This is a genomic window from Lelliottia sp., from assembly GCF_045627565.1.
Classification (GTDB): Bacteria; Pseudomonadota; Gammaproteobacteria; order Enterobacterales; family Enterobacteriaceae; genus Enterobacter.
Window position 1 is genome coordinate 1 of record NZ_JAZQNX010000010.1, and the last position, 230,686, is coordinate 230,686.

A 230,686-nucleotide genomic window follows, 5' to 3' on the forward strand; every position below is an offset into this window, starting at 1 on the left:
GTTACCGTCATTACCCAGCTGTTTTGCCAGCGCCAGCTGCATCAGCGCGTTTTCGGAATAGAGCGTGCTGGTCCTGCCTTTCAGCAGCATATTGCCTTCAAGTGCGTCGGCGCCCAGTTCCGGGCCGAACTGACGCTGGGCGCGATCGCCATACTTAGAGTGCGTATCGCTGTCATCGAGGGTTTCGGCGCGCTTAAGCGGCTGCGTAAACTGGTAAACGCCCAGTCCCGTTTTTTTATCGCGCGGCAGCACGTACTGCTCGGCAAGGCGCTTCGACCAGGCCAGCGCGCCCGCGTCACGATCGTACTGGTAGAGCAGCGAAGCGGAGTAGATGAGGTCGTTCCCGGCGTTGAGGAAGCTCAGTCCTTTGGTGGCAAAAAACGGCGGCTGCTGTTCAAAGTCGCTTTGCCACAGCGATCCCATCGTTTTGCCATATTCTCCGTGGCGGCTGGTTTCCAGTGTTTTCCAGTCGTAAACGTGAGCGTTCCAGAAGGCTTTGATAAATCGCGCGGTGGCTTTGTCGTTCACGGCAAACATCAGATCGTAATAAGGGTAGGCGTTCTTGAGCTCGTGAACCCTCTCCTTTTCGCTGGGGCCCTGAGGTTGAAGGGTTCTCAGGTCGATAAAACGGTGCCCGCCCCACAGCAGCAGGCCGGTCGGATCTTGGTAGTGGTCGAAGTAATAACGCACATTCTCTTCGGCCCGCTGTTTATATTTTGCCTCGCCGGTCAGGTGCGTTAATCCGACCAGGACGCGCATCAGGTTCTGCTGGGCGGAGAAGTTGGACAGCACTGCCGTTTTGCCGTCCGGAAAAATCCACTCCATCTGCTTGCCGGTGCGCGGATCCACGCCGTCTGCCAGCAGAGGCGTGTTATGTCCATATCGATCGCCAGCCTTATCGAGAACCGTGTCCGCGAACAGCTTCACGCTGCTCAAACGTTCACTGTCCTGTGCGAGAGCAGAAAATGAGATGATGCTCAGAAAACCCACCGTCAGCGCTATTTTTGAAATCTTCATTATTGTCCCCATAATAAAATAAGGGTTTCAAGAAACCCTTATTTATTGACATCAGATTATTACGCTTTCATCAGAAAGAATATTTCACACCGACGCGGTAACGCGTTTGTCGTTCATCTGTGAATTTACTGCCGGACACATTCCCAATCGCCATATAAGGGGACCAGTTTTTATCAAACTTATAGGTAAGTTTAAAATCATGCGTCCAGTCGTAACTTTCGCTGTCGGCCAATACCACGCCCGCCGAGTTCGCTTTTTTATAGTCAAGTTCGTAATCGAGCTGGTAATCTTTCAGGAATTTCCACGACAGTACGCTCGTTAAGTTATAGCCGTTTTCCGACGTGTCTTTTGCCGTGCCGATATTGCCGGAGTTACGTTTGAAATAAGGACGGTAACGCAGGGAGGCACTAACGTCATCAGTCAGATTGGCTTTACCGCGCAGGTAAGGGCGATAGTTATTCGATGACGAACTGGTATCCAGCGAGAAGCCCGGCTCAATCTGGAAGGTATTATTAATTTTATATACGTAGCTTGCGACCACTTCGGTGCCATTGCTGACGGTTTCATCAAAGGCTTTATCTTTATCCTGAGAACCTTTCCATTTCCCTTCCAGGGATAAGCCAAAACCACTGGCAAAACGGTGTGACATTGACAACCTGTCTTTGTGACTATTACCCGCGCCGTCATTCATTTCATGACGATAATCAAACGTGACTGCGTGTGCCGCAATACTCATAAAAGGGGCTGTAAATAATAACAATGAGCGCAACATAGAGATCCTCTATTTTTATTTTCCAAAGGTATAAGATATTCTCTGCCACTAAGCAGTTGGGTCGATAAAATGAATAATTAAAATGGGCGTGTGGTGCCGGGTGCCTCCCGGTGAATTGAGCGCCGATTTCTCAATTCGTCCATAAAAACGAAATACATTGAGGATTCCCTCATGTCAGCTTGACCCCTCCGCTTAGGGGGATTCACCACACATAATTCTGCTATTCCCTGCTGTTGGTGTTTATTAGTAAGGTTTGTGATTTTGTGGAATTAACTTTTACACAAAATGAAATGATGTTTTGAGATCAAGATCGGAATCTTAATAAGAGGCGGTGAATAATTTGATTCTGTATTTATAAAGATAATCCTAATAAGTTTTCTGCATTTATAAACAATGACTTGCATGCTAATTATTGGAGTTTTTATTTTTTTATAATACCGAGTTTAAGATATATCAACGGTAATGAATAAACTTATTCCTGGATAAATGGCAACACAGCGATGAAAAAATGCCGTAAACTTATCTGCAGAATTTACCGTTAAAGACACATCAAGCGTTTAGCAGGGAGTGAAGTTAAACAAACGCTAAACGAATTGGCGGAATAATAAAAAAGTGTCGTGACCTCTGGAGCCTCAAAATGACTATCTATGGAAAAGATCATTTATTCATTTATGGAGTAGAGAAAATACTGAAGCAGCTGCGTCGGGAGCAGCACGTAGGGCCAAGCGGCGATCCCCCCTGTGTGTATGTCACGTCGGGGATGGATATTCAGGAAATGTATTCTCTGTTCTTCACCACTCCGCCGGATCACTATTCGATATTTATCACCTCCGAGCGGTACTTTGATTCACTCAACCGCCTGTTTCCGGGGCTGATGAAGTTGTGCCTGTCTGAAAAGCTGACGGTCGAGGAGCTACGCCAGGCACTGCGGGTGATGAGCCTGCTGTCTGCGCAGAACCAAAGTTCAGGCTATCTGCCTGATACGTTTAAATTTACCAACGCTGAACAGCAGATCATGAGATTAATTCTGCGCGGACATTCACTCGATGATATCGCGCGGATCCGTGGCGTGAGTCCTACGACCGTGAGCGTTCAGCGCAATGGTTTGATGAAGCGCACGGGGACGAAAAGCCTGCTGGAGCTCTGTTCGCTTTATACGGCGATACGTTCCCATTAGCTGCACCTGACGAAAGGCGCTAAAACACCGGCACGCCCAGCCCGAGCTTCACTTCACGCAATGTCTGCTGGGTGATGTCATGCGCACGTTCGCTGCCTTTTTTTAGCAGGGACATCAGCGTTCCTTTATCCTGAATATAGGTGGCGCGCCGCTCGCGCATGGGCGCAATCAGCTCCTGCAGGCACACCTCCAGCTCGTTTTTACATGTCCTGTCGCCCAGTCCGCCCTGCTGATAATGCGCTTTCATCGCGGCCACTTTGATTTTATCCGGATGAAACGCGTCGAGATACGTGAACACCACGTTGCCGTCGATTTGCCCCGGTTCGCTGACCTTCAGATGTGTTGGATCGGTATACATGGCGCTCACTGCGCGGTGAATGGTCTCTTCGCTGGCGGAAAGGAGTAGCGTGTTGCCGAGTGATTTCGACATTTTGGCGCTGCCATCGATGCCGGGCAGACGGCTGGTGTCGCTCAGCATGGCTTTGCAGTGGCGCAGCACGGGCGCAGGCAGCAGGCTATTCATCTTGTGGACGATTTCATTGGTCTGCTCGATCATTGGCAGTTGGTCGTCGCCAACGGGAACTACTTCGGCCTTAAATGCGCTGATATCCGCCGCCTGACTGATGGGATACACCAGAAAACCGACCGGCAGCGAACGGGCAAAACCCTTCTGCGCGATCTCGTTTTTCACCGTCGGGTTACGCTCTACGCGGGCGACGGTGACAATGTTCATGTACAACGCGGTCAGCTCGGCGAGCGCGGGCAGGGCGGATTGCAGGCAGATCGTGGTGAGCGCAGGGTCGATGCCCGCCGCCAGATAATCGGCCAGCACTTCGGGAATGTTATCGCGGATTTTTTGCGGAGTGCTGCCGTTATCGGTCAGGCCCTGCAGGTCGGCGACCAAAACATACTGCTGATATTCGTGCTGCAGAGCCACGCGCTGGCGCAGCGAGCCGACAAAATGGCCGAGATGCAAAGGGCCGGTCGGACGATCGCCGGTGAGAATGGTGATTTTGCTGTGCATAAAAGACTCCTTACGTTTTAATAGCCGAAAGGAGTCTTTAGAAACGCAAAAACCGCCTTTCGGCGGCTTTTGGAAAATGGGAAAAACACATTTGGGCCGCCTTTAAGAAGGCAGCCACCAGCGGTTGATTGAGTTGACGCTGAAATTTGTGTTCATCAAATTACCGTATCATGGCTGAGCGCAGGGGTAAAGCGGGGCTCAGAGGTCCCAAATCATCTCATGCTGCGCCATCGAAAACGGTTGATATCCACTCTCAGTAAAAAGAGGCGCCAGACGACCCGGCACCGCGACGGGGGTAAAAAGACCCGAATAGCGGCTATTAAGTTCCTGGAGCATTCGGCGCGCATTGCCCTGGCCTCGCATCACCGGCTCAACAAACAGAAAACGCAATTGTGGCGCAGGGGTCTGCGTGGTGATAGCGGCCCAGGTTCCGGCATTGTCCGTTAAAATCACGCTGGGAAGAACGCTCAACATCTGAGGATCAAGCAGCCAGGGCGTGAACTCAGACGGTGCGCGAAACACGGCGCGCAGCAGCGCGTCGGGTGTGGCAGCAAAGAGTTCATCCACGGGCGCATTTGGCGTTTCGGCACTTTTAAAACCATTCAGACCCTGCGTGATGCGAAACCCCACTGACTGATACAGCGCAACGGCAGCCGTGTTTTCCGCAATCACCTCCAGGTAAAACCGCTCAACGCCGCGCGTTTTGAGTGCATCAAACAGGGGCGAGAGCATCAATTTCGCCAGCCCTTTTCCGCGAAATGCAGGGCTAATCGCAAATGCCGCCAGCCGCGCCGCGTTGGCGCGACGCGTAATGATCGCGATTGCCGCCGGTTCGCCATCCACCTTCCATACGCAGGAATCCTCCACGCTCATCCCTTCGGCCCGAAAGCGCAGCGCAAACGCGTCTGGCGTGAGCGATACCGGCACAAAATAGTCCTCAAAGCAGCGCCCAAGAATGTCGGTCAGTTCTGCAAAACTGAAGTGAAGCGTGCTAACGGCGGTCAGTCCCATGGCGAGTATCCCTGTGTGATTGATGGACAATCAGTGTAGCGGATTACTCGCCAACCAGCTCGATCCGGTTGCCATCCGGGTCCGCGATCACCGCCTCATAATAGCCATCACCGGTCATGCGCGGGGCGCTTAACAATGTGCCGCCCTGACGGGCGTTTTCCGCCATACGATCGACATCCGCTTTGCCGCCGACATTGATGGCAATATGCGCCCAGCCGACATATTCCGCAGCCGACGGTGCGTCGGCAAGTTCCGGTAACGCCATCAGCTCAATCGTAGGGCCGTCACTTAGCGTCATAAAATGCGATTCAAACCCAGGGCGGTTTTTGCTGACGTAGCGTTCGTTACGTTGTCCGGCAAAAACCGTTTCCCAGAACGTAACCTGCGCATCCAGATGGCGCGTCCAGAGTGCGATGTGTGCAATGTTCATATTTACCCTCGTTGTCTGCTGTTAACCGTGGAGTGGCGATCGACCAGGCGGGCGGGCAACTCTTCCTGCTGCACTTTCTCGCGCGAACGTTCTGCCTGAAGGGGCTGAAACCAGAAACCCTCATTGGGCTTGCTGGCGACGATTTGCGGATGCTGATGAGTCAGTTTCATACTGAAACTCCCGTTGATTGACAGGCCGGGCGTCATGCAACATTATGCGCATTGATGCTCGATTTAGATTTTAACAGGATTAATTATGCTCGATTATGCTGCTTTTCCGGAACAACGGCAAGATCGGATCCGCGCGATCCTTCAGGAGAACGGCAGAGTGGTTTGCGCCGAACTGGCGACGCTAATGAAAGTGTCAGAACATACGATACGCCGTGATTTACATGAACTTAGTAAAGAAGGTATGTGCAAAAAAGTCTACGGCGGCGCGGTGCTCCAGCTGCCGGATGCCGGAAATTTCTTTAGTCGTGAGCAGAAAAATAGCGCAAAAAAAGACACAATCGCGCAGAAAGCGGCAACATTTATCAAGCCGGGGAGTTGTATTTTTATCGACACCGGCACGACCAATCTCGCGCTGGCGAAGGCGATTCCTGCCGACCTTAGTGTAACGATCGTGACCAATTCACCGGCGATTGCGGCGGAACTGCTGCGTCATCCGCAGTGCGACGTGATCATGACCGGCGGACAGATCCAGCGTGCCTCCGGCGGAGCGGTGTGCGCGACGGCGGCGAGTCAGATCCAGGGGATTATTTTTGATCAGGCGTTTATTGGCGGCTGCGCAATGGATCCGGAAACGGGTCTGACCGGCTTTGATTTTGCCGACTGTGAGTTCAAGAAAACGGTCATCGCACAGAGCAGCCAGACGCTGGTGGCGCTAACGACAGATAAAATCCCAGGCGTGGCGCGCTTTGTGGTGGCGAAAAGCAGCGACATTGACGTGCTGATTGTTGAAGCGAGCATGGACAAAGCGGTTTTAGACGCGTTTGCGACTCAGGATGTTCGCATTGTGTGCGCCTGAGGACTTTGACAGGCAAAACAGGCTACACTCTGATTTTGAGCGCTAAGAGCCGAGGATAAGAACAATGCACTACTCACAGAAAGATCGCGATAACACGGATAAAGCAGAAGGCAAAAACGGCGCGGGCGCTTTGCAGCAAAAGCTGCTCGAGTCACGTTCGATTATTATTTCCGGTGAAATTGACCAGGCGCTGGCGGAAAAAGTGATCACCCAGATGATCCTGCTGCAAAGCGTCAGCAACGATCCGATCAAACTCTACATCAACAGCCAGGGCGGCCACGTTGAAGCGGGCGATACCATCCACGACTTCATCAAGTTTATCCGCCCGGACGTGCATGTCATCGGCACTGGCTGGGTCGCGAGCGCAGGAATCACCATCTTCCTGGCGGCGAAAAAAGAGCACCGTTACGCGCTGCCAAACACCCGCTTTATGATCCATCAGCCGCTGGGCGGCGTGCGCGGTCAGGCGACAGATATTGAAATCGAAGCGCGCGAAATCATCCGCATGCTGGAGCGCGTGAACAAACTGATTGCTGACGCGACCGGCCAGCCGCTGGAAAAAGTGAAAAAAGACACGGACCGTAACTTCTGGATGTCTCCTGCGGAGGCGCTGGACTACGGCATCGTGGGTAAAATCATCACGCATTATGATGATTTAAAACTGGATTAATCGTCCCCGTTAGCGCCCGTTTTTCGGGCGCTAACGCACGTCAAACACCACGGCCATCCAGTTCGTTCGAGTATTTTCCGGAAACGCCGGATAAGGATCGAGCTGCGTACACGCCCCCGCCCAAATATAGGTATCCTCGCCGATGCGATACCAGTGCGCATTACCTTCCACCGCGTCGCCCACGACCGCTCCCTGAACAACAACCTGACTTCCGACGAGCAACTCACGCGCGACAGGTGAGAAAATCGACGGACTTTCTTTACGCGCATACACACTCATCAGGGTTTTTACGTTGCCCGTGACAGGAAGTTCGGTGAAGGGGCGCATATCTGACCTCATCAAAACACTCTCTTATTAATTAACGATATAAGTCGCAGTGAATCAGGCGCTCACGATAAAGAATGAAACTGTCACGGTGTGTCATGCGAATGGCTGAAGATGAGCTTTTCGCGGCCACTTGACCCACGACAAGGCAGCTCAACGCCGGCTCTTTCATAATCGCGCCTGTCTCTCATCTCACTGGTGCTTTCCATGGCGTATCAACTGAATCTCAACTGGCCAGAATTCCTCGAAAAATACTGGCAAAAACAACCCGTTGTGCTGAAAAATGCCTTCCCGAATTTTATCGATCCGATCACGCCAGATGAGCTGGCAGGGCTGGCGATGGAGCCTGAGGTGGATAGCCGTCTGGTGACCCATTTCAATAATCAATGGCAGGCCAGCAACGGGCCGTTCGAGCACTTCGATGGCCTCGGCGAAACGGGCTGGTCGCTGCTGGCGCAGGCGGTTAACCACTGGCATATGCCGTCCGCCGAGCTGGTGCGTCCGTTCCGCGTGCTGCCAGACTGGCGTCTGGACGATCTGATGATCTCGTATTCCGTGCCCGGCGGTGGCGTGGGCCCGCACATTGATCAATACGACGTGTTTATCATTCAGGGGATGGGGAGCCGTCGCTGGCGCGTGGGTGACAAGCTGCCGATGCGTCAGTTCTGCCCGCATCCGGCGCTGCTGCACGTCGATCCTTTTACGCCGATCATCGATGAAGATCTGGAGCCGGGTGATATTCTGTATATTCCGCCAGGATTCCCGCACGACGGCTTTACCCATGAAACTGCGCTGAACTATTCCGTTGGTTTCCGTGGGCCGAACGGTCGCGATCTGATCAGCAGCTTTGCGGATTACGCGCTGGAAAACGATCTGGGCGGCGAACACTACAGCGATCCGGATCTGACCTGCCGCGAGCATCCTGGCCGCATCGAACTGTACGAACTCGATCGCCTGCGCAGCATGATGATCGAGATGATCAGCCAGCCGGAAGATTTCAAAAAATGGTTCGGGAGTTTTGTCTCTACGCCGCGCCACGAGCTGGATATCGCCGCGGCGGAACCCGCCTATGAGCCAGAAGAGGTGCTTGACGCGTTAATGGGCGGCGAAACGTTATGCCGTTTGAGCGGCCTGCGCGTGCTGAACATTGACGACAGTTTCTTTATGAACAGCGAACAGCTCGAAACGGTGGATGCGAAAGCCGCCGACGTGCTGTGCCGCTACACCGAGTTTGGGCAGGCTGAACTCGGTGACGCACTGCAAAATCCGGCGTTTATCGAAGAACTGACCGGCCTGATTAATCAGGGTTACTGGTATTTCGACGAGTAAGCGTCTCGCTAAACATGCGACGGCGTAGCGTTTGCGCCGTCGCAATGATAAGGTTTTACCGTCTTCCGCCCACGCAAACGCCACTATGAATCTTGCCTCGTCCTCATATCCGTCCAATAAACGCCTGTTTTGTGTGGAAGACTTTATTGGTTTTGGCGAGCGCTACGGCATTGATTATCACTTTCCGCGCCTCAACGAGGCGGCCGCCCATAACAGCCCGGTGCTGCATGGCGACGTCGAAGAGATGACCCTTTCCTCCGGTATTTCGTTAACCCATTCCGATGTGCGCGTGCTTCAGCCCTATGAAACCACCTCCCGCCACAGCAGCCCGCTGTATATGCTGGTGGTGCTGGAAGGGTGCGTCACGTTGACGCTGAACGGTGAAGAATATCAGGTGCGATCCGGGATGGCGTTCAGTTCACGTTTGAGCGAGCAGCAGGTGATGAGTGCGCGCCACGACGCCGATAGCACGTTGAAAACGCTCTCTTTTGGCGTCTATCCCAACGATGCCGAGCGCGAGAGTTTGCTGGAATCGCTGCTTCAGGAATGGCAGTGCCTGCACGCGCCGACGTTTGTCTGGCAGGTTCCGGGCTTTGTGCTAACGGGGATTCAGCATGCGCAGCAGCAGGGTTTAAGTGCGCTATCGCGTAAGCTGCTGCTGGAAGGGCTGATGTATCAGTTGCTCGGTCACGGTTTGCATCAGCGCCAGCAGCAGGTGAGCAGTCGCGCGTTGCCGATGGGCGGTGAACGTGCACGTCTGGAACATATCCGGCAGATGCTGGAACAGTCACCGGAACAGGAATTCACGCTCGCGCATCTGGCGGCTCAGGCGGCGATGAGCCCAAGCAGCCTACGCAGTAAATTCCGCCAGGCGTATGGCTGCACGGTATTTGATTATCTGCGTGATTGCCGTCTTGAACTGGCGCGCCGTTATCTGCTGGAAGGCCACAGCGTTCAACAGGCGGCGTGGATGTCCGGCTATCAGCACGCGACCAATTTCTCCACGGCGTTTCGTCGTCGTTACGGTATCTCCCCCGGCGATTTCCGCCAGCGCGGCTAACGCACTTTTCCCTTTCGCGCGAATGCATCGCGTGCGGTTTGTCATTGCGCATACGTAACCTGGCGCTGCGCATAGCTGTTTGCGATCTCAAAAAGGTAATAATTCTTATTAACAATAAGAAATGCCTTTGGAGATTTTCATGTTCGCTCATTCACGGCTGGCTTTGCTGATAGGTTGCGTTACCGGGAGCGTCGCGTTCCCTTTGCTGGCGCAGGATGCGCAAAAAACCGAAACCGTTGTGGTCACTTCGCAAATGCAAAGTGGCGCGACCAAACTTGAAACGCCCGATATCGAAACCCCGCAGGCGGTGTCGATTGTCACGCGCGAGCAGTTCGAAGAGCAGGGCGCAACCAGCGTGCGTCAGGCGGTGAGCTATACGCCGGGCGTATACAGCAATCAGATTGGCGCGTCGAATCGTTTTGATTACATCGTCCTGCGCGGTTTTTCCGACGGTAGCCTCGATAATATCTATCTCGACGGCCTGAAAATGATGGGCGACACCAACTCCCACAGCTCGCTGGTGGTTGACCCATGGTTCCTGGAAAATATTGAAGTGGTGCGCGGCCCGGCCTCGGTGCTGTATGGCCGTTCATCGCCGGGCGGCATCGTGGCGCTCACCTCACGCAAACCGTCGTTCGATCCGGGCGGTGAGATCAAACTGTTCGCCGGGAATAACAACCAGCGCGGCGCAATGTTCGACGTTACCGGCCCGCTGGACGATAACGACCGCGTGGCAGTGCGCCTGAGCGGCATGACGCGTTACGCCGATTCGCAGTTCGATCCGCAGAAAGAAGAACGTTACGCACTGATGCCAAGCCTCACCTGGCGCATCACCGATAACACGCGTCTCGATCTGATGGCGTATTTGCACCGCGATCCTGAAGGCGGCAGCCACTCCGGTTTACCCTATGACGGTACGGTTGCTTCCCATAACGGCAAGAAAATTTCTAATACGTTCTTTGAAGGTGAGGACGATTACGACAAATACGATCGTCGCGAGAACATGGTGGGCTACAACATTGAACACATGTTCGATAACGGCTGGTCTGTGCGTCAGAAACTGCGCTATCTGCACACCAAAGTTGAGCTGAATCAGGTGTATGCCGCGGGCTGGCTGAATGACACTGAGCTGAACCGGGGGTATTCCGGTTCGGACGAGAAAATGGATGCCATCACGCTGGATAACCAGGTCGACGGCAGCTTTGATACCTGGGCGGTCAATCACCGCGTGCTGATCGGCATGGATTATCAGGATCGCAGCAACAATACCACCGGCTACTACGGTGGCTTCCCGGCAATTGATGCGTTCCATCCGGTGTACGGCGCGAAGCCGGACTACATCACGATGTACGGCCAGGAGAAACACAAGCTTCGCCAGACGGGTTATTACCTGCAGGATCAGATGTCCATCGATCGCTGGCGTTTAACGCTCGGCGGGCGTTACGACCAGGTGAGCGTCTCGAACATTGATAAGCTGAATAATACCCGCAGCGATCTGGATAAGAACAATTTCAGCAGCCGTGCGGCGTTGTTATACCTCTTCGATAATGGCGTTGCGCCGTACATCAGCTATTCCACGGCCTTTACTCCAACCAGTTTTGCCGACGAGAACGGCCAAATTCTTGACCCAATGAAGGGCAAGCAGTGGGAAGCGGGCGTGAAATATGAGCCGGAAGGGATGAACAGTCAGTTCAGCGCGTCGGTGTTCCGCATCAATCAGAAAAATATCGCTACGAAAGAGGAGCCGACCGATCCGTATCGTTCTATCGGCGAAATCGAATCCGAAGGCGTAGAACTTGAGGCGATTGGTCAGCTTACTGACAGCCTGCGTATGCAGGCGGCGTATACCTACACCGATATTCGCTACAAGAAAAGCAGCCCGGAAGAAGAGGGCAAGCGCGCGGTTTACGCCCCACGCAATATGGCAAGCGCGTGGCTGAGTTACGATGTCAAAACAGGTCCGCTGGACGGCTTGACCATTGGGTCCGGCGTGCGTTACGTGAACGGCGTGACCAGCGATCGCCAGAACACGCACACGCTGCCGTCTTATACGCTGGTGGATATGGCGGTGGGCTACGATCTGTCGAAGATCGGGCTGACGGGCGTGAGCGCGCAGCTTAACGTCAATAACCTGACCGACGAAAGCTACGTGGCGGCGTGTAACTCGCTCTCCTATTGCTACTTTGGTGCCGAGCGCAGCATCGTCGGCAGTGTGTCGTGGAAGTTCTGATTTGTTGGCTGTTGTTGCCCGGTGGCGTTACGCCTGCCGGGCCTCCGAGCTTGCTCCCGCTCTTTATCGGCTGGGGAGCCTAACAAATTGATGATTTGCACATTGTACTCCCTCTCCATCCAGGGAGAGGGTTGGGGTGAGGGGGAGCATGCTGCTCAGGAGGTTATTCCGTTCACTTCAAGACACGTGCTTCTCTGTCATTCCGGAACCGGTGAACGTGTTAAGGGGGCTATCACCGCCCCTTAACAACCCCGGCTCCCGGCAAGAAAATCGCCGCTAGGCGGGACTTTCGTCTTAATTCCCTTCGGCTTTCGGGTCGGCCTGTGGTTAACGACTCAACGATTTACAGCCGGGCCAGGGCATCGCTGTAAACTTTCTATGTTAAATGAGTCACTTCCATTGCTTCATAATCAATATTACTGTGGGCCCCCAACCCTACGGTTGAGGCATCAGGCCGCATATTTACTCCTCCATCGCAATATGTATCGCCTCGCCCATTTTTTTCAGCGCCTCGCGGTTTTTCTCGTTCGCCGGCAGAGCAACGTTGATTCGCAGGCAGTTACGATATTTACCGGAGGCGGAGAACAGCGAGCCCGCGGCGGCCTGGATTTTCAGCGCACACAGCTGCTTGCTGACACAGACCATATCCACCTGTTCCGGCAACTCCACCCACAGTAAAAAACTCCCTTGCGGGCGCGTCACGCAAATCTCAGCTGGAAAATACTGACGCACCCAGCAGGTGAATGTTTCCATATTTTGCTGATAAATCTGGCGCATACGCCGCACATGACGATGGTAATGCCCGTCGCGAATAAACGCAGCCACCGCCATTTGCGTGGCAGGGACGTTAAATCCCCCCGCTGCATATTTCATGTGCATCACCCGGTCATAATAGCGACCCGGCACAATCCAGCCCACGCGCAGCCCAGGGGCAACGGTTTTGGTAAACGAGCTGCACAGCAATACGCGGCCGTCGATATCGAATGAGTGAATGGTGCGCGGACGCGGGTATTCCGCCGCCAGCTCGCCATAGATATCGTCTTCGACAATCACGATATCGTGACGCTGCGCCAGCGCCAGAACCTGCCGTTTTCGCGCTTCCGGCATGATAAAACCGAGCGGATTGTTGCAGTTAGGCACCAGAATTACCGCCTTGATTGGCCACTGATCCAGCGCCAGTTCCAGGGCTTCAATGCTGATCCCGGTTTGCGGATCGGTCGGGATTTCAATGGCTTTGATATCAAACCCGCGCAGCATCTGCATGGTGCCATGGAATGACGGCGACTCCACCGCCACGATATCGCCCGGCTTGCATACCGAAAGCAGCGCGATCGACAGCGCACCGTGACAGCCGTTAGTGATGACAATTTCATCCGCCGAAACGGTCGAACCGCCGTCGAGCATCAGGCGCGCGATCTGCTCGCGCAGCTCGTGCCGCCCTTCCAGCATGTCGTAGCTCAGCATTTCGCACGGGTTATGCTGCGCAATCCGGCTCATTTCGCGCCACAGTGGTTTCAGGCTCGCCTGGGTCAAGTCCGGCGAACCGCCGCCAAAAGAGATCATCTCGCGATCGCCACGCGCATCCAGCAGCATCATTACTTCATCCCACTGGGTCACATCGACCGGGCGCTGTACCGGGCGCGTCATGGCAGGCACCGGGGGCTGGGCTTTACGCTGCGAAACAAAATAGCCTGAGCGCGGTTGCGGGGTGATGAGCTGGAGATTTTCCAGAATCTGATAGGCCTGCTGAATGGTGCTGATACTGACGCCGTGTTCCTGGCTCAATGCGCGCACCGACGGCAAACGCTCGCCGTTACGATACAGCCCTTGTTCAATACGTTCCGCCAGGAGATTGGCCAGATGTTGATAGCGCGTCATGCTGTATCCTTTGTTTTTACCATACAGATTATCAAACCAGTACAGATCGCCGCAGAAAACGGCATTCAGAACCTGTTTTAGCGCATCTGTATGTTAAAGAAAAGTTGTTTTTGAATCTGTATTGCAGGCGTGTATTTCGTTGATGATAGGGCCTCTGGCAACCAGAGGAAAACATCATGGAATTTAACGAAAATCGTTCAGCTCGACCGTTTATTGGCTTCGTTTTAATCTGGCGGGCAGTTAAAAAATGGCGTCATCGCCAACAAACGCGGCGTATTTTGCGGGCAATGAGTGACGAACAGTTGCGGGATGTCGGATTAACCCGTTATGACGCGTAAAAAAGCGGAAAAGGCATTTATCTGCACGGCGGCAGATAAATGCCTGACGATTATTCTGCGTGATTTTTGCTGGTGTTATCCGCAATGCGGCGCAGATATTCGTTATTCTTAAAGGCCACCATAATTAATTCAAACATCACGCGACAGCCAATCAGGCTGAAGATCATGCCGAAAATCCGGTGAACAAATGTTCGGTAAACATGGAATACACGCCGCCAATCAGAATAAACAGCATGGCGATCCAGTAGAAAAAAACTAATACGCGCGGTGTGAGCAGGTAATCAAATCCCAGGATTGATTTCATTTTATTGTCCTTATAATAAAGTCGATATCGACAAAAGAGCACAGAGTATAAAGAGATGTACGGGTGCGTACACCTACAAATATTTCCGGGCAGATGCGTTCATTCTAATAGGCGCAATGTTTCAGCTAAGGGTTTGCGTAAAAGGGTTAACGCTTCTTCATAGCTGCGCACATTGTTATAGCCCATCACCAGGCCATAACGTTTACCGGAACCGCGATACCATTCGGATAACGCATTGACCTGGAGCTGATGCTGCTGCCAGATGCGCGCCACGTCGCGATCGTCGCTGCCTTTTGTCAGGAACGCGACAATGTGCATGCCGCCATCGTTTTGCTCGGTGAAAAACCGCTCGCCGTAGACGTCATGGAGCGCGGCGATCATCCAGTCGCGCCGCTGCTGATACAGCGCGCGCATCTTTTTGAGATGACGGAAAAAGTGCCCATCGCTGAGAAACGTCGTGAGGATCTTTTGCGTTAACACCGGCTGGCCGCTGGTGACAATATCCGCGCAATCGGTAAACGCCGGAACCGTGCTGGCGGGCATCACCACATAGCCCATGCGCAACGATGGCATCACGGTTTTGCTAAAGGTTCCCATAAAAATCACCCGATCGTGATGATCCAGACTTTTCAGCGATGGCAGCACTTTGCGCGTGTAATGGAATTCGCCGTCGTAATCATCTTCGATAATCCACGCATTGTTCTGAGTCGCCCAGTCGAGCAGTTGCTGCTTGCGCGGAAGAGAAAGCGTCACCGCCAGCGGGCTTTGGTGCGAAGGTGTGACGATGGCAAATCGGGCGTCGCGATGATGGCGCAGCAGATAATCAGTATCCATTCCGGAGCGATCCACCGGCACGGTGTGCAGGCGCGGAACGATGCGTTTAAGCAGCTGCTGACCCATAAAATAGCCCGGATCTTCAAATACCACCTTATCGCTGCGGCTGGCGAGCGTATCCAGAATCAGGCGCAGGCTGCCGCTGTACCCGCTGGTGATAAGCACTTGCTCAGCTGTACAGGATAATCCCCGCGAAATATTCAAATAGCGGGCGATCGCCTGGCGCAGCGGATACCAGCCCATGACGGGGGGGCTGAGCATTTCTTCCTGGCGCATCGAGCGCGTCGCCTGGCCTGCCAGCAGCAGCCATTTTTTATACGGGAAACAGTCCAGTGCCGGAATGCCGGGGCGCAGAAAACCGGCGCGTTCGCGCTGGCTTATCAGCGATTCAGGCAGCATTCCGGTCGTTTGATCCGTAGGGGCGTTCTGGCTGGCGGGAAGAATCAGATCCGGATTGACCCGCGTGCCGCGTGCGCCCTGACTCACCAGATAGCCTTCACCAATCAAAATGGCATAGGCCGTTTCGACCGTTTTGCGCGCGACTTTCAGCTCTTCGGCCAGCACGCGAATGGCAGGCACTTTATCGCCGGGCTTCAGCACGCCGCGCGCAATGTTGTCGCGATAGCGGGTATAAATAGCGTGATAGCCCGATTTCATGTCCTACCTCGTTTTATGTGTTTTGTATCTTTTTACTATGTCATGAACGGCGTAAATTTGCGCCATCGCATGAAAAATGCCGTACAAAAAAGAGGAAAGACCATGAGCACTCGCGTCAACCACCACAAAGTCACCCCGGCACTTGCTAAAGCGCTGTCCGATCTGAGCATGGCGATCGGCAAAACGTCCATTGATCCTGCGCTCAAGCACCTGATCGACATCCGCGTTTCCCAGCTCAACGGCTGTACTTTCTGTCTGGATATGCACAGTAAAGAGGCAAAAATTGCCGGCGAGCGCGAACTGCGTCTTTACCACCTGACGGCATGGCGCGAATCGCCGCTGTTCAGCGCCCGTGAAAAAGCCGCGCTGGCCTTCACCGAAGCGCTGACCCAAATTGGCCCGGAAGGGGTGAGCGATGAACTGTACCGGAGCGTGTCAGAACATTTCTCGGACATCGAGATTTCTGAGCTGAACTTTGCCATCGTGGCGATCAATGCCTGGAACCGTCTGGGCATCACCTCGCGCATGGAACCAGGCGCAATGGATGTGGCGTACGGCCTGAACAAAGCGAACCTCGAATAATATGCCTCACGCCCTCTCTTCTGGAGAGGGTCATTTCGCTCCTCACCGAAGCATCGCGTTTCGTTCTCCGCCATTCTCTTCGTCACATCACCACGGAGAGACCCTTATGATCGCAGTTATTTTCGAAGCCCAGGCCGAACCGGCCCACCAGGCACGCTATCTGCAACTCGCCGCTGAACTTAAACCGCTGCTGGCGGATACCGACGGCTTTATCGACATCGAACGTTTTCAGAGCCTGAGCACCGAGGGCAAAATTCTTTCGCTCTCCTGGTGGCGGGATGAAGACGCCGTGCGGGCATGGAAGCAGAATGTTTTTCATCAGGCTGCCCAGGCAGAAGGGCGCGAGTCGATTTTTGCTTACTACCGTATTCGCGTGGTGCAGACGATCAGAGAGTATGCGTCTGAAAAAGAGGGCCACGCAAATGTATGACGTACACGTGATTTTCAACGATGATCCAGGCGAGCTGGCGCGATTTGGACAGCTATTGGGCAAGCACAGCATTGGGCTTGAAGGCGGTGGGCTGTTTGGCGTGCACGCGCATTTCCTGGTGGAAGAGGGCGAAAAAGCGCGTCAGGTGCTGATGGCGGCGGGTTTTAACGTTCAGGCCATTCGCGCGCCGCTGATTCGCAAACTGAAACAGGAAAAACCGGGCGAACTCGGGGAGATCGCAGCCGCGCTGGCGGCGCGTGGGATCGCGATTCTGACGCAGTACAGCGACCACGCAAACCATCTTATTCTGCTGACGGATAATGATAAGCTGGCGGCAGAGATCACCGAGGAATGGGCTGCGAATGCTGACAAAAAGCTTACCGACAGAAGATAGCGACGCGCTGGAAAGGGCCGTGGCGGCTGTCGCTGCGGCGATGGCCGATCCCTCGCGAGTCAAAATACTGTGCGCACTAATGGACGGCCGCGCGTGGACGGCGACGGAGCTGAGCGCCGTGGCGGACGTTGCTGCCTCAACGGCCAGCGGGCATTTATCCCGCCTGCTGGACGGAAAGTTGATCACCTGTTTATCGCAGGGGCGACACCGCTATTATCGCCTGGCCGGACATGATGTGGCCGAACTGGTCGAACAGCTTATGGGGCTTTCCTGGAGCCGGATTACCCCACCGGAAACGACAGCGCCGAAAGCCATGCGCGAGGCGCGGACCTGCTACGACCATCTGGCGGGAACGGTGGCTGTGCAGCTTTATGACTTTATGCAGGCCGATGGCTGGCTGGAGCCGGATGGTTCAGCGCTGACGGTTCGCGGGCGTGAGGAGTTTTTACAGCGCGGTATTGCGCTGAATGCCTCGTCCCGTCGTCGGGTTTGTTGCGCGTGTCTCGACTGGAGCGAACGACGGTTTCATCTCGGCGGTGAAGCGGGTGCGGCGCTGCTGACGTATCTTGAATCCAAAGGCTGGATCCAGCGAACGGAGGGATTCAGAGAATTGAGAGTGACGAAATCGGGGAAAGCGGGACTAAGAAAAATGGTTGCCGTGAAATAACGCCGCATGCTGAAACATGCGGCGTTGGCTATCAGAACGCGAGTTTATAGCTGGCGCTGACGGTCTGCCCGGTGTCGTGGCGGGAAGCGTTGATGCTGTAACCCACACCAAAGGTCATATTGCCTTTCTGGAATTTCATTCCAGCCTGACCATTAAAGCTAGTGTCATCCATGATGTCGGCAGAGATGACATCCCGGCTTTGAATACCAACGGTATGAAGCGTGTTCTTCGCAGACTTATCACCCGCGACGGCGATCACCGCAATATCCGCCTGAGGGGTTATATTCCAGCCCGAATCCAGGGCGAAGGTTTTATTCATATTCACCCCGACAGGGAATTGCCAGATATTCTGGGTGCCTTTATCGGTATGGAAGACGTTTTCACCCTGCTTGTTTTTGGTCTCAAACGACTGCGTGGTGAGCTGGTTATATCGCACTCCGGCGTGCGGAATAATATCCACCGCGTTTGTCTCAATCAGATATTCTCCCCGCAGAGCGGCGCTGAACAGGCGTGAATCGACGTTTGCCTTCAGCGTGTCGCCTATATTCACCCATCCAGGCTGTTTCTGATAGAGGTCATTACTGCTCTGCGTCAGGCTTATTTCGCCGGTGACGTTAAGCGATTTTTGACGCCAGTTTTGATAAAGCGAAACGCCCCAAAAGCTGAAGTCATTGTGCGTGGCGTTAAAATCCCCGCGTGAATCCACGTTGCCGTTACCCGCATGGAAAGCCGCACCGCTGCGCATTACGCCATGCGCGGTTTCGTACGCTTTATCCGCACCCAGCATCAGACCGTAAAAGTCCGTGTCGTGCCCGTACTGCATGGATCCCGCGCTCAGGTCGCGGCTACGCTGGTTACCGTAAAGGGTTTGCACCCATACGCTGGCGTCGGGTTCTACGCTCTGGCGTGCGGCACTGGACACTGAGTTTCGGTCGAAAATCGCGTTGACCGCCGAGCTTCCCACCGCCAGCGTGCTGCTCTGCACGCCGCCCGCAAAGGCCATTTGTGCCGCGCTGTTGACGGTTTTGACCACCTGTTCAACGCTTGCTTCAGGGGAGTCGATCGCGACAGAAAGGAAGCGCTGACCCGCGTGAGTGGCAGTGGTGGAGTTCTCTCCGGTCGCAATCAGCCTATCCAGTGCGTGAGGCGTCACGACGCCTGGCAATACGTCCTGCGCCGCTCTGGCTCGAGTAGACACGGTCACTCCGCCGTGATTTTCCTGGATGGTGGCGTTCAACAGTTTATTCAGCAGCAGATTGTTTTGCTGCCAGCCGTTGCCATCGATGTGCACATCGCTAAAACCTTTGGCGACCACGTAGGTCTGATTCGCTTTGGCATTCGCCACGTAAAGCGCAGCAGAATCAGCGACTTTTAATGTGCCGTTTTCAGCGCTGAGCGCCGCTTTGCCCTGCGTCATATCCTGGCTATCAACCATCAACAGCGAGCGGTTGGCAAATTCGGCAGTGTTAAACGTCGCGTCGCGAGAGGTTGCATTGCGGGTCAGCGAGCCGTCGACGCGTAACCCGCCCTGAGTGGCTGATAACGTCTGAGGTGCCTGAATGCTCAGCGCGGCGGTGATCCCATCGCTTCCCCATTTCAGGCCGGTCGTGGCAAAGCGTTGTTCTGCTGGTGCGGTGGCGGTTCCACCCAAAACCAGTAAAGCATTCTGGCCGACGGTCATTCGCCCGTTGATGTCTGTGCTGGCGCTGGCAACCCGTGAGGCATCCGCCAGCGTTCCGCCCTCAACCCATGACGGGTCGATAAACAGTCTGGCCCCCTGGAGATCCATGCGATCAACAATCAGCGTTCCGGCGGCGGCTGCGTCACCGACCGTAATTTCAGCCTCCTGGCTGGCGGTGAGCTGTCCGGCCTGCAATGAACCGTTAACGACTAACTGCCCGGCGTCGCGCATTTCGACGTCAGAATGCAGCGTGGCATCATGATGAATAGTAACCAGACCGCTACTGATGACGCCTGCGGTGGACGATCCAGAGGTAATGGTGTGATCGCCCGCCACCACGTTCAGCGTACCTTCCGGGGCGACCGACACGTTGCCGTTAAGATGCGCAGTGACATTCTCAACCGCCGTGGAACCCAAATTAAGCGTGCCGTTATTGACGGCGACATCAACAGCTGTAGCGGGCGAATGGGCGACGTGAATCAGCGCGCCGCCCATGGCTCCCGTCAGGGTTAACGCCTGGCCGTTACCAATTTCTACGGATGGTTTTCCTTCGCCCTCGAACTGGAGCTGCGCCGCGCCAAACCCGTTACTCACTGCAATATAATCGGCAGTCGTGGAATTTTTAGCCCCGATAATCAGGCGGTTTTTACCGGCGGTAACTTGCGTATTGGCGAGCACGGCCTGGGTGATGGAGGCGTCCGTGACGCTCGCCGTTCCCGCGACGTTATCGGCATTCAATAGCGTGCCGAGCATCACCAGCGAGTTGCCGTCTGCGGGGCTAATCAGCTGATTAACGGCTTTTACATAATCCAGATGATAGGTGTTATCGGTCAGGATCAGGGTGCTGTCTTTCAGCGATACACGCTGGCCGGTGTCGTTATAACCCTCTGGCAGAAGTGCAGATGAAGCACGCTTAAAGAGCTGATCGGAACGCGTCTGAAGCTGGCTGCGGTCGGTCAGGGCAAGCGTTGCGCCGTTCGATAACGACAGGGTGTCAGCGATAATTTTGGTCTTATCAAAGGTCAGGTTCCCGGCAGTGAGCTTGACCCGCGCTGTGAGCGTTTCGCCATGTACGGAAAGGCCAGCGCCGACGTTGGTATCACTGAAACCGCCCGCCAGATTTAGATTTCCGGTGATATTCAGGGCACTGAACTGGCTGAATTTTTCGCCGTTAAACTGCGTGAAACCGTCCAGATGCAGGGTGCTGTTTTCGCCGCTGCCGTACAGATGCCCCTGCACATCGGAGCGATTAAGCCAGACGTCAGATTCCTTCACGCTGGTGCCATTAAGATTGACGTCGCCGCTCACGCTGCTGTCGGTTAAGTGCAGGGCGACAATGCCGCTCCCGGTACTGGCGTCAATATTGCCGTTCAGCACAGAGTGGGTGATATCAAAGGCGATCTGCGCCGCGTTGTTGGCGATGATGTTGCCGTCGATTTGGGAGTGATCGATTGTCGCAGCAGTGCTGCCCGACCCGGAGAGCAGTGCGTGGCCTGCAATCTGCGCGTTATTCAGCGTGAGTTGCGTGGTGGCACCATTTTTCAGGCTAATCGCGTTGCCATCGGTTTGGTTGGTTTTTGTTATCGCTGAATCATTTACCGCGAGAATATTATTGCTTCCAGTACTACTCACTGCTACCGACCCGGTGATCCGACTGTCTTCAATCTCGATGGTATTGGTGCTGTCCGTGCGCGCTAAATTGGTGATCTCAATGGCGTTGCTGGTCGCCATCACTGCGCCCGTCGTGCTGATCTCACTGTTTACGACATGAACGTCATTTCTGTTTTTGGTGCTGTAAAGCAGGATGCCACCCGCCTGAATGGCGCTGTTTTCGAGGGAGACATCGTGCGTACCGGCACCGCCAGCATAGATTCGGCCCGTAATTTGACTGCCGTTGATAATATCGATATCCGTATTGCCGCTATCGGCAGGAGCCAGATAAATGGCGTTTCCACGCGCATAGTTTTTGCTGTAGTTGGCTTTATTGGTTTTATCGTAATCCACCGCAGCGTTAGCCCCGTTCAGGGTTGAATGATCAATGATAATCCTGGTATTGGTGAGTGCACCGCCCGCTTCGATCCAGTCAACCACGGCATTATTTGCAAGGGTAATGGCCGCTGAACCTGTTTTGCTGGCGTTGATGTAATGGCCGCCCAAATTTGCGCCATCGACGAGAAGTTGTTGAATATCATTGGCCTGGCGCGATGACGAACCGCTGGCAAAATAGATATTTTGCGCTTTTGCGGTGGCATTAATGGCCGCATCCTGAGTGGGCGACGTGAAATACCAGGCGGTCGGCAGTGGATTTAATGGCGACGTCATTTGATATTCGGTTAAGCCGCACGTTCCGGCTGGGGAAAATGTGGTGCAGCTATTGCCAAGCGCCGTGCCTGGAATGACCACACTGCTACCCAGCAGCAGGCTAATACTTGTCGCAACCTGAGTCAGACGAAATGTTGTTTTCATAAAAGCGTCCCTCTAATTTCCCGTGATGGTTTTATTTTTGGAGTTAATGAAAAAATAAAATCCATACATTCTTTAATCCTTCGTTACGTTTCGCAGCTTATCAAAATAAAATCAGGCGGGATCTCAGAAGGGTCTTTAGTGCCTTGGATAAATCTTATGAATAATTCTATCTGTCTGTATTAAAAGTTTTTTAATTCAAGGTTTGTTTATGGTATGTGAGGGATCGCACAATTCGCCTCTAATGGCTTAGGAATATTCCTATAATCCTCCGGAATATTGTTAATTGTAATTAAGCAGTTTTATGGGGATTATGAACTAATCCGTGTAAACAATAGGGTTATGGACGATGATTATTGTATTAACCTCCTGTGGCTATTTCATTAAAGGCTTTGAAATGCTGGTGGAGATGCATTTGTCGGAAGCGCCAGCCTTCCGTAATGTACTTTACGTGGATGATATTAAAAAAGTCAGTAAAGATAAGATAGAAAGGGCGAAGGCAATTGTTGTCGATTATGGCCAATCTGATACAAAATCGTTAAATGCGTTGCTGGAAATAAAGAATCGCTATGCACAAAGTTATCTTATTTTTATTACCCGTGACTCGTGCTTTGAGAGCACGATTGAAAATATTTTAATTAATACCGTCGCTGATTTAACGATCGACTGTAAAAGTTCTGTTCGCAAATTAAGTGCCTGCCTGGCGCATTTTGCGCAGGCAGAGCAGCAAATTACTATTTTCAAAAATAGGCGCTGGTATCAGCTTGAGAAGCAACAAAGCTTAACGAAAATGGAGACGATGCTCCTGCCTTATATTGTTTCGGGTAAAAAGAATAAAGAGATATCACGCTTCGTGAATGTGACCGGGAAAACGGTCAGTCATCATCGACGAAATATCTACAAAAAATATGCTGTTACCAATTTGACCGGTCTCTATAAGAAACTGGATCACAACGCATAATGCAAAAAAGGTGGGAGGGTTAAAGCATGCAAAAAATGATGACGGCACAAAAAAAGCTGGAGGCGGCGCTGCTGGTCTTGACCGGGAACATGGATTTTCAGCAAAAGAAAGTGGTTGTTTATCACCAGTACTTGAGTGATATCAAAGCGGACGCCATCCCATATTGTATCCGGAAAGAGTACTACCATCTTTTGCGATTTTTTGAGGGGCTTTTTGTCGTGGAAGGCGTCTCCTTCGCCGCAGCCAGGCAACATACGGTAACCGCTGAATACCTGAATGAAAGTGCGCTGGCGGTGGCTGTTTTAACGCTTCTCATGCACTTGACCCAGTGGATCGCCATCGAAAACTACCTGACGAGCCAGCGGCTTGTGACGGGGTAAGATTTTCTGGCGATCTTCGCGATCCTGTATTTGCAATTCCTGCTCTTTCATCCTTCGTTTCTTGATACTTACCCTGATAACTATTATCTTGTCCGCGAGTGATGAGAGGGTTTCCCATGAGCGAAGAAGATCTGTTCTGCCGCAGGCCGATGGGCATGCGGATGGCAATGATTGTGCGGCAATGGCGCGCGGTGATTGACGACGCCATTCTCGATACGGGGTTAACCCAGTCGAGCTGGACGGTGATGATGCAGCTTGAGCAGTTGGGGGAAAACGTCTCGGTGAGCGAGCTGGCGGAAGTGCAGGGCATCGAACTGCCGCCGCTGATGCGCACGCTTACACAGCTGGAAAAGCAGGGCTATCTGCTGCGCACCACATCGCCTTATGACAAGCGCATCCGGCTGCTGACACTCACGCCGGAAGGCAAAGCGGTGCTGAAAACCCTCACGCGTGTGATTGAGGAATTTCAGACCCGCGTATCGCAAAATATTGCGCCTGAACATCTCGATATTTTCAGCGCAACATTAAATCAAATCGCCTGCAATTTGCGGACAATCCGCGAAGAAGATAACAAGATCTAAAAATGACTCCTGAACAAAAATTTGCCCGCTGGGTAAGGGTGAGTATTGCCTCTTTCCTGCTGATGTTTGTCTATTTTATTGTTGCCGATATCTGGATCCCGCTGACACCGGACTCCACCGTTATGCGCGTGGTGACGCCGGTTTCTACGCGCGTTTCCGGCTACGTGGCGGCAGTGCATGTGCACAATAACAGTCAGGTGAAAAAGGGCGACGTGCTGTTTGAACTCGATCCCACGCCGTTTCGCAATAAAGTCGAGGCCGCGCAAATCGCGCTCGAACAGGCGCGACTCGCTAACCAACAGCTGGATGCCCAGATTGTCGCCGCCCAGGCCAGCCTGAAAACGGCGCAGCTCACCGCGCGTAACGATAAAGTCACGTTTGAGCGTTATCAAAAACTGAGCGCCCTGCAAAACGTGTCGCAGGCGGATCTGGATAAAGTTCGCACCACCTGGCAGAGCAGCGAGCAGTCGGTGGCAAATCTGGAAGCCAACATCCATAACCTGCGCATTGAGCGGGGCGAGCGGGATGAAAAGCGTAACGTGACGCTACAAAAATACCGCAATGCGCTGGAAGAGGCTGAGCTGAATCTGAGCTGGACCAAAGTCTACGCCCAGGCGGACGGCACGGTGAGTAATGTTCAGCTAAGCCCCGGTTTTTACGCCTCGTCCGGCGCTGCCGCGCTGGCGCTGGTGAACAATCAGACTGATATCGTGGCCGATTTTCGCGAGAAAAGTTTGCGTCATACCCATCAGGGAACGGACGCCGCCGTGGTGTTTGATGCGTTTCCGGGCCGCGTTTTCCGCGCCCACGTCTCCAGCAGTGACGCCGGGATCCTGGCGGGGCAGGAGGCGGTAAACGGCGAGCTGTCTGCGCCGGAAACGTCGAATCGCTGGGTGCGTGACGCACAGCGTATGCGCATTCATATCGCGCTGGACGAAGTGCTGCCTAAACATCTGCCGACCGGCGCACGTGCCACTGTGCAGCTGTATAACAGCGAAGGGCCGTTTGCGCGCTTCTTCTCGGGGCTGCAAATTCATCTCGTCAGCCTGCTGCACTATGTTTATTGATCATGTCTATTAACACTCTTGCGCGGGTGTTTACCCCGCACGGCAATATTGTTTATACGCCCAATGATTTTCGCCAGACGTTGCGCATCGTTTTTGCTGGCATGATTGCCCTGAGCATTTCGAGCTTTTACAACACCACCTACGGCGTGTTTTACGTGGTCTATCCCATCATGCTGCTGTCGCTGGTGCCGGTCTTTAATCGTCACGTGGCAAAACAGTTTGTCTTCAGCGCGTCGATAAATTGCGTCGAAATGGTGATTATCATCGGCTATTTGTCGCAATGGCCGGTAATCATGACGCTCGTGGTGTTTGGCCTGTACGTGATGCGTTTTCGCTTTATGAGCCAGGGGGCACTGTTCCTGTTTGGCTCGATGGGCGTGGTGTGTCAGAGCGTGATGCTCAACTTTATGAGTTATCCCAGCACCAACTGGCACACTTTGTTGTTTTCAAATATCGAAGCCAGCGTGATGGCGGTGTGCCTGAGCGCGCTGATGCACTTTCTGCTGCCGGACGTCGAGCCGCGCAAGCCGCCGCCGCTGATCGAGAAAAACGCTGCCCGCGTGCGCCACGAGTCATTGCTTTCAGGCACCGTGGCGACGCTGATTTTTGTCGTTTTCCAGATCAGTGATTTAAGCGATTCCCTGTCGGCGCTGATGGCGGGCGTGTTGATTTTATTCCCGATGCACTATCGCGGCGCGGTGATGAGCTCGCTCTGGCGCGTGGTCGGCGTGGTGCTGGGCTGCTTGTACATTCTGGTGATGCAGTTGCTGCTCTACGACCACACCAGCCATATGGTGCTGATGATGCCGCTGATCGGCCTCGGGCTGGCGTTTGGCGCGCGTCTGCATGTGATGGAAAAAGTGGGTGCGGGCGTGGGATTTGCCAGCATCACCACCATCGGCATTATGTTTGGTCAGAATATGCATCCGGATGGCGATCTGGTCTTTAGCGATTTGTACCGCATCGTGTCCGTCACCGTGGCGCTGGTGGCCACACTGACGCTGGTGTTCCTGGTGCATCTGATTCTGAACTGTTTTGAACCGACGCGTTACGTTATCGAGCCACCAAAAGACGTGTAGTGTGACAGCACGGCGGGCAGCTGCGACAGCAAGAACAGAATCAGGCCGATAGTGCCGCCCACCAGCGTGCCGTTGACGCGAATAAACTGCAGATCTTTGCCGATATTCAGCTCAATCTGGCGCGACATATCTTTGGCATCCCAGCTTTTTACGGTGTCGCTGATGTGACGCGTCAGGAACGACGCAAAATCTGGCGCCACGCGATGCGCCGCCTGCTCCAGATGCTCGTTCAGCGAGGCGCGCAGGCTGGCGTCAGCGACCAGCGTCTCGCCAAACCACTGTCCGGCGTTAGCGATACGCTGCTTCACACGGGAATCCTCGCTCTGCATATCGGCTTTCAGCCAGGCACGTAAATCGGCCCACATCTCACCGAGATAGCGGTTAAACGCCTCGTCATTTTTCAGATAATGTTTGATGTCCTCGGCTTTTTCCGCCATTTCCGGATCGTTCTTCAGGTTGTCGATAAGCTTCAGCGTGGCTCGGTCGAACGCCTGTCGAATCTGATGGGTGCGGTCGTGGCTGATATCATCAAGGATCGCGTTGACCGCATCCGACACCAGTTCCGCGCTTTGATCGCCCAGCCATTCGGTTGGCAGCATCATCGCCTTACGCGGGTGTTCGGTCTTGAGCCAGTGGACTATCTGCGCGGCGATAAATTCGCGTGAGCTCTCTTTTTGAATCAGCGTGATCATTTTGGAAATGATGGCATCCAGCAAAACCTGGTGACGATTATTTTTGGTCATGCTTTCCAGCATCACCGCGCTGGTTTGTGTGAAATCGACTTTATCGATAGCTTTGTGCACCGCGCGTTTCAGTAAGCGCTGAATGCGTCCGTCGTCGGTGAGTTCCAGGAACCCGCTCATGACCTGGATTAAGTGCTGTCCGACGCGCTGGGCGTTGTCCGGCTGGCTAAACCAGTTGCCGATCATCTGCGCCGGTTCGTAGCGGCGGATCAACGCCACTAACGACTGCGTATCCAGAAATTTCTCCTGCACAAACAAGCCAAGATTGTCGCCAATCCGATCTTTATTACGCGGGATAATCGCCGTGTGGCGTGAAATAAACGGGATCGGCACGCGACGAAACAGCGCTACCACCGCAAACCAGTCCGCCAGCGCACCGACCATCGCCGCTTCGGCAATAGCCTTTACGCCCCGCACCCAGAAGGTCTGTGGCAGAAAGAGGGTGACAATAAAAGTGGCGACTGCAATCAGCAGTAGCGACAGCGCCAACAGTTTGGCGCGTTTAAGTTCAGCTAATTTTTCCATGGGTTAAGGATAGAGCGGAGCGTGGGGAAAGTGCAAAAAACGTTATCCAGACCTTTATCAGAAACCTCTGGATATACCCAACTTTACGTCAAAAGCCAGTCATCTTGACTACCCTTACTCCCCTAAGCGGTAAATTAAGGAGACCAAAATGGCTTATCAGACAGTGAATCCTGCTAACAACCAGCTTATCAAAGCTTATCCCTCTCATACCGACGCTGATGTCGAAGCGGCGTTAAAAACCGCCGATGCGCTTTACCATTCTGAATGGGCAAAAGGGGATATTTTACAGCGGCTTCCCGTGCTGCATAAACTTGCCGATCTGATCGACAGCCGTACGGAAGAACTGGCAAAAATTGCCAGCCAGGAGATGGGGAAACTCATTGAGCAAAGCCGCAGCGAGGTGAAACTCTGTGCGCAAATCGCGCGTTATTACGCGGATAATGCGAAGCAGTTTCTGGCTCCGGTGACCTATAAAACCGAACTCGGCGACGCGTGGGTTGAACATCATCCCATCGGCGTGGTGATGGCCGTTGAGCCGTGGAATTTCCCGTTCTATCAGCTAATGCGTGTCCTGGCGCCTAACCTCGCAGCGGGTAATCCGGTGATCGCGAAACACGCCAGCATCGTGCCACACTGCGCTGAGGCCTTTGAACATCTGGTGCGCGAAGCGGGTGCGCCAGACGGTGCCTGGACCAATCTGTTTATTTCGTCGGATCAGGTCGCGAACATTATTGCCGATCCGCGCGTCCAGGGCGCGGCGCTGACGGGGTCTGAGAAGGCCGGTAGCGTGGTGGCAGCACAGGCGGCCAGGCACATCAAAAAATCAACGCTCGAATTGGGTGGTAACGATGTGTTCGTGGTGCTGGACGATGCCGATCTGGAAAAAGCGGTGGAGATCGGCGTGAAGGCCCGGCTCGCCAACGCCGGACAGGTCTGTACCGCCGCCAAGCGTTTTATTCTTCACGAAAAAATCGCCGAGCAATTCCTGACGAAATTCACCGAAGCTTTTAGCAATGTGAAGGTGGGGGATCAGTTTGACGAGAGCACCACGTTAGGGCCGCTGTCGTCGAAAGATGCGCTGGAGACGCTCACCAAACAGGTGAACGAGGCGGTGAAAAATGGCGCGAAGCTGCACTTTGGCGGCAAACCGGTGCAGCGCGAAGGGAACTTCTTCGAGCCGACGATTCTGACCCACATTTCTCGCGACAATCCGGCGTATTTCGAAGAGTTCTTTGGCCCAGTTGCGCAGGTCTACGTCGTGAAAAACGATGATGAAGCGGTTAGCCTGGCGAACGATTCGCACTATGGGCTGGGTGGCGCGGTGTTTAGTCGTGATATCGAACGCGCGAAGAAAATGGCGTCGCAGATTGAAACCGGAATGGTGTACATCAACTGGCTGACGGATACTGCCGCCGAGCTGCCGTTTGGCGGGGTGAAGCGTTCCGGCTACGGACGCGAGCTGTCAGATCTGGGGATTAAAGAGTTTGTGAACCAGAAACTGGTGGTAGTTCGCCAGTAACCTCACAGTGTGATGACACAGCGGGCGACAGAGATGTCGCCCGTTTTTTTGTGTCGCGTAAAGATAAGCACTGTGACGATCGGCTAAAAAGGTGAAGCCTTAGGCCGTAAACCGCGGTTGCGGACAGAGGAGACGTTAGTGACGCAAGCCTGCAAACGCTGCGCGGATTTCCTCTTCCGGCAACTGAATCCCGATAAAGACCATTGTGCTGTGCGGCGTTTCATCGCCCCACGGGCGGTCCCAGTCGGCGCTGTAGAGGCGCTGCACACCCTGGAAAAGCAGGCGGTTTGGCTCGCCGTCAATCCACAGCATGCCTTTGTAGCGCAGCAGTTTGTCGGCGAATGACAACAGCAGGTTTTCCATTACGCGCGACACGTCGCTGATATCCACCGGATAATCCAGCTCGACCACAATCGATGACACGTCGTTTTGTTTGTCGCCGATAAAGTGAAAACGCGGCTTCGACGTGACGTTCTCTTCCAGCATAAAGCCGTTGGTGTTGAACAGCTGTGCCAGATCGATATCACCGTGCGTGACCGTGTAAATCGGCGCGCGAGCGTTGATGCGCGTCAGACGTTCGCGCAGCTTTTCGCTGTCGCCCGCGACGTCGGTTTTGGTCAGCAGAATGCGATCGGCATAACCCACCTGCGACTGCGCGATAGTGAACTGGTTCATCTGATCGTCGGCATGGACCGCATCGACCAGCGCGATCACGCCGTCCAGCAAATAGCGCTGGCAGAGGATATCGTGAGAGAAAAAGGTCTGGATAATCGGGCCGGGATCGGCCATGCCGGTGCATTCAATGACCAGACGGTCGAACTCGATGTCGCCGCGATCGCGGCTGTCGAGCAGATCGAGAAGCGCGTCTTCCAGTTCGCTGGAGCGGGTGCAGCAAATGCAGCCGTTGGTCAGGGTTTTGATCTGGGTGGCGCGATCGCCAATCAGCTGGTCGTCAACGGAGACTTCGCCAAATTCGTTTTCGATAACGGCGATTTTAAAACCGTGCTGTTCGTTCAGGATATGGCGCAGCAGGGTGGTTTTGCCCGCGCCGAGAAAACCGGTGAGTAGGGTAACGGCAATCGGTGTCATGGTTTCTCCTTTAGCAGCAGCGTACGCCGCCTTCTCCACTTCCGCCGTAGCGCGCTTCCTGACGCTCGCGGAAAAATTCGGTATAGGTCATGTACGGCTTATCCGGATGGTTAGTCTTCATATGTTCAACGTAGTTGTCATAGTCCGGAATGCCAATCAGCATTTTTGCCGCCTGACCGAGGTATTTTTTTGCTTCGCCTAAGTTACCAAACATTGTGGGTTCCAGATAGAAAAAGCCCGGCGATGTGAGTCCGCTGGGCTTGTGTTCCCCTCACCCCAGCCCTCTCCTAAAGGGAGAGGGGGAGGATTGCGGATTAATGGTGTGAAGAGGTTTTCACGCCACCTTCCGGCACTGGCACATACGGGGTTTCTTTATCCGTACGACCGTCGGCGTTACGCACTTTCATCCAGGTTTTAATGCCGTAGAAGATGATGCTGTACACCACCACCAGGAACAGAATGCTCAGACCCGCGTTGGTGTAGTTGTTCACCACGATATGGTTCATGTTGGCAATCTGTTGAGCCGTAAGATCACCGCTGCCCGCCGCGATTTTCTCTTTGTACTGGTTAGCCATATACAGGAAGCCTTCCAGCTGCGGGTTGGTGCTGAACAGTTTCAGACCCAGCGCCCAGGTGGTGCAAAGCAGCAGCCACATCGCTGGAACCACGGTCACCCAGATGTATTTGGTGCGTTTCATTTTCACCAGAACAACCGTGCCGAGTACCAGGGCAACCGCCGCCAGCATCTGGTTAGAGATGCCGAACAGTGGCCACAGGCTCTTCACGCCGCCCAGCGGATCCACAACACCTTGATACAGCAGGTAACCCCACAGACCGACGCAGCCTGCTGTACCCAGAACACCGGCGACCAGAGAGTCGGTTTTCTTCAGGAACGGCACGAAGTTGCCGAGCAAGTCTTGCAGCATAAAGCGGCCCGCACGGGTACCAGCGTCCAGCGCAGTCAGGATGAACAGCGCTTCGAACAGGATCCCGAAGTGATACCAGAAGCCCATATCCGCCCACGGCAACACTTTGTGGAACACGTGTGCGATACCGACGGCAAGCGTAGGTGCGCCACCGGCACGGTTCAGAATGGACGGCTCACCGATGTCTTTCGCGGTCTGCATGATTTGCTCAGGGGAGATAACAAAGCCCCAGGAGCTGACGGTCGCCGCCGCGTGGGCACTAACGTCTTTCAACTGCGCCATGATAAGTGCAGCATTGTCGCCGCCCATCTCATGCAGGTTTGGCATGGTGATGCCGAGCCCTGCTGGCGGAGTGTTCATCGCGAAATACAGGCCCGGTTCGATGATAGACGCTGCAACCAGCGCCATGATTGCCACGAAAGATTCCATCAGCATCGCGCCATAACCAATGAAGCGTGCGTCGGTTTCGTTGGCCATCAGCTTCGGCGTGGTGCCGGAAGCGATCAGCGCATGGAAGCCAGACACCGCGCCACAGGCGATGGTGATGAACAGGAACGGGAACATCGCGCCTTTCCACAGCGGACCGGTGCCGTCGATGTACTGCGTGACCGCAGGCATTTTCAGTTCCGGGTTAATGATCACGATGCCAATCGCCAGACCGACGATCACGCCAATTTTCAGGAACGTTGCGAGGTAATCACGCGGCGCCAGAATCAGCCAGACCGGCAGCAGTGCGGAGATAAACGCGTAACCAATCAGGGCAAAAGTAATGGTGGTGTCTTTAAAGGTCAGCGCCGGGCCCCAGTACGGGTCGTGCGCAATAATGCCGCCGAAGTAAATGGAGGCGACCAGCAACACAATCCCAATGACCGACACTTCGCCGACGCGTCCTGGGCGCAGGAAGCGCATGTAGATACCCATGAACAGCGCAATCGGCACGGTTGAACAGACGGTGAAGACGCCCCACGGGCTTTCCGCCAGCGCTTTCACGACGATCAACGCCAGCACTGCAAGGATGATAATCATGATGAGGAAGCAGCCGAACAGGGCAATGGTGCCCGGCACGCGGCCCATCTCTTCTTTGATCATCTCACCCAGCGAAGCACCGTTACGGCGCGTCGAGATGAACAGCACCATGAAGTCCTGCACCGCACCCGCCAGCACAACGCCTGCGAGCAGCCATAACGTGCCTGGCAGATAACCCATCTGCGCGGCAAGTACTGGCCCGACTAACGGACCTGCACCGGCAATTGCGGCAAAGTGGTGACCAAACAGCACATAGCGGTTAGTGGGAACGTAGTTCAGGCCGTCATTGTTAATGACCGCCGGTGTGGCGCGCGTTGGGTCAAGCTTCATGACCTTTTGCGCGATATACAAGCTGTAATAGCGGTACGCGACCAGATAGACAGAGACCGATGCGACTACGATCCACAGGGCACTGACGTGTTCGCCCCGACGTAGTGCAACAACGGCCAGACAGAACGCACCGAGGATCCCGAGGAGTGCCCAGGGTACGTGCTTAAGAAGTTTTTTAGTATCCATAGTTAGACCTGGTTTTTTAACGGTAAAAAGGGGTCAGAGTTCGTTGTGAGGAAGTATTGATTAATGCTGAGGCGATCTTGCCAGATCTGCGCGCGTGTAAAGGAAGGTAAATCGGTGAGTGGTTGTTTGTGGAGGCTAAGCGGTCAAAGCGAGGGGCGAGTGGTTAAGTCTCGCCGCCAGTGGTCAGTATTATGTGATTGAGATCACAGTGTTTCTTCGAGTGATTCAGCGTGAGCGGTCGACAGGTAGCCTTCGAGCGTCTCGAAAAGCTTCACCCGCAGCCACTCGGGCTCTACGATCTGAATATTGGGCAGCCAGTAGAAGATCAGCGGCAGGATCTGGTTCTCATGCGCCGCCTGGCAGTGGATAGTGATCCCCTCATGGCTTTCCGCCACGATGTCCTGCTCTGGCAGCAGGTCTCGGCGTTTAAAATAGTGAGAGATATTATTATTGGTAAATATTTTTACTTCGAAAGTCTCTTCACTGACCCATGGGTCGAGATTTTTCTCCAGTAATTCCTGAGTATGCGGATCCAGAATAAACGTCTCTTTTTGAATATCAAACCAGCTTATTTGGCTCAGTGAAAATGATTTTAACCTGCCATTTTCGGTGGCTTGTAAATACCATATATTTTTTTTGTTAATTAATTTGTAGGGATTTACCGATCGCGTTTTGTCTTTATATGTCATCAGGCAAACATGGCGGTTTTTAATCGATTTCTCGATAGCCGTCAGATAGAGGCGAATATCCTTTTGTACCGTATGTTCTGCATCATTGTTGAGGATAAGAATATGGTTCTCTTCCACGCGTGATTCCAGGTTCTGCCAGAACGCCGCTCCCCTGTCCGGAAAAAAACTATCCGCATTCAGCAGGTTAGCCACAGCGTTGTGCAACCCCTGGCCGCGAGAACTTGGCGTGGCGTGAATCAAACGATATTGACCGTTACCGGCGTGTTGAACAATGGGTGAGAGCGCATTCAGATCGCGATATACCGTTCGTTCAGTAATTTTAAATTTTTGCATCAGGTCGCTGCGGTGAACAACACCGTTTATATGCAGCTCCATAAGAATATCGACGAGCCGTTCAGCAGAGCGACTCCGGGCAGGAGTTGTCATAATTTATTCCCGTTTATTGACATGAAAAGGTCTGAATTATGCCAATGGCACTGACAGAATATGTCAGTGCCACAAAGCAAAAATTTATCTTATGGATATATAACGGCCCAATTTAGGATAAACATTAATAATTTTTTGTGAAATGACGTGTAGTCACGCAAATCATCAACACGATTTCCTTAAAGTTTTCACTATCCAGGCCGAAAATTCTGTTATCTGTCTGATGGAAAGAGAAAACATGTTAAATCGTATCAAGATTGTCACCAGCTTGTTGCTGGTCTTGGCTATATTCGGCCTTTTACAACTGACATCCGGTGGTCTTTTCTTTAATGCCCTGAAGCATGACAAAGAAAACTTCACTGTTCTTCAAACTATTCGCCAGCAACAGTCCACGCTTAACGGCAGCTGGGTTGCGTTGCTGCAAACACGTAATACCCTGAACCGCGCGGGTATCCGTTACATGATGGATCAGAGCAATATCGGTAGCGGTGCAACCGTGAACGATCTGATGCAGATTGCGTCGACTTCCCTGAAGCAGGCGGAAAAAAACTGGGCCGACTACGAAGCCCTGCCGCGCGATCCGCGTCAGAGCGATGCTGCAGCTCAGGAAATTAAGCGTAACTACGATATTTATCACGGTGCGCTGGCTGAGCTTATCCAGCTACTGGGTGCTGGTAAAATCAATGACTTCTTCGATCAACCGACTCAGAGCTATCAGGACGGTTTCGAAAAAGAATATGTGAATTATCTGCAGCAGAATGACCATCTCTATGAAACCGCCGTCGCCGACAGCAACAGCTCTTACACTCAAGCTATCTGGGTGCTGATTAGCGTGCTGATCGCCGTGCTGGTGGTGATTGTTAGCGTCTGGCTGGGCATCAAGCAGTCTCTGATCTCTCCGCTGAACCGTCTGATCGACAGCATTCGTCATATCGCCAGCGGCGATTTGGTGAAGCGTATTGATGTCGAAGGCACTAACGAAATGGGACAGCTGGCCGACACTCTGCGTCATATGCAGAGTGAGCTGGTGAGTACTGTGGGTGATGTGCGTAACGGCGCGAATGCGATTTACAGCGGCGCGAGCGAAATCTCTGTCGGTAACAACGATCTCTCTTCCCGTACCGAGCAGCAGGCCGCTTCTCTGGAAGAGACCGCTGCCAGCATGGAACAGCTAACTGCTACCGTGAAGCAGAACGCCGAAAACGCCCGTCAGGCGAGCAATCTGGCGCTGAGCGCGTCTGAGACTGCGCAGAAAGGCGGAAAAGTGGTGGATAACGTGGTGCAAACCATGCGTGACATCGCTGGCAGTTCGCAGAAGATTGCTGACATTATCAGCGTAATCGACGGAATTGCTTTCCAGACCAACATTCTGGCACTGAACGCTGCGGTTGAAGCGGCACGTGCGGGTGAGCAGGGTCGTGGGTTTGCGGTGGTGGCTGGCGAAGTGCGTAATCTGGCACAGCGTAGCGCCCAGGCAGCTCGTGAAATTAAGAGCCTGATCGAAGATTCAGTCGGTCGCGTTGAACTGGGCTCTACGCTGGTAGAAAGCGCCGGTGAAACGATGGGTGAAATCGTCAATGCGGTAACGCGCGTGACCGATATCATGGGCGAAATCGCCTCTGCCTCTGATGAGCAGAGTCGCGGTATCGACCAGGTGGGTCTGGCCGTTGCCGAGATGGATCGTGTGACTCAGCAGAACGCCTCGCTGGTGGAAGAATCTGCGGCTGCGGCGGCAGCACTGGAAGAGCAGGCGAGTCGTTTGACGCAGGCGGTTGCGGTGTTCCGTATTCAGCAGGAACAGACGAAATCGCGTGAACAGGCCGGTCTTAAAACGCCCGCTACCTCAGTGAAAGCACGTAAAGCTGCGGCAACCACGTCCGGTGAAAACTGGGAAACCTTCTGATGTAAAAAAGCGCCCTGTTCAGGCAGGGCGCTTTTCTTTTCGCATGCTTTCTTATTAACGCTAGCCGTCGCTCCGGACCACTTTCATTTCGACCATTCCAATCCCCAGTTTACGCGGTGAATGCCCGAGGATATTGCCTTCGTTAGTCGATTGCGGTTCCGGCGGCACAATCACGACGGTACGACTGCGCGACGGGTTATCGAAATGCAGCGTGGTAGTGGTGACCTCATTGCCAAGCGTCAGCATCTGTTCTGTATCGCCAATACGCACCGGAATGGGTTTATTGGCGTTTGGACCAAACGCTTTCGCGGTGATCACCAGATCGAATTTCTCGGGCAGCGGCTCGGCATATTCGATTTTAACTTCGTCGCCAAGCTGGGCGTTTGACCAGCGCCCCCACGACTCAGGGCGAGAAATCCCGCTGAACTGCTTCACTTCTTCTGGCGCACCGGCCACGTTAAACACGAAGCTGTCCGCTTTGTAGCGGATGTCGTTATCAACCACTTTGAGCAGATCGACGTTACGTTTGTAGCGATCGGTATCGATCACCGTATCTTTAAACGCCGTTTTGCCTTTCCACTGATCTTTATCGACATGCTGCACCGTCTGCTGGCCGCCTAACTGACCCTGGGATACACACCAGTCCGTCGAGAGGGACAGCGGCTGTGACCAGAGCTGACCCATTTTGTAGCAGCGATCGACCCAGACGAAGTTATCCCGTGGGGCGAAATCAGCCAGCTGGAAGCGCAGCGGGGCAGAATATTCGCTCTCTGGCAGCGGTTCGACGCGGCTGTCCGAGACGCGCAGCAGCAGCGGCAGACGGAACTGGCTGCCTGAAAACGCAATCATGTTTTTCTGCTGGTCGATGGTGAACGCTTTCATCTCTTTCGGGAAATTCCACAGGCGGATGACGTCCGGCTTCCATGCCAGAATTTTTTCTTTCATGTTCAGGAATACTTCTGACAGCGACTGTCCGGAAAGGGTACTGCGCCCCAGCCCGATAAAGTTGTCGCCGCCCAGGATATCCAGCACGGTGGCGCCGTTATCCATGGTATTCCGCTTGGTGGCAATGACATCCTGCTGAGGCTGGTCGCCGCGCAGGACGAAAAATAAATTGCTGCGATCCTGTTTGTTCAGCGCATCCCATGCGGTGTTTTTCATCGCCAGATGGTCGGAAGAGACCACAATGACCGTGTTTTTAAAGTACGGCGATGCTTTGATTTTATTGATAAAGGCGGCGATATGTTCCTGGCTACAGGTGACGGCGCTGAATGACTGATTTGCTTTTCCATTGATTGCGTAACTTTTGCGCTGGCAGGTGCGCGAAATAAAACCGTCCGGATGGTGCGTGTCGACCGTCAACGCAAACAGAGAAAAGCGCTTGCCGGATTGAGACAGCTCTTCAAATTTTTTCCAGGTTTCGTCCAGCACCGTGTCGTCGTAGAACCCCCAGTCATTGCGATAAGCGGGATCGGCGACGGTGTTTTTTAACTCTTCAGCGCCGTAAAGATGCTCGAATCCGTGGGATTTCAGGAACACGTCTTTGCCAGCGAAACGCAGATTTGCGCCCTGCATAAAGTAGTTTTCGTAGCCGGAGTTTTTCAGAATATCGCCCAGGCAAATATTCTGCGGGAAGAAACTCGACATCGAAGCGGAGGCGTTGCCTTCGAAGGGCGCAAACAGCGGAATGCCGCACTGGGACGCAACCATGCCGGCGATCGTGTAATCCGTGCCAGGCAATTGCGCGGTATGGCTAAAATCCAGCCCTTCGTTTTTAAGTGCACCGAGATCTGGCGTCAGGTTTGGGAACGCATCGTTATCAAAATAGGTACGCTCAAGGCTTTCCCCGTAGATATACACCAGGTTGAGTTTTGGATTGGGAATGGATTTGGCGGGCTCTTTATAATACGCGGTGAAATCTGGGTCGCCATCGCGCGACTGCGATTTTACCAGCTCCGTCACCTGATGAAACGCCGGGCTGGCATCGACCGACCCAAGCGCCAGCATCAATGCCAGCAGGCTGTAGCCCACATGGTGCGGATGGTGACGGCGACGGCGAAGGACCCAACCCAGCGTCCCAAACACCGCAACCAGCGCCAGGGCGACACCTATACCCGGAAGTATGTACTTACTCACACCTGCGCCCGTCAGGCTGTTGGTGAGGGTATAAAGTACGGCGTCATTAATACCATCACCGGTAAAGTAATCGCTGGCGTACAGGGTAATGTTCAAAACAATAAAAATGCCCAATACCAGAAGCGTGGCAACAAACCACCAGGTATTGCGACCCGCTTTCCACGCGTAAATGCCGATGGAAGCCAGGAAAAGGGTAAGGGATATAAACTCTGACAACAGCATTATCCTCAATAGCGCCAGTCTCTTTCCTGGCCAGCTGATGACTTTTTGGGAAACCAATTTAATAGCGAAGTCACACAGCTGCAATTTTAGTGTCACTAAATTGTGCTGTTGTTAGGATTTGGTTTAGAAATTGGAAATTTTGAACGCCGTCGCATCCCGCTATGAGGGGAAGGAGACGCTGGCAAGTAAGCAAAATCCGACTCTGACGCCGCGGCGCAAGGATAACCTGGCAAACGCGGCGTGTTGTGGCAGAAAATGGGATGGATCAGGAGAGGAAATTAACGCCTTGTTTTAGCACCAGATCGCAGGCTTTGGTTTTCACCTTTTTCGCCAGCGCGGAGTCACCCAGGGTGTTCAGATTCAACTGCTCGCCGTTCTGCGCATTCAGCAGGCCCTGGATTCCATCCATGTAGTTCGTGTCGCTTTTCTGCTCTTGGGTGTCCATGCCCAATTTGCCCAGAACCTGGTTTTTAATGTTCTGGGTATCCGTCACCGATGCCAGTTTCTCTTTTGCACAATAGCCGAGAATACCCGCCGCGTTGTTCATGGTGCCTGCGCTCAGGCTCTGATTGCTGTTACCTAACAGGCTGGTCAGGGATGACGCCGAAAGGCCACCGCTTTCAGAGCCGCTGCCTTTGGTCAGTTCGTTGGCTGCGCTGGATAAAGAGTCCTGCCATGAGGCGGCGTGTGCTGCGCCAGTGAGCAGAGCGACGCCGAGAGCAGTGCTGAGAAGACGATTTTTTTTCATGATATTGACTCGAGAATGGCCCCGGTTGGGCTGGAATGGGCACCAGTATATACTGCTCAAAGGTGCGCCATTCCTGGAAATGTCTTAATACTCTTTGCCCGTTACGCGGCTGCGGAAGCTTTCCCAGTCAAAAATCACGTACAGGCTGTTGCCGAGCTTCATGCGATCCATCACGCGCTCACCCAACAGGCGGGTCATTTCATCGATATTATGGTTGGTCAGCATGCCGGTAGGGCGCTTGGATGAAGAGCGGCGATCAACGATCTGATTAATGATCACTTTCTCATAGCGGGATTCCGTTTGAACGCCGATTTCATCAATGACCAATAAGTCGACATTGCTTAAATCGTTAAGCAGTTGTTCTTCTGTGGTTTCGCGATTGGTGAAGGTGTCTTTCATGGCCGACATAATGTCGGCGACGGTGATGATCAGCACCGATTTACCGCGCAGCAGCAGTTCGTTACAAATTGCTGCCGCGAGATGGTTTTTGCCGGTGCCAGGCTTACCACAAAAGATAAAGCTGGCGATGTTGCCGTCGAATTCGTCCACATACTGACGCGACAAGTTCAGGGCGTTCATTTGCCCCTGGGATTCCACTTTGTAATTATCGAAGGAACAATTCTGATGAAGTGGACGTATACCGGAGCGGTTAAACGTTCGCTGCATTTTCATCGCGCGGTTTTCGCGGGCCAGTGCAGCAGCGCGGATCTCACCCTGTTCTTTCTGCCATGCCAGGAGCTCTTCGCCAGTGGTAAAGGCGGGCTTCACATTGGCTGGCATCATTTTTTGCAGACGCTTCATTAACTCGCCGACATTTTTCATTTAGCACCTCGGAATCCGTGTGGGATCTGTGAATCCGGCTGGGAAAAGGCATTGATATCGCGTTTTGGCTGCCCGCCGTTACTGGCGCGATTCAACTGCACGCTGCGGGCTAACTTTTGCTGCCACTGTACATGGTGAAACACTTTGCCTTCTGCCTGCCAGTAAGTCACGAATGCAGCCAATTCTTCTGGCGTCACGGGCTGTGCGAGCGCTATGCCCCACAGACCTGCCAGCCGCTGGAAATCAGCATCGGGCTGCCAGCCTGCGTACATGGCGAATTTCCCCATCGGGATCGCGACGGGCGCACTGGCGGGTTCTTCGAAGAATTGTGTATCCAGAGCGACGTCGCTCGCTGGGCGCGACAGGCGCGCTTCGATTTCCAAAAGCTGGGCCAGACGATCGGGCGTGATCGCGTAAAAAGCCGGCGCATTGTCGGCAAATACGGCGATTGTGCCGCCTTCGGCGTTATTCAGTACGCCGCGGGGATCGCGCATAAAGGCATCAATTCCAGCGACGCTGGTGGTCAAAATTCTGGAGGACATACACTTTCTCTACTGAATGACTGCGGGCGTGATATGGGCTTATGGTAGCACAGAGAAGAAGGGCGAAGCAGGGGATCGTGCGGGGGTTTTACCCTCTCCAGAGAGGAGAGGGTAGCGAACTGGAATTACGCGATAATATTCAGTGTGACGTCGATATTGCCACGGGTCGCGTTGGAGTAAGGGCAAACGATGTGTGCCGCATCAACCAGTTTTTTGGCTTCTGCTGGATCCATACCTTCAACGTGAATATTCAGTTTGGCTTCGATACCAAAACCAGTTGGCAGTGGCCCGATACCCACTTCGCCTTCGATAAAGGCATCTTTTGGCAGGGCAATTTTGTCACGGTTAGAGACGAACTTCATTGCGCCCAGGAAGCAGGCAGAGTAGCCCGCAGCAAACAGCTGCTCTGGGTTAGTGACTTCCCCCCCCATGCCGCCCATCTCTTTTGGTACGCCCAGTTTAACGTCCAGTACGCCGTCAGAAGAGGTCGCACGGCCATCACGGCCTCCGGTGGCTTTGGCTTTGGCGGTATAAACAACTTTTTCTAAAGACATGGCAGATTCCTCATCTTACTTTTATGTGCGCTATTAAATAGCGTGCGATATACATGGTTAAATCAATACGTATTAACTATAGCTTCAGGCGCGATGGAGTTGCTGGCGCAGTTGCTCAAGCTGTTGCTTAAGTGCGACCAAGGTTTCGGTATCGCATTGCGCAGCGCAGCCAACAGCCTGAGGAATGTCCTGCGCCTGCTGTTGCAGCGCGCGGCCGTCATCACTCAGCGTGACGGCGACCTGACGCTCATCCTGACGTGAACGCTGGCGTACAATCAAACCGGCGCTTTCCAGTCGCTTCAGCAGCGGGGTAAGCGTTGCGGAATCCAGAAACAGACGTTCGCCAATTTCCGACACCGTGATGTCATCCTGCTCCCACAAAATCAGCATCACAAGATACTGGGGGTAGGTCAGGTTAAGCGGTGCCAGCAGTTGCCGGTACAGCTTATTGAGCGCCAGGTTTGCCGAGTAAAGGGCAAAACAGAGCTGGTTATCCAGCAACAGCGCTGCGGTGGTGTCGGTCGTTTTCGTCTTCATGAATCCAATATAGGTAGTGCGCGATTTAATTGCAAGCGATTTTATGGGCAGGTGTAGCGCAATGCGACCTGAACGGCCATTTTGCGATAGTGCTGACGTTGCGCCTGCTCATCTGCGCCGTCTTCAAACAGCAGCGTGAAGGTGTAACTGTTGGCGACGTAGTGAAAGCTGAAACTGCTGATCAGGCGGTGTAAATCACGGGCATCAACGGTTTGATTAAAAAGCTGTTTTTCTTTTCCACGACGCAGGATCGCTTCGAGTAAATCCAGCGCGCTGCGGTTGACCTGACGCAAATAGTTGGACTGCTGCATGAAGCGGCCGCGCTGCATATTCTCCATGCAAATAATTCGGATGTAATCGGGGTGGTCGGCATGATAATCAAATGTCGCTTCTACCAAATGCACCAGCGCTTCAACCGGCGGTAAGTCCGCCAGACTGAGCTGTTTTTCGCTGGCGCGTATCTGGGTATAAACGTATTCGAGTGCCTGAAGATACAGATTTTCTTTGGTTTTATAGTGATAGACCACCATGCGTTTAGTGGTACGGGCTTTCTCGGCAATTTGTTCCATGCGTGCGCCGTTCAACCCGTATTCAGCAAACAGGGCGATCGCGCTTTGAAAAATTTTGTCCTTCAAACTGGAGTCGTCATTGTGATCGGGGAATTCGCTGCCAGGGTTAGCCACTTCCTCTCCTTACATTGCCAAACAGAATGCAGGGATTATCACCATGGCAGCGCGATAACACAAATCTCAAACGCGTGGGCGCTTACGGTACAGCCACAAACCGGGTATCGACAGACCAATGGAGAGCGCGCCGACGATTGATGAGGCTTTGAGGAAGTTGCTCAGCAGAAGAATCATTTGCGGTTCGCTGTAGCCAAAATGGCTAATTTTTACCGCCGAGATCATCGCGGTATAAGCCGAAATGCCGGGGAACATGGGGATCACCGCGGCAACGGTGAAAACTTTTGGATGCGCCAGATACCAGCGTGACCACTGAATACCGATGCAGCCGACCAGCATAGAAGCCATGAACGTTGACCATTCAATGTTAAACCCGGCGGTCATCATCACCATCCGCGACCCGTGGCCGATGGCACCTAACAATGCACACCAGCGAAGGGCGCGATGCGGCACGTTGAAGACCATGGCAAACCCCACGGCGGGAATAGCGGACAGAGCCATGTCTTGTGCCAAGGCTAACAGAAACTCGATTATGCCCATCCGCGCAGCCCCCACAACGTCATTGCCATCACCACGCCAATGCAGGTGGCAAGAGTCAGTAAACTGGCAATCGCCCAGCGCGCCAGGCCCGTATTGATATGTCCTTTGAACATGTCTGCAACGGAGTTAATTAACGGGAATCCTGGTACCAGGAGCAGCACGCTGGCCGCCATCGCGACGGTGGGTGTGTTGGCAAACGTGGGCAGGCGCAACAGTAAACCGGAGACAGTTGTGGCGACAAACGCGGCGATACAAAAGTTGATCTGCGGATGCATATGTCGCTGGGTGAGAAGCTGGCGAACATACATTGCGATAGCGCTGGCGAAAAATGTCACGACTGCGCCGTCCCAGCCGCCGTTATTGAGTTTGCAAAAGCAGGCGCAGGAAAGGCCCACCATCACGACCACTAACCAGCGCGGATAACGCAGGGGTTTGATCTGATGAAAACGTTTTTCGACCGTATTCAGGTCCAGCAGCTTATGCTCAGCCATGATCACGATGTGCTGAACTTCCGTCACTACGTGCATGTTAATCCCACGGTCCTGGTTTTTACGCGTTGAGGTGAGGCACTGCCCCTCTTTTATGGTTGTTAGCACAATAGCATTTGAAGAGATGGAGCTCTCGACGCTGTCCATTCCGAGCGCGAGACCCAGCCGTGTGGAGAGTTCTTCGACCAGCGCGCTTTCCGCGCCATGTTGCAATAGAAATAGACCGCACTGAATACAAAGCCGCGTGACGGCGCGTTGTGACGACTGATCTGCCTGCATTTGAAACCCTGAAAAATGAGAACTGCCAGATTGTCTGGAATGTCTATTTTTAGCACAAACCCCAGGCGCTCTGGCTCTGAGTCAGATCAACATTTGTGCAATCAGTGAAAAGAGGCAAAACAGGCTTTATATATTTTGTGAATGATAAAGACATAAATATATCATTTCTTAATGCGTAAACCGTTATTGATATTTCATGTTTAGGCTATTAAGTTATGCGATTTTTTGTACTATATTAATATCGAGTTTAGGTGTCATGATTGACTGAATACCTTGCTAATATCATCTCTGCTGTTATTTCTGTTTAAGAATGTTACTTGTATCTAAAATTGGACTTTAAATATCTTTATAATAGATGAAGAAAGGAATCGGAGAATCTATGTCGTCAGTGAAGAGCAAGTTTGCAATTGTGATTAGTAAAATCCCCATGGTGCAAATGGGGTTGGGATGCATGATGGCAAGGCAGTTTCCTGAATATGAAGCGACATATTGTCGAACTCAGGATGAACTGACAAGCTTGCAAGTTAAAAGAGCGTCCGTCGTCATTGCCGATATCTCAGGCGAATACTTTAATCCTCGTGGCGCGCTTGAACAATATTATTTATTAATGAGTCAGTATAAGAGTATTCACTGGATATTTTTAATCTCCCGACCTCTGTACCCCCTGGCGATTGAGTTGTTGATGTGTCCGCAGAGCACTCTCCTTTCAGATATGGGGCCGGTTGAAGGAGTGATTAACGCCCTCTGTGCGGGCCGCGAACGTGCTGAGCGGATAAGTCAGGCCTTGTTACTTCCTGAGCCACAGGCGTTGAACAAAGCGCCTGAGCGAGCCGTAACATTGACGCTTTCTGAGCGTCAGGTATTACGTCTTCTGGGTAAAGGTTGGGGTATTAATCAAATTGCGTCCTTATTGAATAAAAGTAACAAGACGATCAGTGCTCAGAAAAATAGTGCGATGCGCCGGTTATCACTGCACGGTAATGCTGAAATGTACGCATGGATCAACAGTTCACAAGGAATGAGAGAGTTAAACTTAATTTCACCCTATGGAGAACCAAAGGAATGGAAACAAATATCGCAAGAAAACACATTGCAGTCATAGAATCCTGTGATATGAGTGCTATGGGTCTGGCACATTTTTTTACGACGGTTTCATTTCGGCAATATCAGCTGCATTTGTTTAGGGATTTCGACAGTTTTAATACTGCTCTAACGTATATTCCTTTTTTTTCGGTGATCTATTCGCTGTCAGACGCCCGAGAAGAACGACGGAATTGTCTGGTTTATATGCGCGAACTTGCGTTTAAACATGGCGCCATACAACGCATTATCCTGGCGGGCGATGAGGTTGAGGCGAGATTGATCGGCCAGCTTTCCCCTTCTCGTCTTCACGGGATTATTAGCAAGTCTTCGTCACTGGTCGTATTAAGAAAACAGCTCATCACTCTGTTGAGTGAGATGGGGCAGGTGAACAATAACGCGTTTACCCACTGGCATGGCGGTCACACCCGGATCTTAAGCCCAACCGAACGAACGGTTTTGCGATATATGTCATCGGGTCTTTCCATACCCGAAATTGCGGAACAGCTAGAGCGCAATATCAAAACCATCCGTGCGCACAAATACAACGCGATGCTGAAACTGGGTGTGAATTCTGACGTTGGACTTCTCGCGGCGGCCGACATTCTCAGGAATCTGCCGATGGTTAAACCGCGGTTCGCCTTATGGGTTGCGCCATTTTACTCATAGCGCAAAGGCGAAAGCCTCCCTGCGCCAGAGTTCTGGCGCAACAATTCAAATGCAAACATCAACCCATTTAGCCGATGTGAGTTCGGCCATTCGTTCAGGCTTAATGCGCACGGCACTGCGGATTGACCCGGCAGCGGGCAGGACTTCGTCGTATTGCTTGAGCGAGATGTCACAAAAAACGGACAGAGGATTTTCTAGCCCAAAGGGACAGACGCCCCCAACAGGGTGCCCGGTTAATGTCACCACTTCATCGCTGCTGAGCATTCGCGCTTTTGCGCCAAAAGTGTCTTTCAGCTTTTTGTTATCCAGGCGTGCATCGCCTTTCGCCACGACCAGAATCACCTCATTTTTTACTTTGAGCGATAACGTCTTGGCGATTTGACCCGGTTCAACGTGATGGGCTGCGGCAGCCAACGCAACGGTGGCCGTGCTCTGACTCAACTCAATGACATCAATATCTGGGGCATTGTCAGCAAAAAATTGCTGTACGGACTGCAAACTCATTGTTATCTCCTGACAATTATCCTGCGTAATCTGTCATAAGAAATTATGCTCTGTAAATATCTCTTAAGTAACAAATATCCCTGACCCCCGATTTCTGGATCGCCTTCACAATCACGGAAACCGGTTACAGTAACCGGTTGCAGAGCGAGAAAGAGAGATTAATACTGACTGTGTAACGTCCCCTGTATCCAATAATAAGAGTCAATCATGAAACGATCCGTCCCTGTTTTGCCGCTGGTTCATGACCCAGCAAGGTGGTGAAAATGATGTATGGAACACCGTATGACGCGTCTGCGTCGGAACTGATCATCTGACAGGAGAACCATTATGTCTGCCAACCATGCTGCGTTTAATTTGATATTCCGATTTGTCGAAAACTATGTCAGTCCCATTGCCGGGCGGATCTCCTCCCAGCGTCATGTGATGGCCATTCGCGATGGATTTATTTCTGCGATGCCGTTCATGATTGTCGGTTCATTCTTATTAGTCTTTGCTTACCCGCCGTTCTCACCGGATACCACGTGGGGCTTTGCGCGCGCGTGGCTGGATATGGCGAAGCAGTTCGAAGGGCAAATCCTCACCCCGTTTGATATGACCATGGGCATTATGTCCATCTACATTTGTGCGGCGATCGCTTATAACCTGGGCAAGCACTACGTTAAGTCACATCAGCTTGACCCGTTTATGTGCGCGATGTTGTCCTTAATGGCGTTTTTACTGGTTGCTGCGCCGAAAACGAAAGGGGCGATGCCGGTTGATAGCTTGGGCGGGACCGGGATTTTTACAGCGATTCTGGTGGCGATTTACTGCGTCGAAATGATGCGTTTCCTGAAAGCGCATAATATTGGTATTCGTCTTCCGGATCAGGTTCCGCCGATGATCAAAAACTCATTTGATCTTCTGATTCCTGTGCTGGTTGTCGTCCTGACGCTTTACCCGCTGAGCCTCTTTATCCAGTCTCAGTTTGATATGCTCATTCCGCAAGCCATCATGTCTATCTTCAAGCCGTTGGTTTCCGCAGCGGATTCTCTGCCTGCCATTCTTCTGGCGGTGCTGATCGCGCATTTACTGTGGTTTGCCGGAATACACGGCGCGGCGATTGTCTCCGGAATGCTGCAAATGTTCTGGCTGACCAACCTTGGCATGAACCAATCTGCACTGGCACAAAGCGCGCCACTGCCGCATATCTTCATGGAAGCGTTCTGGACATTCTTCATCGTCATTGGCGGCTCGGGCGCGACAATGGGTCTGGTCTTATGTTACTTGCGCAGTCGTTCTGCGCATCTGCGTTCCATTGGTCGTCTGAGCGTTGTGCCGAGTATTTTCAACATCAACGAACCGGTTATTTTTGGTACACCGATTGTGATGAACCCGGTGTTCTTTATTCCATTCCTGCTGGCACCCATGGTTAACGCCGTGCTCGCTTGGGCAGCCATGAAGCTGGATCTTATTGGTCGTGTTATTTCCGTTGTGCCATGGACTGCTCCTGCTCCGGTGGGCGCTGCGTGGGCGTTGGGTTGGGATTTCCGTGCGGCGCTGCTGGTCATTCTGCTGGCGTTAGTCTCGGGAATTATCTATTACCCGTTCTTCAAAGTGTACGAGAAGCAACTTCTGCAACAAGAAGCAGAGGAAGCTCAGCGTGCAGATGAAGAAAGTCAGCAAGTAGCGTAGTGAAAAGCAAAACGGCAACCAAGGTTGCCGTTTTGACTATTTTGGCTTCTTCCGCGGGGAGAAAACGTCAGGCTGTACGCACTATTTTAGCGTGCAGTCGCCGCACTGCTGAACATCTGGCAGGCGATAGCGCTGACAGCAAGTACGACGCACAAGCAGTCCATCGCGTGGGACGACGGTGCGGAACAGGGGATTATCCCGTCCATCTGACAACTGCTTTGCAAAAAAACAGGACTGGCGGAGCGTGTCGAGGGTTTCATCCCCCAGTAACGGTTTCATCTCGTTCAGATACCAGTGAATCAAATAACCGGTATTGCTCCAGATGAGTTTTCCGTTGATCTCATTGGTCTTTTCCAGCGCGTCGACGACGGGAATAAGCGCTTGCTTTAGCAGCGTTTCCATTCGTTCCTGCGGCGATTGCAAAGTCGCTACGCGATCCTCATGCACATCAATCCAGAAACACGCCGCTCGGCCCGTCTCGTGGAATTCGACATGGAAATGTTCCGGGGATAAATCCAGTGCGATGTCCTGAGTTAACAACGCCTGCATTAACGGCGGCACCATTAAACCGATATACCATTGCGCCCATAGGGAAAGTAATGGCTTATTTTCCCGCGCAAGGGTGGGCTGATTTCGGTAAATATGATCGGAATATGCCGCGAGCAAGGATTGAATCTCGGACGGACGTTGCCATTGCGACAGTGTCATTGCCTGATGCGGGTGTGGCTCATCGAATTTGATGAAATCCAGCAGGTAGGCACGATTTTCTGTGATCGTCTCCCGAATGGAATCCGCAAGCGCAGGGCTCCCGCTGGTAAGACGGGCTCGCCAGATGATGGAATCAACGACTTGTGCGGAATGAGTGGCCATATCGGAATAGGATAGAAATCTAAATGATAATGATTGCCAATCCTAACTATAGACAAAACCGATCGCAAGCCTTTTGTCATTACAATGGGGGGTAGAGCTTATCCAGCAAGTAGCTCAGGGCTAATAAGGATATTATTGCGCCCTCGGTGTTTGGCTTCATACAGCGCTTTATCTGCTTTACCGAGCGCACCTTCGATATCTTCGCCTTCAAAAATAGCGATACCAATACTGATGGTGACGTTGGTTGCCACGCTCTCGTTAAACATATGTGGGATCTTAAGGTCGTAGACTTTCTGACGAATACGTTCTGCGGTCTGGCGTGCCTGCTCAAGAGTGACGCTGGTTAACAACACCATAAATTCTTCTCCGCCAAAGCGCGCAACGATATCCCGCGAGCGAACGGCATCACGGATGGCAGCGGAAACCCGAATCAGGGCCTGATCGCCCATCATATGACCGTAGTGATCGTTGTAGGCCTTGAAATGGTCAATATCCAGCAGCAGGACGAAGTGTTCTCCCTGCTCCAGCGTTGGGAGATTTTCCAGGCGGTTGTTCAATCCACGTCGGTTATACAGACCTGTCAGCGGGTCCATCATGCTCAGGTCGTTGAGCGTTTCACGCTCCTCGAGCAGCCGATACAGCAACTGTTGTGCAAAGCGGTCGTTGCGCTTTTGAATGACGTGATGGATGGCAATCCCAGCCATCGGGAGAGCGAGAGAGTAAATGACTCGCAGCCAGTGCTCATGCTGGCTAAACCACATGCAAACGACAAAGGTCGGCAGCGAATGGAGCGTAAATGCTTTGATATCACTCGCGAAAGCCAGTGAACCAATAAATAGAACGCTTAATAAGCCCAATAAAAGAAAGGTAAAAGGATCTTCCGTGACCAGCGTAAATTTATAGGCAATATGCCACGCCCATATTCCACCAAAGGTCAGTGAAATCAGCGGAATATTGATCTTCCTGGTTTTATTTCTCCAGTGCCAGATAAGCAATGTCACACTGAGCGTAAAAATCAACGCGACAGGAAGCGTCAGCATACGCACGCTGTATAGCGGGTTCAGCAGCGTAAAAAGTGCTGAAACGGCGTTCAGGAATAAAAATAAACGTAAAGATAACTGATATTTCTTGTGGCGTAAGGAACGCCAGGATTGTGATGTCATGTCGGTATGTTTTTATAATACTTAATTAAATCAAAATAATGGTAGCCGATTTGAATATAAAACTGAGAAATAATCAGGGACTTAATAATCAGGAAATAGTTATGTGTAGTTAACAGGTGTTCAATTTATCACCTTCCTCATTTCCTGTCATTACAGGAAAGGTAAAGGTGATGAGATTGTGGCGACATATACTGACAAATGCGAAAACCTATCATATGATATTAGTTATCATTATCATGTTGACAGGGTAAACCATGTTGAGTAAAGCGCTGGGAAGTGGATGGGGTGTGCTGCTGCCGGGTCTACTGATCGCTGGACTGACCTTTGCCGACCTCTCATTAGACGTCTGGAAAATGATTATTGTCTCGGGCTTATTGGTCACGTCAGCAATGATTTGGCATAAGCAATTACGCCACTTTGTACTGTTGCCGTCATGTGTCGCGCTGATTGGCGCAATGCTGGTTATAACGATGAGTTTAAAATGATTGAAAAAGCAGAGATAAAACAGGAAGGAGATAAGATAAGTGGTGCGAAGAGGGGGACTTGAACCCCCACGTCCGTAAGAACACTAACACCTGCAGCTAGCGCGTCTACCAATTCCGCCACCTTCGCACTGTTATCTTATTTTTTGATATTGCCTCGTTGGTGCGAGGGGGGGGACTTGAACCCCCACGTCCGTAAGAACACTAACACCTGAAGCTAGCGCGTCTACCAATTCCGCCACCGTCGCCCGGTGAGAACAATATCTACATGGTTTTTGGTGCGAGGGGGGGGACTTGAACCCCCACGTCCGTAAAGACACTAACACCTGAAGCTAGCGCGTCTACCAATTCCGCCACCGTCGCATACCATCAATACTTAAAAAGTATTGCAACCACGGAGGCGCATTCTAGATGTTTTCAGCATTTCGTCAATAGAAAATTGTGTAGGGCGTTTTAGTTGCTGCAAAAATGGACATTTACGTTGCCCGGCAGAAATTACGCTACCGGGCTGATGGCGATTACTTTTTCGCCTGACGCGTCATCACGGTACGGTAAACCTTAAATCGGCCGGTCTGTGCCAGTACTTCGTGGAAGCCGAAAATCTCATCCAGAAGCTTAGGGTAGGGCAGGAAGGCGTTTGCAACGATACGCAGTTCACCGCCACTACCAAGATGACGGACGGCCCCACGAATCAAGGTCTGTGCGGCTTCTAGGCTGGTTTCCATACCGTCGTGGAACGGTGGGTTGGAGATAATAATATCAAAACGGCCAGTAACTTCGGAGAACACGTTGCTGGCGAAAACGTCACCTTCCAGTCCGTTAGCGGCGAGAGTCGCGCGGCTGGCTTCAACCGCAGGCGCACTCACATCGCTCAAGGTTAAGCGGACTTTCGGTGAATGGCTTGCCAGCACGGCGGAGAGCACGCCTGCGCCACAGCCCACATCAAGGACTTTCCCTTTGGTGTGTGGCGTGAAAGTGGAAAGCAGCAGTTGGCTGCCCAGGTCCAGACCGTCACGGCTGAATACGCCTGGGAGGGTTTTGATCGTCAGGCCATCAAGCTGATACTCGGCCCAATATTTTTCCGCATCAAAGGTCGGCTGTTTGTCCAGGCGACCATGGTACAGACCACAGCGACGAGCGCTGTCGATTTTGTTCAGCGTCGCATATTCCGCCAGCATAGACTCTGCGCTACGCACGCCGCTGCGGTTTTCACCCACAACAAAAATATCGCAACCCACTGGCAGCATGGACAGCAGGTTCATCAGCTGGAACTGGGCTTCTGGCTTGTTCTTCGGCCAGTAGTAAATCAGGGTGTCACAGTCGGCCACGTCGCTTTGCTCAGCCACCAGGCTGAAGCGCACGCGGTCTTCCATCTGACGGCTCAAAAGCTGCCAGTGGTGGTATTGCTGAGTATGGGCGCGGCTAGCGGCGCACTCGAAACGGCCAGGCAGGTCATCCTGCATATCTCCGGCAAAAAGAATACGGCTTTGTTCGAAATCATCACTGTGGCGCAGCAAGACTTCACTTGCCGGGGTAAATGCAGACATGAATTGTTCCTCAATAAACTATGGCGGCGAGTATAGTTGGTTGATGGCGCAGATACGACATATTTGCTATATTTGCGCGCCTGACAGACAGGAGTTTTCGCTATGACATCCCGACGAGACTGGCAGTTACAGCAACTGGGCATTACCCAGTGGGCTCTGCGTCGCCCGACGGCGTTGCAGGGCGAAATTGCTATCTCAATTCCTGCGCATGTTCGTCTGGTTATGGTGGCAGAAGCATTGCCCGCATTGAATGAAACGCTGATCAATGATGTGTTGCGCACGCTGAAAGTGAGCCAGGATCAGGTGTTGCAACTCACGCCCGATCGTGTCGCTATGTTACCCGCCGAAAGCCACTGTAATTTCTGGCAGTTAGGCGTAGAAGAAGCGCTTACGTTTCGTGGCGGCCGGCTCTCTTCGCCAACCCTGGAAGAACTAAAAGCAAACCCAGCAGCGCGAAGCGCTCTATGGCAACAAATCTGCGAATATGAACACGATTTCTTCCCTCACGACGACTGATCTCGCATCGGCGTTCGCTATTGAAACACGCGCCCATGCTTTCCCGTGGAGCGAAAAAACCTTTGCCAGCAATCAGGGCGAGCGTTATCTCAATCTCCGTCTGGATGTTGACGGCGAGATGGCCGCGTTTGCCATTACGCAGGTCGTTCTGGATGAGGCAACGCTGTTTAATATCGCTGTCGATCCGGCTTTTCAGCGCCGAGGTTTGGGCAGAGAATTGCTTGAATTTTTGATTCGCGAGCTGGAAGCGCGAGACGTTTTCACGCTTTGGCTTGAGGTGCGTGCGTCGAATACCGCCGCCATTGCGCTCTACGAAAGCTTAGGCTTTAACGAGGCGACGATTCGCCGTAATTATTACCCCACTGCTGACGGGCGCGAAGACGCCATCATCATGGCTCTGCCGATTGGATAAAAAAGGTTGTAACGATGAAATGGGACTGGGTTTTCTTTGACGCCGACGAAACGCTGTTTACGTTTGATTCGTTTGGCGGTCTACAGCGGATGTTTTTGGATTATAGCGTTACCTTTACCGCTGAGGATTTTCAGGACTATCAGGCGGTGAATAAGCCGCTGTGGGTGGATTACCAGAACGGAACCATCACCGCGTTGCAGCTTCAGCATCAGCGTTTTCAAAGCTGGTCGGAGCGTTTGAACGTGAATCCCGGCTCGCTCAATGAAGCTTTTCTGAATGCGATGGCAGAGATCTGTGCGCCTTTACCGGGTGCTGTGTCGTTGCTTAATGCACTGAAAGGCAAAGCGAAGCTTGGGATCATCACCAACGGGTTTACCGCCTTGCAGCAGATCCGCCTTGAGCGCACAGGTCTGCGCGATCATTTTGATGCGTTAGTGATTTCCGAACAGGTGGGCGTACCCAAACCGGATCCGCGTATTTTTGATTATGCGCTGGAACAAGCGGGTCATCCCGATCGTGAACGTGTGCTGATGGTGGGCGATACCGCTGAGTCAGATATTCTGGGCGGCATGAAGTCTGGTCTTGCAACTGTCTGGCTTAATGCGCATAGCCGCGCCTTACCAGACGGCATTCATCCGACCTGGACCGTCACATCATTGAACGAACTGGAGCAACTCCTGTGTAAACAATGATTGCCTGCCCCCCGTTGATGGGTAAAATAGCCGCAATTTCGTATTCCATGATGCGTGGCCAACTGCCGTGCTTATATAAGAAGATTCAATTATGACGTTGTCCCCTTATCTGCAAGAGGTGGCGAAGCGCCGTACTTTTGCCATTATCTCTCACCCGGATGCCGGTAAAACGACCATCACCGAAAAGGTGCTTTTATTCGGACAGGCGATTCAAACTGCCGGTACGGTAAAAGGCCGTGGTTCAAGCCAGCACGCGAAATCGGACTGGATGGAGATGGAAAAGCAGCGTGGTATTTCGATCACCACGTCCGTGATGCAGTTCCCGTATCACGACTGCCTGGTGAACCTGCTGGACACCCCAGGCCACGAAGACTTCTCTGAAGATACCTATCGTACCTTGACGGCGGTTGACTGCTGTTTGATGGTGATCGACGCCGCAAAAGGTGTAGAAGATCGTACCCGTAAGCTGATGGAAGTCACCCGTCTGCGCGACACGCCGATCCTCACGTTTATGAACAAACTTGACCGTGACATCCGTGACCCGATGGAAGTGATGGACGAAGTGGAACGTGAACTGAAAATCGCCTGCGCGCCTATCACCTGGCCGATTGGCTGCGGCAAGCTGTTTAAGGGCGTTTACCACCTTTACAAAGACGAAGTGTATCTCTACCAGACCGGTAAAGGTCACACCATTCAGGAAGTTCGCGTCGTAAAAGGCCTGGATAACCCTGAACTGGAAACGGCAGTCGGCGAAGAGCTGGCAGTGCAGCTGCGTGATGAGCTGGAGCTGGTGAAAGGCGCGTCGCACGAATTTGACCACGAGTTATTCCTGGCCGGTGAAATCACGCCTGTCTTCTTTGGTACTGCACTGGGTAACTTTGGCGTTGACCATATGCTCGACGGCTTGATCGAGTGGGCACCGCAGCCGATGCCGCGTAAAACCGACACCCGCCTGGTTGAAGCTTCTGAAGAGAAGTTCACCGGTTTTGTCTTTAAGATTCAGGCCAACATGGACCCGAAACACCGCGACCGCGTCGCGTTCCTGCGTGTGGTTTCAGGTCAGTATGAAAAAGGCATGAAGCTGCGCCAGGTGCGTATCGGCAAAGACGTTGTCATCTCCGACGCGTTGACCTTTATGGCGGGTGACCGTTCCCACGTCGAAGAAGCGTATCCGGGCGATATCATTGGTCTGCACAACCACGGTACGATCCAGATCGGCGATACATTCACTCAGGGAGAAATGATGAAGTTTACGGGTATCCCGAACTTCGCCCCTGAACTGTTCCGCCGTATTCGCCTGCGCGATCCGCTGAAGCAAAAACAGCTGCTGAAAGGTCTAGTTCAGCTTTCCGAAGAGGGCGCGGTGCAGGTCTTCCGTCCTATTTCGAACAACGACCTGATCGTGGGCGCTGTGGGTGTACTTCAGTTTGACGTGGTCGTTGCGCGCCTGAAAAGCGAGTACAACGTTGAGGCGATTTACGAGTCGGTGAACGTTGCGACAGCACGCTGGGTTGAATGTTCTGACGTGAAAAAATTCGAAGAATTTAAGCGTAAGAATGAAATCCAGCTGGCACTGGATGGCGGTGATAACCTCACCTACATCGCGCCGACCATGGTTAACCTGAACCTCACTCAGGAGCGTTACCCGGACGTTCAGTTCCGCAAAACGCGCGAGCACTAATCCCATCTCAGAGCGCGGCGACCGCCGCGCTCTTCTTAATTCCCTGCTTTATTAATCCCTTGCGGAATTTTCTTAATTCATCGCTTTTTTATCTCTATCGCTCATTATTTCGCCGTTTCTGAAAGCAGCCCTCAAATTGTGATCTATATTTAACTCAGTGTTTAGCACCGGGCGCGGATGAAAGCTCTGTTCAATGCGTGTTGATAAGCCGCTCATCCCGACCGTGTGTTTAATCGCAAAATTAATAACTAGTCCAAGGGATGTTTGACGCTCAAATTACGAGCAAACTACAGGAATACATCGATGAATATGACAAGACTGAAGATTTCTAAAACTCTGCTGGCAGTCACTTTGGGTAGCATCCTGGTAAGCGGTTCTGCGCTGGCAGAAACCACCGCCACGGACAAAGCTAAATCCACCGCTGATTCCGCAGGGCAAAAAATCGATAGCTCTATGAATAAAGTCGGTAATTTCATGGATGACAGCTCTATCACAGCAAAAGTGAAAGCCGCTCTGGTGGATGATGAAAACATCAAGAGCACCGACATTTCCGTGAAAACGGACAAGAAAGTGGTCACGTTAAGTGGTTTTGTTGAAAGCCAGGCGCAAGCTGAAAAAGCGGTCACCGTGGCGAAAGGCGTTGAGGGTGTAACCTCAGTCAGCGACAAACTGCACGTACGGGATGCCAAAGATCAGTCTGTGAAAGGCTATGCAGGCGATACGGCAACCACAAGCGAAATCAAAGCTAAACTATTAGCTGATGACATCGTGCCGTCACGTAAAGTGAAAGTGGAAACCACCGATGGTGTGGTGCAGCTCTCCGGTACGGTTGATTCACAGGCGCAGGTTGAGCGTGCCGAAACTATCGCTAAAGCCGTTGATGGCGTGAAAAGCGTTAAAAACGATCTGAAAGCGAAATAAAAACAACATTTGGCTGAACGCCGGTGGGCGTCCTGAGCGCCCACATTAAGCGGCCGATATTAACTATGGTAAAGGAGAGTTCTATGTTTCGTTGGGGCATCATATTTCTGGTTATCGCGTTAATTGCCGCTGCTCTGGGCTTTGGTGGTCTGGCTGGTACAGCCGCATGGGCTGCTAAACTTGTCTTCGTTGTCGGTATTGTCCTGTTCCTGGTCAGCCTGTTTACCGGACGCCGTCGTCCCTAGCTGAGCGTAACACGCCCGTCGATACGCGAAGCGACAATCGACACCCACATCCAAAGCCAGTCCTTGCGACTGGCTTTTTCTGGTTTGAGTAAGGGGTACAGAATGCGCTACTGTGTCCTTATGATAAAAATCAGAACAGGAATGCAGCAGTGGGACAAAGAATTCCCGTTACGCTCGGTAATATAGCGCCGCTAGCGTTAAAACCCTTTCGTCCCGGTCAACTCGCAATAGTGTGTGAAGGCGGTGGACAGCGGGGCATCTTCACGGCTGGCGTGCTGGATGAATTTATGCGTGCGCAATTTAACCCGTTCGACCAATTCTTCGGCACGTCCGCTGGCGCGCAAAATCTTTCCGCCTACGTCTGCAACCAGCCCGGCTACGCCCGCAAAGTGATCATGCGCTATACCACTTCACGCGATTTTTTTAATCCGATTCGCTTTGTCCGCGGCGGCAACCTTATCGATCTCGACTGGCTGTTAGATTCCACCGCCAGCAAGATGCCGCTGGCGATGGATACTGCTGCGCGCCTGTTCGATACGGGTAAAGAGTTTTGGATGTGTGCCAGCCGGGGCGACGACTACACGCCGGGCTATTTCTCACCACAAAAGGAGAACTGGCTGGATATTATTCGTGCCTCGAGTGCGATTCCTGGTTTTTACCGTACTGCCGCTGCGCTCGATGGTATTCCATATCTTGATGGCGGGATCAGTGATGCGGTCCCCGTTCAGGAGGCCGCCCGTCGCGGTGCGAAAACGATCGTGGTGATCCGCACCGTGCCGTCACAGATGTACTACACCCCGCAGTGGTTTAAACGGATGGAGCGCTGGCTGGGTGACAGCAGCCTGCAGTCGCTGGTGAACATTGCCCATCAGCATGAATCCAGCTACAGCGCGATGCAGCGTTTTATCGAGAAACCGCCCGGCAAGCTGCGCATTTTTGAAATCTACCCGCCAAAACCGCTCCTGAGCATGGCGCTGGGAAGCCGTCTGCCATCCCTTCGCGATGATTACAAAATAGGGCGACTTTGCGGGCGTTATTTCCTGGCGACGGTCGGAAAAATGCTGGCTGAAAAGCCACCAATACGGCGTCATAAAAGGATCATCACGCCGCCAACGTTCGTGGTTCCGCCTGCTGCTGTCGCGAATGATGTTGTGGCTACGCCGCTGATTGACGCCCCTCATGCCAACGACACCACTTTTGAAAATGAGGATCTGGCGTGACTTTCCGCTTTGTTGATACCCATTGCCACTTTGATTTTCCGCCGTTTACCGGCCATGAAGCGCAAAGCATTCAGCAAGCGGCGGGCGCAGGTGTCCAGGCGATAATCGTCCCGGCGATCGAAGCCGCACATTTCGATCGGGTACTCGATCTGGCTGGGACGCATACCGCGCTGTACGCTGCTTTGGGTCTTCATCCGATTGTGATCGAAAAGCATCTGGACGCACACATTGAGGTGCTTGAGGACAAACTGCGATCCGAAAGCAAGAAACTGGTGGCGATAGGGGAGATCGGTTTGGATCTGTATCGTGACGATCCGCAGTTTGAACGCCAGCAGACGATCCTGGATGCGCAGCTGAAACTGGCAAAACACCATAATTTACCGGTGATTCTGCATTCGCGGCGCACTCACGATAAGCTGGCGATGCACCTCAAACGTCACGATCTACCGCGAACCGGCGTGGTGCATGGTTTCGCCGGTAGCCTTCAGCAGGCGCAGCACTTTATTGAGCTGGGTTATAAAATCGGCGTGGGCGGAACGATCACCTATCCGCGCGCGAGTAAAACCCGTGATGTGATGACGCAATTGCCGCTTTCAACGTTGCTTCTGGAAACCGACGCGCCTGATATGCCGCTCAATGGTTTCCAGGGAGAACCCAACCGTCCGGAGCAGGCCGCACGCGTCTTTGCGACATTATGCGAACTCCGCAACGAGCCAGCAGACGTAATCGCAGATGCGCTGTTACGAAATACTCACGATCTCTTTGGGATCACATTATAAATAGAGCGCTGGGCGGATCACCGTGATCCGATGTTTTTCTAATGCCAGCGCCAGCGGTTCCACATCGTCAGCCGTGGCGCTGCGCCACGATGCCGCTTCGCCATACACGCCATGCGCATGAAACGCATTGATTCGTACCGGGACAGAACCCAGCGATCGGATAAAGGCCGTCAAAGCACCCAGATGTTCCAGATAATCACAACGATCAGGGATCACCAGCAGGCGCAGCTCAGCTAACCGTTGATGATGTGCCAGCCAGCGGATGCTGTGTTTGATCTGCGGATTCTCGCGCCCGGTCAGAGAGCGATGATGCTCATTGTTCCAGGCTTTCAGATCCAGCATTGCGCCATCAAAAACTGGAAGCAGTTTTTGCCAGCCGGTTTCACTCAGTAAGCCGTTGCTGTCGACCAGACAGGTGAGATGCTCTAGCGAGGAGTCGGCTTTGACGGCGCTAAACAGCGCCACTAAAAACGGCAGTTGAGTCGTGGCTTCTCCCCCGCTGACGGTGATCCCTTCGATAAAGGGCGCGACTTTGCGGATGCGGTCAATCACGTCGTCAACGCTTAAGCGCTGCGCCATGGGCGTGGCCTGCTGTGGACACATGCGCAAACAGGTATCGCATTTCTGACAGTCGCTTTCCTGCCACCAGACGCGTCCGGCCTGAATGTTCAGCGCATCGTGTGGGCAATGGAGGATGCAGTCGCCGCAGTCATTGCAGCGACCGATCGTCCACGGGTTGTGGCAGGTTTTGCAGCGCAGGTTGCAGCCCTGCAGGAAAAGGGTCAGACGGCTGCCCGGCCCATCCACGCAGGAGAAGGGAATCACCTGACTAACTAAAGCGCATCTGCTGTTCATGGCTTATCACGCGTGGCTGACGTTCCAGGATACGGGTATTGCGCGCGGCCTCCTCGCCAAGCCAGGTAGTATTGATGCGTGACCCTTCGGCGCGATATTTTTCCAGATCCGACAGACGCACCATATAGCCCGTGACGCGCACCAGATCGTTTCCGGCAACGTTAGCGGTGAACTCGCGCATCCCGACGTTAAACGCACCGAGACACAGTTGAACAACGGCCTGTGGGTTACGTTTGATGGTTTCGTCCAGTGTCAAAATATCGCTGATCCCGGAAGGGTAGTGTTTGTGATGCGGCGCGACGGCGAGCAAATGGCTGATCGGATCGGGCTCATCGCCGTACGGCAATCGTGCGCCCGGCGTGGTGCCGGAATCAGAGCTGATGCCAGACTGGGCATGCAGCATGGCGCGCTGCTTCCAGCCGTGTTTTACCGGCGTATTCTCGACGAAGTGGGCGAGCTGTTCGCTGATACGATAGCCCATCGCATTGGCTTGCTCATCTTTCCCGTAACGTCCTGGGTGACCCGATTTCTCACACAGCGTATTTACCGCCTCTGCCAGACCGTACATGCCAAACATCGGCACAAAACGATCCGCATCGATCAGCCCCTCTTTCACCAAAAAGCTATTCTCAAAGAAGCCGGATTGTTCATACAGAAAATCACAGCGGGCATTGATGATGGCGATCTGCTGCTGACAGTAATGCGGCAGGGTTCGGTCAAAGAAATCTGCCACGGACTCGCTATGCTCGGCGATGGCTTTCAGATTCAGACGTACCAGGGTGCTGCCACCGCCGGCCAACGGCAGCGAGTTGTAGCAACTGACGACGCCAAAACCGCTTTTTGTGAAAATTCTATCATTCATTGGGCCGTTAGAAATATGCGGTTTACTGCACTCACAAATATTTTTAGCCACTTCCAAAAGCAGATCGTCCGGCGTAATTTCCGGGTCGTAAATAAAGGTGAGATTCGGCGCAACCTGCTTCAGTTCTGCATCCGCGCGTAAAATGGCGCGTGTGACAGGGGAATCTCCTGGACCGATATTGGCATGCATAAAGGCGTCTGGCAGCGTTCTGTCCAGGTAGCGCCAGAAGCGTTTTATTCTGCTTTCGATTTCTTCTTGTGTTAGAATTCTAACATAAGGTTGCAACAGTGCATCGAGGTGGCCCAGAAACACCGGCATCGATGTGACGGAAGGAACATGGTGATAAAGAATGGTCAGGAGCGAAAGCGCATCATCAAGATCTTTTGCGCCTTCGAGCTCCAGCCATTCTGACCCGTTCGCCAGAAATTTGGCGTAATCAGGCAGAACGTAGCGCGGTTTGAAAGGCGCATGGCCTTCAAACATATCGCAGATAAACCCGTCATCCAGCGCTGAGCGCGCCGCGTGAGGCAGACCGGGATAGGGCAGATTGTTTTCCGCTTCCAGCGCCAGAAAATGGCGTTTTTGCTCAGGCGTCAGTACCGGGCTTGTCACAATTTGCTGGCAACGTTGTTGCATAGCATCGAGACCGGAGGTGGACATAGTCGCTTCCTTATTATTCTGCGGATGATGGGCAGATTGTAGGAAGTCATTACGCTGAAGCTATTGATCAGAAGCGGGTGATTGCTGCTTTAGTCAGCTATTTCAGGACTGAAATTTGAAGTGGATCTCATTACAGTAATGCAAATTTGTATGCAGTTTTCATTAACTGTGATGAATGTCGAAGTGTGAGTGCGGGTGAATGTTAGAATACTCACATACCCGCAAGGTGAAAAATTATACGGCGATGCCGTTGGAGATTGTTATGACTGATTTAACCGCAAGCAGCCTGCGCGCGTTGAAACTGATGGACCTGACTACCCTGAATGATGACGACACAAATGAAAAAGTGATCGCGCTGTGTCATCAGGCGAAAACCCCAGTGGGCAACACCGCCGCTGTCTGCATTTATCCACGTTTTATCCCCATTGCACGTAAAACGCTGAACGCGCAGGGCACGCCTGATGTGCGCATCGCGACCGTGACCAACTTCCCACATGGCAATGACGATATCGAGATCGCGCTGGCAGAAACGCGCGCAGCGATTGCTTACGGCGCGGATGAAGTTGATGTGGTGTTCCCTTACCGTGCGCTGATCGCCGGTAACGAGCAGGTCGGCTTTGATCTGGTGAAAGCCTGTAAAGATGCCTGTGCGGCGGCAAACGTTCTGCTGAAAGTGATCATCGAAACCGGTGAACTGAAAGAAGAAGCGTTGATTCGTAAAGCGTCTGAAATTTCTATCAAAGCCGGTGCGGATTTCATTAAAACGTCCACCGGTAAAGTACCGGTCAACGCCACGCCAGAAAGCGCACGCATCATGATGGAAGTGATTCGTGATATGGGCGTTTCTAAAACCGTTGGTTTTAAACCTGCGGGCGGCGTGCGTACAGCCGAAGACGCGCAGCAGTTCCTGGCGATCGCTGACGATCTGTTCGGCGCAGACTGGGCCGATTCCCGTCACTACCGTTTCGGTGCTTCCAGCCTGCTCGCTAGCCTGCTGAAAGCGCTGGGTCACGGCGACGGTAAGAGCGCAAGCGCCTACTAATATCATTCCTGCGGCGATTTTTTCGCCGCATTTAACCTGATTCCTGGGGGTTACTTTGTTTCTCGCACAAGAAATTATTCGTAAAAAACGTGATGGTCATGCATTAAGTGACGAAGAGATCCGTTTCTTTATCAACGGCATTCGTGACAACACCATCTCTGAAGGGCAAATTGCCGCCCTGGCGATGACCATCTTCTTCCACGATATGTCGATGCCGGAACGTGTATCGCTGACCATGGCGATGCGGGATTCAGGTAGCGTTCTGGACTGGAAAAGCCTCAATCTTAACGGCCCGATCGTGGACAAACACTCCACGGGCGGCGTAGGCGATGTCACCTCTCTGATGCTCGGCCCAATGGTCGCAGCATGCGGCGGCTACATCCCAATGATCTCCGGGCGCGGCCTGGGTCACACGGGCGGTACGCTCGACAAACTGGAAGCCATTCCGGGCTTCGATATCTTCCCGAACGACACGCGTTTTCGCGAAATTATTAAAGACGTTGGTGTGGCGATCATCGGTCAGACCAGCTCTCTGGCTCCGGCGGACAAGCGTTTCTACGCAACACGCGATATCACCGCGACGGTTGATTCCATCCCGCTGATCACCGCTTCAATCCTGGCGAAAAAACTGGCCGAAGGGCTGGATGCGCTGGTGATGGACGTCAAAGTGGGCAGCGGTGCATTTATGCCGACATTTGAACTTTCTGCGGCACTGGCTGAAGCGATCGTTGGCGTCTCCAACGGCGCGGGCGTGCGTACCACGGCACTGCTGACAGACATGAATCAGGTGCTGGCGTCCAGCGCTGGTAACGCGGTTGAAGTCCGTGAAGCGGTGCAGTTCCTGACGGGCGAATACCGTAATCCGCGTCTGTTCGACGTCACCATGGCGCTGTGCGTTGAGATGCTCATCTCCGGCAAGCTGGCCAAAGACGACGCCGAAGCGCGTGCGAAATTGCAGGCCGTGCTGGATAACGGTAAAGCGGCAGAGATCTTTGGCCGCATGGTCGCCGCGCAAAAAGGCCCGAACGATTTCGTTGAGAACTACGCGAAATACCTGCCGACCGCCATGCTCAGCAAAGCGGTGTATGCCGATACAGAAGGTTTTGTCTCCGCAATGGACACCCGTGCGCTCGGCATGGCAGTGGTATCGATGGGCGGCGGTCGTCGCCAGGCGTCGGACACCATTGATTACAGCGTTGGCTTTACCGATATGGCACGTCTGGGCGACAGCGTTGACGGACTGCGTCCGTTAGCCGTTATCCATGCGAAGGACGAAAACAGCTGGCAGGAAGCGGCGAAAGCGGTGAAAGCGGCTATTCAGCTTGACGACAAAGCACCAGAAACCACACCAACGGTCTATCGTCGTATCACCGATTAGTCGTATACTGATCTGATCGAATTTTTATGAAGCACTGAGTACGGAGAATATGATGAAACGTGCATTTATTATGGTGCTGGACTCATTCGGCATCGGCGCTACAGAAGATGCGGATCGCTTTGGTGACGTAGGTTCTGACACCATGGGTCACATCGCAGAAGCCTGTGCTAAAGGCGAAGCGGATATTGGCCGTCAAGGCCCGTTGAATTTGCCAAACCTGACTCGTCTGGGTCTGGTGAAAGCGCATGAAGGTTCTACCGGTAAAGTGGCTGCGGGTATGGACGCAAACGCGGAAGTGGTTGGCGCATACGCCTGGGCTCACGAGCTCTCTTCCGGGAAAGATACCCCGTCAGGTCACTGGGAAATCGCCGGCGTGCCGGTGCTGTTTGATTGGGGTTATTTCTCCGATCACGAGAACAGCTTCCCGCAGAAATTGCTGGATAAGCTGGTTGAGCGCGGCAATCTGCCGGGTTACCTCGGTAACTGCCACTCATCGGGGACGGTGATTCTGGATCAGCTCGGCGAAGAACATATGAAAACCGGTAAGCCGATTTTCTATACCTCGGCTGACTCGGTGTTCCAGATTGCCTGTCACGAAGAGACTTTCGGTCTCGATCGCCTGTATGAACTGTGCGAAATCGCGCGCGAAGAGCTGACCGAAGGCGGCTACAACATTGGCCGCGTTATCGCGCGTCCGTTTATCGGCAACAAGCCTGGTGAATTCCAGCGTACCGGTAACCGTCACGATCTGGCCGTTGAACCGCCAGCTGCGACCGTGCTGCAGAAACTGGTTGATGAGAAAGATGGCCAGGTGGTTTCTGTGGGTAAAATCGCGGATATCTACGCTAACTGCGGCATCACCAAAAAAGTGAAAGCCACCGGTCTGGATGCGCTGTTTGACGCCACCGTCAAAGAGATGAAAGAAGCGGGCGACAAGACAATCGTCTTCACCAACTTCGTGGACTTCGACTCCTCCTGGGGTCACCGTCGCGATATCGCCGGTTACGCTGCTGGGCTTGAGCTGTTCGACCGCCGTCTGCCTGAACTGATGGAGCTTGTGGGTGAAGATGACATTCTGATCCTGACCGCTGATCACGGCTGTGACCCAAGCTGGACCGGCACTGACCATACTCGCGAGCACATTCCGGTACTGGTTTACGGCCCGAAAGTGAAACCGGGTTCTCTCGGTCACCGCGAAACCTTCGCCGATATCGGACAGACCATTGCCAGCTACTTCGGCACGTCACCGATGGACTACGGTAAAAACATGCTGTAATACCCGTCGTTTTTCGCGCTACAGGTGCATTGATATTATTCATTCACCCCGATCACTCCCGGGGATGATGGATGAAATCACCGCCTTCCTGTAACGCGAAATCCGCAGGGTATTTCTACTCTTTAAATAAGGATAATTTATGGCTACCCCACATATTAATGCAGAAATGGGCGATTTCGCTGACGTCGTGTTGATGCCTGGCGATCCGCTGCGCGCGAAGCACATTGCTGAAACTTTCCTCGAAGACGTGCGTGAAGTGAACAACGTGCGTGGCATGTTGGGCTTCACCGGGACGTATAAAGGCCGCAAAATCTCCGTAATGGGTCACGGCATGGGTATCCCATCCTGCTCCATTTACACCAAAGAGCTGATCACCGATTTCGGCGTGAAGAAAATCATTCGCGTGGGCTCTTGTGGCGCTGTGCGCATGGACGTGAAACTGCGTGACGTGGTTATCGGTATGGGTGCTTGCACCGATTCCAAAGTAAACCGTATGCGTTTTAAAGATCACGACTTTGCTGCGATCGCTGACTTCGGCATGGTGCGTAACGCGGTTGACGCTGCGAAAGCGCTGGGCGTTGACGCGCGCGTCGGTAACATCTTCTCTGCTGACCTGTTCTACTCTCCGGACGGCGGCGAAATGTTCGACGTGATGGAAAAGTACGGCATCCTGGGCGTGGAAATGGAAGCGGCGGGCATCTACGGCGTTGCGGCCGAGTTCGGTGCGAAAGCGCTGACCATCTGTACCGTGTCTGACCATATCCGTACTCATGAGCAGACTTCTGCTGCTGAGCGTCAGACCACTTTCAACGACATGATCAAAATCGCGCTGGAATCCGTTCTGCTGGGCGATAAAGAGTAATTTTCTCTCTTTCCCGCCCCTCTCCCTGTGGGAGAGGGGCGGGGTGAGGGCATCAGCGCATCTAGCGAACTGCCTGGGCAATCCAATGTGACAGTTCTCTCAGCTCCGTTTCCTGCTCCGGGAAATCCACCACCAGCGCATCACACTCCTGTTTCAGTGTTTCTGCGCGATACTCACAGCCTTGCAAACGTGCCGCCAGCGCCTCCAGCGGTGCCGGATTCAGGCTATCGGTAAACACCTGTGTGCGGGTGATATGACCTCTTTCAACGTCGAAGTGTAGCTCCACGCCGCCCCAGGTGAATCGCTCGTCCAGTAAATGCGAGAAAGCCGGCGCCTGACCAAAATTCCATTCCCAGCTACTCTGACGGGCAAACGTCTCGGCAAAGTTCGGCAGGTCGGGCGTTTTATCCGGAGAGATAATTTCGGCCTCAACGCGCTCGCCGTAGTGTTCAAAGAACGCCTCGCGAATGGCATCGCAGATCTGTTCGTGAGTGATGCCCGGCATTAACTCCACCAGATTCGCCACACGACCGCGCACTGAGGTAATCCCCTTAGCCTGCAGCTTTTTTTTATCCGGATTGAGGTAATTGGCCAGACGGCTTAAGTCGGCGTTGAGCAACAGCGTGCCGTGGTGAAAACCGCGATCTTTGGTTTCGCGATACGCCGAGCCAGACACTTTTCGATCGCCTTCGCGGGTTTTCACCACCAGATCGTTGCGTCCGGAGGCTTCGGCATTGACGCCGAGAGAGTGCAGGGCTTTTAGCACAATGGCCGTGGAAATGGTTTTATCGTACTCCGGTTTACCGGCCATAAAGGTAAAGCAGGTGTTGCCGAGATCGTGGAATACCGCGCCGCCACCGCTGCTGCGACGGGCGAGGCGCACGTTGTCCTCTTCCATACGTCGCGTATTGCACTCTTTCCACGGGTTTTGCGCCCGCCCAATCACTACCGTGTCGGCATTGCGCCACAGGAATAACACGTGCTGGGTGGCAGGCATCTGGCGGAAAATGCACTCTTCCACCGCGAGATTAAACCAGGGATCGTAAGAGTCAGAGATAAGCAGGCGTAACGTCGTCATGGCAGATTTCCTTTTCCGAATCGTTCGCCTACTTTACCATTAATCTTTCTTCTCGCTCTCTTCCTCTTCCGGCACCGATTTGCTGGCGGTGAGCAGGAACGGCGATTGCTGCCAGCGGGTGCGTTTGCCCTGCAACAGCGTACGCGTCAGTACCACGCCGATCGCCAGCGAAAGCAGCAGCATCAGGCGCAAAATATTGGTGGTGTTATCGACCTGTTTGGCCTCTGTCGCCAGGGTGTGGGTATCAAGCGTCAGGCGTAAGTAGCCGAGCGGACCATTTTTGCCCTGAATGGGTTCGACAATTTGCTGGTTAAAATAGCCGCCCGCTTTTTTGCCGTCGAGCGCCAGACGGTCGCGAACATCAACATGTTCGCCCGTGCGCGCAATCAACGCGCCTTGCTCGTCGTACACGCCTGCATCCAGAATCCGGCTATTTTCCGTAATCTGGCGCAACACCTGGCTGATACGTTTATCATCCGGGGTTTCGGTGCGCATCGCGGGAGCGATGGTGATCGTCACCTGGCGCGCGAGCGTTCGGGCCAACTCTTCGAGCTGCGGATTACGCTGTCGCTGGTGATTCTGGCTAAACCAGGACGCCCCTTGCATCAGGGCAACCAGCAGCGCGAGACATGAAAGAACAATCACTGCACGATGAAGCCGGAATTTCAGTTTTGCGCGAGCCATATTCCACCTGCTGAAAATTTACCGCTTAATGTTGCCAGAAGTGATGGTTACAAGGTAGCCTCATGCGTTATTTTCCCCCTGGAACCTTCCGGCGCGAACCAATTTACAGGAGCTTCAATGCCAAACATTACCTGGTGCGACCTGCCTGACGATGTCTCTTTCTGGCCAGGATTGCCGCTTTCTTTAAGTGGCGATGAGGTAATGCCACTGGATTACCATGCTGGCCGTAGCGGCTGGCTGCTGTACGGACGCGGCCTGGATAAGCAACGCCTTACCCAATACCAAACGAAACTTGGTGCCGCGATGGTGATCGTGGCGGCGTGGTGTGTCGAAGATTATCAGGTGCTTCGGCTGGCCGGTTCTCTGACGCAGCGCGCAACCCGTCTGGCGCATGACGCCGGGCTGGACGTCGCCCCGCTGGGTAAAATCCCGCATCTGAAAACGCCGGGCCTGCTGGTGATGGACATGGATTCCACCGCTATTCAGATCGAGTGTATTGATGAGCTCGCTAAACTAGCTGGTAGCGGCGAACTGGTGGCGGAAGTGACCGAGCGTGCGATGCGCGGCGAATTAGATTTTGCCGCCAGCCTGAAGCAGCGCGTCGCCACGCTGAAGGGCGCAGACGCGAATATTCTGCGTCAGGTGCGTGACGAACTGCCGCTGATGCCGGGTCTGACGCAACTGGTGCTCAAGCTCGAAACGCTGGGCTGGAAAGTGGCCATCGCATCGGGTGGGTTTACCTTCTTCGCGGATTATCTGCGCGACAAGCTGCGCCTGACGACGGTGGTCGCCAACGAACTGGAGATCATGGACGGGAAACTGACCGGCCAGGTGATTGGCGATATCGTGGATGCGCAATACAAAGCCAACACGCTGATGCGTCTGGCGGAAAAATACGAAATTCCTGTCGAGCAGACCGTGGCCATTGGCGACGGTGCGAACGATCTGCCGATGATCAAGGTGTCGGGACTTGGCATCGCTTATCATGCCAAGCCAAAAGTGAATGAAAAGACGGAAGTGACTATCCGTCATGCTGACCTGATGGGCGTGTTTTGCATCCTGTCCGGCAGCGTGAATCACAAATAAAGAGGTAAACCATGGCGAAAGCTCCAAAACGCGCATTTGTCTGTAATGAATGTGGTGCGGATTATCCGCGCTGGCAGGGGCAGTGCAGCGCCTGCCAGGCGTGGAATACCATCACTGAAGTGCGTGGTGTGGCCGCTTCGCCAACGGTCGCTCGCAACGAACGCCTGAGCGGCTACGCGGGCAATGCAGGCATTTCTAAAGTTCAGAAACTTTCAGAAATCAGCCTGGACGAAGTGCCGCGCTTTTCTACCGGATTTAAAGAGTTTGACCGCGTGCTGGGCGGCGGCGTCGTGCCGGGCAGTGCGATTCTGATCGGTGGTAATCCGGGGGCGGGTAAATCCACGCTACTGCTGCAAACGCTGTGCAGACTCTCAGAGCAGATGAAAACCCTGTACGTCACGGGCGAAGAGTCCCTGCAGCAGGTGGCGATGCGCGCGCACCGTCTCGGCCTGCCGACTGGTAATCTCAATATGCTCTCGGAAACCAGCATTGAGCAGATCTGCATGATTGCCGAAGAAGAGCAGCCAAAGCTGATGGTGATCGACTCCATTCAGGTGATGCACATGGCGGACATCCAGTCTTCGCCGGGCAGCGTGGCCCAGGTGCGTGAAACCGCGGCCTATCTGACGCGCTTTGCCAAAACGCGCGGCGTTGCGATTGTGATGGTCGGCCATGTCACCAAAGACGGCTCGTTGGCTGGCCCGAAAGTGCTTGAGCACTGTATCGACTGTTCCGTAATGCTGGACGGCGATGCCGATTCCCGCTTTCGCACGCTGCGCAGCCATAAAAACCGTTTCGGTGCGGTGAATGAGCTGGGTGTGTTCGCTATGACCGAACAGGGGCTGCGTGAAGTCAGCAACCCGTCGGCGATTTTCCTGAGCCGCGGTGAAGAAGTCACCTCCGGCAGCTCGGTGATGGTGCTGTGGGAAGGGACGCGTCCGCTGCTGGTCGAGATCCAGGCGTTGGTGGATCAGTCGATGATGGGCAATCCACGCCGCGTCGCGGTGGGCCTGGAGCAAAACCGATTAGCGATTCTGCTGGCGGTATTGCACCGTCATGGCGGTTTGCAAATGGCGGATCAGGATGTTTTCGTGAACGTTGTCGGCGGTGTGAAAGTCACGGAAACCAGTGCCGATCTCGCATTGTTGCTGGCGATGGTGTCCAGTCTGCGCAATCGCCCGTTGCCGCAGGATCTGGTGGTATTTGGTGAAGTCGGGTTGGCCGGGGAAATTCGTCCGGTTCCGAGCGGGCAGGAGCGTATTTCAGAAGCGGCGAAACACGGCTTCCGTCGCGCGATTGTCCCCGCTGCCAATGTGCCGAAAAAAGTGCCGGAAGGGATGAAGGTTTTCCCCGTCAAAAAACTCTCGGATGCACTCAGCGTCTTTGACGACTTATAATTAACCCCGTCATACTTTATTTCCCGGCTGGGTCCGGCCGGGCAAATCCATTTAGCAGGAGGCTCTTGTGTCATCATTTGATTATCTCAAAACCGCGATCCGCCAGAAAGGCTGTACTTTGCAGCAGGTGGCCGAAGCTAGCGGCATGACCAAGGGCTACTTGAGCCAGCTTCTCAATGCCAAAATCAAAAGCCCCAGCGCGCAAAAGCTGGAGGCGTTGCACCGTTTCCTCGGGCTTGAATTCCCACGGATGCAAAAAAATATCGGCGTGGTGTTCGGCAAGTTTTACCCGCTGCATACCGGGCACATCTATTTGATTCAGCGCGCCTGTAGCCAGGTCGATGAGCTGCATATCATCATGGGTTACGACGACACGCGTGACCGTGCCCTGTTTGAAGACAGCGCGATGTCGCAACAGCCGACCGTTTCCGACCGCCTGCGCTGGCTGCTCCAGACCTTTAAATACCAGAAAAATATTCGCATTCATGCCTTTAACGAAGAGGGCATGGAGCCGTATCCGCACGGCTGGGATGTCTGGAGTAACGGCATCAAAGCGTTTATGGAAGAGAAGGGGATTACGCCTAACTGGATCTACACCTCTGAAGAGTCTGATGCCCCGCAGTTCCGCGAGCATTTAGGCACTGAAACGGTGCTTATCGATCCTAAGCGTACCTTTATGAATATCAGCGGCGGACAGATTCGCGAAAACCCGTTCCGCTACTGGGACTATATTCCAACGGAAGTGAAGCCGTTCTTTGTGCGCACGGTGGCGATTCTGGGTGGTGAATCGAGCGGTAAGTCGACGCTGGTGAATAAGCTCGCCAATATCTTTAACACCACCAGTGCGTGGGAATACGGGCGTGATTACGTTTTCTCGCACCTTGGCGGCGACGAGATGGCGCTCCAGTATTCCGATTACGATAAAATCGCGCTGGGACATGCACAGTACATTGATTTCGCGGTGAAATACGCCAATAAAGTGGCGTTTGTGGATACTGATTTTGTGACGACTCAGGCGTTTTGTAAAAAGTACGAAGGGCGTGAGCATCCGTTCGTACAAGCGCTGATTGATGAGTACCGCTTTGACCTGGTGATCCTGCTGGAAAACAACACGCCTTGGGTGGCCGATGGGATGCGCAGCCTGGGCAGCTCGGTCGACAGAAAAGAGTTCCAGACCATGCTGGTGGAGATGCTGCACGAAAATAACGTTGAGTTTGTGCATGTGGAAGAGTCAGATTATGACAACCGCTTCCTGCGCTGCGTTGAGCTGGTGAAAGGATTGATGGGCGAGCAGGGGTAAATTATCCCCCTCACCCCAGCCCTCTCCCAATGGGAGAGGGTGAAAGCTATCCCCGAGCATTCCCTTTCCCTTGGGGAAAGGGTGAGAGCTAACCCCGAGCGTTCCCTTTCCCTTGGGGAGAGGGTGAAAGCTATCCCCGAGCATTCCCTTTCCCTTGGGGAAAGGGTGAGAGCTAACCCCGAGCGTTCCCTTTCCCTTGGGGAAAGGGTGAAAGCTATCCCCGAGCGTTCCCTTTCCCTTGGGGAAAGGGTGAAAGCTATCCCCGAGCGTTCCCTTTCCCTTGGGGAAAGGGTGAAAGCTAACCCCGAGCGTTCCCTTTCCCTTGGGGAAAGGGTGAAAGCTAACCCCGAGCGTTCCCTTTCCCTTGGGGAAAGGGTGAAAGCTAACCCCGAGTATTCCCTCTCCCTTTGGGAGAGGGTTAGGGTGAGGGAACCAGACAACTCAGAATGCCACCACCACTTTCCCTCGCATATGCCCGTCCAGCACTTTTCGGTGCGCTTGCGTGATGCTCTCCACGCTCAAACCATGTAGCGTTTCGCTGAGCGAACTCTCCACCACACCATCATCCACAAGCTTTGCCACCTCATTTAAAATCTCGCCCTGACGCGCCATATCTGCGGTCTGATACATGCTGCGGGTGTACATAAATTCCCAGTGCAGCGCGGCGGATTTTGACTTCAGCGCGTTTTGATCCAGCGGACGATCGTTCTCCACGATGCTGCAAATATGTCCCTGCGGGGCAATCAGCTCACCCACGGCAGCCCAATGACCGTCGGTATCATTGAGAATGAAAATGTAATCCACGAATGTGATGTCGTGTTTCGCCAGTTCACCCTGGAGATCGCGGTAGTTCACCACCAGATCCGCACCGCGATCCCGACACCACTGCGCGGAATCCTCCCGAGATGCCGTAGCGATCACTTTAACGTTGCTGTTGTGCTTCGCAAACGGGATCGCCAGCGATCCTACTCCGCCCGCACCGCCGATAATCAGCAGTGTTTTGCCCGCACCGGCATACTGAATGTTCAGACGCTCAAACAGTCCTTCCCACGCGGTCAGGGCCGTTAATGGCAACGCGGCGGCGGACGCCCAGTCAAGACGGGTTGGCTTGCGGCCGACAATCCGTGCGTCGATAAGCTGGTGGCTGGTGTTACTGCCTGGACGAGTGATATCTCCCGCATACCACACTTCATCGCCGGGCTTGAATTGCGTGACGCCTGCACCGACGGCTTTGACGATCCCACTGGCATCCCATCCCAGAATACGCGGTGCCTGCAGACCGTTTTTCACGATACCGGCATGGACTTTGGTATCAACCGGGTTGATGGAAACCGCTTTCACTTCGACCAGCAGATCGTGTTCACCCGGCTGCGGCATAGGTTGCGTGATTTCAATGAATGTTGCCGGTGCGTTCGGGTTCACGGCGATGGCTTTAACTGACATGGTGAGCTCCTCATGAATGACGTTATGTTGAGGCTAGTCTATTCAGCCGCCAGACGCGTGATAAGATGGACAATCAAGAACGAAGTGTTCACTCAGGATGAACAGTATGTTTAAACAGCTTCAGGATATGGCCCTTTTTGCGCTGGTGGCAGAGATGGGCAGCTTTACTGCCGCCGCGCGTAAAGCGGGTTTACCGAAGTCCAGCGTGAGCCAGCGCGTGAGCCAGCTTGAGCAGCAGGTGGGTATCCGGCTGCTCAATCGAACCACCCGCAAGCTCAACCTGACGTTTGCGGGCGAGCACTATCTGGTGCATTGCCGCGAGATGCTGACGGCGAGCGAACGCGCGGAATACGCCATTCAGCGCCTGCGTGATAATCCCAGCGGGCGACTGCGCATTACCTGTCCTGCGGGGATTGGAGCAACGCTGCTGGCGCATCTGAACGCTGATTTTCAGCGCCGTTATCCTGATGTGTCGCTTGATGTCTGTATTTCTGACGATTTGCTTGATCTGGTGGAATCCGGTTTTGACGTGGCTCTTCGCACCGGTAAGCCGCAAGACTCGTCATTGATTGGCCGCATGATTGGTCACTGCCCGCGCTATATACTCGCGTCACCTGACTATCTGGCACGCTGTGAGCCGCTGGAACACCCGCGCCAGCTCGTTGAGCATCGTTGCATCACGCACAAAGCCTGGCCGGAGTGGCTGCTACGCCGCGAAAGCGAAGACTATCGCCATCTGCCGGATAATGCGCACATCAGCGATAACCTGGTGTATGCCCGCGAAAGCGCCATCGCAGGGGCAGGGATTACGCTGTTACCGGCATTTTTGCTGGAGGATAAACTTGAGAATGGCGCGCTGGTACAGGTGTTACCGGAGTGGAACGTCGAGGGCAATGAGCTGTGGCTGGCGTATCCAAGCCGTAAGCTGAACTCTCCCGCGCTGATGAGCTATGTGGATTTTGCGCTGCAGTACGACGAGGTGAAACGGTTTTATGTGAGTGGTTAGTTCTCGTTCTGCGTGGTCTGATGCCCTCACCCCGGCACCTTCCCACAGGGAGAGGGCGAAAAACTAAAAACGGCAACCGAGGTTGCCGTTTTGTTTTTACTTGGAGATACGCTTGTACTTGATACGCTTAGGCTCCAGCGCGTCTGCGCCCAGCGTGCGTTTCTTGTACTCTTCGTATTCGGTGAAGTTCCCTTCGAAGAACTCCACTTTACCTTCATCCTGATAATCCAGAATGTGGGTCGCTACGCGGTCAAGGAACCAACGGTCATGCGAGATAACCATTGCACAGCCTGGGAACTCCAGCATGGCGTTTTCCAGCGCACGCAGGGTTTCGATGTCCAGGTCGTTGGTTGGTTCATCGAGCAGCAATACGTTACCGCCAACCTGCAACAGCTTCGCCAGATGCAGACGACCACGCTCACCACCGGACAGTTCGCCGACGCGTTTACCCTGATCAACACCTTTGAAGTTGAAGCGGCCAACGTAGGCGCGGCTTGGCATTTCGGTGTTGCCGATACGCATGATATCTTGCCCGCCGGACACTTCTTCCCAGACGGTTTTGCTGTTATCCATTGAATCACGGAATTGATCAACGGAGGCCAGTTTCACGGTCTCGCCAAGCGTAATCGTACCGCTGTCAGGCTGTTCCTGACCGGACATCATGCGGAACAGCGTTGATTTACCCGCGCCGTTCGGGCCGATGATCCCGACAATCGCGCCTTTTGGCACGGAGAAGCTCAGGTCGTCAATCAGCAGGCGATCGCCGTAGGATTTACGCAGATTGTTCACTTCAACGACTTTATCGCCCAGACGTGCTCCTGGTGGGATAAACAGTTCGTTGGTTTCGTTACGTTTCTGGTATTCGGAACTGTTCAGTTCTTCAAAGCGAGCCAGACGGGCTTTGCCCTTAGACTGACGGCCTTTCGCGCCCTGACGAACCCACTCCAGCTCTTTCTCAATCGACTTGCGACGAGCCGCTTCCTGAGAAGCTTCCTGTGCCAGGCGCTGATCTTTCTGCTCCAGCCAGGAGGAGTAGTTGCCTTCCCACGGAATACCTTCACCGCGGTCAAGTTCCAGAATCCAGCCCGCAACGTTATCGAGGAAGTAACGGTCGTGGGTAATTGCCACCACGGTGCCCTCGAAGTCGTGCAGGAAGCGCTCAAGCCACGCCACGGATTCAGCATCCAGGTGGTTCGTTGGTTCGTCGAGCAGCAGCATGTCTGGCTTTTCCAGCAGCAGACGGCACAGCGCGACGCGGCGGCGTTCACCACCGGAGAGTTTTTCAACTTTCGCGTCCCAGTCCGGCAGACGCAGGGCATCGGCCGCACGCTCCAGCTGTACGTTCAGGTTGTGACCGTCGTGCGCCTGGATAATTTCTTCAAATTTACCCTGTTGCGCCGCCAGCTTGTCGAAATCAGCGTCCGGCTCAGCGTACTTCGCGTACACCTCATCCAGACCTTTCAGCGCGTTAACCACTTCAGAAACGGCTTCTTCGATGGATTCACGTACTGTGTGTTCCGGGTTCAGCTTTGGTTCCTGTGGCAGGTAACCGATTTTGAGACCAGGCTGTGGGCGAGCTTCACCTTCGATATCGGTATCGATGCCCGCCATGATGCGCAGCAGGGTGGACTTACCGGCACCGTTGAGACCCAGAACACCGATTTTTGCGCCCGGGAAGAAGCTCAGCGAGATATTTTTCAGAATATGACGTTTCGGCGGAACGACTTTGCCGACACGATGCATGGTATAAACGAATTGAGCCACGTGGACTTCGCCTCTTTTATAGTAGAGAAAATAGAATTCAGCTGCGAAGTGTAGCCTTTTTCAGTGGCTAATCCCAGCCAGGAACTTCGGGAGTGTTAAAACGCGCAAGAAAGGTAAAAAAGTGTCCGCGGCGTGGCGCGTTGTGGTACTCCTGGTTAGCATAAGTGAATGACATTTTTGACGTGGCACGACGCTACAACTGAAATCAACAATATGAAGGAGAGCTTGTGGAAAAAGCCAAACAGGTGGTCTGGCGTCTGCTGGCTGCCAGCGTGTGCGTGCTGACGATAAGCAACGCCGCGCGAGCTGATTCACTGGATGAACAACGTAACCGCTATGCACAAATCAAGCAGGCGTGGGACAGTAAACAGATGGATACCGTGCAGGCCTTGATGCCCACTCTGAAAGATTATCCTCTGTACCCGTATCTTGAATATCGTCAAATCACTGACGATCTGATGAACCAGCCGACGGTCACCGTCGCGAATTTTATTCAGGCAAACCCAACGCTGCCGCCCGCCCGCACGCTGCAATCACGTTTTGTGAACGAGCTGGCGCGACGTGAAGACTGGCGCGGTTTGCTGGCGTTCAGCCCGGACAAACCGGGAACGACTGAAGCGCAGTGTAATTACTACTATGCCAAGTGGAATACCGGACAAGCCGAAGAGGCGTGGAACGGCGCGAAAGAGCTGTGGCTGTCGGGTAAGAGTCAGCCGAATGCCTGTGATTCACTGTTCGGCGCGTGGCGCGCGTCCGGTAAACAGGATCCGCTGGCCTATCTCGAGCGCATTCGTCTGGCGATGAAAGCGGGCAATACGCGCCTGGTCACCACGCTTGCGGGGCAAATGCCATCGGACTACCAAACGATTTCTACCGCCGTGATCCAGTTGGCGAACGATCCTAACTCGGTGATGACGTTTGCCCGTTCAACCGGCGCGACCGATTTTACCCGCCAGATGGCCGCTGTGGCCTTTAGCAGCGTGGCGCGCAATGACGTTGAAAATGCCCGGTTGATGATTCCGCAACTGATGCAGGTGCAGCAGTTGAATGACGATCAAACCCAGGAGCTGCGCGATATCGTGGCGTGGCGTTTGATGGGGACAGACGTCACCGATGAGCAAGCACGCTGGCGTGACGACGCGATTATGCGTTCCAATTCCACTTCGCTGGTGGAGCGCCGGGTGCGTATGGCGCTGGGCACGGGCGATCGTCGTGGCTTAAATACCTGGCTATCACGTCTGCCGATGGATGCGAAAGAGAAAGACGAATGGCGCTACTGGCAGGCTGATTTGCTGATAGAGCGCGGCCGCGAAGGTGAAGCGAAAGAGATCCTGCATTCGCTGATGCTGCAGCGTGGTTTCTACCCGATGGCTGCGGCGCAGCGTCTGGGCGAAGAGTACCAGCTTAAAATCGACAAAGCGCCGGCGAATGCCAGCCCGGCGCTGGTTCAAGGGCCGGAAATGGCGCGCGTGCGCGAGCTGATGTACTGGAATATGGACAATACCGCGCGCAGCGAATGGGCCAATCTGGTCACCAGCCGCACGACGGATGAAAAGGCCCAGCTGGCACGTTATGCCTTTGATAATCGTTGGTGGGATCTGAGCGTGCAGGCGACGATCGCCGGTAAGCTATGGGATCATCTTGAAGAGCGTTTCCCGCTGGCCTACAAAGATCTGTTCGATCGCTACACCAGCGGAAAAGACATTCCGAAGAGTTATGCGATGGCGATTGCCCGTCAGGAGAGCGCCTGGAATCCGAAAGTGCGCTCACCGGTGGGGGCCAGCGGCCTGATGCAAATCATGCCCGGCACCGCGACGCATACGGTGAAGATGTTTAACATTCCAGGTTACAGCAGCCCTTCGCAGCTGTTGGATCCGGACACCAACATCAATATTGGCACCAGCTATTTGCAGTACGTTTATCAGCAGTTTGGTGAGAACCGCATCTTCGCATCGGCGGCGTATAACGCCGGGCCTGGGCGCGTGCGTACCTGGCTGGGGAACAGTGCCGGACGCATTGACGCCGTGGCGTTTGTCGAGAGTATTCCATTCTCTGAAACGCGCGGCTATGTGAAAAATGTGATGGCCTATGACGCCTACTACCGCTACTTCATGGGGCAGAAAGATACCCTGATGAGCGATGCGGAGTGGGAGCGACGTTACTGATTGGCGTGGGTTGTGTTATGCTGTACTCGTCAAAGAGTACAATGGAAAAACGGCGGCATAACATGACCCAGAATTCCCCTTATTCATCGGCGATGGCCGAACAGCGCAATCAGGAGTGGCTTCGCTTTGTGGAGCTGCTTCGCCAGTCCTATGAACACGATCTGCATTTACCCCTGATGCAGCTGATGCTCACGCCTGATGAACGTGAAGCATTGGGCACGCGGGTGCGCATTATTGAAGAATTACTGCGGGGCGAGATGAGCCAGCGCGAGTTGAAAACCGAGCTGGGCGCGGGCATCGCAACGATTACCCGCGGGTCGAATAGCCTGAAATCCGCACCGGTTGAACTGCGTCAGTGGCTGGAGTCGGTCCTGTTAGGCGTTCAGCGATAAATCGCGTTGTGAAACGGACTTAACGCCAGAATAACAGCCTGATGGTACACGCTTGAGCGCGTCAGTGCGCCTGCGGTAAACACGCCGATGGCCCCTTCTTTGCGGCCAATTTCGTCGATGCCGGTGTACTGTGACATCACCGGGCCGAGGGCTTCACCTGCTCGTACTTTTTCCAGAATGATGGCGGGCAGCGGCAATGTGGCGGAACGCGCTTCTCCGCGCTGCTCGCGGTTTTCAATCACCACCCAGCTAAACGTTGCGCCGTCGTCAATTCCCGCTTCTATCGCCACCCAAAAATCGGCATCAGGGCGCAGCGCTTTTGCGTTGAGGACGCGATTTCGTGCGCCAGCCCGCGTTTCCTCACTGCCAAACGGCTGTTCAGGGACACCACTCTCGACGGCGACAGCCTCGATATGGCAGGATCCTTCGCCGAAGATCTCCTCAAATGCCCTTAGAATTGCCTGAATTTTGGCAGGATTGGTGGTAGCGGAGACAACCTGGTGCATAATTAAGCTCAGTTTAAAAAAATTCATCGCAGTATAACGGAAAAATAGCATGTTACAGGTTTACCTTGTTCGCCACGGTGAAACGCAGTGGAACGCCGAGCGACGTATTCAAGGGCAGTCAGACAGTCCTCTCACCGCGAAAGGTGAGCAACAAGCGCGGCAAGTGGCAGAACGTGCCAGAACGTTAGGCATCACGCACATCATTGCCAGCGATCTCGGTCGTACCCAGCAAACGGCGCGCATTATCGCCGATGCCTGTGGCTGCGACATCATCCTCGATCCGCGTCTGCGCGAACTCGACATGGGCGTGCTGGAAAAACGCCATGTGGATTCTTTGACTGACGAGGAGGAGGGCTCGCGTCGTACGCTGGTGAACGGAACGGAAGATGGCCGCATTCCTGATGGTGAGTCCATGCAGGAGCTGAGCGTGCGCGTGCAGGCGGCTCTGGCGGATTGCCTGAAATTGCCAGAAGGCAGTCGTCCGCTGCTGGTGAGCCACGGCATTGCGCTGGGTTGTCTGGTGAGTACGATTCTTGGATTGCCGGCCTATGCGGAGCGCCGTTTGCGTCTGCGCAACTGCTCTATTTCTCGCATCGACTATCAGGAAAGCCCATGGCTGGCGTCTGGTTGGGTGGTGGAAATGGCAGGGGACATCTCGCATCTGGACGCCCCTGCACTGGATGAGCTACAGCGCTAGCGGCGAATCGGAACCAGGTATTCCATACGCAGATCGATTGGGCGTTCTTCCGGCTTCACATCGCTTGTCGGATAGTAACGCTCAATGTCCTGACCTTTACGGCGGTTCAGATTCAGCATTGGCATGCAGGTTCCGTAAACGGTCAGGATGAATTCCTGAACGCCCGTGCCCAGCCCTTCATAGGTGAACATTACGTAGTCACCGCCTTCAAGCACCACCGGTTTCGATCCCTGAACATAGCCATTTGCCATTTCTGGGGTGAGTGCGGTGGTGTAAAACACTTCCTGTTCGTCGTCTTTTTCCTGGCTTGGATGCGTCTGGTTCAGACCATACAGCAGCGGCGGAATGGCCGGCGCGTGGCTCAGGAAATCGCGCCAGAACTGCACACGCATTTGATGACGGAATTCGGAAATCTGCTCAAGCGAACAGGTGTAGCTTTGCGTGGTGCCTATGAGGTGCGTTTCGGGCAACGTGACAAACTCATGTTTCGGCATGGCGAATTCACCCAGACGCAGCGGCGGACGCATACCGAACGAGCTCCAGTCGGGCGAGCGGCGATAGAGCGCAGGCGTCAACGAGAACTGTTTTTTAAAGGCGCGGGTGAATGTTTGTTGCGAGTCGAAACGGTATTGCAGGGCAATATCCAGAATCGGACGTGCCGTCAGGCGCAGAGCGACGGCAGATTTTGACAGTCGACGCGCACGAATATAGGCACCGATGGCATGACCGGTGACATCTTTGAACATCCTTTGCAGATGCCACTTGGAATAGCCTGCTTTAGCCGCCACATTATCCAGTGACAATGGCTGGTCAAGATGACCTTCCAGCCAGGTAAGCAGATCGCGAATAATTCCAGCCTGATCCATATACTATCCTCATCCTTAAAACAGCAGGTGCCTGATAACAGGGTAGCGGATAATAGCATTTTTGATGTTTTAGCATTCGGTGTTTTTTTTGCGCATTCATGCTTTTTGCCGCACATTATCGGGATGAATTTTTTAATCCTGTGATCTTGCTAGGTTTTTATCTGGATTATTGAATAATCGCTAAATGCAATTTTAAAAAATGGTAACAATATGAAATACAAGACATTGATCTTCACCGCTCTGATGGTATTGGTCGGGCGTACCGCGTTCGCAGAAGAAGTGGGTTCCGTTGACACCGTATTTAAAGTCTTTGGTCCGGACCACAAAATTGTCGTCGAAGCCTTTGACGATCCCGACGTCAAGAACGTCACGTGCTACATCAGTCGCGCCAAAACGGGCGGCATTAAAGGTGGGCTTGGCCTGGCAGAAGATACGGCTGATGCGGCGATCTCTTGCCAGCAGGTCGGGCCGGTGGAGTTGAGCGACAAAATCAAAAACGGTAAAGCGCAGGGTGACGTCGTGTTCCAGAAACGCACCTCTCTGGTGTTCAAAAAACTCCAGGTCGTGCGTTTTTACGATGCGAAGCGCAACACGTTAGCCTATCTGGCGTACTCGGATAAAGTGGTCGAAGGCTCGCCGAAAAACGCGCTGAGCGCAGTACCGATTATGCCGTGGCGTTAATGCAGGGAATCACGATGCAGCAACCGTTGATTTGGCTGGTAGAAGATGAGATCAGCATTGCCGAGACGCTCATTTACATGCTTTCGCAGGAAGGATTCGCCGTGAAAGCCTTTGAGCGTGGGCTTCCTGCGCTGGATGAGGCGCGTCGGCAGGCTCCGGCGCTGGCCATTCTCGACGTGGGGCTGCCGGATATCAGCGGTTTTGAGCTGTGCCGTCAGCTCCTGGCGCAGCATCCGTCGCTGCCGGTGCTGTTTCTCACGGCACGAAGTGATGAAGTGGATAAGCTGCTTGGCCTGGAAATGGGGGCGGATGACTACGTCGCTAAACCCTTTTCTCCCCGCGAAGTCTGCGCGCGTGTCAGAACCATTTTACGACGAATGCAAAAGTCTGCTGCGCCTTCTGACATCGTCCGCATTGGTCAATTCGAGCTTAACGAGCCTGCGGCCCACATCAGCTGGTGCGGGCACGCTTTGCCGCTCACACGGTATGAATTTTTACTGCTGAAAACCTTGCTGAACGCGCCTGGCCGCGTTTTTTCTCGCCAGCAGTTGATGGACAAAGTCTGGGGCGATGAGGGCGACAGTTTTGATCGCACGGTCGATACCCATATCAAAACCCTGCGTGCCAAGCTGCGCGCCATTAATGCTGATCTTTCGCCGATCAGCACTCATCGCGGAATGGGCTACAGCCTGGGATTGTACTGATGCGCATCGGTATGCGGTTGTTATTGGGCTATTTCCTGATTGTGGCGATTGCCGCGTGGTTTGTGCTGTCGATATTTGTCCAGGAAGTGAAGCCTGGCGTGCGCAGGGCTACGGAAGGGACGTTGATTGATACCGCCACTCTGCTGGCAGAAGTTGGACGTGACGATTTGCTGTCAGGCGCTGCGCAAAATGGCCGATTGGCGCAGGCGTTCTCGCAGCTCCATTTGCGTCCGTTTCGCGCCAACATTGGCGGCATCCATAAAGTGCGCAACGAATATCACGTGTACATGACGGATGCGCAGGGCAGGGTGGTGTTCGATTCGGCCGGCAAAGCGCTCGGCGAAGATTATTCGCGCTGGAACGATGTGTGGAAAACGTTGCGTGGCGACTATGGCGCGCGTAGCACGCAAATTAACCCTGACGATCCGCAAAGCACTGTGATGTATGTCGCCGCGCCTATTATTGACCACGGAAAGATTATTGGCGTGTTATCGGTAGGCAAACCAAACAGCGCGATGGCACCGGTTATCCATCGCAGTGAGCGCCGGATTTTATGGGCTGGCGCGGCGCTACTGGGTATCGCCCTGCTGATTGGGCTGGTGGTGGCGTGGTGGATTAATCGCTCAATCAGTTCACTGTCGCGCTATGCCGATTCGGTGACGACGGATACCCCTCTTCCGCTGCCCGATCCGGGAAGTAGCGAACTGCGCAAGCTGGCGCAGGCACTGGAAAACATGCGCATTCGCCTCGAAGGCAAAAATTATATTGAACACTACGTTCACGCCTTGACCCACGAGCTGAAAAGCCCGCTGGCGGCCATTCGCGGTTCGGCTGAGATTCTGGCGGAACAGCCGCCACCGCAGGTTGCCGCGCGGTTTGTCGATAATATTCTGGTGCAAAACGCACGCATGCAGTCGCTGGTTGAGAAACTCCTTGAGCAGGCGCGGCTGGAAAATCGCGTGGAGATCACGCCTGATAGCGTGAATATCGATGCCCTGTTTACACGTTTGAGCACGGCGCGCGCGGCGTTACTCGCTGCCAAAAATATCACTCTGAACTCGAAAAATTCCTTAACGGCAGTCGAAGGCGACGAGGATTTACTCGAGCAGGCGCTCGGTAATCTGCTGGATAATGCACTCGATTTTACCCCCGAAGGGGGAAGCATCGAGCTTGCTGCCCGTGAGGTGCACAAAAAAGTGCAACTGAGCGTGACCGATAGCGGCAGCGGCATTCCTGAGTACGCACATACCCGCATTTTTGAGCGCTTTTATTCGCTCCCGCGTGACAATGGGCTGAAAAGCAGTGGACTGGGGCTGGCCTTTGTCCAGGAAGTCGCCCGTCTGCACCATGGCGATATCCAGCTTCGCAACCGCGAAGAAGGCGGCGTCGAGGCGTTACTGACACTTCACCGTCCCTTCACATAACTTCAAACTGACCGCACATAGCCCCGTTACGCTCCTTTCATCACAAAGGAGAAGGTCATGAAAAAATCCCCCCTGTTCTGGAAAGTCAGCACCCTGATTGGGTGCATCCTGCTGTTATTAGTGCCGTTGTTGATGGTGAGTAACCTGATTTCGGAGCGCGCGAGCTATCGTGACGACGTGGAAGATACGCTACGGCAAAGCACCAGCGGGCCGCAGCAGCTCACCGGGCCGCTTATCGCCATCCCAGTGACCGAGATCTACTACAAAATTGAGGATAAAAAAGAGGTCGAACATAAGCGCAGTTATCTGCATTTTGTGCTGCCGGAATCATTGGTTATTGACGGCAATCAGCAGGTGCAATCCAGGAGCATCGGTATCTATGACGGACAAATCTGGACCACCGATCTCACGCTAAAAGCGCAGTTTAGCACTGAAAAATTAACGCGCTTAAAAGGCGAAACGATCACCCTTGGACAGCCGTTTGTTGTGGTCGGCGTGGGCGACGCGCGGGGGATCGGCGCGGTAAGCATCTCGAAAATCAACGGCGAAGCGCTGACTGTTGAACCCGGTTCTGGTGTTTCGGGCGAATTGCCGGGTATTCATATTCCGCTGAATGAAAATCTGCTGGCGATGAAAACCCTGACGCTGGACATGTCGCTGAGCCTCAACGGGACGGGCAGTTTTTCCGCCGTGCCTGTCGGGCGTAACAGCGAGCTAACGTTACGCAGCAACTGGCCGCATCCGGGTTTTATGGGCGATTACTTACCGGTTCAGCGTGAGATTAGCGCATCGGGTTTTCAGGCCCATTGGAAAAGCACCTGGTTCGCTAACAATCTTGAAAGTCTGTTTGGCTCTCGAGAGCAGCCTGAGTGGCGACACGTTCCCGCCTTTAGCGTGACCGTGGCGACGCCTGCCGATCAGTATCAACTGACTGACCGCGCCATCAAATATGCCGTTTTGCTGATCGCGCTGACGTTTATGGCGTTCTTTGTCTACGAGACATTAACCCATCTTCGTCTGCACCCGATGCAGTACCTGCTGGTTGGACTGTCGCTAGTGCTGTTTTATCTGGTCTTGCTGGCGCTGTCAGAGCACGTTGGATTTACGCCCGCCTGGATTATCGCAAGCCTGGTCGGCGCGATGATGAACGGGGTGTATTTGCAGGCGGTGCTTAAAGGCTGGAGGCGCAGTGCGGTGTTTATCCTGGCACTGTTAGGGCTTGATGCGGTGATGTGGTTCTTGCTGCGCTCGGAAGACAGTGCGCTGCTATTGGGGTCGACCGTGCTGGCAATCGCATTGTTTGCGGTGATGTATCTCACGCGTCACTTTGACTGGTATTCATTGTCGCAGTCAAAACGTAGCGACCCGCCAGATGGTGACTCGTCGAATAATACCGATGACGATTCCTTGCGGATCTGGAAATAAAAAAACGGCGCGTTAAGCGCCGTTTTTAATGCGTTGAATGCGGGATTATTCCTGCAGATCGCCGCAGAAACGGTAACCTTCGCCATGGATCGTGGCGATGATTTCTGGCGTATCCGGCGTGGATTCGAAATGTTTACGAATACGACGGATCGTCACATCAACAGTACGGTCGTGTGGTTTCAGCTCACGGCCGGTCATTTTCTTCAGCAGTTCTGCGCGGGACTGAATCTTGCCCGGATTTTCGCAGAAGTGCAGCATGGCGCGGAATTCACTGCGCGGCAGCTTATACTGTTCACCGTTCGGGCTAACCAGCGAACGACTGTTAATATCAAGTTCCCAGCCGTTGAATTTGTAGCTGTCGACGCTACGACGCTCTTCGCTCACCGTACCCAGATTCATGGTGCGGGACAGCAGATTGCGTGCACGAATCGTCAACTCACGTGGGTTGAACGGTTTGGTGATGTAGTCATCAGCGCCGATTTCCAGGCCGAGGATTTTATCCACTTCATTGTCACGGCCTGTCAGGAACATTAACGCCACATTCGCCTGTTCACGCAGTTCGCGTGCCAGAAGAAGGCCGTTTTTACCTGGCAGATTGATGTCCATGATGACCAGATTGATATCATTTTCAGACAGGATCTGATGCATCTCTGCGCCATCGGTCGCTTCAAAGACATCGTAGCCTTCTGCTTCGAAAATGCTCTTTAACGTGTTGCGTGTTACCAACTCGTCTTCAACGATAAGAATGTGCGGGGTCTGCATGTTTGCTACCTAAATTGCCAACTAAATCGAAACAGGAAGTACAAAAGTCCCTGACCTGCCTGATGCATGTCGCAAATTAACATGACCGGCGTAACGTGACTAAAGTACGTAATTGCGTTCTTGATGCACTTTCCATCAACGTCAACAACATCATTAGCTTGGTCGTGGGTAGTTTCCCTCTGGACCCGACAGTGTCAAAAACGGCTGTCATCCTAACCATTTTAACAGCAACATAACAGGCTAAGTGACACCGGACACCCAATAAAACTACGCTTCGTTGACATATATCAAGTTCAATTGTAGCACGTTAACAGTTTGATGAAATCATCGTATCCGATTGCTAGCCTTTGTCACAAATTTTCAATAAACCAATTAGTTGCAGGTATTGATTAATAAACAACGCGAATCCAATTCGAAAAAGCTATCAATACAGGTATTATCATTAATAAACATACGGATAAGTAATATCTGTTAACATTTTTATCAATAATTCACTCACTGAACAGTTTAACGTTTTTAATTTATAGTGAAACGCGATTTCGGTGATTTGTGTTGCAATTTTGTAAATTCGTGCCGCGTAATATCTTGAGGTGGATCACACTTTCACCCGCTAACTGATTAATAAGAGAACATAAATGCACTTGTCGATAGTGCTGGTTTCCCCAGCAAGAGCAGAAAATATTGGCGCCGCCGCCCGCGCGATGAAGACGATGGGATTCAACGATTTGCGGATCGTGGCGAGTGAAGCTCACCTTGAACCTGCCACGCGCTGGGTAGCGCACGGATCGGGTGAAATTATCGATAATATAACCACTTACGCGACACTCGCCGACGCACTGCATGATATTTCATTCACCGTCGCGACCACCGCTCGCAGCCGGGCGAAATTTCATTACTACGCCACGCCTGCTGAACTGGTGCCGATGCTAACGGAAAAAAGCGAATGGATATCGAAGGCGGCGTTGGTGTTTGGCCGTGAGGATTCGGGCCTCACAAATGATGAACTGGAGCTCGCCGATGTTCTGACCGGCGTGCCGATGGTCGCGGATTACCCGTCGCTCAATTTGGGCCAGGCAGTTATGGTCTATTGCTATCAATTAGCATCTTTAATGCAAACTGCCGCACCCGCGTCGAGCAGCGTTGATGAAAACCAACTGCGTGCGTTACGTGTTCGTGCAGAAGCCCTGTTGTCGCAACTGAATGTCGCTGACGATCAAAAAATGGTGGAGTGGCTGCACCAGCGGCTAGGGCGTCTTGAGCAGCGAGACACCGCCATGCTGCACCGATTGCTTCATGATATTGAAAAAAAATTGGCAGAGTAAAAATCTGACATTTGAATTTAATATAGCTTATGAGTCTGATTATAAGGGTTGTGACTGGTCGTATCTGGATGAAAATAAACGGCAAGCAGCGCGTCAGAGAAGAAGCGCAAATTGTGATCAAATTAGAAATTTATTGACTTAGGGTACCGAATCCCTTAACCCTTAGGGATACAGGACAGACAGATAATAACGACAGAGAACACAACATCCATGAATCGCGTTAGCACCACCACCATTACAACAACCATCATCATTACCACAGGTAACGATGCGGGCTGACGCGTAACAGGAAAAACAGAAAAAAGCCCGCACCTAAACAGTGCGGGCTTTTTTTTCGGCTAAAGATCATTGAGGTAATACCATGCGCGTCTTGAAGTTCGGCGGTACATCAGTGGCAAATGCAGAACGTTTTCTGCGTGTTGCCGATATCCTGGAAAGCAACGCCAGGCAGGGGCAGGTCGCAACCGTGCTTTCTGCCCCGGCGAAAATCACCAACCATCTGGTGGCGATGATTGAAAAAACCATCGGTGGTCAGGATGCCCTTCCGAACATCAGCGATGCCGAACGTATTTTTACCGAACTGCTTCAGGGGCTGGCCGATTTGCAGCCAGGCTTCCCACTCGCACCGTTAAAAGCTTTTGTTGAACAAGAATTCGCACAGATCAAACATGTTCTGCACGGTATCAGTCTGCTCGGCCAGTGCCCGGATAGCATCAATGCGGCGTTGATTTGTCGTGGTGAAAAACTCTCTATCGCCATCATGGCGGGCCTTCTGGAAGCCCGCGGTCACAAAGTGGCGGTGATTGATCCGGTCGAAAAACTGCTGGCCGTTGGACATTACCTCGAGTCTACCGTGGACATTGCCGAGTCTACCCGCCGCATTGCCGCCAGCAAAATTCCAGCGGATCACATGATTTTAATGGCGGGCTTTACCGCCGGTAACGAGAAAGGCGAGCTGGTGGTGCTGGGCCGTAACGGTTCTGACTATTCAGCCGCCGTGCTTGCTGCGTGCTTGCGCGCCGATTGTTGCGAGATCTGGACTGACGTCGACGGCGTCTATACCTGCGATCCGCGTCAGGTGCCGGACGCGAGACTGCTGAAATCAATGTCGTATCAGGAAGCGATGGAGCTGTCGTATTTCGGCGCTAAAGTGCTTCATCCTCGTACCATTTCTCCTATCGCTCAATTCCAGATCCCGTGTTTAATCAAAAATACTGGCAACCCGCAGGCTCCGGGGACGCTGATTGGCGCCAGCCATGACGAAGATGATTTGCCGGTTAAAGGCATCTCCAACCTGAATAACATGGCGATGTTCAGCGTTTCCGGACCAGGCATGAAAGGCATGGTCGGCATGGCAGCGCGCGTATTTGCGGCGATGTCACGCAACGGTATTTCGGTGGTGCTGATTACCCAATCCTCTTCCGAATACAGCATCAGCTTCTGCGTGCCGCAGGCGGATTGCATGCGTGCCCGTCGTGCGCTGGAAGAAGAGTTCTATCTGGAACTGAAAGAAGAACTTTTAGAGCCGTTGTCGATTCAGGAACGTCTGGCGATCATTTCCGTCGTGGGCGACGGCATGCGTACCCTGCGCGGGATCTCCGCCAAGTTCTTTGCTGCGCTGGCTCGCGCTAATATCAACATCGTGGCCATTGCGCAGGGCTCTTCCGAGCGTTCTATTTCTGTGGTGGTGAGTAACGACGACGCGACCACGGGCGTGCGCGTTACCCATCAGATGCTGTTCAACACCGATCAGGTCATCGAAGTGTTTGTGATTGGCGTAGGCGGGGTGGGTGGTGCGTTACTGGAACAGGTAAAGCGCCAGCAGGGTTGGCTGAAGAAAAAACATATCGATTTGCGTGTGTGCGGGGTGGCGAACTCAAAAGCGCTGCTGACCAACGTTCACGGGCTGAATCTGGAAAGCTGGCAGGCGGAGTTAGCAGAAGCCAAAGAGCCGTTCAATCTGGGCCGTTTGATCCGTCTGGTGAAAGAGTATCACCTGCTTAACCCAGTGATTGTCGATTGTACTTCTCATCAGGCCGTGGCCGATCAGTACGCTGATTTCCTGCGCGAAGGCTTCCATGTGGTGACGCCGAACAAAAAGGCCAACACCTCGTCGATGGATTATTACCATCAGCTGCGCACCGCAGCCAGCAAATCGCGCCGCAAGTTCTTATACGATACCAACGTGGGGGCGGGTTTGCCGGTCATTGAGAACCTGCAAAACCTGCTGAATGCGGGTGATGAACTGCAGCGTTTCTCCGGCATTCTCTCTGGCTCGCTGTCGTTTATCTTCGGCAAGCTGGATGAAGGCATGAGCCTGTCAGAAGCGACCACCGCCGCGCGAGAACTCGGCTATACCGAGCCAGATCCGCGTGACGATCTTTCCGGCATGGATGTGGCGCGCAAGCTGCTGATCCTCGCGCGTGAAACCGGGCGCGAGCTGGAGCTTTCTGACATCGTTATCGAACCTGTCCTTCCCGCTGGGTTTGATGATAGCGGTGACGTCGCAGCATTTATGGGCCGTTTGCCGCAGCTTGACGATGACTTTGCCGCTCGCGTAGCGAAAGCCCGTGATGAAGGCAAAGTATTGCGCTATGTTGGCAATATTGAAGACGACGGCGTGTGCCGCGTCAAAATTGCTGAAGTGGACGGTAACGATCCGCTATTCAAAGTCAAAAATGGCGAAAATGCCCTCGCGTTTTACAGCCACTATTATCAGCCATTACCGCTTGTGCTTCGCGGTTACGGCGCAGGGAACGATGTCACTGCAGCGGGCGTATTTGCCGATCTGCTCCGTACCCTGTCATGGAAGTTAGGAGTTTAACATGGTCAAAGTTTATGCCCCGGCTTCCAGCGCCAATATGAGCGTCGGATTTGATGTGCTGGGTGCGGCGGTTGCGCCGGTCGACGGTTCGCCGCTGGGCGATACGGTAACGGTTGAAGCCGCCGACAGTTTTAGCCTCAATAATGTGGGCCGTTTCGCCAGCAAGCTGCCGCCAGAACCGCGCGAAAATATTGTTTATCAGTGCTGGGAGCGCTTTTGTCAGGAAATTGGCAAGAACGTGCCCGTCGCGATGACGCTCGAAAAAAGCATGCCGATTGGTTCCGGTCTCGGCTCAAGCGCCTGTTCTGTCGTCGCCGCGCTGGTCGCGATGAACGAACATTGCGGCAAACCGTTGAACAACAACCGCCTGTTGGCGCTGATGGGCGAGCTGGAAGGGCGCATCTCCGGCAGCATTCATTACGACAACGTCGCACCGTGCTTCCTCGGCGGTATGCAACTGATGATCGAAGAGAACGGCATTATCAGCCAACAGGTGCCAGGCTTTGACGAGTGGCTGTGGGTGCTGGCGTATCCGGGCATTAAAGTCTCGACCGCCGAAGCGCGCGCGATTTTACCCGCGCAGTACCGTCGTCAGGATTGCATCGCACACGGTCGTCATCTGGCAGGCTTTATTCACGCCTGTTATACCCGCCAGCCTGCGCTGGCGGCGAAGCTGATGAAAGACGTTATCGCCGAGCCGTACCGCACCAAACTTCTGCCGGGCTTCACTGAAGCGCGTCAGGCGTCGCTGGATATTGGCGCGCAGGCGTGCGGCATTTCAGGCTCCGGCCCGACGCTGTTCGCATTATGCGATAAGCCTGACACCGCGCAGCGCGTGGCGGACTGGCTGGCGAAAAACTACCTGCAAAATCAGGAAGGCTTTGTTCATATTTGCCGGCTGGACACGGCAGGCGCACGAGTACTGGGATAATTGATGAAACTCTACAATCTGAAAGATCATAACGAGCAGGTCAGCTTCGCGCAGGCGGTGACTCAGGGCCTGGGCAAAAATCAGGGGCTGTTCTTTCCGCACGACTTGCCGGAATTTAGCCTGACTGAAATCGATGAAATGCTGAAGCAGGATTTTGTCAGCCGCAGCGCCAAAATCGTCTCAGCATTTATTGGCGATGAAATTCCGCAAGCAGAGCTGGAAGAGCGTGTCCGCGCGGCGTTTGCGTTCCCGGCACCGGTAAAATCGGTTGAGCCGGATATAGGCTGCCTGGAACTTTTCCATGGTCCGACGCTGGCGTTTAAAGACTTTGGCGGCCGTTTTATGGCGCAAATGCTGACGCACATCAGCGGTGATAAACCGGTCACTATCCTGACTGCGACATCCGGTGACACCGGTGCGGCAGTGGCTCACGCGTTTTACGGTCTGAAAAACGTGCGCGTAGTGATCCTCTATCCGCAGGGCAAAATCAGTCCGTTGCAGGAAAAACTGTTCTGTACGCTGGGCGGCAACATTGAAACCGTGGCTATCGACGGTGATTTTGATGCTTGTCAGGCGCTGGTGAAACAGGCCTTTGACGACGAAGAGCTGAAAGTGGCGCTGGGCTTAAACTCCGCCAACTCTATCAACATCAGCCGCCTGCTGGCGCAGATTTGCTACTACTTCGAAGCGGTCGCGCAGCTCCCGCAGGAAGCACGTAATCAGCTGGTGATTTCCGTGCCAAGCGGTAACTTCGGCGACCTGACCGCAGGCCTGCTGGCGAAATCCCTTGGTTTGCCGGTCAAGCGTTTTATCGCCGCCACCAACGCCAATGACACGGTTCCCCGTTTCCTGAAAGAGGGCAAATGGACGCCAAACGCGACCAAAGCGACCTTGTCTAACGCGATGGATGTGTCACAGCCGAACAACTGGCCGCGTGTGGAAGAGCTGTTCCGCCGTAAAATCTGGCGTCTGAGCGATCTGGGTTATGCCGCCGTTACCGACGAAACCACCAAAGCGACCATGCGCGAGCTGAAAGCGGTGGGGTATATCTCTGAGCCGCATGCGGCGATTGCGTACCGCGCGCTGCGTGACCAGCTCAATCCAGGTGAGTACGGATTGTTCCTTGGCACTGCGCATCCGGCGAAATTTAAAGAGAGCGTGGATGAGATTCTGGGCGAGTCGCTGCCGCTGCCAAAAGAGCTGGCGGATCGCGCCGATCTGCCGCTACTTTCTCATTCTCTGCCTGCGGAATTTGCCGCGCTGCGTAAGCTGATGATGACCCGCGGATAGTTTTCTCACGCGATGATTCAGGCCGGATGATATCCGGCCTTTTTTATGCCCAAATACGGAGAAAATAAGGAGAGATCGTGTGGGGGAAAAGCAGAAATTCCCAATAAATGCGCTCACTTAGAGAATAGGATTGCAGAGGATAACAACCCGCATTCACCTCACGTAATCTCCTTCCATCGGCCCGCGTTGGGCAAGAATGAGAAGGAGTACCCGATGTCTAAACTGAAACCTGCTTTGCTTGCACTTTCACTGATGCTGGTGGCTCCCACGGTTGTGCAGGCAGCCGACATCACGTTAGTGCCCGCCGTAAAATTACAGATTGGCGATCGAGACGATCGGGGTCACCACTGGGATGGCGGCCGCTGGCGCGACAATGACTGGTGGAAATCGCATTACGAGTGGCGAGATAACCGCTGGCATCCGCATGACGATCACCGCGATCGTCACGATAATCGCCGCGACAAGCCTCATGACGATCGCGGACACGGCCCGGACTGGAAGCATCGCTGATTTTTCTCATCCCTCTCTGCCCAAAGGAGAGAGAAAACTGTCGCTGAGTTGCTTGCCCGTGCCGCGTGGTGATGAAAAGCGTGCACAAAACGGTTCCCTCTCCCTTTGAGGAGAGGGTTTGGGTGCGGCGGAAATTACTGCTCGTGTCGCTTAAACACCAGCTCGCCTTTCTCGGACGCTTCGCCGTCAAAGAAATAGCCTTCACTGTTAAATGCGGTGAGTTGCTCAGCTTTTGTCAGACGATTTTCAATGATGTAACGGCTCATCAGCCCGCGCGCTTTTTTGGCGTAGAAGCTGATGACTTTGAATTTGCCCTTTTTCTCGTCGAGGAAGACGGGCTTAATAATCTCCGCATTCAGCTTTTTCGGCTTAACTGATCGGTAATATTCATCGGATGCCAGATTGATGACGATGTTGTCACCCTGGGCTTTCAGCGCGTCGTTGAGCTTCTCAGTGATGATATCCCCCCAGAATTGGTACAGATCTTTGCCTTTGGCATTTTCCAGGCGGATGCCCATCTCAAGACGGTACGGCTGCATCAAATCCAGCGGGCGCAGCACGCCGTACAGACCCGATAACATACGCAGATGCTGCTGAGCGAAATCAAAATCGGCCTCGCTAAATTCTTCGGCCTGCAAGCCGGTATACACGTCACCTTTGAACGCGAGGATCGCCTGACGGGCATTTTTCGGTGTGAAATCCGGCTGCCAGTCGTGGAAACGGGTGGCATTGAGATCGGCGAGTTTGTCGCTGATGCCCATCAACTTGCCAATTTGCGGGGCGGAAAGTTTGCGCGCCTCACGAATCAGCTGTTGCGAATGATCCAGCAGTTCGGGCTGGGTATAGCGCTCGGTGGCGAGCGGGCTCTGGTAATCGAGCGTTTTTGCAGGTGAAATCAGAATCAGCATAACCAGTCCTTGCAGGAAGTTTAGGGCGACTTTAGCAAAAAATCCGCCTCAGTTGATCGATGGCTGCTATTGCCGTGGCAAATCATCCCAGGTGCCCGGCGCAATTTGTGACTCGATTTCGGGATAACGAGCCGCATCAAACACCGGCTTTAGGCCCAGCTTACGCTGGCGTAAATAGTCGCTGGCGATAAGCGCGACAACCGGTGACAGCAGTAAAATAGCCGTCAGGTTAGTGATCGCCATCAGCGCCATAATCACATCCGCCAGTTGCCAGACCAGCGGCAGGCTCAGCATCGACCCGACCATCACCATTCCAGCGATTCCGACCCGCAGAATCCATAGCGCTTTGCGCGAATCAAAACGCAGAAAAATCAGGTTCGTTTCAGCATAAATATAATTGGCGACCATCGAGTTGAACGAAAACAGAATCACGATAAGCGACACAAAGCCAGCCCCCCAGCTCCCCGCAAGATTCACCAGCGCCTGCTGAACGATCTGTATGCCTTCTGGGCTGTTGGTATGCGCGACAGGGCCCGCGAGCAGCACAATCATGGCGCTGGCGGAGCAGATAATGATGGTGTCGATGAATACCCCAATCATCTGCACGATACCCTGCGCGGCAGGGTGTGGGGGCCATGAAGCCGCTGCCCCAGCGGCATTCGGTGTGGAGCCCATTCCGGCTTCGTTAGAGAACATGCCGCGCTGGAAACCCGCCGTCAGCGCCTGGCTAAGGGTATATCCCAGCGCCCCTGCTGCGGCTTCTCGCCAGCCGAAAGCGGCTTTGAAAATGGTGGCGATCACATCCGGAAGCTGACCAATGTGCATTGCAGTAACGACCAGACTGGTGGTGACCCATAGCAGCGCCAACACCGGCACCAGCCACTGCATCAGGCGCGCAACGCCTTTGATGCCCGTCACGATAACCAGCAGGGTCGCGATAGCCAGCATCGCGCCGGTTATCCATTCGGGGAAATCAAACGCGTAGCGCAGGGCATGCGCCACCGAGTTGGCTTGTACCGTATTGAAAATAAGACCGTAAGCCACGAGCAGAAAAACAGAAAACAGCACGCCCATCCAGCGCATACCCAGGCCGCGCGACATGTACCAGGCCGGGCCGCCGCGAAACTGACCGTGCCGATCCCGCTCTTTGTAGAGCTGCGCCAGCGAACATTCGGCAAACGATGTCGCCATGCCGATAAGCGCCGTGACCCACATCCAGAACACGGCACCCGGGCCGCCTGCACCAATGGCTAACGCCACACCCGCCAGATTACCGCTACCAACGCGGGCGGCCAGGCTGGTGCAGAGTGCCTGAAAAGAGGTTAATCCATCGGGTTGCGGGCTGACGCTGTTTTTCAGACTTTTACCAAACTGGCGAATATAGCGAAACTGAATAAAACCGCTGCGTACCGTGAACCATATTCCGGCTCCGAGCAGCAAATAGATCATCACTGAGCCCCACAGGACCTCATTGATAAAGGAAAAGAAATCAGGCATTAACGTCCCTCTTGTTGATGCCAAAGTGAAATTATAAGCGCTACCACTGAATGAACGGAGTGGTACTTAGCAGGCTGTTAATATTCGGAGTTTATCATACTATCCGTAAGCGCACTGTCTGCGGTTGCGCTGCTATTCCGTCGTGTTATCATCAGGGCAGACCGGTTACATCCCCCTAACAAGTAAACCTGTCATTTTTCCGTTGCTGGCATGCTGTCGGTGGCGTGAATTATCCAGGGCACGTAAAAAGAGAAAGACTATCATGACGGATAAATTGACCTCCCTTCGTCAGTTCACCACTGTCGTAGCTGACACCGGAGATATCGCGGCAATGAAGTTGTACCAGCCGCAGGATGCCACAACCAACCCTTCTCTGATTCTTAACGCCGCACAGATTCCTGAGTACCGCAAACTGATCGACGAAGCTGTCACCTGGGCGAAAGGCCAGAGCAACGATCGTGCGCAGCAGGTTGTGGACGCGACTGACAAACTGGCAGTTAATATCGGTCTCGAAATCCTGAAACTGGTTCCGGGCCGTATTTCTACCGAAGTTGACGCGCGTCTGTCCTACGACACCGACGCGTCAATCGCCAAAGCCAAACACCTGATCAAACTGTATAACGATGCTGGCATCAGCAACGATCGCATTCTGATCAAACTGGCATCCACCTGGCAGGGCATCCGCGCTGCAGAACAGCTGGAAAAAGAAGGTATCAACTGTAACCTGACGCTGCTGTTCTCCTTCGCGCAGGCGCGTGCTTGTGCTGAAGCGGGCGTGTACCTGATTTCTCCGTTCGTGGGCCGTATCATGGACTGGTACAAAGCCAACACCGACAAGAAAGAGTTCGCACCAGCGGAAGATCCAGGCGTGATTTCCGTGAGCGAAATCTACCAGTACTACAAACAGCACGGCTATGAAACCGTCGTTATGGGCGCAAGCTTCCGTAACGTGGGTGAAATCATCGAGCTGGCTGGCTGTGACCGCCTGACCATCGCCCCTGCACTGCTGAAAGAGCTGGCAGAGAGCGAAGGCGCGCTGGAGCGTAAACGGTCCTACACCGGTGAAGTGAAAGCGCGTCCAGAACGCATCACTGAATCCGAGTTCCTGTGGCAGCACAACCAGGATCCAATGGCCGTAGACAAACTGGCGGACGGTATCCGTAAGTTTGCTGTTGACCAGGAAAAACTGGAAAAAATGATCGGCGATCTGCTGTAATCATTCTGCGTGACCGGGCCTCCGGTCACGCGACTTCTTTCCTACCCTGTCTGAATTCCCCCTCTGCGTGTATCATTCCTGTTAATCAGTATTGTTTGAATGGAAATGGATATGAATACATTACGCATCGGCTTAGTGTCGATTTCTGACCGCGCCTCCAGCGGTATTTACGAAGATAAAGGCATTCCGGCTCTGGAAGCCTGGCTGGCGACGGCGCTCACGACGCCTTTTGAAATCCAGACGCGTTTAATCCCCGACGAGCAGGCGATCATTGAACAGACGCTGTGCGAGCTGGTGGATGAAATGAGCTGCCATCTGGTGCTCACCACCGGCGGTACGGGTCCGGCGCGCCGGGATGTCACCCCAGATGCGACGCTGGCGATTGCCGATCGCGAGATGCCAGGGTTTGGCGAACAGATGCGCCAGATTAGCCTGCACTTCGTCCCGACGGCGATCCTGTCCCGTCAGGTGGGCGTGATTCGCAAACAGGCGTTGATTCTGAATCTGCCAGGCCAGCCGAAGTCGATCAAAGAGACGCTGGAAGGCGTGAAAGCGGAAGATGGCAGCGTGGTCGTCGCAGGAATTTTCGCCAGTGTACCGTATTGTATACAGCTGCTTGATGGGCCTTACATTGAAACCGATCCACAAGTGGTAGCAGCATTTCGGCCTAAAAGTGCAAGGCGCGAAACAATCTCCTGAAATTAACGCATCTGTGACATAAGCTACAGCCGGAATAGCGTGTTGATAGATTTACGGTATAGTAATTTTTTCTTTACGATCACTGTAAAATTAAATCAACAACGCTGGAAAGGTTCGCTATGTCACATTACACCCGGCCTCTGAATCGTCAGGACTACAAAACGCTGACGCTCGCTGCCCTTGGCGGCGCGCTGGAGTTCTACGATTTCATCATTTTTGTCTTTTTTGCTGCCGTTGTGGGAGAACTGTTCTTCCCGGCGGATATCCCGGAATGGCTGCGCCAGGTTCAGACCTTCGGCATTTTTGCGGCGGGTTATCTTGCGCGTCCGCTCGGCGGCATCATCATGGCCCACTTTGGCGATCTGGTCGGGCGTAAAAAAATGTTTACCCTCAGCATCCTGCTAATGGCCGTGCCAACGCTGGCCATTGGTTTGCTGCCGACGTACGCCACGATGGGCATTCTCGCCCCTGTTTTGCTGCTGCTGATGCGTATTTTGCAGGGCGCGGCGATTGGCGGGGAAGTGCCTGGCGCATGGGTTTTTGTGGCTGAACACGTACCTGAACGCCGCATTGGGATCGCATGCGGAACGTTAACCGCGGGCCTGACCGTCGGGATTTTGCTCGGCTCCGTCGTCGCGACCCTCATCAACACCAGTATGACCACGCAGGCGGTGCATGAGTGGGGCTGGCGTCTCCCGTTCCTGCTCGGCGGTGCGTTTGGCCTGGTGGCGATGTATCTCCGCCGCTGGTTGCAGGAAACTCCTATCTTCCTTGAAATGCAGCAGCGTAAAGCCCTGGCGCAAGAACTGCCGGTTAAATCTGTCGTGGCGCATCACAAAAAAGCCGTGGTGATTTCTATGCTGCTGACCTGGCTGCTGTCCGCCGGGATTGTGGTGGTGATTCTTATGTCGCCCGTCTGGCTGCAAAAACAGTACGGTTTTGCCCCTGCGGTCACGCTGCAGGCGAACAGTATCGCGACCATTATGCTGTGCTTTGGCTGTTTGATTGCCGGTGTTGCGGCGGATCGCTTTGGCGCGAGCCTGACGTTTATCGTCGGCAGCCTGTTGCTGGCGGGATCAAGCTGGGCGTTCTATCACCTTGCGGGAAGCCATCCGGAACAACTTTTCCTGCTGTATGGCGTGGTAGGGCTTTGCGTGGGCGTCGTGGGCGCTGTGCCGTACGTGATGGTACGCGCGTTCCCGGCAGAAGTGCGATTCACCGGCATTTCGTTTTCCTATAACGTCTCCTACGCCATCTTTGGTGGCCTGACGCCGATTGCCGTCACGCTGCTGATGGGTGTGTCGCCGATGGCTCCGGCCTGGTATGTGCTGGCGCTGTCACTGATGGGGCTGGCGTTAGGGATTTGGTTGCGCGGTGAGCGCCATCAGTTGATGGCGCATACGCCGGTTAGTGAGGGGTAAAACTCAGGATGATGTTGTCATCCGGGATCTGCGTGAAGTTTTTAATCAGCTCGTGATAATCCGCCAGCGGATCGACGTCATTGAAGAGCGTTGGGTAGAAAATTTTGCTCAACGTTTCAATGGCGATAATGTTGTACGGGTTGTTATAGAAGTGATGATACAGCGCGCCGGTATGGCCTTGCGCCACGGCCGGAATGCTGCTCACGCCCTGGCGCGACACCAGCGCGTTAAAGGCCGCAGCAACATCGCTTTCCGCCACGTTGTAGCCAAACGGGATAATCGCCGTGCCTTTGGCCGGACGTTTTGAACCGGTCATCAGGTAATAATCGGGGTTGAGGGAGATAATCTTTTCGACCGAGACATTTCCGCTCGCACCCGGCAGCAGTTGTGAACCGATATTCACACCGCCAGCCGCTTCAACCAGACCGCCCCAGCCGTTGCGCGCATGGGTAAAGCAGCAGCCGTTATCCAGCCCGGCAACGCCTGCGATCGGCTCGATGAACACCAGCGGTTTTTTCTCTGCTGTCGCCAGACGCTGGTGAATTCGGTCCAGACGCTGCTGGTAAAAATCAATATACGCCTGCGCTCGCTCGTGTTGCCCCAGCACTTTACCCAGCAGGGCAATGCTCGGGACGGTGTTTTCAACCGGGTGCAATTGGTAATCCACGAAGACCACGGGAACGTGTAGCGCCTCAAGTTTGGCTAATACGCCGCTCTGCACCAGCGACGGCTTGGCGCGGAGCTGGGCGATCATCAGGTCCGGCTGGCGCGAGATCACCGTTTCCAGATCCACATTCCCCTGATCGGAGAATTTCATATCGAGGATGTTTTCTGCTTCCGGCCATTTGCGCTTCAGCACGTTCCAGGTTTCGGTGTCCTGTTTTTTCGGCAGATTATTCCACGCCACCACTTTGGAAAACGGATTGTCGCGCTCAAGCATTGCCAGCGTCAGGATATCGCGGCCATCCTGTAAAATGATGCGCTGCGGCGCCTGTGGGATCGTCACCGTGCGGTTATCAATATCGTTAACCGTCACCGGCCAGTTTTGCGCCATCGCCAACAGCGGTGAGAGCAGTAGCGCTGCGCCGAGTAATGCCTTCTTAAGTGTCATTATTCCCCCGTCATTCCTTTATTTTTATGTTGTTAACCCATCGACCACCACATGCGGTAGCCCTTGCGAACACGTTTCCACGCGCCCCTGCACGCCATACACCGTCGCCAGATTGGCGGGGGTGACGACCTCTCCCGGAATACCGCTGGCAATCAGCGTGCCGTTTTTTAACATCACCGCATATTGCGCGTGGCGCAGCGCGATGTTGATGTCGTGAATCACCACGACGGTGACGATATTCCGCTGACGTGTTTCACGGGCAACGATATCCATGACGTGAAACTGATAGTTGAGGTCGAGCGCGCTAAGCGGTTCATCCAGCAGGAGTAAATCTGGCTGACGGATCAGCGATTGCGCCAAACCGATCAGCTGTTTCTGACCGCCGGAGAGCTGGTCGAGATAGCTCATCGCCAGATGCGAGACGCCGAGCTTATGCAAAATGTCATAGGCTTCTTGTTCGGCATTGCCGTGGGTGTCGCTGCCACTGGCGCGACGCGCAACAATCACCGATTCCAGGGCGTGCAAATGCACGCCAGCCGGAAGCGACTGCGGCAAATACACCACTTTTTGCGCACGCTTCGCGGGCGGCAGGGTCATCAGATCCTCACCGTTGAGGGCGATTTTGCCTTGGGCCGGATTGAGATCTGCCAGCGCACGCAGCAGGGTTGATTTCCCCGAACCGTTGGGTCCTAACAGGGCGGTGATTTTGCCACGCGGCAGCAGTGGGGTGGTTAGCCCGTCGATGATTTTCTTTTTGCGATAGCCAGTGTGCAGATCGGTAACGAGTAAACCGTCCATCAGAGCGTTCCCCGGTGGCGAATAATAATGCTCAGGAAGAAAGGCACGCCGACCAGTGACGTGACAATCCCGACGGGAATGATGACGCCAGGCACGATATTTTTAGAAAGCGCGGAGGCCAGGGAAAGCACCAGTGCGCCGATCAGCATACTACCCGGCAGGTAAAAGCGGTGATCCTCGCCAAACATCATGCGGGAAATGTGCGGCGCGACAAGACCGATAAAGCCGACAGGGCCGACAAACGCCACCGTCAGCGCCGAAATGATGCTGATGCGCAGCAGGGTGGTGAGCCGCAGTTTGCGCACGTTGATACCAAAGCTGACGGCGCGATCTTCACCCAGGCGCAGGGCGGTGAGCTTCCACGCGTTTTTCAGCGAGAGCGGGACGACGATCAGTAACACCACGACCAGAATCGCCAGTTTGTCCCACGACGCGCGGGCCAGGCTGCCCATCGTCCAGAACACCAGCCCCTGTAACGTGTCTTCGCTGGCGACAAACTGCAGAATCGAAATCAACGCATTGAACGTGAATACCAACGCAATCCCAAACAGCACGACGCCGGAGGTGGCGACGCGCGTCCAGCGGCTAATACCGTCGAGAATAAAACAGGCCATCAGTGCAAAAACAAAGGCGTTAACGGAGATAAACCACTGGTCGGGAATGCCAGGAATCCCCACGCCCAGGATTATCGCCAGTGCGGCACCAAACGAGGCGGCAGACGAAACGCCCAGCGTAAACGGGCTGGCGAGGGGGTTATTCAGGATGGTTTGCATCTCGGCACCGGCTAAACCCAACGCCAGGCCGACGACCACCGCCATCAGCGCGAAAGGCAGCCGTAAATCCCAGACGATCACGCGTGTGCCCGCGTCAGCGGAGGCTGCATCAAACAGCGTATGCCAAAGTGTGGCGACGGAAATTCCGGACGGGCCGAGGGTAAAATCAAGCAGCAGCGAGAGCAGGATCAACAGCAGGAGGACACCTGCGACGATAAAGCGCCGCAAGATGATTTTTTTGTAATGCGACGCGACAGCCGCCCCGTCAGGATTATCCCGGCTGGCTAAAATGGAACTCATTGGCTTACCTTGTGCAACACATCAGAACCGTATTTTATCCCTAAACGTTCCTGTACAAAGGCTGCCTGATATCCAATATCCGGGGGATGCTGCCGGTGACAATATTCCGGATGATAATGCTTATCAATTGAAAAAACAGGAATCAGAGAAGTCGTTTAGCTACGGTTGCAATTTTGCACAAAAATTAACCTTCGAGTTTTCGAAACGTCATGTACGCCCCGGCTGCACTCAGGGGCAATGGGACCAGGAAGCTATGGTCCATGCGGGTGAATTCCATCATGAGTGCGATAGCGGTAACGGGCATTTGCATGGATGCCGATAAAAAACCTGCCGCGCCCGTGAGCGCAAAACTGGCCATATCGCTCCCAGGAAAGAAGCGGCCAAGCAGCATAAAAAGCAGTGAACCCAGCAGTGCGCCAACGGCGAGACCGGGCGTCAGTAATCCCCCTTCCGCACCGCCGCGCAAAACGGCCCAGATCACGAAGATTTTGAGACACAGAATCGCGGCCGCCAGTTTCAGCGTGACGTCGCCTGCAAGCGTGAGCTGAATCGGGCCTTTGCCGTTGCCGGGCAACTGCGGAAACCACATTGATAACGCGCCGAGCGCCGCAAATGCCACCAGACTGAACACCGGCATCTGCCAGTTACTGCGCACTTTGCTGCGTGCGCGCTGGGTGATGCGGCGAAACCAGAAGGCGGCTATGCCAAACAATGGGCCTGAAAGCGCCGCCCAGAACACCAGCGAGGTGGCGGCCATTTCGGTCGTAAAGCGATATTGATGCTCATCGCCGAGTCCCAGCGTGGCGACCCACGCCGCAAGGGCTGACGTGACCAGAGCAGCAATGGCGGCTTCCCAGCTAAAGCTGATTAATAGCACTTCGAGGGTGAATATCGCGCCAGCCAGCGGAACGTTGTACACCGCAGCCAGTCCCGCGCCCGCGCCGCAGGCAATCATCAGTTGGATATCTGCTGCCGTCAGGTGCAAACGCCGGGCAACCCCTCCGGCAAACAACGCACCCAGTTCACGCGGTGCGACTTCGCGACCCAGCGGTGAGCCCATCGCAACGGTGATAATTTGCAGCAGGGAGTGAATTAGCGTGGTGATGCCCGGCATCGGTTTATCGGGCTGGTTGACGGCGGCGCTAATACTGACGCGTTTTTTACCGTAGCGGGCAAGGAGCCACCAGCCACAGCCCGCAATGAGGCCGGCAGCCAGCAGGGCGAGAAATCTCCGCTGCGCGCTGGCATCCGTCACGCCTTCTAAAAATGATTGCGGGCTTATGAGCGCTTTCTGGCTATAGCCGTAAACGAGATGCTGGATTTCGTGCAGCAGCAGGGCGAGCAGCATACCACCCAGCCCGGCTAAAATTCCGGTGAGCAATAATGCGGTCCAGCGTTGCAGCCAGTAAGAACGAGAGGGGACATTCGCCGTCATATGAGCATCTTTAAGAAAAGAGTGAGAACCAGTGTTCCACAAAGCGCATTAACAGGATATCAATCAGAAGCATAAAGCGGGAGATTTCGTGCCCGCGAGGCGGGCACGAAGGGGGATCAGTGTTTTTCACCAATCGGCAGAACGGTGCGGCCAAACTGTTCGTTCAGCACTTCACCCATTGCCAGGTAGATCGCGCTTGCGCCACACACCAGACCAATCCAGCCTGCAATGTGAACGATACCTTCGTTATCCGCCAGATGACCAATCGCCAACAGGGCGAACAGAACGGTCAGGCTCAGGAACACGAACTGTAGCGCACGGTTGCCCGCCAGAGTGCCGAAGAACATGAACAGCGTGAAGACGCCCCACAGACCCAGGTAAACGCCCAGGAAGTGCGCGTTTGCCGCGTCAGCCAGACCCATTTTCGGCATAATCAGAATAGCAACCAGAGTCAGCCAGAATGAACCGTAAGAGGTGAATGCCGTTAAACCGAAGGTATTGCCTTTTTTATATTCCAGCAGGCCCGCGAAGATTTGCGCGATACCGCCGTAAAAAATGCCCATCGCCAGGATAATGCTATCCATCGGGAAGAAACCGATGTTATGCAGGTTCAGCAGAATTGTGGTCATGCCAAAACCCATCAGGCCCAGCGGAGCCGGATTAGCCAACTTAGTGTTGCCCATAAGTCCTCAAAATAAATCATCATTAAATGGTGAAGTGGTTAAGCCCCGCCAACTCTCCCTGGCGGGGCGCGGCATCATAAAGGGCACAACACTCGGCGTCTATGATCTGAACAGGGGGAATTTAAAATATTTTTTATGCTTCCCCCTTGATGGATGCGGTTACGACCCCATCTTGTAGTCAACCGCAGTGAGTGAAGCTGAAAAAAATCAAATCTGGGCAGTTGAAACCGCACGTTTCGCCCTTATTACAGATTCACAACCACATGATGAACAAATTTTTAGTGGAGACGTTTAGATGGGTAAAATTATTGGTATCGACTTGGGTACTACCAACTCTTGTGTAGCGATTATGGATGGTACTACTGCTCGTGTGCTGGAGAACGCCGAAGGCGATCGCACCACGCCTTCTATTATTGCGTATACCCAGGACGGTGAAACTCTGGTTGGCCAGCCGGCTAAACGTCAGGCCGTGACAAACCCGCAAAACACGCTTTTTGCGATTAAACGCCTGATTGGTCGCCGCTTCCAGGACGAAGAAGTGCAGCGTGATGAAGCCATCATGCCGTACAAAATCATCGGTGCAGACAACGGTGATGCATGGATCGACGTGAAGGGCCAGAAAATGGCACCACCGCAGATCTCTGCTGAAGTGCTGAAAAAAATGAAGAAAACGGCTGAAGATTACCTGGGCGAACCGGTAACTGAAGCGGTTATCACCGTACCTGCATACTTCAACGATGCACAGCGTCAGGCAACGAAAGATGCCGGTCGTATCGCGGGTCTGGAAGTCAAACGTATTATCAACGAACCAACTGCTGCTGCTCTGGCTTACGGCCTGGACAAAGAAGTTGGCAACCGTACTATCGCGGTTTATGACCTCGGTGGTGGTACTTTCGATATCTCTATTATCGAAATCGACGAAGTTGACGGCGAAAAAACCTTCGAAGTTCTGGCAACCAACGGTGATACCCACCTGGGTGGTGAAGACTTCGACAGCCGTATGATCAACTATCTCGTTGACGAATTTAAGAAAGATCAGGGCATTGACCTGCGTAACGATCCGCTGGCCATGCAGCGCCTGAAAGAAGCCGCAGAAAAAGCGAAAATTGAGCTCTCTTCTGCGCAACAGACCGACGTTAACCTGCCGTACATCACTGCAGACGCGAGCGGTCCTAAACACATGAACATCAAAGTGACCCGTGCGAAACTGGAAAGCCTGGTCGAAGACCTGGTGAACCGTTCTATCGAGCCACTGAAAGTTGCTCTGCAGGATGCGGGTCTGTCCGTATCTGATATCCAGGACGTTATCCTGGTCGGTGGTCAGACGCGTATGCCAATGGTTCAGAAGAAAGTTGCTGAATTCTTTGGTAAAGAGCCGCGTAAAGACGTTAACCCGGACGAAGCCGTTGCAATCGGTGCTGCTGTTCAGGGTGGTGTATTGACCGGTGAAGTGAAAGACGTACTGCTGCTGGACGTTACCCCGCTGTCTCTGGGGATCGAAACCATGGGCGGCGTGATGACGGCGCTGATCAGCAAAAACACCACCATCCCGACCAAGCACAGCCAGGTGTTCTCTACCGCTGAAGACAACCAGTCTGCGGTAACCATCCATGTGCTGCAGGGTGAGCGTAAACGTGCTGCGGACAACAAAGATCTGGGCCAGTTTAACCTCGACGGTATCAGCCCGGCACCGCGCGGTATGCCTCAGATCGAAGTGACTTTTGACATCGATGCTGATGGTATCCTGCACGTTTCCGCCAAAGACAAAAACAGCGGTAAAGAGCAGAAGATCACCATCAAGGCGTCTTCTGGTCTGAACGAAGAAGAGATCCAGAAAATGGTGCGTGAAGCGGAAGCTAACGCCGAGTCTGACCGTAAGTTCGAAGAACTGGTTCAGACCCGTAACCAGGGTGACCATTTGCTGCACAGCACTCGTAAGCAGGTTGAAGAGGCAGGCGATCAATTGCCAGCTGATGATAAAACCGCTATCGAGACTGCATTGAGCGCGCTGGAAACGTCTCTGAAAGGCGAAGACAAAGCGGATATCGAAGCGAAAATGCAGGAACTGGCGCAAGCGTCCCAGAAGCTGATGGAAATTGCTCAGCAACAGCACGCACAGCAGCAGGCTGGCGCAGCAGGCGCTGACGCTTCTCAGAACCATGCGAAAGACGACGACGTTGTTGACGCTGAGTTCGAAGAAGTTAAAGACAAAAAGTAATCGCCCTGATGCAGGGTAATTAATCGGCACGGGCGAAGAGGTTTCCTCTCCGCCCGTGCTCGCATGTTAAGGGGCTGAAAAAACCAATGGCAAAGCAAGATTTTTACGAGATTTTAGGCGTTCCGAAAACCGCGGAAGAGCGTGAAATCAAGAAGGCGTACAAGCGCCTGGCCATGAAGTTTCACCCGGATCGTAATCAGGGTGACAAAGAGGCCGAAGCCAAATTTAAAGAGATCAAAGAAGCCTACGAGATCCTGACCGATGCGCAGAAGCGTGCGGCATACGATCAGTACGGTCATGCCGCGTTTGAACAAGGCGGTATGGGCGGTGGTGGTTACGGTGGCGGCGGCTTTGGTGGCGGCGGTGCTGATTTTGGCGATATCTTTGGCGACGTTTTCGGCGATATCTTCGGCGGTGGCCGTGGACGCCAGCGTGCATCCCGTGGCGCAGATCTGCGCTACAACATGGAATTGACGCTGGAAGAAGCGGTACGTGGCGTGACCAAAGAGATCCGCATTCCTACGCTGGAAGAGTGTGATATCTGCCACGGCAGCGGCGCGAAAGTCGGCACCAAACCGCAGACGTGTCCAACCTGTCATGGTTCCGGCCAGGTCCAGATTCGTCAGGGTTTCTTCGCGGTGCAGCAGGCGTGTCCACACTGTCACGGTCGCGGTACGCTTATCAAAGATCCGTGCAACAAATGTCACGGTCATGGCCGCGTCGAGAAAACCAAAACCCTGTCCGTGAAAATCCCGGCAGGCGTTGATACCGGTGACCGTATTCGCCTGGCGGGTGAAGGCGAAGCGGGTGAACACGGTGCGCAGGCAGGCGATCTGTACGTTCAGGTTCAGGTAAAACAGCACGCCATTTTCGAGCGTGAAGGGAATAACCTGTACTGCGAAGTGCCGATCAACTTTGCGATGGCTGCACTGGGTGGCGAAATTGAAGTCCCGACTTTAGATGGTCGTGTGAATCTGAAAGTCCCTGGTGAAACACAAACCGGCAAGCTGTTCCGCATGCGTGGAAGAGGCGTTAAATCGGTACGTGGCGGTGCGCAGGGTGACCTGCTGTGTCGTGTGGTCGTTGAAACGCCAGTCGGTCTGAACGACAAACAGAAACAGCTGTTAAAAGAGTTGCAGGAAAGCTTCGGCGGCCCAACGGGTGAAAATAACAGCCCGCGTTCCAAAAGCTTCTTCGACGGCGTGAAAAAGTTCTTCGATGATTTGACCCGCTAAACCGTTAGCTGGTGTACATCACAAAGCCCGGAAGCGATTCCGGGCTTTTTGTTTTTGTGCATATTGCTCGGTAAAACTGAGTTTATACTCAATATTAATCTGTTTTTCCCGAGTTGTTAGCCTTGGTATGATGGTTTTAACGAAGCATCGTCTTTAAGAGAGAATCAAAGTGAAATTACTACACCGTTTCTTCAGCAATGAAGCGTCCGGCGGCATTATTTTGATTATCGCCGCTGCGGCCGCGATGGTATTTGCCAACCTTGGGGCGACTCAGGGTCTGTATCACGCGTTTCTGGAAACGCCCGTTGAACTCCGCGTGGGTGTTCTGGAAATTAACAAGAACATGCTGCTCTGGATAAACGATGCGCTGATGGCGGTCTTTTTCCTGCTTGTGGGCCTGGAAGTGAAGCGCGAGCTGGTTCAGGGCTCGCTCGCTAGCCGCCAACGGGCGGCGTTTCCTGTCATCGCTGCAATTGGCGGTATGGTCGTGCCAGCGTTGCTCTATCTGGCATTTAACTATCAGGATCCGATTGCGCGTCAGGGCTGGGCTATCCCGGCCGCGACGGATATTGCGTTTGCGCTTGGCGTACTGGCCTTATTAGGCAGCCGCGTTCCGGTGGCGTTGAAGATTTTCCTGATGGCCCTGGCGATTATCGATGACCTTGGCGCTATCGTGATCATTGCGCTGTTCTACACCAGCGATCTGTCGATTCTGTCGCTAAGCGTTGCCGCAGGGGCTATCGCTGCGCTGGCGCTGCTGAACATTTTTAACGTACGCAGAACGGGGATCTACATTTTAGTTGGCGTCGTGCTGTGGACCGCGGTCTTGAAATCGGGTGTCCATGCCACGCTGGCAGGCGTGATTATCGGCTTCTTTATACCGCTTAAAGAGCAGGACGGTAACTCGCCAGCCCAACAGCTTGAGCATGTCCTGCATCCATGGGTCGCGTTTATGATTCTGCCGCTTTTCGCCTTTGCCAATGCGGGCGTGTCCCTGCAGGGCGTGACGCTTTCAGGGCTGACCTCCATGCTGCCGATGGGCATTATTGCCGGTCTGTTTATTGGTAAGCCGCTGGGCATCAGCCTGTTCTGCTGGCTGGCACTGAAGCTGAAACTCGCGTCATTACCGGAGGGGACGACTTTCCGACAGATTATGGCGGTGGGCGTGCTGTGCGGAATTGGCTTCACGATGTCCATTTTCATCTCGACGCTGGCGTTTGCATCCATGGACCCGCAGCTCATCGTCTGGGCTAAGCTCGGTATCCTGACCGGATCGTTGCTGGCGGCGTTTGTCGGCTACTCGTTATTGAAAGTGAAATTGTCGGGGCAGGTCCAGCCGGTATAACAGGCAGGGGGAGGGCAGCGGCTCTCTCCCTAAGACACTATCAGGGAGCGAAGATACGATGTCTCATATCAATTACAACCATCTCTACTACTTCTGGAATGCCTACAAAGCGGGTTCCGTTGTGGGGGCGGCAGAGGCGTTATATCTGACGCCGCAGACCATTACCGGTCAGATAAAGGCACTCGAAGAACGCCTGCAAGGGAAACTGTTTAAGCGTAAAGGGCGCGGAATTGAACCGACCGAGCTTGGTGAGCTGGTGTTTCGCTACGCCGATAAGATGTTCACGCTGAGCCAGGAAATGCTCGATATCGTCAACTATCGCAAAGAGTCGAATTTGCTCTTTGATGTCGGCGTCGCGGATGCGCTCTCAAAACGCCTGGTAAGCGGTGTACTGGACGCGGCGGTAGTAGAAGATGAACAGATCCATCTGCGCTGCTTTGAATCCACACACGAGATGCTGCTGGAGCAGTTGAGCCAGCATAAGCTGGATATCATCATTTCTGATTGTCCGATTGATTCCACGCAACAGGAGGGGTTGTTCTCGGTGAAGATAGGTGAATGCGGGGTGAGCTTCTGGTGCATTAACCCGCCGCCGGAAAAACCGTTTCCAGCCTGTCTTGAGGAGCGACGCCTGTTAGTGCCGGGACGGCGATCGATGCTGGGCCGCAAGCTGCTCAACTGGTTTAACTCGCAGGGACTGAAAGTGGAGATCCTTGGGGAGTTTGATGATGCCGCGCTGATGAAAGCCTTTGGTGAAGCGCATAACGCTATTTTTGTCGCGCCGACGCTGTACGCGCACGATCTTTATATCGATGAGAAGGTAACGGAGATTGGACGAGTGGATAACGTGATGGAAGAGTACCACGCGATATTCGCTGAGCGAATGATTCAGCACCCGGCGGTGCAGCGCATCTGTAACCGCGACTACTCGGCGTTGTTTACGCCGCCAGCGTCACGTTAAACCAATAAAAAAACCCGCATTAAGCGGGTTCTTTAAACAAGCAACAACAAGTGGCGATTAAGCCAGTTTGCTGATCTGCGCGGTCAAGTTTGCTTTATGACGCGCTGCTTTGTTTTTGTGGATCAGACCTTTAGCAGCCTGACGGTCCACGATTGGTTGCATTTCGTTAAATGCGTTCTGCGCTGCAGCTTTGTCGCCAGCTTCGATTGCTGCGTATACTTTCTTGATGAAAGTACGCATCATAGAGCGACGGCTTGCGTTGTGCTTACGAGCCTTTTCAGACTGAACGGCACGTTTCTTAGCTGATTTGATATTAGCCAAGTCCAACTCCCAAATATGATCTATGTGGACAATTCAAAGGCCGAGGAATATGCCCTCTATACCTTCTTTTGTCAATGGATTTGTGCAAATAAGCGCCGTTTATATGGCGACGCTACGTTACGTAGTGATGGCGCAGGATTCTACCAGCTTGTCTCTCCTGAATACAGTCTTTCGGCACAAAAAACGCAGTTGGCGGGCAGATTTTTTTGCACCTGAAGATAAGGTCTATGAAATCAGGGCGGCTTTCTGAAGTGAGGGAACAATCGCCAGTTAACGTTAACCGCTGTACAAGGTATACTTTGGCGATTTTCACTGTCTTGAGCCTGTCATGAAGCTGATACGCGGCATACATAATCTCAGCCAGGCCCCTCATGGGTGCGTGCTGACAATTGGTAATTTCGACGGCGTACATCGTGGTCATCAGGCGCTGTTGCAGGGATTGCGTAAAGAGGGCCAGGCCCGTGGACTGCCCGTTGTGGTGATGATTTTTGAGCCGCAACCGCTGGAACTGTTTGCCGGTGATAAAGCTCCCGCTCGCTTAACGCGCCTGCGCGACAAATTGCGCTATCTGGCAGAGTGTGGCGTGGATTACGTACTGTGCGTACGTTTTGACCAACGTTTTGCCGCGCTCACGGCGCAGGCTTTCGTTGGCGATCTGCTGGTCAAACGTCTGGGCGTGCAGTTTCTTGCCGTAGGCGATGATTTCCGCTTTGGCGCTGGTCGTCAGGGCGATTTCTTGTTATTACAGAAGGCTGGCCTGGAATACGGCTTTGACGTCACCAGCACTATGACTTTCTGTGAAGGCGGCGTGCGTGTGAGCAGTACGGCGGTTCGCCTGGCACTGGCCGACGATCAACTGGATGTGGCGGAGACCCTGTTAGGGCATCCGTTCTCGATTTCCGGTCGCGTTGTGCATGGCGACGCGCTGGGGCGCACAATAGGTTTCCCGACGGCGAACGTTCCGCTACGTCGTCAGGTATCCCCGGTGAAAGGGGTGTATGCGGTAGAAGTGAGCGGGCTTGGCGATACGCTTTTGCCCGGTGTTGCCAACATTGGTACCCGTCCAACGGTTGCCGGCGTGCGTCAGCAGCTGGAAGTGCACCTGCTGGACGTTGTAATGGACCTTTATGGTCGCCATATAGATGTAATCCTGCGTAAAAAAATACGCAATGAGCAGCGATTTGCATCGCTCGATGAGCTGAAAGCACAAATTGCGCGCGATGAGTTAACGGCCCGCGAATATTTTGGGCTATCGAACCCGGCTTAACGCCTGAATGAGTTTTAAATACGGAACCGAGAATCTAATGAGTGACTATAAATCGACCCTGAATTTGCCGGAAACAGGGTTCCCGATGCGCGGCGATCTCGCCAAGCGTGAACCGGGAATGCTGGCGCGTTGGACCGATGATGACCTGTACGGCATCATTCGTGCCGCCAAGAAAGGCAAAAAATCCTTCATTCTGCATGATGGCCCTCCTTATGCGAATGGCAGCATTCATATTGGTCACTCTGTAAACAAGATTCTGAAAGACATTATCGTGAAGTCCAAAGGGCTCACGGGTTTTGACTCGCCTTATGTTCCGGGTTGGGACTGCCACGGTCTGCCGATCGAGCTGAAAGTGGAGCAAGAATACGGCAAGCCGGGTGAGAAATTTACCGCAGCGGAGTTCCGCGCAAAATGCCGTGAATATGCAGCGGCGCAGGTTGATGGTCAGCGTAAAGACTTCATCCGTCTGGGTGTGCTGGGTGACTGGTCGCGTCCATACCTGACTATGGACTTCAAAACTGAAGCCAACATTATTCGTGCGCTGGGTAAAATCATCGGTAACGGCCACCTGCATAAAGGCGCGAAGCCTGTGCACTGGTGTGTTGACTGCCGTTCTGCACTGGCAGAAGCGGAAGTGGAGTATTACGACAAAACCTCTCCTTCTATCGACGTGGCTTTCCACGCCGTCGATCCGGACGCGGTGAAAGCCAAATTCGGTGTCTCTTCCGTCAGCGGCCCTATTTCTCTGGTTATCTGGACCACCACGCCGTGGACGTTGCCTGCTAACCGCGCCATTTCCCTCTCTGCTGATTTCGATTATGCGCTGGTGCAGATTGACGCGCAGGCGGTGATCCTGGCGAAAGATTTGGTTGAGAGCGTTCTGAAACGCGCGCATATCACGGATTACACCGTGCTGGGAACCGTGAACGGTGCTGAGCTGGAACTGCTGCGCTTCAAACATCCGTTCCTCGATTTCGACGTGCCGGCCATTTTGGGCGATCACGTTACGCTGGAAGCGGGTACCGGTGCAGTACACACCGCCGGTGGTCACGGCCCTGACGATTACAATATCAGCCTGAAATACGGTCTGGAAATCGCGAATCCGGTTGGCCCGGACGGTGTTTATCTGCCTGGCACCTACCCGGCGCTGGACGGTATCAACGTCTTCAAAGCTAACGACATCATCGTCGACATGCTGCGTACCAGCGGTGCGCTGCTGCACGTTGAGAAGATGCAGCACAGCTATCCATGCTGCTGGCGTCACAAGTCGCCGATCATCTTCCGTGCGACCCCGCAGTGGTTCATCAGCATGGATCAGAAAGGCCTGCGAGCGCAGTCTCTGAAAGAGATCAAAGGCGTGCAGTGGATCCCGGACTGGGGTCAGGCGCGTATCGAATCCATGGTCGCCAACCGTCCTGACTGGTGCATCTCCCGTCAGCGTACGTGGGGTGTGCCAATGTCTCTGTTTGTGCATAAAGAGACGCAGGAGCTGCATCCGAATACGCTGGAACTGATGGAAGAAGTGGCGAAACGCGTTGAAGCTGACGGCATTCAGGCGTGGTGGGATTTGGATTCAAAAGAGATTCTGGGCGCTGACGCGGACAACTACGAGAAAGTGCCTGACACCCTCGACGTGTGGTTCGACTCTGGCTCAACCCACTCTTCCGTGGTTGACGTGCGCCCTGAGTTCTCGGGTCACGCCGCCGATATGTATCTGGAAGGTTCTGACCAACACCGCGGCTGGTTCATGTCATCTCTGATGATCTCTACCGCGATGAAAGGCAAAGCGCCTTACCGTCAGGTTCTGACTCACGGTTTCACCGTGGATGGTCAGGGCCGTAAAATGTCCAAATCCATCGGTAACACCGTTTCTCCGCAGGACGTGATGAACAAACTCGGCGCGGATATTCTGCGTCTGTGGGTGGCATCAACGGACTACACCGGTGAAATGGCGGTATCGGATGAGATCCTCAAACGTGCTGCCGATAGCTATCGTCGTATCCGTAACACCGCGCGCTTCTTGCTCGCCAACCTGAACGGGTTCAACCCGGTTACCGACATGGTGAAACCGGAAGAAATGGTCGTTCTGGATCGTTGGGCGGTAGGCTGCGCGCAAGCGGCACAGGAAGATATCCTGAAGGCCTACGAGTCTTACGACTTCCACGAAGTGGTGCAGCGCCTGATGCGCTTCTGCTCCATCGAGATGGGCTCGTTCTACCTCGACATCATCAAAGACCGTCAGTACACCGCTAAATCCGACAGCGTGGCGCGTCGCAGCTGCCAGACTGCGCTGTTCCACATCGCAGAAGCGCTGGTTCGTTGGATGGCGCCAATCATGTCCTTCACCGCAGATGAAATCTGGGCCTACTTGCCAGGCGATCGCGAGAAATACGTGTTCACCGGCGAATGGTACGAAGGTCTGTTTGGTCTGGCTGAAACCGAAGCGATGAACGATACCTTCTGGGACGAGCTGCTGAAAGTGCGTGGCGAAGTGAACAAAGTTATCGAACAGGCGCGTGCGGACAAGAAAGTCGGTGGCTCTCTTGAAGCGGCAGTGACGTTGTATGCAGAACCAGAACTGGCCGCGAAGCTGACGGCGCTGGGTGATGAATTGCGATTTGTCCTGTTGACCTCGGGTGCACAGGTTGCCGATTATGCACAAGCTACCGCTGATGCTCAGCAGAGCGAACTGCTCAAAGGGCTGAAAGTGGCATTGGCAAAAGCCGAAGGTGATAAATGCCCGCGTTGCTGGCATTACACCACCGATGTCGGCCAGGTGGCGGAACACGCAGAAATCTGTGGACGCTGTGTTACTAACATCGCCGGTGATGGCGAAAAACGTAAGTTTGCCTGATGACTAAATCGTTTTGTTCAACAGGACTTCGCTGGCTATGGCTGGTCGTCGTCGTGCTGATTATTGATTTGGGCAGCAAATTCCTTATCCTCCAGAACTTTGCTCTGGGGGATACGGTACCGCTGTTCCCGTCACTGAATCTGCATTATGCGCGCAACTACGGCGCGGCGTTTAGCTTCCTCGCCGACAGCGGCGGCTGGCAGCGTTGGTTCTTTGCTGGTATCGCGCTGGGTATCTGCCTGGTGCTGACCGTGATGATGTATCGCGCGAAGGCTAGCCAGAAACTGAACAATATTGCTTATGCACTGATTATTGGTGGCGCGCTGGGCAACCTGTTCGACCGTCTGTGGCACGGCTTTGTCGTCGATATGATCGACTTCTACGTCGGCAACTGGCACTTCGCGACGTTCAACCTGGCCGATAGCGCCATTTGCATCGGTGCTGCGATGATTGTGCTGGAAGGCTTTTTGCCAAACGCTGCCGCGAAGAAACAGGCGTAATCTTTATTGCCCGGTGAGCGTTATGCCACCGGGCTAAAACAACTGGACGATTTGCATGTCTAAATCCATACAGAGCAATAGCGCGGTCCTGGTTCACTTCACGCTGAAGATGGAAGATGGTTCCACCGCTGAATCTACCCGCAACAACGGCAAACCTGCGCTGTTTCGCCTCGGTGACACCTCACTTTCTGAAGGCCTTGAACAACAGCTTTTAGGCCTGAAAGAAGGCGAGAAAAAAGCGTTTTCGCTCGAGCCGGATGCCGCGTTTGGTGTACCGTCGCCAGACCTGATCCAGTATTTCTCGCGTCGTGAATTTATGGATGCGGGCGAGCCGGAAATCGGCGCAATTATGCTCTTTACCGCTATGGATGGCAGCGAAATGCCTGGCGTGATCCGAGAAATCAATGGCGATTCCATCACCGTTGATTTCAACCATCCGCTCGCCGGGCGCACTGTCCATTTTGATGTCGAAGTGCTGGAGATTGACCCGGCACTGGAGGAAACGAATGCAGATCCTGTTGGCTAACCCGCGCGGTTTTTGCGCCGGCGTTGACCGCGCTATCAGCATTGTTGAAAACGCGCTGGAACTTTACGGCGCGCCTATTTATGTGCGACATGAAGTGGTGCACAACCGCTACGTGGTTGAAAGCCTGCGTGAGCGCGGCGCGATCTTTATCGAGCAGATCAGCGAAGTGCCGGACGGCACAATCCTGATTTTCTCCGCGCACGGTGTGTCTCAGGCCGTTCGTAACGAAGCGAAAAGTCGTGATCTGACCGTGTTTGACGCGACCTGTCCGCTGGTGACCAAAGTCCATATGGAAGTCGCTCGCGCCAGCCGTCGTGGTGAAGAATCGATCCTGATTGGTCATGCTGGGCATCCGGAAGTCGAAGGCACAATGGGCCAATACAGCAACCCGGAAGGGGGCATGTATCTGGTCGAGTCGCCGGAAGACGTATTGACGCTCAACGTGAAAAACGACGCTAAGCTGTCGTTTATGACTCAGACCACGCTCTCTGTCGACGACACGTCAGATGTCATTGACGCTCTGCGCAAGCGCTTCCCGAAAATCGTCGGGCCGCGTAAAGATGACATTTGTTATGCCACCACCAACCGTCAGGAAGCGGTACGTGCGCTGGCTGAACAGGCTGATGTGGTGCTGGTTGTCGGTTCCAAAAACTCGTCTAACTCCAACCGTCTGGCCGAACTGGCGCAGCGTATGGGGAAAACGGCGTTTTTGATTGATGATGCGACCGATATTCAGGAAGCGTGGGTAAAAGACGTGAACTGCGTGGGTGTTACCGCTGGCGCTTCCGCACCGGATATTCTGGTGCAAAATGTTATCGCCCGCCTGCAGGAACTGGGCGGCGGAGATGCCATTCCACTCGAAGGACGCGAAGAGAATATCGTCTTCGAAGTGCCGAAAGAGCTGCGCATCGACGCGCGAGAAGTCGAATAAAATACGCAAAATGCCAGTCACTGAATGACTGGCATTTTTTCATTTAGATAGTAAATCATCGCCCGCATTCTGGCTGGCATATGTTTGTTACGCGTCCAAAGAAGCCAGAGATCACCCGAATAGCTACTAATAAATTCCCATTCCGGCAGCACCTGCACGATCTCCCCACACGCCAGCGCTTCGCGAGCGGTAAATAGCGGTAGACTGCCAATACCCAAATGACGTTTTACTGCATCCAGCCGCACGCCCGTATGGTTAGCGGCATAGCGTCCACGCGTTTGCACGGTTTCTGTTTTCCCGTGCAGGGCGAACTTCCAGCGGGAATCAGCAGGGGTTTCGCCCAGCGAAATACAGCTATGCGCACGAAGATCCTGCGGATGCTGCGGTATGCCTGCTCGACGGAGATATTCAGGCGTTGCGCCAATGATATGGGTCACGGGCATCAGGGCTTTGCCATACAGACCTGGAGACGGCGTGTTAGTGATTCGCAGGGCAAGATCCACACCGTCATCGATCAAGTCCATATAGCGGTCTTCAAGGCGCAGGCAAACATCAATTTGCGGATGACGGTTGAGAAACTCTGGTATCAGCGGATGAATGACAAATCGCCCAACAGCCTTGGGAACACTCAGCGTCAGCCTTCCTTGAGCAACGGTTTGCAGACTGCTGCCAGAATCTAGCGCCTGTTTTGCCGCTTCCAGCATATCCAGCGCGTGTTCATATACCGATTTTCCGGTTTCGGTAAGCGCCAGCTTACGCGTGGTGCGATGCAGCAGTTTGCCGCCCATTTCTTGTTCCAGCCGCGAGACGCAGCGGCTCAGTGCAGACGGAGTGGCTCCGACAATTCGGGCAGCAGCAGAAAAGCTCCCGTGTTCAACAATGGCAACAAAAGTCGCAAGATCGGGAAGCAGTGTCACTTTCATTTGTGTATTCCAGGCAAGAGTCCATTGTGTTAGTGGCGCATTATCACCGTTCACGTAATGAATATACTGTCATGAATAAGAGGAGAATAGCCATGACAGAGCGTCTTTATTACACCAATGAAATGACAGTGGGCCGGGCGCAGATCGTGCGTTGTACTGAGGAACAGGATGGTCGCTACGCGATTGAACTGGACCAGACCCTTTTCCATCCACAGGGCGGCGGGCAACCGGCGGATACAGGCTGGATAGCCGGGGTTGCGGTAGAAGAGGTTATTCAGCGTGACGAGAACATCATGCACATTCTGGCGCGCTCGCTTGCTAAGGGCGAGGTGGATATCCAGATCGATGCCGCGGTGAGAGAGCTTCATTCCTGCTGGCATACGGCTGGTCATCTGATTGGCTATGCCGGGGAACGCTTTGGCTGGCGTCCGGTAAAAGCCCACCACTGGCCAGGCGAAGGGCGGATTACATTCATTCCGGGTGAAGAAGGTGCTGCGCCCAGTGCCGACATGTTCAAAGAACTTGTCGACGGCTGGCGAGCCGAGAAACTCATACGCCACGTTGAAATGGACGAGGGCCGCAGAAAAGTGTGGTTTGGCGATTTGCCCGCCTATTTGTGTGGCGGTACCCATGTTTCCGATCTCAGTAAACTGGGCGCTGTAGATATAAGTAACGTGAAGCAGAAAAAGGGACAGCTCATCGTGAGCTATCGCGTTCTGTGATGGGGTAGCGCCTCCCGGCCTGAATCATGCCTTTTACTGATATCTCTCCCTGTTTATCATAAAATTCTAATTATCGGCGTTTTAGATGGCAGCCTTCTCAAAGGCTGGTTAATCTGAAAACGATTTACATACTTTTAACGTAAGAGAATAACTATGCATGATGCACAGGTCCGGGTCGCGATTGCGGGCGCGGGTGGACGTATGGGCCGTCAGCTGATTCAGGCTGCGCTGCAGATGGAGGGCGTCGTGCTGGGTGCGGCGCTGGAACGCGAAGGCTCTACACTTTTAGGTACGGACGCGGGTGAGCTGGCGGGGGCTGGACATTCAGGTGTCACGGTGCAAAGCAGTCTTGACGCAGTAAAAGCTGATTTTGACGTGTTCATCGATTTTACCCGTCCGGAAGGCACGCTGGAGCATCTGGCTTTTTGCCGCCAGCACGGTAAAGGGATGATCATCGGTACCACGGGTTTTGATGATGCAGGCAAGCAAGCCATCAAAGACGCTGCGCAGGATATCGCGATTGTCTTTGCCGCGAACTTTAGCGTGGGCGTCAACGTCATGCTCAAACTGCTGGAAAAAGCAGCCAAAGTGATGGGCGACTACACGGATATCGAGATTATCGAAGCGCATCACCGCCATAAAGTCGATGCGCCATCCGGAACCGCTCTGGCGATGGGCGAAGCGATTGCTTATGCACTCGACAAAGATTTAAAAGACTGTGCAGTGTATACCCGTGAAGGTCACACCGGCGAACGTGTACCGGGAACAATCGGTTTTGCAACCGTGCGTGCAGGCGATATCGTCGGCGAACATACGGCTATCTTCGCCGATATTGGTGAGAGAGTGGAAATCACGCATAAAGCCTCCAGCAGAATGACCTTCGCAAACGGCGCAGTGCGGTCTGCTTTGTGGTTAAAATCGAAAGGAAATGGTCTTTTTGATATGCGTGATGTGCTTAATCTCAACGAATTATAAGTTTTTATACCCTTCGTGATGTGGTTATTGTAGTCATAGTTACTTGATTACACAGGGCAATAATTTATTGCCCTTTTATTTTACTGCTTATAAATCAAATCCTGCTTATAACATCTATTTTATTATCACTTCTTTCATTTTTGTGTTGCGCCAATGTGAATTTTGACCATTTGGTCTGGTTTTTACTGTGTGATGCCATCGAAAACGATTAAACTGCGTGTACAAACGTTTTCCTCGGTGATTTGGTTGATCTTTTTGGCGGCTAAGTCTCTTAAGCTTCACCAGGTGCTTAAAAGAATACGTAAAATATCCGTTTTCAGTTGACATTGCCCCTACAAATCCCGAGAATGCCGCCGTTTGCCGAAAATCCACTGGCAGCAAATTTGCGTTGCTTCATGACCTTGTTGTGAATTAATATGCAGATAAAGTGAGTGAATATTCTTTGGAGGGTGTTTTGATTAAGTCAGCGCTATTGGTTCTGGAAGACGGAACCCAGTTTATCGGTCGGGCCATAGGGGCAACAGGTTCGGCGGTTGGGGAAGTCGTTTTCAATACTTCAATGACCGGTTATCAAGAAATCCTCACTGATCCTTCCTATTCCCGCCAAATCGTCACTCTTACTTATCCCCATATCGGTAATGTCGGCACCAATGAAGCCGATGCAGAATCTTCCCAGGTCCATGCGCAAGGTCTGATTATTCGCGACCTGCCGCTGATTGCCAGTAACTACCGCAATACGGAAGACCTCTCTTCTTACCTGAAGCGTCACAACATCGTGGCGATTGCCGATATCGATACTCGTAAGTTGACCCGTTTGCTGCGTGAAAAAGGCGCACAGAACGGCTGCATCATCGCCGGGGACAACCTCGATGCTGCGCTGGCACAGGAAAAAGCGAAAGCATTCCCGGGCCTGAACGGCATGGATTTGGCAAAAGAAGTCACCACCACCGAAGCGTACAGCTGGACGCAAGGTAGCTGGACGTTGGCGGGTGAACTGCCAGAGGCGAAGAAAGAAGATGAGCTGCCTTTCCACGTAGTCGCGTACGATTACGGCGCTAAGCGCAACATTCTGCGCATGCTGGTGGATCGCGGCTGCCGCCTGACGGTTGTCCCGGCACAAACGCCTGCAGACGACGTACTGAAGATGAATCCGGACGGGATTTTCCTCTCCAACGGCCCTGGTGACCCTGCGCCGTGCGATTACGCTATCGACGCAATCAAAACCTTCCTTGAAACCGATATTCCGGTATTTGGCATCTGCCTCGGCCATCAGCTGCTGGCTCTGGCAAGCGGTGCGAAAACCATCAAGATGAAGTTCGGCCACCACGGTGGTAACCACCCGGTGAAAGATATCGATAATGATACGGTGATGATTACCGCGCAGAACCACGGTTTTGCGGTTGATGAGGCGTCAATGCCTGCCAACCTGCGCGTGACGCACAAATCGCTTTTCGACCAGACTTTGCAGGGTATTCATCGCACCGATAAGCCCGCGTTCAGCTTCCAGGGACACCCTGAAGCGAGCCCTGGCCCACACGATGCCGCGCCGCTGTTTGATCACTTTATCGACCTTATTGAGCAGTACCGTCAGACCGCTAAATAATCAGGAGCCCAGAGAATCATGCCAAAACGTACAGACATAAAAAGCATCCTGATCCTTGGCGCTGGCCCGATCGTTATCGGCCAGGCCTGCGAATTCGACTACTCCGGTGCACAGGCCTGTAAAGCCCTGCGCGAAGAGGGTTACCGCGTCATTCTAGTGAACTCCAACCCGGCGACGATCATGACCGACCCGGAAATGGCCGATGCCACCTACATCGAGCCGATTCACTGGGAAGTCGTACGCAAAATCATTGAAAAAGAGCGCCCGGATGCGGTGCTGCCCACCATGGGCGGCCAGACTGCACTGAACTGTGCACTGGAGCTTGAGCGTCAGGGCGTGCTGGCTGAATTTGGCGTCACCATGATTGGTGCGACTGCCGATGCGATTGATAAAGCCGAAGACCGCCGCCGCTTCGACGTGGCGATGAAAAAAATCGGTCTCGACACTGCACGTTCCGGTATCGCGCACACCATGGAAGAAGCGCTGGCAGTTGCCGCTGATGTAGGCTATCCGTGCATTATCCGGCCTTCCTTCACCATGGGCGGCACCGGCGGTGGTATCGCCTACAACCGCGAAGAGTTCGAAGAGATTTGCGAGCGCGGTCTGGATCTTTCCCCCACCAAAGAGCTACTGATTGATGAGTCGCTGATTGGCTGGAAAGAGTACGAGATGGAAGTGGTGCGTGATAAAAACGACAACTGCATCATCGTCTGCTCGATTGAAAACTTCGATGCGATGGGCATCCACACCGGTGACTCCATCACCGTGGCCCCTGCGCAGACGCTGACCGACAAAGAGTATCAAATCATGCGTAACGCCTCGATGGCGGTACTGCGTGAAATCGGCGTCGAAACCGGCGGGTCTAACGTGCAGTTCTCGGTGAACCCGAAAACCGGCCGTCTGATTGTTATCGAAATGAACCCGCGCGTGTCCCGCTCCTCCGCGCTGGCCTCTAAAGCGACCGGCTTCCCGATTGCGAAAGTAGCGGCGAAACTGGCGGTGGGTTACACCCTCGACGAGCTGATGAACGACATCACCGGTGGCCGCACGCCTGCCTCCTTCGAGCCGTCCATCGACTACGTTGTGACCAAAATTCCACGCTTTAACTTCGAGAAATTCGCCGGCGCGAACGACCGTCTGACTACTCAGATGAAATCTGTCGGTGAAGTGATGGCGATTGGCCGCACGCAGCAGGAATCCCTGCAGAAAGCGCTGCGCGGTCTGGAAGTGGGCGCGACCGGCTTCGACCCTAAAGTGAGCCTGGACGACCCGGAAGCGCTGACCAAAATCCGCCGCGAGCTGAAAGACGCGGGCGCTGAGCGTATCTGGTACATCGCCGATGCCTTCCGTGCGGGCCTGTCCGTCGACGGCGTGTTCAACCTGACCAACATCGACCGCTGGTTCCTGGTGCAGATTGAAGAGCTGGTGCGTCTGGAAGAGCAAGTGGCCGAGATGGGCATCACCGGTCTCGACGCAGACTTCCTGCGTATGCTGAAGCGTAAAGGCTTTGCTGATGCGCGTCTGGCGACGCTTGCAGGCGTGCGTGAATCAGAAATTCGTAAGCTGCGCGACCAGTACAACCTGCACCCGGTCTACAAACGCGTAGACACCTGTGCTGCAGAATTCGCGACAGACACGGCGTACATGTACTCCACGTACGAAGATGAGTGCGAAGCGAACCCGTCAGTTGACCGCGATAAAATTATGGTGCTCGGCGGCGGTCCAAACCGTATCGGCCAGGGCATTGAGTTTGACTACTGCTGCGTACACGCCTCTCTGGCACTGCGTGAAGACGGTTACGAAACCATTATGGTCAACTGTAACCCCGAAACAGTTTCTACCGATTACGACACCTCTGACCGCCTGTACTTTGAGCCAGTCACGCTGGAAGACGTGCTGGAAATCGTGCGCATCGAGAAGCCAAAAGGTGTCATCGTACAGTACGGCGGCCAGACGCCGCTGAAACTGGCGCGCGCACTGGAAGCCGCTGGCGTTCCGGTTATCGGCACCAGTCCGGATGCGATTGACCGTGCAGAAGACCGCGAGCGCTTCCAGAAAGCGGTTGACCGCCTGAAGCTGAAACAGCCTGCCAACGCCACCGTTACGGCGATTGAAATGGCCGTTGAGAAGGCAAAAGAGATTGGCTACCCGCTGGTGGTGCGTCCGTCTTACGTGCTGGGCGGCCGTGCGATGGAAATCGTCTACGACGAAGCTGACCTGCGCCGTTACTTCCAGACAGCGGTCAGCGTTTCGAACGACGCGCCAGTCCTGCTGGACCGTTTCCTTGACGATGCGGTGGAAGTGGATGTGGATGCTATCTGCGACGGCGAAACCGTGCTGATTGGCGGCATCATGGAGCACATCGAACAGGCTGGCGTTCACTCCGGTGACTCCGCGTGTTCTCTGCCGGCTTATACCCTGAGCCAGGAGATCCAGGACGTGATGCGACAGCAGGTGCAGAAACTGGCCTTCGAGCTGCAGGTTCGCGGTCTGATGAACGTGCAGTTTGCGGTGAAAGACAACGAAGTGTATCTGATTGAAGTTAACCCGCGCGCGGCACGTACCGTACCGTTTGTCTCCAAGGCGACCGGTGTGCCGTTGGCGAAAGTGGCGGCACGCGTGATGGCGGGTCAGACGCTGGCGCAGCAGGGCGTAACCAAAGAAATTATCCCGCCGTACTACTCGGTAAAAGAAGTGGTGCTGCCATTTAACAAATTCCCGGGCGTTGACCCGCTGTTAGGGCCAGAAATGCGCTCGACCGGTGAAGTCATGGGCGTGGGCCGTACCTTCGCAGAAGCCTTCGCGAAGGCACAGCTGGGCAGCAGCTCAACCATGAGAAAACAGGGTCGCGCGCTGCTCTCCGTTCGCGAAGGCGATAAAGAGCGCGTGGTGGACCTGGCCGCGAAGCTGTTGAAGCAGGGCTTTGAGCTGGATGCCACCCACGGTACGGCTATCGTGCTGGGTGAAGCAGGTATCAACCCGCGTCTGGTGAACAAGGTGCATGAAGGTCGTCCGCACATTCAGGACCGTATCAAGAATGGCGAGTACACCTACATCATCAACACCACTGAAGGGCGTCAGGCGATTGAAGACTCCAAGCTGATTCGCCGTAGTGCGCTGCAGTACAAAGTGCATTACGACACCACTCTCAACGGCGGTTTTGCCACGGCGATGGCGCTGAATGCGGATGCCACCGAGAAAGTGATTTCAGTGCAGGAAATGCACGCGCAAATCGGGAAGTAACGCGTCTCAGAATCATCCCAAAACCCGCTTCGGCGGGTTTTTTATTGCCTTTCCGACCAATATTGGCGGTTGTGCCCCGCGCTAATTCATCGCACTTTGAAGGCTTCTCATAAAAAGGAGTTTTCTGTGACTCGTTCAATGACGCTGTTATCTCTGGCTTTGCTGCTGTCCGGCTGCGCGGATTTTGCTTCTTCCGTCACTAACACGATTGATGGTATGGGCATGACGCCAGATTATGCTAAAGGTCTTCAGGACGATCTTCAGGCGCAGAAAAAGCTCACTACGCCGGTCATCAATGTGGCGGAAACCGTGCCGGAAGGAAAACTGATTGAGAAATATGACAACGGTGGCAAGAAGTTTGAGACCATTGTGAAGAACCGCTGCTTCGATGAATACATTGATATTTACTATCCGAACGGTACGTTAAGAACCCACACGCCGCTGGTGAACTGCAAGGCGGAAGGGGTTTCTCAGGGCTATACCCAGGACGGTAAACTGCGCACCACCATTACCTTCAAGGATAGCGTCGCGAACGGCGAAGCGAAAACCTATGATGTGAACGGTAAGGTTTTACAAATAGTTATGTACAAAGACGGTTTCCCGCAGAAACGTTAAGGTGCTGCTTCAGAGTGTTCTGCATTTTTCCTGGTGCGCGGACATTGCCGCTAAAGTGTAGGGTCAGAAGGTAAGAAATGACTATCAACAGGGAGCACACCATGAAAAGTAAACTTATGCTGACATCCATTTTTGCAGCCGCAGCGCTCTTTACCGTAGCCGGTTGTTCATCGAATCAAGCGGTGAAAACGACTGATGGCAAAACGATTGTCACCGACGGCAAACCGCAGGTTGATGACGACACCGGACTGGTGTCCTACGAAAATGCGGAAACCGGCAAGACCGAGCAGATCAACCGCGACCAGGTTAAATCTATGGGTGAACTGAAAAACTAAGTCAGTTTTATCCATTTGCCCCGTCAATAATATTCACTATTAGCCTGTTGAATTACTGACTACACTCTTTTGTAAAAGAGGCAGTAAAACAACAGGCTAATTGATGATTTTAATTATTTACGCGCACCCTTATCCGCGTCATTCGCACGCGAACAAGCGGATGCTTGATCAGGTAAAAGCGCTCGATGGCGTAGAAATACGCTCTCTTTACGAACTCTATCCCGACTTTAATATTGATATTGCCGCCGAGCAGGAGGCGATTTCGCGCGCCGATCTGATCGTCTGGCAACACCCGATGCAGTGGTACAGCACGCCAGCGCTGCTGAAGCTGTGGATCGATAAAGTCTTTTCCCACGGCTGGGCGTATGGGCATAACGGCCACGCGTTGAAAGGCAAAAGTGTGCTGTGGGCAGTCACCACGGGCGGCGGAGAAGCCCATTTCGATATTGGCTCTCATCCTGGTTTCGAAGTACTGGCGCAACCGCTCCAGGCGACCGCGCTTTACTGCGGGCTGAAATGGCTCCCTCCTTTCGCGATGCACTGCACGTTTGTCTGCGACGACGAAACGTTGCAGGCTCAGGCGCGTCACTACAAACAACGCTTACTCGACTGGCAGGAGACGCACAATGGATAGCCATACGCTGATTCAAGCGCTGATCTATTTGGGCGCGGCGGCGCTGATTGTGCCTGTTGCCGTGCGTCTCGGCTTAGGCTCTGTGCTCGGCTATTTGATTGCAGGCTGCATTATCGGCCCGTGGGGATTCCGCCTGGTGACCGATGCCGAGTCGATTTTGCATTTTGCCGAAATCGGCGTGGTGCTGATGCTGTTCGTTATTGGTCTGGAGTTGGATCCGCGGCGTTTGTGGAAACTGCGTGCCTCGGTATTTGGCGGCGGGGCGTTGCAAATGATCGCTTGCGGCGCATTACTGGGCGGTTTTTGCATCTTATTGGGAATGGACTGGAAAGTCGCGGAGCTGATCGGCATGACGCTTGCGCTTTCGTCGACGGCCATTGCGATGCAGGCGATGAACGAGCGCAATCTGACGGTTTCCCAGATGGGGCGCAGCACTTTTTCCGTGCTGCTGTTCCAGGATATCGCGGCGATCCCGCTGGTGGCGATGATCCCGCTCCTGGCCGTAAGCGGTTCATCGACTACGCTGGGTGCCTTTGCGCTGTCGGCGCTGAAAGTCGCGGGTGCGTTGGCGCTGGTGATTTTGCTCGGGCGGTATGTTACGCGCCCGCTGCTGCGCTTTGTTGCGCGCTCAGGCCTGCGGGAAGTGTTCAGCGCCGTGGCCCTGTTCCTGGTGTTTGGTTTTGGGCTATTGCTTGAAGAGGCCGGATTATCCATGGCGATGGGGGCGTTCCTGGCGGGCGTTCTGCTGGCGAGTTCCGAATATCGTCATGCACTGGAAAGCGATATTGAGCCTTTCAAAGGTTTGCTACTGGGTCTGTTCTTCATCGGTGTCGGCATGTCTGTGGACTTTGGCACGCTGGTGACGCATCCGCTGCGGATCCTAATCCTGCTGGTCGGTTTCCTGGTTATTAAAATGGGAATGCTGTGGCTGATCGCTCGCCCATTGAACGTACCAAACAGACAGCGCCGCTGGTTTGCCGTGCTGCTGGGGCAGGGAAGTGAGTTCGCGTTTGTGGTCTTTGGCGCGGCGCAAATGGCAAACGTGCTGGATCCGGAATGGGCGAAAGCGTTGACGCTGGCCGTTGCGCTGTCGATGGCCGTCACGCCGATTTTGCTGGTGCTGCTGACTCGTCTCGAACAGTCGGGCAGCGAGCAGGATCGCGAAGCGGACGAAATCGACGAAGAGCAGCCGCGGGTGATCATTGCCGGGTTTGGTCGTTTTGGTCAGATCTCCGGTCGTTTGTTGCTCTCCAGCGGGGTGAAAATGGTGATTCTGGATCATGATCCTGACCATATCGAAACGCTGCGTAAATTCGGCATGAAGGTCTTTTACGGCGATGCCACGCGCGTCGATCTGCTGGAGTCTGCAGGCGCGGCAAAAGCAGAAGTGTTGATCAATGCGATTGACGATCCGCTGACCAACCTGCAGCTGGCAGAACTGGCGAAGGAACATTTCCCGAATCTGAAAATTATCTCGCGAGCCCGTGATGTCGATCATTACATCAAGCTGCGTCAGGCGGGTGTTGAAACGCCAGAGCGTGAGACGTTTGAGGGCGCGCTCAAAACCGGGCGCATGGCGCTGGAAGGCTTGGGCCTTGGGGCGTACGAAGCGCGGGAACGCGCCGACCTGTTCCGCCGTTTCAATCTGGATATGGTCGAAGAGATGGTGGAGATGGCAGACGGGGATGCTTCATCCCGCGCCGCGGCGGTAAAACGCACCAGCGCGATGCTGACGGAAATCATTAATGAGGACCGTAATCATCTGTCATTGACCCAGCGTCATGGCTGGCAGGGCACCGAAGAGGGTAAGCACACCGGCGATCCACGCGATGAGCCGGAGAGTAAACCGACGGTGTGAAGTGGCGTTGCCAGCAATATTGAAATATTTCCGCTTCTTTACTCTGGCTGTAGTCGACGAAAGATTAAGCTTTACGTATAGTGGCGGCAATTTTTTTGCATCCGGGAAATTTTCAATGATCAGTCTGATTGCAGCGCTGGCGGTAGATCGCGTTATTGGTATGGAAAACGCCATGCCATGGAATCTGCCAGCCGATCTCGCGTGGTTTAAACGTACGACGTTAAACAAGCCGGTAGTGATGGGCCGCCTGACCTGGGAGTCAATTGGTCGTCCATTGCCGGGGCGTAAAAACATCGTGATCAGTAGCCAGCCTGGTACTGACGATCGTGTTGAGTGGGTTAAATCTGTCGATGACGCGATTGCAGCCTGCGGCGACGCAGAAGAAATTATGGTGATTGGCGGGGGGCGTGTGTACGAGCAGTTCCTGCCAAAAGCGCAGAAGCTGTATTTGACGCACATTGATGCGGAAGTGGAAGGGGATACCCATTTCCCGGACTACGATCCGGATGAGTGGGAATCCGTATTCAGTGAATTCCACGATGCTGATGCGCAGAACTCACACAGCTACTGCTTCGAAGTTCTGGAACGTCGCTAAGATTGTTATCCCTCTCCTGCTCGGGAGAGGGAACGTGTCTATCAGGAGGCGACCGCCTCACCTTCCCCTAAATCCAGTTGCCGATTCGACGGCTGAATAAAGTAGGCTTTGTCTTCCCATCGCAGACAGGTCATATCGCCACCCCAGCAGCAACCCGTATCCAGCGCGTAGATATTTTCTGGCGTGCCTTTACCTTCGAGCGATGCCCAATGTCCAAACACCACGCTGTATTCATTGGTGACGGGCCCCGGAATCGCAAACCACGGTTTGAGCGGTGAAGGGGCGTTTTCCGGCGTGTCTTTGCAGTACATATCCAGTTGCCCATTCGGGAAGCAGTAGCGCATCCGCGTAAAGGCATTGGTCACGAAACGCAGGCGCGCCACACCGCTTAACTCAGGACTCCAGTTATTCGGCATATCGCCATACATCGCGTCCAGGAAAAACGGGTACGAGTCGCTCGCCAGCACCGCCTCTACATCGCGTGCGCACTCTTTTGCCGTTTGCAGATCCCATTGCGGCGTGATCCCGGCGTGGGCCATGACCAGCTTTTTCTCTTCGTCAATTTGCAACAAAGGCTGACGACGCAGCCAGTTGATCAGCTCGTCAGCATCGTGGGCTTCAAGCAGCGGCGTAATGCGATCTTTGGGTTTATTGCGACTGATCCCGGCAAAAACAGCCAGCAAATGCAGATCGTGATTGCCCAGCACCAGGCGCACGCTGTCACCCAGCGATTTAACAAATCGGAGTACGTCAAGCGAGCCTGGACCACGCGCGACGAGATCGCCCGTCAGCCAAAGGGTGTCTTGTCCTGGTGTAAAATCCACCTGCTTTAACAGCGCGATCAGTTCATCGTAGCAACCGTGAACATCGCCAATGAGATATGTAGACATGTTTTAATGGATAAATGTAGGAACAGCGAGGCGGAAAACAGGGACCGCAACACGGAAGGCATTGCCGTCGACATCAACCATTTCATAATGGCCCTGCATGGTACCCATCGGTGTTTCAATAACGGCACCGCTGGTGTATTGAAACTCTTCGCCAGGGGCGATGTGGGGCTGTTCGCCGACCACACCTTCACCCTGGACTTCGATTTCGCGGCCATTGCCGTTGGTGATAAGCCAGTAACGCCCGAGCAGTTGCACAGGCATCCGCCCCAGATTGCGAATGGTTACGGTGTAAGCAAAAACAAAACGTTCATCGTCCGGCGTGGACTGCGATTCGATGTAGACGCTTTGTACCTGAACACAGACGCGGGGCGAATCAATCATGGCTTAGCTCTCCTTTGGCGGCGCGTTATCGCTAATGTAATTCGCTAACTTACAGTACTGCTCAACGGAAATGTTTTCCGCACGCATGGCCGGATCGATACCTAATTCAGTCAACACGTCTACGGTAAAGGTGTTACCGAGGCTGTTGCGAATCGTTTTACGGCGCTGGTTAAAGGCTTCTGTGGTGATGCGACTCAGCACGCGTAGCTCTTTGACCGGATGCGGCATGACAGCATGTGGAACCAGACGAACAACCGCAGATTCCACTTTTGGCGCGGGCGTAAAGGCCGTTGGCGGCACTTCCAGCACGGGGATTATCTGGCAGTAATACTGCGCCATCACGCTTAATCGACCATACGCTTTACTGTTTGGCCCTGCAACCAGTCGGTTGACGACCTCTTTTTGCAACATAAAGTGCATGTCGGCAATGGCATCAGTATAGCTAAACAGATGGAACATCAGCGGCGTGGAGATGTTATACGGCAGGTTACCGAAAACACGCAGCGGCTGGCCCAGTTTTTCTGACAGCTCGGCAAAGTTCATGGTCATGGCGTCTTGCTGATAAATAGTCAGCTTTGGCCCCAGGAACGGATGCGTTTTCAGACGCGCAGCCAGATCGCGATCCAGTTCGATAACGGTCATTTCGTCGAGACGCTCGCCTACTGGCTCGGTCAGGGCTGCAAGGCCTGGACCGATCTCGACCATAGCCTGGCCTTTTTGCGGATTGATGGCTGACACGATGCTTTCGATAACGAACTGATCGTTAAGGAAGTTTTGCCCGAAGCGTTTGCGGGCTAAGTGGCCCTGATGGACTCTAGTATTCATTGAGTATTAACAATCATTTTGATGGCGAGATTAAGCGCCGTAATAAAACTGCCGACATCCGCTTTGCCTTTTCCTGCCAAATCCAGCGCAGTACCGTGGTCAACGGACGTTCGAATAAAGGGTAAGCCGAGTGTGATATTCACTGCGCGGCCAAATCCCTGGTATTTTAGCACGGGCAGGCCCTGATCGTGGTACATCGCGAGCACAGCATCCGCACTATCAAGATATTTAGGCTGAAAAAGGGTATCCGCTGGCAGCGGCCCGCTCAGATTCATCCCTTTCGCGCGCATCTCATTCAGCACCGGAATGATCGTATCGATCTCTTCCGTACCCATATGCCCGCCTTCACCCGCATGTGGATTGAGGCCACAGACCAGTACGTGCGGATCCGCAATACCAAATTTGGTACGCAGATCGTGATGCAAAATCGTAATGATTTCACGCAGGAGTGCCGGCGTAATGGCATCAGAAATGGCTTTTAGCGGCAAATGCGTTGTTGCCAGTGCAACGCGCAGCTCTTCCGTTGCCAACATCATGACCACGTTATCGCTGTGCGAGCGCTCTTCGAAGAATTCGGTGTGCCCGGTGAAGGGAACGCCTGCGTCATTAATGACACCTTTATGAACCGGACCCGTAATCAGCGCCGCAAACTCACCGCTCAAACACCCATCACAGGCGCGAGCGAGCGTATCCACGACGTAGTGACCATTATCGGTGCTGAGAATACCGGGCGTAGCAGGCTTGCGAAGCGAAACCGGAAGAAGCGTTAATGTGCCTTGCTGCTGCGGAACAGGTGGCTTGTCGGCGTGATAGGGCAAGAGCCTTAAAGGCAGACCGAGCATAGTTGCCCGGTCTTGTAATAGTGTTGCGTCTGCGCAGACCACCAGCTCAACCGGCCAGCTACGCTGCGCAAGCTGGACGACGAGTTCAGGACCAATCCCGGCGGGTTCACCGGGAGTGATGACAACACGATGTTGTTTCATTAGTTGCTCAGTACTTTTACGTATGCGCTGGCGCGTTGTTCCTGCATCCAGGTTGCCGCTTCTTCAGAGAATTTACGGTTGAACAGCATACGGTAAGCTCTGTCTTTCTGTGCTGCGTCGGTTTTATCCACGTTGCGCGTATCCAGCAGTTCAATCAAATGCCAGCCGAAAGTAGAGTGGACCGGTGTGCTCATCTGGCCTTTGTTCAGCTTCATCAGCGCATCACGGAATGCCGGATCGTAGATATCAGCCGCTGCCCAGCCAAGGTCACCGCCCTGGTTAGCGGAACCGGGATCCTGAGAAAACTCTTTCGCCGCGTTAGCGAATGACGTTTTGCCGCTCTTGATATCAGCCGCAATCTGCTCCATCTTCACGCGGGCCTGATCGTCCGTCATGATTGGCGATGGTTTCAACAGAATATGGCGAGCATGCACTTCTGTGACGGAGATGTTCTGGCTCTGACCACGCATGTCGTTCACTTTCAGAATGTGGAAGCCCACGCCTGAACGAATCGGACCCACGATGTCGCCTTTCTTCGCCGTGCTCAGCGCCTGACCAAAGATAGAAGGCAGTTCCTGAATTCGACCCCAACCCATCTGGCCGCCTTTCAGCGCCTGCTGGTCAGCAGAATAGGTAATTGCGAGTTTACCGAAGTCACCTCCGTTACGCGCTTGTTCAACGATAGAACGCGCCTGGCTTTCAGCTTCAGCAGCCTGATCGGAGGTCGGGTTTTCCGGTAGTGGTACCAGGATGTGGCTCAGGTTCAGCTCGGTGCTGGCATCATTCTGATTACCCACCTGCTTCGCCAGCTGATCCACTTCCTGCGGCAGAATGGTGACGCGACGACGGACTTCGTTATTGCGCACTTCAGAAATCAGCATCTCTTTACGGATCTGATTACGGTAGGTCGCATAGCTGATACCGTCATAGGCCAGACGGCTACGCATCTGATCTAACGTCATATTGTTCTGTTTAGAAATGTTAGCGATCGCCTGATCGAGCTGTTCGTCAGTGACTTTTACGCCCATTTTCTGGCCCATCTGCAACACGATCTGATCCATGATCAAACGTTCCAGGATCTGATGACGCAGCGTGGCGTCATCTGGAAGTTGCTGACCTGCCTGGCCCGAGTTGAGCTTCACAGATTGCATCATGCCATCCACGTCGCTTTCAAGGACTACACCGTTATTCACAACAGCGGCGACTTTATCAACAACCTGTGGCGCGGCGAAGCTGGTGTTCGCAACCATAGCGATACCGAGCAGCAGCGTTTTCCAGTTCTTCATACTTTTTCCATTTCAATTAACCGCAAAGCGGATTGCGTTGTAAATCAAGCACATTACAGGGAACTACGGTATGGCAGAATGTTCGAACGCAGCATCTGCTGAGTGCCCAGACCGTAGTTGGAACTCAAGCCGCGTAATTCGATATTAAAGCCAATCACGTTATCGTATTTGCTCTGATTGTTGCTGGTATCCCAGCCGTTAAGCTTACGCTCGTAACCGACGCGAATGGCATAACAGCAGGAGTTATATTGCAGACCTAACATCTGATCAGCTGCCTTGCTGGTATTGGTGTCGAAGTAGTACGCCCCAACGACAGACCAGCGATCGGCGATCGGCCAGCTTGCAGAACCCCCCACCTGAGAAATACCTTCTTTGTACTGCTCAGCCGTAAAGTTCGGCAATGTCGCCTGGATGTATTCCGGGCTGGCATAACGGTAGGTTAACTGCACCATTCGATCTTCATCACGACGATATTCAAGGGCGGTACTGCTCGTCGAGACATTATTCAGGCGCGTATCATATTGCACCCCACCGCGCAGACCCCAACGATCGGTCATACGCCAGTAAGTATCACCCGCCCAAACCAGCGAACCAGTTTTGTTGTCTTTTTCCCAGTTGATATCATCATCACCAGTGCGCGACTCGGTGAAGTAGTAGATTTGACCCACAGAAACGTTAAAACGTTCAACGGCAGCCTCATCATATAAACGGGTAGTTACGCCAGAGGTCAGCTGGTTTGCTGACGCGATACGGTCCAGACCGCCATAAGTACGGTCGCGGAACAGGCCACTGTAATCCGATTGCAGGAATGCAGAGTCGTAGTTATTGATTTTGCTTTGATCGCGATAAGGCACGTACAAATACTGCATACGCGGCTCCAGCGTTTGGGTATAACCACTCGCCAGATTCATATCACGTTCGAAAATCAGTTTCCCGTCCATCTTGAACTGCGGCAACGTACGGTTTACGGACTCTTCCAGATTTGCGTTATTGGTGGTGTTGTAATTGTCGAGATTCTTTTGCTGGTAATGCGTTGCCATCATCTTGGCTTCGGTATCCAGACTCGCCCAATCATTGGACCACGGCAGATTTACTACCGGCTCAATGTGTAGACGTGTGGCTTCCGGCATATCGGAATTGGTGTTTACAAAATGCACAGCCTGACCGTAGATGCGCGTGTCGAACGGACCGACATCATTTTGATACCAGTTAACGTCCAACTGCGGTTCTGCACCGTAAACGCTACGCGTTTGGTTGCTAAAGACCTGGAACTGCTTGGACGATACCGTGGCGTTAAAGTTCTCTATTGCATAGCCCGCGCTGAATTTCTGCGTCGCATAGCCGTCGGTACTGGAACCGTACTTAGTGGTGAAGTCGTTAAAGTAGTTTGAGTCGCTGACTTTGGTGTAATCGACGTTGAAACGCCACACCTGATCCATGACGCCAGCGTGTTGCCAGTAGAACAGCCAACGGTGGCGATCGCCCTCAGTAGGGTGCTCATCTTCATAGACTTTATCTGAAGGCAGATAATCCAGCTCCATCAGACCTGCCCCAGCATGGGTCAGGTAGCGGAACTCATTTTCCCACATGATATTGCCGCGCTTGTGGATATAGTGCGGCGTAATCGTGGCGTCCATATTGGGCGCGATGTTCCAGTAATACGGCAGATAGAACTCAAAATAGTTCGTGGTGCTGTATTTGGCATTCGGGATTAAAAAGCCCGAGCGACGCTTATCGCCGACCGGCAACTGCAAATATGGGCTATAGAAAACGGGTACGGGGCCCAGTTTAAAGCGCGCATTCCAGATTTCAGCGACCTGCTCTTCACGGTCGTGAATCACTTCGCTACCGACCACGCTCCAGGTGTTTGAACCCGGGAGGCAAGAAGTGAAAGAGCCGTTTTCCAGAATGGTATAGCGATTTTCGCCGCGCTGTTTCATGAGGTCCGCGTTACCACGGCCCTGACGACCCACCATCTGGTAATCACCTTCCCAGACGTTAGTGTCTTTTGTATTCAGGTTTGACCAGGCTTTCGGACCTTTCAGGATGACCTGATTGTCGTCATAGTGCACATTGCCCAGTGCATCGACCGTGCGTACCGGAGCAGCTGCGCCTTCGGGCTGCTTCTGATGAAGTTGAACTTCATCCGCCTGCAAACGGCTGTTGCCTTGATTAATGTCGACATTGCCCGTAAACGTGGCGTTATCAGGGTAATTACCCTTTGCATTGTCGGCAGTAATAGTGACAGGCAAGCTGTTAGTATCACCCTGCACCAGCGGGCGATCGTAGCTTGGGACGCCCAGCATACACTGCGAGGCGAGATCGGCGGCTAGCCCCTGTTGGCTATACAGGGCCGCACCAATCATTGTGGCCAGGAGGGTGGGGATACGTTTTTTCATACGTTGTATTTATTGTTCCATCATCAGTGGCGTTACGCTGGCAAACGGTCAGAGACTATCTTACTCATCAGCGCAGTGCCAGCGTTAATCCTGCCCGTTTGCGAGTCAGAGTGTTAGGCTCGCTATCGAATGACGAGTATGATAATGCAAATTATAGGCGATGTCCCTCAATTGACCGTGGCTCGACCACTGAGATAATGGAGTTGAGTCGGACCAGGAACATGACCGTACGGGGAGTATATGCAGTATTGGGGTAAAATAATTGGCGTCGCATTCGCATTATTGATGGGCGCAGGATTTTGGGGCGTCTTATTGGGCCTCATTATTGGCCATATGTTTGATAAAGCGCGCAGTCGCAAAATTGCGATGTTTGCCAACCAACGCGAGCGTCAGGCGCTGTTTTTCGCCACCACGTTCGAGGTGATGGGGCATTTAACCAAATCGAAAGGACGGGTCACAGAAGCCGACATTCAGATCGCCAGCGTATTCATGGATCGCATGAGTCTGCACGGTGAATCTCGTGTGGCGGCGCAAAACGCCTTTCGCATCGGTAAAGCGGATAATTACCCGCTGCGCGAGAAAATGCGTCAGTTCCGTAGCGTCTGCTTCGGGCGCTTTGATTTAATTAGGATGTTTCTGGAAATCCAGATTCAGGCAGCGTTTGCCGACGGCTCACTGCATCCGAACGAACGAGACGTACTGTATGTGATTGCTGAAGAGCTGGGTATTTCCCGTATGCAGTTCGATCAGTTCTTGCGCATGATGCAGGGCGGAGCGCAGTTTGGCGGAGGCTATCAGCAACAGCAGCAATCCGCGGGCGGCGGCTGGCAACAGGCGCAGCGTGGCCCAACGCTGGAAGATGCCTGCAACGTATTAGGCGTTAAGCCGACTGACGATGCGACCACCATTAAGCGCGCCTATCGCAAGCAGATGAGCGAACATCACCCGGATAAACTGGTTGCTAAAGGGTTGCCACCGGAAATGATGGAAATGGCGAAGCAGAAAGCGCAGGAAATTCAGAAAGCGTACGAGCTGATTAAAGAGCAGAAAGGCTTTAAATAATGCGGTGTCTGCCCGGTAAAAACCGGGCGGACATTAAAAGTCGGCAGGCGTTTTAAACGTCATCGACGTGCCAAACGCCGGATGGGTAATCGTCAGCATTTCAGCATGCAGCTGTAAACGCGGCGCCATTGCCAGCGCGTCCGGTGTCGCGTAAAAACGATCCCCCAGAATCGGATGACCCAACGCCAGCATGTGCACACGCAGCTGATGCGAACGTCCCGTAATCGGCTTAAGCAAAATGCGCGCGGTGTTATCCGGCGCATACTCCAACACTTCATACTCCGTCTGCGCGGCTTTGCCGGTCTCAAAGCACACTTTTTGCTTTGGTCGGTTCGGCCAGTCACAGATCAGGGGTAAATCTACCAGCCCCTCCGCTTTTTCCGGATGTCCCCAGATTCGCGCGATGTACTGTTTCTTCGGCTCGCGATCGCGGAACTGACGCTTCAGTTCGCGCTCGGCGGCTTTGGTCAGAGCCACGACAATCACACCGCTGGTCGCCATATCCAGACGATGCACAGATTCAGCCTGCGGATAATCGCGTTGCACGCGGGTCATCACGCTGTCTTTGTGCTCCTCCAGACGGCCCGGCACGGACAACAAGCCGCTCGGCTTGTTGACCACCATAATATGGTCATCCTGATACAGAATGACCAACCAGGGGTCCATTGGCGGATTGTAGGTCTCCATGATCATGTCGCGCTCCGTTTATTGATGCGTCACAACGATCAGACGCAGCGCATCCAGTCGCCAGCTCGCCTGATCCAGGCTTTCGAGCACCTGCTGACGGTTGCTCTCGATAGCAGCCAGTTCGTCGTCACGGATGTTCGGGTTCACAGCTCTTAACGCTTCCAGGCGAGAAAGTTCCGCCGAAAGTTTCTCGTCAGCTTCACGACGTGCGGAATCGATCAGCGCTCGTGCGGCTTTCTCAATCTGCGCTTCGCCCTGTTGAAGAATGGCGTGCACGTCCTGTTGAACGGCATTCACCAGCTTGCTGCCCGTATGACGATTCACCGCGCTCAACTGACGGTTAAAGCTCTCAAACTCCACCTGAGTCGCCAGGTTGGTGCCGTTTTTGTCCAGCATCAGGCGCACCGGCGTTGCAGGCAGGAAGCGGTTAAGTTGCAGCTGTTTCGGTGCCTGCGCTTCAACGACATAGATCAGCTCAAGCAGCAAAGTCCCCACCGGCAGGGCTTTGTTTTTCAGCAGCGAAATGGTGCTGCTCCCGGTATCACCGGACAAAATCAGATCCAGGCCGTTACGAATCAGCGGGTGTTCCCAGGTAATGAACTGTGCGTCTTCACGAGAAAGTGCCACATCACGCTCAAAGGTGATGGTGCAGCCATCTTCCGGCAGGCCTGGGAAATCAGGCACCAGCATGTGATCTGATGGCGTCAGAACAATCATGTTTTCGCCACGGTCGTCCTGATTAATCCCCACGATATCAAACAGGTTCATCGCGAAGCTGATCAGGCTGGTGTCGTCATCTTGCTCTTCAATGCTTTCTGCGAGGGCTTGCGCTTTCTCGCCGCCGTTGGAGTGGATCTCCAGCAGGCGGTCACGGCCCTGTTCCAGCTGAATCTTCAGCGCATCGTGTTTTTCGCGACAGGTTTTGATCAGATCGTCAAAGCCGTCGGTATTTTCCGGCGATGCCAGGTAGCCAATCAAATCGCTATGCACCTGATCGTAAATGGTGCGTCCGGTCGGGCAGGTATGTTCAAACGCATCCAGCCCTTCGTGGAACCAACGCACCAGCACGGACTGCGCGGTATTTTCCAGGTACGGGACGTGGATTTGAATATCATGCGCCTGACCAATACGGTCCAGGCGGCCAATACGCTGCTCCAGCAGATCCGGATTAAACGGCAGATCAAACATCACCAGTTTGCTGGCGAACTGGAAGTTACGCCCTTCTGAACCGATTTCGGAACACAGCAGAACCTGTGCGCCGCTGTCTTCTTCGCCAAACCATGCCGCCGCGCGGTCACGTTCGATGATGGACATCCCTTCGTGGAACACCGCCGCGCGAATACCTTCCCGCTCGCGCAGGACCTGTTCCAGCTGTAGCGCGGTGGCTGCTTTGGCGCAAATCACGAGTACTTTCTGCGAGCGATGGGCGGTCAAATAACCCATCAACCATTCAACGCGTGGATCGAAGTTCCACCAGGTTCCGGTATCCCCTTCAAATTCCTGGTAAATCTGCTCCGGATAGAGCATATCGCGAGCGCGCTCTTCAGCATTTTTACGCGCACCCATAATTCCAGAAACTTTTATCGCCGTCTGATACTGCGTCGGCAGCGGCAGTTTGATGGTGTGCAGTTCGCGTTTTGGGAAACCTTTGACACCGTTACGGGTGTTACGGAACAGCACGCGGCTGGTGCCGTGGCGGTCCATCAGCATGGAAACCAGTTCCTGACGCGCGGCTTCAGCGCCATCACGATCGCTGTTGGCCGTCTGCAGAAGCGGCTCAATATCCTGCTCACCAATCAAATCGCTCAATGTATTAAGCTCATCGTTGGAAAGATGTTTGCCAGCCAGCAGTAGAGCGACCGCATCGGCCACCGGACGGTAATTCTGCTGTTCTTCAACAAACACGTCAAAATCGTGGAAACGGTTTGGATCGAGCAGGCGCAAGCGCGCAAAATGGCTTTCCAGACCCAGCTGTTCTGGCGTTGCCGTCAGAAGCAGAATACCCGGGACGCGCTCCGCCAGCTGTTCAATCGCCATGTACTCGCGGCTTGGGGCGTTTTCGCTCCAGACCAGATGGTGCGCTTCATCGACGACCAGCAGATCCCACTCAGCATCGCAAAGATGCTCAAGCCGCTGCTTGCTACGACGCACAAAGTCCAGGGAGCAAATCACCAGTTGCTCGGTTTCGAACGGGTTCTCAGCGTCGTGCTGGGCTTCGGCATAACGCTCGTCATCGAACAGGGAAAAACGCAGGTTAAAGCGGCGCAGCATTTCGACCAGCCACTGGTGTTGTAGCGTTTCAGGCACCACGATCAGCACACGTTCCGCGGCACCCGACAGCAACTGTTGGTGCAAAATCATGCCCGCTTCGATGGTTTTACCCAGGCCTACTTCGTCCGCCAGCAGCACGCGCGGCGCGTGACGACGCCCCACGTCGTGAGCGATGTTGAGCTGATGCGGAATCAGGCTGGTGCGCTGTCCACGCAGGCCGCTCCACGGCATGCGGTACTGTTCGCTCTGGAATTTGCGCGCGCGATAGCGCAGTGCGAAGCGGTCCATGCGGTCAATCTGACCGGCGAACAGGCGATCCTGTGGTTTGCTGAATACCAGACGGCTATCGAGCATTACTTCGCGCAGCATGACGTCTGCTTCTTCGGTATCTAAACGCGTTCCGGTATAGGCGAGCAGCCCATTCTCTTCTTTTACGTCTTCAATCTTCAGCTGCCAGCCTTCGTGGCTGGTAACGGTGTCGCCCGGATTAAACATGACACGGGTAACAGGGGAGTCATTGCGTGCATACAGACGGTTTTCACCGGTTGCAGGGAACATAATAGTGACCATTCGCGCATCCAGCGCCACTACTGTTCCTAATCCGAGTTCGCTTTCTGTATCGCTGATCCAGCGTTGACCAAGTGTAAAAGGCATAGTTGTTCGGCTCTAATCTTTAATTGCAGGCAATAGTTCAACCGCCGTCGCAGAATGACGGCCATCGAAAAATGGGTCCGGGAATGGAAAGGGCGCTATGGTACTGGATGACGGCGTTTTCGTCACGCGTCAAAATAGCCCAAGTTGTCCTGTCATGAGTGTAGCAAAATCATCGTCGACGAAAGGTAAAATTCCATCGGCGACGGGCATAAGCTGTCGCGTGAGGTAGTGATCGTAGTCGAGCGGCGACTGTTGATAATCCACCGGCTCCGGGCCGCTGGTGGTCCACACATACTTAATGGTCCCCCGATTTTGATACTGCGGCGCGCGGCCACGGCGCACGTTTTCCTCATCCGCCAGACGCGCTGCGCGAACGTGCGGGGGCACATTACGCTGGTACTCTTCCAGCGGGCGACGCAGGCGCTTGCGATAGACCAGTTGGCTATCCAGCTCGCCGGCCATCAGGCTGGCAATCGTCTCGCGGACGTAATCCTGATACGGTTCGTTGCGAAACACGCGCAGATATAGCGTTTGCTGGAACTGCTGCGCCAGCGGCGTCCAGTCAGTGCGCACGGTTTCCAGGCCTTTAAATACCATGCGTTGCTCTTTGCCTTCCTGAATTAACCCCGCGTACCGTTTCTTGCTGCCCTGTTCCGTACCGCGGATCGTGGGCATCAAAAACCGGCAAAAATGGGTTTCGAATTCCAGCTCCAGCGCGCTGGTTAAGCGCTCTTTTTGCAAATGATTGTGCCACCAGTCGTTCACGAAAGAGACGAGATGTTTGCCGATTTTGGCGGCGTCCTCTTCGCTGTGCGCGCCTTTTAGCCAGACGAACGTCGAGTCGGTATCACCGTAAATCACGTCATAGCCCTGCGACTCCACCAGCGCTTTGGTCTGGCGCATAATTTCGTGTCCACGCATAGTGATCGACGAGGCCAGACGCGGATCGAAGAAGCGGCAGGCGCTGGTACCCAGCACGCCGTAAAAAGCATTCATGATGATCTTCAGCGCCTGGGAGAGCGGCTTATTGCTATGACGTTTGGCTTCTTCGCGGCCATGCCAGATCTGGCTGACGATCTCCGGCAGGCAGTTTTTCTCGCGCGAAAATCGTGCGCCTAAAAATCCTTCGGTACTGTGCGCCTCGTCGGGCTGCGCCATGCCTTCCACCAGACCGACCGGATCGATCAGGAACGTGCGAATGATCGACGGATACAGACTTTTATAATCCAGCACCAGAACCGAGTCATACAGCCCAGGCCTGGAGTCCATGACATAGCCGCCAGGGCTGGCCTGGGGAGGGACTTCGCCAAGATTGGGGGCGACGTAACCAGCGCGGTGCATACGGGGAATATAGAGGTGACCAAACGCGGCGACCGAACCGCCGTGACGATCGACCGCCAGACCATTGACGGTCGCGCGCTCTAACAGGAACGGCATAATCTCCGTCTTGTGGAAAATGCGCGTTACCAGCTCGCAGTCTTTCAGGTTATAAGTGGCCAGCGCCGGTTTATCTTCGTGAAAGCGCCGGTCGATCTCATCCATGCGATCCCACGGATTATCGATCGATTTCCCTTCACCGAGCAGCTCTCGCGACACCGCCTCCAGCGAGAAAGAGGAAAAACTCCAGAAAGCCGATTTCAGCGCGTCGATACCGTCGATGATCAAACGGCCATTCGCCTGGGCGAAAAACACGCCGTTCTTGAAACCGTGCTCTCGCCACTCAAGCTCGCTATTGCCGCGCCCGAGAACCAGCGGAATGCGATAGCGTTCGGCGTGTTTTTGCAGGACGCGCAAATCAAACTGCACCACGTTCCAGCCGATGAGCACATCGGGATCGTGTCTGGCAAACCACTGATTCAGTTTTTCGAGTAATTGCGGGCGGCTGTTAACGTACTCAAGCTCAAAGTCCAGCCCGGACGCATCGCCGTTTGGCGGCCCAAGCATATACACAATGCGTTGCCCGCAGCCTTCCAGCCCGATGCAGTACAGCTCGCCGTGGCGCGTGGTTTCTATATCCAGCGACACCCATTTTAACGGGGGACGATAATGTGGATTGGGTTTCAGGCGGGCGTTGGTGAGCTTGCTGCCCTGCGGGGTACCGTCGACCCAAACGGGGGCGGTGATAAAACGCTCCATCAGGAAACGTTCAGGCGGGCGGATATCCGCTTCATACAGGATAACGTCTGCTTCGCGCAGCAGCTTTTCGTAACGCATCAGCTGGCGATGGGCGCGACAATAAAGGCCGTATACGGGCTGGCGGTGGAAATCTTTCAGGTCCAGCGGCGTGATGCGCCAGCCGTTCTCACCGCGCAGCACCTCCTTCGTTTTTTCGACGTGTTGTTCCGGGATAAACGCCACGGACTCCTGCGGCGGCAGCGTCACGTTTAGCGGGCCGGTATCCGTCGCCAGCCAGAATTCGACCTCGGTGCCCTGCGGGGTATCCCGCCAGTGCCGGGTCAGTAAAAAGCCTTCTTGCGCCTGCGCCACGCCGTTATCCCATCAAACAAAACCAGGCCTGATTATAGCCTGGTTAAGGTTTTTATGCTGGGATTTTATACAGGTATTATGGCGTGCGTTTTGCAGCCCTCTCACGGGGAGAGGGCGCGATCACTGGCCGTAATAGGCCTTCGCGCCGTGTTTACGCAGATAGTGTTTATCCAGCAGCGTTTGTTGCATATCGGGTAGTTGCGGAGAGAGTTGCCGCGTAAAGATACCCATATAGGCGATCTCTTCCAGCACAATGGCGTTATGTACCGCGTCTTCGGCGTTTTTGCCCCACGCGAACGGGCCGTGAGAGTGCACCAGCACGCCCGGCATCTGTGCGGCATCGAGTCCCTGTTTTTCAAAGGTCTCGACAATCACGTTGCCGGTTTCCCATTCGTACTCGCCGTTGATTTCGCCGTCGGTCATTTTACGCGTGCAGGGCACCGCACCGTAGAAATAGTCCGCGTGCGTCGTGCCCGTCGCCGGAATGGAAAGCCCGGCCTGCGCCCAAATAGTGGCGTGGCGAGAGTGCGTGTGCACGATGCCGCCAATCGAGGGAAATGACTGATACAGCAGGCGATGGGTCGGTGTATCAGAGGAGGGCTTTTTGTTGCCTTCCACTACTTCACCGGTCGCAATACTGACAACCACCATATCGTCGGCGGTCATCACCGTGTAATCCACGCCGGACGGCTTGATGACAAATACACCCTTTTCACGATCGACGGCGCTCACATTGCCCCAGGTCAGCGTGACGAGGTTGTGTTTTGGCAGAGCCAAATTCGCGTCGAGTACCTGACGTTTGAGATCTTCTAACATGCAATCCTCCAGGAAAAAAAGCCCGCCCTGCGGCAGGCTAAAGGTTCCCTGTTAACGTTTTGAACCGTAATACACTTCGTTCCAGCGCAGCGCGTCTTTAAACGCTGGCAGACGGGTATCGTTGTCGATAACGGTCAGCTCGATGTCGTGCAGTTCAGCGAACTGGCGCATATCGTTCAGGTCCAGCGAATGGCTGAAGACGGTGTGGTGCGCACCACCGGCCACGATCCACGCTTCGGATGCAGTCGGCAGATCCGGCTGGGCTTTCCACAGCGCGTTTGCCACCGGCAGTTTCGGCAGAGAGTGCGGGGTTTCGACGGTGTCGACGCAGTTCACCAGCAGGCGGAAACGATCGCCCAGGTCTATGAGGCTGGCGTTAATCGCCGGGCCAGTGCGGGTGTTGAAGATTAGGCGTGCCGGATCGGCTTTGCCGCCGATGCCCAGGTACTGCACGTCGAGGATCGGTTTCTCTTCAACGGCGATCGAAGGACACACTTCCAGCATGTGCGAGCCCAGCACCAGATCGTTGCCGTTCTCGAAGTGGTAGGTGTAATCCTCCATAAATGAGGTGCCGCCCTGTAGACCGGTCGACATCACCTTCATGATGCGAAGCAGGGCGGCGGTTTTCCAGTCGCCTTCGCCCGCAAAGCCGTAGCCTTGCTGCATCAGACGTTGTACCGCCAGGCCAGGAAGCTGTTTCAGGCCATGGAGATCTTCAAACGTGGTGGTGAACGCATGGAAACCGCCCTGTTCAAGGAAGCGCTTCATGCCCAGCTCAATACGCGCAGCATCCAACACGTTCTGGCGTTTATCGCCTTTAATCTGAGCGGCCGCGGTCAGGCGATAGCTGCTCTCGTATTCATCGACAAGTGCGCTCACATCGCCATCGCTGATTTCATTCACCACCTGCACCAGATCGCCAACCGCCCAGGTATTCACCGAGAAGCCAAACTTGATCTGCGCGGCGACTTTATCGCCGTCGGTGACGGCCACTTCGCGCATGTTATCGCCGAAACGCACCACTTTTAGATGGCGGGTATCTTGTTTAGACACGGCCTGACGCATCCAGGAACCGATACGTTTCTGCGCTTGGCTGTCCTGCCAGTGACCGGTCACTACCGCGTGCTGCTGGCGCATACGTGCACCGATAAAACCAAACTCGCGGCCGCCGTGTGCGGTCTGGTTCAGGTTCATAAAGTCCATATCGATGCTATCCCATGGCAGGGACGCGTTGAACTGGGTATGGAACTGCAGCAGTGGTTTATTGAGGATGGTCAGGCCGTTAATCCACATTTTGGCCGGAGAGAAGGTATGCAGCCACACCACCATACCGGCGCATTTATCGTCGTAATTGGCGTCGCGGCAAATGTGGGTGATTTCGTCTGGCGTGGTGCCAAGCGGTTTCAGCACCAGTTTGCACGGCAGTTTGGCTTCTGCGTTCAGCGCATTAACCACGTGTTCCGCGTGTTGAGTCACCTGACGCAGCGCTTCTGGTCCGTATAAATGCTGGCTGCCAATCACAAACCACACTTCATAATTATTAAAAATGGTCATTATCGTGTCCTTAATGTGTCAGGGTTGTCGGTTTTTCCGCGCTGTTTTTGGCGGGGGCGGCGACAGGGAGATAGTGTTGTTCAGCGCTTTTCGACCATTGCAGGTAGCGCTGATAAAGTTGTTCAAAGCGTTGTGCTTGCTGAGGGCGCGGCTGAAGCGTGTTTTCTACTTTGCTCGCCATGTGCTGCTGTGCGGTCGGGATATCGGCGTGCACGCCTGCCGCGACGGCGGCAAAAATCGCCGCACCCAGCGCGCAGCACTGATCGGAGGCGACAATTTGCAGCGGACGATTCAGGACGTCGCAGCAGGCCTGCATGATCACCTGATTTTTACGGGCGATACCGCCCAGCGCCATCACCTCGTTTACGGCGATACCTTGTTCGGTGAAGCACTCCATAATCGCGCGCGCCCCAAACGCGGTTGCCGCAATCAGGCCGCCAAACAGCGCAGGCGCATCGGTTGCCAGGTTGAGATCGGTAATCACCCCTTTGAGACGTTGGTTGGCAAACGGGGTACGGCGACCGTTAAACCAGTCGAGAACCACCGGGAGATGATCAAGAGACGGATTTTTTGCCCACGCCTCGGTGAGCTGCGGGAGCAGCATTTTTTTGCTGGCATCAATTTGCGGTTTCAGCTCCGGATGCGTTGCGGCCAGCTGATCCAGCGGCCAGCCCAACACACGTCCAAACCAGGCGTAGATATCGCCAAAGGCGGACTGCCCGGCTTCGAGACCGATAAAATCAGGGACAACGCTCCCGTCAACCTGGCCACAAATGCCTTTCACCGCGCGGTCGCCCACGGTAGCTTTATCGGCGGTCAAAATGTCGCAGGTTGATGTGCCGATCACTTTGACCAGCGTATTCGGCTGCGCGCCAGCGCCAACGGCACCCATATGGCAGTCGAACGCCCCGCCGGAAATCGCGACGTTTTGCGCCAGACCCAAGCGTTGCGCCCACTCTTCGTTGAGCGTGCCTACCGGGATATCGGCGGTGAAGGTGTCGGTAAAGAGCGGGTATTTCAGGTTCTGGTTGATAATCGGGTCGAGCTCATCAAAGAACGCTGCAGGCGGCAGACCGCCCCAGCTTTCGTGCCAGAGCGATTTATGCCCTGCACTGCAGCGCCCGCGGCGGATATCCTCAGGTCGCGTTGTGCCGGACAGCAGCGCCGGAACCCAGTCGCACAGTTCAATCCAGGAGACAGCAGCTTGCGCTACGGCAGGGTCCGCGCGGGTGACGTGCAGGATTTTTGCCCAGAACCATTCGCTGGAATAAATCCCACCGATGTAGCGCGAGTAGTCGGCTTTGCCCGGCTGATGGCACAAACGGGTGATGGCTTCGGCTTCTTCGACCGCGGTATGGTCTTTCCACAGCACGAACATGGCGTTCGGGTTATCGGCAAATTCAGGACGCAGCGCCAGCACGCGGCCTTCAGCATCGACAGGCGCAGGCGTTGAGCCGGTGCTGTCCACGCCGATTCCGACAATCTGCGCACGCTGTTCTTCGCTTAACTCGGCCAGCACGGTTTTGATCGCCGCTTCCATCGATTCAATGTAATCACGCGGGTGATGGCGGAACTGATTATTTGGCGCATCGCAGTAACGCCCCTCTTGCCAGCGCGGATACCATTCGACGCTGGTCGCTATTTCCTGACCCGTACGACACTCCACCGCCAGAGCGCGTACCGAGTCACTTCCAAAATCGAGGCCAATCGCAATTGCCATTTCTGTTGCTCCATCAAAAAACGGGTATGAATCAACATTAGAGATTGAGGGAAAAAATCGTCAGGCAGGATCCGCTAATCTTATGGACTAAATTGCTGTTAAGGTTGAAAGTGTGACGCTGTGCAAATAATCAATGTGGACATTTCTGCCGTAGTTATAGACACTTTTGTTACTGCTGTTTCACCTGAAGTAGCGGATAAATCTGGGGTAAATGCTGAATTAAGGCGGATCGGAAAGCGCGGGGATGCGATAAACGTCTTTTAACGCCCCGTTTTTAGACTGCTTTTCTCGATATGGACAATTTGTTTCCTTCTTGACCGTTGGGAGTCACCAATTTATGGCCGAAATACAAAACGATCCCTTGCTGCCGGGTTACTCCTTCAACGCCCATCTGGTCGCGGGTTTGACCCCCATTGAAGCCGACGGTTACCTCGACTTTTTTGTCGATCGACCGCTGGGAATGAAGGGTTACATTCTGAATATCACCGTGCGTGGCGAAGGGGTTATCCAGAATAACGACAAGCAATTTGTCTGTCGTCCGGGGGATATTTTGCTGTTTCCACCGGGAGAAGTTCATCACTACGGACGTCATCCGGACGCCAAAGAGTGGTATCACCAGTGGGTCTATTTCCGCCCGCGTGCTTACTGGCAGGAGTGGCTGGCGTGGCCGGCAATTTTTGCGCACACCGGTTATTATCGTCCTGATGAGGCGCACCAGGCGCAGTTTCGCGAACTGTTTGCCCAGATTATTGATGCGCAGGTGGGCGGGCGCTACGCCGAACTTTTGGCGATAAATCTGCTGGAACAACTGCTGCTACGGCGCATGGAGGCGATTAACGAATCGCTTAACCCGCCGCTGGATCACCGCGTGCGCGACGCGTGCCAGTACATCAGCGACCATCTGGCGGACAGCCAGTTTGATATTGCCGGTGTCGCCCAGCACGTGTGCCTCTCGCCATCGCGTCTGTCGCACCTGTTTCGCCAGCAGCTTGGTGTCAGCGTGTTGAGCTGGCGAGAGGATCAGCGCATCAGTCAGGCCAAACTGTTACTCAGCACTACGCGAATGCCGATCGCCACCGTCGGGCGCAACGTGGGCTTTGAAGATCAGCTCTATTTTTCGCGCGTATTCAAAAAATGTACCGGTGCCAGCCCAAGCGAATTCCGCGCCGGATGTGAATAAACGGTAAAAAAAATTAAACAAGCAGGTGAAGTCCGGCAGCAACCAGTAAACTATTCAGACAATTGTTGTCTTGACGCGGCAGGAAGCTCTTCGCAGAATCCCTGCTTCGTCATCTGACCGGAATCGTTATGCAGGCATTGCTGGAACATTTTATTACTCAATCCGTCGCGTATTCGCTGATTGCTGTCGCGCTGGTGGCCTTTCTGGAATCGCTGGCGCTGGTGGGATTGATTTTACCCGGGACAGTCATGATGGCGGGACTTGGCGCCCTGATTGGCAGCGGGGAGGTTAACTTCTGGCAAGCATGGGTGGCCGGGATTATAGGTTGTCTGCTGGGCGACTGGCTGTCGTTCTGGCTGGGCTGGCGCTTCAAAAAGCCTCTGCACCGCTGGTCCTTCATGAAAAAGAACAAAGCGTTGCTCGATAAAACGGAACACGCTCTGCATCAGCACAGCATGTTTACCATTTTAGTGGGGCGATTTGTCGGCCCGACACGTCCGCTGGTGCCGATGGTTGCCGGGATGCTGGATCTGCCGGTCGCCAAATTTATTCTGCCAAACGTCATCGGCTGCATCCTTTGGCCGCCGATCTATTTCTTGCCTGGGATCCTGGCCGGTGCGGCGACCGATATTCCTGTTGATGCCCAAAGCGGTCACTTCAAATGGCTGCTGTTAGCCACCGCGCTGATGATGTGGGTCGGGGTTTGGCTGTGCTGGCGTTTATGGCGCAACGCGAAAGCCGGAACGGATCGTCTGACGCACTACCTGCCGCGCAGTCGTTTGATCTGGCTGGCACCGTTACTGCTGGGCGTTGCCGTGGTAGCGCTGGTATCGCTGATTCGTCATCCGCTGATGCCGGTATACGGTGAGATTTTACTGAAGGTGGTCAGCCGGTAATTTTCTTCTTTCCGTTCGTGGTTTTCCCTCTCCCCGTGCGCACGTCGATGGTTCTCTCCCGCTCCCTCTGCGCATGACGGCGGTTTTTTCTCTTCCCGTACGCACGTCGATGGTTCTCTCCCGCTCCCTGTGCGCATGACGGCGATTTTCTCTCTCCCTGTGTGCACGTAGGCAGTTTTCTCCCTCTCCCTGTGCGCATGACGGCGATTTTCTCTCTCCCTGTGTGCACGTAGGCAGTTTTCTCCCTCTCCCTGTGGGAGAGGGTCGGGGTGAGGGCATCAGACAACTCAGTATCTAACCGGCTGCGAATGTACCCCCAACAGCGCTGAGGCGCTCGCGTTTCCGCTAAGCAGCGCCTGAGTCTCGCCGTCCCAGGCGATGCGTCCGTCGGCAATCACCACGGAGCGTGGCGCAATTCTGGCGGCGTCTTCCACGCTGTGCGACACCATCAGCATCGTGAGTTGTTTCTTCGTACACACGTCTTTGACCAGCTGCAGCATCTCTTGTCGCAGCGCCGGGTCGAGCGCCGAGAACGGCTCATCAAGCAGTAAAATCGGCTGCTCCCGAACCAGGCAGCGCGCCAGCGCCACACGCTGACGCTGTCCGCCGGACAGTTCTCCCGGCAAGCGATCGATAAAATCCATCAGCCCCATCTGTCGGGCGATGTCTTCAAGCTTCTCGCGCTGCGCAGCCGTCAGTTTCAGTCCCGGATCCATTCCCAGCCCGATGTTCTGGCGGACCGTCAGATGGGTGAACAGATTATTTTCCTGAAACAGCATCGACACCGGACGCTGCGAGGGCGGCGTGTGGGTATGATCCTGACCGTTAATCGTCATCTCCCCGCGCGCGGGCGGCAGGAAACCGGCAATCAAATTGAGCAATGTGCTTTTCCCCGCCCCACTGGGACCGAGGATCGCGATTATCTCCCCTTGCTGCGCGGTCAGAGTAAAACGCATCGGCAGGTGCTGGTAAAGCCAGGTTACATCAGTCAGTTTTAGCATCACGCCCCGGAAGTTTTTCGATAACAGTGAACAAGGTAAAGCACAGCAGAAGGAGTAGCAGCGCGGTGACTGCGCCATCCTGACTGCGATAGGAGCCGATTTGCTGGTAGAGCCAGAACGGCAGCGTGCGGAAATCGTCATTGCCAAACAGCGCCACGACGCCGAAATCGCCAATCGACAGCACGCTGGCAAAGGCCAGCGCCTGGGCAATGGGGCGTTTAAGTGCGCGGAGTTCGACCACTTTCAACCGCCGCCAGCCGCGCATTCCCAATGACTGACAAAGCAGCGTGTAACGGGAACTGACGTCGCGCATCGGGTTTTCCAGCACTTTGAGCGCGTAGGGTATTGCCATCAGCGCGTTGGTGAAAATCACGATGCCGTCCGCGTGCTCTGGCAGGCCGACAGTGCTGTTAAACAGCAAGAAGAAACCGGTCGCCAGAACAATGCCTGGCATCGCCAGAATCAGCATGCCGCTGAGCTCCAGCGCCTGTCCGGCGACTCTGGCCTGGCGCGCGTACAGCTCACGGCTGCTCCACAGCAGCATCATGGTCAGTAAGACACACAGCAAACCGGCACCAAGTGCAATCCGCAGCGAGGTGCCCGTTGCTTGCCACAGTACCGACTGTTGCAGCACGGAAATCACATTCAGATTGAGTCCATCCACCACCACCGCGAGCAGTGGCGGGAGCAACAGCAGCAACGCCAGCGCGATGAGCGTGATGTCCGTAATGCGGCTGCGCCAGCGATCCTGCGGGTCTCGCCAGCCGCTGACCTGATGGCTGCCCACTGCAATGGCTTTGCTCAGGCGCTGGCTAAGTAGCACTAGCCCCAGACAGCAGAACATCTGAACCATCGCCAATATCGCCGCTCGGCCCGGATCGTAGTCAAAGCTCAGCGCCTGATAAATCGCGAGTTCAATGGTTGTCGCCTGCGGCCCACCACCCAGCGACAATACCGTCGCAAAGCTGGCGAAACAGAGCATGAAAATCAATGCGGCAACCGGGGGGATCTGGCGGCGCAGCCACGGCCATTCAACAAAACGGAAGAACGTCCAGCCGCGCATACCGAGCTGTGCGGCGAGCTGGCGCTGTTCTCCAGGGATATTTTCCAGCGCCTGTAAAAACAGTCGCGTCGCCATCGGCATATTGAAAAAGACGTGGGCCAGCAAAATGCCCTGCAGACCATAAGGCGAGAAGGTCCACTCGATGCCGAAAACGTTGAGCAGCGCGGCGATCCAACCCTGTCGTCCATAAACGCTCAGAATGCCGAAGACGGCGACCAGCACCGGTAAAATCAGCGTCATGGCGCACAGGCGCAACAGGATTAGCCTGCCGGGAAAGCGGCGTCGATACAGGGCGCGAGCCAGAAAAATCGCCGGTACAACGGAGAGCAGGGCAGAGAGAAACGCCTGCCAGAAAGAGAAACGCACGACATGCCAGAGATAGCTGTCATGCCAAAGCGCGACGAGATCGCTCTCAGGTGCGTTAAACCACAGCGCCAGAAATGCGCCCAGGCTGACGACCACCATCAAAATGGCGGCAATCAGCCCAGGAATCAGCCAGCCGGGGATCAGCGGCTGACGGCGCGTTGCCATTCACTGATCCATGCGGCGCGCTGGCTGGAAATCTGTTGCGGGGTAAATTCCAGCGTGGTTTGTGGTTTGGTCAGCTGATCAAAACCTGCAGGCAGCGTCACGTTGGTTACCGGATACATCCAGTTGCCGGTTGGGATCGCATTCTGGAATGCCGGTGAGACCATAAATTTCAGGAACTTTTCAGCCAGTTCAGGCTGTTTGCTGGCTGCCGTACGTGCGGCCATTTCCACCTGCAAATAGTGCCCCTCAGAGAAATTCGCCGCCGCGTAATGGTCTTTTTTCTCTTCGATGATGTGATACGCCGGAGAGGTGGTGTAGCTCAGAACCAGATCGCTTTCGCCCTTAAGGAACAGGCCGTAGGCTTCACTCCAGCCTTTGGTGACGGTAACGGTTTTCGCCGCCAGCTTCTGCCATGCTTCTGGCGCTTTGTCACCGTAGACTTTTTGCATCCACAACAGCAGGCCCAGACCCGGCGTGCTGGTGCGCGGATCCTGATAAATCACGCGCCATTTCTGGTCGCTCTCAACCAGCTCTTTCAGGCTCTTTGGCGGATTTTTCAGCTTATTTTTGTCATACACAAACGCGAAGTAGCCGTAATCGAACGGCACGAACGTGTCATTTTTCCAGCCGCCGGGAACGTTAACCGCATCGTTCGCCACACTGCTTTTGGCGAACAGTTTGGTTTGTGAGGCCGCGTCCAGCAGATTGTTATCGAGACCCAGCACCACGTCGGCTTTGCTGTTTTTACCTTCCATGCGCAGACGGTTCAGCAGCGAGACGCCATCTTCCAGCGCCACGAATTTCAGCTCGCAGTTACAGTCGGCCTCAAAGGCTTTTTTGACGACCGGTCCAGGGCCCCAGTCAGCGGCGAAGGAGTCGTAGGTGTAGACCGTTAAGACGGGTTTGGCAAAAACAGGCAGCGCAAACAGCGCCAGCAGGGGGAGAACTTTTTTTAACACTTTGCACCTCAAAGTTGAGTGGCAAAGGATTTTGAGCGACAGCCTCAAATCCCTTCGCCGGCGTTATCCGGATCAGGTTCGACGGGTATTATCTCAGCGCACATCGTCGATGCAGCACCCCGTTGAGAACAGCAGTAGTGTAATGATTTGGTGAATATTACGAAAGTGTTATGGTTCCGGCGGTGCAAACCAGGCCGATTTAAAGTCAAACCAGCCTAAGGTATTCATTCTCAAACCGCGCATACTGCGCTGCCCCTGGATCATCAGCCAGTGGTGGATAAGCGGAACCATCGCCTGCTGCGACAGCAACTGCTGACACCAGACGGCGAGATTCATCTCTCCGGCGCGCCATTGTGCTGCGTCCTGCTGCCAGTCGCGAGCAATACAGTGCTGAATAAGCGGGATTTCAAACAGATGCGAGAACAGGGAGAAGTCGAGCGGCAGGGTGAAATTGGCGCTGTTGAGCCAGATATCGCTCACCGCTTCGCCGCGGTGCCACTCATCGTATTCCACTTCCTGAATCTCGAGCTTCACGCCCTCTGCGGCCAGCAGTTTGCTCATGATTCGGGCAATAAAACGGTGTTCAACGTGCTCGCGATAATAGGTCAGGGTGATGGATTCCAGCCCGGCGGGTTTCTCGCCGCGCCCTGGACGGGCATGGTGCCAGCGAGGAAGGAGCCCATACGCCGGGAACCAGTAAGTCTGGTGCTGCTCTTCCGCCTGATAAATCAGATTGGCAGGGGCGAGAATTTGGCTCACCCACTGGCGCACCTCACGGCTGGCTCCGCGATGCGTTCGGGCATCAAACAGCAGGTAATAACAGCCCTCTTCAAGGCGGCTCTCAACCGCTTTCTCGCCTTCGGTGGGGCCTTCCAGCGTCAGGCCAGGGCTGAACTCTTCGCTGATGTCGGGCAGCACCCAGACATTCACTTCGTCAATCAGTGCGCGATAACCAAAGTAATCATCAAAAGCGCGGATCTTGAGCTGATTATTGTTGTTACGCGTCACCGCGTAAGGACCGGTGCCAACAGGCTGGCTGGCAAACTGGGGCATCGATTGCCACTCGTGAGGCAAAATCATCGACGGCACATAGCCCATCAACCACGGCAGCCACTGATCGGGTTGCGAAAGTTCGATATCCAGCGTCCAGGCTGTCGGTGAATGGATGCGTGAGATATGCGAATAGAGCGGCAGCTCGCGGGCGCGTTGCAGCGACGCGATAACATCGCCCATTTCCAGCTCACGGCCATGATGAAAATGAATGCCTGGACGTAAAAAAAAGCGCCAGTGCAGGGGCGAAAGCTGTTGCCAGTGGTGGGCGATATCGGCTTCCAGTTCCCCGTTTTCCTCATTTATGCGCGTCAGACCACTAAAGATCTGTCGTGCCATGTGCGTTTCGGATCGACGTAATGCGCTGCCGGGTAACAGATTTTTCATCGGGCGATAGTAGAGAACGCGCAGAATATGGCGTCCCTGGCGGAAGCTACGGCCTAAATGTGAGACCAGCATTTGACGCACTGCAGCCTTATCGCCGACCAGTTGCACCAGTTGATCGATACGATCCTGCTCCAGCAGATCCTCGGCGCGCTGTTGTTGCAGGGCCAGTCCCGTATAGAGGAACGTCAGGCGCGAACGTTTACCGCGCCCGGCTTCGGCCTCCCAGTTGAGCCAGCCCTGCTGCTGCATGGTGTTGAGCAGCGTGCGCATATGACGGCGTGAGCAGTTCAGGAGTTCAGCCAGCTCGTTGAGCGTGGTCTCCCGCTCCTGACCTTCGCAGCACTGCCAGAGGCGGATGAATTGTTGTTGCAGACGACCTGACGCCATAAAAGGGGAACTCCTGCCAAAAAATCATCAATTTATTAATCCCTATATTAAGCCAATAATCATTTCCGATGAAGCAAGGGAGTGAATGATGAAGAGGTCAACCGCACGTCAGTTTTATCAGCAGTACTTTTTAGCGACAAAAGGAGTGTCCTGGCTGGCCCGCCAGTGCGCCGAGCAGCGGCTGAAAATGCTGGAAGAATTGATGCAGTGGGAGGTTACGCAAACGACTTCTGAACGCTGACTTGCCTCGATCATGTGTGACTGAGTATTGGTGCTTATCACCCGCCAGCAAAATGTTTTTGCTGGCTTTTTTCGTTTACTATTCCACCTGTTTATTCTTCGCTTTAACAAGGATCTGCGCATGCTCTGGTTGATGACGATGGGCCGCCGCCTCAATGGGGTGTACGCCGCTTTTATGCTGGTGGCGTTTATGATGGGCGTGGCGGGAGCGCTTCAGGCGCCGACGCTGAGCCTGTTCCTGAGCCGCGAAGTCGGCGCACAGCCGTTCTGGGTCGGGCTGTTTTATACCGTCAACGCCATCGCCGGGATTCTGGTGAGCCTGTGGCTGGCGAAACGCTCGGACAGCCAAGGCGATCGCCGCAAGCTGATTCTGTTTTGCTGCGCGATGGCGGTCGGCAACGCGCTGTTGTTCGCGTTCAACCGCCATTATCTGACGCTTATCACCTGCGGCGTGCTGTTGGCATCGCTGGCCAATACGGCCATGCCGCAGCTCTTTGCTCTGGCGCGCGAGTATGCCGATAACTCGGCGCGTGAAGTGGTGATGTTCAGCTCGGTAATGCGTGCGCAGCTTTCCCTGGCGTGGGTCATCGGCCCGCCGCTGGCGTTTATGCTCGCTCTGAATTACGGTTTTACCATGATGTTCTCTATCGCGGCGGGGATTTTTGCCATCAGTCTGGTGCTGATTGCGTGCGTGCTGCCGTCGGTTGCCCGGATAGAGCAGGCGACGGATAAGCCCGTGACGCAGATTAGCGGCTGGCAGAATAAAAACGTGCGCATGCTGTTTATCGCCTCGACGCTGATGTGGACTTGCAACACCATGTACATCATCGACATGCCGCTGTGGATCAGTAGCGATCTGGGTTTGCCGGACAAACTGGCGGGGATCCTGATGGGTACGGCGGCCGGGCTGGAAATTCCGGCGATGATCCTGGCGGGTTATTACGTCAAACGCTTTGGTAAACGCCGGATGATGGTGGTGGCGGTTGCGGCAGGGGTACTGTTTTATCTCGGTTTAATTCTGTTTCACAGCCGCGAGGCGCTGCTGGCCCTCCAGCTGTTTAACGCTATTTTCATCGGGATTGTCGCCGGGATCGGCATGCTGTGGTTCCAGGACCTGATGCCCGGAAGAGCCGGGTCAGCGACGACGCTTTTCACCAACAGTATTTCAACCGGCGTGATCCTGGCGGGCGTGATTCAGGGCGCGCTGGTGCAAAGCTACGGGCATTTTGCGGTGTACTGGGTGATTGCGGCGATTTCTCTGCTAACGCTGGCGCTAACCTGTCGCGTGAAGGATGTGTGAAATGAGAAGGGGAAGTTTAAAGCCTGGTTTTGCACGCTAATCAATGGCCCGCTCGTCGCGGGCCATTCGCTTTAGTTCATAAATGCAGGCTGCTTGTTCTCGTAGGCTGCAATAGAATCTTCATGCTGTAACGTCAGTCCGATGCTGTCCAGACCGTTGATCATGCAATGGCGACGAAATGCATCAATGCTAAAGGCATAAGTTTTATCGCCCGCTTTGACGACTTCCGCTTCCAGATCCACTTCAAACGTGATGCCTGGATTGGCTTTTACCAACGCGAACATTTCGTCGACCTGCTCGTCACTCAGCGTCACGGGTAACAGCTGGTTGTTGAAGCTGTTGCCGTAAAAGATATCGGCGAAACTCGGCGCGATGACGACCTTAAAGCCGTAATCTGTCAGCGCCCACGGAGCGTGCTCACGAGATGAACCGCAGCCGAAGTTTTCACGCGTTAACAGAATCGAAGCGCCTTTAAATTCCGGGAAGTTCAGCACGAATTCTGGATTCGGCTGTTGACCTTGATCGTCAAGGAAACGCCAGTCGTTAAACAGGTGCGCACCAAAGCCGGTGCGGGTGACTTTCTGCAAAAACTGTTTTGGAATAATGGCGTCAGTATCCACGTTTGCCGCGTCCAGAGGGACAACCAGGCCTGTATGCTGGGTAAATTTCTCTGCCATGATTGTCTCCTTATTTTAAAACACGAATATCGGCGAAATGACCGGTGACAGCCGCTGCCGCTGCCATTGCCGGGCTGACCAGATGCGTGCGTCCGCCACGGCCCTGACGGCCTTCGAAGTTACGGTTGCTGGTCGAGGCGCAACGTTCACCCGGATTCAGGCGGTCGTTGTTCATTGCCAGACACATGGAACAGCCCGGCAGGCGCCACTCAAAACCGGCTTCAATAAAGATCTTATCCAAACCTTCTGCTTCCGCCTGCGCTTTCACCGGGCCAGATCCTGGAACAACTAACGCCTGCACGCCAGGTGCCACTTTGCGGCCTTTGGCAATCTCGGCAGCAGCGCGTAAATCTTCGATACGGGAGTTGGTGCACGAGCCGATAAAGACTTTATCGATCGCCACTTCCGTCAGCGGAATACCTGGTTTCAGGCCCATATAGGCCAGTGCTTTTTCGGCGCTGGCGCGCTCAACCGGATCGGCAAACGAGGCCGGATCGGGAACATTATCGTTCACGGAAATCACCTGACCTGGGTTGGTTCCCCAGGTGACCTGCGGGGCGATCTCTTCGGCCTGCAGCGTGACAACGGTATCAAAGATGGCGCCTTCGTCCGTTTGCAGGGTTTTCCAGTACTCTACTGCATCATTAAAATCATTGTCTTTCGGCGCGTGCAGACGCCCTTTCACATAGTTAAATGTGATGTCATCTGGCGCAACCAGGCCCGCTTTCGCGCCCATTTCGATCGCCATGTTGCACAGGGTCATGCGGCCTTCCATGCTCAGCGCGCGGATCGCATCGCCGCAGAACTCGACGACATGGCCCGTTCCGCCTGCGCTACCGGTTTTACCGATGATCGCCAGAACGATATCTTTGGCGGTAATGCCCGGTGCGGCATGGCCTTTGACTTCGATTTTCATGGTCTTCGCGCGTCCCTGTTTCAGGGTTTGCGTCGCCAGAACGTGCTCAACTTCAGAGGTACCAATACCAAACGCCAGCGCACCAAACGCGCCGTGCGTGGCGGTATGGGAGTCGCCGCAGACGATAGTCATACCCGGCAATGTGATGCCTTGTTCTGGGCCCATTACGTGGACGATGCCCTGAAACGGGTGGTTCAGGTCGTACAGTTCAACGCCGAACGCGTTGCAGTTTTTGATCAGTTCCTGCATCTGGATGCGAGCCATTTCACCAGACGCATTAATATCTTTGGTCTGGGTGGAAACGTTGTGATCCATGGTCGCGAAGGTTTTGCCTGGCTGGCGAACCTGGCGGTTGTGCGCCCGCAGGCCGTCAAATGCCTGCGGAGAGGTGACTTCGTGCACCAGATGGCGATCAATGTACAGCAGCGGGGTTTCGTTTGACGCTTCGTAAACGACATGCGCATCAAACAGTTTTTCGTATAACGTCCTGGCCATGATTACACCCCTTCTGCGACATAGCGGGCAATGATATCGCCCATTTCATCGGTACTGACTGCCGCCGTGCCGCGCGCTAAATCGCCGGTACGGATGCCTTCTTCTAACGCGCGGTTAATGGCGTTTTCAATCGCATCTGCTGCATCGTTTGCATCCAGGCTGTAGCGCAGCAGCAGCGCCAGTGACAGGATCTGCGCGATTGGATTAGCAATATTTTTGCCCGCGATATCCGGAGCCGAACCGCCCGCGGGTTCGTACAGACCAAAACCCTCTTCGTTCAGGCTGGCGGATGGCAACATGCCCATCGAGCCGGTGATCATTGCGCACTCATCAGAGAGAATATCGCCAAACAGGTTAGAACACAGCAGGACGTCAAACTGCGACGGGTCTTTAATCAGCTGCATGGTGGCGTTGTCGATGTACATATGCGCCAGCTCAACGTCCGGGTACTCGTTGGCGATTTCATTGACGATTTCACGCCATAAAATGGAGGACTGCAGGACGTTGGCTTTATCAATGGAGGTCACTTTGTGACGGCGTTTGCGTGCAGACTCAAACGCAATACGCGCAATTCGTTCGATTTCAAAACGGTGATACACCTCGGTATCAAACGCTTTTTCGTGCTGACCGCTGCCTTCGCGCCCTTTTGGCTGACCGAAGTAGATACCGCCGGTTAATTCGCGCACGCACAGAATGTCGAAGCCGTTAGCGGCGATATCGGCACGCAACGGGCAAAAATCTTCCAGGCCCTGATACAGTTTTGCAGGGCGCAGATTGCTAAATAATTTGAAGTGCTTACGCAGCGGCAATAACGCGCCGCGCTCAGGTTGTCCGGCAGGTGGCAGATGTTCCCATTTCGGGCCGCCGACGGAACCAAACAGGACTGCATCCGCATTTTCGCAGCCTTCAACCGTGGCTTTCGGCAGCGGCGTGCCGTGGTTATCAATCGCGATACCGCCCACATCATAATGGCTGGTCGAGATTTTCATCGCGAAACGTGTGCGTACAGCTTCCAGGACTTTCAGGGCTTGTGTCATCACTTCCGGGCCAATTCCGTCGCCCGGCAACACAGCAATATGGTAATTCTTCGACATTACACGGTTTCCTTATTGTTCTCTTTATTCTGAGCTTTGCGTTGCAATTCTTTCTCGACTTCTGCGGCGCGCCAGATGTTATTCAGCACATGCACCATCGCTTTGGCAGACGATTCCACAATGTCCGTTGCCAGGCCAACGCCGTGGAAACGGCGACCGTTATAGGTAACAACGATGTCCACCTGACCCAGCGCATCTTTGCCGTGTCCTTTCGCGCTCAGATCATATTTGACCAGTTCGACGTCGTAACCGGTGACGCGGTTAATTGCCTGATAAATGGCATCTACCGGGCCGTTACCGTTCGCGGCTTCTGCTTTGATTTCATCGCCGCAGGCCAGTTTGACGGAGGCGGTGGCGATATCGCTGGAGCCTGACTGCACGCTGAAGTAATCCATGCGGAAATGTTCAGGTTCTTCCTGCTGCTTGTTAATGAACGCGATCGCTTCCAGGTCGTAATCGAACACCTGACCTTTTTTATCAGCCAGTTTCAGGAACGCGTCATACAGGTGATCCATGTTGTAGTCGGTCTCTTTGTAACCCATCTCTTCCATGCGATGTTTTACCGCCGCACGACCAGAACGGGAGGTCAGGTTCAATTGCACCTGATTCAGGCCGATGGACTCCGGCGTCATGATTTCGTAGTTTTCGCGGTTCTTCAGCACGCCGTCCTGGTGGATTCCAGAGGAGTGGGCGAACGCGCCAGTGCCAACAATTGCTTTGTTCGCTGGAATCGGCATGTTGCAAATCTGGCTGACGGTCTGGCTGGTACGCCAGATTTCATTGTGATTAATGCGGGTCTGCACATTCATAATGTCGTTACGCACTTTAATCGCCATGATCACTTCTTCGAGCGAACAGTTCCCCGCACGCTCGCCAATCCCGTTCATGGCGCCTTCTACCTGACGGGCACCTGCATGAACGGCGGCAATGGCGTTGCCGACGGCCAGGCCTAAATCGTCGTGAGTGTGAACGGAAATGATGGCTTGATCGATGTTGGGTACGCGTTCGTACAGACCGGTAATGATGTTGGAGAACTCAAACGGCATAGTGTAGCCGACGGTGTCCGGGATGTTGATGGTCTTCGCACCTGCGTTTATCGCGGCTTCTACCACGCGAGCCAGATCGGCAATGGGCGTACGGCCAGCGTCTTCACAAGAGAATTCCACATCATCGGTATAATTGCGGGCGCGCTTGATCATATACACCGCGCGTTCGATGACTTCGTCCAGCGTGCTGCGCAGCTTGGTAGCGATATGCATCGGTGAGGTGGCAATAAACGTATGAATGCGGAAGGCTTCGGCCACCTTCAGCGACTCTGCTGCAACGTCGATATCTTTCTCAACACAGCGGGCCAGAGCACAGACGCGGCTATTTTTTATGGTGCGCGCGATGGTTTGTACGGACTCAAAATCACCGGGTGAAGAGACAGGGAAACCCACCTCCATCACGTCAACACCCATACGTTCGAGGGCCAGCGCAATTTGCAGCTTTTCTTTCACACTCAGGCTCGCCTGCAATGCCTGTTCACCATCACGTAAGGTTGTATCGAAAATAACGACTTGCTGGCTCATGGGTTTGGTCCTTGTCTGTCCTGGGGCGCCTTGCTACGAGCATAAAAAAACCCGCGCAATGGCGCGGGTTTCTTGTTTACTGGAGACGATTCAACGTTGAATTTCGTTCGCCAGCCTACCGCGCAAAAGAGATGCGTTTAGTAGTAGTAGGCTGAGAGAACGAACGGTACGAATCATGAATCATGCTCCAGATGAATGCGTTATGCCTTTAGTGGTACTGGATATGCTGATCCAAGTCAACCCCTACGATACAAAACGGCCTCAACAAATGAAAATAAGTGGATTTCTATTTTAGCGTATTGTGCTGGTTTTTATCGTTCAAGGTAATTAATTAGTCTAATATTGGATTCTAAATAAATTTTAAGAATTAATTTAATATAATTGGTTTCAATTAAACACTGCTTGATATGTTTAACATGTAAAAGTTTATTGTATTAAATTCATTAAGTTAGAGTTTTTCTTTGCAAGGCGAAGGTGAATGAAAATCGCACAATGATCATGGAATGTTAACTTTAACGTATTGATGGTATTGAATAGTTTAATAAAGCTTAAATATTAGTTCATCGTAAGGCTTATTGTTTATTCATTGGATTTATGGTTTCATTCCAATCCTAATGTTTTAGTTATCACTTTTGGCACTTATCGCTTTAGCATGTCTCTACATCTTTACGTTATTTGCCGTAAGTTTTTTATATATTCCGAAATTTTAACCTTTCTCTTTCTCAGGTTTTATCTGCATGATAAATAATATATTTAGAAGTTATTGCTGCACTAAGAAAAAGGGAGTTTAGCGTGATGGTGGAGTTAGATATGTTAGAAAATAAAATTGAACGGACTCACGTTAGTGAAGGGACGCGACCGCAATTACGGACGGTTGATCTTAACTTATTAACCGTTTTTGATGCTGTTATGCAGGAACAGAATATTACCCGTGCGGCGCAGTCATTAGGCATGTCGCAGCCAGCAGTGAGTAATGCTGTTGCTCGGCTTAAGCTGATGTTCAATGACGAATTATTTGTCAGGTACGGCCGTGGGATTCAGCCTACAGCAAGGGCTTGCCAGCTTTTTGGTTCAGTACGGCAGGCATTGCAGTTGGTGCAAAATGAACTGCCGGGATCGGGGTTCGAACCGATTAGCAGCGAGCGCGTTTTTCATCTCTGTGTGTGTAGTCCGCTGGATAACTATTTAACCTCAGTTATCTATAATAAAGTCGAAGCCATTGCGCCGAATATAAATCTGATATTTAAATCTTCACTTAATCAGAACACAGAACACCAGTTACGTTATCAGGAAACGGAATTTGTAATTGGCTATGAAGAGTTCCGTCGTCCGGAGTTTTCTTGCGTGCCACTGTTTAATGATGAAATGGTATTAGTCGCCAGCAGGACGCACCCGCGCATAAATGGACCTCTCCTCGAGAGTGATGTGTATCAAGAGCAACATGCAGTGGTCGCGCTCGACAGATATGCCTCTTTCAGCCAGCCGTGGTATGACACACCCGATAAACAGTCAAAGGTGGCTTATCAAGGAATGGCGATGGTGAGCGTATTAAATATTGTTTCACAGACGCATCTGGTGGCTATTGCTCCTCGTTGGTTGGCGGAAGAGTTCTCAGATAGGTTAAATCTGCAAGTTATGCCGCTGCCGCTAAAATTAAATAGTCGTACCTGTTACCTTTCCTGGCATGAAGCCGCCGGGCGCGATAAAGGCCATCAGTGGATGGAAGAGCTATTAGCCAGTGTTTGCCGTCGTTAACACGGTTCGGGATAAATCGATGTGAAACATCTGGTTTATCCCGTTATTTATTTATAACGCAAAATTTTATCCCGTTGGCATTTTTTCTTAACGTTGTTTACTCCTCAAAAATAGATAAATTACTGACACTACGTCTTTTTTGACGATGAATTATCATCGGAAAAGCTTATCTCAGATGAATTCACTGAATTCTCGCATATACCCTGTGTATTCTGCTTTCTAGCGTTTCTTCACGCCATGGTTTGCCGATTGCCTGCCTTAGGGCGAGCGGTTATGGTGAAAGCCACTCTGCAAAAATCTATGACAGGGGAAGCCCTGCTCAGCAAGACGACGAGGAAATGAATTCCTGTGTTCGTCTATAACAACAATAAGCCTGGAGGCAAACCATGGAGATGTTGTCTGGCGCCGAAATGGTCGTCCGGTCGCTCATCGATCAGGGCGTGAAGCAAGTATTCGGTTATCCCGGAGGCGCAGTCCTCGATATTTATGATGCGTTGCACACCGTAGGTGGCATCGATCATGTCCTGGTGCGCCACGAGCAGGCCGCTGTACATATGGCCGATGGGTTGGCGCGCGCCACTGGGGAAGTGGGCGTCGTGCTTGTGACGTCAGGTCCTGGCGCAACCAACGCGATAACGGGTATTGCTACCGCCTATATGGATTCCATCCCGCTGGTGATTTTGTCCGGTCAGGTTGCAACCTCGCTGATTGGCTACGACGCCTTCCAGGAGTGCGATATGGTGGGGATCTCCCGCCCGGTGGTGAAACACAGTTTTCTGGTGAAGCAAACGGAAGATATTCCGGGGGTGCTAAAAAAAGCATTCTGGCTGGCGGCCAGCGGTCGTCCGGGCCCGGTCGTGGTCGATTTACCAAAAGATATTCTGAATCCTGCCAATAAATTACCTTACGTCTGGCCTGATTCGGTGAGCATGCGCTCGTATAATCCGACCACGCAGGGCCATAAAGGCCAGATTAAACGGGCATTGCAAACGCTCATTGCGGCAAAAAAACCGGTCGTCTATGTTGGTGGCGGCGCGGTAAACGCGCATTGTCACGAGCAACTGCGTGAGCTTATCGAAAAATTGAACTTGCCCGTTGCCTCCTCATTGATGGGGCTAGGCGCGTTTCCGGCAACTCATCGTCAGGCACTGGGCATGCTGGGGATGCACGGCACATTCGAAGCTAACATGACGATGCATCATTCTGATGTGATTTTCGCCGTTGGTGTGCGTTTTGACGATCGCACGACGAACAATCTGGCCAAGTACTGTCCGAATGCGACGGTGCTGCATATTGATATCGACCCGACATCTATTTCTAAAACCGTGCCCGCTGATGTGCCTATTGTCGGCGATGCGCTACAGGTTCTGGAACAAATGCTCGAACTGCTGGCGCATGAAACCCCAACGCAGCCACTGGATGATATTCGAGACTGGTGGCAGCAGATTGAGCAGTGGCGTGCGCGTCACTGTCTGAAATACGACACGCAAAGTGAGCATATTAAGCCGCAGGCGGTTATCGAAACCATCTGGCGTCTGACTAAGGGTGAAGCCTATGTGACCTCGGATGTGGGTCAGCACCAGATGTTTGCGGCGCTTTACTATCCGTTTGATAAGCCTCGTCATTGGATCAATTCCGGTGGTCTTGGCACGATGGGCTTTGGCTTGCCGGCCGCGTTGGGCGTGAAACTGGCGCTCCCGGACGAAATCGTGGTTTGTGTGACGGGCGACGGCAGCATTCAGATGAACATTCAGGAACTCTCCACAGCACTGCAATACGATTTGCCTGTGCTGGTGCTGAACCTGAATAACGGTTATCTGGGGATGGTGAAGCAGTGGCAAGACATGATTTACTCCGGTCGTCACTCCCAGTCGTACATGAAATCGCTGCCAGATTTTGTCCGCGTGGCAGAGGCTTACGGCCATGTGGGCATTCGTGTCAGCGATCCGGCGGAGCTGGAATCGAAGCTTGCCGAAGCGCTCGAGCATGTCAGGAATAACCGTCTGGTGTTTGTCGATGTCATCGTAGACGGAACAGAACACGTCTATCCGATGCATATTCGCGGCGGCGGTATGGATGAAATGTGGCTCAGCAAAACGGAGAGAACCTGATATGCGCCGGATATTATCTGTATTACTGGAAAACGAGTCTGGTGCGCTCTCTCGCGTGATCGGACTCTTTGCCCAGCGCGGCTATAACATTGAAAGCCTGACCGTGGCCCCGACTGACGATCCCACGTTATCCCGTATGACTATCCAGACCGTTGGCGATGCGAAAGTGCTTGAGCAGATTGAAAAGCAACTGCACAAGCTGGTGGACGTGCTGCGAGTCAGTGAATTAGGGCAGGGCGCGTATGTTGAGCGCGAAGTCATGCTGGTAAAAATTCAGGCCAGCGGGTACGGCCGTGACGAGGTCAAACGCAATACGGATATCTTCCGTGGGCAGATTATCGACGTCACCCCTTCTATATATACGGTGCAGTTGGCCGGAACCAGCGACAAGCTCGATGCCTTCCTTGCTTCGATACGTGATGTCGCCAAAATCGTTGAGGTCGCGCGCTCCGGCATCGTGGGGTTGTCTCGCGGCGATAAAATAATGCGGTAGCACTGAAAAAAGTTCGCCTCTTTAAGCCTGACCTGCAAAGTCAGGCTTTTTTTTCCGAAACGCAGCGTAAGCGAGATAAAAGCTATTGCCGCCAGGACTATTCTGCGCTTAGATGTAAAAAGGTATAACCATAAACCTGACAAGGCCATGGACTCTTTTTTTCTTTTAAGGGGCAATTGTGAAACTGGATGAAATCGCCCGGCTTGCGGGCGTGTCACGAACTACAGCAAGCTATGTGATCAACGGTAAAGCGAAGCAGTACCGTGTTAGCGATAAAACCGTTGAAAAAGTCATGGCGGTGGTGCGTGAGCATAACTACCATCCGAACGCTGTCGCCGCCGGTTTACGTGCCGGACGCACCCGCTCTATTGGTCTGGTCATTCCGGATCTGGAAAATACCAGCTACACCCGTATTGCCAATTATCTCGAACGCCAGGCTCGCCAGCGCGGCTATCAGTTACTGATCGCCTGTTCTGAAGATCAGCCCGATAATGAAATGCGTTGCATTGAGCATCTGCTGCAACGCCAGGTGGATGCGATTATCGTATCCACTTCCTTGCCGCCAGAGCACCCATTCTACCAGCGTTGGGCTAATGACTCGTTCCCGATTGTCGCCCTTGATCGTGCGCTGGATCGTGAACACTTTACCAGCGTTGTCGGTGCCGATCAGGACGACGCGGAAATGCTGGCCGCAGAACTGCGCACCTTCCCAGCGGAAACCGTGCTCTATCTTGGCGCGTTACCGGAGCTGTCCGTCAGCTTCCTGCGTGAGCAGGGGTTCCGCACCGCCTGGAAAGACGATCCGCGTGAAGTCCATTATCTCTATGCCAATAGTTACGAGCGTGAAGCCGCCGCTCAGCTGTTTGAAAAATGGCTTGAGACGCACCCGATGCCGCAGGCACTGTTTACCACGTCGTTTGCACTTTTACAGGGTGTGATGGACGTTACGCTGCGCCGCGAAGGCAAATTGCCGACTGAGCTGGCTATTGCGACGTTTGGTGACAACGAGCTGCTCGACTTCCTGCAATGCCCGGTTCTTGCCGTGGCACAGCGCCATCGTGACGTTGCGGAGCGCGTGCTGGAGATTGTCCTGGCGAGCCTTGATGAACCACGTAAGCCAAAACCGGGCCTGACCCGTATCAAACGTAATCTTTACCGCCGCGGTGTGTTAAGCCGTCACTAAAACATTAATCAGGGCAGCAATAGCAGCCCTGTTTTTTTCCGAATATTACGGAGAATAATAACCGGACTAAATTTAGGATAATTCCTTAAGAACCATAGCCTGCTATTCTTTTATTTGTTTTTCACCCTTTAGCGGCATTTTTAAGGTTATTAAGAGTTCACTTAATACTATTTTTTGTATTGTTTTGTTACAAACACTATTCCCTCGCTGAATTATCAGCCGTTTTTATCTTTCCTCTCTCGCTTGCAGTGTCACCTCTTGCCCTTTCTGGCTTGTACGTTGAATCTGGCGCTGTCATCCCCTGACGATATGTCTTAAAATGCCGCCCGCGTCGCAAACTGACACTTTATATTTGCCTGTATGGATAGAGAGTGAATTTTATCGCTCCTCTGAATATTGATTTTTTTCTTACAAATATTCATGACGTTAATTTTGTCTCGCGAGTTGTGCAGTTATTAATCAAGTTGGGTTATGTCGTTAAATAGGGCGCTTTCGAGTCCTTATCGCGGCAGTCCCGGCTTGACAAGCTTTTCCTTCGCTCCGTAAACTCCTTTATGTGGGAATTTGTGGGTTAAAGTGGCGATAAGGGGTGGAGCTGGCATGTTCCGTGGGGCGACGTTAGTCAATCTCGACAGTAAAGGGCGTTTATCGGTACCAACCCGATACCGCGACCAACTGATCGAAAACGCGTCAGGTCAAATGGTGTGTACCATTGACATCAACCACCCCTGCCTGCTGCTTTACACCTTACCCGAATGGGAAATTATCGAGCAAAAGCTGTCGCGACTGTCGAGCATGAACCCGCAGGAACGCCGCGTGCAGCGGTTGTTGTTGGGGCATGCCAGTGAGTGTCAGATGGATAACTCAGGGCGCTTACTGATTGCGCCTGTGTTGCGACAACATGCCGGTCTGACAAAAGAAGTGATGCTGGTCGGGCAGTTCAACAAGTTTGAACTGTGGGATGAAACGACCTGGTATCAACAGGTCAAGGAAGATATCGACGCTGAACAATCTGATTCCGGTGTCTTATCGGATCGATTGCAGGACTTGTCTCTATAAATATGACGGAAAATTATAAACATACATCGGTGCTGTTGGACGAGGCCGTCAACGGTCTGAATATTCGTCCTGATGGCATCTATATTGATGGCACATTTGGTCGCGGTGGTCACTCGCGTCTGATCCTCTCCCAGCTGGGAGCGGAAGGTCGCTTATTGGCAATTGATCGCGATCCGCAGGCAATTGCCGTTGCGAAGACTATCGATGATCCACGCTTTTCATTTGTTCATGGGCCTTTCTCTGCGCTGGCTGAATACGTTAGCGAGCGCGATCTGACGGGCAAGATCGACGGGATTCTTCTCGATCTTGGCGTCTCATCACCACAGCTTGATGATGCGGAACGCGGATTTTCTTTCATGCGTGATGGCCCGCTCGATATGCGTATGGACCCGACGCGTGGTCAATCCGCTGCCGAATGGCTGCTCACGGCTGAAGAAGCCGATATAGCCTGGGTGATCAAAACCTTTGGCGAAGAGCGTTTTGGTAAACGTATCGCGCGCGGCATCGTTGAGCGTAACCGTATTGAGCCGATGACCCGCACGAAAGAGCTGGCAGAAGTGGTGACGGCGGCTACGCCGGTGAAAGATAAATTCAAACATCCCGCGACCCGTACCTTCCAGGCGGTGCGCATTTGGGTCAACAGTGAACTGGAGGAAATAGAGCTGGCGCTAAAAAGCTCGCTCGGCGTGCTGGCCCCTGGTGGGCGGTTATCCATTATCAGCTTCCATTCGCTGGAAGACCGTATTGTGAAGCGTTTTATGCGCGAACAAAGCCGCGGTCCTCAGGTTCCAGCAGGGTTGCCGATGACGGAAGATCAACTCAGGAAACTGGGCGGTCGCTATTTGCGAGTACTAGGCAAGATGATGCCGGGCGAAGAAGAGGTGGCAGAGAATCCACGCGCCCGTAGTTCAGTGCTGCGCATCGCAGAAAGGACGAACGCATGATCAGCAGAGTGACAGAGACCCTAAGCAAAGTTAAAGGATCGTTAGGAAGCAACGAGCGCCATGCCTTGCCTGGCGTGATCGGTGACGATCTTTTGCGGTTTGGGAAGCTGCCACTCTGCTTGTTCATTTGCATAATCGTGACGGCCGTGACGGTCGTGACAACCGCACACCATACCCGTTTACTGACCGCGCAGCGCGAGCAGATGGTGCTCGAGCGTGATGCGCTGGATATCGAATGGCGAAACCTGATTCTTGAAGAAAATGCGCTCGGCGATCATAGCCGGGTTGAACGGATCGCAACGGAAAAGCTGCAATTGCAGCATGTTGATCCTTCGCAGGAAAATATTGTAGTACAAAAATAAGGGAACACGCGACGCATGAGAGCAGCGGCGAAAACGCAAAAACCGAAACGTCAGGAAGAACAGGCCAACTTTGTGAGTTGGCGTTTTGCGTTGCTTTGTGGCTGTATTTTACTGGCGCTGTGTCTGTTGCTTGGTCGAGCTGCGTGGTTACAGATTATCGCGCCGGACATGCTGGTGCGACAGGGGGACATGCGTTCCCTTCGCGTGCAGGAAGTGTCGACCTCACGCGGTTTGATTACTGACCGTTCTGGTCGTCCGTTGGCGGTGAGCGTACCCGTTAAAGCGATCTGGGCCGATCCGAAAGAGCTGCATGATGCTGGTGGCGTCACGCTGGATAATCGCTGGAAAGCGCTTGCCGATGCATTGAAAATGCCGCTCGACCAAATGGCGGCGCGCGTCAATGCCAACCCGAAAGGGCGCTTTATCTATCTGGCGCGTCAGGTGAACCCTGATATGGCCGATTACATTAAGAAACTCAAACTGCCGGGAATACATCTGCGTGAAGAGTCACGCCGCTATTATCCGTCAGGAGAAGTGACCGCTCACCTCATTGGCTTTACTAACGTCGATAGCCAGGGCATTGAAGGGGTCGAAAAAAGCTTTGATAAATGGCTGACCGGACAACCGGGCGAGCGAGTGGTGCGTAAAGACCGCTACGGCCGCGTCATTGAGGATATCTCTTCAACGGATAGCCAGGCGGCGCACAATCTCGCATTGAGTATTGACGAACGCTTGCAGGCGCTGGTTTACCGCGAACTCAATAATGCCGTGGCGTTCAACAAAGCCGAATCCGGCAGCGCCGTGCTGGTGGACGTGAGCACCGGCGAAGTACTGGCGATGGCGAACAGCCCTTCCTATAACCCAAATAATCTTACCGGTACGCAGAAAGATATCATGCGTAACCGTACCATCACCGACGTGTTCGAACCGGGTTCGACTGTTAAACCGATGGTGGTAATGACCGCGCTGCAGCGTGGCATCGTCAACGAAAATACCGTTCTGAATACTATTCCTTACCGAATCAACGGCCACGAAATCAAGGACGTGGCGCGTTACAGCGAATTAACCCTGACCGGGGTTTTGCAGAAGTCGAGTAACGTCGGTGTTTCTAAGCTGGCGTTAGCGATGCCGTCCTCAGCGTTAGTAGAAACTTACTCACGTTTTGGGCTTGGAAAGGCGACCAATTTGGGGTTGGTCGGAGAACGCAGTGGCTTATATCCTCAAAAACAACGGTGGTCTGACATAGAGAGGGCCACCTTCTCTTTCGGCTACGGGCTAATGGTAACTCCGTTACAGTTGGCGCGAGTCTATGCAACGATCGGCAGCTATGGCGTATATCGTCCACTGTCGATAACCAAAGTTGATCCACCGGTTCCGGGCGAGCGTATCTTCCCGGAATCCACTGTTCGTACCGTGGTACATATGATGGAAAGCGTGGCGCTGCCTGGCGGCGGCGGCGTGAAGGCAGCGATCAAAGGCTATCGCATCGCCATCAAAACCGGTACAGCGAAAAAAGTGGGACCGGACGGTCGCTACATCAATAAATATATTGCTTACACCGCAGGCGTTGCGCCTGCAAGCAATCCGCGATTTGCGCTGGTGGTTGTCATTAACGATCCACAGGCGGGTAAATACTACGGTGGCGCCGTCTCCGCGCCGGTGTTCGGTGCCATCATGGGCGGCGTTCTGCGTACCATGAATATCGAACCAGATGCGCTGTCGACGGGCGAAAAAAGTGAATTTGTAACTAATCAAGGCGAGGGAACAGGTGGCAGATCGTAATTTGCGCGACCTTCTTGCTCCGTGGGTACAAAACGTACCTGCGCGGGCACTGCGAGAGATGGTACTCGACAGCCGTGTGGCTGCGTCGGGCGATCTTTTCGTTGCGGTAGTCGGTCATCAGGCGGACGGGCGTCGATATATCCCGCAGGCGATTGCGCAAGGTGTAGCTGCCATTATTGCTGAGGCAAAAGATGACGCAACCGACGGTGAAATCCGCGAAATGCACGGCGTGCCGGTCATCTATCTCAGCCAGTTGAATGAGCGTCTTTCCGCCCTGGCGGGACGATTTTATCATGAACCGTCTGACCAGTTACGATTGGTTGGTGTCACCGGAACCAACGGTAAAACCACCACCACGCAGTTGATGGCGCAGTGGGCCCAGTTGCTGGGTGAAACGGGCGCGGTGATGGGCACGGTCGGCAATGGTTTGTTGGGTAAAGTCAATCCAACGGAAAACACCACCGGTTCAGCGGTTGATGTGCAACATGTACTTTCCGGCCTCGCAGGGCAGGGCGCGACTTTTGCCGCCATGGAAGTCTCTTCTCACGGCCTGGTGCAGCATCGCGTCTCAGCGCTGAAGTTTGCGGCGTCTGTGTTTACCAACCTGAGTCGCGACCACCTCGATTATCACGGTGACATGGAAAATTACGAAGCAGCGAAATGGCTGCTCTATTCCACGCATCACTGCGGTCAGGCGATCATCAACGCCGACGACGAAGTGGGCCGCCGTTGGCTGGCAAAATTGCCAGATGCGGTTGCGGTCTCAATGGAAGACCATATTAATCCGAATTGCCATGGCCGTTGGCTGAAGGCGACGGACGTGGATTATCACGACAGCGGTGCAACGATCCGCTTTGCTTCTTCATGGGGCGAAGGCGAAATCGAAAGCCGGTTGATGGGCGCATTTAACGTTAGCAATCTGTTGCTGGCGCTGGCCACGCTGTTGGCACTGGATTATCCGCTATCCGAACTGGTGAATACGGCCGCACGCTTGCAGCCTGTTTGCGGGCGGATGGAAGTGTTTACCGCGCCGGGCAAACCGACGGTGGTGGTCGATTACGCCCACACCCCGGATGCGCTGGAAAAAGCGCTCCAGGCTGCCCGTCTGCACTGCACGGGTAAGCTGTGGTGCGTCTTTGGCTGCGGCGGCGATCGCGACAAAGGTAAGCGTCCACTTATGGGGGCCATTGCTGAGCAGTTCGCGGATATTCCGGTCGTGACCGATGATAACCCGCGCACTGAAGAGCCGCGTGCCATTATCAACGATATCCTCGCGGGTATGATGGATGCGGGCCACGCTCGTGTGGTTGAAGGCCGCGCCGAAGCGGTGACCAATGCGATTATGCAGGCCAAAGAAAATGACGTCGTGCTGCTGGCTGGCAAGGGTCATGAAGACTATCAAATTGTCGGTGCACATCGTCTGGATTATTCCGACCGTGTGACGGCTGCGCGTCTGCTGGGAGCGTTGGCATGATTAGCATTACGCTACGTCAGGCTGCCACGGTGCTGAATGGCGAGCTGCAGGGGAAGGATCTGACTGTTGATGCGGTGACGACGGATACGCGTAAAATTACGCCGGGCTGTTTGTTCGTCGCGCTGAAAGGCGAGCGCTTTGATGCGCATGATTTTGCCGATCAAGCAAAAGAGAACGGCGCTGGTGCGCTACTGGTTAGCCGTAAACTGGACATCGATCTGCCGCAGTTGGTGGTAAAAGACACGCGCCAGGCGTTTGGTGAGCTGGCTGCCTGGGTTCGCCAGCAGGTCCCCACGCGCGTTGTGGCGCTGACGGGCTCTTCTGGCAAAACCTCTGTCAAAGAGATGACGGCCGCGATTCTCAGCCAATGTGGCAATACGCTTTACACTGCCGGCAATCTGAATAACGACATCGGCGTGCCGATGACGCTGCTGCGTTTGACTCAAGAGCACCAATACGCCGTTATTGAACTCGGCGCCAATCACCAGGGTGAAATCGCCTGGACCGTTAATTTAACGCGTCCGGAAGCGGCATTAGTCAATAACCTTGCGGCAGCGCATCTTGAAGGATTTGGCTCGCTGGAAGGTGTGGCAAAAGCGAAAGGTGAAATTTATGGCGGCCTGCCGGAGAACGGCATTGCCATTATGAATGCCGATAACAATGACTGGCTGAACTGGCAAAACATCATTGGCTCGCGTAAAACCTGGCGCTTCTCGCCAAATGCCGCGAACAGCGATTTTTCCGCGACGAATATCCATGTGACTTCACACGGCACGGAATTTACCTTAAAGACCCCGACGGGGGATGTCGATGTGCTATTGCCTCTGCCGGGTCGTCACAATATTGCGAATGCACTGGCTGCTGCGGCACTGTCGATGGCCGTTGGCGCAACGCACGATGCGATCAAAACGGGGCTGTTAAACCTCAAGGCCGTGCCGGGACGTTTGTTCCCCATCCAACTGGCTGAAAACAAGCTGCTTCTTGATGACTCTTACAACGCTAACGTCGGCTCCATGACCGCTGCGGTACAGGTGCTATCAGAAATGCCTGGCTATCGCGTGATGGTTGTAGGCGATATGGCTGAACTGGGCGATGAGAGCGAAGCGTGCCATGTCCAGGTGGGCGACGCGGCAAAAGCATCCGGTATTGATTGCGTATTAAGTGCAGGAAAATTAAGCCAGGCCATCAGCCAGGCAAGCGGTGTTGGTGAACATTTTGCCGATAAAACTGCGCTGATTACACGTTTGAAAGAGTTAGTTGCAGAGCATCAAATTGCGACTGTTTTAGTGAAGGGTTCACGTAGTGCCGCCATGGAAGAGGTTGTGCACGCATTACAGGAGAACGGAACATGTTAGTTTGGCTGGCCGAACATTTGGTCAAATATTACTCAGGCTTTAACGTCTTTTCGTATCTGACGTTTCGCGCCATCGTCAGCCTGCTGACTGCGCTGTTCATCTCTTTGTGGATGGGCCCGCGCATGATTGCCCGCCTGCAAAAACTCTCTTTCGGCCAGGTTGTCCGCAATGACGGCCCAGAATCGCACTTCAGCAAGCGCGGTACGCCAACAATGGGCGGGATCATGATCCTCACCGCGATTGTTGTCTCCGTATTGCTGTGGGCCTACCCGTCCAACCCGTACGTCTGGTGCGTTCTCACCGTGCTGATTGGTTACGGCATTATTGGTTTCGTTGATGATTACCGCAAAGTGGTGCGTAAAGACACCAAAGGCCTTATCGCCCGCTGGAAATACTTCTGGATGTCGGTGATTGCGCTGGGCGTGGCATTCGCGCTGTATCTGGCGGGTAAAGACACCCCGGCAACTGAGCTGGTCGTGCCGTTCTTCAAAGACGTGATGCCACAGCTTGGATTGTTCTACATCCTGCTGGCGTATTTCGTGATTGTCGGCACCGGCAACGCGGTGAATCTGACTGACGGTCTCGACGGCCTGGCAATCATGCCAACCGTCTTTGTCGCGGGTGGCTTTGCGCTGGTGGCGTGGGCGACCGGTAACATGAACTTTGCCAATTACTTACACATTCCGTATCTGCGCCACGCCGGTGAACTGGTGATCGTCTGTACGGCGATTGTGGGCGCGGGGCTTGGCTTCCTGTGGTTTAACACCTACCCGGCTCAGGTCTTTATGGGTGACGTCGGTTCGCTGGCGCTGGGCGGCGCGCTGGGCATTATCGCCGTGCTGCTGCGTCAGGAATTCTTGCTGGTGATCATGGGCGGTGTGTTTGTGGTCGAAACACTTTCCGTGATTTTACAGGTCGGTTCCTTCAAGCTGCGCGGTCAGCGCATTTTCCGTATGGCGCCGATTCATCACCACTATGAACTGAAAGGCTGGCCGGAGCCGCGCGTGATTGTGCGCTTCTGGATTATTTCGCTGATGCTGGTGCTGATTGGCCTCGCAACACTGAAGGTGCGTTAATCATGGCAGATTACCAGGGCAAAAAAGTCGTTATCATCGGGTTAGGCCTGACGGGTCTTTCCTGCGTGGACTTTTTCCTCGGACGGGGCGTGACGCCGCGTGTGATGGATACGCGTGTTTCACCGCCGGGTCTGGATAAACTTCCGGAAGAGGTGGAACGCCACCTTGGTGGTCTGAACGATGACTGGCTGCTGGTCGCCGATTTAATTGTGGCAAGCCCTGGGTTTGCTCTGGCGCACCCTTCGTTAAGCGCTGCGGCTGATGTGGGCGTTGAGATTGTTGGCGATATCGAACTGTTCTGCCGCGAAGCGCAGGCACCGGTTATCGCGATCACTGGCTCCAACGGCAAAAGCACCGTCACCACGCTGGTGGGTGAAATGGCGAAGGCCGCGGGCATTAACGTGGGCGTCGGCGGCAATATCGGTTTACCTGCTCTGATGCTGCTGGATCAGGATCGTGAATTGTACGTTCTGGAACTTTCAAGCTTCCAGCTCGAGACCACGTCGAGTTTGCACGCCGTTGCTGCGACGATCCTGAACGTCACCGAAGATCATATGGACCGTTATCCGTTTGGCTTGCAGCAATATCGTGCGGCCAAACTGCGCGTCTATGAAAATGCCAAAGTGTGCGTAGTGAATGCCGACGATGCGCTGACCATGCCGGTGCGCGGCGCGGATGAACGCTGCGTCAGTTTTGGCATCAATATGGGTGACTATCACCTGAATCATCAACAGGGCGAAACCTGGCTGCGTGTGAAAGGTGAGAAAGTGTTGAACGTGAAAGAGATGAAACTTTCCGGACAGCATAACTACACCAATGCGCTGGCAGCACTGGCGCTGGCAGATGCTGCGGGTCTACCGCGTGCATCAAGTCTGAAAGCATTGACCACGTTTACGGGCCTGGCGCATCGCTTCCAACTGGCGCTTGAGCATAACGGCGTTCGCTGGATCAACGACTCAAAAGCCACCAACGTCGGCAGCACAGAAGCCGCGCTAAATGGGTTACGTGTCGATGGTACGTTGTACCTGCTGCTCGGCGGCGACGGTAAATCAGCGGATTTCTCATCCCTAAAGCCCTACCTGACAGGTGATAAAATCCGCTTGTACTGCTTTGGCCGTGACGGTGCTGAACTGGCCGCGTTGCGCCCGGAAATCGCGACACAAACTGACACTATGGAACAGGCGATTCGCCTTATTGCACCGGCAGTTCAGCCGGGTGATATGGTGCTACTGTCTCCAGCCTGCGCGAGTCTCGATCAGTTTAAGAATTTCGAACAGCGTGGCGATCTCTTTGCCCGCCTGGCGAAGGAGTTAGGCTGATGCGTTTATCTCTCCCTCGCCTGAAAATACCGCGCCTGCCTGGATTTGGGATCCTGGCGTGGCTGTTTGCGGCACTGAAAGGCTGGGTGATGGCCTCCCGGGATAAAGATTCTGACAGCCTGATTATGTATGACCGCATGCTGCTCTGGCTGACGCTGGGGCTGGCTGCGATCGGTTTTATCATGGTGACATCTGCCTCCATGCCCGTTGGTCAGCGCCTGGCAAACGATCCCTTCCTGTTCGCGAAACGTGATGGTTTGTACATTATTTTGGCGTTCTGCCTGGCCATGATTACGCTGCGTTTGCCAATGGAATTCTGGCAGCGTCACAGCACCGCCATGCTGATCGCCTCGATTATCATGCTGCTGATCGTGTTGGTGGTGGGGAGCTCGGTCAACGGTGCATCGCGCTGGATTGCCTTTGGCCCGCTGCGTATTCAGCCCGCTGAATTTACCAAGCTGTCGCTGTTCTGCTATCTCGCGAACTACCTTGTGCGCAAGGTTGATGAGGTACGTAACAACCTGCGCGGTTTCTTAAAGCCGATGGGTGTCATTCTAGTGCTGGCTGTTTTACTGCTGGCGCAGCCGGATCTCGGTACCGTCGTGGTGTTATTCGTGACGACGCTGGCGATGCTGTTCCTGGCGGGTGCAAAACTGTGGCAGTTTATCGCCATTATCGGCATGGGGATCTCGGCGGTCGTCCTGCTGATCCTCGCCGAACCGTATCGTATCCGCCGCGTGACCTCTTTCTGGAACCCATGGGAAGATCCGTTTGGCAGTGGCTACCAGCTGACCCAATCGTTAATGGCCTTTGGCCGTGGCGAAATCTGGGGGCAGGGTTTAGGTAATTCCGTACAAAAACTGGAGTATCTGCCCGAGGCTCATACCGACTTTATCTTCTCCATCATCGGGGAGGAACTGGGTTATATCGGTGTGGTATTGGCGCTTTTAATGGTATTCTTCGTCGCTTTCCGCGCCATGTCCATTGGCCGAAAAGCGCTGGAAATCGATCATCGCTTCTCCGGTTTCCTGGCCTGCTCAATTGGTATCTGGTTTAGCTTCCAGGCATTGGTCAACGTTGGCGCAGCAGCCGGTATGCTGCCGACTAAGGGCCTGACGTTGCCGTTGATCAGCTACGGTGGTTCGAGTCTGCTGATTATGTCGACCGCCATTATGTTTTTGTTGCGCATAGATTATGAGACGCGTCTGGAAAAAGCCCAGGCGTTTACACGAGGTTCACGATGAATCAACCGAAGCGGTTAATGGTGATGGCGGGCGGTACCGGTGGACATGTTTTCCCGGGACTGGCGGTCGCGCACCATTTAATGGATCAGGGCTGGCAAGTGCGCTGGCTGGGAACCGCCGATCGTATGGAAGCGGATTTGGTGCCGAAACACGGTATTGAGATCGACTTTATACGCATTTCAGGCCTGCGCGGCAAAGGTATCAAAGCGATGCTGCTGGCGCCGGTGCGCATTTTTAATGCCTGGCGACAGGCGCGTGCCATCATGAAGCGTTTTAAACCTGACGCGGTATTGGGTATGGGCGGTTACGTCTCTGGCCCTGGCGGTCTCGCGGCATGGTCGCTGGGTATTCCGGTTATTCTGCATGAGCAAAACGGAATCGCTGGGCTGACCAATAAATGGCTGGCGAAAATCGCCACCAAAGTGATGCAGGCTTTTCCGGGCGCGTTTCCGAATGCGGATGTCGTGGGGAATCCGGTACGTGTAGACGTGTTGGCTTTGCCTCTCCCGCAGGAACGTCTTTCGGGACGTGATGGTCCGGTTCGCGTATTAGTTATCGGCGGATCGCAAGGTGCGCGGGTATTGAACCAGACGCTTCCGCAGGTGGCTGCAAAGCTGGGTGATGCCGTGACCATCTGGCATCAAAGCGGTAAAGGTGCGCAGCAAACCGTGGAACAGGCTTACGTTGAGGCAGGTCAACCTCAGCATAAAGTCACTGAATTTATTGATGACATGGCCGCGGCGTATGCCTGGGCGGATGTCGTGGTGTGTCGCTCTGGCGCGCTGACGGTGAGTGAAATTGCCGCGGCAGGTTTGCCTGCTGTGTTTGTGCCTTTCCAGCACAAGGATCGTCAGCAGTACTGGAATGCGTTGCCGCTTGAAAAAGCCGGTGCCGCCAAAATTTTTGAACAGCCGCAGTTTACCGCAGAAGCGGTCGCCACCACTCTGGCGGGCTGGAATCGAGAAACATTGCTGGAAATGGCTGAACGCGCGCGCGCGGCGGCGATTCCTGATGCGACCGAACGGGTGGCAAATGAAGTGAGCCTCGCAGCAAAGGCTTAACCCTTGTAGCGCGTTTTGCGTTGCGCGAATTTTAAGAAGTATCGATGGCGGTTAGAGAATGAATACACAACAACTGGCGAAACTGCGTTCAATCGTGCCCGAGATGCGTCGCGTCCGGCACATCCACTTCGTTGGCATTGGCGGCGCAGGCATGGGCGGTATTGCCGAAGTTCTGGCTAACGAAGGCTATCAGATCAGCGGTTCCGATCTGGCGCCGAACCCTGTTACGCAACAGTTGGCGTCGCTCGGGGCGACGATTTATTTCAACCATCGTCCGGAAAACGTACGTGATGCGAGTGTGGTCGTGGTGTCTAGCGCGATCTCATCTGATAACCCTGAAATCGTAGCGGCACATGAAGCGCGCATCCCGGTGATTCGCCGTGCAGAGATGCTGGCAGAACTGATGCGTTTTCGTCACGGAATTGCAGTTGCGGGCACGCACGGCAAAACGACGACCACGGCGATGGTGTCCAGTATTTATGCGGAAGCCGGTCTCGACCCGACGTTCGTCAATGGCGGTCTGGTCAAAGCAGCTGGTGTGCACGCACGTCTGGGCCACAGCCGTTATCTGATTGCGGAAGCAGATGAAAGCGATGCGTCGTTCCTGCATCTGCAGCCGATGGTGGCGATTGTCACCAATATCGAAGCCGACCATATGGACACTTACCAGGGCGACTTTGAAAATTTAAAGCAGACATTCATAAACTTTCTGCACAATCTGCCGTTTTATGGTCGTGCGGTAATGTGTGTTGACGATCCGGTTATTCGCGAGCTACTGCCACGCGTCGGGCGTCAGACAACGACTTATGGTTTCAGTGAAGACGCTGACGTGCGTGTGGAAAGCTACACGCAAACCGGTGCGCAAGGGCATTTTACCCTGGCGCGTCAGGACAAAGAGCTGCTGCACGTGACGCTTAACGCGCCGGGCCGCCACAATGCGTTGAATGCCGCTGCTGCTGTTGCGGTGGCAACAGAAGAAGGCATTGAAGACGACGATATTTTACGTGCGTTAGAGAGCTTCCAGGGGACCGGACGTCGTTTCGACTTCCTGGGTGAATATCCGCTGGAGCCCGTCAACGGTAAATCCGGCACAGCGATGCTGGTCGATGATTACGGTCACCATCCGACCGAAGTGGATGCGACGATCAAAGCGGCCCGTGCAGGCTGGCCGGATAAAAATTTGGTTATGCTTTTCCAGCCGCATCGCTATACCCGTACGCGCGATCTGTATGACGATTTCGCCAATGTGCTTTGCCAGGTGGATGCGCTACTGATGCTGGATGTCTATGCCGCTGGCGAAACGCCGATTCCGGGCGCGGATAGCCGTTCATTGTGCCGCACGATTCGCGGTCGCGGTAAAGTTGATCCGATTTTGGTCTCCGATCCTGCTCAGGCCGCTGAGATGCTGGCGCAGGTATTAACGGGTAACGATTTGATTTTGATACAGGGTGCGGGAAATATCGGCAAAATCGCACGTAACTTATCTGAAATCAAACTGAAGCCGCAAACCTCAGGGGATGAACACCATGGCTGATAAGATTGCGGTCCTGATGGGGGGCACCTCTGCGGAGCGCGACGTTTCGCTCAATTCCGGCGCAGCTGTTTTAGCTGGTCTTCGTGAAGGTGGCGTTAATGCCCATCCTGTTGATCCAAAAGACATTGATGTAACGCGTTTGAAAGATATGGGCTTTGATAAAGTCTTTATCGCGTTACATGGTCGCGGCGGTGAAGACGGTACTTTGCAGGGCTTGCTGGATTTAATCGGCATGCCTTATACAGGTAGCGGTGTGATGGCTTCCGCAATTTCCATGGATAAACTGCGCAGTAAATTGCTGTGGCAGGGGGCGGGTTTGCCTGTGGCGCCGTGGGTTGCAGTGACGCGTCGCGAGTTTGAATCAGGCCTGGAAGTTGGCGTTAATCAGCGTATTGAACAGCTGGCGTTACCGGTTATTGTAAAGCCCAGCCGTGAAGGCTCAAGCGTGGGAATGTCCAAAGTCGATAAAGCGGGGGATTTATCCTCTGCCTTAGCGCTGGCATTTCAACATGATGAAGAAGTTCTAATTGAAAAATGGCTTGGCGGTCCAGAATTTACCGTGTCGATGCTTGGTGAAGAAATTTTACCGTCAATTCGCATCCAACCGGCTGGAACCTTCTATGATTATGAAGCGAAGTATCTCTCTGATGAGACGCAATATTTCTGCCCAAGTGGTCTGGAAGCAGAACGTGAAGAAGAATTAAAGGCCCTGGTGCTTAAAGCCTGGACTGTTTTGGGTTGCCGTGGCTGGGGGCGGATCGATGTGATGCAGGACAGCGACGGACAATTTTATCTGCTGGAAGCCAATACCTCGCCGGGTATGACCAGCCACAGTCTGGTGCCAATGGCCGCACGTCAGGCCGGGATGAGCTTCTCGCAATTAGTTGTTCGTATTCTGGACCAGGCGGGCTGATATGTCTCAGGCTGCATTGAACACGCGGAACCGTGAAGAAGAAGAGGAATATTCATCTTCAGGGCGGAGTAATGGAACGCGTCTTGCAGGGATTATTTTCCTGCTGGGTGTGCTGTGTACCGTGTTTATCAGCGGCTGGATGGTGTTGGGCTGGATGGAAGATGCGCAGCGGTTACCTCTCTCAAAACTGGTGTTGACCGGGGAGCGGCATTACACACGCAACGACGATATTCGCCAGTCAATTCTGGCTCTGGGGCCGCCTGGGACATTCATGACTCAGGACGTCAACATCATTCAGAGTCAGATTGAACGTCTGCCATGGATAAAACAGGCGAGCGTAAGAAAGCAATGGCCTGATGAATTGAAGATTCATCTGGTTGAATTTGTGCCGATAGCGCGTTGGAATGATCAGCATATGGTTGACGTAGACGGAAATTCGTTCAGCGTCCCGGCCGATCGTGTTAGCAAGCAAAGTTTACCGATGCTGTATGGCCCAGAAGGAAGCGAAAACGAAGTGCTACAAGGTTTTCGTGAAATGGGTCAGGTGCTGGCTAAAGACAGATTTACGTTAAAAGATGCAGCAATGACCGCTCGTCGCTCGTGGCAACTGACGTTAACGAATGGGATTAAGCTTAATCTTGGTCGCGGTGACACGATGAAGCGTTTGGCGCGTTTTGTAGAACTTTACCCCGTTTTACAGCAGCAGGCGCAGACAGACGGCAAACGGATAAGCTACGTTGATTTGCGCTACGACTCAGGCGCAGCAGTCGGCTGGGTGCCGGCTCCGGTTGAGGAACCTAATCAGCAACAGAATCAGGCACAGGTACAGGCAGAACAACAATGATCAAGGCGACGGACAGAAAACTGGTAGTTGGACTAGAGATTGGCACCGCGAAGGTTGCCGCTTTAGTAGGGGAAGTTCTGCCCGACGGTATGGTCAATATCATTGGCGTGGGCAGTTGCCCTTCCCGTGGTATGGATAAAGGTGGGGTAAACGACCTTGAGTCGGTGGTGAAATGCGTACAGCGTGCCATCGATCAGGCAGAGTTAATGGCAGATTGCCAGATCTCCTCCGTATATCTTGCGCTTTCTGGTAAGCATATCAGCTGTCAGAACGAAATTGGGATGGTGCCGATTTCCGAAGAAGAAGTAACACAAGAAGACGTTGAGAATGTTGTGCACACGGCAAAGTCGGTGCGCGTGCGCGATGAGCATCGTGTCCTGCATGTCATCCCACAGGAATATGCGATCGACTATCAAGAGGGTATTAAAAACCCCGTCGGTCTTTCCGGTGTGCGTATGCAGGCAAAAGTGCATTTGATCACCTGTCATAACGATATGGCGAAAAACATCGTCAAAGCCGTTGAACGTTGTGGCCTGAAAGTAGACCAACTTATTTTTGCAGGATTGGCGGCCAGTTATTCGGTCCTGACGGAAGATGAACGCGAACTGGGCGTTTGTGTGGTCGATATTGGCGGTGGAACAATGGATATCGCCGTGTACACTGGTGGTGCCTTGCGTCATACCAAAGTGATCCCGTACGCTGGGAACGTCGTGACAAGTGATATTGCCTACGCCTTTGGTACACCACCGAGCGATGCAGAGGCGATCAAAGTTCGTCACGGTTGCGCATTGGGTTCTATCGTGGGCAAAGATGAGAGCGTTGAAGTGCCAAGCGTAGGCGGGCGTCCGCCGCGTAGTCTGCAACGACAGACTCTGGCAGAGGTGATTGAGCCGCGTTACACCGAGCTGCTTAACCTCGTCAACGAAGAGATTTTACAGTTACAAGAACAGCTTCGTCAGCAGGGCGTGAAACATCATCTTGCGGCGGGGATTGTATTAACCGGCGGCGCGGCGCAAATTGAAGGTCTAGCGGCCTGCGCGCAGCGAGTGTTCCATACGCAAGTTCGTATTGGTGCCCCGCTGAATATTACCGGTTTAACGGATTATGCTCAGGAGCCGTATTATTCAACGGCTGTGGGCCTGCTTCACTACGGGAAAGAGTCCCATTTGAGTGGTGAAGCGGAAGTGGAAAAGCGTACGTCAGTCGGGTCGTGGGTCAAACGACTCAATTCCTGGCTGCGAAAAGAATTTTGATTTTTTAAAGAGACCGGAGAAAATTAGCGGTCTCAGGCGACAGGCACATACGCGAAGTCCTTCTAAACGTTTTTACAGCGTGAAGGATGAAGTGTAAAAACGGAGAGAAACCATGTTTGAACCAATGGAATTAACCAACGACGCGGTGATTAAAGTCATCGGCGTCGGTGGCGGCGGCGGTAACGCTGTTGAGCATATGGTGCGTGAGCGCATTGAAGGCGTTGAATTCTTTGCAGTCAACACCGACGCACAGGCATTACGCAAAACGGCTGTAGGCCAGACTATTCAGATCGGTGGTGGTATCACCAAAGGTCTGGGCGCTGGCGCTAACCCAGAAGTGGGTCGTAATGCAGCAGAAGAAGACCGTGAAGCACTGCGTGCTGCGCTCGATGGCGCGGACATGGTGTTTATTGCAGCGGGCATGGGCGGTGGTACCGGTACTGGTGCAGCACCCGTTGTCGCTGAGGTCGCTAAAGATTTAGGTATTCTGACCGTTGCAGTTGTGACTAAGCCTTTCAATTTTGAAGGCAAGAAGCGCATGGCATTCGCGGAGCAGGGTATCACCGAGTTGTCCAAACACGTGGACTCTCTGATCACGATTCCGAACGACAAACTGCTGAAAGTCTTGGGTCGCGGCATCTCTCTGCTTGACGCCTTTGGCGCAGCAAATGACGTATTGAAAGGCGCAGTCCAGGGTATCGCTGAACTGATTACTCGCCCTGGCCTGATGAACGTTGACTTTGCAGACGTGCGCACTGTGATGTCCGAAATGGGCTATGCGATGATGGGTTCTGGTGTGGCGAGCGGTGAAGACCGTGCAGAAGAAGCGGCTGAAATGGCCATCTCTTCCCCACTGCTGGAAGATATCGATTTGTCGGGTGCGCGTGGCGTGCTGGTCAACATTACCGCTGGCTTTGACCTGCGTCTTGATGAGTTCGAAACGGTGGGTAACACCATCCGTGCGTTCGCTTCAGATAACGCGACTGTGGTTATCGGTACTTCCCTTGATCCTGAAATGAACGACGAACTGCGCGTGACTGTTGTTGCAACCGGTATTGGCATGGACAAGCGTCCAGAAATTACCCTTGTGACGAATAAACAGACTCAGCAGCCTGTCATGGATCGTTACCAGCAGCACGGTATGGCTCCGCTGACTCAAGAGCAGAAACCAGCCGCTAAAGTGGTTAACGATAATACGCCGCAAACCGCGAAAGAACCGGATTATCTGGATATCCCAGCGTTCCTGCGCAAGCAAGCTGACTAAGAATTGGCTGGAATTTGGGGATTTTCGCTCTTTGTGCTAAACTGGCCATCCGTTAGTGATATACACTTTCGGTTGGATAAGTAATTTGGCGAGATTATACGATGATCAAACAAAGGACACTTAAACGTATCGTTCAGGCGACTGGCGTCGGTTTACATACCGGCAAAAAAGTCACACTGACGTTGCGCCCTGCGTCGGCCAATACCGGGGTCATCTATCGTCGCACCGACTTGAATCCACCGGTAGATTTCCCGGCTGATGCCAAATCTGTGCGTGATACTATGCTCTGTACCTGTCTGGTCAATGAGCATGACGTGCGGATTTCTACCGTAGAGCACTTGAATGCCGCCCTCGCGGGTCTGGGTATCGACAACATTGTTATTGAAGTCGATGCGCCTGAGATTCCGATCATGGATGGTAGTGCTGCTCCGTTCGTTTATTTGTTGCTGGACGCTGGCATCGAAGAACTGAACTGTGCGAAGAAATTTGTTCGCATTAAAGAGACGGTTCGCGTTGAAGATGGCGACAAGTGGGCTGAATTCAAACCGTTTAATGGTTTCTCGTTGGACTTTACCATCGACTTTAACCATCCAGCGATTGATGCCAGTACCCAGCGCTATGCGATGAACTTCTCTGCTGATGCGTTTATGCGTCAAATTAGTCGTGCCCGTACTTTCGGTTTCATGCGTGATATCGAATATCTGCAGTCCCGTGGCTTGTGCCTGGGCGGCAGCTTCGATTGTGCCATCGTTGTTGACGATTATCGCGTACTGAACGAAGACGGCCTGCGTTTTGAAGATGAATTCGTTCGTCACAAAATGCTGGATGCGATTGGCGACCTGTTCATGTGTGGTCACAATATTATCGGTGCATTTACCGCGTTTAAATCCGGTCATGCATTGAATAATAAGTTACTGCAAGCTGTCCTGGCTAAACAGGAAGCTTGGGAATATGTGACCTTCGAAGACGAAGCTGAATTGCCTCTGGCATTCAAAGCTCCGAGCACGGTCCTGGCGTAACGGTAACAGCCGTTTCGTAAAATCGACTGGTTAACCTGGTACTCTCTCCGGCCAGGAAGACCAGTCGTTTTTGTTTCTACAGTTGTGTCGTAATATCCTGCCTGATGTTTGCCCTGCCAGAGCACAATATGTTCGTGCGTTCGCTGCATTCTTGACCGTTTTTACCTGCTGTTGTACGTCATTCCTGCTGCTGTGTTCGAGCTTTAATGGTAATATTTGGGCGCTAAAATAATTTTAGGTAAGCCACTCACGGCTTATCTTGCGATGGTGGACTCATTGAGCGGAATTCTAACGCGCTGGCGACAATTTGGCAGACGTTACTTTTGGCCGCATCTCTTATTAGGGATGGTTGCGGCGAGCTTCGGCTTGCCTGTACTCAGCGCAAATGCTGAAACGGTCACACCCGCTAAGACCAACACCGCCCGACATGATTTATCCACGCGAGTCAATTTTACCAACCTCGCGCTGTTGGAAGCCACGCGTCGCCCGAATTTCACTGTCGACTACTGGCATCAGCATGCAATCCGCACTGTCATTCGTCATCTCTCTTTTGCGATGGCACCGCAGGCAATGCCTGTTGCACAAGAGTCGCTGCCTGTTCAAGCGCAGCACCTTGCATTGCTGGATACGCTCAATGCTTTGCTGACTCAGGAAAGTAAGCCGCCTGTCATTGTCCGTCAGCAGACAAACATCACTTTCATTCCCCATGCCGCTTTCTCTGTCTCTGCCTGGATTAGCCAGGTACAGGGCATCCGCGCCGGACCCCAACGCCACAGCTAAATTAACCTTTTTTCAATACCTTAATTTATCTGCCCATCATGGGGCGTGTGAGAATTTATTATGTTAATCAAATTATTAACCAAAGTTTTTGGTAGTCGTAACGATCGTACCCTGCGCCGCATGCGCAAAGCCGTCACCGTCATCAATGCTATGGAACCGGAGATGGAAAAACTCTCCGACGACGAGCTGAAAGCAAAGACCGTTGAGTTCCGCGCACGTCTGGAGAAAGGTGAAACAGTAGAAAGCCTGATTCCAGAAGCATTCGCTGTGGTTCGCGAAGCGAGTAAGCGTGTGTTTGGCATGCGTCACTTTGACGTGCAGCTGCTCGGCGGTATGGTGTTGAACGAACGTTGCATCGCTGAAATGCGTACCGGTGAAGGTAAAACCCTGACCGCAACCCTGCCTGCCTATCTGAATGCACTGTCCGGCAAGGGCGTACACGTCGTGACCGTCAATGACTATCTGGCGCAACGTGATGCGGAAAACAACCGTCCGTTATTCGAATTCCTGGGCATGTCCGTCGGTATCAACATGTCTGGTTTACCTGCACCGGCTAAGCGTGAAGCCTACGGCGCGGATATCACCTACGGCACCAATAACGAATACGGCTTTGACTACCTGCGCGACAACATGGCGTTTAGCCCAGAAGAACGTGTACAGCGTAAGCTGCACTATGCGTTGGTTGATGAGGTGGACTCCATTCTGATCGATGAAGCGCGTACCCCACTTATCATTTCTGGCCCAGCTGAAGATAGCTCGGACATGTACCGCAAAGTCGACAAAATCATTCCGCATCTGATTCGTCAGGAAAAAGAAGATTCCGACACATTCCAGGGCGAAGGTCACTTCTCCGTGGATGAAAAAGCGCGTCAGGTGAACCTGACTGAGCGCGGTCTGATTCAGATCGAAGAGCTTTTGGTTGAGCAAGGCATTATGGAAGAGGGTGAGTCACTCTACTCCCCAACCAACATCATGCTGATGCATCACGTTACCGCTGCACTGCGCGCGCATGCTCTGTTTACCCGCGATGTGGATTACATCGTCAAAGACGGTGAAGTTATCATCGTTGATGAACACACCGGCCGTACCATGCAGGGTCGTCGCTGGTCTGATGGTCTGCACCAGGCGGTTGAAGCCAAAGAAGGCGTGGATATTCAGAACGAAAACCAGACGCTGGCTTCTATCACTTTCCAGAACTATTTCCGCCTGTATGAAAAGCTGGCCGGTATGACCGGTACTGCTGACACCGAAGCGTTTGAATTCAGCTCCATCTACAAACTGGATACCGTGGTTGTCCCGACCAACCGTCCAATGATCCGTAAAGATATGCCGGATCTGGTGTACATGACCGAAGCGGAAAAAATTCAGGCGATTATCGAAGATATCCGTGAGCGTACTGCAGCAGGCCAGCCGGTTCTGGTGGGTACGATTTCCATTGAGAAGTCCGAGGTGGTTTCTCATGAACTGGATAAAGCAGGGATTAAGCACAACGTTCTTAACGCCAAATTCCACGCCAAAGAAGCGGATATCGTTGCACAGGCGGGTTACCCGGCAGCAGTGACCATCGCGACCAACATGGCGGGTCGTGGTACCGATATCGTGCTGGGCGGTAGCTGGCAGTCAGAGTTGGCTGAGCTGGAAAACCCAACTCCTGAGCAGATTGCGCAAGTTAAAGCTGACTGGCAGGTGCGTCACGATGCCGTGTTGGCCTCCGGTGGTCTGCATATCATTGGTACTGAGCGTCACGAATCTCGCCGTATCGATAACCAGCTGCGTGGGCGTGCGGGTCGTCAGGGTGATGCCGGTTCTTCTCGCTTCTACCTGTCTATGGAAGATGCGTTGATGCGTATTTTTGCTTCTGACCGTGTGTCAGGCATGATGCGTAAACTGGGTATGAAACCAGGCGAAGCCATCGAACACCCATGGGTGACCAAAGCGATTGCCAATGCACAGCGCAAAGTAGAAAGCCGCAACTTCGACATCCGTAAGCAACTGCTTGAATATGATGACGTTGCTAACGATCAGCGTCGTGCAATTTATACTCAGCGTAACGAACTGCTGGATGTAACTGATGTGAGCGAAACCATCAACAGCATTCGTGAGGATGTGTTTAAAGCGACGATCGATGCCTACATTCCGCCACAATCGCTGGAAGAAATGTGGGATGTTGAAGGTCTGCAAGAACGTCTGAAAAATGACTTCGATCTCGAACTGCCGGTCAAAGAGTGGCTGGACAAAGAGCCGGAGTTGCATGAAGAAACCTTGCGCGAACGTATTCTTGAAAACGCGATTGAAGTTTATAAGCGTAAAGAAGAGGTCGTCGGCACCGAGATGATGCGCCACTTCGAGAAAGGCGTGATGCTGCAAACGCTGGATTCCCTGTGGAAAGAGCATCTGGCGGCGATGGACTACCTGCGTCAGGGTATTCACCTGCGTGGTTACGCGCAAAAAGATCCTAAGCAAGAATACAAACGTGAATCCTTCGCGATGTTTGCGACGATGCTTGAATCACTGAAATACGAAGTGATCAGCACCCTGGGTAAAGTTCAGGTTCGCATGCCGGAAGAAGTAGAAGCAATGGAGCAGCAGCGTCGTGAGGAAGCTGAGCGCCTGGCGCAGATGCAACAACTGAGTCATCAAACTGACGAAAATGAAGCGGCTGAGGCGATTGCTGCCCAAACGGGCGATCGCAAAGTGGGTCGTAACGATCCATGCCCTTGCGGTTCCGGTAAAAAATATAAGTCGTGCCACGGCCGTTTAAGCTAAGCACAAAGTAAATCGAAAAGGCGCAGATCTCTGCGCCTTTTTTATGGGTATAACACTATGAAAGTACTGCAAATTTCCGTCGGGATTATCCGTAATCCGGTAAATCAAATCTTTATTACCCAGCGGGCGGCCGATGCCCACATGGCGAATAAACTGGAGTTTCCTGGCGGTAAAATAGAAGCGGGTGAAACACCTGAAGAGGCGTTAGTTCGCGAGCTTCAGGAAGAGGTTGGTATTACACCGTACAACGCGACATTATTCGATAAACTCGAGTATCAGTTCCCGGACCGTCACATCACGCTGTGGTTCTTTATGGTTGAGAACTGGGAAGGTGAACCTTGGGGGAAAGAAGAGCAACTCGGGATGTGGGTTGAACAAGGCGCACTGGAGGCTGACAAATTCCCGCCAGCCAATGAACCCGTTATTACCAGACTGATTCAGGGCGTGTAGACCTGCTAACCCGATTGCCAGCAGGTCCAGCGAAGAACATAACTACTTCTGTTCTTCGCTCCAGTCATCGCTATCTGACAGGCTACCCTCGCTCGGGATGCGTTTCTCTTCTGCCGCCCATTCACCCAGATCGATGAGCTGACAGCGCTTACAGCAAAACGGGCGAAACGGACTGATTTCACCCCAGACAACAGCTTTGCCACAGGTCGGGCAATTCACGGTAATCACTTCAGACATTGGCACTCCTTAACAGCAAGCCAGTTCAAAATCGAGACGTTCCGGCACGCTTCCGTTCTCGCTATCCAGCGGCATAAATCGAATCGCAAAGCGGCTTTTATGGCCTGAAATTTGCGGATAAAGCTGATCGCCGAGTAAAAGTTGCAGTCGCAGCAGGTCGGCATCATCGCCATTATCCTGATAAAAACCGTTTAGACTGGTTTGCTTGCGAAACGGTGCTGAGTTGCGAACAAGGTCAAGAATCAGGGTCAGCGCTTGATTCATCGGCTCGAGGCTTTCCATCCAGCTTTTTACCTGTGCATCACGCTGTTCTTGCGGCATATGCAGCCAGATGTGCAATGTCGGCAGATCAAAACTACAGCATCCGCCCGGAATACTCAGTCGCTGGCGCACCAGCCCAATCAACCGATCTTCTCGCAGAAACTGCCCAACGCGAGGGGCGGCCATAAGTATAGTGCTGCTTTGCTTCAGCTGCAGGCGGATTGAATCGATACGGTTCTGATCGACGCCCGGGACTTCAGCCCAACCCTGCAATTTTCGCTGCTGGCGTTCGAGTTCTTTGAGCAACTCTGTGCGAACGTCGCCCCGCTCAATAACATCCAGCAGGTCGCCAACGTTGCGGAAAAAATGCAGCGCGGTCGCGTGCTCGGCGATCGGAAGATGAAAAGACATCTGCTGAATGAGAAATTCGATGCGCAGCCAGGTGCGCATTTTCTCATTCAGCGGGTGTTCAAAAAGGATATGAGAACTCATTGTGTTTTGTCCTGTGCTGCGGCCTGCGCGGCATATGTCAGATAGTGTGCGTGCAGGCGGGCAACATCCGATGCAATTGTTTCGGGTGCGCCGTTATTATCAATAACGTCATCTGCGACGGCAAGTCGTGCTTCACGCGTTGCCTGCGCAGCAATAATTTGTTCAGCATGTTGGCGTGTGACGTTATCGCGCAACATTGTCCGCTGAAGTTGTGTTTCGGGTAACACATCGATAACCAGAATTCTGTTGGCTTTATGCTGAAGCTGATTTTCGACGAGCAACGGAATAACCCATAAAACATACGGCGATGTTGCCGCAGAAATCTGTCGCTGAGTTTCCCGGTGAATCATGGGGTGAAGAAGTGCATTGAGCCAGGTTTTTTCTTCCGGTCGAGAAAAAATGCGCTCGCGCAACAGGCGTCTGTTCAGGGTGCCGTCACTGTTAATGATGTCCTGGCCGAAATGCGCCTCAATAGCTCTTAAGCCGGGGGTGTGAGGCTCAACCACCTGTCGGGCAATGATGTCAGCATCAACAATCACGATACCCAAGCGTGAGAAAGCGTCAGCAACAGTGCTTTTACCACTCCCGATGCCGCCCGTTAACGCAACAATGTACCCCATTAAACAAAATCCTGGGAAGTATTAATCATTAAAATCATTTAGTTATCGTTTAAAATTGCAGTGGCGTGGGGCTGCCTCTGATTACCCGCTTTATACCAGGTAAATTTATAGGATTGTAGCGTAAAAAAAGAGAAATTCGCAGTCTTGCGGAGCACGTATTAGTGCGTATGATAACGTCACTGGAGTTGTGCTTTACACATTTTTGCCTCTAACCCCAGGAATCCCCGCATGCGTATCGAAGAAGATCTGAAGTTAGGTTTTAAAGACGTTCTTATCCGCCCTAAACGCTCTACACTGAAAAGCCGCTCAGACGTTGAACTCGAACGCCAATTCACCTTTAAACATTCCGGTCAGACCTGGTCTGGTGTTCCTATCATTGCCGCCAATATGGATACCGTGGGTACCTTCGCGATGGCAACGGCGTTGGCGTCGTTCGATATCCTGACCGCAGTGCACAAACACTATAGCGTTGAAGAATGGAATGCCTTTACCGCCTCAGCTTCCGCAGATGTGCTCAAACATGTGATGGTCTCAACCGGCACCTCTGATACTGATTTCGAGAAAACCAAACAAATTCTGATTGCGAATCCGGCACTGAATTTCCTGTGTATCGACGTGGCTAACGGGTATTCCGAGCATTTCGTGCAGTTTGTTAGCAAAGCACGTGAGGCATGGCCTGATAAAACCATCATCGCAGGCAATGTCGTGACCGGTGAGATGTGCGAAGAGTTGATTCTGGCTGGCGCGGATATTGTGAAAGTTGGTATTGGCCCTGGCTCTGTGTGTACTACACGCGTCAAAACCGGTGTTGGCTATCCTCAACTGTCCGCCGTGATTGAATGTGCTGATGCCGCTCACGGCCTTGGTGGGCAGATCATTAGTGACGGCGGCTGCACCATGCCTGGTGATGTTGCCAAAGCCTTTGGTGGCGGCGCAGATTTCGTGATGCTCGGCGGGATGCTTGCCGGACATGAAGAGAGCGGCGGCACAGTCGTTGAAGAAAACGGCGAGAAATTTATGCTCTTCTACGGCATGAGCTCTGAATCAGCAATGAATCGCCACGTAGGCGGTGTTGCGCAGTATCGCGCCGCGGAAGGTAAAACCGTGAAGCTACCCTTGCGTGGCCCCGTTGAAAATACCGCCCGCGACGTTATGGGTGGCCTGCGTTCTGCCTGTACCTACGTGGGGGCATCACGACTGAAAGAGCTGACTAAACGCACAACGTTTATTCGCGTTCAGGAACAGGAAAACCGCATTTTTAACAGCTTGTAATTGCTCCGCTGGCGCACGCCCGTGTGCCAGCTTTATCCTGCACTCATCGCATCGCCTAAATGGAAAATAGGGAGATACATCGCCACCACCAGCGTTCCGATTATTAACCCGGTCACGATGAGCAGCAGGGGTTCTAACAGCGAAGCCAGGTCGTCGGCCTGCTGAAATGTTTGTTCATTATGATGACGGGCAAGATTGGCCAGCATGCTATCAAGGGAGCCGGACATCTCTCCTGTTCGCACAAGTTGGATGCATAAGGGCGTGAAGATCTCTGCTTTCGTTAATGACGACCATATTGGGTCCCCCTGCGTAACGCGATCCCTGACCCCTTTCAGGACCTCCTGCCAGTACACCCCCTCAACGGACTCTTGAGAACTTTCCAGCCCCTGTAAAAACGCGATGCCCGCCTGCTGGGTCAGTGACAACACGGTAAAAATCTGACTGAGTTTTTGTCCACGAGCCAGCGATCCCATAATTGGGATACGCAGTAAAAAACGCTGACAGAATCGCTGCCAGCCGAGATGATGCCGTAGGCAATGCATCACGATGACGGGTAAAAATAGCGCAAGGATGAGAGCAACGGCTTGCTGGCGTACGAAAGTCGCCAAACCCATCACCCACTGCGTGAGCATGGGAAGCGGTGTATTAAATGTTTTATAAATAGCGGCAAATTCCGGCAGGACAAACGTCACCATCGCCAGCACCACGACCACAGCCAGCGCGAGAATGATCATCGGATAGCGCAGTGCTTTTTTCACCTTCGCGCTAAGCTGTTGCTGCAATTTTTGTTGCTGCGCTAGCTGCCGGCAACATTCTTCCAGCTTGCCTGTTAGCTCCCCGGTTTTCATCATGGAGACATAAAGCGGGCTAAATACGTCTGGCCATTTCTTTAAGGCATCGGAGAATGCGCAGCCTTCGCTGAGATCGTCAGCAAGGTTGTTAAGCAGCGCCTGCCACTGTTTAACGGGATGCTGCTCAGCCAACATTTGCAGGCTGTAGGCAAGCGTGAGACCAGCCTGGAGCAGGGTAGCCAGTTGTCGAAAAATCTCGTAGCAATGATGAGACTGCCACTGCTGGCGCAGAGGGCTGCGCGTGAGCCGAAGTGGGTAAAGTGCTTTGAGTGATAATCGGGTGATGGCCGCCTGGCGATCAATGGCTAATAGCGTCCCTTGCTGAAGCTCGCCCTCGGCAGTCATCGCACGCCAGCGCCAAAGATGATTAGCAGCCATTCGGTAGCCCCAACACGCGGATCAATTCTTCAAAGGTGGTTTGCCCTTTCTCAACTGCCATGCAGCCATGTTCGAAAAGCGTTGTCATGCCGGTCTTTTTTGCCTTGATTTCGACCTCTTCAACGGAGGCGCCGCTGGCAATGGCCTGGCGGATGTCGCTGTTAATAGCCAGGACTTCAAACAGGGCAACGCGGCCGTAAAAACCGTGATAACAACGATCGCATCCCGTCGGTTGCCAGTGAGGTAGCTGTCGCGGCCAGATGTTATGTGGGATGAGCGTTTCCTGATGGGTCTCTTTCGTACAATGAGGACAAAGGCGGCGGACTAGACGTTGAGCGATCACCAGCGTAAGCGCAGAGGAAACCATCCAGCGCGCAACGCCCATCTGCTGAAGCCGCACCAGCGTCTCAAGGGTGGAGTTGGTGTGTAACGTCGAGAGCACCAGATGGCCTGTCTGGGCGGCATTGATAGCAATCTCCGCCGTTTCGCCGTCACGAATTTCCCCCACCATAATGATGTCAGGATCCTGGCGTAAAAGTGCCCGTAATACGCTTTGAAAGGTTAGGCCCGCTCGAGGATTGATTTGTGTTTGATTCAGCCCGGCAAGAGGGATCTCAATGGGATCTTCTACGCTGCACAGATTCACGTCTTGTGCATTACGGGCTTGAAGCGCGCTGTAGAGCGTGACGGTTTTGCCGCTACCCGTTGGGCCTGTCACTAACAGTAATCCCTGCGGTTGCTGGAGCGCTTGCTCGAAAAGGGCACGCTGGGCGGCCGTCATACCTAATGCCTCAAGCTCAAGCGCCTGCTGTACCTGATGTAAAAGACGCAGCACAATTTTTTCTCCACCGCGACAGGGTAGCGTGGCGATGCGAAAAGAGACTGAGACTCCCGACAGCTCAACGGTAAACTGACCGTCCTGCGGTAACCGCCGCTCCGCGATATCCAGATTACCTAGCACCTTTAATCGGGCAATCAGGGTGGTACCTGTCGCCGCAGTCAGCGGGGGCTGCGGATATAACACGCCGTCGATGCGCAGGCGGATTTGCCAGGCACTTCCGGCGGGCTCCACGTGGATGTCGGAGGCTCGCTGGCTGAGCGCTTGTAACAGCGTTCGGTTAAGAATATCCGCCGCCAGGCTTGTATCCTGCGAAATGACGGGCAAATGCGATGTCGAAGACATTTGCTGATGCTTTTCCATGCGCTCTGCCGTCCAGCATTGAATATCGATCCGTTTTTGTGTGGCGAAGCGCAGGGCTTCCATCATTTCCGCAGCAGGGGTTCCCGCCACGGCAATACTTACCATTTCAGCGTCGCTACTGAGAATAAGCGCATGATGACGTTGGCACAGCATGACCAGTTGTTCCGAATTCATCGTTCGCTTCCTCAATTATTATCAAAGCGGAAGACGTCTTCGCAGGCCTGTTTGAGCGCGCTGTCATCGCTGATATTACAGTTGCGCGTCCAGCCGGTGATGCCGTTGCCATTGTCCCAGATTGGCGTCATGACGACTTCCAGCCCGTTGAGACTTTCCTGGCCGGTTAACCCAACCGTGCCTTTCGCGACGCTCATGGCAGAGACATAACGCGTGGTGGTGGGCGAGGGGATACCGTTTACGCTGGCATCACACGTCTCGACACCGCCATGATCGAGAGCACAAAGTTCGACCGCTGTGCGATAGGGGACAAAGGTTTGCAGCATGTCGGTGAGCGCAGCTTTGCGAAGATAATTTTGGTATGCGGGCACGCCGATGGCGCTGAGAATGGCAATTATGCCGATGACCACCATTAGCTCAATGAGCGTAAATCCTTTTTGTCTGTTCATGTCTGCTCCTTAAATAAGTGGAGCAAATGTGGCAGTTCAGAAAATTAGAAACGAGCAGCAATAAACGGATCGTGAAGGCGGATTCAGGAGAATTAGCGGTGGTTACATCGAGATGTAAAAATCATGCGAGCGGCATCGCGAACTTGTTTTGATCCTCTCCTGATAGAGAGGATCAAAATGCTGACTATTTGAAACGCATGGAGAGGTCAAGCGCTTGTACGTGTTTGGTCAGCGCGCCGACGGAGATGAAATCTACGCCTGTTTCAGCAAACGCGCGGAGGGTTTCCTGCGTGACATTTCCCGAGACTTCAAGCTGCGCCTGGCCATTGGTGCGTTTTACCGCTTCGCGCATTTGTTCCGTTTCGAAGTTATCCAGCATGATGATGTCAGCACCGGCTTTGATGGCAGCATCAAGCTCTTCCAGGTTTTCAACCTCCACTTCGACCGGAACATCCGGATGCAGCCAGAAGGCTTTTTCGACGGCCTGACGCACGGACCCAGAGGCAATAATGTGATTCTCTTTAATCAGAAACGCATCGGATAAACCCAATCGATGGTTGGCGCCGCCGCCGCACAATACCGCATATTTCAGCGCCGTGCGCAGGCCTGGCAGCGTTTTACGGGTATCCAGCAGCTGAGTTTTTGTGCCTGCCAGCAAGTCAACGTAACGGCGAACTTCACTTGCCACGCCGGACAGCGTCTGGACAAAGTTTAACGCGGTGCGCTCACCTGTCAGCAGCACGCGGGAAGGGCCTTCGAGTTCAAAAAGAGGCTGATTCGCTGTGATGCTGTCGCCGTCTTCTACATGCCACGTCACTTTTACGTCATCGCCAGCCAATTGAGTGAAGACCTCTTCAACCCAGCGTTTACCGCAAAAGATGCCGTCTTCACGGGTGATGATCACCGCGTGCGAGCGTGTCTCTTTTGGCAACAATTGTGCGGTAATATCGTTATCCGCATTCACCTCACCACCCAAATCTTCGCGTAGTGCCTGAGCCACGCTTTCCGGGATATCGAGGTTAATACGTTCCAGAAGCGCGTCACGTCGGTGGTCGGGGTTGTAACGGCGAGGCGGCATGATAAAACTCCAAATTGGTAACGAATCATAAGATTGAAACATGCTACTCTGAACCGAGTATCAGCACCATATATAAGGAGAGCCAGCATGCAGTTACAAAACGGATGGCTGGTGGACGCGCGGCATGTACCTTCGCCGCACCATGATTGCCGCCCGGAGGACGAGTCGCCCTCACTGCTGGTGGTCCATAACATTAGCCTGCCGCCTGGCGAATTTGGTGGTCCGTGGATAGACGCATTATTCACTGGAACAATTGATCCCAACGCTCATCCCTTTTTTGCTGAGATCGCGCACCTGCGCGTTTCGGCCCATTGCCTGATTCGTCGCGACGGTGAAATCGTCCAGTATGTTCCTTTTGATAAACGCGCCTGGCACGCCGGTGTGTCGTCGTACTGTGGGCGTGAGAAATGCAATGATTTTTCGATTGGTATTGAGCTGGAAGGCACGGATAACACGCCTTACACCGATGCTCAGTATCAGGCACTGTGTGCGGTGACGCGAGAATTGATCGCCCGCTATCCGACAATTTCCGACAATATCACTGGGCATAGCGATATCGCGCCGGTGAGAAAAACCGATCCGGGACCGGCTTTTGACTGGTCCAGGTTTCGCGCCATGCTTACCGCTTCGTCAGACAAGGAGATGACATGACGTTGTTCACCATGCTGCTGGTGATGATCGCTGAACGGTTGTTCAAACTGGGCGAACACTGGCATTTGGATCACCGGATGGAAGTGCTGTTCCGTCGGATTAAGCACTTTTCAATGTTGCGCACGATCCTGATGACGGCTGTCGTCATGGGTGCTGTTTACCTTCTACTGCGCGCGCTTTATGGTCTGTTTTTCAACGTCCCGCTTTTGGTGGTGTGGATCCTGCTTGGCGTGCTGTGTATCGGTGCTGGGAAAGTGCGCTTGCACTATCACGCCTACCTGAAAGCGGCTTCGCGTGATGACAGCCATGCGCGCAGCGCGATGGCGAGCGAGTTGACGCTGATCCATGGCGTACCGCCCGATTGCAACGAACGCGATTATTTACGCGAGCTGCAAAACGCCCTGCTGTGGATCAACTTCCGCTACTATCTGGCGCCGCTGTTCTGGTTCGTGGCGGGCGGGGCGTGGGGCCCAGTGTTGCTGATGGGCTATGCATTTTTACGCGCCTGGCAGACGTGGCTTGCCCGCTACCTGACGCCCCATGAACGTTTGCAATCCGGTATCGACGGTATTCTTCATGTGCTGGACTGGCTGCCGGTGCGTCTGGTGGGCGTAGTGTATGCGTTGATTGGTCACGGCGAGAAAGCGCTTCCGGCGTGGTTTGCTTCGCTTGCCGATCGCCATACGTCGCAATATCAGGTACTAACTCGTCTGGCGCAATTCTCACTTGCGCGCGAACCGCATACGGATAAAGTCGAGACCCCAAAAGCCGCGGTGTCGATGGCGAAGAAAACCTCGTTTGTGATTGTGGTGCTGGTCGCGCTGCTGACCATCTACGGTACGCTGGTTTAACCCAGCGTACCGCCTCAATTAAAGCGTATCGGCGGGCGGGATGCCAAAGTCGGGCATCCCGTTTTTGTCCCAGTGAACCAATTTCAGGCGGGTATGACGGTTGGGATCGTACAGCGGATCGCCTTCAATTTCGGTGTAATTTCGCGCGTGATACACCAGCACATCTTCCCCGTCCGGCGTCTGCGTGAAGCTGTTATGCCCCGGCCCGTACTGACGATTTTCGTCGCTGGTGGTGAACACAGGACGCAGCGCTTTGTGCCAGTTTTGCGGGTTCTGAGGATCGGCATTCATGTCTATCCACAGCAGCCCCATGCAGTAGTTCTCATCCGTCGCACTGGCGGAATAGCTGATAAACAGTGTGTTGCCATGCGCTAAAACCGCCGGGCCTTCATTAACCCAAAACCCCCGGCATTCCCAGTCATACTCTGGTTTACTCAGCATCACAGGATCGCCTTTCAGCGTCCATGGATTTTCCATTTCGCACAGATACAGATTGGAATTACCCGAGATGTCCGGGGCTTTTTGTGCCCACAGATACCAGCGTTTGCCCTGATGAACAAAGGTAGTGGCGTCGAGTGCAAAGGTATCAAACGGCGTTTTGATTTGTCCTTTCTCGACCCACCGTGCGTTAAGCGGATCGTCGCCTGTGCCTTCAAGCGCAAACATTCGGTGCTGGAACATACCCAGCTTATCCAGCGCTTGCGTGTGGGTCGCGGCAAAATAGATGTACCACTTTCCATCAATATGGTGCAGTTCCGGGGCCCAAATGAGCTCACTCATCGGGCCGGTGTTCGGTTTGTGCCACACCACGACTTCTTCTCCGCTGCGCAATCCTTCCAGCGAGTCGGCGCGTCGAAGGGCCAGCCTGTCGTATTCTGGCACCGAGGCGATGAAATAGTATTGCCCCTCATGATGCAAAATGTACGGGTCGGCACGTTGTTCGATAAAGGGATTTGGCCAGTTACGCATGGGGCTTCCTTATTTTGTCTCAGCCGTTTTCAGTTCCTGATAGTCGCTCAGCTCGCGATAGTTGGTGCGACGCTTCTCAAGGTCTTCCTGAATTTGCTTCATCGTTTCGCGGTCCACTTTCAACAGGCGTACTACGCCCGCTGTGAGCAGATAGCCGACGCCCGGAATCACGGTAAAGAGCAATACGATGCCGTTGATCGCCTCGGTGCTTTGCGCTTTTGCACCGGCATCATAGCCGTACCAGGAGAGCAAAAAGCCCACCATCGCACCAGCAATCGCCAGCCCCAGCTTCAGGAAGAAAATGTTGCCGGAGAAGCTGATCCCAGTGATGCGTTTGCCCGTTTTCCACTCGCCGTAATCGTCCACATCCGCCATCAGCGACCAGTGCAGTGGGGAAGGGATCTGATGCAGAATGTTCAGCAGGAAGTAGAGCACGACAATCGTCGTCGTGGCTTTGGGATCGAAGAAATAAAATGCGCAGGAGAAAATCGCGAGCGCGATATTGGTCCAGAAGAACACTTTCAGTTTACACCAGCGGTCGGTCAGGACCTTCGCCAGCATGCTTCCGAGCATCATCCCGACGACGCCAAGGCTGATAAACAGCGTCGCAAAATGGGTGCTTTGTCCCATGACCCAGGTGACGTAATACATCGTCGCCGCCATGCGGATAAAGCCCGGGCAGACGTTGCATAACGTCAGCAGCAAAATGCGCACCCACTGATCGTTTTTCCACGCATCTTTCAGATCGTTTTTCAGTTCGTCGTTGGTTTGAACCGCCGGACGAATACGTTCCCGCACGGTCGCGAAGCTGAACAGGAACATACAGGTACCGATAAGCGCCAGCACGGTCATCGCCATCTGGTAGCCCTTGGCTTTGTTATCCCCACCGAAATACTCCACCATCGGTAACAACGTTAAAGACAGCAGCAGGGTGGCAATGCCGACCATCACAAAGCGATAGGACTGGCACGCCACGCGCTCTTTAGGATCGTTGGTGATCACGCTGCCTAACGAACAGTAAGGAATGTTGATGGCGGTATAGGTGAGTGACAGCAGGAAATAAGTGACAAAGGCATAGATAACTTTGCTGTTGTACGTCCACTCTGGCGTCGTGAACATCAGCACGCTGAACAGGGCGTAGGGGAACGCAATCCACAGCAGCCATGGACGAAATCGACCATATTTACTGCGGGTACGGTCCGCAATCGCGCCCATGATCGGGTCAGTGATGGCATCGATGACGCGTACCGAGAGCAGTAAAACGCCGACCAAAGCAGGCGCGAGCCCGAAAATATCCGTATAAAAATAGTTAACAAACAACATGATGGCGCCGAAGATGATGTTGCATCCCGCGTCGCCCATTCCATAGCCGATCTTTTCTTTGACTGACAGTTTATTGTTATTCATCGACAGCTCTCCGAATTGCAGTATGGAGAGAATTATTTGCTGGCAAATGAATATTTGCGTAGCAAGATAAAGGCGGTGATATGGATGAAATCGCTGTGGGTGAGAATTTGTGAGGTAGGTAACACGCTCAGTGCCCGAGGCCGGGCACTGAGTCAGACGAGATTAATGCGCTTTAACGGCTTTCGCGTTCTTCTGTTTGAACAGATAGCCAATACCCAGGATAACAACCCAAACCGGGATCAGGTAAACGGAAATTGCCATACCCGGCGTCATCAGCATGATCACCAGCACTGCCGCCATAAACACCAGGCAAACCCAGTTTCCGACGGGGTAGAACAGGGCAGGGAAACGCGTTTTCACGCCCTGCTGCTGCTTGGCGCGACGGAACTTGATGTGCGCCAGGCTGATCATCGCCCAGTTGATAACAAGCGCAGAGACAACCAGCGCCATCAGCAGACCGAACGCTGATTCCGGTGCCAAATAGTTAATCAGTACGCAAAGGGCTGTCACCACCGCGGAAACCAGAATGGTGTTCACCGGTACGCCACGCTTGTCCAGATTCAGCAGCGCTTTTGGTGCGTTACCCTGTTGAGCCAGACCAAACAGCATACGGCTGTTGCAGTACACGCAGCTGTTATAAACGGACAGCGCTGCGGTCAGCACGACAACGTTCAGGGCGTTTGCCACGAAGGTGTCGCCCAGCTCATGGAAGATCAGCACGAACGGGCTGGTGTCAGCGGTTACGCGTGTCCATGGCAGTAAAGAGAGCAGAACGGCCAGTGAACCCACATAGAAAATCAGAATACGGTAGATAACCTGGTTGGTGGCTTTTGGGATGCTCTGCTCTGGGTTATCGGCTTCTGCGGCGGTAATACCGACCAGCTCAAGGCCGCCAAACGAGAACATAATGATCGCCATCATCATCACCAGACCGGTCATGCCGTGAGGCAGGAACCCGCCTTGCTCCCACAGGTTGCGCACGGTGGCTTGAGGGCCGCCGTTGCCGCTGAACAGTAACCAGCCGCCGAAGATGATCATTGCTACCACGGCGATAACTTTGATAATCGCGAACCAGAACTCCATCTCACCGAACACTTTAACGTTGGTCAGGTTGATGGCGTTGATCAGTACAAAGAAGACCGCAGCGGAAGCCCAGGTTGGGATCTCCGGATACCAGAACTGGATGTATTTCCCGACGGCGGTGAGTTCAGCCATCGCGACCAAAACGTACAGCACCCAGTAGTTCCAGCCGGAAGCGAAACCGGCAAAACCGCCCCAGTATTTATAGGCAAAGTGGCTGAAGGAACCCGCTACCGGCTCTTCGACGACCATTTCGCCTAACTGACGCATGATTAGGAACGCGATAAAACCGGCGATAGCGTAGCCGAGAATAATGCCGGGGCCTGCTGACTGAATAACGGATGCGCTGCCCAGAAACAGGCCGGTGCCGATAGCGCCACCCAGAGCAATAAGCTGAATATGGCGGTTCTTAAGGCCGCGTTTCAGCTGATCGCCATGCTGTTGACCTTCCATTATGTGAAACCTCGTGTGTGGTTGTTATGTTCACGCTATGGCGTGTGTAATTATGAAATTCCATTTCATGTATTTATTTCGTTACGGTTCAAATGACCTAAAAAACGGAAGGTGTCTTCCTTAAGCGTCAGAATAGTGGTAAGCGACCGCGAATGCACCTGCTTTATAAAGGGTCGATGACGAGTTGAATAAAAAGAAAGCAATTGTAAGTTGCTGCCTTTAACCCTTTTTATCTGGATATAGAATAAAAATGCTTCATTAGGGGAGTAAAAATTCATTATTTGTCATGGTGAATCGGTTCAGATAGCGTATTTCGCGTTTCATTAAAGTTAAAACTGCCTCTTTATGGGTAACCAATTCATTTGTGCAAAGTTACATTTCTGAAACGTTATTTCTGTAAGGTTGTTAAAATGTGCAGGGTTTACTGATTTCAATCAAAACCACGATGGACAGAAGGTGAATACTTTGTTACTTTAGCGATACGAATATGAAATTGGTAAGACCAATTAACTCCGGGCAAAAAGGCGTAAGACAGGGAATATGGCCTACAGCAAAATTCGCCAACCAAAACTATCCGATGTGATTGAGCAGCAGCTGGAGTTTTTGATCCTCGAAGGGACTCTGCGCCCCGGTGAAAAACTCCCGCCTGAACGCGAACTGGCTAAACAGTTCGATGTTTCCCGTCCCTCTCTGCGTGAGGCGATTCAACGTCTCGAAGCCAAGGGCTTGCTGCTTCGTCGCCAGGGCGGCGGAACTTTTGTTCAAAACAGCCTGTGGCAGAGCTTCAGCGATCCGCTGGTAGAGCTTCTATCTGACCACCCAGAATCCCAGTTTGATCTGCTTGAAACCCGTCACGCGCTTGAAGGTATCGCTGCTTATTACGCGGCACTGCGCAGCAATGATGAAGACCGTGAACGTATTCGCGAGCTTCATCAGGCCATTGAACGGGCACAAGAATCAGGCGATCTCGACGCCGAGTCCGATGCCGTCGTCCAGTACCAAATTGCCGTCACCGAAGCGGCTCATAATGTGGTACTCCTCCATCTGCTACGCTGCATGGAACCGATGCTGGCCCAGAATGTTCGACAAAATTTTGAATTGTTGTATGCCCGCCGGGAAATGCTTCCGCTGGTCAGCAACCATCGTACTCGTGTATTCGAGGCGATAATGGCCGGGGAACCGGAGCATGCGCGTGAAGCGTCGCACCGCCACCTGGCTTTCATTGAGGAAATCTTGCTGGACCGCAGCCGTGAGCAATCGCGTCGCGAACGTTCACTGCGTCGCATACAGCAAAGAAAGGATTAAGCGCCTTTTTTAGAGCGCGGCAACTAAACGCAGAACCTGTCTTATTGTATTTTCTGGCGAAAATACAATGGGACAGGTTCCAGACAAATCAACGTATTAGATAGATAAGGAATACCCCCATGTCAGAACGTCTCCAAAATGACGTGGATCCGATCGAAACTCGCGACTGGCTACAAGCGATCGAATCGGTCATCCGTGAAGAAGGTGTTGAGCGTGCTCAGTATCTGATTAATGAGTTGCTTTCAGAAGCCCGCAAAGGCGGCGTGAAAGTAGCAGCAGGTGCAGGGGCTAGCAACTACGTAAACACGATTGCCGTTGAAGACGAACCGGAATATCCGGGCAATCTGGATCTGGAACGCCGTATCCGTTCTGCTATTCGCTGGAACGCGATCATGACCGTTCTGCGCGCATCCAAGAAAGACCTGGAACTGGGTGGCCACATGGCTTCCTTCCAGTCTTCTGCGACCGTTTATGAAGTGTGCTTTAACCACTTCTTCCGCGCACGCACCGAGAAAGACGGCGGCGACCTGGTGTACTTCCAGGGCCACATCTCTCCGGGTGTCTACGCACGTGCGTTCCTGGAAGGTCGTCTGACTGAAGAGCAGATGAACAACTTCCGTCAGGAAGTTCACGGTAAAGGTCTGTCCTCTTATCCGCACCCGAAACTGATGCCAGAATTCTGGCAGTTCCCGACCGTATCTATGGGTCTGGGCCCAATCGGTGCGATCTACCAGGCTAAATTCCTGAAATATCTGGAACACCGTGGCCTGAAAGACACCTCTCAGCAGACCGTTTACGCCTTCCTGGGCGACGGCGAGATGGATGAGCCAGAATCTAAAGGGGCGATCACTATCGCAACCCGTGAAAAACTGGACAACCTGTGCTTCATTATCAACTGTAACCTGCAGCGTCTGGATGGTCCGGTAACCGGCAACGGCAAGATCATCAACGAACTGGAAGGCATCTTCAGCGGTGCTGGCTGGAACGTGGTTAAAGTGATGTGGGGCGGTCGTTGGGATGAGCTGCTGCGTAAAGACACCAGCGGTAAACTGATGCAGCTGATGCAGGAAACTGTTGATGGCGATTATCAGACCTTCAAATCCAAAAACGGTGCCTACGTTCGCGAGCACTTCTTCGGTAAATACCCTGAAACCGCAGCGCTGGTTGCCGACTGGTCTGACGATCAGATCTGGGCACTGAACCGCGGTGGTCACGATCCGAAGAAAGTTTACGCAGCACTGAAAAATGCACAAGACACCAAAGGCAAAGCCACTGTTATCCTGGCGCATACCGTTAAAGGTTATGGCATGGGTGACACCGCCGAAGGTAAAAACATCGCGCACCAGGTGAAGAAAATGAACATGGACGGCGTTCGTTACGTCCGCGATCGTTTCAACGTGCCAGTGACCGATGAGCAGGTAGAAAACCTGTCTTACATCACCTTCCCGGAAGGCTCTGAAGAACACACCTATCTGCACGCACAGCGTCAGAAACTGAACGGCTACCTGCCGTCCCGTCAGGTGAACTTCACCGAGACTCTGGAACTGCCAGCTCTGGAAGATTTCTCCCAACTGCTGGAAGAGCAGAACAAAGAGATCTCTACCACTATCGCTTTCGTTCGTGCCCTGAACGTGATGCTGAAGAACAAGTCGATCAAAGATCGTCTGGTTCCAATCATCGCCGATGAAGCGCGTACTTTCGGTATGGAAGGTCTGTTCCGTCAGATTGGTATTTACAGCCCGAACGGCCAGCAGTACACCCCGCAGGACCGTGAGCAGGTTGCATACTACAAAGAAGACGAGAAAGGTCAGATCCTGCAGGAAGGTATCAACGAGCTGGGCGCAGGCGCATCCTGGCTGGCTGCTGCGACATCTTACAGCACCAACAACCTGCCGATGATTCCGTTCTACATTTACTACTCCATGTTCGGTTTCCAGCGTATCGGTGACCTGTGCTGGCAGGCTGGCGACCAACAGGCTCGCGGCTTCCTGGTCGGTGGTACTTCCGGTCGTACAACGCTGAACGGCGAAGGTCTGCAGCACGAAGATGGCCACAGCCACATTCAGTCTCTGACTATCCCGAACTGTATCTCTTATGACCCGTCTTACGCGTACGAAGTGGCAGTCATCATGCATGACGGTCTGGTACGTATGTACGGTGAAGCGCAAGAGAACGTTTACTACTACATCACCACGCTGAACGAAAACTACCACATGCCGGCGATGCCGGAAGGTGCCGAGGAAGGTATCCGTAAAGGTATCTACAAACTCGAAACCGTTGCGGGTAGCAAAGGTAAAGTTCAGCTGTTGGGCTCCGGTTCTATCCTGCGTCACGTTCGTGAAGCAGCGCAGATCCTGGCAAACGACTACGGTGTTGGTTCCGACGTGTACAGCGTGACCTCCTTCACTGAACTGGCGCGTGATGGCCAGGATTGTGAGCGCTGGAACATGCTACACCCACTGGAAACGCCACGCGTTCCGTACATCGCTCAGGTGATGAACGACGCGCCGGCAGTGGCATCGACTGACTATATGAAACTGTTCGCCGAGCAGGTTCGTACTTATGTACCGGCTGATGATTACCGCGTACTGGGTACCGATGGCTTCGGTCGCTCCGACAGCCGTGAAAACCTGCGTCACCACTTCGAAGTTGATGCTTCTTATGTGGTGGTAGCAGCGCTGGGCGAACTGGCTAAACGTGGCGAAATCGATAAGAAAGTGGTTGCGGAAGCAATTACCAAATTCAACATCGATGCAGATAAAGTTAACCCGCGTCTGGCGTAAGAGGTAAAAGAATAATGGCTATCGAAATCAATGTACCGGACATCGGGGCTGATGAAGTTGAAATCACCGAGATCCTGGTCAAAGTAGGCGACAAGGTTGAAGCTGAACAGTCGCTGATCACCGTAGAAGGCGACAAAGCCTCTATGGAAGTCCCGTCTCCTCAGGCTGGCATCGTTAAAGAGATCAAAGTCTCTGTTGGCGATAAAACCGAGACTGGCAAACTGATCATGATTTTCGATTCCGCCGACGGTGCAGCAACTGCTGCACCTGCGCAGGAAGAGAAGAAAGAAGCGGCAGCTCCGGCTGCGGCACCAGCAGCAGCGGCTGCAAAAGACGTTAACGTACCGGATATCGGCGGCGACGAAGTTGAAGTCACTGAGATCATGGTTAAAGTCGGCGACACCGTTGCGGCTGAACAGTCCCTGATTACCGTAGAAGGCGATAAAGCCTCTATGGAAGTCCCGGCCCCGTTCGCTGGCGTGGTGAAAGAGATCAAAATCAACACCGGCGACAAAGTGTCTACTGGTTCCCTGATCATGGTCTTCGAAGTGGCGGGTGCTGCGGCTCCAGCTAAAGCAGAAGCAGCACTGGCTCAGGCTGCTGCACCGGCTGCGGCTGGCGGCGCGAAAGACGTTAACGTTCCGGATATCGGCGGTGACGAAGTTGAAGTGACTGAAGTGATGGTGAAAGTGGGCGACAAAGTTGCCGCTGAGCAGTCACTGATCACCGTAGAAGGCGACAAAGCCTCGATGGAAGTCCCGGCTCCGTTCGCAGGTACCGTGAAAGAAATTAAAATCAGCGCTGGCGACAAAGTGTCTACCGGTTCTCTGATTATGGTCTTCGAAGTGGAAGGCGCTGCCCCTGCGGCGGCTCCGGCTGCTGCTCCAGCACCTGCTGCTGCCGCACCGGCGCAAGCTTCAAAAGCGCCTGCACCTGCTGCTAAAGCGGAAGGCAAATCTGAGTTCGCTGAAAACGACGCTTACGTTCACGCGACCCCGCTGATTCGCCGTCTGGCACGCGAGTTCGGCGTAAACCTGGCGAAAGTGAAAGGGACTGGCCGTAAAGGTCGTATCCTGCGCGAAGACGTTCAGACTTACGTGAAAGACGCGGTAAAACGCGCTGAAGCGGCACCTGCTGCTACCGGCGGCGGTATCCCGGGCATGCTGCCATGGCCGAAAGTGGACTTCAGCAAGTTTGGTGAAGTGGAAGAAGTTGAGCTGGGCCGTATCCAGAAAATCTCTGGTGCGAACCTGAGCCGTAACTGGGTGATGATCCCGCACGTTACGCACTTCGACAAAACTGATATCACCGATCTGGAAGCGTTCCGTAAACAGCAGAACGCAGAAGCTGAGAAGCGTAAACTGGACGTGAAATTCACGCCAGTGGTCTTCATCATGAAAGCGGTTGCTGCGGCGCTTGAGCAGATGCCACGTTTCAACAGCTCCCTGTCTGAAGACGCGCAGCGTCTGACGCTGAAGAAATACATCAACATCGGTGTTGCGGTTGATACGCCAAATGGTCTGGTTGTTCCAGTCTTCAAAGACGTGAACAAGAAGAGCATCACTGAGCTGTCCCGTGAACTGACCGTGATTTCCAAGAAAGCGCGTGATGGTAAGCTGACTGCCGGCGAAATGCAGGGCGGCTGCTTCACTATCTCCAGCATCGGCGGCCTGGGTACTACCCACTTCGCGCCGATTGTGAACGCGCCGGAAGTGGCAATCCTCGGGGTTTCCAAATCCGCGATGGAACCTGTATGGAATGGTAAAGAGTTCGTGCCGCGTCTGATGATGCCAATCTCTCTTTCCTTCGACCACCGCGTGATCGATGGGGCTGATGGTGCGCGCTTTATCACCATCATCAACAACACCCTGAGTGACATTCGCCGCCTGGTGATGTAATCGAAAAGCCGGCCAATCGGCCGGCTTTTTGTCTTCTAATCTCATGAAGGTTGTGAGATTACTGGCGAAAGCGATATTTCGTGAGCCGTTTGTTGTTTCAAAATTGTTAACAATTTTGTAAACTGCGGGCGGATAGAACGACCCGGTGGACGACGGGTATAAATTAAGAGGTCATGATGAGCACAGAAATCAAAACTCAGGTCGTGGTACTTGGGGCAGGCCCAGCAGGTTACTCCGCAGCATTCCGCGCCGCGGATTTAGGTCTGGAAACCGTCATCGTAGAACGTTACAGCACCCTTGGTGGTGTTTGTCTGAACGTCGGCTGTATCCCTTCAAAAGCGCTGCTGCACGTTGCAAAAGTTATCGAAGAAGCCAAAGCGCTGGCCGATCACGGTATCGTCTTCGGCGAGCCGAAAACCGATATCGACAAAATTCGTACCTGGAAAGAGAAAGTTATCACCCAACTGACCGGCGGTCTGGCAGGTATGGCCAAAGGCCGTAAAGTGAAAGTGGTTAACGGTCTGGGTAAATTTACCGGAGCAAACACTCTGGAAGTTGAAGGCGAAAACGGTAAAACCGTGATCAACTTCGACAATGCGATCATCGCAGCAGGTTCTCGCCCAATCGAACTGCCGTTCATTCCACATGAAGATCCGCGCGTGTGGGACTCCACCGATGCGCTGGAGCTGAAATCTGTACCTAAGCGTCTGCTGGTTATGGGTGGTGGTATCATCGGTCTGGAAATGGCGACCGTTTATCATGCGCTGGGTTCAGAGATTGACGTGGTTGAAATGTTTGACCAGGTTATCCCGGCGGCTGACAAAGACATCGTTAAAGTCTTCACCAAACGCATCAGCAAGAAATTCAACCTGATGCTGGAAACCAAAGTAACGGCCGTTGAAGCAAAAGAAGACGGTATTTACGTTTCCATGGAAGGCAAAAAAGCCCCTGCAGAAGCACAGCGTTATGACGCGGTGCTGGTGGCGATCGGTCGTGTGCCGAACGGTAAAAACCTCAATGCAGGCGCTGCTGGCGTTGAAGTTGACGACCGTGGCTTCATCCGCGTTGACAAACAGCTGCGCACTAACGTGCCGCACATCTTTGCTATCGGCGATATCGTCGGTCAGCCAATGCTGGCGCACAAAGGTGTTCACGAAGGTCACGTGGCCGCAGAAGTTATCGCCGGCATGAAGCACTATTTCGATCCGAAAGTGATCCCATCTATCGCGTACACCGAGCCAGAAGTTGCCTGGGTGGGTCTGACCGAGAAAGAAGCGAAAGAAAAAGGCATCAGCTACGAAACCGCCACCTTCCCGTGGGCTGCTTCTGGCCGTGCTATCGCTTCTGATTGTGCAGACGGCGTGACCAAACTGATCTTCGACAAAGAGACTCACCGCGTCATCGGTGGTGCGATTGTCGGTACCAACGGCGGCGAGCTGCTGGGCGAGATCGGTCTGGCTATCGAGATGGGTTGTGACGCTGAAGACATCGCGCTGACCATCCACGCGCACCCGACTCTGCATGAGTCAGTGGGCCTGGCGGCAGAAGTGTTTGAAGGTAGCATCACCGACCTGCCAAACGCGAAAGCCAAGAAGAAGTAATCTTCTGACCAGTAAAAAGCCGCTCAACTGAGCGGCTTTTTTTATGGTGTAACGCGCTGCCAGTTTTTATCCGGATGGTAGGCTGTCGTCGCTTCCGCTTTTTGCTGCGTTTCCTCGCCCAGATTGGCCTGATAAACGTTGTCATCCTGGTTAATCACAAAACTCATCACGCCTGTCTGACCGTAGCTGACGGGCCAGGCAATCATCGCAAAACCATTGTTTTTATCAGGCAGAATGTGGAAACGATAGCCGTGATAACCCGTGTCTGGGATCTGTGGACTAAACGCCGGGCCAAGCGGACTTGGCGCTTCTCCAGGGGCGACAGGCCAGTAGAGACCATCTTTCTTTCCTTCTGAGCTGATAATTTTCTGCGCATAGGTTTGGTTGAGCGCGTAATAGCTTTGCTGGGCATCAACGTACGCATGAAGCGCTTCGATAGCGGCCAGTTCATTGCGACCAATTTCACGCGTCAGGATCTCATCAGCTGCCTTGCGCATATCAAACTGCCAGCCGGATTCGCCCTTCACGACGGGGATAGGCAATTGCCAGTTGCTGTCGCCCACGACCAGATGCGCGATATCACCCGCGATGACCGTAGAGTGACTTACCTTCCAGTCACGCAAAAAGCGATCCACGGCTTCAGGGTCGACCCCTTCAGGCGGCAAGAAATTGCGCCAGTCATCCCCAAGCAAGTTCTTCATTTCGCCTTCATTTTGCTCGCTGATGGCTTTTGCCAGGGCATCGGTCGCCTGATCGGGCGTGCTGAAGTGCTGCTGCGCGATCGCAAAAGTGGAAACCAGGAACAGCATCATTCCACCAAGTATTTTCTTTTTCATGTCGATTCCCTTAGCGATGACGGAGTTCACGGTGTTCAGCACGCCCAGCAGGCATTTGTCGCGCCGGTTGCTGAGGACGGGATGCCATTTGGCGGCTTTGTGATCCGCGCTGCTGTTGCGACTGCCAGTTCCCTGAGCGGCTATCGTTCCCACTCAAAGCATTGGCGCGAGGCTGCGTGTTTCGCTGCTGAGTGGTTGGCGAAACGCGTTTTTCAGGGCGCTGAGATGTTGTCTGACGGTTGTCACGCTGCGCTTTATTGGTCGTTCTCTGCGCGGTCTGCGGTTTGTTGTCGTACCCGCGATAATTATTGCGCTGGGAGATCTGTTTAAGCTGAGCGTTCGAGGCCTGACGCTGCGCATCTTTTGTTGCCGGACGCTGCGTTTGAGACAGCGTTTTGCCCGTCGATTGTTGTACCTGGGCCAGCGCCGCCTGCCGTTGGCTATCACGATTCGCCGGTTTTTGCTGTGTGGCGCTCAACCCTGTCGCCGTGTTGGTGGGATGGAAGCGGCTATTGAGCTGGGTAGTTGGATAGGGGACGCCTTCACGATAAGCCGGATTATGCTGCCAGTTGCGATTGGCGTCTGTTAAACGCTCCCCGCTGATTTTATTGAAATTGTCGACGTTGATATTGATGTTGTTATTGCCGTTACGGTTATAACTGCCGTTGCGGTCGTAATCGTTATCATGGTGGTGATGATCCCAGTCATCGTCGTCATCCCAGTCGATATTGCTGAAAATCGCGTAGGTTGTTGCGACACCGAGGCTGAACCCCAGGCCTTTTACCAGGCTATCCGTAAATTGCTCACCGGGTGATGGCGGCAGATAGACCGGGGGATAGCTGGCGTTGGGCCAGGTGCCGTAGACCGTGGCGGGATTATACGTCGGGACGTAGACCACCTGCGGATCGGCGGATTCGATCTTGATCACCGTTGGATTCGTTGTCGTGACGGTCGCGTTTGATGGGGTGTTGGCAGTCTGCGCGGGTGCCGTTTTCTTCTCGGTTGTGACCGTTTGCTGCGGTGTCGATTGCAACGCACCTGTCTGTTGCGCCAGCAAACGCAAGCGTTGCACGGAATCCATGACGTCTTTGGGCTGTGCGAGGAACGCGTCGCCGAGATTCTGGATCCACGGCGGGTTTTCACCCATCAGTGACATCAGCTGTGGAAAGGCGACCAGCGATTTAACGCTTGGATCCCACGGTTGGCCACTCACCGCCTGAATGGCCGCATCGCCCTGCATTTTGGGATTATCCTTCGACCATTGTGCGGCCTGGATGACATTCGCTGGATAAGTGGATGCCATGAGGATTTGCGACAGCAGCGCGTCAGGATAGAGCGCGATAGGGGCGGTCCACTGATCGATTTGCGCAGCGGTGTAGGTTGGTGCAACGACAGGAGCGGGGGGCTGGGCCGCGGGTTGTGGCGCTGCGGGTGGAGCCGTTGCTGACGGCGTGGAGACTGTGGCAGGCGTACGGCTTTTCACAAACATAACGCCGGACGCGGCTAACAGCCCGGCACTGCATAACAGCACAATCAGGTGTGGCTTAAAGGGCAACTTCATAGTGTGACTCCAGCGTAAGCAGTGCCGATTGGCGTTCTTGTTGCCGCGAGTATATTCACCCGTGTTTTTGCGTTTTGACGAATCTTGGGAAACTACCCGACGTGTGTGGATAAAGAGTGTGAGCATTTATTACACAAATTATATGTGATAGATAAAACGGCGCTGGAATTTCAAATGGCCGCTCTTACGAGTGGCCGGGAACTACTTGCCGGGATTAACCACAAACAGCACCGTGATGTCGGATATGTTCCAGCCACCGTGGAGTATTGTTAGCAGTAAACCAGTCACAACAATTAGCGTAGATATTCACATCTCCATTGCGTGCATTCCTGACGGGCTACGCAGGCTCATTCTTCACCGGGAAAGGCAGAGCCAGGCAAATTGGGGTTTTGCCACATAACTGCCAGCCCGGTGTGCTACCACCGCAAGGCAACAAACTAACCGCTGAAAGGCGGTTTTTTTGTCCCTGACATTCGTCCCGGTTCCCCGCTATACCATCCTTAACGATTCAGCAAACTATTTAATGTTGCTTTTTTGTAAACACATTAACACTGTGCAGAAATCCTGCTATGCTGCCCGACGCGGTATCGGGCATTTACCCTACAAACTGCTGTCTCACAGGAGCGTGAAGATAAGCCTGGATACACAACGTGTATGCCGCATTATGATAATGAGAGCGAGGAGAACCGTCGTGCTAGAAGAATACCGTAAGCACGTAGCAGAACGTGCCGCCGAGGGAATTGTACCGAAACCTTTAGATGCAACCCAAATGGCCGCGCTCGTCGAGCTGCTGAAGAATCCGCCTGCGGGCGAAGAAGAATTCCTGTTAGATTTGCTGATCAACCGTGTACCGCCTGGCGTAGATGAAGCAGCCTACGTGAAAGCCGGTTTTCTTGCTGCGATTGCGAAACGCGAAGCAACCTCCCCACTGGTCACCCCTGAAAAAGCGATTGAACTGCTCGGCACCATGCAGGGCGGCTATAACATTCATCCGCTGATTGACGCGCTGGAAAGTGAAGCGCTGGCACCGATTGCCGCCAAAGCGCTTTCCCAAACGCTCCTGATGTTCGACAACTTCTATGATGTTGAAGAAAAAGCGAAAGCGGGTAACCGCTACGCAAAACAGGTTATGCAGTCATGGGCTGATGCTGAATGGTTCCTGAACCGTCCCGCGCTGGCAGAAAAAATGACCGTCACCGTATTCAAAGTGACCGGCGAAACGAACACTGATGACCTGTCTCCGGCACCGGATGCCTGGTCTCGCCCGGATATCCCTCTGCACGCTCTGGCAATGCTGAAAAATGCCCGCGAAGGGATTGTGCCGGATCAGCCAGGCGCTGTTGGACCGATCACGCAAATCGAAGAGTTGGCTAAAAAAGGCTTCCCGCTGGCCTACGTCGGCGACGTCGTCGGAACCGGTTCTTCACGTAAATCTGCGACCAACTCCGTGCTGTGGTTCATGGGCGATGATATCCCTCATGTCCCGAACAAGCGCGGCGGCGGCCTGTGCCTCGGCGGCAAAATTGCCCCTATCTTCTTTAACACCATGGAAGATGCAGGCGCGCTGCCAATCGAGGTAGACGTTAACAACCTGAACATGGGCGACGTGATTGACGTTTACCCATTCAAAGGTGAAGTGCGTAATCACGAAACCAATGAACTGCTGGCAACGTTTGAACTGAAAACCGATGTTCTGGTCGATGAAGTTCGTGCAGGTGGTCGTATTCCGCTGATTATCGGCCGTGGCCTGACGACCAAAGCGCGCGAAGCTTTGGGTCTGCCGCACAGCGACATTTTCCGTCAGGCGAAAGACGTGGCGGAAAGCGATCGCGGCTATTCTCTGGCGCAAAAAATGGTTGGCCGTGCATGTGGCGTGACCGGCGTTCGTCCAGGTGCTTACTGCGAGCCGAAGATGACGTCTGTCGGTTCTCAGGACACTACCGGCCCGATGACACGTGATGAACTGAAAGATCTGGCGTGTCTCGGCTTCTCTGCCGATCTGGTTATGCAATCGTTCTGTCATACGGCTGCGTATCCAAAACCGGTTGATGTGACCACGCACCACACGCTGCCTGACTTCATCATGAACCGTGGCGGTGTCTCGCTGCGTCCTGGCGATGGAGTTATCCACTCGTGGCTGAACCGTATGCTGCTGCCGGATACTGTCGGTACTGGCGGTGACTCCCATACCCGTTTCCCGATTGGGATCTCCTTCCCGGCGGGTTCTGGTCTGGTGGCGTTTGCTGCTGCAACGGGCGTGATGCCGCTGGACATGCCGGAATCCGTTCTGGTGCGCTTTAAAGGCAAAATGCAGCCTGGCATTACGCTGCGTGACCTGGTGCATGCGATCCCGCTGTATGCGATCAAACAGGGGCTGCTGACCGTAGAGAAGAAAGGTAAAATCAACATCTTCTCTGGCCGCATCCTTGAGATTGAAGGTCTGCCAGATCTGAAAGTGGAGCAGGCGTTTGAACTGACCGATGCCTCCGCTGAGCGTTCTGCTGCGGGTTGTACCATCAAGCTGAATCAGGAACCGATTATTGAGTATCTCACCTCAAATATCGTGCTGCTGAAGTGGATGATCGCAGAAGGCTACGGCGATCGTCGTACGCTGGAGCGTCGTGTGCAGGGCATGGAGAAATGGCTGGCGGATCCGCAACTGCTCGAAGCCGATGCTGATGCAGAATATGCCGCAGTGATCGACATCGATCTGGCGGATATCAAAGAGCCGATCCTGTGCGCACCAAACGATCCTGACGATGCGCGTCCGCTGTCTGCTGTGCAGGGCGAAAAGATCGACGAAGTGTTTATCGGTTCCTGCATGACCAACATCGGCCACTTCCGTGCTGCAGGTAAGCTGCTGGATACGCATAAAGGCCAACTGCCAACGCGTCTGTGGGTGGCTCCGCCAACCCGTATGGATGCCGCGCAGCTGACCGAAGAAGGCTACTACAGCGTGTTTGGTAAGAGCGGTGCGCGGATCGAGATCCCTGGCTGTTCCCTGTGCATGGGCAACCAGGCGCGTGTGGCGGACGGTTCGACGGTGGTTTCCACATCGACCCGTAACTTCCCGAACCGTTTAGGAACTGGCGCGAACGTCTTCCTGGCCTCTGCGGAACTGGCGGCTGTTGCGGCGCTGATTGGCAAACTGCCTACGCCGGAAGAGTACCAGACCTTCGTCGCGCAGGTAGATAAGACGGCGGTGGATACCTACCGTTATCTGAACTTCGATAAGCTCTCTCAGTACACCGAGAAAGCTGACGGCGTGATTTTCCAGACGGCAGTATAATCAGCAAACCGTCTCCCAGAGACGGTTTTGCATGTTTGCACCCCTTTCCCACGGGAAAGGGCGAAGGTGAGGGCATCAGACCGCAACGTCTTGCCCTCACCTTTTTATTTTCATTCCTCCCACGCGTTCCGCTTTTTTTCTTCTTCTCTGCTGCGATAATTACGCTATTGGCTTTGCAGAGGAAAATACGATGGATTACGAATTTTTACGCGACATCACCGGTGGGGTGAAAGTGCGTATGTCGATGGGCCATGAAGTGGTCGGGCACTGGTTTAACGAAGAGGTCAAAGAAAACCTCGCGTTGCTCGATGAGGTGGAACAAGCGGCACGTACGATAAAAGGCAGCGAGCGGTCCTGGCAGCGTATTGGTCACGAATACACGCTATGGATGGACGGTGAAGAAGTCATGGTGCGCGCCAACCAGATGGAAATCTCGGGCGACGAAATGGAAGACGGAATGAGCTATTACGATGAAGAGAGTTTCTCACTGTGCGGCGTTGAGGACTTTCTACAGGTCGTGAAAGCCTACCGTGAGTTTATGCAACAGAAGTAACCCACCGGAGCATCCTTGCTCCTGGCGTGTTTTACACGGCCGGAATATTGCGGCCGTAGTAGATTTCGCGCATCTCTTTCCAGAGCAGGTCGGTGATGACCTTTCGCTCCTCTTCGCTTAAATCTTCCGGCTGGGTATGGAACATGTAGTGTTTAAGGTCGAACTCCTTAAGCAGCATCTTGGTGTGGAAGATATTTTCTTGATACACGTTCACATCCATCATGTCGTACAGCCCCTTCATGTCCTCAGACATAAAGTTCTGGATCGAGTTGATTTCATGATCGATAAAATACTTCATGCCGTTGATATCACGGGTAAAACCGCGCACGCGATAATCAATCGTCACGATATCGGATTCAAGCTGGTGGATAAGATAGTTCAGCGCATTGAGCGGTGAAATCACGCCGCAGGTCGACACTTCGATATCGGCGCGGAAAGTGCACAGCCCGGCTTCTGGGTGGCTTTCCGGATAGGTATGTACGCAGATGTGGCTTTTATCGAGATGGGCCACCACAGCCTCTGGCAGAGGGCCAGGATGTTCGGTCGGATCGATAAGCTGTGGATCCACAGGCTCTTCGCTCACCAGGATCGTGACGCTCGCGCCCTGCGGCTCATAATCCTGACGCGCGATGTTCAGAATATTGGCTCCGATGATGGAGCAGGTTTCTGACAGGATTTCGGTCAGACGGTTGGCGTTGTAGAGTTCGTCGATATAGGCGATATAACCATCGCGCTCTTCTGCGGTTTTGACGTAGCAGATATCGTAAATACAAAAACTCAGGCTTTTCGTCAGATTGTTAAAGCCATGCAGTTTCAGCTTTTTCAATTTAGCTCACCTCCTTAGAGGACAGTGCGTCTTGCAAATATTGCGGCAAGGCGAACGCTGCCGTGTGGACGGCCGGATTGTAATAACGGCATTTCAGGTGGGTCTGATGAAAGCGTGCAGCAATGATCTCGGCGGAGAGATGGCGTAAAACGTCGTTATCCGTCGCCCACGCGAAGGTCATGATCCCGCCGTAATAGGTAGGAATCGCTGCCTGATAGAAACTGACATCACCGAAGTAATGGCTCAGTTTGCGATGGCTGTCGATCGCTTCGTCCTGTTGCAGGAAGCAGACGCCGTTCTGAGCGACGAAGATCCCGCCGGGATTCAGGCAGCGTTTGCAGCCTTCGTAGAACGACGAGGTGAAAAGCGTTGCGCCAGGACCAATCGGATCGGTGCAATCGGAGATGATCACGTCAAACGTTTGATGGGTCTGATTCACAAAGTTGACGCCGTCGTCGATCACCAGCGTAAAGCGCGGATCGTCGTAGCTGCCTGCGTTGTGATTGGGCAGATACTGGCGGCAGAACGAGACGACACCGGCGTCGATTTCCACCATGGTGATCGTTTCGATAGATTTATGGCGAGACACTTCGCGCAGCATTGCGCCGTCGCCACCGCCGATAATCAGCACATGTTTTGCGTGTCCGTGCGCCAGTAACGGCACATGAGTCATCATTTCGTGATAAATAAACTCATCACGCTCGGTGGTTTGCACCACGCCATCCAGCGCCATCACGCGGCCAAATGCGGCGTTCTCGAAAATGATCAAATCCTGATGATCGGTTTTCTCGTGATAGAGCACGTTATCCACGGCAAAGTACTGACCAAACTGGTCATGCAGCGTTTCGTGCCACACTGTGTTATCGGTCATGAGCTGAACCCTCCTTTGTTAATATCTATTACACCCACGCAAAATGGGCGCAACATCATAGCGAACAAGAACCGCGCAAGCACGGCCATTATTTCAACAAAGGGGCGTCGGGAAGATTACTTTACGTAGGCGAGCAGGCTGAGCGAATCGCGGGCCAGCGCTTTGCATTTTTTCGCGACAGGAATGCCAATGCCGCTTAAATCGCGGTAACTGTCTTCACCGAGCGCCTTCATGTCAAAGCTATCGTAGTTGCTGAGATCCCATTGATTCTGCTGGGCAAAAAAGACCAGTGCGCGACGAATCTGCCCATTGGGTAAATTCTGGTAACCGCAATCGTTTTTCAGGAAAACGAAAACTGCCGTTAAATCGGCCATATCTTCCGCTTCATTTTCACTTAGCGCATAACTGTTCGCGCACATAGCCATCAGGCTGCCGAACAAAATTGTCCTGAAAAACGTCTTCATTGCTTCTACCACTGCATCACGGAAATTTAACGTTAGCATACTTGCGACCAGCGAGACGACCTTTATTATTGCCACTTTACTTGACCTTCCGGTTAGGGGAGGGTTTAAGCTCAAAATATCGCCTGCACGAAAAAAGGGAATGAACATGCAACGTCGTGATTTTTTGAAATATTCAGCTGTGTTGGGGGCTGCCAGCGCATTACCGCTCTGGAGTCGCGCCGCTTTTGCCGTCGACAGACCCGCATTACCGATCCCTGATTTACTGGCCGCAGATGCGCGCAGCCGCATTCAGCTCGTCGTACAGTCGGGAAAATCTGCCTTTGGCCCGCATAACGCCACCACATGGGGATATAATGGCAATTTGCTTGGGCCTGCTCTTCAATTACGCAGGGGCAAAGAGGTCACGGTTAATATTCACAACACGCTTGCCGAAGAGACGACGCTCCACTGGCATGGCCTGGAGGTTCCGGGCGACGTGGACGGTGGGCCGCAGGGCGTCATTAAAGCGGGCGGTCAGCGAACGGTGACTTTTACGCCTGAACAACGCGCCGCGACCTGTTGGTTCCATCCCCATCAGCACGGTAAAACGGGCCATCAGGTGGCGATGGGGCTGGCTGGGCTGGTACTGATTGAGGATGACGAAAGCCGCTTGTTGCGCCTGCCAAAACAGTGGGGCATCGACGATGTGCCGGTCATCGTGCAGGACAAAAAATTCACTGCCGACGGGCAAATCGATTATCAACTGGATGTGATGACGGCGGCGGTCGGGTGGTTTGGCGACACGCTACTGACCAACGGCGCGATCTATCCGCAACACGCCGCGCCGAAAGGCTGGCTGCGTCTGCGCCTGCTCAACGGGTGTAACGCGCGTTCGCTCAATTTTGCCACCAGCGATAAGCGGCCGCTGTATGTGATAGCCAGCGATGGTGGGCTGCTGGCCGAGCCGGTGAAGGTGAGCGAGCTGCCGATGCTGATGGGCGAGCGTTTTGAAGTGCTGGTGGATATCAGCGACGGCAAACCGTTTGACCTCATTACGCTGCCCGTGAGCCAGATGGGCATGACCGTGGCTCCGTTCGACAAGCCGCATCCCGTTTTGCGCATTCAGCCTCTGCTGGTCACGGCATCTGGCGAAATGCCAGACACGCTCGCCGCCATGCCTGCGCTGCCGTCCCGGGAGGGATTAACGCAGCGTAAACTCCAGCTCTCTATGGATCCGATGCTCGACATGATGGGCATGCAGGCGCTAATGAATAAATACGGCGACCAGGCGATGGCCGGGATGCAGCACGGGCAAATGATGGGTCATATGAATATGGACCACGGCAAGATGGACCATGGGAAGATGGCTGGAATGAATCACGGCGATCATCAATTTGATTTCCACAACGCTAACCGTATCAACGGCAAAGCCTTTGATATGGACACACCGATGTTTGCCGCCGCGAAAGGGCAGTATGAGCGCTGGGTGATTTCTGGTGAAGGCGACATGATGCTGCATCCGTTCCATATTCACGGCACGCAGTTCCGCATTTTATCCGAGAATGGTAACGCGCCCGCGGCTCATCGCACGGGCTGGAAAGACACAGTTCGCGTGGAGGGTGGGGTGAGTGAGGTGCTGGTGAAATTTGATCACGACGCGCCGAAGGAGTTCGCCTATATGGCGCACTGTCATCTGCTGGAGCATGAAGATACGGGAATGATGCTCGGGTTTACGGTGTAGACCCGCGTCGCCTGATGCCCTCACCCTGACCCTCTCCCACGGGGAGAGGGAACAGACATTAAAAAAGGCAACCGACGTTGCCTTTTTGCTTTTATTTCACATCGTCAGGCAGAGCATACGCGACAATATAGTCGCCCATCTTCGTACCAAACGAACCGTGACCGCCCGCAGAGATAACAACATACTGCTTGCCATCCACTTCATAGGTCATCGGCGTCGCTTGTCCACCCGCAGGAAGACGGCCTTGCCACAGCTTTTCACCGTTGCTCATGTTGTACGCGCGCAGGTAGTTATCTGCGGTCGCCGCGATGAACAGGACGTTACCAGCGGTGGAAATCGGACCACCCAGCATTGGCATACCCATATTGAACGGCACCGGTACAGGCATCGGGAACGGCATGCTGTCCTGTGGCGTACCAATACGTTTTTTCCACACAACCTGATTGGTTTTCAGATCCAGCGCAGAAATATAACCCCATGCAGGCTGTTTACACGGCAGGCCAAACGGCGACAGGAACGGGTTCAGCGTCACGCCAAACGGTACACCGTACTGCGGCTGAATACCCGCTTCTGTACCGCTACCTTTTGCATCTTTCGGCTGCTCCATCGGGTTACCCGGGCCGCGAGGGATAAGCTTAGAGACGAACGGCAACGCCATCGGGTTTGCAATCGCCACCTGACGGTTAGGATCAACCGAGATACCGCCCCATTCGAACATCCCCAGGTTACCCGGGAAGACCAGCGTGCCCTGCTCAGACGGCGGCGTGAAGATGCCTTCATAGCGCAGCTGATGGAACATCACGCGGCACACCAATTGGTCGAACATGGTGGCGCCCCACATATCGGCACCGGTCAGGTCTTTCTTCGGACGGAAGCTCAGGTCTGAGAAAGGCTGCGTTTTAGAGACATAGTCGCCTTTGGCTGCACCTTGCGGAACCGGTTTTTCCGGTGCCGGAACCACCAGTTTGCCGTTGGTACGGTCGAGTACAAAGATGTTGCCGGTTTTCGCTGGGGCATAAATTACCGGAACGGTTTTACCGTTAACGGTGATATCCGCCAGCGTCGGCTGCGATGGCATATCCATATCCCACAGGTCGTGGTGTACGGTCTGATAGCTCCAGGCCAGTTTCCCGGTCGTCGCATTCAGCGCCACAATAGCGCTGGCGTAACGCTCTTGCTCTGGCGTGCGGTTTCCGCCCCAGATATCTGGCGTGGTCACACCCATCGGCAGATACACCAGGTCTAGCTTCGCGTCATACGCCGCAGGCGCCCATGAGTTTGGCGAGTTGAAGGTGAAGGTGTGTTCATCCGACGGAATCGCGTTAGGATCTTTCGCGCCCGGATCGAAGGCCCACAGCAATTTGCCCGTGTTTACGTCGAAACCACGGATAACGCCGGACGTTTCGCGAGTCGAGAAGTTATCCGTGACCGAACCGGCAATCACAATTGTTTTATCGGTGATAATCGGCGGGGAGGTCGGCTCATACAGACCCGGGGTGGTATCCGGCATATTGGTCTGCAGATTCAGAATGCCTTTGTTGCCAAAGGTTTCGCACAGTTTGCCGGTTTCGGCGTTGATGGCGAACAGTCGACCATCGTTGACCGGCAGCATGATGCGACGCGGGCAATTAGCCACCACTTCCGGGCTGGCATTATCCGTGCGCGCTTCGTGATAGGACACGCCACGGCAGGTAATGTGCTGGAACGACGGATTAGAATTCAACTGCGGGTCGAAGTGCCATTTCTCTTTACCGGTCGCCGCATCAAGCGCAAACAGACGCTGGTGCGCGGTGCACAGATAGAGCATGTTGCCCACTTTGATTGGCGTCACTTCGTTGGTCAGTTCGCCCGGATCGTTTGGCTGCTTCAGGTCGCCGGTGCGGAACACCCAGGCTTCCTTCAGGTTTTTAACATTATCCGCGTTGATTTGCTTCAGCGGAGAATAACGTTGGCCTTCCTGGTTGCGACCATAAGCCGGCCAGTCACCGTCTGCAACGTCAGAGATCGCCGCAGCGGGTGTGGAATCTGCGCTCAGCGTGCCTTTCACTTCCTGCGGATCGTTAAATCCAGCCCAGGTTAGCATGCCGCCGGTAATCAGCAGGGAAACCACCAGCGCCGCAACTGCACCGCTAGAAGGAACCCTCAGACGACGCCAGACGAACGGCAGGATCAGCCAGATCCCAAAGAAGACCAGGATGTCGCTGCGCGGTGTCAGCGCCCAGAAGTCGAAGCCAACTTCCCAGACCCCCCAAAACATTGTGACAAGAAGCAGTGCAGCGTAGAGCCACAGTGCGGATCGTTTACCCTTTAAAAGCAGAACGGTTACGCCAACCATAACCAGACCCGCAATCGGGTAATACCAGGAGCCGCCTAATGCGACCAGCCAGACGCCACCGATCAACAGATAGAGTGCGCAAAACGCTGCGAACGCTGCTGTTAATGTCACCAGTAGACGTGACTGTTGAGTTTTTGTTTCAGCCATAGAAAAGTACTCTTCAGTTTTGTTAAAATTTTGATAGCAATTAATTATAGGTATTAACAAGTGTGATCGGAATCACAAATTGAGCTTTTAACAACTCATGCGCCAGGCCAATCCATTTGCTGGTATACTGCAGGGCTTGTGAATCAATGTCGGACGCCAGAGCATCCTCATTGATGGATTGGTTTTAAAATCATACGGTTAGTAAAATGAAACATACTGTTGAAGTGATGATCCCGGAAGCGGAGATCAAAGCGCGTATCGCTGAATTGGGTCGTCAAATCACCGAGCGTTATCAGGACAGCGGCAGCGAAATGGTGCTGGTGGGTCTGCTGCGCGGCTCCTTCATGTTCATGGCAGACCTGTGCCGCGAAGTGCAGGTATCCCACGAAGTCGATTTTATGACCGCCTCCAGCTACGGCAGCGGCATGTCGACCACGCGTGATGTGAAAATCCTGAAAGACCTGGATGAAGATATTCGTGGCAAAGATGTGTTAATCGTTGAGGACATTATCGACTCCGGTAACACCCTGTCTAAAGTGCGCGAAATCCTGAGCCTGCGTGGGCCAAAATCGCTGGCGATTTGCACCCTGCTGGATAAGCCTTCGCGTCGTGAAGTTGACGTTCCGGTTGAATTTATCGGCTTCTCGATTCCGGATGAGTTCGTGGTGGGTTACGGCATCGATTATGCACAGCGTTATCGCCATCTGCCGTATGTCGGCAAAGTTGTGTTGCTGGACGAGTAGACGAGAAAGGTAAAAGCCGGGTCAAGCCCGGTTTTTGCACACTTACTTATGATTGACGTGTTTTTTTGTCAGGTTAGACACGCCCTGACGATAGCGCTGTTCAAGCGTTTCGCGGTTAGTCGCGGTCACTTCCAGATTGCGCAGCAACCCGTCATGAATACCGTACGCCCAGCCATGAACTGACACCTTCTGCCCGCGTTTCCACGCTGAACGCATGATGGTCGAGTGCCCCAGGTTGTACACTTGTTCCATCACGTTAAGTTCACAGAGTGTATCCAGACGACGTTCCTGCGGCATTTCGCCCAGCAGTGAACTATGTTTGAACCAGATATCGCGAATGTGCAGCAGCCAGTTATCGATTAAACCCAGTTCCGGATTTTCGATTGCGGCCTGTACGCCACCGCAGCCGTAGTGGCCGCAAATAATGATGTGTTCAACTTCCAGAACGTCCACCGCGTACTGAACAACGGACAGGCAGTTGAGATCGGTGTGAATCACCAGGTTTGCAACGTTACGGTGAACGAACAGTTCACCGGGTTCAAGACCTGTCAGGCGTTCTGCCGGGACGCGGCTGTCGGAACATCCAATCCATAGAAAGCGCGGGTTTTGCGCTTGCGCCAGTTTTTCGAAAAATCCCGGATCCTCTTCTACCAGCATTTTTGACCATAGTGCATTGTTGCTGATGAGTGTATCTATGTCATTCATAGAGGTTAACGACCTGTAACCGAGTAATAGCGTTGCGCTAATATAGGGTAACTCGACTTTTATTGAAACCACACAACGTGTGTCAGAACTATAGGTAAGCGTATTTCATGACAATTGCACTGGAGCTTGAGCAGCTTAAAAAAGTCTATCCGGGTGGCGTTCAGGCGCTACGCGGTATCGATCTGAAAGTGGAGGCCGGGGATTTTTATGCCCTGCTGGGACCGAACGGCGCGGGGAAATCTACCACCATCGGAATTATCAGTTCGCTGGTGAACAAATCCTCCGGCAAGGTCGCGGTATTTGGCTATGACCTGGAAAAAGACGTGGTCAACGCCAAGCGCCAACTGGGGCTGGTGCCGCAGGAGTTTAACTTCAACCCCTTTGAAACCGTGCAGCAGATTGTGGTCAATCAGGCGGGGTATTATGGCGTCGAACGTCAAGAAGCTATCGCGCGCGGCGAAAAGTATCTTAAACAGCTCGATCTGTGGGAAAAACGCGACGAACGTGCGCGGATGTTATCCGGCGGGATGAAGCGCCGTTTGATGATCGCACGTGCGCTGATGCACGAACCAAAACTATTGATTCTGGATGAGCCGACAGCAGGCGTGGATATCGAACTTCGTCGCTCAATGTGGGGCTTTTTGAAGGATTTAAACGACAAAGGCACCACGATCATTCTGACGACGCACTACCTTGAAGAAGCCGAAATGCTGTGTCGTAACATCGGTATCATCCAGCACGGTGAACTGGTGGAAAACACCTCAATGAAGAATCTGCTGTCCAAGCTGAAGTCGGAAACCTTTATTCTCGATTTGGCATCGAAAAGCCCGCTGCCCAAGCTGGAGGGCTACCAGTATCGTCTGGTGGATACGTCGACGCTGGAAGTGGAAGTCCTGCGTGAGCAGGGCATTAACAGCGTGTTTTCACAGCTGAGCGCGCAGGGCGTGCAGGTATTGAGTATGCGTAACAAAGCCAACCGACTGGAAGAACTGTTCGTCTCGCTGGTCCATGATAAAAGAGGAGAGCAGGCATGACGCATCTTTACTGGGTGGCGCTGAAAAGTATCTGGGCGAAAGAAATTAACCGCTTTATGCGCATCTGGATCCAAACGCTGGTACCGCCCGTCATCACCATGACGCTGTATTTCATCATTTTCGGTAATCTGATTGGTTCCCGCATTGGTGAAATGCATGGCTTTACCTATATGCAATTTATTGTTCCGGGTTTGATCATGATGGCGGTGATCACCAACGCATACGCGAACGTGGCATCGTCTTTCTTTAGCGCCAAATTCCAGCGCAACATTGAAGAGCTGCTGGTCGCACCGGTTCCTACGCACGTGATTATTGCCGGATATGTTGGCGGTGGCGTGGCGCGTGGCCTGTGCGTCGGGATTCTGGTAACGGCCATTTCGCTGTTCTTTGTGCCGTTCCAGGTGCATTCGTGGCTGTTCGTCGCGTTAACGCTGCTGCTGACGGCGATTCTGTTCTCGTTAGCGGGGCTGTTGAACGCCGTGTTTGCGACCACGTTTGATGATATCAGCCTGATCCCCACCTTCGTGTTAACACCGCTGACCTATCTCGGCGGGGTGTTCTATTCGCTGACGCTGCTACCGCCGTTCTGGCAGGCGCTGTCGCACCTGAACCCGATTGTCTACATGATCAGCGGCTTCCGCTTTGGTTTCCTGGGCATATCCGACGTACCGCTCTTTACTACCGTGATGGTGCTGGGCGTCTTTATTATCGCCTTTTACATGCTGTGCTGGTATCTCATCCAGCGTGGACGCGGACTGCGTACCTAAGCTCGATGTCCCGGCAACACTGCGTCTGCCGGGACATTTTCTTGACTGTTATCACCGTAAACTCACCATCACTCCGCTAAACTACTTGCCTGCTAAGGAGACGCTATGCTGGGTTGGGTGATTACCTGTCACGATGACAATGCTCAGGCTATTCTCGAACGCCTGGAGAAGAACCTTGGTCCGCTGCCGCAATGTCTGGCGGTGAACTACTGGCGTGGGCTAAGCACCAATATGCTCAGTCGTATGATGTGTGATGCGCAGCATCAAACGGATACGGGGGAAGGCGTGATTTTCCTCACCGACAAATCCGGTGCGGCCCCCTATCGTGCGGCGGCATTGTTGAGCCATAAGCATGAGAATTGCGAAGTCATTTCCGGCATCAATTATGCGCTACTCGAAATGATGTATCCGCTGCGAGAAACGCTCAGCAGCGCTGAATTTCGAGATATGATTGTCGGGCAGGAGATCCCCGGAGTGAGTAGTCTTTGGCATCAGCAACAGAAAAACCCGCCTTTTGTCCTGCTGCACGACCTGTATAAGAATTAAACATTGGTATTGATGCCGCTTTTGTTACAATAACGTCAGTTTTCAGCTTCGACACAAACTTCATGCTCACGCGTATCATTTTCCTGCTTTTGCTGCTGGTCTCCGGCGGCGTTTCTGCCAGTTTATTAAGCCAGCAAGGCTTACCCGCTCAGTACATGCAAACCACCGAAGATGCGGCGATCTGGGCGCAGGTGGGGAATAATGTCATTAATGTCGGCAACGTTCGTGCAGGACAGATTATCGCCGTGGTGCCGACCAATGCCGATTACTACGAATTTCGTTTTGGCTTTGGGACGGGGTTTATTGATAAAGGCCATCTCGAAAAAGTGCAGGGCAAACAGCGCGTTGAAGATAGCCTCGGCGATCTGAATAAGCCCCTGAGTAATCAGAATTTAATCACCTGGAAAGACACGCCGGTGTACAACGCCCCGAACAACGGCAGTGCGCCTTTCGGGACGCTCAGCGACAATCTGCGCTATCCCATCCTGAATAAACTCAAAGACCGGCTGAACCAAACCTGGTTTCAAATCCGCATCGGCAATCGGCTGGCGTGGGTGAGTAGTCTGGATGCGCAGGAAGACAGCGGCATTCCGGTTATCACGTATCACCATATTCTGCATGATGAAGAAAATACCCGCTTCCGCCACACCTCAACCACCACCAGCGTGCGTGCGTTCAGCAACCAGATGACCTGGCTGCGCGATCAGGGCTATACCACGTTGACGATGTACCAGCTCGAAGGGTATGTGCGTAACAAAATGAACCTCCCGGCACGTGCGGTGGTAATTACCTTCGACGACGGTTTGAAGTCAGTCAGTCGTTATGCCTGGCCGATCCTGAAGGAGTACGGCTTTAAAGCAACGGCGTTTATTATTTCATCGCGGATTAAAGGCCATCCCCAGAAATGGGATCCGAAATCGCTTCAGTTTATGAGCGTATCGGAACTGAAAGAGATTCAGGATGTGTTTGATATTCAGTCCCACACCCATTTCTTGCACCGCGTGGATGCCAATAAACACCCGATTTTATTGAGCCGCAGCTATCACGTCATTTTGTTCGATTTTGAACGCTCACGACGCGCGCTGGCACAGTTCAACCCCCGCGTCCTTTACGTCTCATATCCGTTCGGCGGCTATGATGACAAAGCGGTGAAAGCCGCGAATGATGCGGGTTTCCATATGGCAGTGACGACGGTGAAAGGGAAGGTGAAGCCGGGCGATAATCCATTCCTACTGAAACGCTTGTATATTCTGAGGACGGATTCTTTAGAGACTATGTCGCGGCTGATCAGTAACCAGCCGCAAGGGTAAATCAGGCAACCTGAACGGGAATGGCTTTTGCCGTACGTTTCATTTCATTGTCGCCTTCGAAATAGGCCACTTTTGGCTGCCAGCGACGCGCTTCTTCGTCAGACATCATGACAAAGCTGGCGATGATCACAATGTCACCCACGGACGCGCAGTGTGCTGCCGCACCGTTGACAGAGATGATTTTGGAGCCGCGCTCGCCTGCAATCGCATAGGTTGAGAAGCGGTTGCCGTTGGTGACGTTCCAGATATCAATCGCTTCGTTCTCAAGAATTCCGGCTGCGTCGAGAAAATCCTGATCAATCGCACAGGAGCCTTCATAGTGCAGATCGGCCTGAGTGACTTTTACGCGGTGAAGCTTACCTTGCAGCATTTTGCGAATCATTACGTCTACCTTTAATCATCATGCTTTACCCTCTCAAGGCCGAGAGGGCAGGGTGAAGGGATATTTCCCAGGCAAATATCGGCGCAGTATTGCCCGATTTTTAGTCGGTGTCTACTCCGCCAGCTCAACCACTTTATTGTCTATGAGTCGTGCCTGGCCGAGCCACGCTGCGACCAGAATCACCGCGCGTTTGCTGGTGTCTGAAAGCTCCAGCAGCGTATCGGCGTCGCGGATTTGAATATCGTCAGCGCGCAAACCTTTGTCGTTCAACTCTTGCTCGGCCAGCGCGACAATCTCTTCCGCCGTCAGCTCTTTCGCCTTCAGTTGTTCCGCCATCGCGTTCATCACTTTGCAAAGACCCGGCGCGATTTTACGCTGGTCCGCAGTCAGATAACCATTGCGCGAGCTAAGCGCCAGACCGTCTTTGGCGCGAACAATTGGCACGCCCACGATCTCAATGTCGTAACCCATATCAGTTACCATTTTGCGGATCAGCGCCAACTGCTGAAAATCTTTTTCGCCAAAGCAGGCGATGTCCGGCTGGACCAGATTGAACAGCTTGCTGACAATCGTTGAAACGCCACGGAAATGCCCAGGGCGGCTGGCACCCTCAAGCATGGTCGAGATCCCCGGGACGTCGACATAGGTTGCGCCTTCTGTCCCTTGTGGATAGATATCCGAAGGCGCAGGGGAGAAGACGAAATCAACGTGGCGTTTTTTCAGCTTCTCGCAATCTTCCTGTAGCGTGCGCGGATAGCGCGCCAGATCGTCGGCACGGTCAAACTGCATCGGGTTAACGAAAATACTCACCACGACCACATCCGCACGGGCTCGTGCTTCGTCGACCAGTTTCATATGGCCGTCGTGGAGATTGCCCATGGTAGGGACCAGGGCGATGCGTTTACCTTCCTGACGCAGGCGACGAATGTGCTGGCGCAACAGCGGCAGGGTTTCAATGATTAGCACAACGAGACTCCTTAATGGAAACTGTGTTCTTCACCCGGGTAAACACCGGATTCGACGTCGGCAATATACTGCCTGACTGCGGCGCGCATGTCGCCCGCCTCACTGAGGAAATTCTTCGCGAATTTGGGAATGTGACCGCCGGTAATGCCAAAGGCGTCATGCATCACCAGAATCTGCCCGTCGGTAACGTTACCTGCGCCAATCCCGATGACCGGAATCGTGAGCGCGTCGGTCACGCGTTTTGCTAGCTCAACCGGCACGCATTCCAGCACTAACAGCTGAATGCCTGCGGCTTCCAGCGCCAGCGCGTCATCAAGCAGGATCTGTCCCGCATCGCCACGGCCCTGAACTTTATAGCCACCAAATATGTTCACCGACTGCGGCGTGAGCCCCAGATGTCCGCACACGGGTACGGCACGTTCGGTCAGCATTTTGACGGTATCAACCAGCCACGCGCCGCCTTCAATTTTGACCATATTAGCCCCGGCGCGCATCACGGCAGCAGCGTTCTCGAATGCCTGCTCTGGCGTGGCGTAGGCCATAAACGGCAAATCAGACAGCAGCAGGCAGTGAGGCGCACCGCGACGCACGGCGCGAGTGTGATAAGCAATATCGTCTACCGTCACTGGCAGAGTGGAATCATGTCCCTGTACCGTCATCCCTAACGAATCGCCGACCAGCATGACGTTTATCCCTTCTTCAGCAAACAGTTTTGCAAAGCTGAAGTCGTAGGCCGTGATTGTGGCGAAGCGTTTTTTTTCCTGTTTGCATTTCTGCAGTAAGGAGATGGTGGTTGGTTTCATAATGTTTCCTGATGGCCCAAAGCGATTCTTTGCGCATTCTAACAGTAACATTCGGGGGAACAATGATTTTAGGCAACCGATTAATCACAAACTCAGGATGGCGAATCGGCAGAAAAAGAGGATTACCAGAGCGCGGGTTTTTTGGCGTTGAGCTGCTGCAATACGCACTGTAATGAGGTGCCGTCGGGGAAGGTGAGGGCGGGGGCGACTTCAAACAGCGGCCAGAGCATAAATCCACGATTTTTCATGTCGTAATGCGGGACGGTCAGGCGTTCGGTCTGGATGATCTCATCGCCAAAAAGCATGATGTCGAGATCCAGCGTGCGCGGTCCCCAACGTTCATCTTTACGGACACGCCCCTGCTGTAGCTCAATGCGCTGGGTGTTATCCAGCAGCGTTTCGGCGTCAAGGGCGGTGTCCAGCACCACGGCCGCATTCAGGTAATCGGGTTGATCCTGTGGGCCGAGCGGCGGCGTGCGGTAATACGCAGAAACCGCCATCACGCGGCTCTGTGGGATATCCGCCAGCGCCTGAACGGCAGCGTTGACCTGCTCCAGCGGAGAGGCCAGATTGCTACCGATGGCGATGTAAGCGAGGGTCATGCACTGCCCTGGCGCGGTGCGCGCTTGCGTGGGCGGCGATGACGACGGCGTGGTTCCGGCTCTTCGTCGAGATTGGTGAGCATCCCTTTTTGTTCCGGCGGCGCGGAGACCTGGAACTCACCCCACCACTGCACCAGACTTTGCAGCTCTTTGTTATTTTCGATCTCAGCACGCAGCGCCAGCAGATCGTACGCGGCGCGGAATTTAGGGTGCTCCATCAGCTTCCAGGCGCGCTTGCCCTGACGGCGAGACATACGCAACTGCAGCTGCCAGATATCACGCACCAGCGTTGTAATGCGTTTCGGGATCGCCAGAGTACGACAGGCTTCGTCGAGCACATCATTCGCGGCAAGCGCAAAGGCATCGTAATAAGCCAGCCCGCTTTCCTGGGCAATTTTCTGCGCGGTTTCCAGCAGCGGATACCAGAACATGGCCGCAAACAGGAACGCCGGGTTGACGCGCATATCATTGTGAAGGCGGGTGTCAGTATTTTTCAGCACCTGAGCAATCATGCGCTCCATCGGGCTATCACCGCTTTCGGTAAAGTAGCGAACGATGGACGGGAACAGCGGCTGGAACAGGCTATTTTCACGCAGCAGTTTATAGGTTTCGTAACCATAACCCGCCTGGAGTAACTTCAGCACTTCTTCAAACAAACGCGCAGGAGGCACATCGTTGATGAGCGTCGCCAGACGTGGGATCGGTTCTGCCGTTTCGGCGCTGATTTGCATATTCAGCTTGGCGGCGAAACGCACGGCACGCAGCATGCGCACCGGATCTTCGCGGTAGCGCGTTTCAGGATTACCAATCAGACGAATCACGCCCTCTTTCAGATCCTGTACGCCACCCACGAAATCACGCACCGAAAAATCGGCCACGCTGTAGTAAAGGCTGTTGATGGTGAAATCGCGACGCTGGGCATCTTCTTCGATAGAACCAAAGATATTGTCGCGCAGCAGCATGCCGTTCTGGCCGCGCTGCGAGGTGGTGCGATCCGCTGGCGCGCCTGCTTCGTGATGACCACGGAAGGTCGCCACTTCGATGATTTCGGGGCCAAACATGACGTGAGCCAGACGGAAACGGCGGCCCACCAGACGGCAGTTACGGAATAACTTGCGCACCTGTTCAGGCGTGGCGCTGGTCGTCACGTCAAAATCTTTTGGTTTTTGGCCGAGCAGTAAATCGCGAACCCCACCGCCCACGAGATAGGCCTCATAGCCTGCTTTATTCAGACGATAGAGCACCTTGAGGGCATTTTCACTGATATCTTTGCGGGAAATAGTGTGCTGCTCGCGCGGAATAACCGACATATGGGATTGAGCAATAGCGTCATTCGCTACGCTTTCATCGCGGCTTAGCACCTTACGGCAAAAATTAGCAACTCGAGTAAAAATAGTACACCTCGTAGTGTGTTTTGTTATGAAAAAAGCGGCTAATCATAGCTCAGCAAGATGCGTTTGAGAATGCTGGATTTTAGGCACCGCCGAAAGCACCCAATTATCCATGGCTGTTTTCAGTAATTCATCAAGACCTAAATCCTGCCATTCGCTTGTGACATTCTGATTTAGAAATCGCAATGCGTCGATCAAAACTGGCCGCGGATCGCCATTTGGCAGTGCCGGCGCGTGATTTTGTTTCGAGAGTTTATTCCCTTGCGCATTCAATGCCAGCGGCAGATGAATATAATCCGGCACGTCCCAGCCGAAGACGTTATACAGTGAAATTTGACGCACCGTCGGCTCAATCAGATCGGCGCCGCGCACAATTTCCGTCACGCCCTGGAAATGGTCATCCACCACTACGGCCAGGTTATATGCAAATAAACCATCGCGGCGGTGAATAATAAAATCTTCATTCGCCAGGCGTTTATCGGCGTGAATTTCACCGAGCAGCAAATCGTTAAAATGCGTCACGGGTGAATGCTGTAATAAACGGACAGCGGCATTTTCCGGACCGTGATTCAGGTGTCGGCAATGGCCATCGTACACGCCGCCTGCGTTCTGAATGCGTGCGCGCGTACAGGTACAGTAATATGACAAACCTTGTGCGTGCAGCCACGCCAGGTGTTCGCGATAAGCGTCATGGCGCTGGGATTGCCAGAGAACATCTCCATCCCAGTTCAAGCCGTAATGTTCCAGTTGATGCAGAATGGTTTCTGCAGCACCGGGAACTTCACGCGGGGGATCAATATCTTCGATACGAACGCGCCAGATGCCGTTATTTGCCCGCGCTTGCAGGTAGCTGCCCAGTGCGGCAATAAGCGATCCGAAGTGAAGCTCACCGGAGGGGGATGGCGCAAAGCGCCCGATATAGTCTGATTGAGGCATATTCATGGCAGACAAAAAGTAACAAGGCGGGAGAGACTCCCGCCTTTATGATCGTGATAACAGGGCTGGAATTAACCGGCCATCTGCTTTTCGCGGATTTCAGCCAGCGTTTTGCAGTCGATGCACAGATCGGCAGTCGGACGCGCTTCAAGGCGACGAATACCAATTTCCACACCGCAGGATTCGCAGAAGCCGAAATCTTCGTCTTCAACCTTCTTCAGCGTCTTCTCAATCTTCTTGATCAGCTTGCGTTCGCGGTCACGGTTACGCAGTTCGAGGCTGAACTCTTCTTCCTGAGCGGCACGGTCAACCGGGTCCGGGAAGTTTGCTGCTTCGTCCTGCATGTGGGTAACGGTGCGATCGACTTCATCCCTAAGTTGATTACGCCATGCTTCAAGAATACGCTTGAAGTGAGACAGCTGGGCTTCATTCATATACTCTTCGCCCGGCTTCTCTTGATATGGCTCCACCCCAGCGATGGCGAGAATACTCAGGGACGATGTTTTACGGTTTTGCCCTTCTTGCATGTTGCTTCTCCTTAACACGCACTATCGATCCCCGTGTGGGGGAAAAATCAGGTCGCTATAAATAGCAGATGCTTTTCCGTAAGGCAATTATCTAAACGTAACACTTGACAAGCCTGTGAGGAAAAGCGTATTTGCGCACGCGGCCAGAACACCAAATCGCCATCTTCTAACCCCTTATAACACAACGGGGAGAGTCGACTTCAGACTCATATTATCGGCAGAAAGTTCAGCTTTATAAGCTAAAATTTCTACCCCCTGCTTTTGTGCCTCATTCAACAATTGTGCGTACTTCGGGTCAATATGACGGGCCGGGGAAAATCGTTCAATGGCTGAATGCAAAACCGCAAACAACAATACGGCGCGCTTCCCCGTCGCCGCAACACTCATTAACTCTCGCAGATGCTTTTGGCCGCGTAGCGTCACCGCATCCGGAAAGTAGCCATTATCCCTGTCTGCTAACGTCACTGATTTGACTTCAATATAGCACTCAGGGCGATCGTCCGCCTGCAACATAAAATCAATTCTGCTGCCTTCCTCGCCATATTTCACTTCGCCTTTAATGGAACCGTAGCCGGTTAACTCCGGGATCGTATGGGTGGTGATGGCTTCTTTGACCAGCTGATTCGCGCGTTGGGTATTCACACAAATAAACGCCCCTTGTTGGGTCTCGGTGATTTCCCAGGTGTGCGCATATTTGCGTTTCAGATTTTCTGACGTGGAGTACCACACCGTATCGCCAGGGGTTGCGCACCCGGTCATCGCGCCAGTATTTGGGCAGTGCAGCGTCAAATGTTCACCCGCAGGCGTCACGACATCCGCCAGAAAACGTTTATAGCGCTGGATAAGCGTGGCGGATTGCAGGGCGGGGCTAAACTTCATCGGAAATCCTTGGTTGTTCGCTCAACGCAAAGCGCTGAAGCGGCGTGTATCGTGTGCGTCCGTTTGAGAAAACCGATTCGTAAAGCACGAATTCTGTGACCGAAAACGTCCAGTGAAAGCCTGGCGGCGGGATGGCGACAGCATGGCTGGTATTTCGCAGCAGGGTGATATGAGGATGAAACGGCTGCGGGCTTTGATAGCACCCGCTGCGTGCCGCCTGCGCTCGCAGAAGATTGGCCAACTGCAGTAATCCACGCGGCGGCTGACGCGTTCCCAGCCACACGACGCGGGAACGCAGCCACTGACCGGCGTCATCGAGATTCAGGGTAAAGCCCGGCTGAAGGATACGTCCGGCAAGCTTAACCAGCGCCTGTTGTTTATCCGTGCTGACGTCACCCAAAAAGGCCAGCGTCAGATGTAAATTCGCCGCGGCAACCGGACGTCCGGCTTCCGGCTGGAAATGTTCGGCGCGCCAGCGGACGATTTGCCGCTGTATTCTGGCGGGCGGTTCAATAGCGAAAAACAGGCGTTTCGACTCAGACATACGGGGGACTCGGTAATGATATGCGCCGATGCTACAATGTACGCCGACGAATGTTAACCCTCTGGAGCAGTTAGTGTCCTCATTGCCGGTCGCCGCCGTACTTCCCGAGCTTCTTGCCGCCTTACGCCATGCCCCTCACGTCCTACTGAACGCGCCTACCGGGGCGGGTAAATCGACGTGGTTGCCGCTACAGATCCTCAAAGAGGGCGATATTTCCGGGAAAATCATTCTGCTGGAACCGCGCAGGCTGGCGGCGCGTAACGTGGCGCAACGCCTGGCCGAACTGCTCGGGGAAAAAACCGGTGAAACCGTCGGTTATCGTATGCGCGCTGAAACCTGCGTCGGCGCGACGACGCGGCTGGAAGTGGTGACCGAAGGGATCCTGACCCGGATGCTGCAAAACGATCCCGAGCTGAACGGCGTGGGGCTGGTGATCCTCGATGAATTCCACGAGCGCAGCCTGCAAGCCGATCTGGCACTGGCGCTGCTGCTCGACGTGCAACAAGGGCTTCGCGAGGATCTCAAGCTGCTGATCATGTCCGCCACGCTCGACAACGAACGGTTGCGACAGATCCTGCCCGAGGCGCCGGTCATTTCCTCCGAAGGCCGCGCGTTTCCGGTTGACCGTCGCTATCAGACGTTGCCCTCCCATCAGCGCTTCGACGAGGCGGTTGCTATCGCGACTGCTGAATTACTGCGCCACGAATCCG

Annotated in this window: 210 protein-coding genes, 3 tRNA genes, 2 pseudogenes, 1 riboswitch and 1 other annotated feature (1 of these 217 cut by a window edge); of the genes and pseudogenes, 118 read left to right on the top strand and 97 right to left on the bottom strand. The window is 53.7% G+C overall.

The window, feature by feature from the left end; all coding sequences use genetic code 11:
- Positions 1 to 1,017: pseudogene (locus ACKI5T_RS07795) on the bottom strand (pectate lyase); the annotation flags it as partial.
- A gap of 70 nt (positions 1,018 to 1,087) precedes the next feature.
- On the bottom strand, positions 1,088 to 1,789 hold the full coding sequence (locus ACKI5T_RS07800; protein ID WP_407436831.1) for an oligogalacturonate-specific porin KdgM family protein: 702 nt from the start codon (positions 1,787 to 1,789) through the stop codon (positions 1,088 to 1,090).
- A gap of 637 nt (positions 1,790 to 2,426) precedes the next feature.
- Here ACKI5T_RS07800 and ACKI5T_RS07805 point away from each other — a divergent pair.
- Entirely contained in the window at positions 2,427 to 2,966 is a 540-nt protein-coding gene (locus tag ACKI5T_RS07805; protein WP_012015896.1) for a helix-turn-helix transcriptional regulator, read from the top strand.
- Between the two features lie 19 nt (positions 2,967 to 2,985).
- Here ACKI5T_RS07805 and trpS read toward each other — a convergent pair whose 3' ends face one another.
- From trpS to ACKI5T_RS07825, 4 genes are all read right to left on the bottom strand, one after another.
- Entirely contained in the window at positions 2,986 to 3,990 is a 1,005-nt protein-coding gene (gene trpS, locus ACKI5T_RS07810; protein ID WP_407436834.1) for a tryptophan--tRNA ligase, read from the bottom strand.
- Positions 3,991 to 4,188: 198 nt separating this feature from the next.
- Entirely contained in the window at positions 4,189 to 5,001 is an 813-nt protein-coding gene (locus ACKI5T_RS07815; protein WP_407436836.1) for a GNAT family N-acetyltransferase, read from the bottom strand.
- Between the two features lie 43 nt (positions 5,002 to 5,044).
- Positions 5,045 to 5,431 (bottom strand): VOC family protein, encoded by a 387-nt coding sequence (locus tag ACKI5T_RS07820; RefSeq protein ID WP_407436838.1) that lies wholly within the window; start codon positions 5,429 to 5,431, stop codon positions 5,045 to 5,047.
- Positions 5,432 to 5,433: 2 nt separating this feature from the next.
- Positions 5,434 to 5,601 (bottom strand): hypothetical protein, encoded by a 168-nt coding sequence (locus ACKI5T_RS07825; RefSeq protein ID WP_407436840.1) that lies wholly within the window; start codon positions 5,599 to 5,601, stop codon positions 5,434 to 5,436.
- Positions 5,602 to 5,686: 85 nt separating this feature from the next.
- Here ACKI5T_RS07825 and ACKI5T_RS07830 point away from each other — a divergent pair, with 85 nt between their 5' ends.
- Both ACKI5T_RS07830 and ACKI5T_RS07835 read left to right on the top strand, forming a co-directional pair.
- Complete coding sequence (locus ACKI5T_RS07830) at positions 5,687 to 6,457, top strand: DeoR/GlpR family DNA-binding transcription regulator (RefSeq protein ID WP_407436842.1); 771 nt, start codon at positions 5,687 to 5,689, stop codon at positions 6,455 to 6,457.
- A gap of 64 nt (positions 6,458 to 6,521) precedes the next feature.
- Positions 6,522 to 7,127 (top strand): ATP-dependent Clp protease proteolytic subunit, encoded by a 606-nt coding sequence (locus ACKI5T_RS07835; protein WP_263094879.1) that lies wholly within the window; start codon positions 6,522 to 6,524, stop codon positions 7,125 to 7,127.
- Positions 7,128 to 7,157: 30 nt separating this feature from the next.
- On the opposite strand, the gene ACKI5T_RS07840 is transcribed toward ACKI5T_RS07835, so the two are convergent.
- A complete protein-coding gene (locus ACKI5T_RS07840; protein WP_407436844.1) occupies positions 7,158 to 7,454 on the bottom strand; it encodes an SH3 domain-containing protein in 297 nt (98 codons plus the stop codon).
- Positions 7,455 to 7,658: 204 nt separating this feature from the next.
- On the opposite strand from ACKI5T_RS07840, the gene ACKI5T_RS07845 reads away from it, so the two are divergent.
- The 3 genes from ACKI5T_RS07845 (at position 7,659) to foxA (ending at position 12,070) form a co-directional block, all read left to right on the top strand.
- Positions 7,659 to 8,780, top strand: a complete 1,122-nt coding sequence (locus tag ACKI5T_RS07845) for a JmjC domain-containing protein (protein WP_407436846.1) — start codon at positions 7,659 to 7,661, stop codon at positions 8,778 to 8,780.
- An 85-nt stretch (positions 8,781 to 8,865) separates the two neighbouring features.
- Positions 8,866 to 9,840 (top strand): helix-turn-helix domain-containing protein, encoded by a 975-nt coding sequence (locus ACKI5T_RS07850; RefSeq protein WP_407437105.1) that lies wholly within the window; start codon positions 8,866 to 8,868, stop codon positions 9,838 to 9,840.
- A 121-nt stretch (positions 9,841 to 9,961) separates the two neighbouring features.
- Complete coding sequence (foxA, locus tag ACKI5T_RS07855) at positions 9,962 to 12,070, top strand: ferrioxamine B receptor FoxA (protein WP_407436848.1); 2,109 nt, start codon at positions 9,962 to 9,964, stop codon at positions 12,068 to 12,070.
- Positions 12,071 to 12,532: 462 nt separating this feature from the next.
- On the opposite strand, the gene ACKI5T_RS07860 is transcribed toward foxA, so the two are convergent.
- Entirely contained in the window at positions 12,533 to 13,948 is a 1,416-nt protein-coding gene (locus ACKI5T_RS07860) for a PLP-dependent aminotransferase family protein (protein ID WP_407436850.1), read from the bottom strand.
- 176 nt (positions 13,949 to 14,124) lie between these two features.
- On the opposite strand from ACKI5T_RS07860, the gene ACKI5T_RS07865 reads away from it, so the two are divergent.
- The gene (locus ACKI5T_RS07865; protein WP_407436852.1) at positions 14,125 to 14,286 is read left to right on the top strand and encodes a DUF1127 domain-containing protein; all 162 of its coding nucleotides are present in this window, start codon (positions 14,125 to 14,127) and stop codon (positions 14,284 to 14,286) included.
- A 163-nt stretch (positions 14,287 to 14,449) separates the two neighbouring features.
- On the opposite strand, the gene ACKI5T_RS07870 is transcribed toward ACKI5T_RS07865, so the two are convergent.
- Both ACKI5T_RS07870 and ACKI5T_RS07875 read right to left on the bottom strand, forming a co-directional pair.
- Positions 14,450 to 14,590, bottom strand: coding sequence for a hypothetical protein (locus ACKI5T_RS07870; RefSeq protein WP_407436854.1), 141 nt, complete (start codon positions 14,588 to 14,590; stop codon positions 14,450 to 14,452).
- Positions 14,591 to 14,689: 99 nt separating this feature from the next.
- The gene (locus ACKI5T_RS07875; protein WP_407436856.1) at positions 14,690 to 16,081 is read right to left on the bottom strand and encodes a PLP-dependent aminotransferase family protein; all 1,392 of its coding nucleotides are present in this window, start codon (positions 16,079 to 16,081) and stop codon (positions 14,690 to 14,692) included.
- 102 nt (positions 16,082 to 16,183) lie between these two features.
- Here ACKI5T_RS07875 and ACKI5T_RS07880 point away from each other — a divergent pair, with 102 nt between their 5' ends.
- From ACKI5T_RS07880 to ACKI5T_RS07895, 4 genes are all read left to right on the top strand, one after another.
- Positions 16,184 to 16,663: a carboxymuconolactone decarboxylase family protein gene (locus ACKI5T_RS07880; RefSeq protein ID WP_407436858.1), complete on the top strand. Its 480-nt coding sequence runs from the start codon at positions 16,184 to 16,186 to the stop codon at positions 16,661 to 16,663.
- 106 nt (positions 16,664 to 16,769) lie between these two features.
- Positions 16,770 to 17,093 carry an antibiotic biosynthesis monooxygenase family protein gene (locus ACKI5T_RS07885; protein WP_407436860.1) on the top strand — a complete coding sequence of 108 codons (324 nt, stop codon included), beginning with the start codon at positions 16,770 to 16,772 and terminating at the stop codon, positions 17,091 to 17,093.
- Positions 17,086 to 17,487, top strand: a complete 402-nt coding sequence (locus ACKI5T_RS07890) for an amino acid-binding protein (protein ID WP_407436862.1) — start codon at positions 17,086 to 17,088, stop codon at positions 17,485 to 17,487. The genes ACKI5T_RS07885 and ACKI5T_RS07890 overlap by 8 nt, the downstream gene beginning before the upstream one ends.
- Entirely contained in the window at positions 17,456 to 18,154 is a 699-nt protein-coding gene (locus ACKI5T_RS07895) for an ArsR/SmtB family transcription factor (RefSeq protein ID WP_407436864.1), read from the top strand. Before ACKI5T_RS07890 ends, ACKI5T_RS07895 begins: the two co-directional genes overlap by 32 nt.
- A 31-nt stretch (positions 18,155 to 18,185) precedes the next feature.
- On the opposite strand, the gene ACKI5T_RS07900 is transcribed toward ACKI5T_RS07895, so the two are convergent.
- A complete protein-coding gene (locus ACKI5T_RS07900) occupies positions 18,186 to 22,301 on the bottom strand; it encodes an autotransporter outer membrane beta-barrel domain-containing protein (RefSeq protein ID WP_407436865.1) in 4,116 nt (1,371 codons plus the stop codon).
- A 346-nt stretch (positions 22,302 to 22,647) separates the two neighbouring features.
- Here ACKI5T_RS07900 and ACKI5T_RS07905 point away from each other — a divergent pair, with 346 nt between their 5' ends.
- The 5 genes from ACKI5T_RS07905 (at position 22,648) to ACKI5T_RS07925 (ending at position 26,366) form a co-directional block, all read left to right on the top strand.
- Positions 22,648 to 23,259 carry a LuxR C-terminal-related transcriptional regulator gene (locus ACKI5T_RS07905; protein ID WP_012015913.1) on the top strand — a complete coding sequence of 204 codons (612 nt, stop codon included), beginning with the start codon at positions 22,648 to 22,650 and terminating at the stop codon, positions 23,257 to 23,259.
- A gap of 26 nt (positions 23,260 to 23,285) precedes the next feature.
- Positions 23,286 to 23,639, top strand: a complete 354-nt coding sequence (locus tag ACKI5T_RS07910; RefSeq protein ID WP_407436867.1) for a hypothetical protein — start codon at positions 23,286 to 23,288, stop codon at positions 23,637 to 23,639.
- Positions 23,640 to 23,755: 116 nt separating this feature from the next.
- Positions 23,756 to 24,220, top strand: a complete 465-nt coding sequence (locus ACKI5T_RS07915; RefSeq protein WP_059180230.1) for a MarR family winged helix-turn-helix transcriptional regulator — start codon at positions 23,756 to 23,758, stop codon at positions 24,218 to 24,220.
- A 2-nt stretch (positions 24,221 to 24,222) separates the two neighbouring features.
- A complete protein-coding gene (locus ACKI5T_RS07920; protein ID WP_407436869.1) occupies positions 24,223 to 25,287 on the top strand; it encodes an HlyD family secretion protein in 1,065 nt (354 codons plus the stop codon).
- 2 nt (positions 25,288 to 25,289) lie between these two features.
- Complete coding sequence (locus ACKI5T_RS07925; RefSeq protein WP_407436871.1) at positions 25,290 to 26,366, top strand: DUF2955 domain-containing protein; 1,077 nt, start codon at positions 25,290 to 25,292, stop codon at positions 26,364 to 26,366.
- On the opposite strand, the gene ACKI5T_RS07930 is transcribed toward ACKI5T_RS07925, so the two are convergent.
- Positions 26,336 to 27,634 (bottom strand): DUF445 domain-containing protein, encoded by a 1,299-nt coding sequence (locus tag ACKI5T_RS07930; protein ID WP_407436873.1) that lies wholly within the window; start codon positions 27,632 to 27,634, stop codon positions 26,336 to 26,338. The genes ACKI5T_RS07925 and ACKI5T_RS07930 overlap by 31 nt on opposite strands.
- Positions 27,635 to 27,782: 148 nt before the next feature.
- On the opposite strand from ACKI5T_RS07930, the gene ACKI5T_RS07935 reads away from it, so the two are divergent.
- Positions 27,783 to 29,153: an NAD-dependent succinate-semialdehyde dehydrogenase gene (locus tag ACKI5T_RS07935; protein ID WP_407436875.1), complete on the top strand. Its 1,371-nt coding sequence runs from the start codon at positions 27,783 to 27,785 to the stop codon at positions 29,151 to 29,153.
- Positions 29,154 to 29,288: 135 nt separating this feature from the next.
- Here ACKI5T_RS07935 and yjiA read toward each other — a convergent pair whose 3' ends face one another.
- The 4 genes from yjiA to ACKI5T_RS07955 form a co-directional block, all read right to left on the bottom strand.
- Positions 29,289 to 30,242 (bottom strand): GTPase, encoded by a 954-nt coding sequence (yjiA, locus tag ACKI5T_RS07940; protein WP_235134673.1) that lies wholly within the window; start codon positions 30,240 to 30,242, stop codon positions 29,289 to 29,291.
- Between the two features lie 10 nt (positions 30,243 to 30,252).
- Positions 30,253 to 30,456, bottom strand: a complete 204-nt coding sequence (locus ACKI5T_RS07945) for a YbdD/YjiX family protein (protein WP_003856610.1) — start codon at positions 30,454 to 30,456, stop codon at positions 30,253 to 30,255.
- Between the two features lie 100 nt (positions 30,457 to 30,556).
- Positions 30,557 to 32,710 (bottom strand): carbon starvation CstA family protein, encoded by a 2,154-nt coding sequence (locus ACKI5T_RS07950; protein WP_012015921.1) that lies wholly within the window; start codon positions 32,708 to 32,710, stop codon positions 30,557 to 30,559.
- 203 nt (positions 32,711 to 32,913) lie between these two features.
- Complete coding sequence (locus ACKI5T_RS07955) at positions 32,914 to 33,825, bottom strand: helix-turn-helix transcriptional regulator (RefSeq protein WP_407436878.1); 912 nt, start codon at positions 33,823 to 33,825, stop codon at positions 32,914 to 32,916.
- Positions 33,826 to 34,063: 238 nt separating this feature from the next.
- Between ACKI5T_RS07955 and tsr the strand changes: the two genes are divergently transcribed.
- The gene (tsr, locus tag ACKI5T_RS07960; protein WP_407436880.1) at positions 34,064 to 35,728 is read left to right on the top strand and encodes a methyl-accepting chemotaxis protein; all 1,665 of its coding nucleotides are present in this window, start codon (positions 34,064 to 34,066) and stop codon (positions 35,726 to 35,728) included.
- Positions 35,729 to 35,788: 60 nt separating this feature from the next.
- Here tsr and opgB read toward each other — a convergent pair whose 3' ends face one another.
- The 9 genes from opgB to ACKI5T_RS08005 form a co-directional block, all read right to left on the bottom strand.
- Positions 35,789 to 38,080, bottom strand: coding sequence for a phosphatidylglycerol--membrane-oligosaccharide glycerophosphotransferase (opgB, locus tag ACKI5T_RS07965; protein ID WP_407436882.1), 2,292 nt, complete (start codon positions 38,078 to 38,080; stop codon positions 35,789 to 35,791).
- A 271-nt stretch (positions 38,081 to 38,351) separates the two neighbouring features.
- Positions 38,352 to 38,834 carry a DUF2501 domain-containing protein gene (locus ACKI5T_RS07970; protein ID WP_407436884.1) on the bottom strand — a complete coding sequence of 161 codons (483 nt, stop codon included), beginning with the start codon at positions 38,832 to 38,834 and terminating at the stop codon, positions 38,352 to 38,354.
- An 84-nt stretch (positions 38,835 to 38,918) separates the two neighbouring features.
- Positions 38,919 to 39,656, bottom strand: a complete 738-nt coding sequence (dnaC, locus tag ACKI5T_RS07975) for a DNA replication protein DnaC (protein WP_012015926.1) — start codon at positions 39,654 to 39,656, stop codon at positions 38,919 to 38,921.
- Positions 39,653 to 40,198 (bottom strand): primosomal protein DnaT, encoded by a 546-nt coding sequence (dnaT, locus tag ACKI5T_RS07980; RefSeq protein ID WP_407436886.1) that lies wholly within the window; start codon positions 40,196 to 40,198, stop codon positions 39,653 to 39,655. The genes dnaC and dnaT overlap by 4 nt, the downstream gene beginning before the upstream one ends.
- Positions 40,199 to 40,323: 125 nt before the next feature.
- Positions 40,324 to 40,752: an organic hydroperoxide resistance protein gene (locus ACKI5T_RS07985; RefSeq protein WP_012015928.1), complete on the bottom strand. Its 429-nt coding sequence runs from the start codon at positions 40,750 to 40,752 to the stop codon at positions 40,324 to 40,326.
- Between the two features lie 84 nt (positions 40,753 to 40,836).
- Positions 40,837 to 41,289, bottom strand: coding sequence for a MarR family winged helix-turn-helix transcriptional regulator (locus ACKI5T_RS07990; RefSeq protein ID WP_407436889.1), 453 nt, complete (start codon positions 41,287 to 41,289; stop codon positions 40,837 to 40,839).
- 41 nt (positions 41,290 to 41,330) lie between these two features.
- Positions 41,331 to 41,972, bottom strand: a complete 642-nt coding sequence (locus ACKI5T_RS07995; protein ID WP_407436891.1) for a TetR family transcriptional regulator — start codon at positions 41,970 to 41,972, stop codon at positions 41,331 to 41,333.
- 66 nt (positions 41,973 to 42,038) lie between these two features.
- A complete protein-coding gene (locus ACKI5T_RS08000) occupies positions 42,039 to 42,512 on the bottom strand; it encodes a threonine/serine exporter (RefSeq protein ID WP_012015931.1) in 474 nt (157 codons plus the stop codon).
- Entirely contained in the window at positions 42,503 to 43,279 is a 777-nt protein-coding gene (locus tag ACKI5T_RS08005) for a threonine/serine exporter ThrE family protein (protein ID WP_407436893.1), read from the bottom strand. The genes ACKI5T_RS08000 and ACKI5T_RS08005 overlap by 10 nt, the downstream gene beginning before the upstream one ends.
- A gap of 379 nt (positions 43,280 to 43,658) precedes the next feature.
- Between ACKI5T_RS08005 and ACKI5T_RS08010 the strand changes: the two genes are divergently transcribed.
- Entirely contained in the window at positions 43,659 to 44,381 is a 723-nt protein-coding gene (locus tag ACKI5T_RS08010) for a LuxR C-terminal-related transcriptional regulator (protein ID WP_407436895.1), read from the top strand.
- Between the two features lie 11 nt (positions 44,382 to 44,392).
- Positions 44,393 to 45,028, top strand: a complete 636-nt coding sequence (gene bglJ, locus ACKI5T_RS08015) for a DNA-binding transcriptional activator BglJ (RefSeq protein ID WP_407437106.1) — start codon at positions 44,393 to 44,395, stop codon at positions 45,026 to 45,028.
- 45 nt (positions 45,029 to 45,073) lie between these two features.
- On the opposite strand, the gene ACKI5T_RS08020 is transcribed toward bglJ, so the two are convergent.
- Positions 45,074 to 45,532: a YbaK/EbsC family protein gene (locus ACKI5T_RS08020; RefSeq protein WP_012015935.1), complete on the bottom strand. Its 459-nt coding sequence runs from the start codon at positions 45,530 to 45,532 to the stop codon at positions 45,074 to 45,076.
- 327 nt (positions 45,533 to 45,859) lie between these two features.
- Between ACKI5T_RS08020 and ACKI5T_RS08025 the strand changes: the two genes are divergently transcribed.
- Positions 45,860 to 47,203 (top strand): PTS cellobiose transporter subunit IIC, encoded by a 1,344-nt coding sequence (locus ACKI5T_RS08025; RefSeq protein ID WP_012015936.1) that lies wholly within the window; start codon positions 45,860 to 45,862, stop codon positions 47,201 to 47,203.
- 81 nt (positions 47,204 to 47,284) lie between these two features.
- Here ACKI5T_RS08025 and fhuF read toward each other — a convergent pair whose 3' ends face one another.
- Positions 47,285 to 48,073: a siderophore-iron reductase FhuF gene (fhuF, locus tag ACKI5T_RS08030; protein ID WP_407436898.1), complete on the bottom strand. Its 789-nt coding sequence runs from the start codon at positions 48,071 to 48,073 to the stop codon at positions 47,285 to 47,287.
- Positions 48,074 to 48,171: 98 nt separating this feature from the next.
- Positions 48,172 to 49,236 (bottom strand): GGDEF domain-containing protein, encoded by a 1,065-nt coding sequence (locus ACKI5T_RS08035; RefSeq protein WP_407436900.1) that lies wholly within the window; start codon positions 49,234 to 49,236, stop codon positions 48,172 to 48,174.
- Between the two features lie 254 nt (positions 49,237 to 49,490).
- Here ACKI5T_RS08035 and ACKI5T_RS08040 point away from each other — a divergent pair, with 254 nt between their 5' ends.
- Positions 49,491 to 49,721: a DUF1435 domain-containing protein gene (locus ACKI5T_RS08040; RefSeq protein ID WP_407436902.1), complete on the top strand. Its 231-nt coding sequence runs from the start codon at positions 49,491 to 49,493 to the stop codon at positions 49,719 to 49,721.
- A 40-nt stretch (positions 49,722 to 49,761) separates the two neighbouring features.
- Here ACKI5T_RS08040 and ACKI5T_RS08045 read toward each other — a convergent pair.
- From ACKI5T_RS08045 to rsmC, 4 genes are all read right to left on the bottom strand, one after another.
- Positions 49,762 to 49,848 (bottom strand) — tRNA-Leu (locus ACKI5T_RS08045).
- Between the two features lie 31 nt (positions 49,849 to 49,879).
- A tRNA-Leu gene (locus ACKI5T_RS08050) sits at positions 49,880 to 49,966 on the bottom strand.
- Between the two features lie 28 nt (positions 49,967 to 49,994).
- Positions 49,995 to 50,081, bottom strand: a tRNA-Leu gene (locus ACKI5T_RS08055).
- Between the two features lie 155 nt (positions 50,082 to 50,236).
- Positions 50,237 to 51,265, bottom strand: coding sequence for a 16S rRNA (guanine(1207)-N(2))-methyltransferase RsmC (rsmC, locus tag ACKI5T_RS08060; RefSeq protein ID WP_407436904.1), 1,029 nt, complete (start codon positions 51,263 to 51,265; stop codon positions 50,237 to 50,239).
- A 102-nt stretch (positions 51,266 to 51,367) separates the two neighbouring features.
- On the opposite strand from rsmC, the gene ACKI5T_RS08065 reads away from it, so the two are divergent.
- From ACKI5T_RS08065 to ACKI5T_RS08100, 8 genes are all read left to right on the top strand, one after another.
- Positions 51,368 to 51,781 (top strand): DNA polymerase III subunit psi, encoded by a 414-nt coding sequence (locus ACKI5T_RS08065; RefSeq protein WP_235134688.1) that lies wholly within the window; start codon positions 51,368 to 51,370, stop codon positions 51,779 to 51,781.
- Positions 51,750 to 52,193 carry a ribosomal protein S18-alanine N-acetyltransferase gene (gene rimI / locus ACKI5T_RS08070; protein ID WP_407436907.1) on the top strand — a complete coding sequence of 148 codons (444 nt, stop codon included), beginning with the start codon at positions 51,750 to 51,752 and terminating at the stop codon, positions 52,191 to 52,193. Before ACKI5T_RS08065 ends, rimI begins: the two co-directional genes overlap by 32 nt.
- 14 nt (positions 52,194 to 52,207) lie before the next feature.
- The gene (gene yjjG / locus ACKI5T_RS08075) at positions 52,208 to 52,885 is read left to right on the top strand and encodes a pyrimidine 5'-nucleotidase (RefSeq protein WP_407436909.1); all 678 of its coding nucleotides are present in this window, start codon (positions 52,208 to 52,210) and stop codon (positions 52,883 to 52,885) included.
- Positions 52,886 to 52,976: 91 nt separating this feature from the next.
- Positions 52,977 to 54,566 carry a peptide chain release factor 3 gene (prfC, locus tag ACKI5T_RS08080; protein WP_407436911.1) on the top strand — a complete coding sequence of 530 codons (1,590 nt, stop codon included), beginning with the start codon at positions 52,977 to 52,979 and terminating at the stop codon, positions 54,564 to 54,566.
- A gap of 303 nt (positions 54,567 to 54,869) precedes the next feature.
- Complete coding sequence (osmY, locus tag ACKI5T_RS08085; protein WP_407436913.1) at positions 54,870 to 55,487, top strand: molecular chaperone OsmY; 618 nt, start codon at positions 54,870 to 54,872, stop codon at positions 55,485 to 55,487.
- 83 nt (positions 55,488 to 55,570) lie between these two features.
- Entirely contained in the window at positions 55,571 to 55,732 is a 162-nt protein-coding gene (locus ACKI5T_RS08090; RefSeq protein ID WP_012015946.1) for a DUF1328 domain-containing protein, read from the top strand.
- A gap of 149 nt (positions 55,733 to 55,881) precedes the next feature.
- On the top strand, positions 55,882 to 56,952 hold the full coding sequence (locus ACKI5T_RS08095) for a patatin family protein (RefSeq protein ID WP_407436915.1): 1,071 nt from the start codon (positions 55,882 to 55,884) through the stop codon (positions 56,950 to 56,952).
- Entirely contained in the window at positions 56,949 to 57,731 is a 783-nt protein-coding gene (locus tag ACKI5T_RS08100; protein ID WP_407436917.1) for a TatD family hydrolase, read from the top strand. The genes ACKI5T_RS08095 and ACKI5T_RS08100 overlap by 4 nt, the downstream gene beginning before the upstream one ends.
- Here ACKI5T_RS08100 and ACKI5T_RS08105 read toward each other — a convergent pair.
- Positions 57,726 to 58,586 (bottom strand): YjjW family glycine radical enzyme activase, encoded by an 861-nt coding sequence (locus ACKI5T_RS08105; RefSeq protein ID WP_407436919.1) that lies wholly within the window; start codon positions 58,584 to 58,586, stop codon positions 57,726 to 57,728. The genes ACKI5T_RS08100 and ACKI5T_RS08105 overlap by 6 nt on opposite strands.
- Complete coding sequence (locus ACKI5T_RS08110) at positions 58,561 to 60,108, bottom strand: YjjI family glycine radical enzyme (protein ID WP_407436921.1); 1,548 nt, start codon at positions 60,106 to 60,108, stop codon at positions 58,561 to 58,563. The genes ACKI5T_RS08105 and ACKI5T_RS08110 overlap by 26 nt, the downstream gene beginning before the upstream one ends.
- Positions 60,109 to 60,370: 262 nt before the next feature.
- Here ACKI5T_RS08110 and deoC point away from each other — a divergent pair, with 262 nt between their 5' ends.
- From deoC to deoD, 4 genes are all read left to right on the top strand, one after another.
- Positions 60,371 to 61,150, top strand: a complete 780-nt coding sequence (gene deoC / locus ACKI5T_RS08115) for a deoxyribose-phosphate aldolase (RefSeq protein WP_407436923.1) — start codon at positions 60,371 to 60,373, stop codon at positions 61,148 to 61,150.
- A gap of 55 nt (positions 61,151 to 61,205) precedes the next feature.
- Positions 61,206 to 62,528, top strand: coding sequence for a thymidine phosphorylase (gene deoA / locus ACKI5T_RS08120; protein WP_407436925.1), 1,323 nt, complete (start codon positions 61,206 to 61,208; stop codon positions 62,526 to 62,528).
- Between the two features lie 52 nt (positions 62,529 to 62,580).
- Positions 62,581 to 63,804 carry a phosphopentomutase gene (deoB, locus tag ACKI5T_RS08125; RefSeq protein ID WP_012015953.1) on the top strand — a complete coding sequence of 408 codons (1,224 nt, stop codon included), beginning with the start codon at positions 62,581 to 62,583 and terminating at the stop codon, positions 63,802 to 63,804.
- A gap of 139 nt (positions 63,805 to 63,943) precedes the next feature.
- Positions 63,944 to 64,666, top strand: a complete 723-nt coding sequence (gene deoD, locus ACKI5T_RS08130; protein ID WP_012015954.1) for a purine-nucleoside phosphorylase — start codon at positions 63,944 to 63,946, stop codon at positions 64,664 to 64,666.
- A gap of 61 nt (positions 64,667 to 64,727) precedes the next feature.
- On the opposite strand, the gene lplA is transcribed toward deoD, so the two are convergent.
- The gene (gene lplA / locus ACKI5T_RS08135; RefSeq protein ID WP_407436927.1) at positions 64,728 to 65,744 is read right to left on the bottom strand and encodes a lipoate--protein ligase LplA; all 1,017 of its coding nucleotides are present in this window, start codon (positions 65,742 to 65,744) and stop codon (positions 64,728 to 64,730) included.
- Positions 65,745 to 65,783: 39 nt separating this feature from the next.
- A complete protein-coding gene (locus ACKI5T_RS08140; RefSeq protein WP_012015956.1) occupies positions 65,784 to 66,428 on the bottom strand; it encodes a YtjB family periplasmic protein in 645 nt (214 codons plus the stop codon).
- 117 nt (positions 66,429 to 66,545) lie between these two features.
- Here ACKI5T_RS08140 and serB point away from each other — a divergent pair, with 117 nt between their 5' ends.
- The 3 genes from serB to nadR all read left to right on the top strand — a co-directional run bounded on the left by serB (position 66,546) and on the right by nadR (position 70,211).
- Positions 66,546 to 67,514, top strand: a complete 969-nt coding sequence (gene serB / locus ACKI5T_RS08145; protein WP_133631764.1) for a phosphoserine phosphatase — start codon at positions 66,546 to 66,548, stop codon at positions 67,512 to 67,514.
- 11 nt (positions 67,515 to 67,525) lie between these two features.
- Positions 67,526 to 68,911, top strand: a complete 1,386-nt coding sequence (gene radA, locus ACKI5T_RS08150; RefSeq protein ID WP_133631763.1) for a DNA repair protein RadA — start codon at positions 67,526 to 67,528, stop codon at positions 68,909 to 68,911.
- A gap of 67 nt (positions 68,912 to 68,978) precedes the next feature.
- A complete protein-coding gene (gene nadR / locus ACKI5T_RS08155) occupies positions 68,979 to 70,211 on the top strand; it encodes a multifunctional transcriptional regulator/nicotinamide-nucleotide adenylyltransferase/ribosylnicotinamide kinase NadR (RefSeq protein ID WP_059180193.1) in 1,233 nt (410 codons plus the stop codon).
- Between the two features lie 441 nt (positions 70,212 to 70,652).
- Here the strand turns inward: nadR and ACKI5T_RS08160 are convergent, their stop codons facing one another.
- The gene (locus ACKI5T_RS08160; protein WP_407436931.1) at positions 70,653 to 71,654 is read right to left on the bottom strand and encodes a zinc-binding alcohol dehydrogenase family protein; all 1,002 of its coding nucleotides are present in this window, start codon (positions 71,652 to 71,654) and stop codon (positions 70,653 to 70,655) included.
- Positions 71,655 to 71,760: 106 nt separating this feature from the next.
- Here ACKI5T_RS08160 and ACKI5T_RS08165 point away from each other — a divergent pair, with 106 nt between their 5' ends.
- The gene (locus tag ACKI5T_RS08165) at positions 71,761 to 72,660 is read left to right on the top strand and encodes a LysR family transcriptional regulator (protein WP_407436933.1); all 900 of its coding nucleotides are present in this window, start codon (positions 71,761 to 71,763) and stop codon (positions 72,658 to 72,660) included.
- Positions 72,661 to 72,756: 96 nt separating this feature from the next.
- Here ACKI5T_RS08165 and ettA read toward each other — a convergent pair whose 3' ends face one another.
- Positions 72,757 to 74,424: an energy-dependent translational throttle protein EttA gene (gene ettA / locus ACKI5T_RS08170; RefSeq protein WP_012015962.1), complete on the bottom strand. Its 1,668-nt coding sequence runs from the start codon at positions 74,422 to 74,424 to the stop codon at positions 72,757 to 72,759.
- A gap of 227 nt (positions 74,425 to 74,651) precedes the next feature.
- On the opposite strand from ettA, the gene sltY reads away from it, so the two are divergent.
- A complete protein-coding gene (sltY, locus tag ACKI5T_RS08175) occupies positions 74,652 to 76,589 on the top strand; it encodes a murein transglycosylase (protein ID WP_407436935.1) in 1,938 nt (645 codons plus the stop codon).
- A 62-nt stretch (positions 76,590 to 76,651) separates the two neighbouring features.
- Positions 76,652 to 76,981, top strand: coding sequence for a trp operon repressor (gene trpR, locus ACKI5T_RS08180; RefSeq protein WP_041689270.1), 330 nt, complete (start codon positions 76,652 to 76,654; stop codon positions 76,979 to 76,981).
- On the opposite strand, the gene yjjX is transcribed toward trpR, so the two are convergent.
- The gene (gene yjjX, locus ACKI5T_RS08185) at positions 76,972 to 77,487 is read right to left on the bottom strand and encodes an inosine/xanthosine triphosphatase (protein WP_407436937.1); all 516 of its coding nucleotides are present in this window, start codon (positions 77,485 to 77,487) and stop codon (positions 76,972 to 76,974) included. The two genes, trpR and yjjX, sit on opposite strands and share 10 nt — an antisense overlap.
- Positions 77,488 to 77,536: 49 nt before the next feature.
- Between yjjX and gpmB the strand changes: the two genes are divergently transcribed.
- Positions 77,537 to 78,184 (top strand): 2,3-diphosphoglycerate-dependent phosphoglycerate mutase GpmB, encoded by a 648-nt coding sequence (gene gpmB, locus ACKI5T_RS08190; protein ID WP_407436939.1) that lies wholly within the window; start codon positions 77,537 to 77,539, stop codon positions 78,182 to 78,184.
- Here the strand turns inward: gpmB and robA are convergent.
- Positions 78,181 to 79,050, bottom strand: a complete 870-nt coding sequence (gene robA / locus ACKI5T_RS08195) for an MDR efflux pump AcrAB transcriptional activator RobA (RefSeq protein ID WP_012015967.1) — start codon at positions 79,048 to 79,050, stop codon at positions 78,181 to 78,183. The two genes, gpmB and robA, sit on opposite strands and share 4 nt — an antisense overlap.
- A gap of 210 nt (positions 79,051 to 79,260) precedes the next feature.
- Here robA and creA point away from each other — a divergent pair, with 210 nt between their 5' ends.
- From creA to creD, 4 genes are read left to right on the top strand one after another with little or no spacing between them, the layout of a single operon-like run.
- On the top strand, positions 79,261 to 79,731 hold the full coding sequence (gene creA / locus ACKI5T_RS08200; RefSeq protein ID WP_012015968.1) for a protein CreA: 471 nt from the start codon (positions 79,261 to 79,263) through the stop codon (positions 79,729 to 79,731).
- A gap of 14 nt (positions 79,732 to 79,745) precedes the next feature.
- Complete coding sequence (creB, locus tag ACKI5T_RS08205; RefSeq protein WP_407436942.1) at positions 79,746 to 80,435, top strand: two-component system response regulator CreB; 690 nt, start codon at positions 79,746 to 79,748, stop codon at positions 80,433 to 80,435.
- Complete coding sequence (gene creC, locus ACKI5T_RS08210; RefSeq protein ID WP_407436944.1) at positions 80,435 to 81,859, top strand: two-component system sensor histidine kinase CreC; 1,425 nt, start codon at positions 80,435 to 80,437, stop codon at positions 81,857 to 81,859. Before creB ends, creC begins: the two co-directional genes overlap by 1 nt.
- Positions 81,860 to 81,916: 57 nt before the next feature.
- Complete coding sequence (creD, locus tag ACKI5T_RS08215) at positions 81,917 to 83,284, top strand: cell envelope integrity protein CreD (protein WP_407436946.1); 1,368 nt, start codon at positions 81,917 to 81,919, stop codon at positions 83,282 to 83,284.
- A 45-nt stretch (positions 83,285 to 83,329) separates the two neighbouring features.
- Here the strand turns inward: creD and arcA are convergent, their stop codons facing one another.
- The gene (gene arcA / locus ACKI5T_RS08220; RefSeq protein WP_006174002.1) at positions 83,330 to 84,046 is read right to left on the bottom strand and encodes a two-component system response regulator ArcA; all 717 of its coding nucleotides are present in this window, start codon (positions 84,044 to 84,046) and stop codon (positions 83,330 to 83,332) included.
- A gap of 95 nt (positions 84,047 to 84,141) precedes the next feature.
- On the opposite strand from arcA, the gene yjjY reads away from it, so the two are divergent.
- The 7 genes from yjjY to ACKI5T_RS08255 all read left to right on the top strand — a co-directional run bounded on the left by yjjY (position 84,142) and on the right by ACKI5T_RS08255 (position 90,923).
- A complete protein-coding gene (yjjY, locus tag ACKI5T_RS08225) occupies positions 84,142 to 84,282 on the top strand; it encodes a protein YjjY (RefSeq protein WP_042998021.1) in 141 nt (46 codons plus the stop codon).
- Between the two features lie 399 nt (positions 84,283 to 84,681).
- Complete coding sequence (locus tag ACKI5T_RS08230) at positions 84,682 to 85,368, top strand: tRNA/rRNA methyltransferase (RefSeq protein ID WP_407436949.1); 687 nt, start codon at positions 84,682 to 84,684, stop codon at positions 85,366 to 85,368.
- A gap of 210 nt (positions 85,369 to 85,578) precedes the next feature.
- Complete coding sequence (gene thrL / locus ACKI5T_RS08235; RefSeq protein ID WP_107704209.1) at positions 85,579 to 85,647, top strand: thr operon leader peptide; 69 nt, start codon at positions 85,579 to 85,581, stop codon at positions 85,645 to 85,647.
- Positions 85,586 to 85,704, top strand: a sequence feature (Thr leader region). It overlaps the preceding gene by 62 nt.
- Before the next feature lie 25 nt (positions 85,705 to 85,729).
- Positions 85,730 to 88,192, top strand: a complete 2,463-nt coding sequence (gene thrA / locus ACKI5T_RS08240) for a bifunctional aspartate kinase/homoserine dehydrogenase I (protein WP_012015973.1) — start codon at positions 85,730 to 85,732, stop codon at positions 88,190 to 88,192.
- 1 nt (position 88,193) lies between these two features.
- Positions 88,194 to 89,123: a homoserine kinase gene (thrB, locus tag ACKI5T_RS08245; protein WP_012015974.1), complete on the top strand. Its 930-nt coding sequence runs from the start codon at positions 88,194 to 88,196 to the stop codon at positions 89,121 to 89,123.
- Between the two features lie 3 nt (positions 89,124 to 89,126).
- Positions 89,127 to 90,413, top strand: coding sequence for a threonine synthase (gene thrC, locus ACKI5T_RS08250; RefSeq protein ID WP_133631750.1), 1,287 nt, complete (start codon positions 89,127 to 89,129; stop codon positions 90,411 to 90,413).
- Positions 90,414 to 90,626: 213 nt separating this feature from the next.
- Entirely contained in the window at positions 90,627 to 90,923 is a 297-nt protein-coding gene (locus ACKI5T_RS08255; protein WP_407436953.1) for a DUF2502 domain-containing protein, read from the top strand.
- Between the two features lie 134 nt (positions 90,924 to 91,057).
- Here the strand turns inward: ACKI5T_RS08255 and yaaA are convergent, their stop codons facing one another.
- Entirely contained in the window at positions 91,058 to 91,831 is a 774-nt protein-coding gene (gene yaaA / locus ACKI5T_RS08260) for a peroxide stress protein YaaA (protein WP_407436955.1), read from the bottom strand.
- A 66-nt stretch (positions 91,832 to 91,897) separates the two neighbouring features.
- Positions 91,898 to 93,328 carry an alanine/glycine:cation symporter family protein gene (locus ACKI5T_RS08265; RefSeq protein WP_407436957.1) on the bottom strand — a complete coding sequence of 477 codons (1,431 nt, stop codon included), beginning with the start codon at positions 93,326 to 93,328 and terminating at the stop codon, positions 91,898 to 91,900.
- 262 nt (positions 93,329 to 93,590) lie between these two features.
- Here ACKI5T_RS08265 and tal point away from each other — a divergent pair, with 262 nt between their 5' ends.
- The 3 genes from tal (at position 93,591) to ACKI5T_RS08280 (ending at position 96,664) form a co-directional block, all read left to right on the top strand.
- Entirely contained in the window at positions 93,591 to 94,544 is a 954-nt protein-coding gene (tal, locus tag ACKI5T_RS08270) for a transaldolase (RefSeq protein WP_407436959.1), read from the top strand.
- A gap of 111 nt (positions 94,545 to 94,655) precedes the next feature.
- A complete protein-coding gene (mog, locus tag ACKI5T_RS08275) occupies positions 94,656 to 95,243 on the top strand; it encodes a molybdopterin adenylyltransferase (RefSeq protein WP_407436961.1) in 588 nt (195 codons plus the stop codon).
- 119 nt (positions 95,244 to 95,362) lie between these two features.
- Positions 95,363 to 96,664: an MFS transporter gene (locus tag ACKI5T_RS08280; RefSeq protein WP_407436963.1), complete on the top strand. Its 1,302-nt coding sequence runs from the start codon at positions 95,363 to 95,365 to the stop codon at positions 96,662 to 96,664.
- On the opposite strand, the gene ACKI5T_RS08285 is transcribed toward ACKI5T_RS08280, so the two are convergent.
- From ACKI5T_RS08285 to satP, 5 genes are all read right to left on the bottom strand, one after another.
- Positions 96,651 to 97,775, bottom strand: a complete 1,125-nt coding sequence (locus tag ACKI5T_RS08285; protein ID WP_407436965.1) for an ABC transporter substrate-binding protein — start codon at positions 97,773 to 97,775, stop codon at positions 96,651 to 96,653. The two genes, ACKI5T_RS08280 and ACKI5T_RS08285, sit on opposite strands and share 14 nt — an antisense overlap.
- A 24-nt stretch (positions 97,776 to 97,799) precedes the next feature.
- A complete protein-coding gene (locus ACKI5T_RS08290; protein WP_407437107.1) occupies positions 97,800 to 98,576 on the bottom strand; it encodes an ABC transporter ATP-binding protein in 777 nt (258 codons plus the stop codon).
- Positions 98,573 to 99,646, bottom strand: a complete 1,074-nt coding sequence (locus ACKI5T_RS08295) for a FecCD family ABC transporter permease (protein WP_407436967.1) — start codon at positions 99,644 to 99,646, stop codon at positions 98,573 to 98,575. Before ACKI5T_RS08295 ends, ACKI5T_RS08290 begins: the two co-directional genes overlap by 4 nt.
- Positions 99,647 to 99,830: 184 nt before the next feature.
- Positions 99,831 to 101,081, bottom strand: coding sequence for a chloride channel protein (locus ACKI5T_RS08300; RefSeq protein WP_407436969.1), 1,251 nt, complete (start codon positions 101,079 to 101,081; stop codon positions 99,831 to 99,833).
- A 116-nt stretch (positions 101,082 to 101,197) separates the two neighbouring features.
- Positions 101,198 to 101,764: an acetate uptake transporter gene (gene satP, locus ACKI5T_RS08305; protein WP_012015986.1), complete on the bottom strand. Its 567-nt coding sequence runs from the start codon at positions 101,762 to 101,764 to the stop codon at positions 101,198 to 101,200.
- 295 nt (positions 101,765 to 102,059) lie between these two features.
- On the opposite strand from satP, the gene dnaK reads away from it, so the two are divergent.
- From dnaK to nhaR, 4 genes are all read left to right on the top strand, one after another.
- Positions 102,060 to 103,982, top strand: a complete 1,923-nt coding sequence (gene dnaK, locus ACKI5T_RS08310) for a molecular chaperone DnaK (RefSeq protein ID WP_012015987.1) — start codon at positions 102,060 to 102,062, stop codon at positions 103,980 to 103,982.
- 86 nt (positions 103,983 to 104,068) lie between these two features.
- Positions 104,069 to 105,217: a molecular chaperone DnaJ gene (gene dnaJ / locus ACKI5T_RS08315; RefSeq protein WP_012015988.1), complete on the top strand. Its 1,149-nt coding sequence runs from the start codon at positions 104,069 to 104,071 to the stop codon at positions 105,215 to 105,217.
- A gap of 169 nt (positions 105,218 to 105,386) precedes the next feature.
- Positions 105,387 to 106,562 (top strand): Na+/H+ antiporter NhaA, encoded by a 1,176-nt coding sequence (nhaA, locus tag ACKI5T_RS08320; protein ID WP_407436972.1) that lies wholly within the window; start codon positions 105,387 to 105,389, stop codon positions 106,560 to 106,562.
- 58 nt (positions 106,563 to 106,620) lie between these two features.
- On the top strand, positions 106,621 to 107,523 hold the full coding sequence (gene nhaR / locus ACKI5T_RS08325) for a transcriptional activator NhaR (RefSeq protein WP_407436974.1): 903 nt from the start codon (positions 106,621 to 106,623) through the stop codon (positions 107,521 to 107,523).
- A gap of 57 nt (positions 107,524 to 107,580) precedes the next feature.
- Here nhaR and rpsT read toward each other — a convergent pair whose 3' ends face one another.
- Positions 107,581 to 107,844 (bottom strand): 30S ribosomal protein S20, encoded by a 264-nt coding sequence (gene rpsT / locus ACKI5T_RS08330; RefSeq protein ID WP_012015991.1) that lies wholly within the window; start codon positions 107,842 to 107,844, stop codon positions 107,581 to 107,583.
- A gap of 78 nt (positions 107,845 to 107,922) precedes the next feature.
- Here rpsT and ACKI5T_RS08335 point away from each other — a divergent pair.
- The 6 genes and pseudogenes from ACKI5T_RS08335 (at position 107,923) to ispH (ending at position 113,922) form a co-directional block, all read left to right on the top strand.
- A pseudogene (locus ACKI5T_RS08335) lies at positions 107,923 to 108,165 on the top strand (DUF2575 domain-containing protein).
- A 7-nt stretch (positions 108,166 to 108,172) separates the two neighbouring features.
- The gene (gene ribF, locus ACKI5T_RS08340; RefSeq protein ID WP_133631737.1) at positions 108,173 to 109,111 is read left to right on the top strand and encodes a bifunctional riboflavin kinase/FAD synthetase; all 939 of its coding nucleotides are present in this window, start codon (positions 108,173 to 108,175) and stop codon (positions 109,109 to 109,111) included.
- Positions 109,112 to 109,148: 37 nt separating this feature from the next.
- Positions 109,149 to 111,965, top strand: a complete 2,817-nt coding sequence (ileS, locus tag ACKI5T_RS08345; RefSeq protein ID WP_407436976.1) for an isoleucine--tRNA ligase — start codon at positions 109,149 to 109,151, stop codon at positions 111,963 to 111,965.
- Positions 111,965 to 112,465 (top strand): signal peptidase II, encoded by a 501-nt coding sequence (lspA, locus tag ACKI5T_RS08350; protein WP_133631735.1) that lies wholly within the window; start codon positions 111,965 to 111,967, stop codon positions 112,463 to 112,465. Before ileS ends, lspA begins: the two co-directional genes overlap by 1 nt.
- A gap of 55 nt (positions 112,466 to 112,520) precedes the next feature.
- On the top strand, positions 112,521 to 112,991 hold the full coding sequence (fkpB, locus tag ACKI5T_RS08355) for an FKBP-type peptidyl-prolyl cis-trans isomerase (protein ID WP_059180161.1): 471 nt from the start codon (positions 112,521 to 112,523) through the stop codon (positions 112,989 to 112,991).
- On the top strand, positions 112,972 to 113,922 hold the full coding sequence (ispH, locus tag ACKI5T_RS08360; protein ID WP_407436979.1) for a 4-hydroxy-3-methylbut-2-enyl diphosphate reductase: 951 nt from the start codon (positions 112,972 to 112,974) through the stop codon (positions 113,920 to 113,922). The genes fkpB and ispH overlap by 20 nt, the downstream gene beginning before the upstream one ends.
- 17 nt (positions 113,923 to 113,939) lie before the next feature.
- Here the strand turns inward: ispH and ACKI5T_RS08365 are convergent, their stop codons facing one another.
- On the bottom strand, positions 113,940 to 114,845 hold the full coding sequence (locus ACKI5T_RS08365) for a LysR family transcriptional regulator (protein ID WP_407436981.1): 906 nt from the start codon (positions 114,843 to 114,845) through the stop codon (positions 113,940 to 113,942).
- Between the two features lie 92 nt (positions 114,846 to 114,937).
- On the opposite strand from ACKI5T_RS08365, the gene ACKI5T_RS08370 reads away from it, so the two are divergent.
- From ACKI5T_RS08370 to folA, 9 genes are all read left to right on the top strand, one after another.
- Entirely contained in the window at positions 114,938 to 115,567 is a 630-nt protein-coding gene (locus ACKI5T_RS08370) for an alanyl-tRNA editing protein (protein WP_407436983.1), read from the top strand.
- A 153-nt stretch (positions 115,568 to 115,720) separates the two neighbouring features.
- The gene (gene dapB, locus ACKI5T_RS08375; RefSeq protein WP_012015999.1) at positions 115,721 to 116,542 is read left to right on the top strand and encodes a 4-hydroxy-tetrahydrodipicolinate reductase; all 822 of its coding nucleotides are present in this window, start codon (positions 115,721 to 115,723) and stop codon (positions 116,540 to 116,542) included.
- Positions 116,543 to 116,996: 454 nt separating this feature from the next.
- Entirely contained in the window at positions 116,997 to 118,145 is a 1,149-nt protein-coding gene (gene carA / locus ACKI5T_RS08380) for a glutamine-hydrolyzing carbamoyl-phosphate synthase small subunit (RefSeq protein ID WP_012016000.1), read from the top strand.
- Positions 118,146 to 118,163: 18 nt separating this feature from the next.
- Entirely contained in the window at positions 118,164 to 121,388 is a 3,225-nt protein-coding gene (gene carB / locus ACKI5T_RS08385; protein ID WP_407436985.1) for a carbamoyl-phosphate synthase large subunit, read from the top strand.
- A gap of 126 nt (positions 121,389 to 121,514) precedes the next feature.
- Positions 121,515 to 122,003: a toxin-antitoxin system YwqK family antitoxin gene (locus tag ACKI5T_RS08390; RefSeq protein ID WP_407436988.1), complete on the top strand. Its 489-nt coding sequence runs from the start codon at positions 121,515 to 121,517 to the stop codon at positions 122,001 to 122,003.
- Between the two features lie 101 nt (positions 122,004 to 122,104).
- Positions 122,105 to 122,338, top strand: a complete 234-nt coding sequence (locus ACKI5T_RS08395) for a YgdI/YgdR family lipoprotein (RefSeq protein ID WP_407436990.1) — start codon at positions 122,105 to 122,107, stop codon at positions 122,336 to 122,338.
- Between the two features lie 103 nt (positions 122,339 to 122,441).
- Positions 122,442 to 122,972 (top strand): glutathione-regulated potassium-efflux system oxidoreductase KefF, encoded by a 531-nt coding sequence (kefF, locus tag ACKI5T_RS08400; RefSeq protein WP_133631728.1) that lies wholly within the window; start codon positions 122,442 to 122,444, stop codon positions 122,970 to 122,972.
- Entirely contained in the window at positions 122,965 to 124,830 is a 1,866-nt protein-coding gene (gene kefC, locus ACKI5T_RS08405) for a glutathione-regulated potassium-efflux system protein KefC (protein ID WP_012016005.1), read from the top strand. The genes kefF and kefC overlap by 8 nt, the downstream gene beginning before the upstream one ends.
- Positions 124,831 to 124,945: 115 nt before the next feature.
- Entirely contained in the window at positions 124,946 to 125,425 is a 480-nt protein-coding gene (folA, locus tag ACKI5T_RS08410; RefSeq protein ID WP_100777676.1) for a type 3 dihydrofolate reductase, read from the top strand.
- Positions 125,426 to 125,466: 41 nt separating this feature from the next.
- Here folA and apaH read toward each other — a convergent pair whose 3' ends face one another.
- From apaH to lptD, 6 genes are read right to left on the bottom strand one after another with little or no spacing between them, the layout of a single operon-like run.
- On the bottom strand, positions 125,467 to 126,315 hold the full coding sequence (apaH, locus tag ACKI5T_RS08415; RefSeq protein ID WP_407436992.1) for a bis(5'-nucleosyl)-tetraphosphatase (symmetrical) ApaH: 849 nt from the start codon (positions 126,313 to 126,315) through the stop codon (positions 125,467 to 125,469).
- Positions 126,316 to 126,318: 3 nt separating this feature from the next.
- Positions 126,319 to 126,696 carry a Co2+/Mg2+ efflux protein ApaG gene (gene apaG, locus ACKI5T_RS08420; protein ID WP_012016008.1) on the bottom strand — a complete coding sequence of 126 codons (378 nt, stop codon included), beginning with the start codon at positions 126,694 to 126,696 and terminating at the stop codon, positions 126,319 to 126,321.
- Positions 126,697 to 126,699: 3 nt separating this feature from the next.
- A complete protein-coding gene (gene rsmA, locus ACKI5T_RS08425) occupies positions 126,700 to 127,521 on the bottom strand; it encodes a 16S rRNA (adenine(1518)-N(6)/adenine(1519)-N(6))-dimethyltransferase RsmA (protein WP_012016009.1) in 822 nt (273 codons plus the stop codon).
- Complete coding sequence (gene pdxA / locus ACKI5T_RS08430) at positions 127,518 to 128,504, bottom strand: 4-hydroxythreonine-4-phosphate dehydrogenase PdxA (RefSeq protein WP_407436995.1); 987 nt, start codon at positions 128,502 to 128,504, stop codon at positions 127,518 to 127,520. Before pdxA ends, rsmA begins: the two co-directional genes overlap by 4 nt.
- Entirely contained in the window at positions 128,504 to 129,790 is a 1,287-nt protein-coding gene (gene surA, locus ACKI5T_RS08435; RefSeq protein ID WP_407436997.1) for a peptidylprolyl isomerase SurA, read from the bottom strand. The genes pdxA and surA overlap by 1 nt, the downstream gene beginning before the upstream one ends.
- Before the next feature lie 53 nt (positions 129,791 to 129,843).
- Positions 129,844 to 132,189 (bottom strand): LPS assembly protein LptD, encoded by a 2,346-nt coding sequence (gene lptD / locus ACKI5T_RS08440; RefSeq protein ID WP_407436999.1) that lies wholly within the window; start codon positions 132,187 to 132,189, stop codon positions 129,844 to 129,846.
- Between the two features lie 240 nt (positions 132,190 to 132,429).
- Here lptD and djlA point away from each other — a divergent pair, with 240 nt between their 5' ends.
- Complete coding sequence (djlA, locus tag ACKI5T_RS08445) at positions 132,430 to 133,251, top strand: co-chaperone DjlA (RefSeq protein WP_012016013.1); 822 nt, start codon at positions 132,430 to 132,432, stop codon at positions 133,249 to 133,251.
- Between the two features lie 33 nt (positions 133,252 to 133,284).
- On the opposite strand, the gene rluA is transcribed toward djlA, so the two are convergent.
- The 6 genes from rluA to araB all read right to left on the bottom strand — a co-directional run bounded on the left by rluA (position 133,285) and on the right by araB (position 143,440).
- Positions 133,285 to 133,944, bottom strand: coding sequence for a bifunctional tRNA pseudouridine(32) synthase/23S rRNA pseudouridine(746) synthase RluA (rluA, locus tag ACKI5T_RS08450; RefSeq protein ID WP_407437001.1), 660 nt, complete (start codon positions 133,942 to 133,944; stop codon positions 133,285 to 133,287).
- 12 nt (positions 133,945 to 133,956) lie between these two features.
- A complete protein-coding gene (gene rapA, locus ACKI5T_RS08455; RefSeq protein WP_407437003.1) occupies positions 133,957 to 136,863 on the bottom strand; it encodes an RNA polymerase-associated protein RapA in 2,907 nt (968 codons plus the stop codon).
- 129 nt (positions 136,864 to 136,992) lie between these two features.
- The gene (gene polB, locus ACKI5T_RS08460; RefSeq protein ID WP_407437005.1) at positions 136,993 to 139,350 is read right to left on the bottom strand and encodes a DNA polymerase II; all 2,358 of its coding nucleotides are present in this window, start codon (positions 139,348 to 139,350) and stop codon (positions 136,993 to 136,995) included.
- A 120-nt stretch (positions 139,351 to 139,470) separates the two neighbouring features.
- On the bottom strand, positions 139,471 to 140,166 hold the full coding sequence (araD, locus tag ACKI5T_RS08465; RefSeq protein WP_133631717.1) for an L-ribulose-5-phosphate 4-epimerase: 696 nt from the start codon (positions 140,164 to 140,166) through the stop codon (positions 139,471 to 139,473).
- 51 nt (positions 140,167 to 140,217) lie between these two features.
- Complete coding sequence (araA, locus tag ACKI5T_RS08470) at positions 140,218 to 141,720, bottom strand: L-arabinose isomerase (RefSeq protein WP_012016018.1); 1,503 nt, start codon at positions 141,718 to 141,720, stop codon at positions 140,218 to 140,220.
- A gap of 10 nt (positions 141,721 to 141,730) precedes the next feature.
- On the bottom strand, positions 141,731 to 143,440 hold the full coding sequence (araB, locus tag ACKI5T_RS08475) for a ribulokinase (protein WP_407437008.1): 1,710 nt from the start codon (positions 143,438 to 143,440) through the stop codon (positions 141,731 to 141,733).
- Positions 143,441 to 143,777: 337 nt separating this feature from the next.
- Between araB and araC the strand changes: the two genes are divergently transcribed.
- Together araC and ACKI5T_RS08485 are read left to right on the top strand one after the other, a co-directional pair.
- Positions 143,778 to 144,620 (top strand): arabinose operon transcriptional regulator AraC, encoded by an 843-nt coding sequence (araC, locus tag ACKI5T_RS08480; RefSeq protein WP_235134727.1) that lies wholly within the window; start codon positions 143,778 to 143,780, stop codon positions 144,618 to 144,620.
- A 128-nt stretch (positions 144,621 to 144,748) separates the two neighbouring features.
- The gene (locus ACKI5T_RS08485; RefSeq protein ID WP_407437010.1) at positions 144,749 to 145,516 is read left to right on the top strand and encodes a DedA family protein; all 768 of its coding nucleotides are present in this window, start codon (positions 144,749 to 144,751) and stop codon (positions 145,514 to 145,516) included.
- 287 nt (positions 145,517 to 145,803) lie between these two features.
- Here the strand turns inward: ACKI5T_RS08485 and thiQ are convergent, their stop codons facing one another.
- The 4 genes from thiQ to sgrR form a co-directional block, all read right to left on the bottom strand.
- Positions 145,804 to 146,517: a thiamine ABC transporter ATP-binding protein ThiQ gene (thiQ, locus tag ACKI5T_RS08490; protein ID WP_407437012.1), complete on the bottom strand. Its 714-nt coding sequence runs from the start codon at positions 146,515 to 146,517 to the stop codon at positions 145,804 to 145,806.
- Positions 146,501 to 148,111 carry a thiamine/thiamine pyrophosphate ABC transporter permease ThiP gene (thiP, locus tag ACKI5T_RS08495; protein ID WP_407437014.1) on the bottom strand — a complete coding sequence of 537 codons (1,611 nt, stop codon included), beginning with the start codon at positions 148,109 to 148,111 and terminating at the stop codon, positions 146,501 to 146,503. Before thiP ends, thiQ begins: the two co-directional genes overlap by 17 nt.
- Positions 148,087 to 149,070, bottom strand: coding sequence for a thiamine ABC transporter substrate binding subunit (thiB, locus tag ACKI5T_RS08500; protein WP_407437016.1), 984 nt, complete (start codon positions 149,068 to 149,070; stop codon positions 148,087 to 148,089). Before thiB ends, thiP begins: the two co-directional genes overlap by 25 nt.
- Before the next feature lie 31 nt (positions 149,071 to 149,101).
- Positions 149,102 to 149,202: riboswitch (TPP riboswitch) on the bottom strand.
- Between the two features lie 36 nt (positions 149,203 to 149,238).
- Positions 149,239 to 150,894 carry an HTH-type transcriptional regulator SgrR gene (gene sgrR / locus ACKI5T_RS08505; RefSeq protein ID WP_186752459.1) on the bottom strand — a complete coding sequence of 552 codons (1,656 nt, stop codon included), beginning with the start codon at positions 150,892 to 150,894 and terminating at the stop codon, positions 149,239 to 149,241.
- Between the two features lie 88 nt (positions 150,895 to 150,982).
- On the opposite strand from sgrR, the gene sgrT reads away from it, so the two are divergent.
- Both sgrT and ACKI5T_RS08515 read left to right on the top strand, forming a co-directional pair.
- Positions 150,983 to 151,135 carry a glucose uptake inhibitor SgrT gene (gene sgrT / locus ACKI5T_RS08510; protein ID WP_012016026.1) on the top strand — a complete coding sequence of 51 codons (153 nt, stop codon included), beginning with the start codon at positions 150,983 to 150,985 and terminating at the stop codon, positions 151,133 to 151,135.
- A 120-nt stretch (positions 151,136 to 151,255) separates the two neighbouring features.
- A complete protein-coding gene (locus ACKI5T_RS08515; protein WP_407437018.1) occupies positions 151,256 to 152,434 on the top strand; it encodes a sugar efflux transporter in 1,179 nt (392 codons plus the stop codon).
- A gap of 71 nt (positions 152,435 to 152,505) precedes the next feature.
- On the opposite strand, the gene leuD is transcribed toward ACKI5T_RS08515, so the two are convergent.
- The 5 genes from leuD to leuL all read right to left on the bottom strand — a co-directional run bounded on the left by leuD (position 152,506) and on the right by leuL (position 157,364).
- Entirely contained in the window at positions 152,506 to 153,111 is a 606-nt protein-coding gene (leuD, locus tag ACKI5T_RS08520) for a 3-isopropylmalate dehydratase small subunit (protein ID WP_059180134.1), read from the bottom strand.
- A gap of 10 nt (positions 153,112 to 153,121) precedes the next feature.
- Positions 153,122 to 154,522, bottom strand: coding sequence for a 3-isopropylmalate dehydratase large subunit (gene leuC / locus ACKI5T_RS08525; RefSeq protein ID WP_407437020.1), 1,401 nt, complete (start codon positions 154,520 to 154,522; stop codon positions 153,122 to 153,124).
- A 2-nt stretch (positions 154,523 to 154,524) separates the two neighbouring features.
- Positions 154,525 to 155,616 (bottom strand): 3-isopropylmalate dehydrogenase, encoded by a 1,092-nt coding sequence (gene leuB / locus ACKI5T_RS08530; protein ID WP_407437022.1) that lies wholly within the window; start codon positions 155,614 to 155,616, stop codon positions 154,525 to 154,527.
- Entirely contained in the window at positions 155,616 to 157,187 is a 1,572-nt protein-coding gene (leuA, locus tag ACKI5T_RS08535; RefSeq protein WP_407437023.1) for a 2-isopropylmalate synthase, read from the bottom strand. The genes leuB and leuA overlap by 1 nt, the downstream gene beginning before the upstream one ends.
- A 90-nt stretch (positions 157,188 to 157,277) precedes the next feature.
- Positions 157,278 to 157,364, bottom strand: a complete 87-nt coding sequence (gene leuL / locus ACKI5T_RS08540) for a leu operon leader peptide (protein ID WP_133632013.1) — start codon at positions 157,362 to 157,364, stop codon at positions 157,278 to 157,280.
- Positions 157,365 to 157,997: 633 nt separating this feature from the next.
- Between leuL and leuO the strand changes: the two genes are divergently transcribed.
- The 23 genes from leuO (at position 157,998) to mutT (ending at position 185,228) form a co-directional block, all read left to right on the top strand.
- Complete coding sequence (leuO, locus tag ACKI5T_RS08545) at positions 157,998 to 158,942, top strand: transcriptional regulator LeuO (protein ID WP_407437108.1); 945 nt, start codon at positions 157,998 to 158,000, stop codon at positions 158,940 to 158,942.
- 386 nt (positions 158,943 to 159,328) lie between these two features.
- Positions 159,329 to 161,053 carry an acetolactate synthase 3 large subunit gene (gene ilvI, locus ACKI5T_RS08550; RefSeq protein ID WP_407437025.1) on the top strand — a complete coding sequence of 575 codons (1,725 nt, stop codon included), beginning with the start codon at positions 159,329 to 159,331 and terminating at the stop codon, positions 161,051 to 161,053.
- Position 161,054: 1 nt separating this feature from the next.
- Positions 161,055 to 161,546 (top strand): acetolactate synthase small subunit, encoded by a 492-nt coding sequence (gene ilvN, locus ACKI5T_RS08555; RefSeq protein WP_012016034.1) that lies wholly within the window; start codon positions 161,055 to 161,057, stop codon positions 161,544 to 161,546.
- A gap of 178 nt (positions 161,547 to 161,724) precedes the next feature.
- Positions 161,725 to 162,729: a catabolite repressor/activator gene (gene cra, locus ACKI5T_RS08560; protein ID WP_012016035.1), complete on the top strand. Its 1,005-nt coding sequence runs from the start codon at positions 161,725 to 161,727 to the stop codon at positions 162,727 to 162,729.
- Positions 162,730 to 163,329: 600 nt separating this feature from the next.
- Positions 163,330 to 163,788, top strand: coding sequence for a division/cell wall cluster transcriptional repressor MraZ (gene mraZ / locus ACKI5T_RS08565; protein ID WP_012016036.1), 459 nt, complete (start codon positions 163,330 to 163,332; stop codon positions 163,786 to 163,788).
- A gap of 2 nt (positions 163,789 to 163,790) precedes the next feature.
- Positions 163,791 to 164,732, top strand: a complete 942-nt coding sequence (rsmH, locus tag ACKI5T_RS08570; protein ID WP_407437028.1) for a 16S rRNA (cytosine(1402)-N(4))-methyltransferase RsmH — start codon at positions 163,791 to 163,793, stop codon at positions 164,730 to 164,732.
- The gene (gene ftsL / locus ACKI5T_RS08575; RefSeq protein WP_014068894.1) at positions 164,729 to 165,094 is read left to right on the top strand and encodes a cell division protein FtsL; all 366 of its coding nucleotides are present in this window, start codon (positions 164,729 to 164,731) and stop codon (positions 165,092 to 165,094) included. Before rsmH ends, ftsL begins: the two co-directional genes overlap by 4 nt.
- A 15-nt stretch (positions 165,095 to 165,109) precedes the next feature.
- Positions 165,110 to 166,876: a peptidoglycan glycosyltransferase FtsI gene (locus ACKI5T_RS08580; protein ID WP_012016039.1), complete on the top strand. Its 1,767-nt coding sequence runs from the start codon at positions 165,110 to 165,112 to the stop codon at positions 166,874 to 166,876.
- Positions 166,863 to 168,350: a UDP-N-acetylmuramoyl-L-alanyl-D-glutamate--2,6-diaminopimelate ligase gene (murE, locus tag ACKI5T_RS08585; protein WP_407437030.1), complete on the top strand. Its 1,488-nt coding sequence runs from the start codon at positions 166,863 to 166,865 to the stop codon at positions 168,348 to 168,350. The genes ACKI5T_RS08580 and murE overlap by 14 nt, the downstream gene beginning before the upstream one ends.
- Entirely contained in the window at positions 168,347 to 169,705 is a 1,359-nt protein-coding gene (gene murF / locus ACKI5T_RS08590; RefSeq protein WP_407437032.1) for a UDP-N-acetylmuramoyl-tripeptide--D-alanyl-D-alanine ligase, read from the top strand. Before murE ends, murF begins: the two co-directional genes overlap by 4 nt.
- Complete coding sequence (gene mraY, locus ACKI5T_RS08595; protein ID WP_012016042.1) at positions 169,699 to 170,781, top strand: phospho-N-acetylmuramoyl-pentapeptide-transferase; 1,083 nt, start codon at positions 169,699 to 169,701, stop codon at positions 170,779 to 170,781. The genes murF and mraY overlap by 7 nt, the downstream gene beginning before the upstream one ends.
- A 2-nt stretch (positions 170,782 to 170,783) precedes the next feature.
- Complete coding sequence (gene murD, locus ACKI5T_RS08600) at positions 170,784 to 172,100, top strand: UDP-N-acetylmuramoyl-L-alanine--D-glutamate ligase (RefSeq protein WP_407437035.1); 1,317 nt, start codon at positions 170,784 to 170,786, stop codon at positions 172,098 to 172,100.
- Positions 172,100 to 173,344, top strand: coding sequence for a cell division protein FtsW (gene ftsW, locus ACKI5T_RS08605; RefSeq protein ID WP_407437036.1), 1,245 nt, complete (start codon positions 172,100 to 172,102; stop codon positions 173,342 to 173,344). Before murD ends, ftsW begins: the two co-directional genes overlap by 1 nt.
- Positions 173,341 to 174,405, top strand: a complete 1,065-nt coding sequence (gene murG / locus ACKI5T_RS08610) for an undecaprenyldiphospho-muramoylpentapeptide beta-N-acetylglucosaminyltransferase (RefSeq protein WP_407437038.1) — start codon at positions 173,341 to 173,343, stop codon at positions 174,403 to 174,405. Before ftsW ends, murG begins: the two co-directional genes overlap by 4 nt.
- A 58-nt stretch (positions 174,406 to 174,463) precedes the next feature.
- A complete protein-coding gene (murC, locus tag ACKI5T_RS08615; RefSeq protein ID WP_235134741.1) occupies positions 174,464 to 175,939 on the top strand; it encodes a UDP-N-acetylmuramate--L-alanine ligase in 1,476 nt (491 codons plus the stop codon).
- Positions 175,932 to 176,852, top strand: coding sequence for a D-alanine--D-alanine ligase (locus ACKI5T_RS08620; protein WP_407437041.1), 921 nt, complete (start codon positions 175,932 to 175,934; stop codon positions 176,850 to 176,852). The genes murC and ACKI5T_RS08620 overlap by 8 nt, the downstream gene beginning before the upstream one ends.
- A 1-nt stretch (position 176,853) precedes the next feature.
- Positions 176,854 to 177,696, top strand: a complete 843-nt coding sequence (ftsQ, locus tag ACKI5T_RS08625) for a cell division protein FtsQ (protein WP_012016048.1) — start codon at positions 176,854 to 176,856, stop codon at positions 177,694 to 177,696.
- Positions 177,693 to 178,949, top strand: coding sequence for a cell division protein FtsA (gene ftsA, locus ACKI5T_RS08630; RefSeq protein ID WP_012016049.1), 1,257 nt, complete (start codon positions 177,693 to 177,695; stop codon positions 178,947 to 178,949). Before ftsQ ends, ftsA begins: the two co-directional genes overlap by 4 nt.
- Before the next feature lie 112 nt (positions 178,950 to 179,061).
- On the top strand, positions 179,062 to 180,213 hold the full coding sequence (gene ftsZ / locus ACKI5T_RS08635; protein WP_006173842.1) for a cell division protein FtsZ: 1,152 nt from the start codon (positions 179,062 to 179,064) through the stop codon (positions 180,211 to 180,213).
- Positions 180,214 to 180,314: 101 nt separating this feature from the next.
- The gene (gene lpxC / locus ACKI5T_RS08640) at positions 180,315 to 181,232 is read left to right on the top strand and encodes a UDP-3-O-acyl-N-acetylglucosamine deacetylase (protein ID WP_012016050.1); all 918 of its coding nucleotides are present in this window, start codon (positions 180,315 to 180,317) and stop codon (positions 181,230 to 181,232) included.
- A 276-nt stretch (positions 181,233 to 181,508) separates the two neighbouring features.
- Positions 181,509 to 182,012 carry a secA translation cis-regulator SecM gene (gene secM / locus ACKI5T_RS08645; protein ID WP_407437044.1) on the top strand — a complete coding sequence of 168 codons (504 nt, stop codon included), beginning with the start codon at positions 181,509 to 181,511 and terminating at the stop codon, positions 182,010 to 182,012.
- A 60-nt stretch (positions 182,013 to 182,072) separates the two neighbouring features.
- Positions 182,073 to 184,778 (top strand): preprotein translocase subunit SecA, encoded by a 2,706-nt coding sequence (secA, locus tag ACKI5T_RS08650; protein WP_407437047.1) that lies wholly within the window; start codon positions 182,073 to 182,075, stop codon positions 184,776 to 184,778.
- A 57-nt stretch (positions 184,779 to 184,835) separates the two neighbouring features.
- Positions 184,836 to 185,228, top strand: coding sequence for an 8-oxo-dGTP diphosphatase MutT (gene mutT, locus ACKI5T_RS08655; RefSeq protein WP_407437049.1), 393 nt, complete (start codon positions 184,836 to 184,838; stop codon positions 185,226 to 185,228).
- A 42-nt stretch (positions 185,229 to 185,270) separates the two neighbouring features.
- Here mutT and yacG read toward each other — a convergent pair whose 3' ends face one another.
- From yacG to coaE, 3 genes are read right to left on the bottom strand one after another with little or no spacing between them, the layout of a single operon-like run.
- Positions 185,271 to 185,465, bottom strand: a complete 195-nt coding sequence (yacG, locus tag ACKI5T_RS08660; protein WP_407437050.1) for a DNA gyrase inhibitor YacG — start codon at positions 185,463 to 185,465, stop codon at positions 185,271 to 185,273.
- A gap of 9 nt (positions 185,466 to 185,474) precedes the next feature.
- Positions 185,475 to 186,218, bottom strand: a complete 744-nt coding sequence (zapD, locus tag ACKI5T_RS08665) for a cell division protein ZapD (protein ID WP_407437051.1) — start codon at positions 186,216 to 186,218, stop codon at positions 185,475 to 185,477.
- Positions 186,215 to 186,838: a dephospho-CoA kinase gene (gene coaE / locus ACKI5T_RS08670; RefSeq protein ID WP_407437052.1), complete on the bottom strand. Its 624-nt coding sequence runs from the start codon at positions 186,836 to 186,838 to the stop codon at positions 186,215 to 186,217. Before coaE ends, zapD begins: the two co-directional genes overlap by 4 nt.
- A 228-nt stretch (positions 186,839 to 187,066) precedes the next feature.
- Here coaE and ACKI5T_RS08675 point away from each other — a divergent pair, with 228 nt between their 5' ends.
- Positions 187,067 to 188,110: a GMP reductase gene (locus tag ACKI5T_RS08675; RefSeq protein WP_407437053.1), complete on the top strand. Its 1,044-nt coding sequence runs from the start codon at positions 187,067 to 187,069 to the stop codon at positions 188,108 to 188,110.
- Between the two features lie 32 nt (positions 188,111 to 188,142).
- On the opposite strand, the gene hofC is transcribed toward ACKI5T_RS08675, so the two are convergent.
- The 4 genes from hofC to nadC all read right to left on the bottom strand — a co-directional run bounded on the left by hofC (position 188,143) and on the right by nadC (position 192,241).
- Positions 188,143 to 189,339, bottom strand: coding sequence for a protein transport protein HofC (gene hofC, locus ACKI5T_RS08680; RefSeq protein WP_407437054.1), 1,197 nt, complete (start codon positions 189,337 to 189,339; stop codon positions 188,143 to 188,145).
- A complete protein-coding gene (gene gspE, locus ACKI5T_RS08685) occupies positions 189,329 to 190,714 on the bottom strand; it encodes a type II secretion system protein GspE (RefSeq protein ID WP_407437055.1) in 1,386 nt (461 codons plus the stop codon). Before gspE ends, hofC begins: the two co-directional genes overlap by 11 nt.
- A gap of 11 nt (positions 190,715 to 190,725) precedes the next feature.
- Entirely contained in the window at positions 190,726 to 191,163 is a 438-nt protein-coding gene (gene ppdD / locus ACKI5T_RS08690) for a prepilin peptidase-dependent pilin (protein ID WP_012016060.1), read from the bottom strand.
- Between the two features lie 184 nt (positions 191,164 to 191,347).
- Complete coding sequence (nadC, locus tag ACKI5T_RS08695; protein WP_133631686.1) at positions 191,348 to 192,241, bottom strand: carboxylating nicotinate-nucleotide diphosphorylase; 894 nt, start codon at positions 192,239 to 192,241, stop codon at positions 191,348 to 191,350.
- A gap of 87 nt (positions 192,242 to 192,328) precedes the next feature.
- Between nadC and ampD the strand changes: the two genes are divergently transcribed.
- Both ampD and ampE read left to right on the top strand, forming a co-directional pair.
- On the top strand, positions 192,329 to 192,892 hold the full coding sequence (gene ampD / locus ACKI5T_RS08700) for a 1,6-anhydro-N-acetylmuramyl-L-alanine amidase AmpD (RefSeq protein ID WP_407437056.1): 564 nt from the start codon (positions 192,329 to 192,331) through the stop codon (positions 192,890 to 192,892).
- Positions 192,889 to 193,743: a beta-lactamase regulator AmpE gene (gene ampE / locus ACKI5T_RS08705; protein ID WP_407437057.1), complete on the top strand. Its 855-nt coding sequence runs from the start codon at positions 192,889 to 192,891 to the stop codon at positions 193,741 to 193,743. Before ampD ends, ampE begins: the two co-directional genes overlap by 4 nt.
- Before the next feature lie 18 nt (positions 193,744 to 193,761).
- Here ampE and ACKI5T_RS08710 read toward each other — a convergent pair whose 3' ends face one another.
- The 3 genes from ACKI5T_RS08710 to aroP form a co-directional block, all read right to left on the bottom strand.
- A complete protein-coding gene (locus ACKI5T_RS08710) occupies positions 193,762 to 194,712 on the bottom strand; it encodes a family 43 glycosylhydrolase (protein ID WP_407437058.1) in 951 nt (316 codons plus the stop codon).
- A gap of 9 nt (positions 194,713 to 194,721) precedes the next feature.
- Positions 194,722 to 196,119: an MFS transporter gene (locus ACKI5T_RS08715; RefSeq protein ID WP_133631682.1), complete on the bottom strand. Its 1,398-nt coding sequence runs from the start codon at positions 196,117 to 196,119 to the stop codon at positions 194,722 to 194,724.
- A gap of 162 nt (positions 196,120 to 196,281) precedes the next feature.
- A complete protein-coding gene (aroP, locus tag ACKI5T_RS08720) occupies positions 196,282 to 197,655 on the bottom strand; it encodes an aromatic amino acid transporter AroP (RefSeq protein WP_190275379.1) in 1,374 nt (457 codons plus the stop codon).
- 537 nt (positions 197,656 to 198,192) lie between these two features.
- On the opposite strand from aroP, the gene pdhR reads away from it, so the two are divergent.
- From pdhR to lpdA, 4 genes are all read left to right on the top strand, one after another.
- Positions 198,193 to 198,957, top strand: a complete 765-nt coding sequence (gene pdhR / locus ACKI5T_RS08725; RefSeq protein WP_012016067.1) for a pyruvate dehydrogenase complex transcriptional repressor PdhR — start codon at positions 198,193 to 198,195, stop codon at positions 198,955 to 198,957.
- 119 nt (positions 198,958 to 199,076) lie between these two features.
- A complete protein-coding gene (aceE, locus tag ACKI5T_RS08730; protein WP_012016068.1) occupies positions 199,077 to 201,740 on the top strand; it encodes a pyruvate dehydrogenase (acetyl-transferring), homodimeric type in 2,664 nt (887 codons plus the stop codon).
- A 14-nt stretch (positions 201,741 to 201,754) separates the two neighbouring features.
- Positions 201,755 to 203,638 carry a pyruvate dehydrogenase complex dihydrolipoyllysine-residue acetyltransferase gene (gene aceF / locus ACKI5T_RS08735; RefSeq protein WP_407437059.1) on the top strand — a complete coding sequence of 628 codons (1,884 nt, stop codon included), beginning with the start codon at positions 201,755 to 201,757 and terminating at the stop codon, positions 203,636 to 203,638.
- A gap of 176 nt (positions 203,639 to 203,814) precedes the next feature.
- Entirely contained in the window at positions 203,815 to 205,239 is a 1,425-nt protein-coding gene (gene lpdA / locus ACKI5T_RS08740) for a dihydrolipoyl dehydrogenase (protein WP_407437109.1), read from the top strand.
- Positions 205,240 to 205,280: 41 nt separating this feature from the next.
- On the opposite strand, the gene ACKI5T_RS08745 is transcribed toward lpdA, so the two are convergent.
- Together ACKI5T_RS08745 and ACKI5T_RS08750 are read right to left on the bottom strand one after the other, a co-directional pair.
- Complete coding sequence (locus tag ACKI5T_RS08745) at positions 205,281 to 206,075, bottom strand: DUF2950 family protein (protein WP_407437060.1); 795 nt, start codon at positions 206,073 to 206,075, stop codon at positions 205,281 to 205,283.
- A gap of 10 nt (positions 206,076 to 206,085) precedes the next feature.
- The gene (locus ACKI5T_RS08750; RefSeq protein WP_407437061.1) at positions 206,086 to 207,636 is read right to left on the bottom strand and encodes a DUF3300 domain-containing protein; all 1,551 of its coding nucleotides are present in this window, start codon (positions 207,634 to 207,636) and stop codon (positions 206,086 to 206,088) included.
- Between the two features lie 691 nt (positions 207,637 to 208,327).
- Between ACKI5T_RS08750 and acnB the strand changes: the two genes are divergently transcribed.
- A complete protein-coding gene (gene acnB / locus ACKI5T_RS08755; protein ID WP_407437062.1) occupies positions 208,328 to 210,925 on the top strand; it encodes a bifunctional aconitate hydratase 2/2-methylisocitrate dehydratase in 2,598 nt (865 codons plus the stop codon).
- Positions 210,926 to 211,115: 190 nt separating this feature from the next.
- Entirely contained in the window at positions 211,116 to 211,478 is a 363-nt protein-coding gene (gene yacL, locus ACKI5T_RS08760; protein WP_407437063.1) for a protein YacL, read from the top strand.
- A 31-nt stretch (positions 211,479 to 211,509) separates the two neighbouring features.
- Here the strand turns inward: yacL and speD are convergent, their stop codons facing one another.
- The 3 genes from speD to ACKI5T_RS08775 all read right to left on the bottom strand — a co-directional run bounded on the left by speD (position 211,510) and on the right by ACKI5T_RS08775 (position 213,639).
- Positions 211,510 to 212,304, bottom strand: a complete 795-nt coding sequence (gene speD, locus ACKI5T_RS08765; RefSeq protein WP_012016076.1) for an adenosylmethionine decarboxylase — start codon at positions 212,302 to 212,304, stop codon at positions 211,510 to 211,512.
- A gap of 1 nt (position 212,305) precedes the next feature.
- Entirely contained in the window at positions 212,306 to 213,175 is an 870-nt protein-coding gene (speE, locus tag ACKI5T_RS08770) for a polyamine aminopropyltransferase (protein WP_407437064.1), read from the bottom strand.
- 116 nt (positions 213,176 to 213,291) lie between these two features.
- Positions 213,292 to 213,639, bottom strand: a complete 348-nt coding sequence (locus tag ACKI5T_RS08775) for a YacC family pilotin-like protein (protein WP_041689592.1) — start codon at positions 213,637 to 213,639, stop codon at positions 213,292 to 213,294.
- Between the two features lie 145 nt (positions 213,640 to 213,784).
- On the opposite strand from ACKI5T_RS08775, the gene cueO reads away from it, so the two are divergent.
- A complete protein-coding gene (cueO, locus tag ACKI5T_RS08780; RefSeq protein ID WP_407437065.1) occupies positions 213,785 to 215,359 on the top strand; it encodes a multicopper oxidase CueO in 1,575 nt (524 codons plus the stop codon).
- A gap of 91 nt (positions 215,360 to 215,450) precedes the next feature.
- Here cueO and ACKI5T_RS08785 read toward each other — a convergent pair whose 3' ends face one another.
- A complete protein-coding gene (locus ACKI5T_RS08785) occupies positions 215,451 to 217,841 on the bottom strand; it encodes a glucose/quinate/shikimate family membrane-bound PQQ-dependent dehydrogenase (RefSeq protein WP_407437066.1) in 2,391 nt (796 codons plus the stop codon).
- Between the two features lie 206 nt (positions 217,842 to 218,047).
- Between ACKI5T_RS08785 and hpt the strand changes: the two genes are divergently transcribed.
- A complete protein-coding gene (gene hpt, locus ACKI5T_RS08790; protein WP_012016081.1) occupies positions 218,048 to 218,584 on the top strand; it encodes a hypoxanthine phosphoribosyltransferase in 537 nt (178 codons plus the stop codon).
- A gap of 42 nt (positions 218,585 to 218,626) precedes the next feature.
- On the opposite strand, the gene can is transcribed toward hpt, so the two are convergent.
- Positions 218,627 to 219,289, bottom strand: coding sequence for a carbonate dehydratase (can, locus tag ACKI5T_RS08795; protein WP_012016082.1), 663 nt, complete (start codon positions 219,287 to 219,289; stop codon positions 218,627 to 218,629).
- A 107-nt stretch (positions 219,290 to 219,396) separates the two neighbouring features.
- Here can and ACKI5T_RS08800 point away from each other — a divergent pair, with 107 nt between their 5' ends.
- From ACKI5T_RS08800 to ACKI5T_RS08815, 4 genes are all read left to right on the top strand, one after another.
- Positions 219,397 to 220,323 carry an ABC transporter ATP-binding protein gene (locus tag ACKI5T_RS08800; protein WP_407437067.1) on the top strand — a complete coding sequence of 309 codons (927 nt, stop codon included), beginning with the start codon at positions 219,397 to 219,399 and terminating at the stop codon, positions 220,321 to 220,323.
- Entirely contained in the window at positions 220,320 to 221,090 is a 771-nt protein-coding gene (locus tag ACKI5T_RS08805) for an ABC transporter permease (protein ID WP_235134765.1), read from the top strand. The genes ACKI5T_RS08800 and ACKI5T_RS08805 overlap by 4 nt, the downstream gene beginning before the upstream one ends.
- Before the next feature lie 105 nt (positions 221,091 to 221,195).
- Complete coding sequence (locus ACKI5T_RS08810) at positions 221,196 to 221,636, top strand: PTS sugar transporter subunit IIA (protein WP_407437068.1); 441 nt, start codon at positions 221,196 to 221,198, stop codon at positions 221,634 to 221,636.
- Between the two features lie 62 nt (positions 221,637 to 221,698).
- A complete protein-coding gene (locus ACKI5T_RS08815; protein WP_407437069.1) occupies positions 221,699 to 222,946 on the top strand; it encodes a polysaccharide deacetylase family protein in 1,248 nt (415 codons plus the stop codon).
- A gap of 1 nt (position 222,947) precedes the next feature.
- On the opposite strand, the gene panD is transcribed toward ACKI5T_RS08815, so the two are convergent.
- From panD to thpR, 9 genes are all read right to left on the bottom strand, one after another.
- Positions 222,948 to 223,328, bottom strand: coding sequence for an aspartate 1-decarboxylase (panD, locus tag ACKI5T_RS08820; RefSeq protein ID WP_012016087.1), 381 nt, complete (start codon positions 223,326 to 223,328; stop codon positions 222,948 to 222,950).
- Between the two features lie 111 nt (positions 223,329 to 223,439).
- The gene (gene panC, locus ACKI5T_RS08825; protein ID WP_407437070.1) at positions 223,440 to 224,294 is read right to left on the bottom strand and encodes a pantoate--beta-alanine ligase; all 855 of its coding nucleotides are present in this window, start codon (positions 224,292 to 224,294) and stop codon (positions 223,440 to 223,442) included.
- 11 nt (positions 224,295 to 224,305) lie between these two features.
- Positions 224,306 to 225,097: a 3-methyl-2-oxobutanoate hydroxymethyltransferase gene (panB, locus tag ACKI5T_RS08830; RefSeq protein ID WP_407437071.1), complete on the bottom strand. Its 792-nt coding sequence runs from the start codon at positions 225,095 to 225,097 to the stop codon at positions 224,306 to 224,308.
- Positions 225,098 to 225,219: 122 nt separating this feature from the next.
- Entirely contained in the window at positions 225,220 to 225,699 is a 480-nt protein-coding gene (gene folK / locus ACKI5T_RS08835; protein ID WP_407437072.1) for a 2-amino-4-hydroxy-6-hydroxymethyldihydropteridine diphosphokinase, read from the bottom strand.
- Positions 225,696 to 227,093: a polynucleotide adenylyltransferase PcnB gene (gene pcnB, locus ACKI5T_RS08840; protein WP_071818716.1), complete on the bottom strand. Its 1,398-nt coding sequence runs from the start codon at positions 227,091 to 227,093 to the stop codon at positions 225,696 to 225,698. The genes folK and pcnB overlap by 4 nt, the downstream gene beginning before the upstream one ends.
- A gap of 42 nt (positions 227,094 to 227,135) precedes the next feature.
- Complete coding sequence (gene gluQRS, locus ACKI5T_RS08845) at positions 227,136 to 228,026, bottom strand: tRNA glutamyl-Q(34) synthetase GluQRS (protein ID WP_407437073.1); 891 nt, start codon at positions 228,024 to 228,026, stop codon at positions 227,136 to 227,138.
- 71 nt (positions 228,027 to 228,097) lie between these two features.
- Positions 228,098 to 228,553, bottom strand: coding sequence for an RNA polymerase-binding protein DksA (gene dksA / locus ACKI5T_RS08850; protein WP_012016093.1), 456 nt, complete (start codon positions 228,551 to 228,553; stop codon positions 228,098 to 228,100).
- Between the two features lie 174 nt (positions 228,554 to 228,727).
- Positions 228,728 to 229,432 carry a DNA/RNA nuclease SfsA gene (gene sfsA, locus ACKI5T_RS08855; RefSeq protein ID WP_407437074.1) on the bottom strand — a complete coding sequence of 235 codons (705 nt, stop codon included), beginning with the start codon at positions 229,430 to 229,432 and terminating at the stop codon, positions 228,728 to 228,730.
- Positions 229,422 to 229,976 carry an RNA 2',3'-cyclic phosphodiesterase gene (gene thpR / locus ACKI5T_RS08860; protein WP_407437075.1) on the bottom strand — a complete coding sequence of 185 codons (555 nt, stop codon included), beginning with the start codon at positions 229,974 to 229,976 and terminating at the stop codon, positions 229,422 to 229,424. Before thpR ends, sfsA begins: the two co-directional genes overlap by 11 nt.
- Before the next feature lie 73 nt (positions 229,977 to 230,049).
- On the opposite strand from thpR, the gene hrpB reads away from it, so the two are divergent.
- Positions 230,050 to 230,686 carry the 5' portion of an ATP-dependent helicase HrpB gene (gene hrpB / locus ACKI5T_RS08865; protein WP_407437076.1) on the top strand. The gene runs 1,793 nt beyond the window's last position, so only the first 637 of its 2,430 coding nucleotides appear in the window; its start codon is at positions 230,050 to 230,052; its stop codon lies beyond the right edge, outside the window.

Coding starts and splice junctions, on each gene's coding strand:
- ftsL (WP_014068894.1), top strand. CDS start 164,729: ATGATCAGCAGAGTGACAGAGACCCTAAGCAAAGTTAAAGGATCGTTA.
- araA (WP_012016018.1), bottom strand. CDS start 141,720: ATGACCATTTTTAATAATTATGAAGTGTGGTTTGTGATTGGCAGCCAG.
- zapD (WP_407437051.1), bottom strand. CDS start 186,218: ATGAGTTCTCATATCCTTTTTGAACACCCGCTGAATGAGAAAATGCGC.
- ACKI5T_RS07990 (WP_407436889.1), bottom strand. CDS start 41,289: ATGAAGACGAAAACGACCGACACCACCGCAGCGCTGTTGCTGGATAAC.
- ampD (WP_407437056.1), top strand. CDS start 192,329: ATGCAGTTACAAAACGGATGGCTGGTGGACGCGCGGCATGTACCTTCG.
- ACKI5T_RS07910 (WP_407436867.1), top strand. CDS start 23,286: ATGCAAAAAATGATGACGGCACAAAAAAAGCTGGAGGCGGCGCTGCTG.
- ACKI5T_RS07915 (WP_059180230.1), top strand. CDS start 23,756: ATGAGCGAAGAAGATCTGTTCTGCCGCAGGCCGATGGGCATGCGGATG.
- murD (WP_407437035.1), top strand. CDS start 170,784: ATGGCAGATTACCAGGGCAAAAAAGTCGTTATCATCGGGTTAGGCCTG.
- rsmA (WP_012016009.1), bottom strand. CDS start 127,521: ATGAATACTAGAGTCCATCAGGGCCACTTAGCCCGCAAACGCTTCGGG.
- ACKI5T_RS08265 (WP_407436957.1), bottom strand. CDS start 93,328: ATGCCTGATTTCTTTTCCTTTATCAATGAGGTCCTGTGGGGCTCAGTG.
- panD (WP_012016087.1), bottom strand. CDS start 223,328: ATGATTCGCAAAATGCTGCAAGGTAAGCTTCACCGCGTAAAAGTCACT.
- ACKI5T_RS07895 (WP_407436864.1), top strand. CDS start 17,456: ATGCTGACAAAAAGCTTACCGACAGAAGATAGCGACGCGCTGGAAAGG.
- hpt (WP_012016081.1), top strand. CDS start 218,048: ATGAAACATACTGTTGAAGTGATGATCCCGGAAGCGGAGATCAAAGCG.
- mraZ (WP_012016036.1), top strand. CDS start 163,330: ATGTTCCGTGGGGCGACGTTAGTCAATCTCGACAGTAAAGGGCGTTTA.
- murG (WP_407437038.1), top strand. CDS start 173,341: ATGAATCAACCGAAGCGGTTAATGGTGATGGCGGGCGGTACCGGTGGA.
- ACKI5T_RS07825 (WP_407436840.1), bottom strand. CDS start 5,601: ATGAAACTGACTCATCAGCATCCGCAAATCGTCGCCAGCAAGCCCAAT.
- leuD (WP_059180134.1), bottom strand. CDS start 153,111: ATGGCAGAGAAATTTACCCAGCATACAGGCCTGGTTGTCCCTCTGGAC.
- ACKI5T_RS08110 (WP_407436921.1), bottom strand. CDS start 60,108: ATGTCCACCTCCGGTCTCGATGCTATGCAACAACGTTGCCAGCAAATT.
- fkpB (WP_059180161.1), top strand. CDS start 112,521: ATGTCTAAATCCATACAGAGCAATAGCGCGGTCCTGGTTCACTTCACG.
- hofC (WP_407437054.1), bottom strand. CDS start 189,339: ATGGCTGCTAATCATCTTTGGCGCTGGCGTGCGATGACTGCCGAGGGC.
- murC (WP_235134741.1), top strand. CDS start 174,464: ATGAATACACAACAACTGGCGAAACTGCGTTCAATCGTGCCCGAGATG.
- ACKI5T_RS08365 (WP_407436981.1), bottom strand. CDS start 114,845: ATGAAAGTGACACTGCTTCCCGATCTTGCGACTTTTGTTGCCATTGTT.
- thrA (WP_012015973.1), top strand. CDS start 85,730: ATGCGCGTCTTGAAGTTCGGCGGTACATCAGTGGCAAATGCAGAACGT.
- mutT (WP_407437049.1), top strand. CDS start 184,836: ATGAAAGTACTGCAAATTTCCGTCGGGATTATCCGTAATCCGGTAAAT.
- yacL (WP_407437063.1), top strand. CDS start 211,116: ATGGATTACGAATTTTTACGCGACATCACCGGTGGGGTGAAAGTGCGT.
- serB (WP_133631764.1), top strand. CDS start 66,546: ATGCCAAACATTACCTGGTGCGACCTGCCTGACGATGTCTCTTTCTGG.
- ACKI5T_RS08140 (WP_012015956.1), bottom strand. CDS start 66,428: ATGGCTCGCGCAAAACTGAAATTCCGGCTTCATCGTGCAGTGATTGTT.
- dnaK (WP_012015987.1), top strand. CDS start 102,060: ATGGGTAAAATTATTGGTATCGACTTGGGTACTACCAACTCTTGTGTA.
- ribF (WP_133631737.1), top strand. CDS start 108,173: ATGAAGCTGATACGCGGCATACATAATCTCAGCCAGGCCCCTCATGGG.
- ACKI5T_RS08230 (WP_407436949.1), top strand. CDS start 84,682: ATGCACTTGTCGATAGTGCTGGTTTCCCCAGCAAGAGCAGAAAATATT.
- ACKI5T_RS08620 (WP_407437041.1), top strand. CDS start 175,932: ATGGCTGATAAGATTGCGGTCCTGATGGGGGGCACCTCTGCGGAGCGC.
- dnaC (WP_012015926.1), bottom strand. CDS start 39,656: ATGAAAAATGTCGGCGAGTTAATGAAGCGTCTGCAAAAAATGATGCCA.
- sgrR (WP_186752459.1), bottom strand. CDS start 150,894: ATGGCGTCAGGTCGTCTGCAACAACAATTCATCCGCCTCTGGCAGTGC.
- surA (WP_407436997.1), bottom strand. CDS start 129,790: ATGAAGAACTGGAAAACGCTGCTGCTCGGTATCGCTATGGTTGCGAAC.
- aceF (WP_407437059.1), top strand. CDS start 201,755: ATGGCTATCGAAATCAATGTACCGGACATCGGGGCTGATGAAGTTGAA.
- ACKI5T_RS08005 (WP_407436893.1), bottom strand. CDS start 43,279: ATGCAGGCAGATCAGTCGTCACAACGCGCCGTCACGCGGCTTTGTATT.
- sfsA (WP_407437074.1), bottom strand. CDS start 229,432: ATGAAGTTTAGCCCCGCCCTGCAATCCGCCACGCTTATCCAGCGCTAT.
- ACKI5T_RS07905 (WP_012015913.1), top strand. CDS start 22,648: ATGATTATTGTATTAACCTCCTGTGGCTATTTCATTAAAGGCTTTGAA.
- rluA (WP_407437001.1), bottom strand. CDS start 133,944: ATGATCATGGAGACCTACAATCCGCCAATGGACCCCTGGTTGGTCATT.
- ACKI5T_RS07805 (WP_012015896.1), top strand. CDS start 2,427: ATGACTATCTATGGAAAAGATCATTTATTCATTTATGGAGTAGAGAAA.
- ACKI5T_RS07950 (WP_012015921.1), bottom strand. CDS start 32,710: ATGGATACTAAAAAACTTCTTAAGCACGTACCCTGGGCACTCCTCGGG.
- osmY (WP_407436913.1), top strand. CDS start 54,870: ATGAATATGACAAGACTGAAGATTTCTAAAACTCTGCTGGCAGTCACT.
- ACKI5T_RS08710 (WP_407437058.1), bottom strand. CDS start 194,712: ATGCGTAACTGGCCAAATCCCTTTATCGAACAACGTGCCGACCCGTAC.
- djlA (WP_012016013.1), top strand. CDS start 132,430: ATGCAGTATTGGGGTAAAATAATTGGCGTCGCATTCGCATTATTGATG.
- ftsA (WP_012016049.1), top strand. CDS start 177,693: ATGATCAAGGCGACGGACAGAAAACTGGTAGTTGGACTAGAGATTGGC.
- ACKI5T_RS08295 (WP_407436967.1), bottom strand. CDS start 99,646: ATGAGTTCCATTTTAGCCAGCCGGGATAATCCTGACGGGGCGGCTGTC.
- ACKI5T_RS07875 (WP_407436856.1), bottom strand. CDS start 16,081: ATGAAATCGGGCTATCACGCTATTTATACCCGCTATCGCGACAACATT.
- rimI (WP_407436907.1), top strand. CDS start 51,750: ATGAACACGATTTCTTCCCTCACGACGACTGATCTCGCATCGGCGTTC.
- araB (WP_407437008.1), bottom strand. CDS start 143,440: ATGGCAATTGCGATTGGCCTCGATTTTGGAAGTGACTCGGTACGCGCT.
- yjjG (WP_407436909.1), top strand. CDS start 52,208: ATGAAATGGGACTGGGTTTTCTTTGACGCCGACGAAACGCTGTTTACG.
- panB (WP_407437071.1), bottom strand. CDS start 225,097: ATGAAACCAACCACCATCTCCTTACTGCAGAAATGCAAACAGGAAAAA.
- ACKI5T_RS07955 (WP_407436878.1), bottom strand. CDS start 33,825: ATGACAACTCCTGCCCGGAGTCGCTCTGCTGAACGGCTCGTCGATATT.
- ileS (WP_407436976.1), top strand. CDS start 109,149: ATGAGTGACTATAAATCGACCCTGAATTTGCCGGAAACAGGGTTCCCG.
- ACKI5T_RS07820 (WP_407436838.1), bottom strand. CDS start 5,431: ATGAACATTGCACACATCGCACTCTGGACGCGCCATCTGGATGCGCAG.
- ACKI5T_RS08745 (WP_407437060.1), bottom strand. CDS start 206,075: ATGAAAAAGAAAATACTTGGTGGAATGATGCTGTTCCTGGTTTCCACT.
- mog (WP_407436961.1), top strand. CDS start 94,656: ATGAATACATTACGCATCGGCTTAGTGTCGATTTCTGACCGCGCCTCC.
- gspE (WP_407437055.1), bottom strand. CDS start 190,714: ATGAATTCGGAACAACTGGTCATGCTGTGCCAACGTCATCATGCGCTT.
- ACKI5T_RS07970 (WP_407436884.1), bottom strand. CDS start 38,834: ATGAAAAAAAATCGTCTTCTCAGCACTGCTCTCGGCGTCGCTCTGCTC.
- pdhR (WP_012016067.1), top strand. CDS start 198,193: ATGGCCTACAGCAAAATTCGCCAACCAAAACTATCCGATGTGATTGAG.
- gpmB (WP_407436939.1), top strand. CDS start 77,537: ATGTTACAGGTTTACCTTGTTCGCCACGGTGAAACGCAGTGGAACGCC.
- cueO (WP_407437065.1), top strand. CDS start 213,785: ATGCAACGTCGTGATTTTTTGAAATATTCAGCTGTGTTGGGGGCTGCC.
- ppdD (WP_012016060.1), bottom strand. CDS start 191,163: ATGAACAGACAAAAAGGATTTACGCTCATTGAGCTAATGGTGGTCATC.
- araC (WP_235134727.1), top strand. CDS start 143,778: ATGGCCGAAATACAAAACGATCCCTTGCTGCCGGGTTACTCCTTCAAC.
- ampE (WP_407437057.1), top strand. CDS start 192,889: ATGACGTTGTTCACCATGCTGCTGGTGATGATCGCTGAACGGTTGTTC.
- ACKI5T_RS08800 (WP_407437067.1), top strand. CDS start 219,397: ATGACAATTGCACTGGAGCTTGAGCAGCTTAAAAAAGTCTATCCGGGT.
- dksA (WP_012016093.1), bottom strand. CDS start 228,553: ATGCAAGAAGGGCAAAACCGTAAAACATCGTCCCTGAGTATTCTCGCC.
- folK (WP_407437072.1), bottom strand. CDS start 225,699: ATGACCCTCGCTTACATCGCCATCGGTAGCAATCTGGCCTCTCCGCTG.
- ACKI5T_RS07930 (WP_407436873.1), bottom strand. CDS start 27,634: ATGGAAAAATTAGCTGAACTTAAACGCGCCAAACTGTTGGCGCTGTCG.
- ACKI5T_RS08785 (WP_407437066.1), bottom strand. CDS start 217,841: ATGGCTGAAACAAAAACTCAACAGTCACGTCTACTGGTGACATTAACA.
- leuA (WP_407437023.1), bottom strand. CDS start 157,187: ATGAGCCAGCAAGTCGTTATTTTCGATACAACCTTACGTGATGGTGAA.
- ACKI5T_RS08775 (WP_041689592.1), bottom strand. CDS start 213,639: ATGAAGACGTTTTTCAGGACAATTTTGTTCGGCAGCCTGATGGCTATG.
- trpS (WP_407436834.1), bottom strand. CDS start 3,990: ATGCACAGCAAAATCACCATTCTCACCGGCGATCGTCCGACCGGCCCT.
- ACKI5T_RS07865 (WP_407436852.1), top strand. CDS start 14,125: ATGGAATTTAACGAAAATCGTTCAGCTCGACCGTTTATTGGCTTCGTT.
- deoD (WP_012015954.1), top strand. CDS start 63,944: ATGGCTACCCCACATATTAATGCAGAAATGGGCGATTTCGCTGACGTC.
- ACKI5T_RS07900 (WP_407436865.1), bottom strand. CDS start 22,301: ATGAAAACAACATTTCGTCTGACTCAGGTTGCGACAAGTATTAGCCTG.
- pdxA (WP_407436995.1), bottom strand. CDS start 128,504: ATGAAACAACATCGTGTTGTCATCACTCCCGGTGAACCCGCCGGGATT.
- ACKI5T_RS07860 (WP_407436850.1), bottom strand. CDS start 13,948: ATGACGCGCTATCAACATCTGGCCAATCTCCTGGCGGAACGTATTGAA.
- tal (WP_407436959.1), top strand. CDS start 93,591: ATGACGGATAAATTGACCTCCCTTCGTCAGTTCACCACTGTCGTAGCT.
- thrC (WP_133631750.1), top strand. CDS start 89,127: ATGAAACTCTACAATCTGAAAGATCATAACGAGCAGGTCAGCTTCGCG.
- ACKI5T_RS07845 (WP_407436846.1), top strand. CDS start 7,659: ATGGCGTATCAACTGAATCTCAACTGGCCAGAATTCCTCGAAAAATAC.
- ACKI5T_RS08280 (WP_407436963.1), top strand. CDS start 95,363: ATGTCACATTACACCCGGCCTCTGAATCGTCAGGACTACAAAACGCTG.
- creD (WP_407436946.1), top strand. CDS start 81,917: ATGAAAAAATCCCCCCTGTTCTGGAAAGTCAGCACCCTGATTGGGTGC.
- speE (WP_407437064.1), bottom strand. CDS start 213,175: ATGACCGATAACACAGTGTGGCACGAAACGCTGCATGACCAGTTTGGT.
- sgrT (WP_012016026.1), top strand. CDS start 150,983: ATGAAGAGGTCAACCGCACGTCAGTTTTATCAGCAGTACTTTTTAGCG.
- ACKI5T_RS07885 (WP_407436860.1), top strand. CDS start 16,770: ATGATCGCAGTTATTTTCGAAGCCCAGGCCGAACCGGCCCACCAGGCA.
- ACKI5T_RS08370 (WP_407436983.1), top strand. CDS start 114,938: ATGACAGAGCGTCTTTATTACACCAATGAAATGACAGTGGGCCGGGCG.
- ACKI5T_RS08805 (WP_235134765.1), top strand. CDS start 220,320: ATGACGCATCTTTACTGGGTGGCGCTGAAAAGTATCTGGGCGAAAGAA.
- dnaJ (WP_012015988.1), top strand. CDS start 104,069: ATGGCAAAGCAAGATTTTTACGAGATTTTAGGCGTTCCGAAAACCGCG.
- ilvI (WP_407437025.1), top strand. CDS start 159,329: ATGGAGATGTTGTCTGGCGCCGAAATGGTCGTCCGGTCGCTCATCGAT.
- rapA (WP_407437003.1), bottom strand. CDS start 136,863: ATGCCTTTTACACTTGGTCAACGCTGGATCAGCGATACAGAAAGCGAA.
- robA (WP_012015967.1), bottom strand. CDS start 79,050: ATGGATCAGGCTGGAATTATTCGCGATCTGCTTACCTGGCTGGAAGGT.
- kefF (WP_133631728.1), top strand. CDS start 122,442: ATGATTTTAATTATTTACGCGCACCCTTATCCGCGTCATTCGCACGCG.
- kefC (WP_012016005.1), top strand. CDS start 122,965: ATGGATAGCCATACGCTGATTCAAGCGCTGATCTATTTGGGCGCGGCG.
- carB (WP_407436985.1), top strand. CDS start 118,164: ATGCCAAAACGTACAGACATAAAAAGCATCCTGATCCTTGGCGCTGGC.
- creB (WP_407436942.1), top strand. CDS start 79,746: ATGCAGCAACCGTTGATTTGGCTGGTAGAAGATGAGATCAGCATTGCC.
- ACKI5T_RS07870 (WP_407436854.1), bottom strand. CDS start 14,590: ATGAAATCAATCCTGGGATTTGATTACCTGCTCACACCGCGCGTATTA.
- lpxC (WP_012016050.1), top strand. CDS start 180,315: ATGATCAAACAAAGGACACTTAAACGTATCGTTCAGGCGACTGGCGTC.
- murF (WP_407437032.1), top strand. CDS start 168,347: ATGATTAGCATTACGCTACGTCAGGCTGCCACGGTGCTGAATGGCGAG.
- can (WP_012016082.1), bottom strand. CDS start 219,289: ATGAATGACATAGATACACTCATCAGCAACAATGCACTATGGTCAAAA.
- ACKI5T_RS07985 (WP_012015928.1), bottom strand. CDS start 40,752: ATGTCTTTAGAAAAAGTTGTTTATACCGCCAAAGCCAAAGCCACCGGA.
- foxA (WP_407436848.1), top strand. CDS start 9,962: ATGCCTTTGGAGATTTTCATGTTCGCTCATTCACGGCTGGCTTTGCTG.
- ACKI5T_RS08010 (WP_407436895.1), top strand. CDS start 43,659: ATGTCGTCAGTGAAGAGCAAGTTTGCAATTGTGATTAGTAAAATCCCC.
- ACKI5T_RS08515 (WP_407437018.1), top strand. CDS start 151,256: ATGCTCTGGTTGATGACGATGGGCCGCCGCCTCAATGGGGTGTACGCC.
- ACKI5T_RS08105 (WP_407436919.1), bottom strand. CDS start 58,586: ATGAACAGCAGATGCGCTTTAGTTAGTCAGGTGATTCCCTTCTCCTGC.
- satP (WP_012015986.1), bottom strand. CDS start 101,764: ATGGGCAACACTAAGTTGGCTAATCCGGCTCCGCTGGGCCTGATGGGT.
- yjiA (WP_235134673.1), bottom strand. CDS start 30,242: ATGACACCGATTGCCGTTACCCTACTCACCGGTTTTCTCGGCGCGGGC.
- lplA (WP_407436927.1), bottom strand. CDS start 65,744: ATGACGACGTTACGCCTGCTTATCTCTGACTCTTACGATCCCTGGTTT.
- ACKI5T_RS07830 (WP_407436842.1), top strand. CDS start 5,687: ATGCTCGATTATGCTGCTTTTCCGGAACAACGGCAAGATCGGATCCGC.
- ACKI5T_RS08395 (WP_407436990.1), top strand. CDS start 122,105: ATGAAAAGTAAACTTATGCTGACATCCATTTTTGCAGCCGCAGCGCTC.
- ACKI5T_RS08040 (WP_407436902.1), top strand. CDS start 49,491: ATGTTGAGTAAAGCGCTGGGAAGTGGATGGGGTGTGCTGCTGCCGGGT.
- ACKI5T_RS07925 (WP_407436871.1), top strand. CDS start 25,290: ATGTCTATTAACACTCTTGCGCGGGTGTTTACCCCGCACGGCAATATT.
- ACKI5T_RS07850 (WP_407437105.1), top strand. CDS start 8,866: ATGAATCTTGCCTCGTCCTCATATCCGTCCAATAAACGCCTGTTTTGT.
- lpdA (WP_407437109.1), top strand. CDS start 203,815: ATGAGCACAGAAATCAAAACTCAGGTCGTGGTACTTGGGGCAGGCCCA.
- ACKI5T_RS07890 (WP_407436862.1), top strand. CDS start 17,086: ATGTATGACGTACACGTGATTTTCAACGATGATCCAGGCGAGCTGGCG.
- radA (WP_133631763.1), top strand. CDS start 67,526: ATGGCGAAAGCTCCAAAACGCGCATTTGTCTGTAATGAATGTGGTGCG.
- ACKI5T_RS08255 (WP_407436953.1), top strand. CDS start 90,627: ATGTCTAAACTGAAACCTGCTTTGCTTGCACTTTCACTGATGCTGGTG.
- gluQRS (WP_407437073.1), bottom strand. CDS start 228,026: ATGCCTCAATCAGACTATATCGGGCGCTTTGCGCCATCCCCCTCCGGT.
- ACKI5T_RS08020 (WP_012015935.1), bottom strand. CDS start 45,532: ATGAGTTTGCAGTCCGTACAGCAATTTTTTGCTGACAATGCCCCAGAT.
- rsmC (WP_407436904.1), bottom strand. CDS start 51,265: ATGTCTGCATTTACCCCGGCAAGTGAAGTCTTGCTGCGCCACAGTGAT.
- ACKI5T_RS08485 (WP_407437010.1), top strand. CDS start 144,749: ATGCAGGCATTGCTGGAACATTTTATTACTCAATCCGTCGCGTATTCG.
- dapB (WP_012015999.1), top strand. CDS start 115,721: ATGCATGATGCACAGGTCCGGGTCGCGATTGCGGGCGCGGGTGGACGT.
- prfC (WP_407436911.1), top strand. CDS start 52,977: ATGACGTTGTCCCCTTATCTGCAAGAGGTGGCGAAGCGCCGTACTTTT.
- trpR (WP_041689270.1), top strand. CDS start 76,652: ATGACCCAGAATTCCCCTTATTCATCGGCGATGGCCGAACAGCGCAAT.
- ACKI5T_RS08675 (WP_407437053.1), top strand. CDS start 187,067: ATGCGTATCGAAGAAGATCTGAAGTTAGGTTTTAAAGACGTTCTTATC.
- ACKI5T_RS08065 (WP_235134688.1), top strand. CDS start 51,368: ATGACATCCCGACGAGACTGGCAGTTACAGCAACTGGGCATTACCCAG.
- ACKI5T_RS08750 (WP_407437061.1), bottom strand. CDS start 207,636: ATGAAGTTGCCCTTTAAGCCACACCTGATTGTGCTGTTATGCAGTGCC.
- lptD (WP_407436999.1), bottom strand. CDS start 132,189: ATGAAAAAACGTATCCCCACCCTCCTGGCCACAATGATTGGTGCGGCC.
- ftsZ (WP_006173842.1), top strand. CDS start 179,062: ATGTTTGAACCAATGGAATTAACCAACGACGCGGTGATTAAAGTCATC.
- ACKI5T_RS07835 (WP_263094879.1), top strand. CDS start 6,522: ATGCACTACTCACAGAAAGATCGCGATAACACGGATAAAGCAGAAGGC.
- ACKI5T_RS07800 (WP_407436831.1), bottom strand. CDS start 1,789: ATGTTGCGCTCATTGTTATTATTTACAGCCCCTTTTATGAGTATTGCG.
- ACKI5T_RS07840 (WP_407436844.1), bottom strand. CDS start 7,454: ATGCGCCCCTTCACCGAACTTCCTGTCACGGGCAACGTAAAAACCCTG.
- deoC (WP_407436923.1), top strand. CDS start 60,371: ATGACTGATTTAACCGCAAGCAGCCTGCGCGCGTTGAAACTGATGGAC.
- ACKI5T_RS08000 (WP_012015931.1), bottom strand. CDS start 42,512: ATGGGCATAATCGAGTTTCTGTTAGCCTTGGCACAAGACATGGCTCTG.
- secA (WP_407437047.1), top strand. CDS start 182,073: ATGTTAATCAAATTATTAACCAAAGTTTTTGGTAGTCGTAACGATCGT.
- lspA (WP_133631735.1), top strand. CDS start 111,965: ATGACTAAATCGTTTTGTTCAACAGGACTTCGCTGGCTATGGCTGGTC.
- ftsQ (WP_012016048.1), top strand. CDS start 176,854: ATGTCTCAGGCTGCATTGAACACGCGGAACCGTGAAGAAGAAGAGGAA.
- creA (WP_012015968.1), top strand. CDS start 79,261: ATGAAATACAAGACATTGATCTTCACCGCTCTGATGGTATTGGTCGGG.
- ACKI5T_RS08035 (WP_407436900.1), bottom strand. CDS start 49,236: ATGACATCACAATCCTGGCGTTCCTTACGCCACAAGAAATATCAGTTA.
- arcA (WP_006174002.1), bottom strand. CDS start 84,046: ATGCAGACCCCGCACATTCTTATCGTTGAAGACGAGTTGGTAACACGC.
- ACKI5T_RS08715 (WP_133631682.1), bottom strand. CDS start 196,119: ATGAATAACAATAAACTGTCAGTCAAAGAAAAGATCGGCTATGGAATG.
- folA (WP_100777676.1), top strand. CDS start 124,946: ATGATCAGTCTGATTGCAGCGCTGGCGGTAGATCGCGTTATTGGTATG.
- ACKI5T_RS08580 (WP_012016039.1), top strand. CDS start 165,110: ATGAGAGCAGCGGCGAAAACGCAAAAACCGAAACGTCAGGAAGAACAG.
- ACKI5T_RS08300 (WP_407436969.1), bottom strand. CDS start 101,081: ATGACGGCGAATGTCCCCTCTCGTTCTTACTGGCTGCAACGCTGGACC.
- deoB (WP_012015953.1), top strand. CDS start 62,581: ATGAAACGTGCATTTATTATGGTGCTGGACTCATTCGGCATCGGCGCT.
- thiQ (WP_407437012.1), bottom strand. CDS start 146,517: ATGCTAAAACTGACTGATGTAACCTGGCTTTACCAGCACCTGCCGATG.
- ACKI5T_RS08025 (WP_012015936.1), top strand. CDS start 45,860: ATGTCTGCCAACCATGCTGCGTTTAATTTGATATTCCGATTTGTCGAA.
- bglJ (WP_407437106.1), top strand. CDS start 44,393: ATGAGTGCTATGGGTCTGGCACATTTTTTTACGACGGTTTCATTTCGG.
- ACKI5T_RS07935 (WP_407436875.1), top strand. CDS start 27,783: ATGGCTTATCAGACAGTGAATCCTGCTAACAACCAGCTTATCAAAGCT.
- ACKI5T_RS08810 (WP_407437068.1), top strand. CDS start 221,196: ATGCTGGGTTGGGTGATTACCTGTCACGATGACAATGCTCAGGCTATT.
- ACKI5T_RS08090 (WP_012015946.1), top strand. CDS start 55,571: ATGTTTCGTTGGGGCATCATATTTCTGGTTATCGCGTTAATTGCCGCT.
- yjjX (WP_407436937.1), bottom strand. CDS start 77,487: ATGCACCAGGTTGTCTCCGCTACCACCAATCCTGCCAAAATTCAGGCA.
- ACKI5T_RS07880 (WP_407436858.1), top strand. CDS start 16,184: ATGAGCACTCGCGTCAACCACCACAAAGTCACCCCGGCACTTGCTAAA.
- ACKI5T_RS08165 (WP_407436933.1), top strand. CDS start 71,761: ATGTTTAAACAGCTTCAGGATATGGCCCTTTTTGCGCTGGTGGCAGAG.
- rsmH (WP_407437028.1), top strand. CDS start 163,791: ATGACGGAAAATTATAAACATACATCGGTGCTGTTGGACGAGGCCGTC.
- yacG (WP_407437050.1), bottom strand. CDS start 185,465: ATGTCTGAAGTGATTACCGTGAATTGCCCGACCTGTGGCAAAGCTGTT.
- ACKI5T_RS07920 (WP_407436869.1), top strand. CDS start 24,223: ATGACTCCTGAACAAAAATTTGCCCGCTGGGTAAGGGTGAGTATTGCC.
- thpR (WP_407437075.1), bottom strand. CDS start 229,976: ATGTCTGAGTCGAAACGCCTGTTTTTCGCTATTGAACCGCCCGCCAGA.
- thrB (WP_012015974.1), top strand. CDS start 88,194: ATGGTCAAAGTTTATGCCCCGGCTTCCAGCGCCAATATGAGCGTCGGA.
- leuB (WP_407437022.1), bottom strand. CDS start 155,616: ATGTCGAAGAATTACCATATTGCTGTGTTGCCGGGCGACGGAATTGGC.
- leuO (WP_407437108.1), top strand. CDS start 157,998: ATGTTAGAAAATAAAATTGAACGGACTCACGTTAGTGAAGGGACGCGA.
- araD (WP_133631717.1), bottom strand. CDS start 140,166: ATGTTAGAAGATCTCAAACGTCAGGTACTCGACGCGAATTTGGCTCTG.
- ACKI5T_RS08285 (WP_407436965.1), bottom strand. CDS start 97,775: ATGACACTTAAGAAGGCATTACTCGGCGCAGCGCTACTGCTCTCACCG.
- leuC (WP_407437020.1), bottom strand. CDS start 154,522: ATGGCCAGGACGTTATACGAAAAACTGTTTGATGCGCATGTCGTTTAC.
- tsr (WP_407436880.1), top strand. CDS start 34,064: ATGTTAAATCGTATCAAGATTGTCACCAGCTTGTTGCTGGTCTTGGCT.
- apaG (WP_012016008.1), bottom strand. CDS start 126,696: ATGATTGATTCGCCCCGCGTCTGTGTTCAGGTACAAAGCGTCTACATC.
- ACKI5T_RS07815 (WP_407436836.1), bottom strand. CDS start 5,001: ATGGGACTGACCGCCGTTAGCACGCTTCACTTCAGTTTTGCAGAACTG.
- thiP (WP_407437014.1), bottom strand. CDS start 148,111: ATGGCAACGCGCCGTCAGCCGCTGATCCCCGGCTGGCTGATTCCTGGG.
- aceE (WP_012016068.1), top strand. CDS start 199,077: ATGTCAGAACGTCTCCAAAATGACGTGGATCCGATCGAAACTCGCGAC.
- dnaT (WP_407436886.1), bottom strand. CDS start 40,198: ATGTCCTCCAGAATTTTGACCACCAGCGTCGCTGGAATTGATGCCTTT.
- creC (WP_407436944.1), top strand. CDS start 80,435: ATGCGCATCGGTATGCGGTTGTTATTGGGCTATTTCCTGATTGTGGCG.
- ispH (WP_407436979.1), top strand. CDS start 112,972: ATGCAGATCCTGTTGGCTAACCCGCGCGGTTTTTGCGCCGGCGTTGAC.
- ilvN (WP_012016034.1), top strand. CDS start 161,055: ATGCGCCGGATATTATCTGTATTACTGGAAAACGAGTCTGGTGCGCTC.
- fhuF (WP_407436898.1), bottom strand. CDS start 48,073: ATGGCCACTCATTCCGCACAAGTCGTTGATTCCATCATCTGGCGAGCC.
- ACKI5T_RS08160 (WP_407436931.1), bottom strand. CDS start 71,654: ATGTCAGTTAAAGCCATCGCCGTGAACCCGAACGCACCGGCAACATTC.
- ftsW (WP_407437036.1), top strand. CDS start 172,100: ATGCGTTTATCTCTCCCTCGCCTGAAAATACCGCGCCTGCCTGGATTT.
- nhaR (WP_407436974.1), top strand. CDS start 106,621: ATGTCTCATATCAATTACAACCATCTCTACTACTTCTGGAATGCCTAC.
- apaH (WP_407436992.1), bottom strand. CDS start 126,315: ATGTCTACATATCTCATTGGCGATGTTCACGGTTGCTACGATGAACTG.
- coaE (WP_407437052.1), bottom strand. CDS start 186,838: ATGGGGTACATTGTTGCGTTAACGGGCGGCATCGGGAGTGGTAAAAGC.
- nadC (WP_133631686.1), bottom strand. CDS start 192,241: ATGCCGCCTCGCCGTTACAACCCCGACCACCGACGTGACGCGCTTCTG.
- ACKI5T_RS07945 (WP_003856610.1), bottom strand. CDS start 30,456: ATGTTTGGTAACTTAGGCGAAGCAAAAAAATACCTCGGTCAGGCGGCA.
- ACKI5T_RS08815 (WP_407437069.1), top strand. CDS start 221,699: ATGCTCACGCGTATCATTTTCCTGCTTTTGCTGCTGGTCTCCGGCGGC.
- leuL (WP_133632013.1), bottom strand. CDS start 157,364: ATGATTCGTACCGTTCGTTCTCTCAGCCTACTACTACTAAACGCATCT.
- yaaA (WP_407436955.1), bottom strand. CDS start 91,831: ATGCTGATTCTGATTTCACCTGCAAAAACGCTCGATTACCAGAGCCCG.
- mraY (WP_012016042.1), top strand. CDS start 169,699: ATGTTAGTTTGGCTGGCCGAACATTTGGTCAAATATTACTCAGGCTTT.